The organism is Solimonas sp. SE-A11, from assembly GCF_030345715.1.
Classification (GTDB): domain Bacteria; phylum Pseudomonadota; class Gammaproteobacteria; order Nevskiales; family Nevskiaceae; genus Solimonas_A.
Genome location: NZ_JAUASX010000006.1, coordinates 1 through 212274, shown reverse-complemented (window position 1 = coordinate 212274; position 212274 = coordinate 1). Strand labels below are relative to the sequence as shown.

General features: G+C 67.6%; 193 protein-coding genes, 5 tRNA genes, 1 pseudogene and 1 riboswitch. Of the genes and pseudogenes, 94 read left to right on the top strand and 105 right to left on the bottom strand.

Features of this window, described 5'->3' with window-relative positions; all coding sequences use genetic code 11:
- Positions 1-127 precede the first annotated feature (127 nt).
- Together pbpG and QT386_RS09475 are read right to left on the bottom strand one after the other, a co-directional pair.
- A complete protein-coding gene (gene pbpG, locus QT386_RS09480) occupies positions 128-1258 on the bottom strand; it encodes a D-alanyl-D-alanine endopeptidase (RefSeq protein ID WP_367401417.1) in 1131 nt (376 codons plus the stop codon).
- A 151-nt stretch (positions 1259-1409) separates the two neighbouring features.
- Positions 1410-2711 carry a DEAD/DEAH box helicase gene (locus tag QT386_RS09475; protein WP_289273506.1) on the bottom strand — a complete coding sequence of 434 codons (1302 nt, stop codon included), beginning with the start codon at positions 2709-2711 and terminating at the stop codon, positions 1410-1412.
- A 253-nt stretch (positions 2712-2964) separates the two neighbouring features.
- Here QT386_RS09475 and trxA point away from each other — a divergent pair, with 253 nt between their 5' ends.
- Both trxA and rho read left to right on the top strand, forming a co-directional pair.
- On the top strand, positions 2965-3300 hold the full coding sequence (trxA, locus tag QT386_RS09470; protein WP_104230426.1) for a thioredoxin TrxA: 336 nt from the start codon (positions 2965-2967) through the stop codon (positions 3298-3300).
- 280 nt (positions 3301-3580) lie between these two features.
- A complete protein-coding gene (rho, locus tag QT386_RS09465; RefSeq protein WP_289273510.1) occupies positions 3581-4840 on the top strand; it encodes a transcription termination factor Rho in 1260 nt (419 codons plus the stop codon).
- Positions 4841-5075: 235 nt separating this feature from the next.
- On the opposite strand, the gene QT386_RS09460 is transcribed toward rho, so the two are convergent.
- From QT386_RS09460 to QT386_RS09430, 7 genes are all read right to left on the bottom strand, one after another.
- Entirely contained in the window at positions 5076-5585 is a 510-nt protein-coding gene (locus tag QT386_RS09460) for a RimK/LysX family protein (protein WP_289273505.1), read from the bottom strand.
- Complete coding sequence (gene purD / locus QT386_RS09455) at positions 5585-6868, bottom strand: phosphoribosylamine--glycine ligase (protein WP_367401416.1); 1284 nt, start codon at positions 6866-6868, stop codon at positions 5585-5587. Before purD ends, QT386_RS09460 begins: the two co-directional genes overlap by 1 nt.
- A 91-nt stretch (positions 6869-6959) precedes the next feature.
- Positions 6960-7568, bottom strand: a complete 609-nt coding sequence (locus QT386_RS09450; RefSeq protein WP_289273503.1) for a glycine zipper 2TM domain-containing protein — start codon at positions 7566-7568, stop codon at positions 6960-6962.
- A gap of 45 nt (positions 7569-7613) precedes the next feature.
- Complete coding sequence (locus tag QT386_RS09445; RefSeq protein WP_289273502.1) at positions 7614-8291, bottom strand: hypothetical protein; 678 nt, start codon at positions 8289-8291, stop codon at positions 7614-7616.
- A 192-nt stretch (positions 8292-8483) separates the two neighbouring features.
- A complete protein-coding gene (locus QT386_RS09440) occupies positions 8484-9872 on the bottom strand; it encodes a serine/threonine-protein kinase (RefSeq protein ID WP_289273501.1) in 1389 nt (462 codons plus the stop codon).
- A gap of 146 nt (positions 9873-10018) precedes the next feature.
- Positions 10019-11347 (bottom strand): serine/threonine-protein kinase, encoded by a 1329-nt coding sequence (locus QT386_RS09435; RefSeq protein ID WP_289273500.1) that lies wholly within the window; start codon positions 11345-11347, stop codon positions 10019-10021.
- A gap of 75 nt (positions 11348-11422) precedes the next feature.
- A complete protein-coding gene (locus QT386_RS09430; protein WP_289273499.1) occupies positions 11423-12322 on the bottom strand; it encodes an alpha/beta fold hydrolase in 900 nt (299 codons plus the stop codon).
- Between the two features lie 110 nt (positions 12323-12432).
- Between QT386_RS09430 and QT386_RS09425 the strand changes: the two genes are divergently transcribed.
- Positions 12433-12774, top strand: coding sequence for a hypothetical protein (locus tag QT386_RS09425; RefSeq protein ID WP_289273498.1), 342 nt, complete (start codon positions 12433-12435; stop codon positions 12772-12774).
- A 486-nt stretch (positions 12775-13260) separates the two neighbouring features.
- Here the strand turns inward: QT386_RS09425 and QT386_RS09420 are convergent, their stop codons facing one another.
- Complete coding sequence (locus QT386_RS09420) at positions 13261-14229, bottom strand: ester cyclase (protein ID WP_289273497.1); 969 nt, start codon at positions 14227-14229, stop codon at positions 13261-13263.
- Positions 14226-14714, bottom strand: a complete 489-nt coding sequence (locus QT386_RS09415; RefSeq protein ID WP_289273496.1) for a hypothetical protein — start codon at positions 14712-14714, stop codon at positions 14226-14228. The genes QT386_RS09420 and QT386_RS09415 overlap by 4 nt, the downstream gene beginning before the upstream one ends.
- A gap of 82 nt (positions 14715-14796) precedes the next feature.
- Here QT386_RS09415 and QT386_RS09410 point away from each other — a divergent pair, with 82 nt between their 5' ends.
- On the top strand, positions 14797-15441 hold the full coding sequence (locus QT386_RS09410; protein WP_289273495.1) for a TetR/AcrR family transcriptional regulator: 645 nt from the start codon (positions 14797-14799) through the stop codon (positions 15439-15441).
- 36 nt (positions 15442-15477) lie between these two features.
- On the opposite strand, the gene QT386_RS09405 is transcribed toward QT386_RS09410, so the two are convergent.
- The gene (locus tag QT386_RS09405; RefSeq protein WP_289273494.1) at positions 15478-16311 is read right to left on the bottom strand and encodes an OmpW family protein; all 834 of its coding nucleotides are present in this window, start codon (positions 16309-16311) and stop codon (positions 15478-15480) included.
- A 237-nt stretch (positions 16312-16548) separates the two neighbouring features.
- On the opposite strand from QT386_RS09405, the gene ybaL reads away from it, so the two are divergent.
- Positions 16549-18267, top strand: coding sequence for a YbaL family putative K(+) efflux transporter (gene ybaL / locus QT386_RS09400; RefSeq protein ID WP_289273493.1), 1719 nt, complete (start codon positions 16549-16551; stop codon positions 18265-18267).
- 52 nt (positions 18268-18319) lie between these two features.
- Here ybaL and QT386_RS09395 read toward each other — a convergent pair whose 3' ends face one another.
- The 14 genes from QT386_RS09395 to QT386_RS09330 form a co-directional block, all read right to left on the bottom strand.
- Positions 18320-19159 (bottom strand): MnmC family methyltransferase, encoded by an 840-nt coding sequence (locus QT386_RS09395; protein WP_289273492.1) that lies wholly within the window; start codon positions 19157-19159, stop codon positions 18320-18322.
- 369 nt (positions 19160-19528) lie between these two features.
- Complete coding sequence (locus QT386_RS09390; protein WP_289273491.1) at positions 19529-20344, bottom strand: alpha/beta fold hydrolase; 816 nt, start codon at positions 20342-20344, stop codon at positions 19529-19531.
- A 63-nt stretch (positions 20345-20407) separates the two neighbouring features.
- On the bottom strand, positions 20408-20740 hold the full coding sequence (locus QT386_RS09385; RefSeq protein ID WP_289273490.1) for a hypothetical protein: 333 nt from the start codon (positions 20738-20740) through the stop codon (positions 20408-20410).
- A 94-nt stretch (positions 20741-20834) separates the two neighbouring features.
- Entirely contained in the window at positions 20835-23897 is a 3063-nt protein-coding gene (locus QT386_RS09380; protein ID WP_289273489.1) for an efflux RND transporter permease subunit, read from the bottom strand.
- Between the two features lie 10 nt (positions 23898-23907).
- Positions 23908-24960 (bottom strand): efflux RND transporter periplasmic adaptor subunit, encoded by a 1053-nt coding sequence (locus QT386_RS09375; protein WP_289273488.1) that lies wholly within the window; start codon positions 24958-24960, stop codon positions 23908-23910.
- Between the two features lie 3 nt (positions 24961-24963).
- Entirely contained in the window at positions 24964-26400 is a 1437-nt protein-coding gene (locus tag QT386_RS09370) for a TolC family protein (protein WP_289273487.1), read from the bottom strand.
- Positions 26401-26432: 32 nt separating this feature from the next.
- Entirely contained in the window at positions 26433-27071 is a 639-nt protein-coding gene (locus tag QT386_RS09365) for a TetR/AcrR family transcriptional regulator (RefSeq protein ID WP_289273486.1), read from the bottom strand.
- Positions 27072-27289: 218 nt separating this feature from the next.
- A complete protein-coding gene (locus QT386_RS09360; RefSeq protein ID WP_289273485.1) occupies positions 27290-27724 on the bottom strand; it encodes a nuclear transport factor 2 family protein in 435 nt (144 codons plus the stop codon).
- A gap of 154 nt (positions 27725-27878) precedes the next feature.
- The gene (locus tag QT386_RS09355) at positions 27879-31664 is read right to left on the bottom strand and encodes a hypothetical protein (protein ID WP_289273484.1); all 3786 of its coding nucleotides are present in this window, start codon (positions 31662-31664) and stop codon (positions 27879-27881) included.
- Between the two features lies 1 nt (position 31665).
- The gene (locus QT386_RS09350) at positions 31666-33960 is read right to left on the bottom strand and encodes a FimV family protein (protein ID WP_289273483.1); all 2295 of its coding nucleotides are present in this window, start codon (positions 33958-33960) and stop codon (positions 31666-31668) included.
- Entirely contained in the window at positions 33957-35960 is a 2004-nt protein-coding gene (locus tag QT386_RS09345; RefSeq protein ID WP_289273482.1) for a heme-binding protein, read from the bottom strand. The genes QT386_RS09350 and QT386_RS09345 overlap by 4 nt, the downstream gene beginning before the upstream one ends.
- Positions 35957-37741, bottom strand: a complete 1785-nt coding sequence (locus QT386_RS09340) for a cytochrome c3 family protein (RefSeq protein WP_289273481.1) — start codon at positions 37739-37741, stop codon at positions 35957-35959. Before QT386_RS09340 ends, QT386_RS09345 begins: the two co-directional genes overlap by 4 nt.
- A gap of 7 nt (positions 37742-37748) precedes the next feature.
- Entirely contained in the window at positions 37749-38669 is a 921-nt protein-coding gene (locus tag QT386_RS09335) for a hypothetical protein (RefSeq protein WP_289273480.1), read from the bottom strand.
- Positions 38669-41059, bottom strand: a complete 2391-nt coding sequence (locus tag QT386_RS09330) for a cyclic nucleotide-binding domain-containing protein (RefSeq protein ID WP_289273479.1) — start codon at positions 41057-41059, stop codon at positions 38669-38671. Before QT386_RS09330 ends, QT386_RS09335 begins: the two co-directional genes overlap by 1 nt.
- 226 nt (positions 41060-41285) lie before the next feature.
- On the opposite strand from QT386_RS09330, the gene QT386_RS09325 reads away from it, so the two are divergent.
- On the top strand, positions 41286-42584 hold the full coding sequence (locus tag QT386_RS09325; protein ID WP_289273478.1) for a multiheme c-type cytochrome: 1299 nt from the start codon (positions 41286-41288) through the stop codon (positions 42582-42584).
- Between the two features lie 551 nt (positions 42585-43135).
- On the opposite strand, the gene QT386_RS09320 is transcribed toward QT386_RS09325, so the two are convergent.
- Positions 43136-44107: a phospholipase A gene (locus QT386_RS09320; protein WP_289273477.1), complete on the bottom strand. Its 972-nt coding sequence runs from the start codon at positions 44105-44107 to the stop codon at positions 43136-43138.
- A gap of 70 nt (positions 44108-44177) precedes the next feature.
- Entirely contained in the window at positions 44178-44786 is a 609-nt protein-coding gene (locus tag QT386_RS09315) for a type IV toxin-antitoxin system AbiEi family antitoxin domain-containing protein (RefSeq protein ID WP_289273476.1), read from the bottom strand.
- Positions 44787-45188: 402 nt separating this feature from the next.
- Here QT386_RS09315 and QT386_RS09310 point away from each other — a divergent pair, with 402 nt between their 5' ends.
- Positions 45189-46562 carry an adenylate/guanylate cyclase domain-containing protein gene (locus QT386_RS09310; protein WP_289273475.1) on the top strand — a complete coding sequence of 458 codons (1374 nt, stop codon included), beginning with the start codon at positions 45189-45191 and terminating at the stop codon, positions 46560-46562.
- Between the two features lie 111 nt (positions 46563-46673).
- Here QT386_RS09310 and QT386_RS09305 read toward each other — a convergent pair whose 3' ends face one another.
- Together QT386_RS09305 and QT386_RS09300 are read right to left on the bottom strand one after the other, a co-directional pair.
- Entirely contained in the window at positions 46674-47270 is a 597-nt protein-coding gene (locus tag QT386_RS09305; RefSeq protein WP_289273474.1) for a thioredoxin family protein, read from the bottom strand.
- Between the two features lie 28 nt (positions 47271-47298).
- Positions 47299-49380: a protein-disulfide reductase DsbD gene (locus QT386_RS09300; RefSeq protein ID WP_289273473.1), complete on the bottom strand. Its 2082-nt coding sequence runs from the start codon at positions 49378-49380 to the stop codon at positions 47299-47301.
- Positions 49381-49472: 92 nt separating this feature from the next.
- Here QT386_RS09300 and QT386_RS09295 point away from each other — a divergent pair, with 92 nt between their 5' ends.
- From QT386_RS09295 to QT386_RS09280, 4 genes are read left to right on the top strand one after another with little or no spacing between them, the layout of a single operon-like run.
- A complete protein-coding gene (locus QT386_RS09295; protein ID WP_289273472.1) occupies positions 49473-50039 on the top strand; it encodes a DUF2845 domain-containing protein in 567 nt (188 codons plus the stop codon).
- A complete protein-coding gene (locus tag QT386_RS09290; RefSeq protein WP_289273471.1) occupies positions 50008-50448 on the top strand; it encodes a DUF1499 domain-containing protein in 441 nt (146 codons plus the stop codon). Before QT386_RS09295 ends, QT386_RS09290 begins: the two co-directional genes overlap by 32 nt.
- Before the next feature lie 23 nt (positions 50449-50471).
- Positions 50472-51656, top strand: coding sequence for a trans-acting enoyl reductase family protein (locus tag QT386_RS09285; protein WP_289273470.1), 1185 nt, complete (start codon positions 50472-50474; stop codon positions 51654-51656).
- On the top strand, positions 51656-52027 hold the full coding sequence (locus tag QT386_RS09280; RefSeq protein WP_367401415.1) for a DUF423 domain-containing protein: 372 nt from the start codon (positions 51656-51658) through the stop codon (positions 52025-52027). The genes QT386_RS09285 and QT386_RS09280 overlap by 1 nt, the downstream gene beginning before the upstream one ends.
- A gap of 227 nt (positions 52028-52254) precedes the next feature.
- On the opposite strand, the gene QT386_RS09275 is transcribed toward QT386_RS09280, so the two are convergent.
- Positions 52255-53370, bottom strand: a complete 1116-nt coding sequence (locus QT386_RS09275) for a GDSL-type esterase/lipase family protein (RefSeq protein ID WP_289273468.1) — start codon at positions 53368-53370, stop codon at positions 52255-52257.
- Positions 53371-53601: 231 nt separating this feature from the next.
- A complete protein-coding gene (locus tag QT386_RS09270; protein WP_289273467.1) occupies positions 53602-54768 on the bottom strand; it encodes a response regulator in 1167 nt (388 codons plus the stop codon).
- Positions 54769-55180: 412 nt separating this feature from the next.
- On the opposite strand from QT386_RS09270, the gene QT386_RS09265 reads away from it, so the two are divergent.
- On the top strand, positions 55181-56461 hold the full coding sequence (locus QT386_RS09265; protein WP_289273466.1) for an RsmB/NOP family class I SAM-dependent RNA methyltransferase: 1281 nt from the start codon (positions 55181-55183) through the stop codon (positions 56459-56461).
- Between the two features lie 16 nt (positions 56462-56477).
- Here QT386_RS09265 and QT386_RS09260 read toward each other — a convergent pair whose 3' ends face one another.
- Positions 56478-57191, bottom strand: coding sequence for an alpha/beta fold hydrolase (locus QT386_RS09260; protein ID WP_289273465.1), 714 nt, complete (start codon positions 57189-57191; stop codon positions 56478-56480).
- A gap of 148 nt (positions 57192-57339) precedes the next feature.
- Here QT386_RS09260 and dusB point away from each other — a divergent pair, with 148 nt between their 5' ends.
- The 3 genes from dusB to QT386_RS09245 are packed head-to-tail and all read left to right on the top strand — an operon-like array spanning position 57340 to position 59733.
- Complete coding sequence (gene dusB, locus QT386_RS09255; RefSeq protein WP_367401414.1) at positions 57340-58320, top strand: tRNA dihydrouridine synthase DusB; 981 nt, start codon at positions 57340-57342, stop codon at positions 58318-58320.
- Positions 58320-59315, top strand: coding sequence for a hydrolase (locus QT386_RS09250; protein WP_289273463.1), 996 nt, complete (start codon positions 58320-58322; stop codon positions 59313-59315). The genes dusB and QT386_RS09250 overlap by 1 nt, the downstream gene beginning before the upstream one ends.
- Before the next feature lie 31 nt (positions 59316-59346).
- A complete protein-coding gene (locus tag QT386_RS09245) occupies positions 59347-59733 on the top strand; it encodes an MAPEG family protein (protein WP_289273462.1) in 387 nt (128 codons plus the stop codon).
- A 52-nt stretch (positions 59734-59785) separates the two neighbouring features.
- On the opposite strand, the gene ilvD is transcribed toward QT386_RS09245, so the two are convergent.
- Complete coding sequence (gene ilvD, locus QT386_RS09240) at positions 59786-61627, bottom strand: dihydroxy-acid dehydratase (protein WP_289273461.1); 1842 nt, start codon at positions 61625-61627, stop codon at positions 59786-59788.
- 103 nt (positions 61628-61730) lie between these two features.
- Here ilvD and QT386_RS09235 point away from each other — a divergent pair, with 103 nt between their 5' ends.
- Positions 61731-62624: a LysR family transcriptional regulator gene (locus QT386_RS09235; RefSeq protein ID WP_289273460.1), complete on the top strand. Its 894-nt coding sequence runs from the start codon at positions 61731-61733 to the stop codon at positions 62622-62624.
- Positions 62625-62631: 7 nt separating this feature from the next.
- Here the strand turns inward: QT386_RS09235 and gloA are convergent, their stop codons facing one another.
- The 13 genes from gloA to QT386_RS09170 all read right to left on the bottom strand — a co-directional run bounded on the left by gloA (position 62632) and on the right by QT386_RS09170 (position 74608).
- Complete coding sequence (gene gloA, locus QT386_RS09230) at positions 62632-63012, bottom strand: lactoylglutathione lyase (protein WP_289273459.1); 381 nt, start codon at positions 63010-63012, stop codon at positions 62632-62634.
- 237 nt (positions 63013-63249) lie between these two features.
- The gene (locus tag QT386_RS09225; protein ID WP_289273458.1) at positions 63250-63996 is read right to left on the bottom strand and encodes an SDR family oxidoreductase; all 747 of its coding nucleotides are present in this window, start codon (positions 63994-63996) and stop codon (positions 63250-63252) included.
- A 25-nt stretch (positions 63997-64021) separates the two neighbouring features.
- The gene (locus tag QT386_RS09220; RefSeq protein ID WP_289273457.1) at positions 64022-64837 is read right to left on the bottom strand and encodes an SDR family oxidoreductase; all 816 of its coding nucleotides are present in this window, start codon (positions 64835-64837) and stop codon (positions 64022-64024) included.
- A gap of 85 nt (positions 64838-64922) precedes the next feature.
- Positions 64923-65369 (bottom strand): CoA-binding protein, encoded by a 447-nt coding sequence (locus QT386_RS09215; protein ID WP_289273456.1) that lies wholly within the window; start codon positions 65367-65369, stop codon positions 64923-64925.
- On the bottom strand, positions 65369-66031 hold the full coding sequence (locus tag QT386_RS09210; RefSeq protein ID WP_289273455.1) for a bifunctional 2-polyprenyl-6-hydroxyphenol methylase/3-demethylubiquinol 3-O-methyltransferase UbiG: 663 nt from the start codon (positions 66029-66031) through the stop codon (positions 65369-65371). The genes QT386_RS09215 and QT386_RS09210 overlap by 1 nt, the downstream gene beginning before the upstream one ends.
- Before the next feature lie 67 nt (positions 66032-66098).
- Positions 66099-66932 carry an RNA polymerase sigma factor RpoH gene (gene rpoH / locus QT386_RS09205; RefSeq protein WP_367401413.1) on the bottom strand — a complete coding sequence of 278 codons (834 nt, stop codon included), beginning with the start codon at positions 66930-66932 and terminating at the stop codon, positions 66099-66101.
- Positions 66933-67093: 161 nt separating this feature from the next.
- The gene (gene ftsX, locus QT386_RS09200) at positions 67094-68056 is read right to left on the bottom strand and encodes a permease-like cell division protein FtsX (RefSeq protein ID WP_289273453.1); all 963 of its coding nucleotides are present in this window, start codon (positions 68054-68056) and stop codon (positions 67094-67096) included.
- Positions 68046-68765 (bottom strand): cell division ATP-binding protein FtsE, encoded by a 720-nt coding sequence (ftsE, locus tag QT386_RS09195; protein WP_367401412.1) that lies wholly within the window; start codon positions 68763-68765, stop codon positions 68046-68048. The genes ftsX and ftsE overlap by 11 nt, the downstream gene beginning before the upstream one ends.
- Before the next feature lie 156 nt (positions 68766-68921).
- Positions 68922-69845 (bottom strand): signal recognition particle-docking protein FtsY, encoded by a 924-nt coding sequence (gene ftsY / locus QT386_RS09190; RefSeq protein ID WP_289273451.1) that lies wholly within the window; start codon positions 69843-69845, stop codon positions 68922-68924.
- Positions 69842-71845, bottom strand: a complete 2004-nt coding sequence (locus tag QT386_RS09185) for a VTT domain-containing protein (RefSeq protein WP_289273450.1) — start codon at positions 71843-71845, stop codon at positions 69842-69844. Before QT386_RS09185 ends, ftsY begins: the two co-directional genes overlap by 4 nt.
- 13 nt (positions 71846-71858) lie before the next feature.
- Positions 71859-73142 (bottom strand): glutamate-1-semialdehyde 2,1-aminomutase, encoded by a 1284-nt coding sequence (gene hemL, locus QT386_RS09180; RefSeq protein ID WP_289273449.1) that lies wholly within the window; start codon positions 73140-73142, stop codon positions 71859-71861.
- Positions 73143-73205: 63 nt separating this feature from the next.
- On the bottom strand, positions 73206-73850 hold the full coding sequence (gene thiE / locus QT386_RS09175) for a thiamine phosphate synthase (protein ID WP_289273448.1): 645 nt from the start codon (positions 73848-73850) through the stop codon (positions 73206-73208).
- Entirely contained in the window at positions 73847-74608 is a 762-nt protein-coding gene (locus QT386_RS09170; RefSeq protein WP_289273447.1) for a hydroxymethylpyrimidine/phosphomethylpyrimidine kinase, read from the bottom strand. Before QT386_RS09170 ends, thiE begins: the two co-directional genes overlap by 4 nt.
- 372 nt (positions 74609-74980) lie before the next feature.
- Here QT386_RS09170 and QT386_RS09165 point away from each other — a divergent pair, with 372 nt between their 5' ends.
- Positions 74981-75862: a hypothetical protein gene (locus QT386_RS09165; protein ID WP_289273446.1), complete on the top strand. Its 882-nt coding sequence runs from the start codon at positions 74981-74983 to the stop codon at positions 75860-75862.
- 5 nt (positions 75863-75867) lie between these two features.
- Here the strand turns inward: QT386_RS09165 and QT386_RS09160 are convergent, their stop codons facing one another.
- The 4 genes from QT386_RS09160 to metK all read right to left on the bottom strand — a co-directional run bounded on the left by QT386_RS09160 (position 75868) and on the right by metK (position 80141).
- The gene (locus QT386_RS09160; protein WP_289273445.1) at positions 75868-76461 is read right to left on the bottom strand and encodes a hypothetical protein; all 594 of its coding nucleotides are present in this window, start codon (positions 76459-76461) and stop codon (positions 75868-75870) included.
- Positions 76462-76471: 10 nt separating this feature from the next.
- Positions 76472-77335: a methylenetetrahydrofolate reductase [NAD(P)H] gene (gene metF, locus QT386_RS09155; RefSeq protein WP_289273444.1), complete on the bottom strand. Its 864-nt coding sequence runs from the start codon at positions 77333-77335 to the stop codon at positions 76472-76474.
- Positions 77336-77416: 81 nt separating this feature from the next.
- Positions 77417-78862 carry an adenosylhomocysteinase gene (ahcY, locus tag QT386_RS09150; protein WP_289273443.1) on the bottom strand — a complete coding sequence of 482 codons (1446 nt, stop codon included), beginning with the start codon at positions 78860-78862 and terminating at the stop codon, positions 77417-77419.
- 61 nt (positions 78863-78923) lie between these two features.
- Complete coding sequence (gene metK, locus QT386_RS09145) at positions 78924-80141, bottom strand: methionine adenosyltransferase (protein WP_289273442.1); 1218 nt, start codon at positions 80139-80141, stop codon at positions 78924-78926.
- A 178-nt stretch (positions 80142-80319) separates the two neighbouring features.
- Between metK and QT386_RS09140 the strand changes: the two genes are divergently transcribed.
- From QT386_RS09140 to QT386_RS09090, 11 genes are all read left to right on the top strand, one after another.
- A complete protein-coding gene (locus QT386_RS09140; protein WP_289273441.1) occupies positions 80320-80886 on the top strand; it encodes a thioredoxin family protein in 567 nt (188 codons plus the stop codon).
- Positions 80886-81218, top strand: coding sequence for a hypothetical protein (locus tag QT386_RS09135; RefSeq protein WP_289273440.1), 333 nt, complete (start codon positions 80886-80888; stop codon positions 81216-81218). Before QT386_RS09140 ends, QT386_RS09135 begins: the two co-directional genes overlap by 1 nt.
- Positions 81219-81315: 97 nt before the next feature.
- A complete protein-coding gene (locus QT386_RS09130; RefSeq protein ID WP_289273439.1) occupies positions 81316-83763 on the top strand; it encodes a DUF6351 family protein in 2448 nt (815 codons plus the stop codon).
- A 147-nt stretch (positions 83764-83910) separates the two neighbouring features.
- Complete coding sequence (gene tkt, locus QT386_RS09125; protein WP_289273438.1) at positions 83911-85917, top strand: transketolase; 2007 nt, start codon at positions 83911-83913, stop codon at positions 85915-85917.
- Positions 85918-86002: 85 nt separating this feature from the next.
- Positions 86003-87007, top strand: a complete 1005-nt coding sequence (gene gap, locus QT386_RS09120) for a type I glyceraldehyde-3-phosphate dehydrogenase (protein WP_289273437.1) — start codon at positions 86003-86005, stop codon at positions 87005-87007.
- Between the two features lie 122 nt (positions 87008-87129).
- On the top strand, positions 87130-88308 hold the full coding sequence (locus QT386_RS09115) for a phosphoglycerate kinase (protein WP_289273436.1): 1179 nt from the start codon (positions 87130-87132) through the stop codon (positions 88306-88308).
- An 18-nt stretch (positions 88309-88326) separates the two neighbouring features.
- Entirely contained in the window at positions 88327-90534 is a 2208-nt protein-coding gene (locus QT386_RS09110; protein WP_289273435.1) for a DEAD/DEAH box helicase, read from the top strand.
- Positions 90535-90626: 92 nt separating this feature from the next.
- Positions 90627-91217: a LemA family protein gene (locus QT386_RS09105; protein ID WP_289273434.1), complete on the top strand. Its 591-nt coding sequence runs from the start codon at positions 90627-90629 to the stop codon at positions 91215-91217.
- An 11-nt stretch (positions 91218-91228) separates the two neighbouring features.
- A complete protein-coding gene (locus QT386_RS09100; RefSeq protein WP_289273433.1) occupies positions 91229-92074 on the top strand; it encodes a YgcG family protein in 846 nt (281 codons plus the stop codon).
- A 2-nt stretch (positions 92075-92076) separates the two neighbouring features.
- Complete coding sequence (locus QT386_RS09095) at positions 92077-92580, top strand: TPM domain-containing protein (protein WP_289273432.1); 504 nt, start codon at positions 92077-92079, stop codon at positions 92578-92580.
- 80 nt (positions 92581-92660) lie between these two features.
- On the top strand, positions 92661-93455 hold the full coding sequence (locus QT386_RS09090) for a MoxR family ATPase (protein WP_301334242.1): 795 nt from the start codon (positions 92661-92663) through the stop codon (positions 93453-93455).
- A 61-nt stretch (positions 93456-93516) separates the two neighbouring features.
- On the opposite strand, the gene QT386_RS09085 is transcribed toward QT386_RS09090, so the two are convergent.
- The 3 genes from QT386_RS09085 to QT386_RS09075 all read right to left on the bottom strand — a co-directional run bounded on the left by QT386_RS09085 (position 93517) and on the right by QT386_RS09075 (position 97606).
- The gene (locus QT386_RS09085; protein WP_289273430.1) at positions 93517-94566 is read right to left on the bottom strand and encodes an FHA domain-containing protein; all 1050 of its coding nucleotides are present in this window, start codon (positions 94564-94566) and stop codon (positions 93517-93519) included.
- Between the two features lie 246 nt (positions 94567-94812).
- A complete protein-coding gene (locus QT386_RS09080) occupies positions 94813-95652 on the bottom strand; it encodes an FHA domain-containing protein (protein WP_289273429.1) in 840 nt (279 codons plus the stop codon).
- Positions 95653-95722: 70 nt separating this feature from the next.
- Positions 95723-97606, bottom strand: a complete 1884-nt coding sequence (locus QT386_RS09075) for an MFS transporter (RefSeq protein ID WP_289273428.1) — start codon at positions 97604-97606, stop codon at positions 95723-95725.
- Between the two features lie 127 nt (positions 97607-97733).
- Between QT386_RS09075 and QT386_RS09070 the strand changes: the two genes are divergently transcribed.
- Positions 97734-98348 (top strand): TetR/AcrR family transcriptional regulator, encoded by a 615-nt coding sequence (locus QT386_RS09070; protein WP_289273427.1) that lies wholly within the window; start codon positions 97734-97736, stop codon positions 98346-98348.
- On the opposite strand, the gene QT386_RS09065 is transcribed toward QT386_RS09070, so the two are convergent.
- The 7 genes from QT386_RS09065 to QT386_RS09035 all read right to left on the bottom strand — a co-directional run bounded on the left by QT386_RS09065 (position 98279) and on the right by QT386_RS09035 (position 104328).
- On the bottom strand, positions 98279-98929 hold the full coding sequence (locus tag QT386_RS09065) for a YiiX/YebB-like N1pC/P60 family cysteine hydrolase (protein ID WP_289273426.1): 651 nt from the start codon (positions 98927-98929) through the stop codon (positions 98279-98281). The two genes, QT386_RS09070 and QT386_RS09065, sit on opposite strands and share 70 nt — an antisense overlap.
- Positions 98926-99219, bottom strand: coding sequence for a YiaA/YiaB family inner membrane protein (locus tag QT386_RS09060; RefSeq protein ID WP_289273425.1), 294 nt, complete (start codon positions 99217-99219; stop codon positions 98926-98928). Before QT386_RS09060 ends, QT386_RS09065 begins: the two co-directional genes overlap by 4 nt.
- Positions 99220-99228: 9 nt before the next feature.
- Positions 99229-99366, bottom strand: coding sequence for a hypothetical protein (locus QT386_RS09055; RefSeq protein ID WP_289273424.1), 138 nt, complete (start codon positions 99364-99366; stop codon positions 99229-99231).
- Between the two features lie 11 nt (positions 99367-99377).
- On the bottom strand, positions 99378-100070 hold the full coding sequence (locus QT386_RS09050) for a PspA/IM30 family protein (RefSeq protein WP_289273423.1): 693 nt from the start codon (positions 100068-100070) through the stop codon (positions 99378-99380).
- 195 nt (positions 100071-100265) lie between these two features.
- Positions 100266-102230 (bottom strand): acetate--CoA ligase, encoded by a 1965-nt coding sequence (gene acs / locus QT386_RS09045; RefSeq protein ID WP_289273422.1) that lies wholly within the window; start codon positions 102228-102230, stop codon positions 100266-100268.
- Between the two features lie 128 nt (positions 102231-102358).
- Positions 102359-104011 carry a cation acetate symporter gene (locus QT386_RS09040; protein ID WP_301334241.1) on the bottom strand — a complete coding sequence of 551 codons (1653 nt, stop codon included), beginning with the start codon at positions 104009-104011 and terminating at the stop codon, positions 102359-102361.
- A gap of 2 nt (positions 104012-104013) precedes the next feature.
- Positions 104014-104328 (bottom strand): DUF485 domain-containing protein, encoded by a 315-nt coding sequence (locus tag QT386_RS09035; protein WP_289273420.1) that lies wholly within the window; start codon positions 104326-104328, stop codon positions 104014-104016.
- A gap of 302 nt (positions 104329-104630) precedes the next feature.
- Here QT386_RS09035 and QT386_RS09030 point away from each other — a divergent pair, with 302 nt between their 5' ends.
- Positions 104631-104855: a DUF1508 domain-containing protein gene (locus QT386_RS09030; protein ID WP_289273419.1), complete on the top strand. Its 225-nt coding sequence runs from the start codon at positions 104631-104633 to the stop codon at positions 104853-104855.
- 52 nt (positions 104856-104907) lie between these two features.
- Here the strand turns inward: QT386_RS09030 and QT386_RS09025 are convergent, their stop codons facing one another.
- The 5 genes from QT386_RS09025 to QT386_RS09005 form a co-directional block, all read right to left on the bottom strand.
- Positions 104908-105405, bottom strand: a complete 498-nt coding sequence (locus QT386_RS09025) for a hypothetical protein (RefSeq protein WP_289273418.1) — start codon at positions 105403-105405, stop codon at positions 104908-104910.
- A 90-nt stretch (positions 105406-105495) separates the two neighbouring features.
- Positions 105496-106290, bottom strand: coding sequence for a hypothetical protein (locus QT386_RS09020; RefSeq protein ID WP_289273417.1), 795 nt, complete (start codon positions 106288-106290; stop codon positions 105496-105498).
- Positions 106291-106407: 117 nt separating this feature from the next.
- A complete protein-coding gene (locus tag QT386_RS09015) occupies positions 106408-107751 on the bottom strand; it encodes a sigma-54 dependent transcriptional regulator (RefSeq protein WP_289273416.1) in 1344 nt (447 codons plus the stop codon).
- Positions 107748-110660 carry a sensor histidine kinase gene (locus tag QT386_RS09010; protein ID WP_289273415.1) on the bottom strand — a complete coding sequence of 971 codons (2913 nt, stop codon included), beginning with the start codon at positions 110658-110660 and terminating at the stop codon, positions 107748-107750. Before QT386_RS09010 ends, QT386_RS09015 begins: the two co-directional genes overlap by 4 nt.
- Positions 110657-110845, bottom strand: coding sequence for a hypothetical protein (locus tag QT386_RS09005; protein ID WP_104230345.1), 189 nt, complete (start codon positions 110843-110845; stop codon positions 110657-110659). Before QT386_RS09005 ends, QT386_RS09010 begins: the two co-directional genes overlap by 4 nt.
- 232 nt (positions 110846-111077) lie before the next feature.
- Here QT386_RS09005 and QT386_RS09000 point away from each other — a divergent pair, with 232 nt between their 5' ends.
- From QT386_RS09000 to QT386_RS08940, 13 genes are all read left to right on the top strand, one after another.
- A complete protein-coding gene (locus QT386_RS09000; protein WP_289273414.1) occupies positions 111078-112220 on the top strand; it encodes a DcaP family trimeric outer membrane transporter in 1143 nt (380 codons plus the stop codon).
- Between the two features lie 193 nt (positions 112221-112413).
- A complete protein-coding gene (locus tag QT386_RS08995) occupies positions 112414-112911 on the top strand; it encodes a hypothetical protein (RefSeq protein WP_289273413.1) in 498 nt (165 codons plus the stop codon).
- Between the two features lie 4 nt (positions 112912-112915).
- Positions 112916-113593, top strand: coding sequence for a PspA/IM30 family protein (locus QT386_RS08990; RefSeq protein WP_289273412.1), 678 nt, complete (start codon positions 112916-112918; stop codon positions 113591-113593).
- Positions 113593-114282, top strand: coding sequence for a YqiJ family protein (locus QT386_RS08985; RefSeq protein ID WP_289273411.1), 690 nt, complete (start codon positions 113593-113595; stop codon positions 114280-114282). Before QT386_RS08990 ends, QT386_RS08985 begins: the two co-directional genes overlap by 1 nt.
- 28 nt (positions 114283-114310) lie before the next feature.
- Positions 114311-115990, top strand: coding sequence for a flotillin family protein (locus tag QT386_RS08980; protein WP_289273410.1), 1680 nt, complete (start codon positions 114311-114313; stop codon positions 115988-115990).
- A 72-nt stretch (positions 115991-116062) separates the two neighbouring features.
- A complete protein-coding gene (locus QT386_RS08975) occupies positions 116063-116599 on the top strand; it encodes a zf-TFIIB domain-containing protein (protein WP_289273409.1) in 537 nt (178 codons plus the stop codon).
- 39 nt (positions 116600-116638) lie between these two features.
- Positions 116639-117460: a 23S rRNA (adenine(2030)-N(6))-methyltransferase RlmJ gene (locus tag QT386_RS08970; RefSeq protein ID WP_289273408.1), complete on the top strand. Its 822-nt coding sequence runs from the start codon at positions 116639-116641 to the stop codon at positions 117458-117460.
- The gene (locus QT386_RS08965; protein WP_289273407.1) at positions 117457-117984 is read left to right on the top strand and encodes an NUDIX hydrolase; all 528 of its coding nucleotides are present in this window, start codon (positions 117457-117459) and stop codon (positions 117982-117984) included. The genes QT386_RS08970 and QT386_RS08965 overlap by 4 nt, the downstream gene beginning before the upstream one ends.
- A gap of 12 nt (positions 117985-117996) precedes the next feature.
- The gene (locus QT386_RS08960) at positions 117997-118845 is read left to right on the top strand and encodes a phytanoyl-CoA dioxygenase family protein (RefSeq protein WP_289273406.1); all 849 of its coding nucleotides are present in this window, start codon (positions 117997-117999) and stop codon (positions 118843-118845) included.
- Positions 118846-118927: 82 nt separating this feature from the next.
- Positions 118928-120004, top strand: coding sequence for a ferredoxin--NADP reductase (locus tag QT386_RS08955; RefSeq protein ID WP_289273405.1), 1077 nt, complete (start codon positions 118928-118930; stop codon positions 120002-120004).
- An 18-nt stretch (positions 120005-120022) separates the two neighbouring features.
- The gene (locus tag QT386_RS08950) at positions 120023-121219 is read left to right on the top strand and encodes a ferritin-like domain-containing protein (RefSeq protein WP_289273404.1); all 1197 of its coding nucleotides are present in this window, start codon (positions 120023-120025) and stop codon (positions 121217-121219) included.
- Positions 121220-121285: 66 nt separating this feature from the next.
- Positions 121286-121693 carry a glycine zipper family protein gene (locus tag QT386_RS08945; protein WP_289273403.1) on the top strand — a complete coding sequence of 136 codons (408 nt, stop codon included), beginning with the start codon at positions 121286-121288 and terminating at the stop codon, positions 121691-121693.
- A 116-nt stretch (positions 121694-121809) separates the two neighbouring features.
- A complete protein-coding gene (locus QT386_RS08940) occupies positions 121810-122730 on the top strand; it encodes a hypothetical protein (RefSeq protein WP_289273402.1) in 921 nt (306 codons plus the stop codon).
- Positions 122731-122815: 85 nt separating this feature from the next.
- On the opposite strand, the gene QT386_RS08935 is transcribed toward QT386_RS08940, so the two are convergent.
- Positions 122816-123706 carry a bile acid:sodium symporter family protein gene (locus tag QT386_RS08935; RefSeq protein WP_289273401.1) on the bottom strand — a complete coding sequence of 297 codons (891 nt, stop codon included), beginning with the start codon at positions 123704-123706 and terminating at the stop codon, positions 122816-122818.
- A 215-nt stretch (positions 123707-123921) separates the two neighbouring features.
- A riboswitch (TPP riboswitch) is annotated at positions 123922-124011 on the top strand.
- A 44-nt stretch (positions 124012-124055) separates the two neighbouring features.
- On the opposite strand from QT386_RS08935, the gene thiC reads away from it, so the two are divergent.
- Complete coding sequence (gene thiC, locus QT386_RS08930) at positions 124056-125945, top strand: phosphomethylpyrimidine synthase ThiC (RefSeq protein ID WP_289273400.1); 1890 nt, start codon at positions 124056-124058, stop codon at positions 125943-125945.
- A gap of 17 nt (positions 125946-125962) precedes the next feature.
- The gene (locus tag QT386_RS08925; protein WP_289273399.1) at positions 125963-127072 is read left to right on the top strand and encodes a DUF748 domain-containing protein; all 1110 of its coding nucleotides are present in this window, start codon (positions 125963-125965) and stop codon (positions 127070-127072) included.
- A 51-nt stretch (positions 127073-127123) separates the two neighbouring features.
- Here the strand turns inward: QT386_RS08925 and QT386_RS08920 are convergent, their stop codons facing one another.
- From QT386_RS08920 to QT386_RS08905, 4 genes are read right to left on the bottom strand one after another with little or no spacing between them, the layout of a single operon-like run.
- Positions 127124-127483, bottom strand: coding sequence for a hypothetical protein (locus QT386_RS08920; protein ID WP_289273398.1), 360 nt, complete (start codon positions 127481-127483; stop codon positions 127124-127126).
- 31 nt (positions 127484-127514) lie between these two features.
- Entirely contained in the window at positions 127515-127910 is a 396-nt protein-coding gene (locus QT386_RS08915; RefSeq protein WP_289273397.1) for a hypothetical protein, read from the bottom strand.
- On the bottom strand, positions 127903-128454 hold the full coding sequence (locus QT386_RS08910; protein ID WP_289273396.1) for an ATP/GTP-binding protein: 552 nt from the start codon (positions 128452-128454) through the stop codon (positions 127903-127905). Before QT386_RS08910 ends, QT386_RS08915 begins: the two co-directional genes overlap by 8 nt.
- A 1-nt stretch (position 128455) precedes the next feature.
- The gene (locus QT386_RS08905; RefSeq protein ID WP_289273395.1) at positions 128456-129433 is read right to left on the bottom strand and encodes a hypothetical protein; all 978 of its coding nucleotides are present in this window, start codon (positions 129431-129433) and stop codon (positions 128456-128458) included.
- 186 nt (positions 129434-129619) lie between these two features.
- On the opposite strand from QT386_RS08905, the gene QT386_RS08900 reads away from it, so the two are divergent.
- Complete coding sequence (locus tag QT386_RS08900) at positions 129620-129787, top strand: hypothetical protein (protein WP_289273394.1); 168 nt, start codon at positions 129620-129622, stop codon at positions 129785-129787.
- A gap of 8 nt (positions 129788-129795) precedes the next feature.
- Positions 129796-131082, top strand: coding sequence for an Ig-like domain-containing protein (locus QT386_RS08895; RefSeq protein WP_289273393.1), 1287 nt, complete (start codon positions 129796-129798; stop codon positions 131080-131082).
- A 77-nt stretch (positions 131083-131159) separates the two neighbouring features.
- Here QT386_RS08895 and QT386_RS08890 read toward each other — a convergent pair whose 3' ends face one another.
- A complete protein-coding gene (locus QT386_RS08890; RefSeq protein WP_289273392.1) occupies positions 131160-135488 on the bottom strand; it encodes a DEAD/DEAH box helicase in 4329 nt (1442 codons plus the stop codon).
- Positions 135489-135636: 148 nt separating this feature from the next.
- Between QT386_RS08890 and QT386_RS08885 the strand changes: the two genes are divergently transcribed.
- From QT386_RS08885 to QT386_RS08870, 4 genes are all read left to right on the top strand, one after another.
- Positions 135637-136713: a hypothetical protein gene (locus tag QT386_RS08885; protein ID WP_289273391.1), complete on the top strand. Its 1077-nt coding sequence runs from the start codon at positions 135637-135639 to the stop codon at positions 136711-136713.
- Positions 136710-137852 (top strand): serine/threonine-protein kinase, encoded by a 1143-nt coding sequence (locus tag QT386_RS08880; RefSeq protein ID WP_289273390.1) that lies wholly within the window; start codon positions 136710-136712, stop codon positions 137850-137852. The genes QT386_RS08885 and QT386_RS08880 overlap by 4 nt, the downstream gene beginning before the upstream one ends.
- Before the next feature lie 13 nt (positions 137853-137865).
- Positions 137866-138771, top strand: a complete 906-nt coding sequence (locus tag QT386_RS08875) for a 5'-nucleotidase (RefSeq protein WP_289273389.1) — start codon at positions 137866-137868, stop codon at positions 138769-138771.
- A 107-nt stretch (positions 138772-138878) separates the two neighbouring features.
- Positions 138879-139787: an alpha/beta fold hydrolase gene (locus QT386_RS08870; protein ID WP_289273388.1), complete on the top strand. Its 909-nt coding sequence runs from the start codon at positions 138879-138881 to the stop codon at positions 139785-139787.
- A 35-nt stretch (positions 139788-139822) separates the two neighbouring features.
- On the opposite strand, the gene QT386_RS08865 is transcribed toward QT386_RS08870, so the two are convergent.
- Positions 139823-140305, bottom strand: a complete 483-nt coding sequence (locus QT386_RS08865) for a YajQ family cyclic di-GMP-binding protein (protein WP_289273387.1) — start codon at positions 140303-140305, stop codon at positions 139823-139825.
- Between the two features lie 43 nt (positions 140306-140348).
- Complete coding sequence (locus QT386_RS08860; RefSeq protein WP_289273386.1) at positions 140349-141416, bottom strand: TauD/TfdA family dioxygenase; 1068 nt, start codon at positions 141414-141416, stop codon at positions 140349-140351.
- Positions 141417-141617: 201 nt separating this feature from the next.
- On the opposite strand from QT386_RS08860, the gene QT386_RS08855 reads away from it, so the two are divergent.
- Both QT386_RS08855 and QT386_RS08850 read left to right on the top strand, forming a co-directional pair.
- Positions 141618-143480 (top strand): CocE/NonD family hydrolase, encoded by a 1863-nt coding sequence (locus QT386_RS08855; RefSeq protein ID WP_289273385.1) that lies wholly within the window; start codon positions 141618-141620, stop codon positions 143478-143480.
- Positions 143481-143564: 84 nt separating this feature from the next.
- Positions 143565-143990: a DUF1330 domain-containing protein gene (locus QT386_RS08850; protein ID WP_289273384.1), complete on the top strand. Its 426-nt coding sequence runs from the start codon at positions 143565-143567 to the stop codon at positions 143988-143990.
- Between the two features lie 160 nt (positions 143991-144150).
- Here QT386_RS08850 and QT386_RS08845 read toward each other — a convergent pair whose 3' ends face one another.
- From QT386_RS08845 to QT386_RS08820, 6 genes and pseudogenes are all read right to left on the bottom strand, one after another.
- Positions 144151-145344 (bottom strand): RtcB family protein, encoded by a 1194-nt coding sequence (locus QT386_RS08845; protein ID WP_289273383.1) that lies wholly within the window; start codon positions 145342-145344, stop codon positions 144151-144153.
- Between the two features lie 108 nt (positions 145345-145452).
- Positions 145453-145956: pseudogene (locus tag QT386_RS08840) on the bottom strand (slipin family protein); the annotation flags it as partial.
- A 50-nt stretch (positions 145957-146006) separates the two neighbouring features.
- Positions 146007-146077: transfer RNA gene (locus QT386_RS08835), tRNA-OTHER, on the bottom strand.
- Positions 146078-146371: 294 nt separating this feature from the next.
- Entirely contained in the window at positions 146372-146497 is a 126-nt protein-coding gene (locus QT386_RS08830; RefSeq protein WP_289273381.1) for a hypothetical protein, read from the bottom strand.
- Positions 146498-146620: 123 nt separating this feature from the next.
- Positions 146621-147409: a ribosome small subunit-dependent GTPase A gene (gene rsgA, locus QT386_RS08825; RefSeq protein ID WP_289273509.1), complete on the bottom strand. Its 789-nt coding sequence runs from the start codon at positions 147407-147409 to the stop codon at positions 146621-146623.
- Positions 147410-147434: 25 nt separating this feature from the next.
- Positions 147435-147653, bottom strand: a complete 219-nt coding sequence (locus QT386_RS08820; RefSeq protein ID WP_289273380.1) for a hypothetical protein — start codon at positions 147651-147653, stop codon at positions 147435-147437.
- Positions 147654-147866: 213 nt separating this feature from the next.
- On the opposite strand from QT386_RS08820, the gene QT386_RS08815 reads away from it, so the two are divergent.
- The 3 genes from QT386_RS08815 to QT386_RS08805 all read left to right on the top strand — a co-directional run bounded on the left by QT386_RS08815 (position 147867) and on the right by QT386_RS08805 (position 150033).
- Positions 147867-148955 (top strand): ATP-dependent 6-phosphofructokinase, encoded by a 1089-nt coding sequence (locus tag QT386_RS08815; RefSeq protein ID WP_289273379.1) that lies wholly within the window; start codon positions 147867-147869, stop codon positions 148953-148955.
- An 89-nt stretch (positions 148956-149044) separates the two neighbouring features.
- Positions 149045-149443, top strand: coding sequence for an MAPEG family protein (locus tag QT386_RS08810; RefSeq protein ID WP_289273378.1), 399 nt, complete (start codon positions 149045-149047; stop codon positions 149441-149443).
- Positions 149440-150033 carry a DUF938 domain-containing protein gene (locus QT386_RS08805; RefSeq protein WP_289273377.1) on the top strand — a complete coding sequence of 198 codons (594 nt, stop codon included), beginning with the start codon at positions 149440-149442 and terminating at the stop codon, positions 150031-150033. The genes QT386_RS08810 and QT386_RS08805 overlap by 4 nt, the downstream gene beginning before the upstream one ends.
- Here the strand turns inward: QT386_RS08805 and QT386_RS08800 are convergent.
- From QT386_RS08800 to QT386_RS08790, 3 genes are read right to left on the bottom strand one after another with little or no spacing between them, the layout of a single operon-like run.
- On the bottom strand, positions 150026-150535 hold the full coding sequence (locus QT386_RS08800) for a hypothetical protein (RefSeq protein WP_289273376.1): 510 nt from the start codon (positions 150533-150535) through the stop codon (positions 150026-150028). The two genes, QT386_RS08805 and QT386_RS08800, sit on opposite strands and share 8 nt — an antisense overlap.
- Positions 150536-150537: 2 nt before the next feature.
- Positions 150538-150972 carry a type II toxin-antitoxin system death-on-curing family toxin gene (locus QT386_RS08795; protein WP_289273375.1) on the bottom strand — a complete coding sequence of 145 codons (435 nt, stop codon included), beginning with the start codon at positions 150970-150972 and terminating at the stop codon, positions 150538-150540.
- Between the two features lie 9 nt (positions 150973-150981).
- Positions 150982-151206 carry an AbrB/MazE/SpoVT family DNA-binding domain-containing protein gene (locus QT386_RS08790; protein WP_289273374.1) on the bottom strand — a complete coding sequence of 75 codons (225 nt, stop codon included), beginning with the start codon at positions 151204-151206 and terminating at the stop codon, positions 150982-150984.
- A gap of 127 nt (positions 151207-151333) precedes the next feature.
- Here QT386_RS08790 and QT386_RS08785 point away from each other — a divergent pair, with 127 nt between their 5' ends.
- The 5 genes from QT386_RS08785 to QT386_RS08765 all read left to right on the top strand — a co-directional run bounded on the left by QT386_RS08785 (position 151334) and on the right by QT386_RS08765 (position 155411).
- Positions 151334-152449: a mechanosensitive ion channel family protein gene (locus tag QT386_RS08785; RefSeq protein ID WP_289273373.1), complete on the top strand. Its 1116-nt coding sequence runs from the start codon at positions 151334-151336 to the stop codon at positions 152447-152449.
- A gap of 42 nt (positions 152450-152491) precedes the next feature.
- The gene (locus tag QT386_RS08780) at positions 152492-152950 is read left to right on the top strand and encodes a YchJ family protein (protein ID WP_289273372.1); all 459 of its coding nucleotides are present in this window, start codon (positions 152492-152494) and stop codon (positions 152948-152950) included.
- A 101-nt stretch (positions 152951-153051) separates the two neighbouring features.
- Positions 153052-153759: a phosphoadenylyl-sulfate reductase gene (locus QT386_RS08775; RefSeq protein WP_289273371.1), complete on the top strand. Its 708-nt coding sequence runs from the start codon at positions 153052-153054 to the stop codon at positions 153757-153759.
- Between the two features lie 9 nt (positions 153760-153768).
- Complete coding sequence (locus QT386_RS08770) at positions 153769-154419, top strand: MBL fold metallo-hydrolase (RefSeq protein WP_289273370.1); 651 nt, start codon at positions 153769-153771, stop codon at positions 154417-154419.
- An 89-nt stretch (positions 154420-154508) separates the two neighbouring features.
- On the top strand, positions 154509-155411 hold the full coding sequence (locus QT386_RS08765) for a UDP-2,3-diacylglucosamine diphosphatase (RefSeq protein WP_289273369.1): 903 nt from the start codon (positions 154509-154511) through the stop codon (positions 155409-155411).
- 76 nt (positions 155412-155487) lie between these two features.
- Here the strand turns inward: QT386_RS08765 and QT386_RS08760 are convergent, their stop codons facing one another.
- On the bottom strand, positions 155488-157389 hold the full coding sequence (locus QT386_RS08760) for an ATP-binding cassette domain-containing protein (protein WP_289273368.1): 1902 nt from the start codon (positions 157387-157389) through the stop codon (positions 155488-155490).
- Between the two features lie 128 nt (positions 157390-157517).
- On the bottom strand, positions 157518-159089 hold the full coding sequence (locus QT386_RS08755; protein ID WP_289273367.1) for a glucan biosynthesis protein: 1572 nt from the start codon (positions 159087-159089) through the stop codon (positions 157518-157520).
- Positions 159090-159211: 122 nt separating this feature from the next.
- Between QT386_RS08755 and QT386_RS08750 the strand changes: the two genes are divergently transcribed.
- Positions 159212-159973 (top strand): glutathione S-transferase family protein, encoded by a 762-nt coding sequence (locus QT386_RS08750; protein WP_289273366.1) that lies wholly within the window; start codon positions 159212-159214, stop codon positions 159971-159973.
- Here the strand turns inward: QT386_RS08750 and QT386_RS08745 are convergent.
- Complete coding sequence (locus QT386_RS08745; RefSeq protein ID WP_289273365.1) at positions 159970-160983, bottom strand: AraC family transcriptional regulator; 1014 nt, start codon at positions 160981-160983, stop codon at positions 159970-159972. The two genes, QT386_RS08750 and QT386_RS08745, sit on opposite strands and share 4 nt — an antisense overlap.
- Positions 160984-161114: 131 nt before the next feature.
- On the opposite strand from QT386_RS08745, the gene QT386_RS08740 reads away from it, so the two are divergent.
- The 3 genes from QT386_RS08740 (at position 161115) to QT386_RS08730 (ending at position 165109) form a co-directional block, all read left to right on the top strand.
- A complete protein-coding gene (locus tag QT386_RS08740) occupies positions 161115-163226 on the top strand; it encodes a hypothetical protein (protein WP_289273364.1) in 2112 nt (703 codons plus the stop codon).
- 19 nt (positions 163227-163245) lie between these two features.
- Entirely contained in the window at positions 163246-164601 is a 1356-nt protein-coding gene (locus tag QT386_RS08735; RefSeq protein WP_289273363.1) for a wax ester/triacylglycerol synthase family O-acyltransferase, read from the top strand.
- Between the two features lie 220 nt (positions 164602-164821).
- Entirely contained in the window at positions 164822-165109 is a 288-nt protein-coding gene (locus tag QT386_RS08730) for a hypothetical protein (protein ID WP_289273362.1), read from the top strand.
- A 51-nt stretch (positions 165110-165160) separates the two neighbouring features.
- On the opposite strand, the gene QT386_RS08725 is transcribed toward QT386_RS08730, so the two are convergent.
- From QT386_RS08725 to QT386_RS08715, 3 genes are read right to left on the bottom strand one after another with little or no spacing between them, the layout of a single operon-like run.
- Positions 165161-165382: a hypothetical protein gene (locus tag QT386_RS08725; protein ID WP_289273361.1), complete on the bottom strand. Its 222-nt coding sequence runs from the start codon at positions 165380-165382 to the stop codon at positions 165161-165163.
- A gap of 3 nt (positions 165383-165385) precedes the next feature.
- Complete coding sequence (locus tag QT386_RS08720; RefSeq protein WP_289273360.1) at positions 165386-165841, bottom strand: CreA family protein; 456 nt, start codon at positions 165839-165841, stop codon at positions 165386-165388.
- A 3-nt stretch (positions 165842-165844) separates the two neighbouring features.
- Positions 165845-166492: a hypothetical protein gene (locus tag QT386_RS08715; protein WP_289273359.1), complete on the bottom strand. Its 648-nt coding sequence runs from the start codon at positions 166490-166492 to the stop codon at positions 165845-165847.
- A 179-nt stretch (positions 166493-166671) separates the two neighbouring features.
- On the opposite strand from QT386_RS08715, the gene QT386_RS08710 reads away from it, so the two are divergent.
- Positions 166672-167580, top strand: coding sequence for a sterol desaturase family protein (locus QT386_RS08710; protein WP_289273358.1), 909 nt, complete (start codon positions 166672-166674; stop codon positions 167578-167580).
- Entirely contained in the window at positions 167577-168581 is a 1005-nt protein-coding gene (locus tag QT386_RS08705; RefSeq protein WP_289273357.1) for a DUF2804 domain-containing protein, read from the top strand. The genes QT386_RS08710 and QT386_RS08705 overlap by 4 nt, the downstream gene beginning before the upstream one ends.
- Positions 168582-168654: 73 nt before the next feature.
- Here the strand turns inward: QT386_RS08705 and QT386_RS08700 are convergent, their stop codons facing one another.
- Both QT386_RS08700 and QT386_RS08695 read right to left on the bottom strand, forming a co-directional pair.
- Positions 168655-169854, bottom strand: coding sequence for a hypothetical protein (locus QT386_RS08700; protein WP_289273356.1), 1200 nt, complete (start codon positions 169852-169854; stop codon positions 168655-168657).
- Positions 169855-169863: 9 nt separating this feature from the next.
- Positions 169864-170823, bottom strand: coding sequence for a PHB depolymerase family esterase (locus QT386_RS08695; RefSeq protein WP_289273355.1), 960 nt, complete (start codon positions 170821-170823; stop codon positions 169864-169866).
- 96 nt (positions 170824-170919) lie between these two features.
- Here QT386_RS08695 and arsC point away from each other — a divergent pair, with 96 nt between their 5' ends.
- Entirely contained in the window at positions 170920-171279 is a 360-nt protein-coding gene (gene arsC, locus QT386_RS08690) for an arsenate reductase (glutaredoxin) (protein ID WP_289273354.1), read from the top strand.
- Between the two features lie 20 nt (positions 171280-171299).
- Positions 171300-171743 (top strand): DUF3429 domain-containing protein, encoded by a 444-nt coding sequence (locus QT386_RS08685; protein ID WP_289273353.1) that lies wholly within the window; start codon positions 171300-171302, stop codon positions 171741-171743.
- On the opposite strand, the gene QT386_RS08680 is transcribed toward QT386_RS08685, so the two are convergent.
- A complete protein-coding gene (locus QT386_RS08680; protein WP_289273352.1) occupies positions 171740-173014 on the bottom strand; it encodes a triacylglycerol lipase in 1275 nt (424 codons plus the stop codon). The two genes, QT386_RS08685 and QT386_RS08680, sit on opposite strands and share 4 nt — an antisense overlap.
- A gap of 172 nt (positions 173015-173186) precedes the next feature.
- Positions 173187-174299 (bottom strand): fatty acid desaturase, encoded by a 1113-nt coding sequence (locus QT386_RS08675; protein WP_289273351.1) that lies wholly within the window; start codon positions 174297-174299, stop codon positions 173187-173189.
- Positions 174300-174403: 104 nt separating this feature from the next.
- Between QT386_RS08675 and QT386_RS08670 the strand changes: the two genes are divergently transcribed.
- Positions 174404-175405, top strand: coding sequence for an AraC family transcriptional regulator (locus QT386_RS08670; protein ID WP_289273350.1), 1002 nt, complete (start codon positions 174404-174406; stop codon positions 175403-175405).
- Here the strand turns inward: QT386_RS08670 and QT386_RS08665 are convergent.
- The 4 genes from QT386_RS08665 to QT386_RS08650 all read right to left on the bottom strand — a co-directional run bounded on the left by QT386_RS08665 (position 175402) and on the right by QT386_RS08650 (position 178137).
- Complete coding sequence (locus QT386_RS08665) at positions 175402-176103, bottom strand: expansin EXLX1 family cellulose-binding protein (RefSeq protein WP_289273349.1); 702 nt, start codon at positions 176101-176103, stop codon at positions 175402-175404. The two genes, QT386_RS08670 and QT386_RS08665, sit on opposite strands and share 4 nt — an antisense overlap.
- Before the next feature lie 102 nt (positions 176104-176205).
- Positions 176206-177054, bottom strand: coding sequence for a pirin family protein (locus QT386_RS08660; RefSeq protein WP_289273348.1), 849 nt, complete (start codon positions 177052-177054; stop codon positions 176206-176208).
- A gap of 25 nt (positions 177055-177079) precedes the next feature.
- Complete coding sequence (locus QT386_RS08655) at positions 177080-177484, bottom strand: DoxX family protein (RefSeq protein ID WP_289273347.1); 405 nt, start codon at positions 177482-177484, stop codon at positions 177080-177082.
- Between the two features lie 50 nt (positions 177485-177534).
- Positions 177535-178137, bottom strand: coding sequence for an FMN-dependent NADH-azoreductase (locus QT386_RS08650; RefSeq protein WP_289273346.1), 603 nt, complete (start codon positions 178135-178137; stop codon positions 177535-177537).
- A 100-nt stretch (positions 178138-178237) separates the two neighbouring features.
- Here QT386_RS08650 and QT386_RS08645 point away from each other — a divergent pair, with 100 nt between their 5' ends.
- Together QT386_RS08645 and QT386_RS08640 are read left to right on the top strand one after the other, a co-directional pair.
- A complete protein-coding gene (locus QT386_RS08645) occupies positions 178238-179170 on the top strand; it encodes a LysR family transcriptional regulator (protein ID WP_289273345.1) in 933 nt (310 codons plus the stop codon).
- A 176-nt stretch (positions 179171-179346) separates the two neighbouring features.
- Complete coding sequence (locus QT386_RS08640; RefSeq protein ID WP_289273344.1) at positions 179347-180375, top strand: hypothetical protein; 1029 nt, start codon at positions 179347-179349, stop codon at positions 180373-180375.
- A gap of 41 nt (positions 180376-180416) precedes the next feature.
- Here the strand turns inward: QT386_RS08640 and QT386_RS08635 are convergent, their stop codons facing one another.
- The 3 genes from QT386_RS08635 to QT386_RS08625 form a co-directional block, all read right to left on the bottom strand.
- Positions 180417-181628, bottom strand: a complete 1212-nt coding sequence (locus tag QT386_RS08635) for a diguanylate cyclase (RefSeq protein WP_289273343.1) — start codon at positions 181626-181628, stop codon at positions 180417-180419.
- Between the two features lie 119 nt (positions 181629-181747).
- The gene (locus QT386_RS08630; protein ID WP_289273342.1) at positions 181748-182494 is read right to left on the bottom strand and encodes an SDR family oxidoreductase; all 747 of its coding nucleotides are present in this window, start codon (positions 182492-182494) and stop codon (positions 181748-181750) included.
- Between the two features lie 78 nt (positions 182495-182572).
- Positions 182573-183784 carry an iron-containing alcohol dehydrogenase gene (locus tag QT386_RS08625; protein WP_289273341.1) on the bottom strand — a complete coding sequence of 404 codons (1212 nt, stop codon included), beginning with the start codon at positions 183782-183784 and terminating at the stop codon, positions 182573-182575.
- A 240-nt stretch (positions 183785-184024) separates the two neighbouring features.
- Between QT386_RS08625 and QT386_RS08620 the strand changes: the two genes are divergently transcribed.
- Complete coding sequence (locus tag QT386_RS08620) at positions 184025-184621, top strand: outer membrane beta-barrel protein (protein WP_289273340.1); 597 nt, start codon at positions 184025-184027, stop codon at positions 184619-184621.
- 43 nt (positions 184622-184664) lie between these two features.
- Here QT386_RS08620 and QT386_RS08615 read toward each other — a convergent pair whose 3' ends face one another.
- Entirely contained in the window at positions 184665-186110 is a 1446-nt protein-coding gene (locus QT386_RS08615; RefSeq protein WP_289273339.1) for an aldehyde dehydrogenase family protein, read from the bottom strand.
- Between the two features lie 76 nt (positions 186111-186186).
- Positions 186187-187227: a M14 family zinc carboxypeptidase gene (locus tag QT386_RS08610; protein WP_289273338.1), complete on the bottom strand. Its 1041-nt coding sequence runs from the start codon at positions 187225-187227 to the stop codon at positions 186187-186189.
- Positions 187228-187370: 143 nt separating this feature from the next.
- Between QT386_RS08610 and QT386_RS08605 the strand changes: the two genes are divergently transcribed.
- A complete protein-coding gene (locus QT386_RS08605; RefSeq protein WP_289273337.1) occupies positions 187371-188060 on the top strand; it encodes a hypothetical protein in 690 nt (229 codons plus the stop codon).
- 92 nt (positions 188061-188152) lie between these two features.
- Here QT386_RS08605 and QT386_RS08600 read toward each other — a convergent pair whose 3' ends face one another.
- Positions 188153-189091: an alpha/beta fold hydrolase gene (locus QT386_RS08600; protein WP_289273336.1), complete on the bottom strand. Its 939-nt coding sequence runs from the start codon at positions 189089-189091 to the stop codon at positions 188153-188155.
- A 26-nt stretch (positions 189092-189117) separates the two neighbouring features.
- Positions 189118-189999, bottom strand: coding sequence for an acyl-CoA thioesterase II (gene tesB, locus QT386_RS08595; RefSeq protein WP_289273335.1), 882 nt, complete (start codon positions 189997-189999; stop codon positions 189118-189120).
- 78 nt (positions 190000-190077) lie between these two features.
- Here tesB and QT386_RS08590 point away from each other — a divergent pair, with 78 nt between their 5' ends.
- On the top strand, positions 190078-190329 hold the full coding sequence (locus QT386_RS08590; RefSeq protein ID WP_289273334.1) for a YkgJ family cysteine cluster protein: 252 nt from the start codon (positions 190078-190080) through the stop codon (positions 190327-190329).
- A 63-nt stretch (positions 190330-190392) separates the two neighbouring features.
- Here the strand turns inward: QT386_RS08590 and QT386_RS08585 are convergent, their stop codons facing one another.
- Positions 190393-191343 carry a class I SAM-dependent methyltransferase gene (locus QT386_RS08585; RefSeq protein ID WP_289273333.1) on the bottom strand — a complete coding sequence of 317 codons (951 nt, stop codon included), beginning with the start codon at positions 191341-191343 and terminating at the stop codon, positions 190393-190395.
- 57 nt (positions 191344-191400) lie between these two features.
- Between QT386_RS08585 and QT386_RS08580 the strand changes: the two genes are divergently transcribed.
- The 19 genes from QT386_RS08580 to QT386_RS08490 all read left to right on the top strand — a co-directional run.
- Positions 191401-192057 (top strand): MOSC domain-containing protein, encoded by a 657-nt coding sequence (locus tag QT386_RS08580; RefSeq protein WP_289273332.1) that lies wholly within the window; start codon positions 191401-191403, stop codon positions 192055-192057.
- Between the two features lie 120 nt (positions 192058-192177).
- A complete protein-coding gene (hrpB, locus tag QT386_RS08575; protein WP_289273331.1) occupies positions 192178-194649 on the top strand; it encodes an ATP-dependent helicase HrpB in 2472 nt (823 codons plus the stop codon).
- Positions 194650-194796: 147 nt separating this feature from the next.
- Positions 194797-194882 (top strand) — tRNA-Tyr (locus tag QT386_RS08570).
- A 24-nt stretch (positions 194883-194906) separates the two neighbouring features.
- Positions 194907-194980, top strand: a tRNA-Gly gene (locus tag QT386_RS08565).
- Positions 194981-195008: 28 nt separating this feature from the next.
- Positions 195009-195084 (top strand) — tRNA-Thr (locus tag QT386_RS08560).
- 147 nt (positions 195085-195231) lie between these two features.
- A complete protein-coding gene (tuf, locus tag QT386_RS08555; RefSeq protein ID WP_289273330.1) occupies positions 195232-196425 on the top strand; it encodes an elongation factor Tu in 1194 nt (397 codons plus the stop codon).
- Between the two features lie 78 nt (positions 196426-196503).
- Positions 196504-196579, top strand: a tRNA-Trp gene (locus QT386_RS08550).
- A 46-nt stretch (positions 196580-196625) separates the two neighbouring features.
- Positions 196626-197012: a preprotein translocase subunit SecE gene (secE, locus tag QT386_RS08545; RefSeq protein WP_289273329.1), complete on the top strand. Its 387-nt coding sequence runs from the start codon at positions 196626-196628 to the stop codon at positions 197010-197012.
- A 1-nt stretch (position 197013) separates the two neighbouring features.
- The gene (gene nusG / locus QT386_RS08540) at positions 197014-197547 is read left to right on the top strand and encodes a transcription termination/antitermination protein NusG (RefSeq protein WP_104232421.1); all 534 of its coding nucleotides are present in this window, start codon (positions 197014-197016) and stop codon (positions 197545-197547) included.
- A 130-nt stretch (positions 197548-197677) separates the two neighbouring features.
- The gene (gene rplK, locus QT386_RS08535) at positions 197678-198109 is read left to right on the top strand and encodes a 50S ribosomal protein L11 (protein ID WP_104232422.1); all 432 of its coding nucleotides are present in this window, start codon (positions 197678-197680) and stop codon (positions 198107-198109) included.
- 3 nt (positions 198110-198112) lie between these two features.
- A complete protein-coding gene (gene rplA, locus QT386_RS08530) occupies positions 198113-198808 on the top strand; it encodes a 50S ribosomal protein L1 (protein WP_289273328.1) in 696 nt (231 codons plus the stop codon).
- A 263-nt stretch (positions 198809-199071) separates the two neighbouring features.
- Positions 199072-199599 carry a 50S ribosomal protein L10 gene (gene rplJ, locus QT386_RS08525; RefSeq protein WP_289273327.1) on the top strand — a complete coding sequence of 176 codons (528 nt, stop codon included), beginning with the start codon at positions 199072-199074 and terminating at the stop codon, positions 199597-199599.
- A gap of 55 nt (positions 199600-199654) precedes the next feature.
- On the top strand, positions 199655-200035 hold the full coding sequence (gene rplL / locus QT386_RS08520) for a 50S ribosomal protein L7/L12 (protein WP_289273326.1): 381 nt from the start codon (positions 199655-199657) through the stop codon (positions 200033-200035).
- A 209-nt stretch (positions 200036-200244) separates the two neighbouring features.
- Positions 200245-204396 (top strand): DNA-directed RNA polymerase subunit beta, encoded by a 4152-nt coding sequence (rpoB, locus tag QT386_RS08515; RefSeq protein ID WP_289273325.1) that lies wholly within the window; start codon positions 200245-200247, stop codon positions 204394-204396.
- 28 nt (positions 204397-204424) lie between these two features.
- Complete coding sequence (gene rpoC, locus QT386_RS08510; protein ID WP_289273324.1) at positions 204425-208708, top strand: DNA-directed RNA polymerase subunit beta'; 4284 nt, start codon at positions 204425-204427, stop codon at positions 208706-208708.
- A 318-nt stretch (positions 208709-209026) separates the two neighbouring features.
- Positions 209027-209431 carry a 30S ribosomal protein S12 gene (gene rpsL / locus QT386_RS08505; RefSeq protein ID WP_104232428.1) on the top strand — a complete coding sequence of 135 codons (405 nt, stop codon included), beginning with the start codon at positions 209027-209029 and terminating at the stop codon, positions 209429-209431.
- Positions 209432-209496: 65 nt separating this feature from the next.
- Positions 209497-209970: a 30S ribosomal protein S7 gene (gene rpsG, locus QT386_RS08500; protein ID WP_289273323.1), complete on the top strand. Its 474-nt coding sequence runs from the start codon at positions 209497-209499 to the stop codon at positions 209968-209970.
- 36 nt (positions 209971-210006) lie between these two features.
- A complete protein-coding gene (fusA, locus tag QT386_RS08495) occupies positions 210007-212100 on the top strand; it encodes an elongation factor G (protein ID WP_289273322.1) in 2094 nt (697 codons plus the stop codon).
- A gap of 52 nt (positions 212101-212152) precedes the next feature.
- The coding region (locus tag QT386_RS08490) for a GTP-binding protein (RefSeq protein ID WP_289273508.1) at positions 212153-212274 on the top strand (122 nt) is incomplete at its 3' end.

Genomic DNA, 212274 nt, shown 5'->3' with positions numbered 1-212274 from the left:
ACGGCCACACTTGGCCCTCAAATACAAAACGCCCGATGAAGTCCATCGGGCGTCTGTATCCAGCATACTTTAGCAACCAGCTTTATCCCGCATAGGTGTCAACCTACTTCAGGACGGGTCACCGTGTCTACAGGTTGCTCGGGGCCGGCGGCACCGAGGTGGGCACCAGGCCGCCGGTCGAGGGGCTGGCGATCTGCTCGCGCGGGCGGGATTCCAGCCAGGTGCGCACGCGCTGTGCGTCGGCGAAGCGGGTCAGCTTGCCGTTGGAGTCGAGGAACACCATGATCACCGGGCGGTCCTGGATGCGGGCTTGCATCACCAGGCAGCGCCCGGCTTCGCTGATGTAGCCGGTCTTCTGCAGGCCGATCTGCCAGTCGTCACCGCGGTAGCGCACCAGGCGGTTGCTGCTGACGAACTGCATGTTCTGCCGGCCCATGGCCACGGTGTGCTCGGGCTGCGTCGAGAAGCGGCGGATCAGCGGATCGCGGTAGGCGGCGCCGACCATGCGCACCAGATCATTGGCGCTGGAGACGTTGGAACTCGAGAGGCCGGAGGAATCGACGAAACGCGAGTCGCGCATGCCCAGCTCGCGCGCCTTGCGGTTCATGGCTGAGACGAAGGCGGTGATGCCGCCCGGGTAGTTGCGGCCCAGCGCCGAGGCGGCGCGGTTCTCGGAGGACATCAGCGCCAGCAGCAGCAGGTCTTCGCGGCTCAGCTCGGCGCCCACGCGCAGGCGCGAGTGGCTGTTCTTCTCGGTGTCGATATCCTGGCTGGTGATGGTCAGGATCTCGTCCAGCGGCAGGCGCGCTTCCATCACCACCAGCGCAGTCATCAGCTTGGTGATCGAGGCGATCGGCAGCACCGCATTGGGGTTCTTGGAGAACAGCACCTCGTGGGTGCGCTGGTCCACCACCATGGCCACGCTGGAGCCCAGGTTCAGCTCGTCGCGGGTGTGGTGCAGGCCCATGGCCTGGCCCATCGTCGGGATGGCCGGCGCCACGGCGACGGCGCGGCGCACCGAGCGCTTGGTGGTGGTCTTGCGCGAGACGCGCTTCTTGTTCGCGGACTGGGACTTGGGCTTGACCGCGGACTTCTTCTTGACCGTGGTCTTGCGCTTGGTGGTGACCTTGCTCTTGGCGGCCGGGGCGTCCTTCTTGGCGCCGGCGCTGCTGGTCTTGGCGGCCTTGTCCTTGGCTGGGCTGGTGGCCAGGGCGGGGGTGGTGCCGGCGGCCAGGCCTGCCATGGCGAGGGCCAGCATCAATTGGCGCCAGCCGGCAAGCATTCCGCTCGTCTTGGTCTTCTTCATTCCAGCCCCGTAGCCGTCAGGCGGCATCCGTCCATTCAGAGACGGAAAATATATCAACGGCAACGACTTGTGAAGATGTTTTAAACCAAACCTGACAGGCGGCTCAGCGGCGCCGACCAGGGCCGCCGCGCCCGCCCCCGGGACGGCCGCCTCCAGGACGCCCGCCGCCCGGGCGTCCGCCCGGCCGACCGCTGTGGTGGCGGCGCGGCTGGCGCGGCGGGGCGACGAAGTCGGTCGCCAGCCAGTCGTGCGCTTCCGGCATCAGCGGAATCTTGGCGCCGATGTACTTCTCGATCGGCGGCAGGGAGTAGACCCAGGTCTCGCAGCAGAAGGAGATGGCGTCGCCGGTGGCGCCGGCGCGCGCGGTACGGCCGATGCGGTGGACGTAGTCCTCCGGGTCCTGCGGCAGGTCGAAGTTGATGACGTGCGACACGCCCGGGATGTGCAGGCCGCGGGCGGCCACGTCGGTGGCCACCAGGATCGGGAGGCGGCCTTCCTTGAAGTCGTCCAGCAGCTTGATGCGCTTGGTCTGGGCGACGTCGCCCGACAGGGTGGCAGCCTCGAAGCCGTTGAGCTTCAGGGCGGCCTCCACCTCCTCGGCGCCGCGCTTGGTGTTGATGAACACCAGGGTGCGGAAGGGGGCGTGATGGCGCAGCAGGCCCACCAGCATGGCCAGCTTCTCGTCGTTGGCGACGTGGATCAGGCCTTGGCGCACGCGCTCGGCGGTGACCTGCTCGGGCTCGATCTCGACCTTCTTGGGCGAGTTCATGTGCTCGTAGGCAAGCTCCAGTACGCGCTGGGACAAGGTGGCCGAGAACAGGTAGTTGCGGCGCTGGTCGGCCGGCGGCAGCTTGCGCAGCATGTAGCGGATGTCGGCGATGAAGCCGAGATCGAACATGCGGTCGGCCTCGTCCAGCACCAGGACCTCGATCTGGTCGAGCTTGTAGGTGCCCTGCTTGTAGTAGTCGATCAGGCGCCCGGGGGTGCCGATCAGGATGTCGATGCCGTTCTCGATGGCGCTGCGCTGGGTCTCGTAGCCGGCACCGCCGTAGCAGACCACCATGCGCAGGCCGGTCTCGGCACCCAGCTGCTCGGCGTCCTTGAGGATCTGGATGGCCAGTTCGCGGGTGGGGGCCATCATCAGCGCGCGCGGCTGGCCGGGGTCGGCTCCCTCGGGGCGGGGCTTGGTCAGCAGCTGGTTCATGGCGGCCAGCAGGAAGGCCGCCGACTTGCCGGTGCCGGTCTGGGCCTGGCCGGCCAGGTCCGCGCCTTCCAGGGCCATGGGCAGGGTCCGCGCCTGGATCGGGGTGCAGTGCGTGTAGCCCAATTTGGCCAGCCCCGCCTTGAGCAGGGGGTGCAGGGGCAGGGACTCGAAACTGACTTCGCTGAGGTGCTGGGGCTGCATGAGTGGTATCTATTGTCGGGACCAGCGCTCTTGCAAGCGGCGGTCGGATGGGATGAAATAGAGCCATCACACAGGCTGCGCGGCGTCTTTTGGATCACCTGCCGCGACCTAAACAGCCCGCTATTTCCCCGTTTCAAAAATTAATCATAACGATCTGACTGTTTTTTTGCGCGTCTTGTGCGCTTCGGCTGTACCCCCCATTTTCTGGTATGCGGGGCCATGACCCGCATTGGCCCACTAACCGAGGTATCCCATGAGCGAACACATCTCCGCCGTCACCGACGCCACGTTCGAGCAGGACGTGCTCAAGTCGGACCTGCCCGTCCTGGTCGATTTCTGGGCGGAATGGTGCGGCCCCTGCCGGATGATCGCGCCGATCCTGGAGCAAGTTGCCCAGGAGAACGCCGGCAAGCTCAAGGTCGTGAAACTGAACGTGGATGAGAATCCGGGCACCCCCCCGAAGTTCGGCATCCGCGGCATCCCGACGCTGATCCTGTTCAAGAACGGCCAGGCGGCCGCTACCCAGGTCGGTGCCGTCCACAAGGCCCAGTTGGCCGCTTTTGTCACTCCTCACGTAAATGCCGCCTAATAACCAGCGCATGAAACGCCACCGCCGTCATGGCGGTGGTGGTCGCAACAACAATCCCAATAACCAGGGCGGCGGCAACAACCTCGCCAACCAGGGATTCCCCGAAGACGACCACGACCTGCAGCCGGAGGACCCGGCGGTCGTCATCGACGCGCCGATGGCGCCCGGCGGCGAAGCGGCAGACGCCTCGCGGCCCGCGCCGCAGATGTCGGACGACGACGAGAGCGGCAACGGCAATGGCGGCGGCTACCAGCAGCAGCCGGCGCAGCCGCCCAAGGTCATCCACGTCCCCGACCTGAAGAAGATGACGGCGGCGGCGTTGCTCGAATTGGCCGAGCAGCAGGGCCTGGAGAACATCGCCCGCGTCAAGAAGCAGGATCTGCTGTTCACGATCCTGAAGGCTGCCGCGCGCCGCGGCGAGCACATCTACATCGAGGGCGTGCTGGAGATCATGCCGGACGGCTACGGCTTCCTGCGTGGCCCCGACGCGTCCTACCTGGCAGGCCCGGACGACGTCTACATCTCGCCCAGCCAGATTCGCCGCTTCGCGCTGCGCACCGGTGACACCATCGCTGGACGCATCCGCACGCCCAAGGACAACGAGCGCTACTTCGCGCTGCTCAAGGTCGACTCGATCAACTTCGAGCCCTACGAGCAGAGCCGCAAGAAGGTGTCCTTCGAGAACCTCACGCCGCTGTTCGCGGACGAGCAGTTCAAGATGGAGCGCGGCAATGGCACCACCGAAGACATCACCGCCCGCATCATTGATCTGGTCGCGCCCTTCGGCAAGGGCCAGCGTGGCCTGATCGTCTCGCCGCCCAAGGCCGGCAAGACGATCATGATGCAGAACATCGCGCAGTCGATCGCGACGAACTATCCGGATGTGTACCTGATCATCCTGCTGGTCGACGAGCGCCCGGAAGAAGTCACCGACATGCAGCGCACCGTTCGCGCCGAGGTGATCTCCTCCACCTTCGACGAACCGGCTACGCGCCACGTGCAGGTCGCCGAGATGGTGATCGAGAAGGCCAAGCGCCTGGTCGAGCACAAGCGCGACGTCGTCATCCTGCTGGACTCCATCACCCGCCTCGCCCGCGCCTACAACACCGTGGCGCCGAGCTCCGGCAAGGTGCTGACCGGCGGTGTCGACGCCAACGCCCTACAGAAGCCCAAGCGCTTCTTCGGCGCCGCGCGCAACATCGAGGAAGGCGGTTCGCTGACGATCATCGCCACCGCGCTGGTCGAAACCGGCTCCAAGATGGACGAAGTGATCTACGAGGAATTCAAGGGCACCGGCAACATGGAACTCCACCTGGAGCGCCGTATCGCCGAGAAGCGCGTGTTCCCGGCGATCAACATCAACCGCTCCGGCACCCGCAAGGAGGAGTTGATGATGGATCCGGGTGACCTCAACAAGGTCTGGATCCTGCGCAAGGTGCTGCACGATATGGACGAGCTGGCCGCCATGGAAATGCTGATCGACCGCATGAAGCACACCAAGACCAACCAGGCGTTCTTCGATTCGATGAAGCGGAACTAGTCGAAACTGCCTGTGCTGTAGAAGCAAGAAGGCCGCGAGAAATCGCGGCCTTCTTGTTTTCGTGACGAGGCCCGGTGACCTGATCGCGTTCACCCTTCGACGGGCTCAGGGCGAACGGTTGGATGAACACATAGACCCTTTGCCCCTAACCTCGACAACTGTTCCACGCGTTGTCCTACCCCGGGCATCCATACCCTCGCCAGGCCTCTCCCCGTAAACGGGGAGGAAGTAACGGCTATTGCCTCGGGCACTGTGGCTCCGCTGTGAACTTCAGCTCCGGGTTCACCGGCCCCAGATGCTGCAGCACATCACGACCCAGCAGCACCGGTGTGCTGAAGTCGCTGCGGTCCACCAGGCTGAAGTCGGCGGGGATGAAGACCTGGCCGATGCAGAGGTCCAGGCGCACCACCCAGCGCTCCTGCGCGGGCTGGCCGTTCTTCTGCTTGATGCGCACGCGGCGGGCGATCGGCTGTTCCAGGCGTTGATCCTGGGTGGTGAAGCGCAGCCAATTCTGGCCCTCGCGCTCGAAGACTTCGATGTCGGTGGCGTGCAGCGAGGACGAGTCGGCGCCGGTGTCGAGCTTGGCTTCCAGGTCGAAGTAGCGCGTCAGGGTCTCGATGCGCACGCGCTCCATCCAGCCATATTGAGCCACCGGGGCCTCGTATAGCTGCCAGGGGTCCTGCTCCTGGGCAGCGGCTCCTAGCGGCAGTAGCGCCGCGAGCATCAAACCCGCGGCGCGGAACATCAGGAGCGCTCGCGCGCGATGGCGCGATAGCCGATGTCGTTGCGGAACTGCACGCCCTGCCAGCCGATCTTGCGTACGGCGGCGTAGGCCAAGGCCTGGGCCTCGCCCACGGTGTCGCCGCGGGCGACGACGCAGAGCACGCGGCCGCCGCTGGTGACGACCTGGCCGTCCTTCAGGGTGGTGCCGGCGTGGAACACCTTGGCGGGGCCCATCGGTACGTCCAGGCCGACGATGGCGTCGCCCTTGGCGATGGGGCCGGGGTAGCCGGCGGAGGCCATCACCACGCCCAGCGCCGGCTGCGCGCTCCAGGTCGGCTGGGCGGCTTCGAGCTGGCCGTCCACGGCGGCTTCGAGCAGGTCCAGCAGGTCGGAATCCAGGCGGAACAGGATGGGCTGGGTTTCCGGGTCGCCCATGCGCACGTTGAACTCCAGCACGCGCGGGGCGCCCTGGCTGTTGATCATCAGGCCGGCGTAGAGGAAGCCGGTGAAGGGCGCGCCCTCGGCGGTCATGCCGCGCAGGGTGGGCTCGATCACTTCGCGGCAGGCGCGGGCGTGCACTTCCTGCGTGACGACCGGGGCGGGGGAGTAGGCGCCCATGCCGCCGGTGTTGGGGCCGGTGTCGGCGTCGCCGATGCGCTTGTGGTCCTGGCTGGTGGCCATGGCGATGTAGCTGGTGCCGCTGGCCACGACGATGAAGCTGGCCTCCTCGCCGTCGAGGAAGTCCTCCACCACGATGCGAGCGCCGGCCTGGCCCAGCATCTCGCCGCCGAGCATGTCGCGCGCGGCGGTCTGGGCTTCTTCCACGGTGGTGGCGACGACCACGCCCTTGCCGGCGGCCAGGCCGTCGGCCTTGACCACGATGGGCGCGCCGCGCTGGGCGATGTAGGCCACGGCCGGGTCGATCTCGGTGAAGACGCGGTACTGCGCCGTGGGGATGGCGTGGCGCTCCAGGAAATCCTTGGTGAAGGCCTTGGATGCCTCCAGCTGCGCGGCGGCGCGGCTGGGGCCGAAGATACGCAGGCCGGCGGCCTGGAAAGCGTCCACCACGCCCAGCGACAGCGGCGCCTCGGGGCCGACGACGGTGAAGCCCACGCCCTCCGCCTGGGCCAGTTTCAGCAGGCCGGGGATGTCGTCCACCGCGACGGCGGCGTTGCGGCAGCCCTGCTCGGTGGCGGTTCCGGCATTGCCGGGGGCCACGATCACTTCGCTGACGCGAGGCGATTGAGCCAGCTTCCAGGCCAGCGCGTGCTCGCGCCCGCCGGAACCGATCACCAGAACCTTCATCGCCTGCGTCATGACTGCCTCATCCTCGTGCTGCGGAAATAAAAAAGGCCAGGCCTCACGGCCTGGCCTCCCATTTTACCTCGGACCCGACTTAGCGCGGCATCAGGTTGTTGCCGTCCACGCGGACCCGCGAGCCCACCTGCAGGCCGGCCGGGTCGTTGACGGTGACGGTGCGCGAGCTGCCGTCCTCCATCGACACGCCGATCTGGTAGACCGTGGTGCTGCGGGCGCGCTTCTCGATCTCGCGGCCGGCCATGGCGCCAAGCACGGCGCCAGCGACGGTGGCCACGTCCTTGCCCTTGCCGCCACCGAATTGGTGGCCGGCCACGCCGCCGGCGGCAGCGCCGCCGAGGGTGCCGAGCGCGCCGGCTTCACCCTTCTGGGTCACCGGGGTGATGGAGCTGACCGTGCCGCAGTCGTAGCAGACCTGGGGCGGCGGCGGGCTGACCGGCTCGGCCGGCGCCGGAGTGGGCTTGGGCTTCGACTTGGGCTTCGGCTTGGGGGCCGGAGCTGGGGCGGGTTCGGGCGCTGCAACCGGCTCCGCCGGCGGCGGCGCGGGCTCGGCCGGGACTTCGGTGGTCGGCACCGTGGAGGGCGGCGGCGGGGTCTGGGCCGGATCGGCCGGCTTGTTGCAGCCGGCCAGCAGGACGGCGGACGCCAGCAGGGCAGCACCGAAGGTCGTAACGCGGTTCTTGTTCATTTTCTGATTCTCCATGACTTGCCGTCCTTTGCGGGGCGGTCCTGTCTAGAGGATACCCAGCAAAGCTGAACGGTAGATGTACTCAATCCCCAACAGCGACAGGAAACAGGCCCCGGTATAGAACACGTTCACGCCCAGGGCGGCCATCAGGCGTCCGGGTATGCCGCCGCGGCCGAAGTGACGATAGGCCCATAGCGCCGCCAGCGCCAGCAGCATCTCGGGGATCAGCGGATACAGGGCCATGCCGTCGATGGCCAGGACGTCGCGGTTGTACCAGATCTGCAGGGGGCGGGCAGCCCATTCCCAGAAGGCGAACAGGGCCAGAGACAGGACGCCGGTGGCCAGGTAGGGGCTCCGGCTGGAGTGGCCGAGCAGCAGCACCGGGAACAGCAGCATCATCCACAGGCCGAGGAAGTAGATCGGCACGTCGCCGCCGATGCGCGGCTGGCCCAGGTCCGGGAAGACCAGCACGCCGGCCACCCGCACCAGGGCCCAGTCCGGCAGCACCTGGCCGGCGGCCAGCGGCAGCAGGAACAGCCACAGGAGCAGCCATTCGTGGTGGCGGCGGACCAGGCTCACCAGCGGCAGCAGCACGTGGTAGCCCAGGGTCAGCCAGAGCAGGTTCTGGCCGCGTCCGGTGCCTTCCGAGAGGAACACCAGCGGCAGGGCCGCGGCCATGAAGAGGATGTGGAACCAGAGGGCGTCGCGGATCGAGGGGTTCATGGCGTCCTTGCGTCCGCCCGGGTGGGAATGCTGCCCAGGCGGGACTTCTGTCGATGGATGCTGGCCCTGCTCATTCCCTGGCCGGGCGTTCCGCGAGGCGGGCGATGCCCGGCGGAAACCGCCATGGCGCGCCGCTTCACCCAGGATTGTTCTTATTTATTTGCAAATATATATAAAAACAATGAAGAATCACTAACTGTTGTTCATCGCCGAGATGCGCGCGCTGGCCATGGACAGGCGGTAGATCAGCGTCTCCGTGAAGACCTTGTAGAAGCGCAGCTGACAGCGCTCGGAAATGCGGCCGATGGCGCTGGCGTTGAGCTTGAGGGCCAGCACCTGGTTGAGCGCCACGACGTTGCCGGTGCGCTTGGCGCCGGAGACGAAGCCGATTTCGCCCATGCAGTCGCCCTTTTCCAGGCGGTAGATGGCGCGCCCGCCCTTCTGCACCTCGGCGGTGCCCAGGGCGATGATGAAGAACGCGGCGTCGATGCCGTGCTCGGTGATCAGCGCCTCTCCCGGCTGGTAGGTGGCCATGGAGCTGACGTTGAGGATCTCGTTGATGTCCTCGTCGGAGAAACCGTCGAAGAAATGCAGGCGACGCAGCGAGTCGCGTGATTCGCGGCGGCCCACGGTGTGGCCGGCGAGCTTGAACTGGTCGTAGAGGCGGGCCAGGGCGCCGGCGAGGTCGCCACCGCGCTGGTAGCGCTCTTCCGGGGTTTTCAGCAGCAGGCGCGAGACCAGGTTGGAGATCTCGGCGGGCACGTCGGGTCGCAGGTCGCGCACACGCGGGGCCGGCTCGGTGGCAATCGCCTGCAGCAGTTCCTTCATGTCCTTCATCGGGAACGGCGGGCGGCCGGTGAGCAGCTGGAACATGACCGCGCCCAGCGAGTAGAGGTCGCTGGTGCCGTCGAGCTGCTCGTTGCGCGACTGCTCCGGCGACATGTACAGCGGCGAGCCGAGCAGGCCGGTGCCGCCGCCGGTGTGGCGCGTGCTGCTGACTTCGTGGCCGATCTCGGCGATGGAGAAGTCCATGAGCTTGGGTACGCCGTCGCGCGTCAGCATGATGTTGCTGGGCTTGATGTCGCGGTGGAGGATGCCCTTGTGGTGGGCATAGTCCAGCGCCTTGGCGCACTTGAAGATGATGTCGATGACCTGGTCCAGCGGCAGGCGCTGGCCGCCGGGGCGGCAGAACGGCTGCAGGGTTTCGCCGTCGATGTACTCCATCACCAGGTAGCTGAGGTCGCCTTCCACGCCGGCGTCGTACAGCGAGACGATGTGCTTGTGCGACAGCATGCCCGCGGCGCGAGCCTCGGCGAAGAAGGTACGCTCGTGCGCGATGTCGGCCTTGAACTCGGGGTCCTGCAGGGCGACCTTGATGGCGACGTCGCGCTGTACGAAGGGGTCGAAGGCCTTGTAGACGACGCCGCAGGCGCCGCGGCCGATCTCGCCACGGATCTCGTACTTGGCGATGGTCTGCGGCGGCGAGTCGGGCAGGTCGGCCGGGCGCCGGATGGCGCTGACCTCCGTGTCACCCACGCGCCGGCGCGACTTGGTCGCCGGATTGCTCTTGTCTAACTGCACATGATCCCCACGGCCGCCTGAAATCCCGCGGCTCCTGTATGCCCGCAGGATACCTGACGTGGCGCTCAGCTTGCCATGAACGCCCCCCATGCAGAGCGCATGGGTTCCATGTAAATCATTGATTGATATGGACTAGGAACATCAGCCTAACTGGTCAGGGCCGACAGCCGCGCGCTGGTGACCGACAGGCGATAGATCAGGGTTTGTGTGAAAACCTTGTAGAATCTGAGCTGGCAGTCGCGCGACACCTTCTCCATCAGGGTGGCGTTGATCTTGAGGGCCAGGACCTTGTTCAGCGCCACCACCGTGGCGGTGCGCTTGGTGGCGGACAGGAAGCCGATCTCGCCGACGCAATCGCCCTTCTCCAGGCGGTAGATCGCCTTGCCGCCCTTGCGCACCTCGCCGCTGCCCAGGGCCAGGATGTAGAAGGAATCGTCGATGTCGCCCTCGGCGATGATCGTCTCGCCGGCCTGGTAGGTGGCCATGGTGCTGGCGTTGAGGATCTCGTCGATCTCCTCGTCGGAGAAGCCGTCGAAGAAGTGCAGGCGGCGCAGCGAGTCGCGCGATTCGCGGCGGCTGATCACCAGGCCCTGCTGGCGCAGCTGGTCGAACAGGCGGGTGAGCGTGACGGCCAGCTCGCCGCCGCTCTGGTAGCGCTCGCCCGGGGTCTTCAGCAGCAGGCGCGACACCACCTCCGACAGGGCCTCCGGCACGTCTGGCCGCAGCTCGCGCACGCGCGGTGCCGGCTGGGTCTTGATGGCGGTGAACAGCCGCGGGATCTCGGGGATCGGGAAGGGCGGCACGCCGGTGAGCAGCTGGTACATCACCGCGCCCAGGGCGTATAGGTCCGTGGCCGGAGTCAGGGGCTCGCGGCGGATCTGCTCGGGGGCCATGTACAGCGGCGAGCCCTGCACGCCCTGCTGCTCGGCGTCCTTGGCCTCGCCGGAGTTGATCTCGGCGATGGAGAAGTCCATCAGCTTGGGCACGCCCTCGCGCGTCAGCATGATGTTGCTGGGCTTGATGTCGCGGTGGAGCACGCCCTTGCCGTGGGCGTAGTCCAGCGCCTTGGCGCACTTGAAGGCGATGTCGATGACCTGGTCCAGCGGCGCCCGCGCGCCCTTGGCGCGGCACAGCGGCTGCAGGGTCTCGCCGTCGATGTATTCCATCACCAGGTAGCTGAGATCCCCCTCCACGCCGGCGTCGTGCAGCGAGACGATGTGCGGGTGTGCCAGCATGCCGGCGGCGCGGGCCTCGGCGAAGAAGGCGCGCTCGTGGGCGGCGTCGTTCTTGAACTCGGAGTCGTGCAGAGCGACCTTGATGGCGACGTCGCGCTGCACGAAGGGGTCGAAGCCCTTGTAGACCACGCCGCAAGCGCCGCGGCCGATCTCGCCGCGCACGTCGTACTTGCCAATCTGCTCCGGCATCCCTTCCGGAAGGCGGCGCTCCTGGCCCTCGGTAACCTGGGTGTCGCTCATTTGCCCGGCGAACCCCGCAAACTGCTGTGATCTGTCCGCAAAACTGCATCCCCCGTCCGCGAGTCGCGGCTGGGGTCAGGATAGCGAGCGGGGCCGCTTTTCTCCAGACATGCGGTCGTGGAATTCGTGGAAGGCGCGCAGGACGCGGTCCGGCGCCTCCACCTGCGGGTAATGGCCCACGCCGGGGATGCTGACGGTGTCGGGTTCGGGAACCAGTTCACGGTAGCGGTCCAGCAGATGTGCGCCAGACACCGGATCCAGCGGGCCATTGATCAGGCGCAGCGGCACGGGCGATCGCTGCAGCGCCGCGACCCAGCGCTCGCGGTTCATGCGCCGCTCGCGGATATAGCGGATCAGGCGGTGGGCAATGCGGTGGCCGTCGCGGTGCGAGATCAGCTGCCAGAAATCGTGCAGCTCGATCAGGCCCGGCCGGGTGTCCGGCCCGAACACCCGGCTGAAGGTTTCGCCGAAGCGCTTTTCGTTCATCAGCTGCGTCAGCAGTGGGCCCAGGGGTCCGTTGAGCCAGCGCTGCTGCCAGACGGCGCGGTGCGTCTCCGGGAACAGGCCGCCGTTGAGGAACACCACCGACAGCAGTTGTGCGCGGCGCCGCGGCTGGCTGATCTCGCGTGCCAGCAACTCCTGCGCCACGCTGACGCCGTAGTCGTGGGCCAGCACGTGCACGCGCTCGATGCCGCGCTCGGCCAGCAGCGCGTCGCAGAGATCGGCCTGTTCGATCAGCGAATAGTCATGGCCGCGCGGCTTAGCCGACCAGCCGAAGCCCAGCAGGTCCGGCGCCACCACGTGGCCGAAGCGCTGGCGCAGCGAGGCCCACACCGGCTCCCAGTCCCAGGAGGCAGTGGGGAAGCCGTGGATGCACAGCAGCGCCTCACGGCCGTGGCCGTCGGCACGATAGAAGATGTCGTGATCGCGGAAGGCGAACTGCGAGCCGGCTTCTTTCCAGGTGCGGAGGGACATGCGGGTAGTGTGACGGCAGGCGGTGGGGGCGACAAGGATGTGAGTGGTGCGTCAGGTCGCTTCCATGCCGGATAGCGGGCACCATTTCGGGCAAAAGCTTGGGTGGACGCATGAAACGATCGAAGGTGGTCATCCTGCTGTTGGCGCTTCTGCTCCTGGGGTCGAACCTGTGGTGGGCCGCGCGGTTGCTCGATGCCGGCATTTCGTACGCCCAGCAGGGTGACTCGCTGAAGAACACGACGGAGGCTTTGCAACAGGCGCTGGCCGTCATCCGCGTTGTGGTCGCATCCGATGCATCGCGAAAGGCAGTACTGGCGGCCGCTGAATCCGCGGCACACGAACCTGGCTCGTTTGTGAAGGAGGGATATGTCTGGGTGGGCAGCCTGGGGCTGCGCTTCTCCGAGGATGGGCGCCTCGAAGACGCAGCGCCGGCATGGTCGCCCTTTCCATGAATCCGATACTGGATGATCCGCTGGATTTCGAACGGGGACTGGCCGAAGGCTGGTATCGACTTTCCCGCGCAGAGGCCCACTGTAGATTTCGGGTCCCGCCACCAAGCGGGGCATCGCGAAGCCATACACGGTATCGAGCGATGACTCGCTGCTATATGTCGGAATTGCACAGCAGCCGATGTCTGCCCGCTCGCTCTATGGATTCAAGGCGACCGGTACAAATGGAAGCTTCCGGGAACAACACTGCGGCTATCCATCTGGACGGCAAAACGTCACGCCGTGTATGTCCCGCTTTTGGGGGTGGAGACAATCGAAGCCGAGGTGGCGTTTGTTTGTCGCCAAGCTGCAGTGCAATGGCCGACACATCAGCACGAAATACACTTCTCCCCTCAGAGCAGGGGCTTCGCGATCCGGCGATCCAAATTTATGCTCATGCGGCCGGGAGGGAGTTCCAGAGGCCAGGGCGGTAAGTGGAAGGCTCCCTCTTCACCAGTACGCCGGTGCCGGTTCCAGCGCGGCACCGCAGGCCGAGCAGCTGTGGACCTTCTTGTGCGCGTTGTTCTTCTTGCCGCAGGCGCTGCAGGCGATCATCACCGGTTTGGCGCGCACCAGCTGGTAGACGCGTGAGTGCGTACCGTAGGCCAGGCCTTCCTTCATGAACTGGTGGACCACGCGCTGGTGATCGGGATTGGGCAGCAGGTTGGCTTCCAGCGCTTCCAGCGACTCCCAGGCGGAGAGCGTGAAACCGGAGGAGTTGCCGTAGGCATCCGGCGGACGCGCGCCGATGATGCCGGTGACGAAGCCAGGCTTGCCGGAGAAGCTCTCCAGCACGGCGTTGGTGACCTGCGCGGCCTGGTCGAACGGGGCCTTGCCGCCGCGCACTTGCAGCCAGGTGATGCCGATGGCCTCGGGCGGCGTCGTGTTGCCCTTGTGCAGGCGATAGTAGGCGCCGAACTGGTAGTGCTCCTGCTCACGCGGCATCAGCAGCGCGAGGAAGTCGAGCTGGCCGGCGAGTTCGTACAGGTCGAAGTGGTTCTCCACCTGCACCTGCCCGCCAGGGCCGAAGGCGATGAACAGCGTCGCTTCCAGCGACAGCGCGCGGCCGGTGGGTGTCACGGTGTCGATGCCCATGTCGCCGGGTAGCGGGCCGGTGTGGCGGCCGCACAGGCGGTAGCGCGCCGAGACGGCGCCGCGGCCGGTCATGATGGGGCCGGTCAGTGTCAGCTGCAGGTCGGGAAAGGCGGTGAACAGGGCCTGCACATGGCGCTGCAGGGCGTCGCCCTGCAGGTGGGTCTGCGTCAGCGGATCGCGGTAGCGGCCGCCGCGCATGGAGGCGCAGATGCCCTGCACGTCATGTGCGTTCCACTGGGCCAGGAAGCGTTGGGCGAAGCCCAGGTGCCGCGGCGCCTGCAGCAGTCCGCGCAGCAGGCCCGCGACCACCGCCAGGACATTCATGCCGCCGCGCCTCGCTGCTGGGCGCGAGCGCCCTGCCAGAGCAGCCAGGCCTGGGCGAAGGCGGTGGGCACGGCGAGCAGGAACAGCAGGTAGTTCAGCGAATTGGTCCATGCGCCGCCGAACTCCAGGCCGCGCACGCCGAACAGGGCGCCCACCAGGAAGCCGAGCGTGTTGGCCCAGCCGGTGATGCAGACGCTGACGATGTAGACCCGGCGGGCCTTGGCGCTCAGGCGGATGCTGCTGCCGGCAGCGGCGAAGGCGATCATCGCCAGGGCATTCATCAGGGCGCCCAGGTGGGCGCGGCGCCAGGCGGCCTCGGTACCCGGCATCTGGAAGTCCAGCGCCGGCAGTAGCGGCCAAGCGGCGACATGGCCGATGGCTTCGAACGTGAAGATCAGACCCACCACCAGGCTGAGGGCGAACAGCGCGGCGGCGGGGGCCAGGATGCGGGCGCGCTCGGGCGCACTCAGGTTGTCGGGTGCCATGGGTCTCCTCCCTGTGGGCAGGCGGGCAGGGGCCGCCATGGATAAAGTTGACAGTATTAATTTAATACTGTCAACTTTATCCATGGCAAGACAGTCCTTCGACGAACGGGAAGTGGAGCAGCGCCGCGCGGAAATCCTCGAGGCAGCCATGACGCTGTTCGAGGCCGGCGGCCAGGAGGCGGTGAGCTTCCGCAAGGTGGCGGCGGTGCTGGGCTGCAGCTATGCGGCGCCCTACCGGTATTTTCCGGGCAAGGAGGCGCTGCTGACGGCGATGCGGGCGCAGGCCTTCCGCTGGATGGAGCGGGAGATGCTGGCCGCGATCGATCCGGCCCAGCCGCCGCGCCAGCGGTTGCGGACCCTGGCGGAGGCTTTCATCCGCGCCGGCATCGAGCGGCCTCAGCGCTATGCGCTGATGTTCTTCCGCCTCACCGAGCCCGAGAGCGGCCCGCGCTCAATGGAACTCGCGGCGGCAAAACGCGACGCGCTGGATGTCTGCACACGCACGGTGGCGGCCGCGCAGGCCGCCGGAGACCTGAAGCTGTCGGTAGATCCGCTAACGGCCAGTCATCTGTTCTGGGTCGGCGCGCACGGCCTGGTGTCGCTGGAAGTGGCGGGCCAGTTCGTGATGGGACGCTCCGTAGAAGAACTGGTGCCGCAGATGGTGCGAACGCTGATGCAGGGGTTGGAAGAGCAGAGCGCCATCGTGGCGCGGCGCGCGGCGCCCTGAAGATTCGCGCGCCATCCCGGCCTTGCCTGGCGCTACTCAGAGCTTGAATCGATACCCCACCAGCACCGACACCGCCAGCGGATTCAGGTCCAGGTCGGTGCTGCTGCGGGACAGGCGCGTGCCATCGGCGGCGTAGATGTCGATGGTCGACTCGGTGGACAACATCAGGTAGGACACCGAGGCCGAGACATTCCAGTGTTCGCTGAGCGACATCGCCAGGCCGACGTTGAAAGCCGGCGCGAAGGACGGCGAAGCGTCGGCCTTGGTGTAGGTGGCGCCGGGCTTGCCGGCAGCCAGCGCCAGGACGCGCCCGAACTGGTTGTTCAGCGCGGTATCGAAGCTGGAGCTCAGCTCCACGTCCGTGAACCAGGTGTAGGTGAGGCCCACACCGACATAGGGCCGCACCGGATCGCGGGGGCTGCCGAAGCTGTACTGCAGCATGGCGACCGGACTCCACTGCGTGGCGTTGGCCAGGGGATTGTTCGCCGGGGCTCCGAGATCGACGCTGATCAGTGATCCGGCGATGCCGGTGGGGCGTACCACGCCTTCTCCGGCGATATCGAAGCGGGCGGGCACGCCACCCTCCAGCTTCAGCGACCAGTGGTCGGTGAAGTAGTACGAGTAGATGAACAGCAGGGTTTCCGAGCTGCCGACGGTGGCGGCAGTGCCCGCGGAGACGAAGTCCGACTCGATTCCGAGTGCGCCGCCGAGCAGGCTCGGCCGGAGCTTCGTGCGCAATGGCTCGCTGCTGTCCAGCGTATTGACGTGGACGACGCCGAGCTGGAGCTGATGATCACCGGCCTCGCGGGCGGTGGCTGCGCAGGCGAATGCCGCGCAAACGAGTGCCGGCAGGCAGGGGATGGTTTTCATGGGCACCGTTATCGGGGATGGAAGCTGACTCCGCGCTGAAGCCCGAGCCTGCGGCCCTCCCCTTGCAGGCGCTCCGACGCCGACGGAGGTGGCCGATTTGCCTCGATACTGCAGATTGGATTTTCCGGACCGCTCCAGGGCAAAGAAGGATTTTTGTCACGGTTTTCGGCAGCTATGTCAACATGGCGGGCACTTTTCACTGTAAGATGTCTTCCATGTTCGCCCCGAATCCCGACCATGCTGCATGAGACACAGCTGATATCGACGCTGGCGGTGGCGCTGGCCGTGGCATTCTTCGGCGGGGCCGTGGCCTCCCGGCTGCGGCTGCCCCCCATCATCGGCTACCTGGTGGCCGGCATCCTGGTGGGGCCGTTCACCCCCGGCTTCGTGGCCGACGAGAGTCTGGCAGCGCAGTTTTCCGAAATCGGCGTGATTCTGCTGATGTTCGGCGTGGGCATGCATTTTTCCATCGGCGACCTGATGGACGTGCGCCGCATCGCGGTGCCCGGCGCCGTGGCCCAGATCCTCGTCGCCACCGGTATCGGTGCCGGTATCGCCCACTACTGGGGCTGGTCCCTGGCCGAGGGCATCTGCTTCGGCCTGGCGCTGTCGGTGGCCAGTACGGTGGTGCTGTTGCGCACGCTGGAGCAGATGGGGGAGCTCGACACGCTCAACGGCCGCATCGCCATCGGCTGGCTGGTGGTGGAGGATCTGGCCATGGTTATCGCGCTGGTGCTGCTGCCGGTGGCGGTGGAGTTCATGGGCACCTCCGGCGGCACGGCACCCGCGGACCTGATGGCGCCCCTGGCGCACCTGGGCATCGTCCTGGGCAAGATCGGCCTGTTCTTCGTGCTGATGTACGTGGTGGGGATGCGGGTGTTTCCCTGGCTGTTCGCGCAGATCGCCCATACCGGCTCGCGGGAGCTGCTGACCCTGTTCGTGATCGGTGTGTCGCTGGGCATCGCCTACGGCTCGGCGGAGCTGTTCGGCGTGTCCTTTGCGCTGGGTGCCTTCTTCGCGGGCGTGGTGATCAACGAATCCAAGCTGAGCAGCCGGGTAGCGGCGGAGTCGGTGCCGCTGCAGAACATCTTCACCGTGCTGTTCTTCGTCTCGGTGGGCATGCTATTCGACCCCTCGATCCTGCTGGAGAAGCCGCTGCAGGTGCTGGCGGTGCTGGGCGTGATCGTGGTCGGCAAGTCGGCCGCCGCCATCTTCATCGTGCTGATGTTCGGCTATCCGCTGAAGACGGCGCTGATGATCGCGATCAGCCTGGCGCAGATCGGTGAGTTCTCCTTCATCATCGCCGCGCTGGGAGTGAGCCTGGGCGTGCTGTCGTCGGAGGCACAGAGCCTGATCCTCTCCGGTGCTTTGCTGTCCATCGCCCTGAATCCCCTACTGTTCAAGCTGATCCGGCCGGTGGAGCAGACCGTGGCCGACCATCGGCGCCTGGCCTGGCTGGGACAACTGGGCGAGGCCCGGCTGCGTCTCGCCCGGGACGAGCAGGCCATCCCCGAGCTCTACGACCACGTGGTGGTGGTGGGCTACGGCCGGGTGGGGCGCGCGCTGACCAAGATCCTGCGCCGGGCCGAGGTTCCCTTCGTGGTGATCGACAACAACCGCGAGCATGTGGCGCGATTGCGCAAGAAGGGCATCCATACGGTCAGCGGCGACGCAGCGATCGAGGACATCCTCAACCAGGCGCGGCTGGCGAGCTCACGCCTGCTGGTACTGGCCGTTTCCGACGCCTTCCATTCGCGGCGGGTGCTGGAGACGGCTCGCAAGGTGGGGCCGAACGTGGAAACGGTCGTCCGCACGCATAGCGAGGAGGAACGGGCCTTCCTGGAGCGCGGCGGAGTGGGACTGGTGCTGATGAGCGAGCAGGTGCTGGCCGATTCCATGGCCAAGCACGTGCTGGAAGCCTATCGCCTGTCCGAGTTGCTCAGCGAGGCGCGCTGATCGCTGGATCGAAGCCGCCCCCGGGCGGCCTCGCGATACGGGGCATGCGGCCTCAGCGCCGCCTCACGGCCACAACGCCGTCGCCGTTCAGCTCGGTCACGAACCCGGCCAGTTGTAGGCGCTTGGCCACCTCGTTGGGTACGTCGCGCCCGCTGGTGAGCTTGTTCGGCGTGCCGGTGTAGTGGAACAGCCGCCCCTGGGGCCGCAGCACCCGCGCCAGCTGGTTGTAGAAAGTCTGCGAGTAAAGCTCCCCGGCGATGCCGAAGCGCGGCGGATCGTGCAATGCCGCGTCTACGGAAGCATCGGCCAGGGTCGTGATCTGCTCGGAGATGTCGCCGTTGCTCAGGTTCAGCGCGCTGTCTGCCTTGCGCGCCTCCGCCTGGTCCGGCGACCAGGGGTTGAGGCTGCGCAGCCAGATCACGTCCGGATTCTTCTCCCAGGACAGGACGCGCTGGGCCTGCCCCCTCAGGCACCAGGCCGCGAAGTAGCCCAGCCCGCCGCAGGTATCCAGCACCACCTTGCCGCGCGGCTGGATCAGCCCGACCTTGCGCTCCGCGTCGGCATAGGGCGAGATCTTGGCCGTCGGCAGCATCTTGATCCCGTCGATCTCGAAGGTCGGCGCTCCCCATTCCGTGGGCACCAGCTTGATCAGCGAATTCGTGAAACGTGACACGGGCCGGAAGCCTTCGCCGTCCCAGTGGTAGATCGTGCGGTCCTTGCAGGTCTCCATGTAGGGGAAGGACTGGCCCTCGCAGGTCCAGGCGTCGCGGCCAAGCTCGACGGTGGCCGTGGAGAGGCCCAGGTCCAGCGAGCAGGAGACGGTGGCCGCGCCCTGGGTTCGTGCGGCGAGCAGCAGGGTGTTGATGGAGAGGGTCAGCAGGGGCACGGACATTTCGGGCCGGGGTTTTCAGTTTCAGGGCGGGGCAGGGTAAGCATACCCGGGAGCGCCCTGACTCTTCGTGGGCTATTGGCACCGACTTGTGCTCTGAACAGGCCTGCCGGTGCGCGGCGCCAAACGCGCGTCTCGGGTCGATGCGGCTGATCCGTTCGGATTGCGCCGGAGCATCGAATCGCGCTGGAAAAAAGCTGAAGCGCGATCGCTTGCCTTGGGTTTGTAGAAGAATGGGCCGCTACCCATTGAGCGGCAGGGTGGAAAGTCCGCCCGCGCTTCGACAAGCTCAGCGCGAACGGACCTTTTAGCAGGCTCCCTTCGGGGGGCATATGCAGGGATGGTTGGCTGCCCTGGCGGGCTGTCCCGTCGCTATGGCCGGCCGTCGAGCGTTGCCTGGTTCGCGTCGAGCCACCCGGCAATCGCCGCCAGCACGGCGTCTCCCATCTCCCGGTGCGGCACGTGGCCGCATCCCGCGAATACCTGCCGGGTCGCCGGCCCTGCAACCAGCTCCGCGATGCGCTGGGGGTGGACGACCGAGCCGTACTCGTCGTTGTCGCCGTGCAGGGCCAGCAGCGGGCACTGCACGCCGCGCAGGTCTTCGTCCAGGCGCCAGTCGGCGAAGGTGGGGGAGAGCCAGGTGTCGATCCAGGCGCCCAGCACCCAGGGGGCCTTGTCGCCGTGGTAGCGCTTCAGGCGGTCGACCTGTCCGGGCTCGGCGAAGGCGCGCTGGGCCTGGCGGATGCCTTCGAGGGTGCGCTCCTCGACGAAGGCCTGCGCGGATTCGGTGATCAGGCCCTTGCAGTGGTCGGGGTAACGGGCGGCGGTGGCTACGGCCATGCAGCCGCCGACGCTGTGGCCGAAGGCGATGAAGGTTTCCAGGCCCAGGTGGTCGCGCATGGCACGGAACGTGGCCTGGGCTTCGTCGTGGATGAAGGACACCGGCAGGCTACCGGGGAACGGATCGGAGCGGCCGAAGCCGAGGCGGTCGTAGGCGATAACCGTGCGGCCCGTGGCCCGAGCCAGGCGCTCGGGAAAGTCGCGCCAGAGCTCGACGCTGCCGAGCGAGTCATGGAACAGCACGATCGGGCTGCGCGCCGCCTGTGACGCCGAGGGCGTCCAGCGCCGGGCGGAGATGGAGCCTTGGCCGGTATCGACCTGGAAGTCCTGCGTCGGAAAGGCGCTCATGTTTGCGAGGGTCTGCATGCGGGTGAAGGCGGCCCGGCTCTGGGCCGCGCCGGACGCGTGGCCTCAGTCCAGCCCGGCGAGGATGTGGCTCATCCGCTTGCCGGTGGCCGACTTCTTCAGGGCGAACACGATGGCGTTCTTGAGGGGCTCCTCGGAGAACTTGGGGTCCGCCAGGTCGGTGGGGCAGTCCAGGGGGCCGACGAAGGTGGTCCAGTCGTCGCCGATCCACCACTCGCAGTGGGAGGGCGGGGTGAACTCGTCCACCGGGGTCGAGACGAAGCGCTGTGTCTTCTCGTCGAAGGAGACGTCTTCGTTGACGCCCGTCACGATGTAGCGGATGACGGCATCGGCGTAGACGTTGCAGAAGGATTCGTGGATGTTTTTTTCTTTCTTCATGCGCGCATTGTACCGCTGAAGCCGGGTGCGGCCCCATGCCGTCCCCTGTAGCCCGGCGGAGAGGCATGCCGCCGGGCTACAGGACCACCGGATTTCAGAGGCTGCCCACCTCGACCTTGCGGTGGCGCAGTTCGGGCGGCAGCAGCTTGTACATCACCGGGGTCACCAATCGGCCGATCATGGTCGAGGTGATCAGGCCGCCGATCAGCACCCAGGCCATCGGCGAGTACAGGGCGGACTGCTGGAAGGCCAGCGGGCTGAGGCCGCCGATGGCGGTGACCGAGGTCAGCAGGATCGGCAGGAAGCGGATCTCGCCGGCCTTGGCGATGGCCTCGTCCAGGGGCACACCTTCCTCGCGCAGTTGGTTGGTGAAGTCCACCAGCAGGATCGAGTTCTTGATCTCGATGCCGGTGAGTGCGATGAAGCCGACCATGGCGGTGAAGCTGAGGTTGTAGCCGGTGACGAACAGCATCAGCAGACCGCCCATGACGCCCAGCGGCACTACGGTGGCGACGATCAGCGTGGACTTGAAACTGCCGAACTCCAGCACCAGGATCGCCATGATGCCGAACACGGTCACCAGGATGGCGGTGCCGAAGCCGGCGAAGCTCTCGCCGCGGGCCTTGACCTCGCCCGCCACGACGTAGTGATAGCCCTCCGGCCAGTCGTATGCATCCAGCTTTTTCAGGATTTCGTGAGTTAGCTTCTCGGTGTTGTAGCCCTTCTGCGGATGCGCGGTGAGCAGCACGCAGCGCTCCCGTTGGTAACGATAGATGGCATTGGGTGCATCGATCAGCTTGGGGCTGGTGAGCTGCGCCATGGGCACCTGAGAGCCAGTTGCGGTGCCCACATGCAGGCCCTGCATGGCCTCGATGGTGGGGCGCCCCTGTAGCGGGCCGCGAACGACGATAGGGTAGGTGTCGCCGTCCCCCTCGCGGAAATCACCAGCTTGAAGGCCGGCGAAGGCGGCACGCACGGCTTGGTTCAGCTCCAATGGCGCCACACCCAGCAGGCCGGCCTTGACGGTGTCGATCCCCAGGTCCATGTCGACACGGGTGCGGCGCAGCGGGTTTCCGACGTCGCGCGTGCCCTGGGTTTCGGCGAAAATCCGCTCCACGTCCGCCGCAACCTTACGCAGTTGCGGGATGTCGTCACCGACCACGCGGATGGCGATCGGCGCGTCCATCGGCGGGCCGTTCTCGAACTCACGCAGCACGATCTCCGCGCCGGGAATCTTGTCGAATTCGTGGCGCAGGCGGTCGAACAAGGCGTTGGTTTCCTTGTTCTGGTAGCGCTTGAGTTGCACGAACAGTTCGGCGTAGCTGGAGTCGAATTCCCGGGGGAACAGGTTGTAGTAGATCTTGGGATTGCCGTGGCCGAGGTTGGCCATTACGTGGGCAATCTCAGGCTGCCTGAGTAGCAGCGCCTCCACCTCGCGCATAACGGCGTCGGTCCTGGCCAGGCTGGACCCATTGGGCAGTTCCACCTCCACCAGGAACTGCGGCGTATTGGCCTTGGGGAAGACGCTGAAGCCGATGGCCGGCACCAGCATGAAGCTTCCCACCACCATGGCAGCGGAGATCGCCACCGTAGTCTTGGGCCGCGCCAGCGCGCGGCGCAGCCAGGGAGAGTAGACGCGGTGGATCAGTCCCATCAGGGCGCGCAACACGGCGTTGCCTTCGGCTTCTTCATGCAGCGGCAGCACGCGGCTCGCCAGGAAGGGGATGATGGTCAGTGCCACGAACAGCGAGGCCAGCACCGTGAAGATCACCGACAGCGGCAGCGAGCGGATGAAATTGCCGGCGTTGCCGGGGAGTACCATCAGCGGCAGGAAGGCGAACAGCAATGTTGCGGTGCAGCCCAGCACGGCCAGCGAGATCTGGCGCGTGGCGAGCATCGCGGCTTCCTGGCGCTGGTGCCCCATACGCATGTAGCGCGCGATGTTCTCCACCACCACGATGGAGTCGTCCACCAGCAGGCCCAGGGCGACGACGAAGCCGGCGATGGACAGTTGGTTGAGGGAGAATCCGGCAAAGTGCAGCGCCGCAAGGCCCGTTGCCAATGAAAGCGGGATCGACACCATGACGATGCCGGCAGCGCGCAGGCCCAGCGGCAGCAATGTGATCAGCACCAGCACGATGGCGATGGCGAAATCCGCGCCCAGGCGCTTGAGGCGGTGGTCGACGTTGCGCGACTGATCGAAGCCCAGCTCCAGCTTGACCTCGGCCGGCAGCGTGCGCTGGAACTCCTCCAGCACCTGACCGATGGCCTCGCGCGTCACGAAGATGTTGCGACCATCCTTCTGGTTGGCCGTGACGAAGACGGCGCGCCGTCCGTCGAAGCGGGCGGTGTATTCGTCGGGGCCGTAGTCCCAGCGCACGTCGGCCACGTCGCGCACGCGCAGCAGGCGGCTGCCGTCGCCGGCCAGCACGGTGTTGCGAACCTCGTCCAGTGTTTCGTAGTTGCCGCTGGTCTGCACGTTGAAGCGGCGGCTGCCGTACTCCACCGAGCCGCCGGGGATGTTGGTGTTGCGTCCGCTGACGGCGTTCAGCAGCTGGCCGAGCCGTACATTGAGGCTGGCCATGCGCTTGAAGTCGGCCTCGACGCGCAGCTCGCGCTGCGGGAAGGCCCAGACCTCGGAGTCGCGCACACCGGGCAGGCGCTCGATACGGTCCTGCAGGTCGTCGGCCAGATCGCCCAGGGTCTTCCACGACACGGTGTCAGAGACCAGTGCCATCTGCACGATGTTGGTGTAGCCGGGATTGATGCGCTTGACCTCCAGGCGAGTGATGCCGCCGGGCAACTCGGTCCGCACGCTGTCGAGTTCGCGATTGATGTCATCGAATTTCTTGTCGACGTCCACGCCCGCGTCGAACTCGATGAACACCACGCCGACGCTATCGCGTGACGTCGACATCATGTCCTTGACGTCATCCAGCCGGTTCAGTGCATCTTCGATCGGCTCAGATATCTCGCGCTCGATTTCGTATGGGTCGGCGCCTGGGTAGATGGTGATGATCTGGAAGGCCGTGATCGGAAAATGTGGATCTTCGGTGCGGGGCATGTCACGCCAGGCATTGAGGCCCAGGGCGCAGAGCAGCAGGAAGATCAGGACCGTGAACTGCGGGTTGCGGACCGAGAAATCGGAGATTTTCATCGGTGGCTCCTCAGGGCTTGGCGGCAGCTTCCGCGGTCACCAGGACCTTGTCGCCGTCGCGCAGGTACACGGCGCCCTCGGTGACCACGGCCCGGCCGGCCGGCAGCGGCTGCGCCAGCGCGGCGCGGTCGCCGGCGATGAAGGCCACCGGTACGCGGTGCGCCTTCACCTGGTTGCCGCCCTTGGGCAACAGGTAGACCAGCATGTTGCGCTGGTCGCCCTCCACCAGGGCGGCGAGCGGGATGTACTGCAGGGTTTCACCGTCGGCGCTGCTGCGGATCTCGGCGCGGCCGATCAGGCCGCTGACGAAGGGCGTCTGGCCGGGGTCGAAGGCGATGTCCACGCGGTAGGTACCCATGCGCGGGTCGGCGGCGCGGCTGACTTCCTGCACCTTGCCGGCGAATTCCTTGCCGGGGAAGGCGTCGAAGCGCAGCACCGCGCTGTCGCCGCTCTTCAGGCGCACCACTTCGCGGTCGGCCAGGCCCAGGCGCAGCACCATGCCGCTGCCGGTGTCGCCCAGGGTCAGCACCGGCTGGCCGGCGGCCACCATCTCGCGCGATTCGGCGAGGCGGCGCAGCACGGTGCCGCCGGTGGGCGCGACGATGCGGGCGTTGTTGCGGGCGAAGTCGGCGCTGGACAGGCCGGCGCGGGCCACGCGCTCGGCGGTGGTCAGGTCGTCGAGCTGCTCGCGGGTCAGCACGTCGTCACGGAACAGTTTCTCGCCGCGCTCGAGGTCACGCTTGGCCTTGAGCCAGCCTTCGCGTGCCTGGGTAGAGCCGGCGTCGACCTGGGTCAGTTCCAGCGTGGCGAGGGGCTGGCCGGCCTTGACGGTGTCGCCCTCACGCACGCCGAGTTCGCGGATGATGCCGGGCACCATGAAGGACAGGCGCGTCTCGTCGCGGTAGGCGACCACGCCGTTGCTCTCTACCGGCGGCGTCGCCGGGCCGCTCTCCGGCAGGGCGATGTGGACGTTGCGCGGCGGTGCCTCCGGCACGGCGGCGGGCTCGCCGGAGCCGCAGGCGGCGAGGAACAGGGCGGGCAGCAGGATCAGGACGGGGCGCATGGCTCACTCCGCAAGGTGTTGGGCCGGCAGCGGGTAGGCGGCCGTGGCGTATTCGAGTTCCGCGGCCCGCGACAGCGCGGCCTGGCGGGCAATGACGAGGTTGAGGCGGGCGTCGGTCTGTGCGCGCTCGGCGTCGAAGAACTCCACCTGCGAAAGCTGGCCGGCGTCGCGCTTGCGCGAGGAGATGCGGAAGCTCTCGTCGGCGGCGTCCTGGCGTGCGCTGGCGCTGTCGACGGCGCGCAGCGCCACGGCGAGGTCCTCGCGCGCGGCCTGCTCGGCCATGGCCAGCTTCTGGCGCAGGTCTTCGCGTTGCGCCTTGAGGCTGGCGGTCTCGGCGGCGGCCTGCGCCTGCTGCGCGCGGCGCAGGCCGAAGTCGAACACCGACCAGTTCAGCACCAGCGAGGCCAGCGAGAAGTCATGGTCGCGGTCGAAGTTGTAGCGCTCGCCCTCGATGCCGTAGTCGGCGCCCAGGGCCAGCGTCGGCCAGCGGCCGGCGCGCGCGGCGCGGCGCTTGGCCTCGGCGGCGTCGACGGCGTGCTCGATCTGGCGCAGCTCGGGGCGGCTGCGCGTGGCGGCGGCTGCATCGGCGATGCGGCCCTCGGCCGGCGGCAGTTCGACCGGCGTATCCAGCGGCTGGCCGCGCAGGAAGTTGAGGTAGCGCTGCGCCTGCTGGGCCTGCGCCCGCGCCAGGTCCAGGCGCTGCACCACGGCCAGGCGCTCGGCGTCGGCACGCAGGCGGCGGTCGCGGGTGGCCTTGCCGGCGTCGAGCAGGGACTGCGCGACGCGCACGTTCTCCGACAGGGTGCGCTCGCTGGATTCCAGGATCATGATGCCGGCGCGTGCCTGCGCCAGGGCATAGGCCGCCTGCTTGACGTCGCGCACCAGGGTGCGGGCCAGTGCTTCGCGCGCGGCGGTCTCGGACTGGTACAGCGACTGGCGCGCGTCGATGGCGTTGTCCAGTGCCGGTGCGAACAGCGGCGCGGTCAGCGACAGACGCGTGTCCTGCTCCTTCTCACGCAGCAGGTCGATGCTCTGGTTCTGGATCTGCGGGAAGTTCTGCGTGCCGGTGAGCTGGTTGAGCGTGGTGTAGACCGGGTTGAGCAGGTCGCCAGCGGGGAAGTCGATGGTGCGGCCGCCGTCGGCTACGGTGTAGCGCGCCTTCAGGTCGAGCTGCGGCAGGCGCTGGGCGCGTGCTTCTCGCAGCGCCTCGAAGCGCGCGTTCACGGACTGGTTCTGTGCGCCCAGGCTGGCGTTGTTGGCCAGCGCCTCGGCGATGAAGCCCACCAGCGGGTCGTCCTGCACCGCGGCGGCGGTGACGGTAGCGGTGCTACTCAGGCCCAGCGACATCGACAGCTGCGGCGCCGGCGCGGCCTGTGCGGTGCCCAGCACCAGCAGTGCCCCGCCCGCGGCGGTGGACAGGCGCGGAATCGCGTTACGCATGTCGTTCTCCCCCTTCCAAAAAAGTGATGGGCTCAGGTGCGCAGCGAGCGCAACCCGAACTCCATGCTGTATTGCAGGAACTGATCAAGGCCGAACCCTTCATCGGTGATCAGCGAGGCTTTGGTTTGCGCCAGCTGGATCACGCCATGGGTCAGGCCCCAGAGCGTGATCGCGGCGAGCATCGGGTCCCCGATGTCCTTGCGGATCGAGCCGTCGGCCATGCCGGCGAGCAGGCTCTTGACCGTGACCTCATGGACGCTGCGTCCCACGCAGAGCACATCGTGCTCGGTGGAGCCCGGCGCAGTGGCGGCCAGCGGATGCCCTTCGAAGCGGGCTAGTGCGGCGAAGCGGAACGGCGATTCCGCGGCAAACTCGATGTAGGAGCGGCCGATGGCCATGACCTGGTCGATGCCGCGCGCCTGCGTGGCCGCGGCGGCCTCGAAGCGCTCGCGCAGCAGGCTCAGCACGCGCTCGCAGATGGCGAAATAGAGATCGGTCTTGTCCTTGAAGTAGGTGTAGACCAGGGCGCGCGACACGCGGGCGTCGCGGGCGATCTCCTCCATCTTGGCCAACTCGAAACCCTTGGCCGCAATCACCCGCTCCGCCGCGTCGATGATTTCCTCGCGGCGGCGTTCCTTCTCTTCCTGGCGGCGTTGCTGGCTCAGCGTCATGGGCGGCAGGTTAACTACAAACCGCGCGGTATTCAACACGTGTCCAGTGTTTGGACTTATGTAGTAAATCCTACCCAGTCCGGACACAATTACTTTACAAGTAATTGAAAAATAATGATTTATTGTACAGATCCGAGCCTGGGAGAGAGAGCCTGATGCCGGGGCCGCTGGCGGCCTTCCAGAAGGCGGGATGCTCCCGCCCAAGGGGATTTTCGGGGTCAGGCGGGGGTCGGGAGGTTGTGGGTCCAGGCGTATTCCTGGATCCGCTCCCGGATGCGCCAGCCGTCCGGGCCGCGGACGAGGTGGTCGCGATACCAGAGGCCGGCAAAGAGCACATGGTCCTGCCCCTGCGGGCCGGCGCTGACCATCATCACCTGGGCGGCAGTGCGAACGCGGGCTTCGTCGCCGGCGAGGTCGACCCGGGACGTGGAGATGGTGTGCTGGCAGCCGCGCATGGAGGCGAGCACGCCGGCGAGATAGGCCTGCATGTCCGCCACGCCGCAGCAGGGGCCGCCGAAGGCGCGAAAGTCGAGAACGGCGCCGGCGGTGAACAGCGCGTGGAACGTGGGCCAGTCGCGTTCGTCCAGCGCGTGGCAGTAGCGCACCAGCAGGTCCTGGATGTGCTGGCGGTCGGCGAGGGCTTGCGGGGTCATGGTGGGCTCCGGCGTGGAAACTTTGCCGAGAGTGACGGGACTTGCCGTGGGTGACCTCACCTGAGTGCGGGAGGAGCGCAGGGCGGGAGCATCCCACCCTGCGTGTTCTCTTCAGGATTCCGCAAGGCGGGATGCTCCCGCCCCACGGTTGGGCTCAGGGGCGCCGCTTCTCGTTCTTCTGGCTGGCCGGGTTCTTCTTTTCTGTGGCGGGCGCGGCCTTCTTCGGCGGCACGGCCTTGAGCTGGTTGCTGACGAACCAGGGCTCGCCGTTCTTGTCGAGGTAGAGGCGCTGCATCTCCTCGACGTTGAAAGGGCGTGACCCGATGCGGCCGAAGACGGCGATCTGGTGGCCGGTTTCGTCCACGGCGCGGTCGCGTTCCAGGCCCTTGCTCAACGCTAGAGCCGGCTTCACGGTCTGGCGATGGGCGATCCAGACCGGGCGCGGCTCCGGCGAGAAGCCGTAGAACTTGGGCTGGGTGTCGGGTGCGGTGAGCTGGATCACGTGCAGGCCGCTGGCGGCATCGGCGACGTAGGCGAACAGCGAGGCGTTGGTGCTGCCCACGGTGATGTCGCGTGCGTCCTGGATGCGGCCGTCGGCGTCGTAGCGCTGCAGCAGCGCGGGGGCCTCGGGCTTCTCGATATCGACGATGGCGATGCCGTCCTTGCCGGCGGCGACATAAGCGTAGGTGCGCGCCAGGTGGACGCGGTGGGCGTCGGCCAGCGGCACCAGGGCGCCGGCGACCACGCGTGGCTGCGCGGGCTTGGTGATGTCGATGGTCTGCAGGCCGGCACCGGTGACGGCGAAGAGGTAGCGGAACTGTACGGCGACGCTGCGGACGTCCTGCAGCGGGATGGTGGCCTCGATCTGTGGCTTCATCGGGTCGTTGAGGTTCACCACCACGATGCCGGCATCCGCCGAGACGTAGGCGCGGTGGCCGGCGAGCACCACGTGGCGCGCACCCTTGAGGGCGCCGCCGCCGTTCCAGGTGAGGGCGCGCTTGAGGTAGTTGTTGCGCGGTTCGCCATCCTGCAGGGTATCGACGTTGACCAGGATCAGGCCCTCTTCCGCGTCGCTGATGACGGCGTAGTGGTAGATCGGGTGGAAGGGCTGTTCCTGGTTGACGATGCGCATCAGGTCGCCCTGGTTGCGCAGCGGGTTGATCGGCTGGTTGGTGGGCAGGGCCACGCAGCTGGCGTTCTTGGAGCCGATGTGCAGGTCCTGGCCCAGGAACGAGAACGGTGCGGTGATGATGCGCTGCGAGAAGCCCTTGTTGGCGATGCTGGCGACGTCGTAGGCGCGCATGCCGCCGCGGCCTTCCGCGGCATAGAGGTATTCGCCGCGCAGCTGCAGGCACTGCACCGGGCCGCGGGCGGAGTGGTCGTGCGATTCAGGCAGCTTGCGGCCGCGCGCTTCGTGGGCCTTGTACCAGCCGGGGTAGGCGTAGCGGTGCAGGTAGGAGCCGATCACGGCCTGCGGCTCGTCCCACTCGGTGACCTGCACGGCCTCCACGGCGCCGTCCAGGCCGAGCCAGGCGTTGAAGCCGACGAAGCTGACGAAGTTGGTGCCCAGGCCGACCAGGGAGGTCATCCAGGCATTGTTGTCGCCGTTCTTGGAGAGGTGGCAATCCTCGCAGGTCTTGGTCTCGGTCTTGCGCTCGGTGTGCGGGTAGTGCGGCGCGAAGGCCTGCGAGGAGAAGCCGCTGGCCGATACCGGCGCCTGCTGAATATAGATGCGTTCGCGGTTGGAATTGGTTGAGGACAGCACCAGCGCCGAGGTGGAGCGGACGGGCGCGATGCGGTTGCCCTTGGCCTCGCCGTGCTTGCCGATCATGTAGAAGTCGTCGCGCGCCACCTGGGGGTTGTAGGTGGCGTAGTTGCGGCTGTCGCCGCCCTCGAAGTGGTTGCGTGGCGTCTTCCAGTTGGCCTGGATCGGCAGGTGGCAGCCGAAGCAGGAGGTGGTCCAGGAGGTGTGGCAGGTGATGCACATCACCTCGTCGTCCTTGTGGGCGCGGTTCTCGGGCGCCACGTCGGTGCCGAAGAGCTGGTTGATGGTGTCCTTGGACATCAGCTTGGCGCGCGCGGCCTTCTCGTTGTAATGCGAGTTGCCGGGCGTGACCGAGTCCTTGACCAGCGAGACCTCCCATTCCTTCTTTGGGTCCAGCGCGGAGCGCTGGTAGAGCTTGTTGCCGCGCCACTCGAAGCGTTTGCGGCCGTCCTGCACGCGCAGGCGGGCCATGTCGCTGCCGCCCGGCGGGGCGGCGGGGCCGGAGGTCTTCAACGTGGGATAGCGGTCGGCGGTGCCGTGGCAGTCCTGGCAGTCGATCTCCACGGCCTGCGCCACCTCGCCGTAGATGTGGCCGTTGCCGTGCGAGTCCTGCGAGAAGTGACAGTCCACGCAGTGCATGCCCACGTCGACGTGGATGGAGGACATCTGCACGGTCTTGCTGAACTTCTTGGGGTCGTCGTCGGCGACGATGTTGCCGTCCTTGTCCAGCAGGTTGCCCTTGCGGTCGCGCTTGTGGATGGCGCGGAAGTTCCAGCCGTGGCCGTGGTAGTCGGCGAACTGCGTGTCCTTGATGTCCGGGTTCAGCTCGGAGACCTTGTCGAGGAACTCGCGCTTGCCCCAGTTGCCGCGGATGGCCGCTTCCTCGGGGTTGCGCATGTTGATCTTGTGGATCTCGGCGCTGTCCGGGTACTTCTGCTCCTTGGGCCACATGTGGCTGGCGCCGGTCTCGTAGTCCCACATGGTGTAGCCGAGCATCGAGTTGAGGAAGATGTTCGGCTGGTGCATGTGGCAGATCATGCATTGGCTGGTGGGGATGGCCCGGGTGAAGACGTGCTTGAGCGGGTGGCCTTCCTCGTCCTTGGGGATGGTGGGGTCCTTGGTTTGCGTCTTGCCGGTGTGGCCTGCAGAGGCATAGCCGGCGGAGTGCCGCGGATCGCGGTCGTTGGCGTAGACCACGTGGCAGCCGGAGCAGCCGGAGGAGCGGTAGTCGCCTGGCTGGTCGTTGGTGCCCAGAAACCAGGAGAAGGGATCGTTGAGGCGCGTCTTGTGCATGTTCAGCACGGGCACGGCGATGCGCAGGCCGGTGCCGGGGCCGCGGTTGGACTGCTTGATGTCCGGACGGCCCGGTTCTTCCAGGCGCTGGATGTTGCCGCCGGTGTTGGGGTTGGCGGTCTCCGGGAACAGGCTGAAGATGTTGCGGCCGCCGCGCTCGAACACGCGGAACACGTCGGCTGGAGGGACTACCTCCCAGGCCGGCAGCGGGTAGAGCGCTTCCAGCGCGCCCTTCTTCTGCATGTTCTCGTCCGGCTTCACCGGCGCGTCGAGGCGCGCCTGGATGCCCTCGCGGGTGTAGGACTCGCCGGTGACGTAGCGCTTGAACGGCAGGATGCCGTTGTTGTACGCGGCGCCACCCCAGAGCATGGCGCCGGTGGACATCAGGCTGCGCTCGGCGGCCTCGATGATCGGCAGGTGGCAGGCGCCGCAGGCTTCGCGCGCCACGCGGTAGTCACCGGGATTGACGAAGCGGGTGAACTCCGGCGCTTCCTTGTTCAGCAGGGCGAAGCTGTGCTCGGGGTTGCGGCTGGAGGGCCAGTTCCAGGCCTTGGGGTACAGCGGCAGCACGTGCGCCTGCGCCAGAGTGTCGATGTAGGCGGCGTCCTTGCGCTCCAGGCCGGGTTTGACGAAGACCTGGGCGTTGCCGCCGTGGCAATCGGTGCAGCCCAGCACCACGGCCGGATTGGCGTGCATGGTGTGCTGGTCGCTGGCGGTGTGGCAGGACTGGCAGCCGGCCGACTTGGCCTCGGCCTGGTCCTGGCGCTGGAAGCGCGGTGCGAAGTCGGCGATGACGTAGCTGCGCTCCACCGGCTTCTCACCACCGGCGGCCGGGGCCGGTCCGGCCAGTGCGATCAGCAGCAGGGCGGCGAGCAGGCGCATGTCAGTAGGAGAAGATCAGGTTGGCGAGCACGGAGTAGCCGTCCTCGTCGGGGTAGAGCGCACGGAAGCCTTCGCCGGGCAGCAGCACGGCACCGGACAGGCGCAGGATGATGTTCTGGGTGAAGAAGGGGCGCCAGGTGGCCGACACCGACAGGTCCCAGCCGATCTCGCGGCCGATGCCGCCCTGGCTGCGCATCAGCTCCAGGATCGCAGTGTCGTCGAAGCGCAGGTAGTTGGCGTTGCCGAAGATGCGCAGCTGCGGCGTGATGTCGAAGTCGGCACCGGCACCCACCAGGATGATGCCGGGGTTCTCGAAGTTGGACTGGCCGAATTCCTTGCTGGGGCGCAGGTTGGCGAGCACGCCGTTGAACTGCGACAGCGCCACGCCGCCGCCGCCGATCAGCGGCACCGGGCGGCGAATCCAGAAGCTGCTGTCGGCGCCGGCGAAGATCGGGTTCTCGAAGATCGCGTCATAGCCGGTGGCGGTGTCGTCGTAGGGGTCGCGGTCGCCGCTGCCATAGAGGGCGCTGAGGCGCAGGCGCATCCAGTCCATGTCGTAGGACGCCTCGGCCGCGGCGAAGAAGCCGCGGATGTCGCGCGTCTTGTCGAAGAACACGCCACGGTCCTGCCGACCCAGCGCCGCATAGGCCGAGGTGGTCAGGTTGAGACGGCCGAAGTGGCCGTCGCCGTTGTAGCCGAGGTAGACCACGTCGTACTCGCGCGTGGTCTCGGTGCCGATCACAGCGGGGCGTTGCAGGAAGCCGTTCTTGTCGTAGAAGCGGCCGCTGTCGCGGTTGCGGTTGTAGGCGATGATGCCCTGCGAGGTGAAGCCGAACACCGGCGTGTCCTGCCGGTAGAGGCTGAACAGGAAGATATCGTCGTCGCGCAGCGCCGCGCTGATGTCGTTGAGGCCGCTGTTGGTGTCCTTCTCCAAGCGGCGGATCCAGGCCAGGTTGTACTGGTAGCGGTTGTTGGCGCGCGTGCCGAACAGGCGGATGGCCAGCTGGTTGTCCTGGAACAGGAAGCCGCGGAAGTCGCTGGAGAAGGGCTGGATGCCGAAGCGGATGCTGTCGAAGTCGTAGTGGTCGGAGACGGCGCGCAGGTCGAAGTCGGCGAACAGCTCCTGGATGCCGACGAAGGAGTCGCGGCGGTCCAGGCCCTTGGCGGGATTGATGTTGATGGCGCCGGCTTCCTGCACGGCGGTGTAGTTGTAGTTGATCACCGGCGTGAAGCGCAGCTCGACGTCGGGCGGCCGGTAGACCGTGTCGCCCTTGATGTAGGCGGCCGACAGGATCAGGTTGCTGGCCAGCGTGTACTGCTGCGGCCGGCCGAAGAGGTCGAGCAGGCCGCCGTTGCCGGTGCCGTTGCCGCCGATGGGCGTGGGCTGCTCGCGGTATTCGTAGACGCTGTCGAGCGTGGCGTTGAACGAGAGGAAGTGCTGGTTGCCCCAGAGCGGCTTGTCGCCCTTCCAGGTGTTCTGGTTGTACGGGTCCCACCAGCGCTGCGGCACCAGGCCCAGCGAGTTGAGGATGCGCCAGCGGTCCGGCACCGGCATCTTCTCGTACTGCTTCCAGGGCTCGGGCATGGCCACCGGTGCCAGCCGCGTCATGCGGTTGGGGTCCGGCAGCGCCTCGGGCTCGGGTGGAATGCTGCGCGGGTCCACGTCCGGGCGGCGGCGCTCGGGCGGCACGATCGGCGCCGGGGCCGTGCCGAGCGAGGGCAGCGTGAGAGTGGTCTTGGGGCTGGGATCGGGCGCCCAGGCCGGCACCACCTTGGCGGTGGCCGTCCCGGGAGCCGGAACGGGCGGGGGTGCGCTTGCGGGGGCGGGCGCCTGCTGCAGCGTGAGGCCGGAGGCCATGGCGGGAGCCACTGCCACGGGCTCGGGCGTGGGCGCTGGAGCGGGTGTCGAGGCGGCGGGCGTCGTCGCCGGCACCGGGGCTTCCTGCGGCGCGTTGAGCAGCGCGCGTGCATTGCCGGGCTCGCGGGCCAGTTTCCGCGCCAGCTCGGGGTCGATGCGGCGCACGTCCTCGTCGGCGGGTACCGTCAGCATGGCGCCGGGGCGCAGGCGTTCCATGTCGCCTTCGATGAAGGACTTGGGGTTGGCGCGGTACAGCGCGGCGGTCATCTGCCAGGTGCCGATGCGGGTCTTGTCCGGGCGCAGTTCCCAGGCGATGCGCGCCAACTGCTCGCCGCTGCGCACCGGGCCATAGAGATACGGCTCCGCGGCGGCCTGTGCCGCGAGGCTGCTGCCCAGCAGCGCGGCGATGGCCAGCTTGCGGAAGGGCAGGATGCTCATAGGCCGGTGCAGACGTTCTGCTCGTTGCTGTCGAGGAAGGGCTTGAACGGACAGACGAGGTAGCGCAGGTTCACGTCGCCGACGCGCAACTGGTCGGCGCGGATTGCCTTGGGCGCGTTGCCGATGGAGCCGCCGGGCAGCTTGCCGACCGCATCGTTGGCGAGGAAGGGCAGGAAGTCGTCCTGCTCCAGGCCGTCGCCGGACAGGCCGATGGCGCCGATCAGGGTGCCGCCGCGATAGATCGGGAAACCGCCGGCGAACAGCGTGATGCCGTTGGCGATCTTCGGGATAGGGTTCTGCACCGGCTCGAAACCGGCGGTGATGCCCTGGTAGCCGGTGCAGCCGATGCCGACATCGGTGGGCGCCAGGCCGACCACGAAGGCGATGTGGCGGATCACCGCGTTGTAGACCAGGTCCAGCTCCAGGCCGGTGGAGAAGATGCTCCACTCGCCGGCCGGCTTGCTCAGCGGGCCGGGCGGGTTGCCGTCGATTCCGTCCGGGAAAAACGGCCGCGAGATGTTGCCGACCGCGCGCGTGGACCAGGCGAAGGCGCCGTCGTCCAGGCCGGTGGGCTGGTTGAAGAACGTGCGGAAGGCGGTGACGTACTGGCCGATGGATTCGGTGCGCAGGCTGGCCACGGCAGGGCCCGGCGCCAGGTACTCGGCGTCGGGCAGGGCCTGCAGCGCGGTACCGGAGCCGGCGGCGGAGAACAGGATCGAGGTGCGCGCCTTCTGCACGGTGACGTCGGTGGCATCCACCAGGGCATCGCGGGTGCGTGCCACGCCGACGACGGCGCCGTTGGTGTCGACGACGACCACATGGATGCCGGCGCTGGCGCCGAAGGGCCGGCGCACCTGGCTGCGGGTGCGGTTGGCCAGCGCTACGGAGGTGGACAGCAGATCCTTGACCTCCTGCTGCGTCAGCAGGCCGTCGGTACCGTTGATGGGCGGGAAGCGGCGCGCATTGAACTCGTCCACCAGAACGAAGCCGTCCACGGCGGCGAGTTCCGGCTCGGTGATGAGGCTGGCCGGGCGGATGCCCGAGTCCGCCTGGCCGAAGGCGGTGCCGGCGCGAATGACCGGATCGGCATAGCCGCGGATGGTGAGCAGGCTACCCACGCCCGGCGGAATGGCGGCGAAGGGCGGCGCGGTGGCGGGATCGCGGAGGAGGTCGCCGAAGTCGACGTTGGCGTAGCGCAGCGTCTTGGCGTCGAGCGTGATGATGTCGGCGCGGCGGTCGCGCGGTGCGCCGAAGCCCCAGGTGGCGGCCACGGCGATCAGCTCGTCGAGATTGCGGTCGGTGCCGACGTCGTCCTTCACCAGGCCGTAGATGCCGTCGGCGATCACGGCGACGGCACCGACCACGGTGCCGTTCTTGTACAGCGGCAGGCCGCCGGGGTCGGCGGCGAAGCCGATCGGCGAGCGGTGCGGGCCCGGGTCCACGCCCACGCCGTTGTAGCGGCGCGAAATGTCGGAGCAGGGCAACTGGCTGATCTGCACGCCGAACAGCGGGCCGCCGGGGGTGAAGCGCTCTTCCAGGTTGAAGTGCTCCTGGATGATCTGGTTGGCGGTGCGCGTCGAGAAGGCATTGCCCTCCGACGAGAAGTAGGCGCCGGTGAGGGCCTTGGCGATGGCGCCCAGTTCCGAGGGCACGATCTCCACGCCGTCGATGCCGCCGCTGGCGCCGGTGCCGGAGGTGATGCGGATGGTCGTGGGTGCCCCGGCCATCTGGTAGGCCGCCAGCACGTTGCCGACGCGGTCGATCACCACGATGGTGGCGGGTGAGCTGCGCGCCTGCGCCTCCTGCACGCCCTGCGCGATGATCTGCTCCACGTCGGCGACGGTCAGGCGCGTAGGCGTGTCCTGGCAACGGCCGGAGCAGGGCACGGGCCCCACGCCGATGCCGACGCTGCCCGCCGAAGGCCCGCTGGCGCCGCCGCCACAGGCGGCGAGGGCCAGCGCGGCGAGGCCGGCAAGCGCGCGCAAGGCCCGATGGATCATTTCGGAAGTTCCTTCGCGGTGGGCGCAGGCACCTTGGCCGGCTTGGCCGCGCCGGCCCCATGCACGGCGTCCTGCGGCTTGATGCCCCTGGCCGGGCTGCCGAAGTGATGCGAGTCGGCGATGTGGAAGGCGTGGCACAGCGTGCAGCCGGACGGCACCTGGCGGTCACTGCCGGTGTCGCCGTGGCATTCGCGGCAGCTCTTGAGGTCGGGCAGCAGCACATCGGCGCTGGTCTTGGACTGGTCCGCACCATGGCAGTCGCTGCAGGGCTGCGCCTTGTGCGCGGCGTGGTCGAAGCGCGAGCCGTTGAGTGCGTGCTCCTGCAGGTTCACCGGTGCGATGGACCAGGCCTTCAGCGGATCGTCGCTGCGCTGCACCTCATGGCAGTAGTGGCAGGTGCGGCGTTCGAACACGTCGACCATGGTGCGGCGTGCCCGTGCGTCGGCCCAGTCCAGCGCCGCGCGGGCGCTGTCGCGCGGCAGCGTTTCGCCGGGGCGGCGGCGCTGCTGCACCACGGCCGGGGCCGAGCCGTCCATGACGCCGCCCTGCAGGGCCTTGGCGTAGTAGTAGTCGCGCACCACGCCCTGGATCTGCTCAGGCCGGCCATGCGGCAGCTTGCGGTCGGGGTCGTCCGGGTCGAAGTCCAGGCGGTGGCAGCTGGAGCAGTGCTTCTCCATGTTCACCGGCTCGAAGCTGACGCCGCGCGAATCCGCCTGGTGGCAGTCGGCGCACTGCATCACCACCTTGCCCTCGGGCGAGTCGATGCCCTTGGGGTTCAGGTGGACGTCGTGCGGGTAGATCAGGTTGGTGGCCTCGCGCAGCGTCGCCGGCGGCTGGCGCTGCTTGGTGAAGCTGAACTTGCCGGTCTTGGCGTCGAAGGCGGCGATGCGCGGCGCGAACTCCGGGTGTGCCTTGCTGAAGCTGGAGGCCGGCTGCAGCTTGGCGGCGGCAAACTCCTTGTCCGGATTGGCGTGGCAGTCCGTGCATAGCGTAGGCGACTGCGCGCTGATGCCGTGCGTACCGTTGTGCTCGCGGTGGCAGTCGGTGCACTGCTGGCCGGCGAGGGCGGGGTGATTGAGCATCGCCGTGTTGTCGCTGTGCTGCGCGGTGTCCTTGTGGCAGGCCAGGCAGGCGCTGTCGCGCACCTGGCGGAAGGGCGCTTCGTGGCAGGCGGCGCAGTCCTCCACGAAGTAGCGATGCACGCTGCTGACCGGGCCCGATAGCCAGATGGAATCGTCGAAGGGGATGCCGGACTTTGCCAGTGAGCGGTCACGCGGCGTTTCACCGGCCGGGCTGCTGCCGTAGCGCAGTGCCAGTGGCAGCAGCAGGCCGATGGTCAGCATCAGCAGCATCAGCCCCCAGGCCAGGCCGCGCAGCGACAGCCGCGTCTGGCTCAGGCGGGTCTTCAGCGAGGACCGGCGGGCTTGCAGGTCGGCGGCCTGGCTGAGCTTTTCCTCGTAGCCCAGCACCAGCTCGGGCACGCCGCCCACGGCGATGACCTCGAGCCGGAAGCGGCCGACCTCGATGATGTCGCCGGCCTCCAGCTTGGCGCTTTCCACCGGTGCGCCGTTGACCCAGACGCCGTTGGCGGACTTGGCGATCAGCAGCGGGCCGCGCCGGTCGTGCACGATCTCGGCGTGGGCCAGGGCCGCGCGCAGGTCGGGCGTGTAGACGTCCTGGTTGGTGCCGCGGCCGATGGTCAGGCGTTCGCCGATCAGGCCGCGCTCCGTGGCGATGCGTTGGTCGCCCTGCTGCTGGAAGCTCCGTATCAGGACACGCATGGGCGCGCTACCAGTAGAGGAATACGGAGATGACGTGCGCGGCCAGGGCCGCCAGCAGCGCCACCGTCAAGGGCACGTGGAAATACAGCCAGATTTGCATCTGCGCGTGCAGCTGAATGTCGCGGTTGACGCGCACGATCAGCGCGTTGCGACGGCCGATCAGCTCCATCAGCTGGCGCGACTTCTCGGCAACCTCGCCACGCTTCTTGGCCTGTGCGAGCTCACCGGCCATGAACATCACGGTGGAACTCTGCGGGTCGAAGGTCTTGGCGTTTGCAGCGCGTTCTTCGTCGGCCACGATCTTGCGCAACTCGTCGATCGCGCGCCGGCCCGGAGGCAGGGGGCCGAACAGCTGCGCCCACAGCCCGCCGCCCAGGCGCATGCGCTCGGTGGAGCGGGAGATGATGCGATGTACATCCGGCCCCAGCGGGTCGGCCATCTTCAGGGCCTGCTGGTTCAGGTCCAGGATCTCGTCGATCAGCGTCTCGCGGTCGGAGGTGCCCATGTTCTCGGTGATCAGCGTGGGCATGCGGGCATATACGGCGATGCCGAAGATGCCGCTGAGGATCACCATCAGCATCAGCACGTAGGCGATGGTGTGGATGTTCCAGCCGAACTGGAAGCCGGTGTGCAGCGTGGCGATGGTGATCAGCGCCAGGCCCAGGTAGACATGAGCCGAGAGCCAGCCCTTTACCGTGCCGGCGGTGGAGCTGTAGCGGCGCTTGCGCACGCCCAGCCAGGCCAGCCACACGATCAGGGTGGCGCCGATGGTGCCCAGGGTGTAGCCCAGCCAGCTGCCGCCGTTGGGGCCGTCTGCGGGATCATGCCCCCAGTAGACCAGGATGCAGATGATGCACAGCAGGCTGGCCAACTTGAGGTAGCGATAACCCCGGTGGCGCAGGAAGCTTCCGTGCGGCGTCTGGGCCATCAGCGGCCTCCCCGGTAGAGCTTCACGAACTGCTCGGGGCTGGCACGCATGGCGGCGCCGGTGGGGCAGGCGCGCACGCAGGCCGGACCGCCGTCAAGGTCCTTGCACATGTCGCACTTGGTCGCCTTCTTGGCGCTCTTGTCCTTCTTGACCGGATGGTAGCGGCCGGGCTCTTCGCCGCCGAACAGCATCCAGCGCCACAGGCTCGGCTTGGTCTTGCTCTGGATGCCCATCTGGATCACGCCGTAGGGGCAGTTGCGCTCGCAGTTGCCGCAGCCGATGCAGGCGTCGGTGATGTGGACCTCGCCGTTGGGGGCGCGCTTGATCGCGTCCGGCGGGCAGTCCTTCATGCAGTGCGGGTGCTCGCAGTGGCGGCAGGACGTTGGCACGTGCAGGTTGGCGAAGGTGGGGCCGGCCTCGCGCTTGAGGCGGCTGACGTTGCCGTGGGTGTCGGAGCAGGCCTTCTCGCACTGGTCGCAGCGCACGCACAGCGACTCGTCGATCAGCAGCACGTCGGTGGCCTCGCCCAGGCCCTGCGACATCATGAATTCGAGCACGTCGCCCATCGGGCGGGCCTGCGCCACGGCGTTCTGGGCCACGCGCGAGCGGTAGACCTCCTGCACGCGGTCGCGCACCTGGGTGCGCCGCATCATCAGTTCCTTGAACGCGACGCCGTCGAGCCGGATGGTTTCGGTGGCCACCGCGGCGCGCGCCGTGGCCGAGCGCGGCAGGTCGCTGACCAGGGCCATCTCGCCCACATACTGGCCGGCCGGCACGTAGGCCAGCACCACGTCCTTGCCGCCGATCTCGCGCGACACGGTGACCGAGCCCTTGCGGATCAGGTGCAGCGCGTCGCCAGCGTCGCCTTCGTTGAACAGCACCTCGCCGGGGCGGTACTGCCGTACCTCGGCGCTGCTGACCAGGTCGGCGATCTCCTCCGGCGGCAGCGTCGGCGCGATCTTGCCCTGGATGATGCGGCGCAGGAACACCTCGTCGATGACGCGCTTGACCGCGGCCACCGAGTTGATCAGCTTGTTCATCGAGCGGCGCGGCGTCTCGATCAGCACGCACTTCTCGCCGGCCCGCACCGTCGCCGAGCGGCGGCGGCCCGAGATCAGGCTCATCTCACCGAAGAAGTCGCCCTTGCCCAGCGTGAACTTCTTGGACGGGTCGGCCGGGTCCACCTCGATCTCCACTGTGCCGGAGACCACGGAGTAGAAGGTGTCGGTGTAGTCGTTGAGCTGGAAGATGATCTCGCCGTCCGCGGGCGCGCGGATATCGGAGTCGATCATGAACTCGCGCATCTGCAGCGGCGTCAGCGGCTTGAGGATCGGCACGCGGCGCTGCATGGTGGCCAGCGCTTCCTCGATGTCGGTGATGTCCGGCAGCACCGCGAACTTGTCGCGCAGCAGCGGCGTATCGGCCGGCTCCACCGTGCGACCTTCGATGAACTCGATGACCTCGTAGCCCTGGTTCATCGCCTGCTTGATCAGCGGGAAACCCGCCAGCGCGCCGATGATGTACAGGCCCGGCACGTTGGATTCGTACTGGGCCGAGACCGCCGGCACGCTGTTGGGGTCCTTGCTGGGAAACTGGATGCCGGTACTCTCGACGAAGGCACGCGGCGGCGTGGCGCCCAGGCGCGCGATCACGCGGTCCACCGCCAGCTCGGTCTCGCCCTCGTTGGTGGCCACGCGCAGGCGTTTGCCGGCGGGCGAGTCCTCCGCCGCTACCGGCTTGGTGTTGTAGAGGCAGGTGAGCTTGCCGTCCTCGATCGCCTTGAGGATGCCCGACAGGTTGCCGGGCTTGGCGCGGTCGAACTCGTCGCGGCGGTTGAGGATGTAGACCTTGTTGTTATCGGCCAGGGCGATGGCGTTCTCGATGGCCGCGTCGCCGGCACCGACGATGACGATGGTCTCTCCCTTGTATTCGTCCGGATCGTCGAGCTGGTACTGCACCCAGTCCAGATCCTCGCCGGGGCAGCCGAGCTTGCGCAGGTTGCCCTGCAGGCCGATGCCCAGCACCACCGCCTCCGCCTGCAGCGTGCTGCCGCCGTCGAGCGTGATCGTGAAAGCACCCTTTTGGCCGCTGATGGCGCTGACCCGCGCACGATGCGCGATGTTGACGCCCAACGCCGCCGTGCCGCTGTTCCAAGCCTCGAGGATCGCCTCGCGCTTGCCGGCGGTGAAGGTCAGTGGCGAACGCAGCGGCAGCACGTCTGGCTCGGCCATGACGTGCTTGCCCTTCTGGTATCGATAGATGGTGTTCGAAAGCCAGCTCTCGGCTTCCAGCAGCACATGCGAAATGCCCAGCTCCGCGGCGCGCGCGGCAGCAGAAAGGCCGGCAGGGCCGGACCCGACAATCGCGATCTTGACGCTCCCTTGGACCATACCTGGCTCTTTTTGGCTCGGCTGGCGGCCTGAAACCTACTTTAGGCGCATTCCAACGAGTGGCGCCAGTGATGCAGTGCGCAGTTCGGCGACATCGTTTGTACGAATGTGACGCTCCGCACGTCGGATACGGCGGATTCGTGGAAAGTGCGGGAGCAGGCAGTAGTGGGGTGGATCGCCTGCGTTTATATTGGCCCATAGCCAGCTGCCGATCGGAGCTCGATCCATGCGACGCCACTATTCTGTTGCGCTCAGTCTTGCACTGCTGTTGTCGGTGCTCGTGCCCGTGGGCGCCGCGCCGGCGCCCGATCGCAACCTCGGTGTTGCCGACTGCGCGGGCAGTACCTGTCACGGCTCCATCCGTCCCTTCGCCGATCGGCAGATCCGCCAGGACGAATATTTTGTCTGGCAGCGCAAGGATGCCCACGCCTCCGCCTGGAAGACGCTCTTCACCGAGCGCTCGCGCCGCATCGCCGGCCAGCTCGGCCTGGGCGCGCCGCACGAGGCGCAGGCCTGCCTGGTGTGCCACGCCCATGCCCCGCCCGCCGAAGCCCGCGGTCCGCGCTTCCAGTTGGAAGACGGCATTGGCTGCGAGGCCTGCCATGGCCCGGCGGAGCGCTGGATCGCGGCGCACGTCAATGAACTGAAGAGCTCTGAGGAGCGGATCGCCCACGGCATGACGGCGACCTGGGACCCGAAGGTCCGCGCCGAGATGTGCAGCGGTTGCCACCTGGGCGACAACTCGCACCCGATGACGCACCAGATCATGGCGGCCGGCCATCCGCCGCTGCTGTTCGAACTGGACACCTTCACGGCGCTGATGCCGCCGCACTGGGACGTGGATGCCGACTATCGCCAGCGCAAGCCGGTGACCGACACCGCCAGCAACTGGCTGGAAGGTCAGATAGCGGCGACCGATGCCTGGCTGGCGCGCATGGAGAGCGGGGCGCTGGGCCACGGGCTGTTCCCCGAACTGGCGCTATTCGACTGCGATGCCTGCCACCACTCGATGAACGGCAACCGCTGGCGCGCCGACCGCACGCCGGGTCTTGCGCCCGGCCAGGTGCCGCTGGCGGACCAGCCGCTGGTGCTGGTGCAGGCCTGGGCCGGCGTGATGGCGCCTGGCGTGGCCGAGGCGATGGGCGCGCAGCGCGCGCTGCTCTACCAGCAGTACCAGACCGATGCCTCGCGCCTGCGCGAGCAGGCCGGCGAGTTGCGCGGCTGGCTGCGGCGCGAGGCCTGGGGCCGCCTGCGACAGGGTTCAGCGGACGCGGGGCAACTACGCCAGGTGCTCAAGCGCGTGGCGCAGAATGCGGAGAACGCACAGGGCGGCGACTTCTACTACGCGCAGCAGACGGCGATGGCGGCGCAGGTGCTGGCGGCGGCCATCGGTGAGCGTGGCGGCGGCAACGGCGCGCTGAAGGGGCCGACGGATGCGCTGTATGAGTCGGTGAAGAATCGTGATCGCTTCCAGCCGGAGGAGTATCGCAAGGCGTTGGGGCGCTTGAGTGCGGCGTTGAGGTAGCTGCGCGCACATATATATGTGTGCGTTGCTGGCTGAGGCTTTCACTCTTCGACGGACTGAGGCTGTTGAATTGACCAACCCACCGTTCATGCCGAGTGCCGCGCAGCGGCGTATCGAGGCACGCACCTGAGGTGGCGGTCCTAGACCGCTCAGGTGTCGTTGCTCTTTGAAGGTTTATTTCGCCTAAGGGCGACTTACTTCTCTTTGCTTGTCCAAAGAGAAGTAAGCAAGAGAAAGGACCCCCAGGTCCGAGCGGCCCCGCTGATGCGGGGCAACCTGCGCGGCGGTCGGTCGCCGACGGGTCGGGCCCACAGGCCATCCCTGGCCTGAGGCCCCTCGGCCGGACATCCTGTCCGGCTCGACCCTGCGCCCGACCACCGCGCAGGCACTCGCACATGGGACCCCAACGTCAACAGCATGCGCTCACGCTCACCAAGACTTGGGCAGCGTCGCGTCGCCTTTCTTCGCTTATGCCTTTCCTGCCCGCCAGAAAAGCAAAACCCCTCTTCCTTGCGGAAGAGGGGTTGTAAGCATGGCGGTTGTTTCATTCGCTACCGCGAGAAGCTGACCCCCAACCCCACTCGCGTGACCTCGCGGTTGTAGTCGATCAGGCTCTCGCCGTAGCCCTGCCAGACGTAGAAATTCCAGAAGGCGTAGTTGGACAGCGGCGCGCTGTAGCTGAGGTTGATGGCGCCCTTGCCGGTGCCCGGGTTGAAGCGGCCGAGCATGCCCAGGCGGTGGCGGCGGGCGCCGAACAGGTTGCGCTGCACCTGCAGCTCGCCGTAGCCGTAATAGTCCTCGATATCCGGGTTGTCGTCGCGCTTGGGGTCGTCGATCGGGCGATCATCGTCCTCGGGCAGGCGGTACCAGAGCTTGAGGTAGGCCAGGGTATTGGGGTTCTCCCAGAAACCGGCGGCGTAGATGCGGTTCCAGCTGCGCGAGTCGGGAATCTCCTTGCCGTTGGACTCGTGCTCGGCACCCAGGTCCAGGCCCCAGGTCTTGATGCGGTCGTTGGGCTTCCAGCGGTAGAACACTTCCGGGTTGTAGTTGGTTTCGCGGAAGGGGCGCGAGCGGTCGGCGTCGAACACCTGCCAGAACGACTTCTGCGAGTAGGCGAAGTAGAAGTTGGAGCCGAGGATGCGCTGCTTGAAGCTGATCTGGAAGTAGGTCTCGGCTTCCTTCTCGCCGTCCTCCAGTCCCTCGACCCAGCTAACCGGCAGCAGAAACATCGGCCGGTGGAAGGACAGGCCCGGCTTCTCCGCCACCAGCGCGAACACCACCGGGTCGCGCCGCAGGTTCTCGAAGAGCAGCGCGTTGTCGTCCACCGCTTCCTTGGGCGCTACGGTGATCACCGGCAACTCCTCGCCGGTGAGGTCGGGTTCGGGCGAGCCCAGGTTCGGCTCCGACTTGCCTCCGTCGGTGGACGGCAGCTTAGTTTCCGCCGGGATCTCGATCGGCTCCTTGTCCTCGGCCGGGGCAACGGCGGGCATCAGCAGGGCAAGGGCGAGCAACGCGATGCGCATCGGTTCAGGTCTCCATCAACGAAAAAGCCCGCAAAAGCGGGCCTGTACGGGAACCGGCTCCTCACTGGAATCAGTGGGCCAGGGCATCCACGTAAGGCTTCATCACACGCTCGACACGGCACAGCTTTGCAAAATGCCAGAGCTTCTTCATGTTCAACGTCCGCTCGTTCATTGCCGAGCGCAATGCATCGACCGCGATATGCGGACCGATCTTGTTGCGGAACTTGAAGAGGTCGGCGAGCGTCTTTTCCAGACTGTAGACGCGAACCTTGACGTTTTCCACCACGTGCGTCTCCACGCCCTCGGTGAACGCGGGGCCGCCGAGGCGTGCCACCTTGATCTCCGGGTAGTCGACGCGCGGCCGCGCGGCGCGGCGCTCGATGGCGACATAAACCTCGTCGTTGTTCTGCTCGCCGATGCCGTGGAAGGCAAGCGCGGAGCGCAGGCAGATCACGCCGTTGGGAACTGCGCGCCCGACGATGGCGAGCGAGACGCTGGCGTCGACGTTGGTGTCGGCGAGCACGTAGCTGCCGCGTCCAACTTTCTTGATCAATCCTTTATCGCAGAGACGACGCAGGTATTCCGCCTGGATGCCATGCGGAACCAAATCCTTCGGACGCAGCACACCGAGCTTTTGTGCAAGCTGGATGATGCGTTCGGATTTGCTGTGCTCGTCCATCGGTGCGGAGGATTCGTGAGTATCGGGCTGAATTTCTCAAATGTGTAAACATTTAAGAACATGTGCGAAAGGATTGCAAGCGAAAAATTCTTTACGCTGAACATCAACAACCCTTGTCAAGTACCCGTCAATAATAAAAAAATCTCTCCTAACCCAAGTGGTCAAAAAATAACCGGTAAAAAGTATTTCCCGTGACTATCAAGGAGTTCCGCAGCGCCTGCCAGGCTTTGGGGGGTCTGGGATGGAGGTTTTGCACCAAATAAGTGCAAAACGCTCTCCTGGCCAGCGCCGATAGCCGGGCTCCGGGGAGTGCGCTGCGGCACACGGGGAGGCAGCGGGCGCCCCCATAATGGCGCCCCGGGCCCCCAACCATCCCCCGATCGTCGCCTTGCTCCGGACTTGATGAGCGATTTCACCCCTCACATCCTGGTTTCGATCGTTGCCCTCGGCATGGGCCTGGCCTTCGTCTCCGCCGACCGGCGCTCTGCCACTTCGCGTGCGCTCGGCGCGGGCCTTGGCCTGATCGGCATCAGCATCTATCTCAACGTGCGCTACATCGGCGATCCCGCCAGCGCGCCCTCGTGGTCGGGCTGGCTGGCGCTGCCGGAGTCGCTGGCGATCATGTCGATCCTGGAGTGGATCCTGCGCGTACGCCGCACGATCCCGGCGGCACCGGAGGTCAACGTCGCCTTCGGCGATCGCGTGCTGCGCCTGGGCCAGGCGGCGGCGCTGATCTACGGCCTGCTATCGGTCTGGCTGCCCCAGGTGCGTATCACCAGCTTCCTGCGCGTCTTCAACCATCCGGAGTCGCTGCTCACCGGCGGCTTCTGGCTGTTCTTCACGCCGGTGGCGGTGTCGGTGCTGGCGGGCCTGGTGGGCATCATCCTGGTGCTGAATCGCCGGCCGGACCGCGCCGAGCGCGTACGCGTGCTGGCGCTGGCGGTGGCGGTGCCCTTCCTGCTCGCCGGCTTCCTGCTGCCCTTGCACCAGGCGGCGATCTCCACCGTGCTGGGCGAGGTCATCTTCCTGGTGGGCGCGGTGCAGTACCACGTGCACCAGGGCCGGCGCGGCCAGTTCCTGTCGCGCTTCCTGTCGCCGCAGGTGGCGCAGCTGGTGGCCGAGCGTGGCCTGGATCGCGCGATGCGCGAGAATTACATGGAGATCACGGTGGTTTGCTGCGACCTGCGCGGCTTCACCACCTTCGCCGCCGAACAGCCCTCCGGGCGGGTGCTGCAGGTGCTGCGCGAGTATTACGAGGCGGTGGGCAAGGCGGTGGCGGACTTCGGCGCCACGATCAAGGACTATGCCGGCGACGGCATCCTGATCCTGGTCGGCGCGCCGCTGCCGATCACCTTCCACGCCCGCTGCGGCATCGAGCTGGCGCGCCGCATCCGCAGCGTGACCGTGCCGCTGACGGCGGAATGGGGTACCGGGACGGCGCCGTTGGGCATCGGCGTGGGCGTGGCCAGCGGCGTGGTCACGCTGGGCATCATCGGCACCCACTCGCGCCTGGAATACACGGCAGTGGGTTCCACCGTGAACCTGGCCTCGCGCCTCTGCGACCAGGCGCTGCACGCCGAGATCCTGGTGGCCGAGCGCACCGTGGAGCTGGCGGGCGAGGTGGGCCTGAAGGAGCGCGCACCGATGACGGTGAAGGGCTATGCCGAGCCGGTGCGTAATTTCAGCCTGATGCTGGACGCGGCGCGCAACGCGGAGCTTGCCGTGCTTCAGGAAGCGAATTCAACGCCAGAGGCGTTGCCGGCCGGGCGGGTGTGAAGAAACCGTAGCAGGCGCCCTGAGCTTGCATCGAGAAACGGAGACGTACTGGGGTACGGCGAGTACCGGAGATGCAAGATCGGGATGCCTGCCAGGTTTATTCGCATCCTCTCAGTATTTGATTCCGCAGCCGTAGGGCTTGGTCACGGCCTCGGTCACCGGCTTGCCGGCCAGGGCCTCGGCCAGCGCCAGCCTCACGTAGGGCTTGGCATCGGGGATGTCCTCGGCGTCGGCGCTGGCGATGCTGTCGATGCCGCCCATGTAGACCAGCGTGCCCTTGGGATCGATCACGAACATGTGCGGCGTGGTCTTGGCGTCGTAGGCGTGGCCGATCTTGCCGCTGGGGTCCAGCAGTACCGCGGTCGGAGCCGCGCCGCGCTCCTGGGTCAGGGCGTTGGCCTGCTTGCCGTCGACATGACCCTGCTTGCCCGGTGCCGAGGAGATCACCGTCAGCCAGGCGACGCCCTTGGCGGTCTCTTCCTTCTGCAGGGCCTGCATGTTGCCGGCGTAGTGCTTCTGCACGAAGGGGCACTCGGCATTGCTCCATTCCAGCACCACGAACTTGCCGCGGTAGTCGGAGAGCTGCACGGTCTTGCCGTTGCTGTCGGTGGCGGAGAACGCCGGGGCGGGTTCGCCGACCTTCGGCGCGGCCTGGGCGGCGGTGACGCCGAGGGCGGCGGCGAGGACCAGCATCTTCATCATGCGCATCGGGGGCTCCATGGTTCAGTGAGGTTGTTCAGGGGTCGAGAGAATCGATCACGATCTGCGGCGTCAGCACCTGCGGCAGCAGCTTGGGCTCGCCGCCGTTGACGTAGACCAGGTACAGCGGCACGCCGGGCCGTTGATGCTGTTCCAGCACGCGAGTGATGGCGGGATCGTTGCGGGTCCAGTCGGCCACCAGGAAGGCGACGCCGCGTTCGCGGAAGGCTTTCTGTACGGCCTCAGTCTTGAGCGCGACGCGCTCGTTGACCTTGCAGGTCAGGCACCAGTCGGCGGTGAAATCCACGAAGATGGTCTGGCCCTGGGCGCGCAGTTCGGCCACCTTCTCCTCTGACCACACTTCCGCGCTGCCGACGCTGGCCTGGGTTGCCGGGCCCGGCTCCATCGCCGGCAGCCACAGCAGCCAGGCGGCCAGGGCCAGCGCGCCGAGCTTGAGCACGGTGGCGATCGCGCCGCGGCGCGACCACAGCCAGATCGCGAAGGCCACCAGCACCATGCCGAGCATCACCAGGCCCACGGCATTGGCGCCCGCCTGGCGCGCCAGCACCCACAGCAGCCAGGCCACCGTCAGGTACAGCGGGAAGGCCATGGCCTGCTTGAAGGTTTCCATCCAGGCGCCCGGGCGCGGCAGCCAGGCGGCCAGCCGCGGGAAGAAGCCCAACAGCAGGAAGGGCAACGCCAGGCCCAGGCCCAGCGCGGCGAACACCAGCAGCGTCACGGCGCCGCCCTGCGTCATCGCGTAGCCCACCGCCGAGCCCATGAACGGTACGGTGCAGGGGCTGGCCACCACCACGGCGAGCACGCCGGTGAAGAAGGCGCCGGCGCTGCCGGACTTCTGCGTGAGGCCCTGGCCCACGCCCATCCAGCGCGTGCCGAAGTTCACCGCGCCGGACAGCGACAGGCCCAGGGCCAGCAGCAGGTAGGTCAGCAGGCCGATGAAGGCGGGGGACTGCAGCTGGAAGCCCCAGCCGATGGCCTTGCCGCCCGCGCGCAGGGCCAGCAGCAGCCCGGCGACCGCCAGGAACGACACGATCACGCCAGCGGTATAGGCCAGCGCTTGCCGCCGGGCCTCGCCGTTGCTCTGCCCGCGCGACTGCATCAGCGACAGCGCCTTGAGCGACAGCACCGGGAACACGCAGGGCATCAGGTTGAGGATCAGGCCGCCGAGCAGCGCCGAGGCCAGCACCAGCAGCATCGACGGCGGGGTGGTGGGTGCGGTGGATTCCTTGCCCGGGTCTACGGCCGGCTTGGCCGCTTCCGGCACCGCCGCCACCGCGCCGGGCACGGCCTGCAGCTGGTAGGCGCGGACCTCGCCGCCCTCGTGCAGCACCAGCACGCCGCGCAGTTCCGCTGGTGCCTCGACGAAATAGCTCGACAGCCCCTGGCTCAGCCGCAGGCTGCCGCTGCCGTCGGCGTCGATGCGCTGCGGCGCGGCGTGGTTCACCAGGTCATTGGGCTCGGGGAAGAATTCGACGCGGTCGGCGTGCGCCGGCATGCCGTCGATGCCCAGCGTGACGCTGCCGTTGGCCACGGCGAAGCGCGCCTGCCAGCCCGGCGTGGGCTGCGGCAGCTCGGCGCGGGCCTTGGCGAAGGCGGCGGCCCAGGCCGGGTCCGGCTGCGGGCTGGCCTGCACCGGCAACGTGAGACTCAGCGCCGCCTTGCCGGGGATGCAGACGTCCTTGCACACCAGCCACTTGGCCTCGGCCTGCAGCGTGACCTGCTGGCCGGGCGTCCAGGCGTCGCCCAGCTTCATCGGCACCAGGTGCAGGGTTTCTTCGCCGTAGCCGTAGTTGGTGAGGTCACCCAGCGAGTGGGCGTGCGGATACGGCCATTCGATGGGGCCGGCCTCGACGCCGGCCGGCAGGGTCCACTGCAGGCTGGTGGGGATGCCGGAGTCGCCGGGATTCAGCCAGTAGACATGCCAGCCCTTGTCCGGCTGCAGGCGCAGGGCCACGCGGTTCGCGACACCGCCGGGCTGCAGGCCCTGGTTTTCGGCGACCAGGTCCGCCACCACGTGGTCGGCCTGCACCGGCGCGGCGAATGCGGCGGCGGGGCCCAGGGCGAGCAGGCAGGCGGCGGCGAGGCGGCGGATGTTCATGCGGGGTCCGGAGGGATGCGGTCTAATGACAGATGAGAACCACGGAGGTTCAGGCCGTGAAGTCTTGAGCCACCAAGTCTATCGCCTGCCTGTTGCTGGCGTCCCTGTTCGTCTGGGCCAGCCCGGCCGGGGCGGCCGGCAGCCTGCGCTGCGGCTCGCGCCTGGTGTCGGAGGGCGACCGCGCCGCCGATCTGCTGGCCGCCTGCGGCGAGCCGGCCTTCCGCGATGCCTGGGGCCAGGCCCAGCCCGGCGGCAACATCCTGGCTGACACCGAGGAATGGACCTACAACTTCGGGCCGCACCAGCTGCTGCGGGTGCTGCGGCTGCGCAACGGTCGCATCGTCGGGATCGACTCCGACGGCTATGGCTTTTACGAGCCCGCCAACCGGCGCTGCGATTCCGGTGCGCTGGTGCCGGGCCTGAGCAAGTTCCGCCTGCTGACCCGCTGCGGCGAGCCGCTGACGCGCAAGAGCTTCGGGCTGCTGCGGCCGCTGGGGCCGCGCGGACGCCCGCTGCCACCCGCGTATCGCCATGCCTACGAGGCCGTCTACCGCGAGGAATGGGTTTACAATTTCGGCTCACGTTACCTGATGCGTATCCTCACGCTGGAGGATGGGAGAATCGTCGATGTCGAGAACGGTGGTCGCGGCTTCGATTAGCCTTTGTGTGCTGTTGTCGGCCTGCGGCGGCAAGCCGCAACTGGCCAGTGTCGATGGCGAACTGGCACCCTGCCAGGCCGCGCGCTGCGTGTCCTCGCTGTCACGCGATCCGGACTACCGCATCGAGCCCATCGCCTACGAAGGCTCGCGCGAGTCCGCGCGCCTGGCGTTGCTGCGCATCATCACGGCCATGCCCGGCACCAGGATCGCGCTGCAGACCGAGGACTACATCCATGTCGAGTTCACCAGCCCGGTGATGCGCTACCGCGACGACCTGGAACTGCAGTTCCCGCGCCGCGACCCGGTGGTGCACGTGCGCAGCTCCAGCCGCGCCGGCTACTACGACTTCGACAACAACCGCGAGCGCGTGGAGCAGATCCGCGCCGAGTTCAATGCGGTGCAGCCCTGAGCAAGCAGGCCGGAGGAGGGCACATGGCGGCGAAGAAGCGTCTGTATGACATCGTGCTGTTCGGCGCCACCGGCTTTACCGGCGGGCTGACCGCGGAATACCTCGCCGCGCACGGCGGGGCCAAGCTACGCTGGGCGCTGGCCGGTCGCAATCCGCAGAAGCTGGAAGCGGTGCGCCAGCGGCTGGCGGAGATCAACCCCGGTTGCGCGCAGCTGCCGCTGTTGTCCGCCGAGGTGGATGACAGCGACAGCCTGCAGCGTGTCGCCGAATCCGCCAAGGTGGTGATCACCACGGTCGGCCCCTACATCCGCTACGGCGAGCCGCTGCTGGCGGCCTGCGCCGCCGCCGGCACCGACTACGTCGATCTCACCGGCGAGCCCGAGTTCGTGGACCGCATGTGGCTGGCCTACCACGAGCAAGCGCGCAAGACGGGCGCACGCATCGTCAACAGCTGCGGCTTCGACAGCATTCCCCACGATCTCGGCGTGTACTTCACCGTGCAGCAGCTGCCGGAGGAATCGCCGATCCGCATCGAGGCCTTCGTACGCGCCGGCGGGCAGTTCTCCGGCGGCACGCTGCACTCCGCCGTTGCCGCCTTCTCGCGCGTGCGCCAGACCCTGGATGCCAAGGCGCAGCGCCGCCGCCGCGAGCAGTTCCCGCTCGACCGGCGCATCGGTTCGCTGCGGCCCCGTGTGCGCTTCCACGAGACGCTGGGCACCTGGGTGCTGCCGATGCCGACGATCGACCCGCAGGTGGTGCGCCGCTCCGCCGTGGGGCTGGAGCGCTACGGGCCGGACTTCCGTTACGGGCATTACCTGCAGGTGCGCGAGTTCAGCGGCGTGGCCAAGCTGGTCGGTGGCGTGGCCGCGATCGTGGCCGGTGCGCAGATCCCGTTCACGCGCAAGAAGCTGCTGGCCCTGCGCCACCCCGGCGAAGGACCCAGCGAGGAGCAGCGCGCCCGCGGCTGGTTCCGAGTGACCTTCCTCGGCCGCAGCGGCCAGCACCGCGTGCGCTGCGAAGTGGCCGGCGGCGACCCGGGCTATGGCGAGACCAGCAAGATGCTGGCGGAGTCGGCGCTGTGCCTGGCCTTCGACAAGCTGCCCAGGAGCGCCGGCGTGGTTACCCCCGCCATCGCGATGGGCGATTCCCTGATCCGCCGGCTGCAGAAGGCCGGCATGCAGTTCCGCGTGGTGGAGTCCACGGAATGATCTCGAAACTCTGGCTGGCGCTTGGCGCCTCGTATGGCTTCCTCGCCGTGGCACTCGGCGCCTTCGGTGCCCATGCCCTTAAGGCCAAGCTCACGCCCGACCTGCTGGCGGTGTGGAAGACCGGCGTGGAATACCACTTCTACCACGCGCTGGCGCTGCTGGCCGTGGGCCTGCTGGCGCGGCAACTGCAACCGTCCGGCGCGCTGACGACCGCGGGCGTCTGCTTCGCGCTCGGCGTGCTGCTGTTCTCGGGCAGCCTGTACGCCTTAGCCCTGAGCGGGGTGCGGGTGCTGGGTGCAGTGACGCCCTTCGGCGGGCTGCTGTTCCTGGTGGGCTGGGCTTGCCTGGTGCGGGTGGCGATCAAGAGCTGAGCGCTGTCCTCCGGTGGCACGCCTCTCGTCAGCAGGACGCATCAGCCTGCGCAAGGCGGGATGCGCTTCACTTCGCCTAGAGGCGCCTACTTTTGGTCCCGCCCTTGTATCTGCTGAACAGGCCTTATTGGCCTGCTGATCGGTTCTTGCGCAGGCGAGTTGCAGTGCCCTGACGAGGATCGGCGAGGCTGCGCATTGCCAATGCTCTCCTGCATGGTCCGGTTCAACTACAGGGCTTCCAGGGCGACGCAGCCTGCCAAGGCCTCGTAACCCGACACATTGGGATGCAAGTGATCTCCGCTGTCATAGGCCCGGGCCAGATAGGAAGGGTTGAGCGGATCACGCAGGCAGGCGTCCGCATCGAGCACGGCATCCGCGCCACTGGCTCCACCGCGTATCCATTGATTGACTTGCTGGCGCGCTCCATCCACCGCCGCACTGCCGCTGAGGACGCCGGGTGTCAGCGGGTCGAGCGCACTGAGGGGGCCGGTGCAGAAGCCGCGTCCCGGGGTGATGGTGCCCAGTACCACGCGCACCCCGCCGGCCTTGAGCTGGCTGACCGCAGCAGACAGGCCTGCGATCAGCGGCTCGGCGCTGGGCGCGAGTTGCAGCCCAAGGTCATTGATGCCTTGGAGCAGGATCACCGTGCGCACGTTCGGCAGGTCGAGAACGTCCTGCTGCAAGCGCGAAAGCAAGGCGGGCCCATGTTCGGGGCTGAAGCCATCGGCATTCACGCGATTGCCGGCAATGCCCGCATTCACCACGCTCAACTGGGTGCGGCCGGCGGCGAACAGCCGGCGTTGCAGATAGTCCGGGTAGCGCTGATCCTGGCCGATGACGAAGGGTGAGCCGAGGATGCCCCCACACAGGGCCGCTGGAACGTAGCCATCGGTCAGGGAATCGCCGAGCGCGACGACGGTATGGCGCGCGGCGCCACCTTGCACTTCCAGGGCCGAGACCAGGAACCAGTTGCTCGCCTGCTCCAGTGGCAGCGGGAGGAATGCCGCATCGCCTGCAAGCGACAGGTAGGGAATCTCGAGCGCCTGGTAGTGGCGGGGCAGGTTTCGCAGGTTCGAGGCGGCCGTGAAGCTGATGCCGAGCTTGTCGAACGGCTGGACGGCAAGATCGACGAAATCGCTGGTCACGGTTTCGCCGGGTGCGAGGCGTATCGCTGGCTTGCCGTCGAACGTGAGGGTGCGCAAGGACTCCGGATGCAAGGCCGGCCCACGGTCGCGCAATCCCACCGTCACCCGCGACAACTCTACCGGCTGAGCCCCCAGGCGATTGGAGAGCTTCAGCCGCAGGCGAGTGCCCCCGGCATGCGGGGTGATGAACTGCCGCAAGGTCGCGCCCGCCGGTATCACGCTGTTGAAGGTGTCGCTCGGCGCCGCCAGGCGGCGACCACGCCGTCCTGGATGGACTCGTGGGTGCCGCTGCCGCAGGCCGCAAGGGTCGCGGCAAGGATCAAGGCCAGGCCGCGCAGGATCATGCGACCCGGGAACCCGCCAGCGTCGTGGACGGGTGTGCGACCGCCACGGCTTTTCGGTAGAGAGACGTTGGTGCCAAGGCGGAGGCTACTTCCGGCCCAGGGCCTTGGCGATCGAATCCGCCAGCTGGTCCGCGATACGCGCGGCGGCAGACATCACGGTGCGCTCGCTGGCGTTGTGGGCTTCTTCGGAGGCGGCGGCGCGGGCCTGCTGAATGACTTCGCCGATGCGGGTGGACTGGGCCTGCTGCGAGTGAGCCAGGCCTTCGACGCGGGCGAGCAGCTGGTTGTGCTGGGCCAGCTGTTGCTGCATCTGTTCCTGCACATGGCGCTGGTGCTGCAGCAACTGCTCCTGCATCTGGCGATGCTGTTGCTGCAACTGCTCCTGCAGCAGGGTCTCGACGCGCACCTGCAGCTCTTCGAAGCGCGCGTCGATGCGGGTTTCCAGCCATTCCACGCGCTGTTGCAGGTCGCGCATGCCGTCTCGGGCGGCGCTTTCCAGCAGCTGGCGGTCTTCATCGGGATCGCGCAAGCGCGATTCCACGACGGCGAGGTTGGCCTTGATCTCGGACACCTGGTGGAAGACGTCCTGCGTCAGCTTCTTGAGGCGCGATTCGAGCTGGTCACGCAGTGCGGCGGGCAGGGCCTGGACGTCGGTGGCCGTCGCCGCGGCAAGCGGGGCGGGTGCGATGGCCGGCGGCGGCACAGGGGCAGCAACCACCGGCGGCTCGACGACCGGAGGAGGGACGGCGGTGACGGGCAGCGTATCGCGCAAGGCACTGAACACAGCCTGGCCGATGGTGACGTCGGGCTCGCGCAGGCTGGTGACCTTGCCGCTGGCGGCGGCGGGAGCGGCGGCGGGCCGGGAGTTCTTCAGCTCGGCGGCGAAATTCTGCAGGTTTTCCAGCACGCGAATCAGCTGCTCGGGCGTCGGCGGCTTCTGTAGTACGTCGGACGCGCCCTTGGCGCGCGCCTCGGCGTTGAATTCCGCGCCTTCGTTGGACGAGCAGATCACCACGGGGATGTAGACCGTGGTGGGGTCTTGCTTGATGTGCTGCAGGGCGGTGAAGCCGTCGGTGCCCGGCATGACGTGATCGAGGAAGATCACCTCCGGCTGGTGGTCCTTGAGAAAGCTGTAGGCTTCCTCCGCGCTTTCCGCGGTGTCCACCTTGTAGGCATGATGTTCGAGATGACGCCGCAGCGCGAAGCGCGCCGAGCGTGAGTCATCCACGATCAATGCCGTCTTGTTCCCCATAACCCCTCCAGCAACGGTCTATGGAGGAAATGTATCACCGCTGCCGATGGTCAGGCGCACAAGCGGGCGCACCAAAGAAAAGCGCGACAGTCTGTGAAGACTGTCGCGCAGGTCTTTCAATGCAGTGGGTTTGACGCTTACTTCTTCTTAGCAGCTTTCTTCGGTGCAGCCTTCTTAGCAGCCTTCTTAGCAGCCATGACAGCCTCCAATTGCCAGAAAAAGTGGCCAGAAACGCAGACCCTCCGTCTGTGATCCACCACCCGCATTGATAGTGTCAGCAGCGTTTTACGAACACAATAGGTTGTGCCGCAGTGTGATGAAATATCCGACGAACGGTAGTTCGCCGGCCATTCGATATCTTGGTTCCACAGAAGACCGGTAGTCATTGCCGGCAAGGACTTAAGGCTTTTCCATGAGTTCGTTGGGCGATTCTGTAAAAACTTCCGCTCCGAGCCTGCGCCGGGCGCAGTTACTGCTAGCGCGACAGGCCCTGGAGGCGACCCTGGCGGCGCAGCGGCCGGCGGATGCGATCCTGCAGGAGCTGTTCCGCGCCAACCGCCAGTGCGGCTCGCGCGACCGCGCACGCATCGGCGACCTGGTCTACGGCGTGCTGCGCGACCTGCGTCGCCTGCAGGCCATCGCCGGCGAGGCCAAGGTCGACGCCGGAGCGCTCTGCGTGCTCCGCCTGCTGGACCTGGTACAGGCTGAAGCGGTGACGCTGGCGGACTGGGGCGTGCCGCAGGCCTCCTTGCTGGCGCAGCGCCTGGCGGAGTTCGACCCAGCGTCGCTGACGCCGGCGCAACGCGACAACCTGCCGGATGCCTGTCATGCGCGGCTCCTTGCGCAGTACGGCGCGGAGGAGACCGCGGCGCTGGCGCAGGCCCTGCGTGGCCAGGCGCAAGTAGACCTGCGGGTCAACCGGCTCAAGGCCACGCGCGAGTCCGCACAGCAGCGGCTGGCAGAGGAGGGGGTGGCGGCGGAGCTGACGCCACGCTCGCCGCTGGGGCTGCGCCTGTCGGGCCGCGCGCCGTTGCAGAACCTTGGCAGCTTCCGCGAGGGCTGGGTGGAGCCGCAGGACGAGGGCAGCCAACTGATCGCGCTGCTCGCGGCGGTGCGACCGGGTGAGCGGGTGGTGGATTACTGTGCCGGCGCGGGCGGCAAGACGCTGGCGCTGGCGGCGCAGATGCAGGACCAGGGCGAACTGCTGGCCTGTGACATCAGCGCGTCGCGCCTGAAGAAACTGCGACCGCGCCTGGAGCGCGCGGGCGTGAACGGCGTCAGCGGCCTGGCACTGCCCGACGTCGAGGCCATGGAACGGCTCGCCGGCCGTTGTGATGCGGTGCTGGTGGATGCGCCTTGCTCGGCCACCGGCATCTGGCGGCGCAACCCGGAGTTGCGCCTGCGCGAGCCGGACTTCGCGGCGCTCCAGGCCCTGCAGCTGCAGATTCTCGATGACGCAGCGCGCCTGCCGCGCCTGGGCGGGCGCCTGGTCTACGCCACCTGCAGCCTGATGGCAGTGGAGAACGACGATGTGGTGGCGGCCTTCCTGGCGGCGCACCCGGAGTACCGCCGCACCGACGCAGGCGCGATCCTGCGGGCCGCAGGGGCGGACTGGGAGGGCGCGGAGCTGCGGCTGCTGCCGCAGAGGCACGGTACCGACGGATTCTTTGCCGCCGCGTTCGAACGGGGCTAGGAGGCCCTGACCAACGCTAGGCTGCGTCGGCGGACATCCGCTCGGCAATCACGCGCAGCACCTGGGGGTTCAGGGGCAGGCCGAAGTGCGTGCCGCGCACCTCCACGTTCTCGATCTGCGCGCCCTCGGTTTCCACCGAGCACTGCCAGGCGACGATGCCGTCGCTCTTGGTGTGGATCGCGATGCAGGGCACCGGCGGGGCCGGGATGCGGCGGCGGAAGCCGTCCAGGTCGGGCGTGCCGCGCATCTTGGGATTCATCAGTCCGAACAGCTTTACCAGGTTGTTGGCGTTGGGGTGGCCGTTGAAGGGGCTGCCCAGCGTAAAGACGCGGCGCACGCATTGCGGCTGGTGGCGGGCCATCTCGCGGGCAAACACGCCGCCCAGGCTCCAGCCGATCAGCGTCACCTTCTGGCCGCGCTCCTCGCACAGCGAGCGCAGGCTCTGCGCGAGGCGGTCGCGGACCTGCGGGCGCATGCCCATGTTGCGGCCGCAGCCCCAGCCCACGGCCTCGTAGCCCAGCTGGTTCAGCGCGCGGCGCAGTGCCGCAGTGTTGACGTCGCTGGCGCCGAAGCCGGGGATCACCATCACCGGCTCGCCACGGCCACGCGGCAGCCCGCGCACGCTCAGGCCGCGCAGGAGGTGCTGGGCCGCCTCGGCGCCGACGCGCAGCTCGGACAGCAGCAGGAACAGGGAGGGCGAGGCGACTTCGGAAGTATCAGGGCGGGCCATCGGCGGCAACGGGGGCAGGTTTGCGCCGATGCTACACGCTCGCGCCGTCGCCGCGACACGTCCTCGCGTGGCGGCCGGCGGGCGGACGGGCCATGCCGTGACCCAGGGGGCGGCGGGTACAATGGCGGCTGTGGATAACCCGAAGTTCCTGCAGATCGGCGGCTACCGTATCGACCCGCCTGTCGTGCTCGCCCCCATGGCTGGCGTCACCGACCGGCCCTTCCGCCAGCTGTGCAAGCGGCTCGGCGCAGGCCTGGCCGTGTCCGAGATGACCACCTCCGACGCCAGCCTCTGGCACACCGAGAAGTCGCGCCTGCGCCGCGACCATGCCGGCGAGCCGGGGCCCATCTCCGTGCAGATCGCCGGCTACGACCCGGAGCAGATGGCGGAAGCGGCGCGCGTCAACGTCGACCAGGGCGCGCAGATCATCGACATCAACATGGGCTGCCCGGCCAAGAAGGTCTGCAAGGTGGACTCCGGCTCCGCGCTGATGCGCGACGAAGCCCTGGTGGGCCGCATCTGCGCCGCCGTGGTCGCCGCGGTGGACGTGCCGGTGACGCTGAAGATTCGCACCGGCTGGGCACGCGCGCACCGCAACGGCCCGGTCATCGCGCGTATCGCCGAGGACAGCGGTATCCAGTCGCTGGTGGTGCATGGTCGCACGCGCGAGGATCAGTACGAGGGCTTTGCCGAGTACGACACCATCGCCGCGATCAAGCAGGCGCTGCGCATCCCGGTGACCGCCAACGGCGACATCGACTCGCCCGAGAAGGCGAAGCAGGTGCTGGACTACACCGGCTGCGACGCCGTGATGGTGGGGCGCGCCGCGCAAGGGCGCCCCTGGATCTTCCGCGAGATCGCCCATTACCTGGCCACCGGCGAGAAGCTGCCGGCCGCGACGCGCTTCGAGCAGCGCCGCTGGCTGCTGGAGCACCTCGACGCGCTCTATGCCTTCTACGGCGAGGGCCGCGGCGTGCGCGTGGCACGCAAGCACATCCAGTGGTACTGCCAGGCCGAGCCCGGCGTGGCCGCCTTCTGGCAGGCGGTGAACCGCCTGACCGACGTCGCCGAGCAGCGCCGCTGCGTCGACGAATTCCTCAGCCAGCCGGCATTGCCCGAGGTCGCCTGATGTCCGACGACGCCCGCGTGTCCCATGGCCGCGTCATCCGCAGCGAGTTCCGCCCGCATCCGCTGCTGCGCAATCCGCACCTGCAGACCTTGAGCCCCTTCCTGCTGCGCAGCCCGCCGGAGATGCCGCTGCGGGTGGAGCGCCTGCAGACGCCGGACGGCGACTTCATTGATGTCGGCTGGAGTGGCGAGCAGAACGCCGGCGCCTCCATCGCCGTGCTGATCCACGGCCTGACCGGCGGTTTCCAGTCCAAGTACCTGCGCGGCCTGGCGCAGCGCCTGTCGGCGCAGGGCTGGCGCATCGCCATCCTGCTGCTGCGCGGTGCCGGTGAGCCCAACCTGACGCCGCGCCTGTATAACCACGGCGACACCGCCGACCTGCGCTGGCTGTGGCAGCAGTTGCACGCGCGGGAGCCGGGCGTGCGCCTGGCGGCGGTGGGCTGGTCCTTGGGCGGCAACGTGCTGCTCAAGGCCATGAGCGAGGAAGGCCATGACGCGCTGCCGGATTGCGTGGTCGCGGCCAGCGTGCCCTTCCGCCTGCACGAATGCGTCGAGCGGCTGCGCCGCGGCTTCTCGCGCATCTACCAGCAGCGCATGCTGGGCGACCTCAAGAAGGCCGTGCAGCTCAAGCACCAGAAGGTGCCGGTGCCCCCGGGCGTGGACCTGGCGGCGACGATGCGGGCCCGTGACTTCCATGAGTTCGACAACGCCTACACCGCGCCGCTCAACGGCTACCGCGATGCGCGGGACTACTACCAGCGTGCCGCCTGCGGCCAGTACCTGGACCGCATCCACCGTCAGACCCTGGTGATCAACTCGCTGGACGATCCCTTCATGACGCCGGACATCGTGCCGCGCGAGACCCAGCTGGCGCCGCAGGTGACGCTGGAACTGGCGCACACCGGCGGGCACGTCGGCTTCGTCGCCGCCGGTGCCGGAGGGCGGATGGAATTCTGGCTGGAAGCGCGCATCGCCGGCTGGCTGGGCGCGCCCTGACGGCTCAGCCCTCTGGCAACGGGAGCATCGCATGCAGCACGAATGGTTCGTCCTCTACGCCGCCCTCAATGGGCTGATCGTCACGCTGCTGGCGCTGAACGTCTCGCGCAACCGCATGAAGTATCGCGTGTCCAACGGCGATGGCGGCAAACCCGAGATGAAGGCGGCGATCCGTGCCCACGGCAACGCCGTGGAACACATCACCGTCTTCGGTCTGCTGGTGCTGGCCCTGGAGTTTGCCGCGGCGCCGGCCCTGGTGACCGGCACGCTGGTGCTGGGGTTCACCGCCTCGCGCCTGATGCATGCGGCGAGCATGCTGGGCTCGGCCTTCCGGCTGCGGCAGGCCGCTGCTGGCCTGACCTATCTGACCGAAGCCGCCGCCGTGCTGTGGCTGCTGCTGGCCTGTCTGCGCGGATAGCGCAGCACGACACGAACCGCGGCCGTGCTGACGGCCGCGGTTCGTGCGGTACTCAGCCTTCGAGCTTGCTGCGGTCGCGCACCGCGCCCTTGTCGGCGCTGGTGGCGAACGCGGCGTAGGCCTTCAGTGCGATCGACACCTTGCGTGCGCGCGGCGCGGCCGGCTTCCAGCCCTTGGCATCCTGCGCGGCGCGGCGCTGCTGCAGCACGGCGGCGTCGATCTCCAGATCGATGCGGCGGTTGGGGATGTCGATGTTGATCAGGTCGCCGTTCTCTATCAGGCCGATGGTGCCGCCTTCCGCCGCTTCCGGTGAGACGTGGCCGATCGACAGGCCCGAGGTGCCACCGGAGAAGCGGCCATCGGTCAGCAGCGCGCAGGACTTCCCGAGGCCCTTGGACTTCAGGTAGCTGGTCGGGTAGAGCATTTCCTGCATGCCGGGGCCGCCGCGCGGGCCTTCGTAGCGGATGACCACGGCGTCGCCGGCCTTCACCTGGCCGCCGAGGATCGCTTCGACCGCGGCATCTTGGCTTTCGAACACCACGGCCGGGCCGCGGAACTTGAGGATGCTCTCGTCCACGCCGGCGGTCTTCACGATGCAGCCGCGCTCGGCGAGGTTGCCGTACAGCACCGCCAGGCCGCCGTCGGCGCTGTAGGCCGTCGGCGCGGCGCGGATGCAGCCCTTGGCGCGGTCCAGGTCCAGCGCGTCGTAGCGGCAGGACTGCGAGAAGGCCTGCTGCGTCGGGATGCCGGCCGGGCCGGCGCGGAAGAATTCATGCACCTCGACGTCGCGGGTGCGCACGATGTCCCAGGCCTCCAGGGCCTCGGCCAGCGTGGCGCTGTGCACGGTCGGCACGTCGGTGTGCAGCAGGCCGGCGCGGTCCATCTCGCCCAGGATCGCCATCACGCCGCCGGCGCGATGCACGTCCTCCATGTGGTAGTGGCTGGACGGCGCCACCTTGCACAGCGTCGGCACGCGGCGCGACAGGCGGTCAATGTCCTGCATGCTGAAGTCGATCTCGCCTTCCTGCGCGGCGGCTAGCAGGTGCAGCACGGTGTTGGTGGAGCCGCCCATGGCGATGTCCAGCGACATGGCGTTCTCGAACGCCGCCTTGCTGGCGATGTTGCGCGGCAGCACGCTCTCGTCGCCATCACGGTAGTAGCGGTTGGCGAGACCGACGATGCGCTGGCCGGCGCGGCGGAACAGCTGCTCGCGGTCGGCGTGCGTGGCCACCAGCGAGCCGTTGCCCGGCTGCGACAGGCCCAGCGCCTCGGTCAGGCAGTTCATCGAGTTGGCGGTGAACATGCCGGAGCAGGAGCCGCAGGTGGGGCAGGCCGAGCGCTCGATCTTGTCCACGTCTGCGTCGGAGACGTTGCTGTCGGCCGCGGCCACCATGGCGTCGACCAGGTCCAGCGGGATGACCTTGTCGGCCAGCTTGGTCTTGCCGGCTTCCATCGGGCCACCGGAGACGAAGATCACCGGGATGTTGAGGCGCAGGGCGGCCATCAGCATGCCGGGGGTGATCTTGTCGCAGTTGGAGATGCACACCAGGGCGTCGGCGGTGTGCGCATTGCACATGTACTCCACGGCGTCGGCGATCAGCTCGCGTGAGGGCAGGCTGTAGAGCATGCCGTCATGGCCCATGGCGATGCCGTCGTCCACGGCGATGGTGTTGAACTCCTTGCCCACGCCGCCGGCCTTCTCGATCTCCGAGATCACCATCTGGCCCAGGTCCTTGAGGTGGACGTGGCCGGGCACGAACTGCGTGAACGAGTTGGCCACAGCGATGATCGGCTTGCCGAAGTCGCCGTCCTTCATGCCGGTGGCGCGCCACAGTGCGCGGGCACCCGCCATGTTGCGGCCGGCGGTGCTGGTACGGGAGCGGAGGACGGGCATACGGTTTTCCTGGGTTGTAGGGCCTTGGGGCTGCGGATTCTGCCGATAGTCATCTATACTAGCAAATACGAAAATACATGGTTTGGTATAGGGTTTTCGAATAGTGGATATCCGGCAGTTGCGCTACTTCGTCGCCGTGGCCGAGGAGAAGAACTTCTCGCGTGCCGCCGAGCGGCTGCACGTCTCGCAGCCGCCGCTGTCCACCCAGGTCAAGGCGCTGGAAGGCGAGCTGGGCGTCGAGCTGTTCCGGCGCAGCAACCGCGGCGTGGCGCTGACGGTGGCCGGGCAGCTGTTCTACGACGAGGTGCGGATCGTGCTGCGGCGGCTCGAGCAGGCACGGCTGAAGGCGCAGAGCGCCGGCCGCGGCGACATCGGCCTGCTGGCGGTGGGCTTCGTGTCGATCGTGGACTACGGCGTGCTGCCGCCGACGCTGAAGCGCTTCCGCGCGCAGTTCCCGGGGGTGGAGGTGGAGCTGCACGAGTTCACCACCGACGCGCAGATCAAGGAGATCCGCGCGGGGCGCCTGGATCTGGGCATCGGCATCGGCCCGGTGGAAGAGCCGGACCTGGTGTTCGAGGCGATCTGGCGCGAGAAGCTGGTGCTGGCGGCGCCGGCGGGCCATCCGCTGCTGCGGCGCGAGGGGCCGGTGTCGTTGGCGGCGCTGGCCAACGAGAGCTTCGTCATCACGCCGCGCGACGTCGCCGCCGGCCTGCACGACCTGATCGTGGAGACCTGCCGCGAGCAGGGGTTCACGCCGCGCATCACACAGCGGGCGCGCCAGATGCAGACCATCATCAGCCTGGTGGCCAGCGGCATGGGTTTCGCGCTGGTGCCGGAGTCGGTGCGCAACCTGCAGCGCAGCGGCGTGCAGTACCGTAGCCTGCGTGGCGCCAGCGCGCGCATCGAGCTGGGCATCCTGCGGTCGCGCGACGACGCCAACCCGCCGGCGGAGCACTTCACGGCCGTGCTGAAGGATGCCGTGGCGGCGGGTGCCTGAGGCCGGCCTAGGCCTTGCGCTGGATGAACTCGACCTTGTAGCCGTCCGGGTCCTCGACGAAGGCGATCACGGTGCTGCCGTGCTTCATGGGGCCAGCCTCGCGCGTCACGCGGCCGCCACGGGCCTTGACCCGCTCGCAGGCGGCGTAGGCGTCTTCCACTTCCAGCGCGACGTGGCCGTAGGCGGTGCCCAGCTCGTACTTTTCGACGCCCCAGTTGTGCGTCAGCTCCAGCTCGGCCCCGCCGTCGCCGAAGCCGAGGAAGGCCAGCGTGAACTTGCCGTCCGGGTAGTCCTGGCGGCTCAGCAGCTTCATGTCGAGCACGGCGGTGTAGAAGGCGATGGAGCGATCGAGATCGCCGACGCGGAGCATGGTATGCAGGATTTTCATGGGTGTCTCACCGCGATGCGTGATGCCGTTCGTGCTGAGCCTGTCGAAGGATCGAAGCATGAATGGCTGGTTCTGGTGGCGCCATCCATGGCGAGATTTCAGTTCGCCCATTTTACCCCTGCCCGGCCATCCATGGCCGGGCGTTCACCGGCGTGGAGTGCCATTCAAGGCACTCCACGACAACCCCGGCTCACCCCTTCGACAGGCTCAGGGCGAACGGAAATCTCGTGGGCGCGGCTACGCCATCTTGGACACGGCCGACAGCGGCAGCCGCTTCATCAGGAAACCCAGCGCCGCCCAGGGCCAGCGCGGCACCGAGGCCTCCGCCGGCTCGCGCTCGATGGCGGCCACCAGGGCGCGGCAGCCGGTCTCGGTGTCGACCATGAACGGCGTCTTCTTCACCTTCTCGTTGATCTCCGAGCGGATGTAGCCCGGGAAGATGGTGCTGACCTTGATCGGCGTGCGCAGCAGGTCGGCGCGGATGCCCTCGGCCAGCGCCGCCACGGCGGCCTTACTGGCGGCGTAGGTGGTGAGGTTGCGCGGCATGCCGCGGATGGCGCTCATCGAGGAGATCATCACCAGGTGGCCGGCCTTCTGCGCGCGGAAGATTTCCACCGCGGCTTCGCACTGCGCCAGCGCCGCGACGAAGTTGGTCTCGGCGGTCTTGCGGTTGGCGTGGAAGTAGCCGGTGCCCACCGGCTGGCCCTTGCCGATGCCGGCATTGACGATCACGCGGTCCAGGATGCCGAACTCGTCGCGGAAGGCCTTGAATACCTCGAAGACCTGCTCGTACTGGTTTACGTCGAGCGCGCGGATCGACACGCGGATGCCGGGGTGAGCGGCTTCCAGTTCCGCCTTCAGTTCTTCCAGGCGGTCGGTGCGGCGCGCGCAGAGCGCGAGGTTGCGGCTGGCCTTGGCGAACTCCCGCGCCATGCCGCGGCCGAGACCGGAAGAGGCGCCGGTGATGAGGATGGTTTTGCGCATCGGTGTATTCCCTGTTGCTTGCGGTTCAGCGGGCCCGCCGCGGCGCCATCATGCGGCCGGCTTCGCGGCGCACCGCGGCGGAGAAGGCGCGCCAGGGCAGCAGGCGCTTGGCCATCCAGGCGACGTAGCCGCGGCGATGGGTGACGATGCGGAAGCGGCCCTGGGCCACGCCGTCGAACACCTGGTCGGCGATCTCGTCGGCGCCGACGCGGGCGCGGGTCACCAGCTTGCGCGTGAGCGCCGCCACCTGGTCGTCGCTGGCGCGCAGCGAGTCGGCCAGGTTGGTGCGGAAGAAGTCCGGGCAGACCACGGACACGCCGATGCGGTCGGTGGCCAGTTCCACCGCCAGCACCTCGGACAGCGCCACGACGGCGGCCTTGGTGGCGCAGTAGGCGGCCATCTTCGGAGGATGGATCAGGCCTGCCATGGAGGCCACGTTGATGAAGTAGCCGCGGCCCTGCGCGCGGAACAGCGGCGTGAACACCTTGCAGCCGCGCGCCACGCCGAGCAGGTTGATGTCGGTGATCCATTCCCAGTCGCGCATCGGCAGCTCGCCGATGCCGCCGGCCACGGCGACGCCGGCGTTGTTCACCACCACGTCGATGCCGCCCCAGTGGTACTGCAGCCAGTCGGCCGCCGCCTGCAGGTCGGCTTCGCGGCGCACGTCGCAGTTCAGGTAGTGCCCGCCACCGCCGTACTGGGCCAGGGAAGCCACGGTCTCGGCACCCCTGGCGGGGTCGATGTCGGCGACGCAGACGCGCCAGCCCTCGCGGGCATAGCGTTCGGCCAGGGCCCGGCCGAGGCCGGAGGCGCCGCCGGTGATGAAGATGCGCTGTTGCATGCTGGGTCTCCGCAGGGAGGCTGGGGAATGGCGCCGATGGTAGTCGCCCGCGCGGGCGCTGTGGACGGCGCCAGGGACAAGGCGGCTACCTTCTTGCGTGCCAGTGCCGGTACTCCACCATCAGGCAGTGGTCCTGCACCACGTCGATGCCCTCGCGCGCCAGCCGCTCGGCCACGGCGTCGTGGCGGATGCCGGTCTGCAACCAGACGGCGGCGGGTCGCTTGGCGAGGATGTCGTCGAGATGGCCGGGGATGTCGACCGGACGACGGAACACGTCGACCAGGTCGATGTCGCCGGGGATGTCGGCCAGACGGCGGTAGACGGGCTCGCCGAGGATGCTCTGCAACTGCGGTTCGTGCAGGTCCACCGGCACGATCTGCAGGCCCATGTCCTTCAGCGCCGCCGGCACGTAGTGCGCCGGGCGGTCGGCCAGGCGCTCGCTGCGCATGCCCAACACGGCGACGCGGCGCAGGCGCGCCAGCAGGGCCTCGATCTGCGCGGGGGTGGTGAGCAGGTGGTCTTGCCAGTTCATCAAGCGGTCTCCGTGGGGCCGGCGTCGAGCAGCAGCGAGGCCGGCGCGCCGGTGTGGGGATGGATCGGTTCGTGGGTCACGATATTGCCCCAGTCGGCTTCGTGCAGCGCGGTCAGCCAGGCGGCGCGCGAGCGGAAATACCAGGGCATGGCGGCGGGAAAGCCGGAGCCGAAGGCCTCGAAGCGCTCCTCGCGCCAGCCTTCGCCCTCGGCCTCGCCGGGATGCAGGGTCTGGATCAGCAGCCGGCCCGAAGGGGCCCGCAGCGCGTGCAGGGCGCGCAGCAGCGCCGGCAGGCGGTCGTCGAGCAAGGCGAAGTTGCAGACCAGCAGGTCGTGGCGGCCGAGGCGCGCCGGGTCGAGCTGCTCGTAGCCCATCACCTCGTAGCGCGCACCGCCGGCCGCGCGCGCGGCCTCGATCAGGGGCGCCGCGGCGTCGATGCCGAGGGCGTCGATGCCCTCGGCCGCCGCGGCGCGGCACAGCCAGCCTTCGCCGCAGCCGAGATCCAGCAGGCGGGCGGGGCGGTGGCGCCGGATGGCGGCGAGGATCGCGGCGTCGGTGGCCAGGCGGCGGCTTTCGATGCGGCCCTCGCGCACGGCGGCGGTCCAGCCGGCGGCGTTGTGGATCCAGCTTTGCTGCAGGCGGGTGGCCTTGTCGTCCGCCATGGGGCTCCTCGGCGCCAAAGAAAAGGCCCGCGCATGGCGCGGGCCCGGGTTCACGCGCAGCCTGGCGTCAGGCGGCTTCCAGCTCGATGGCCTTGCGCAGCTTCTTCATCGCCGCGCTCTCGATCTGGCGCACGCGCTCGGCCGAGATGCCGTACTTGTCGGCCAGTTCCTGCAGCCCGGCCTTCTCGCCTTCGTGCAGCCAGCGGCGGTAGACGATGTCGCGGGCGCGGTCGTCGAGGCCGGTCAGGGCGTCGCGCAGGCGGTCTTCCTGCTGCTCCTGCCACTCGGCTTCTTCCATCTCGGCGAACTCGTCGCGGTTGTCGGCGAGCCAGTCCTCGGGCACATAGCCTTCCTCGCCGTCGGCCGGGGTGATGCTGAAGGAAACGTCGGCGCCGCCCAGGCGGGCCTCCATCTGCTCCACTTCCTCCGGCTTGACCTTGAGGTCCGCGGCGATGGCCTCGACTTCGTTGCGGTTCATCCAGCCCAGGCGCTGCTTGGCCGAGCGCAGGTTGAAGAACAGCTTGCGCTGCGCCTTGGTGGTGGCGATCTTCACGATGCGCCAGTTCTTCAGGATGTACTCGTGGATTTCGGCCTTGATCCAGTGCACCGCGAAGGAGATCAGGCGCACGCCGACGTCCGGGTCGAAGCGCTTGACCGCCTTCATCAGGCCGACGTTGCCTTCCTGCACCAGGTCGCCCAGCGGCAGGCCATAGCCCATGTAGCCACGGGCGATGTGCACGACGAAACGCAGGTTGTGCAGCACCAGTTGCTGGGCGGCGCCCAAGTCCTGGTCGTCGCGCAGCTTTTCGGCCAGGCGGCGCTCATCCTCGGCGCTCAGCACCGGCAGATGGTTGACCGACGAAATATAGGCGTCGAGGCTGCCCGTCAGCGGCGAAAGCATCGTGGGCTGGCGGAGCGCGACGGCCTTGACGGCAGCAGTCTGTGTCATGTGAATCACTCCCTTCGTTGAGGCCATGTTAGCACTCGGAAGATTGGAGTGCTAAGCCCCCTGGAAGTTCCAGGATCAGGCCCCATATGGGAACAAGCCATTGATTTGCAAGGCTACTGCGGCTGAATATGGGCCAGGTGACGCCAGACGGTGATCCAGGCGCCGATCCAGCCCAGCACGATGCCGGTCAGCAGCAGCAGCAGGCTGGAGCCAAAGGACAGGCCGCTGAGCGTGAACGTGCTGTCGTACAGCGAGGCCAGGGTCTCGCTGGGGCCGGACAGGGCCAGGGTGCCGGCCAGGACCAGGACCAGCGCGAAGACGCTGCCGGCCAGGCCGTACCAGAAGCCGGTATAGAGGAAGGGCCGGCGGATGAAGCTGTCGGGCGCGCCGATCAGCTTCATGACGCTGATCTCCTCGCGCCGTGCCTCGATGTCCAGGCGGATGGTATTGCCCACGGTGACCACCACGGCGATGCCCAGCAGCAGGCCAACGATGAACACCGCGCGGTCGATGATGCCGAGGATGGCGTAAAGCCGCTCCAGCCACTTCTGGTCGAGCTTGGCCAGGTCCACCTCGGGCAGCCGCGTCAGCTCGCCCAACAGCACTTCCACCTGCAGCTTGTTGCGCCCGCGTTCCGGGGTTACCGCGATCACCGCCGGCAGCGGGTTGTCCTGCAGCACGTCCAGGGCTTCGCCGAAGCCGGACTGGCTGCGGAACTCGGCCAGCGACTGCTCGCGCGAGACGTAGCGCGTGGCCTGCACGCCGGGCCGGTCGCGAATCTCCCGCGCCAGGGCGGCGCCGCGCTCGCTGCTGACCGAGTCCTTCAGGAACAGCGACAGCTGCAGGGAGTCCTGCCAGCTATAGGAGATCTTGCTGAGGTTCTGGGTCAGCACGTGCATGCCCGCCGGCAGCGCCAGCGCCACGCCGATCACCAGGGCGGTCAGCAGCGTGCCGACCGGATTGCGCCCGAGCTTGCCCAGCGAGAAGAAGAAGACGCGGGTGTGCTCCTGCGTCAGCCGCTTCATCAGCGGCAATGGCTGTACCTGCAGGTTGGACTCTGCCTGGTCAGCGGCCACGGAGGTCCTCCCCAGGGAAGGGCGGCAGGTCGTTCATGGCCGGGGTGCGCGGGCGCCGCGCCGTGATCTTGCCGCCGTCGAGGTGGATGATCCGGTGTGGCATGTGCACGATCAGGTGCAGGGCATGCGTGGCGATCAGCACGCTGACCCCCACCTGGTTGAAGCGCTCGAACAGCTTCATCACTTCCTTCGACATCTCCGGGTCGAGGTTGCCGGTCGGCTCGTCGGCCAGGATCAGCGCCGGCTTGGAGACGATGGCGCGGGCGATGCCCACGCGCTGCTGCTCGCCGCCCGACAGGGTCAGCGGCGAGGACTTCTCCCGGTTGAGCAGGCCCACCGCGTCCAGCGCGGCGCGCACGCGGCGCTGCACGTCGCTGTAGGCGAAACCGCGGATCACCAGCGGCAGCGCCACGTTGTCGAACACGGTGCGGTCGTACAGCAGGTTGAAGTTCTGAAACACCATGCCGATGCGCTGGCGGAACGGCGCGATGTCGCCGCCCTTGAGCGAGGCCAGGTTGACGTCGTCCACCATGACCTGGCCGCGGGTGGGCTTGCACAGCAGGCCGACCAGGCGCAGCAGCGTGGTCTTGCCGGCGCCGCTGGAGCCGGTGACGAAGGCCATCTCGCCGCGGCCCAGGGAGAAGGTCACGTCGGACAGCACGTCCTTGCCGCCCGGATAGCGGTAGCCCACCTGGTTGAAATGGATGATGTCGGTCACTGGACAGCCGGGAATCGGAAATCGTTTGACCGACGGGAATCGGGAATCGGGAATCGGGAATCGTCAAAGAAGGTCGCGGGAAGCGCAGGTTCTTTTTCTTTTTTCTTTGCTTTCACGATTCTCGATTCCCGGCTTTGCAACGGACCTTCATTCCCCAATCAAAGCTTCCGCGTACGCCTCGGCGTCGAACGGCTCCAGGTCCTCGGCCCCCTCGCCGAGACCGACGAAGCGGACCGGCAGGGCCATGCGTCGGGCGATCGCCAGCAGGATACCGCCCTTCGCGGTGCCGTCCAACTTGGTGATGGCCAGGCCGGTAAGGCCGATCGCTTCGTGGAACTGGATGGCCTGGGTCAGGGCATTGCCGCCGGTGGTGGCATCCACCACCAGCAGTACTTCGTGAGGGGCATAGGGATCGTGCTTCTGCAGCACGCGCTTGATCTTGCGCAGCTCCTCCATCAGGTGGCTCTGTGTGTGCAGGCGTCCGGCGGTGTCGGCGATGATCACGTCCACGCCCCTGGACTTGGCCGACTGCACGGCGTCGAAGATCACGCTGGCGGAATCGGCGCCCTCTCCCTGGGACAGGATCGGCACGTCCACCCGCCTGGCCCAGGTTTCCAGCTGCTGCACGGCGGCGGCGCGGAAGGTATCGCCCGCCGCCAGCATCACCGACTTGCCCTCGCGCTTGAAGCGCAGGGCCAGCTTGCCGATGGTGGTGGTCTTGCCGACGCCGTTCACTCCGGCCACGAACAGGATGTAGGGCTTGATGAAGGGGGGAATCTGCAGAGGCTTGGCGATCGGGGCCAGCAGTTCCACCAGCGCGGCCTTGAGCGAGGCGCGCAGCTGCTTCTCGTTCTTGATGCGGCCCAGGTTGATGTCGGTCTGCAGGCGCTCTATCAGCCATTGCGTGGCCTCGACGCCGGCATCGGCCAGCAGCAGGCGCGTTTCCAGTTCCTCCAGTGCATCGGGGCTTAGGACGTCGGCCTTGAAAAACGTGCCGATGTCGCGTGTCAGCCAGGAATCGCCCTTGTTGAGGCGCGCGCGGAAGCGGCCGATGGCGGAGTCGTTGCTCACGGAGTGGTTCCCTGGGGCTCGGTCTTGGATTCGTCGGTCTTCAGGCGCCACACCGCGCCGGCACCGAGCACGCGCGTGCCCGGCAGGCTGCCGAGCAGCTGCGGCAGCGGCACGGCGGTGCGCAGGTAGACGGGGTAGCGCAGCAGGCGATAGACACTGCGCGCCTGCTGTTCGGCGATGTAGCCGATCCAGATCGGCTCGCCGTCGGCAGTCTTGTAACCGGTGGGCCAGAGTCGCAGCAGGTACTGACGCGTATCGTCGCCCGGCATCGGCAGGCGCAGCACCAGGGCCTGGTGGCGGCCGGCATTGACCTGCGGCAGCACCGGCAGCTCCTCCACCACCGTGTCCGGGGCCAGCCAGCGCAGGCCGTTCTGCAGGCTCAGCGGTGCAGTCTGCTGCCAGCCCTGCTCCAGCAGCTGTGCCTCGATCCGGTCGAGGTCGCCGGCCCACTGCAGGTTGAAGGGCTGGCGCTCGCGGCCGAACAGGTTCTGGCGCTGCGAGCGCAGCTTCTGGTAGCCCGAGCGCGCCCAGTCGTCGATCTGCATGATGCTGAGCGTGCGCTGCGGCAGCGGCTCCTGCGCCAGGCCGCGGTCATCGGACCACTGCAGGCTGGCGGCCAGCACGAACACCGCCAGCACCGGCAGCACGAAGCGGCGGCCGCTGACCTTCTCCGGCTGGTGGCGGCGGTAGCCCAGGCCCAGCAGCGCCGTCCAGGCGACGCCGATGCCCAGCGAGAACACCGCGATGCTCCACCACTGCACGCCCAGGTACAGCTGTGCCAGCAGGATCAGCAGCACCAGCGCAGCGCTGACGCCATAGATCATCACGCGCGTGCCGGTGCGTCGGCCGGTGGCGAGCAGCACCGGCAGGAAGGAATAGATCACCGTGGACAGCACCAGGTCCACGGCGTGGTAGCCATTGGGCTCGAAGCTGCCGAACTGGCGGAACGGTGGCGGAATCTTGGGCACCAGGTACAGGCCCACCGAGATCAGCGAAGCGAAGCCCAGCGCGCCCAGCCAGTGCGCGGTGGCGCGGCCCTTGCGCGCGATCAGCAGGGCCAGGAACACGATTGTCGCCAGCGGCAGGTAGACCGGCCATTCGCCCAGCTGCAGCAGGGCCTGCGCCAGGGCAATGCCCCAGGGGCTGTGCAACTCGCGCAAGGCCTGGAACACGGCGACGTCCATCGACCTCGGATCGGGGCTGATGCCGGGCGCGGCCCAGAAATACAGGAAGGCACCGCCGACGGCGAGCAGGGCCAGCGCCATCAGCGCCAGCACCGGGGTCTCCGGCTGGTCCGGGTCGGCCAGGGCGGCGCCGAAGCGGCCCAGGCGGCGGTGGCGGCGGCTCCAGTCCAGCAGGGCCCCGATCCAGTCCTCGGCGCGCTTCTGCAACTGGCCGATCACCAGGCCGGTCAGGGCGATCACCAGCCAGACGAACAGGGCCAGCAGCAGGATCAGCAGGGCCAGGCGCCCGGCGACCTCGGCGGCCAGTCCCAGCGAGGCGCCGAACACCATGCCCGGCAGGATATAGGCCAATGCCCAGGCCAGTGCGGCGATGCCGTCAGTGACCAGGAACAGCCAGGCCGGCATGCCGGCGGCGCCGGCCAGTGCCGGCGTGACCGAGCGCACCGGCCCGAGGAAGCGCGCCAGCATCACGCCCTTGCCGCCGTGGCGGTCGAAGAAGCGGCGCGCGTTGTTGAGAATCTCGGGGTAGCGCGCCATCAGCTGGCTTTCGAACAGGCGATTGCCGTAGCGGCGGCCCAGCCAGAAAGACAGCGCATCGCCCGCCAGGGCCCCGGCGGCGGCGATCACCACGGTGAGCCACAGGTCCAGCGAGCCCAGGGCAATCAGTGCGCCCACGGCGAACAGCATGACGCCCGCCGGCACGAAGGCGCCGAGGATGAAGATCGCGTCGACCATCGCCACCACGAACAGCAGGACCTGCGCCCACATCGGGTGGGCGTTGATCCAGTCGTACAGCAGCTGGACGTATTCGCTCATGACCTAGCGAGGCCTATCGCGCAAGCGCAAAGGCCTCGCGGGCGGCCGCCAGTGTGGTCTCGATCTCGGCCTCGCCGTGCATCGACGAAACGAATCCGGCCTCGTAGGCCGAGGGCGCCAGGTACACGCCGCGCTCGAGCATGGCGTGGAAGAAGCGCTTGAAGCGCTCCGCGTCGCTGGCCATGACGTCCTTGAAGGTGCGGATCTGGGTGGCGGAGGTGAAGTACAGGCCGAACATGCTGCCGACCTGCGTCGTGAGGAAGGGGATGCCCGCCGCGTCGGCGGCCTGCTTCAGGCCGGCCAGCAGTTTCGCGGTGGTAGCTTCCAGGCGTGCGTAGAGCGCCGTGTCGTCGAGCAGGCGCAGCGTCGCCAGGCCCGCGGCCATCGCCAGCGGATTGCCGGACAGCGTGCCGGCCTGGTAGACCGGGCCGATGGGCGCCAGCTTCTGCATCACGTCGCGCCGGCCGCCGAAGGCCCCCACCGGCAGGCCGCCGCCGATGATCTTGCCGAGCGTAAGCAAGTCGGGGCGCACGCCATAGAGCCCGGCGGCGCCGGTGGGACCCACTCGGAAGCCGGTCATCACCTCGTCGAAGATCAGCAACGCGCCGTCGCGGTCGCAGATCTCGCGCAGGCCCTGCAGGAAGTCCGCGTCCGGCGGCACGCAGTTCATGTTGCCGGCCACCGGCTCCACGATCACGCCGGCGATCTGTCCGGCGTGTGCGCGAAACAGCGCCTCGACCGAGGCCAGGTCATTGAATTGCGCGGTGAGCGTGTACTTGGCCAGGTCCGCCGGCACGCCCGGCGAGGTCGGCACGCCGAAGGTCAGCAGGCCGGAGCCGGCCTTCACCAGCAGGGCGTCGCCGTGGCCGTGGTAGCAGCCCTCGAACTTCAGGATGTAGTCGCGGCCGGTGGCGCCGCGCGCCAGGCGCAGCGCCGACATGGTGGCCTCGGTGCCGCTGTTGCACATGCGCACCATTTCCAGCGCGGGCAGGCGGCGCGACAGCAGCTCCGCCATCTCGATCTCGGCCTCGGTGGGCGCGCCGTAGGAGATGCCGGTCTCCAGCTGGCGGCGGATCTCGGCCAGCACCTGCGGGTGCTGGTGGCCGAGGATCATCGGGCCCCAGGAGCCGACGTAGTCGACGTAGCGCTGGCCGTCGGCGTCGGTGATCCAGGCGCCGTCGGCGGCGGCGATGAAGCGCGGCGTGCCGCCGACCGCGCGGAAGGCGCGGACCGGCGAGTTCACGCCGCCGGGGATGGTCTGCTGTGCGCGGGCGAAGAGTTCTTCTGAGCGGCTCATGGCGGCGGTCTTGGAGGCCTGCTGCAAAACGGTGCAGGCCGTCGGAAATGAAGGAGCGAGAGTCTAGCCGAACAGGCGTGAATACTCCCGCGCACGGGCTTCGACATCGGTCGCTCCAAAAATTCCCTCGACCGCCGCCGCCATGTCGGCGCCGGCAGCGATCAGGGGGGCGGTATTGGAGGGCAGCAGCCCGCCGATGACGCAGATCGGCAGGCCGATCGCGGCGCGGGCCGCCTGCAGCAGCGCCAGGTCGGCCTGCGGCGCGTCAGGTTTGGTGCCGGACTCGAAGAAGCGTCCGAAGGCCACGTAGTTTGCCCCGGCCGCAGCCGCGGCACGGGCGCGCTCCAGGGAATTGGCGCAGCTCACGCCGATGATCGCGCGCGGCCCCAGGCGGCGGCGGGCCTCGGCCAGTGGCGCGTCGGCGGCGCCGACGTGCACGCCGTCGGCGTCCACCGCCTCGGCCAGGGCCGGGTCGTCGTTGACGATGAACAGCGCGCCGAACTCGTGGCACAGGCCGCGCAGCGCATGGGCGTTGCGCTCGCGCGTGGCGGCGTCGTGCCACTTGTCGCGGTACTGCAGCAGGCGCGCACCGCCGGCCAGGGCCTCGGCGGCGGACGCCACCAGCCGGCCCGGCGAGCGGCAGATGGCCTCGGAGGTGATCGCATAGAGGCCGCGCAGCGGCGCGGACAGGGGGGGCAGGTGCTTCATGCGGCGCGCCGTCCGGGAATCAGGCGTCCGCCGCCCACGGCGTAGGCGCGGGACAGCGCGCCGTGGGTATAGGCCTGCGCGCCTTCCAGCGCCTCGGCCACCGGCTTGCCCGCCGCCAGCAGGGCGGCGATGGCGGCGGCCAACGTGCAGCCGGCGCCGTGGAAGCGCTGTGGCAGGCGGGGCCACTCGAAGTCGCGGGGTGGCCGGCCGGCCTGGTACCAGGTGTTGACGACGTTGCCGCCGGGCTCGTCGCCGCGCGTCACCAGCAGGTGGGCGAGGCCGGTAGCCAGCAGGGCGGCGCCGTCCTCGCCACCGCCCAGCAGGCGAGCCTCGGCGGCATTCGGGGTCAGCACCGTGACCTGCGGCAGCAGCCGTTCCTTGACCGCCAGCAGCAGCTCGCTGCGGACCAGATGGGCGCCGCCACCGGCGCGCAGCACCGGATCCAGCACCACGGGAACCTGCAGGCGGCGGATGCAGTCGAGGATGGGGTCGAGCTGCGCGGCGTCGCCAAGAAGGCCGATCTTGATGGCCCCGATGTGGCAGTCCGCCAGCAGGACTTCGATCTGGGCCGCCATCAGGATCGGCGGCACCGCCGCAACGCGCTGGACGTTGGAGGTGTCCTGCACGGTATTGGCGGTAATGACGCCCAGGGCATGGCCTCCCAGTGCCCCGATCGCCTCGATGTCGGCGGTGAGGCCGGCGCCGCCGGTGGGATCGTGGCCGGACAGGCACAGCACGCAGGGTGGGGACATTTTCATGCGGGAAGTTTAGCGGCAGCCGGGTGGCGATCCGGTGTCCCGCCTTCCTTTATGCACAGCAGTCAAGGGACTCTGCCACAAGGCCCGTGGTAGCGACTTTTTTCTGCAAGAATGCTGTAAGAATCACGCAAGTCATTGATTGGAAAATAGGATGCGGAGTGGATACAAAATGTTCCGACGGTAAAAATGCCAGGCAGGGTGGCTACTTAGGGTAGTGACCAGAATATTGCCCACAAACTTATCCACAGATTTTGTGGATGCTTCGATAATTTCCAGCCTCAGCAGTCACTTGCGCCCATGAATTCATGTAACAGGTGGTCCGCCGTATGCAAATCGTTTGATAGATTCGCACGGATCGCGGCACTCTCGCTGATGCCGGCGATGATGGCGCCGGTGGCCATGGCCGAGCCCGCTCCCGCCGCCTTCGAGGCTTTGACCACGGTGAAGGATCGGGAGTTGCCGGAGCTTTCCGGACTGGCGGCCTCCCGGCGCTGGCCCGGCATCTACTGGGCCCACAATGACAGCGGCGATGGCCCACGGCTGTTCGCCTTCAACCGCCGTGGCCAAGTCATCGCGCGGGTCGAGGTGGAGGGCGCCGACGCGATGGACTGGGAGGACATTGCCCTCTACGAGCGCGACGGACGCAGCTGGCTGGCCGTGGGCGATATCGGCGACAACCTGGCCTTCCGCAACACAGCGACGATCTACCTGATGCCGGAGCCGGAGCTGGATGCCAGCCGCGTGGAGCCGGCGCGGCGGATCGATTTCCGCTATCCGGACGGCCCGCGGGATGCCGAGGGCCTCGCGGTGGATGCCGAGGGCGGGCATATCCTGGTGATGGAGAAGGGCGCCCCCCGGGTCGGCTTCTACCGGCTGCCCCTGGATCCCGGCCCCGGCGTGCAGACCGCCGAGCGCCTGGCCACGGTGCAGTTGCCGGTACCGGGCAAGCTGCCGCCTGCAGCTCCGCTGGCGGCACCACGGGGCCGGGTCTCGGTGACGGCGATGGACCTGTCCCGCGACGGACTGCGCCTGGCCATGATCAGCTACAGCCGGTTGTTCTGCTTCGACCGGCTGCCCGGCGAGAGCTGGGCCGAGACACTGGCGCGACCGCCGCGCGTCTGGCCGTTGCCGAAGCAGCGTGGGCTGGAGGCCATGGCGATCGAGGCTGACGGCCTCAGCGTGGTGGTGGCGCCGGAGGGCATCCCCACGCCGGTGCTGCGCGCGCGCCGGATCCTGGCTCCCCTCGCTCCCTGAGTGGCCTACCCGGGCAGCTGGCCACCCAGCCAGTGCCCGTAGACCACCAGCAGCGGCAATTGCAGCCAGAGCAGCAGCAGGTCGTAGATCTCCTGGCGGCGTACTTCGTCGTCCACCACCTGTGTCAGCAGGTGGGCGCAGGCCATGGCCAGGCCGGAAAGGGCGGCCAGCAGCAGCAGCGTCGGCAGGTCCGGCAGCAACCGAGCGCCCCGGAAGCCTGCTGCCGCCGCCAGCCAGGTGAAGACCAGCGCCACGCCGGCACCGCCTTGCAGCGGCAGGATCAGCCCCGGCGCGCGACGCAGCAGCGGGATGGCCGGCAGCAGCAGGCCCGTGAAGAACAGCCAGGTGATGAGCCGGTCGCTGCGGCCGGGCGCTGCATCGAGCAATTCCGCCGGGGAGGGCATGCCACGCAGCCCGTAGAGTGCATCGCCGGACAGCAGGATGAAGGCCATCAGGCAGAACACGCGCGCCAGCGGCAGCAGGAACCACTCCTGCCAGATCCGCAGCGGCTGGTCGCGGGTGCGCCGGTGCAGCACCTGCTCCAGCCACGCCGTCACCACGCTCAGCGCGGCGAAGACCAGGGCGGCGAGCAGGATCATCCTTCGGCGGCTAGGCGGCCGCCGGCACCGGCAGCGCGAGGTTCTTCCATAGCCGCAGCGTCGGCTCCGACTGGTTCAGCGTGTAGAAGTGCAGGCCGGGCGCGCCGTTGTCCAGCAGTGTGCGCGACAGCTGCGTCACCACGTCCAGGCCGAAGTCCAGTAGCGCCGGCTTGTCGTCCTGCAGCTGTTCCAGGCGCAGGCGGATCCAGCGCGGGATCTCGGCGCCGCAGGCGGCGGAGAAGCGCGCCAGCTGCGCGAAGTTGGTGATCGGCATGATGCCGGCGATCACCGGGATCTTGAGGCCCGCCTGCTCACAGCGATTGACGAAGTCGAAGTAGGCGTCGGCATTGAAGAAGTACTGCGTGATCGCGGCGTGCGCGCCAGCCTCCGCCTTGCGGCGGAAGTTGTCGAAGTCCTGGGCCGGCGTGACCCCCTGCGGGTGCATCTCCGGGTAGGCCGCGATCTCCAGGCGGAAATGGTCGCCGTGCTGCTCGCGGATGAACGTCACCAGCTCGCTGGCATAGCGGAACTCGCCCGGCGCCTCGTCGGGCGCAAGCCCCGGAGGCAGGTCGCCACGCAGCGCGACGATGCGCTTCACGCCGGCCTCGCGGTAGCGCTGCAGCAGTGCGGCGATGCTGGCGCGGGTGGAGCCGACGCAGGTCAGGTGCGGCGCGGCCTCGATGCCGCTGTGCTCCACCACCTGCATGATCGCCTCGTAGGTGCCGTGCTGGTCGGAACCGCCGGCGCCGTGGGTGACGGAGAAGAACGCCGGCCGTACCGACGCCAGCTTCTGCACCAGCGCCGGCAGCTTCTGCCAGCCCTCCGGCGTGCGCGGCGGGAACAGCTCGAACGAGAAGGTGATTTCCTGGGCCATGAGCGGACTTCTTTCCTGTAGGAGCGGCCGTCGGCCGCGATGCGAAGGTCGCGGCCGGCAGCCGCTCCTACATGGGGTTCATCAGTACCGGTAGTGCTCGGGCTTGTACGGGCCTTCGACCGGCACGCCGAGGTAGTCAGCCTGGGCCTGGGTCAGCGTGGTCAGCTTCACGCCGATCTGCGCCAGGTGCAGGCGTGCCACTTCCTCGTCGAGCTTCTTGGGCAGGCGGTAGACCGTCTTCTGGTAGCTGTCCTTGTTCGCCCACAGGTCCATGGCCGCCAGCGTCTGGTTGGAGAAGCTGTTGGACATCACGAAGGACGGGTGGCCGTGGGCGCAGCCCAGGTTGATCAGGCGGCCTTCGGCCAGCACGTAGATCGACTTGCCGCTGTCGGCAAAGGTGTAGCGGTCGGTCTGCGGCTTGATGGTGTCGCGCACGGCGCCGGAGGCGTTGAGGCGGTCCATCTGGATCTCGTTGTCGAAGTGGCCGATGTTGCACACCAGGGCGTTGTTCTTCATCGCCTTCATGTGCTCGAGGGTGATGATGTCCTTGTTGCCGGTGGTGGTGACATAGATATCGGCGAATTCGAGCACGTCGTCGATGGTCTTGACCTCGAAGCCTTCCATCGCGGCCTGCAGGGCATTGATCGGGTCGATCTCGGACACGATCACGCGCGCGCCCAGGCCACGCAGCGAGTGCGCCGAGCCCTTGCCCACGTCGCCGTAGCCGGCCACGAAAGCGACCTTGCCGGCGATCATCAGGTCGGTGGCGCGCTTGATGCCGTCGGCCAGCGATTCTCGGCAGCCGTAGAGGTTGTCGAACTTGCTCTTGGTGACCGAGTCGTTGACGTTGATGGCGGGTACCAGCAGCTTGCCGGCTTCCATCATCTGGTACAGGCGATGCACGCCCGTGGTGGTCTCTTCCGAGACGCCGCGCCAGTCCTTGACCACGCGGGTCCAGAAGCCCGGGCGTTCCTTGGCGACGCGCTTGAGCAGGTTCTTGATGACCTGGACTTCATGGTTGTCCGAGGGGCTGTCGACCCACTTGTCGCCGAGTTCCAGCTCGTATCCCTTGTGGATCAGCAGCGTGACGTCGCCGCCGTCGTCCACCACCAGCTCGGGGCCGGTCAGGGTGCCGTCGGCCAGCGTGTGGGTGACGCAGTCCAGCGTCAGGTCCCAGTATTCCTCCAGCGTCTCGCCCTTCCAGGCGAACACCGGGGTGCCGGCGGCGGCCACGGCTGCGGCGGCATCGTCCTGCGTCGAGAAGATGTTGCAGGACGCCCAGCGCACGGAAGCACCCAGCGCCTTGAGCGTCTCCAGCAGCACGGCCGTTTCCTTGGTCATGTGCAGGGAGCCGGTCAGGCGCACGCCCTTGAGCGGCAGCAGCGGCGCGTACTTGGCGCGGATGCTCATCAGGCCTGGCATTTCCTCCTCGGCCATGCGGATGCGCTTGCGGCCGAATTCGGCCAGGCCGATGTCGCGGATCTTGTAGTCGGGGGAGGGGGAGACGGGCTTGAGCTGGGCGTTCATGTTTGACTCCGGGGGGGTCTAAAGATTGGGGAGGCGACGGACGCCGCCTCCCCGTTGATGCTTACTTCAGCTTCTTGGCGTCGGATGCGAGCAGCTCGGCCTTGTCCGTCTTCTCCCAGGAGAAGGCGGAGTGGGTCTTGCCGTCGGCACCCTTGAATTCGAAGGGCTTGCGGCCGAAGTGGCCGTAGGAGGCGGTGGCCTGGTACATCGGGTGGATCAGGTCGAGCATCTTGATGATGCCGCCCGGGCGCAGGTCGAAGTGGCGGCGCACCAGCTTCTCCAGGGCCTGGTCGGAGACCTTGCCGGTGCCGAAGGTGGTGAGCATGATCGAGGTCGGCTCGGCCACGCCGATGGCGTAGCTGACCTGCACTTCGCAGCGGTCGGCCAGGCCCGAGGCCACGATGTTCTTGGCGACATAGCGCGCGGCGTAGGCGGCCGAACGGTCGACCTTGGAGGGGTCCTTGCCGGAGAAGGCGCCGCCGCCGTGGCGTGCCCAGCCGCCGTAGGAGTCGACGATGATCTTGCGGCCGGTCAGGCCGCAGTCGCCCACCGGGCCGCCGATGACGAAGTTGCCGGTCGGGTTGATGTGGAACTTGGTCGCCTTGCTCAGCCACTTGGCCGGCAGCACCGGCTTGATGATCTCTTCCAGCACGGCCTCGCGCAGATCCTTGAGCTTGATGCTCGGGTCATGCTGGGTGGACAGCACCACGGCGTCGATGCCGGCGACCTGGTCATCCTTGTAGCGCAGCGTGATCTGGCTCTTGGCGTCCGGGCGCAGCCAGGACAGGCCGCCCTTCTTGGCCTTGCGGATCTTGGCCTGCTGCTCCACCAGGCGGTGGGCGTAGAAGATCGGTGCCGGCATCAGGGCGCTGGTCTCGTTGCAGGCGTAGCCGAACATCAGGCCCTGGTCGCCCGCGCCGATGTCCTCGGCCGCCTTGGCCTTCTTGGCGGTGCCGTCCACGCCCATGGCGATGTCGGGCGACTGCTTGCCGATGATGTTGAGTACGCCGCAGGTGTGGCCGTCGAAGCCAACCTCGGTGTTGCTGTAGCCGATGCCGTTGACCACGCCGCGCGCAATGGCGTCGACGTCGATGTTGGCGCTGGTGGTGACCTCGCCGGCCAGCACGACCACGCCCGTCTTCACCAGGGTCTCGCAGGCGACGCGCGCGCGGGGGTCCTGGGCCAGGATCGCGTCGAGGATGGCGTCGGAGATCTGGTCCGCCATCTTGTCCGGATGGCCTTCGGAAACGGACTCGGAGGTAAACAGGTATTCGGACATCGATGCAGCCCTCGAAATGGGGTAAACGGGAGTCTCAATCCGTTTATGCGGATGAGCGGATATTGTAAAGCCTGTGGGCCGAGGTCGCCATAGGGATGAAGTCGGGGGCCCGGGGCGGCTAATCTTGCACAAAAGCCCGGCCCGCCGCGCCCGAATCCGACCAACTAAAGAGCCAAGAATGGCCCCCACACCCTCCAGCATGCTCGCCCTGGGCACTTCCGCACCGGATTTCAGCCTGCCCGACACCCTCAGCGGCAGGCGCCTGGGACTGGCCGACATCCGGGCGGAATACGCCACGCTGGTGATGTTCATCTGCAATCATTGCCCTTACGTGAAGCACGTCAACGCCGAACTGGTCCGGCTGGGGGGCGACTACCAGGGTCGCGGAGTGGGGCTGGTGGCGATCTCCTCCAACGATGCCCAGGCCTACCCCGAGGATGCACCGGGGCCGATGGCCGAGGCCGGGCGGGCCCTGGGCTATCCGTTCCCCTATCTTTACGATGAAAGCCAGGGCGTGGCGCGCGCCTACCAGGCGGCCTGCACGCCGGACTTCTTCCTGTTCGACGCCGGACTGCGGCTGGCCTACCGCGGCCGGCTGGACGATTCCACGCCGGGCAACGGCCGGCCGGTGACGGGTGCCGAACTTCGCGCGGCGCTGGATGACCTGCTGGCGGGGCGCGAGGTGGGCGAGCGCCAGCAGCCGAGCCTCGGCTGCAGCATCAAGTTCCGCAAGGGGCAGGGCTGATGGAGTTGCTGGCGCAGTTGTTCCCCGCCACGCCGCGCGGCCTGCTCAATGCCCTGCTGCTGTTCCTGCCGCCGCTGCTGATCCTGTTCCACCCGCGGCTGCGCTGGTGGTCGCGGCTGCTGTGGCTGGCCGCTACGCAGTTGTGCTGGCTGTTCGTGGCGGTCTATGCCTGGGTGCGCCTGCAGCGCTACGTCGGCGATCCGCAGATGGCGGAGTTCCCGCTGGCCGATGCGATCGGCTGGTGGAGCTTCGCGTTCCCGTGGATGGTGTATCTGGTGTTCCGGGCGCGGCGCGCGCCTGTATCCGGAAAGGACATTCCTCCCCAAGGCTGAGCGCCCTAGTAATTTCCGCTCATTTCCCAACCGCAGCGCAGACGTTATGTTGGTGCCATAACAAAAGCTTCACATTGATCTAGCGGGAGGACAAAGCATGAAGGCCCTGACGAGGCGCACGGCACTGTGCGCAGCTTTGCTGTGGGCGTTGGCCGGCTGTACCGGCCGTTCCGAATCGGTGGACGGCGAGGGCGGCGGGGTCGGCGGCACCAACCTGGTCGAGGCCGACTACCACACCCGCGCCACGCCGCCGCTGGAGGCGGGCCAGTTCGAGATGATCACGCTGTCGACGCTGCCCGAGGCGGTGACCGACGGCGACGTGCTGCTGGGCCTGCGGGGCCTGGCCTCGGGCGACAGTTTCAAGGTCACGCGCAATGGCGTCGACGTCAGCGCGGCGTTCGCGCGGGTCGAGGGCGGTGAGGTGCGCGGCCTGGTCACTGGCCTGGTCAACGGCGCCAACCGCCTGGCGGCCACGGTCACCGGCGACGCCGGTACGCGTCGCGCCGAGCTGACCGTGCTCAATCACCCGATCACCGGTCCGGTGTCGTCCGGGCCGCACCAGAAGCCCTTCATCTGCCGCACCGAGGACAACGGACTCGGCGCGCCGATCGACGCCAACTGCTCGATCGTCACGCAGTACAAGTGGTTCTACCGTTCGGTGACCAACCAGGGCTTCAAGGAGCTCCCCGATCCCTACGCCGCCTACCCCGGCGACGTAATCATGACCGAGACCAAGGACGGCCGCGCCGTGCCCTTCGTGGTGCGCATGGAGACCTCCACCATCAACCGCGGCATCGCGCGCCTGGCAGTGCTGGACGACCCGCATGCCCGCGGTGCCGAGGCGCCGTTCGCCGCCACCCAGTGGGACGGCCACGTCTACTACGTCTTCGGCGAGTCCTGCGGGGTTGGCTACCAGCAGGGCAGGAGTGACCCCAACCTGGTGCTGGGCGCGCTAGCGCTGACCGAAATCTCGGCCGACAACCTGCTGATCAACCTGGTGGGCATCGCCGACCGCCTGGGCAAGGGCGACCTGGTGATCCACAACACGCTCAGCGCCTTCGGCAACCACTGCAACCCGCTGATCAGCGCCGAGACAGCGATGCTGATGAAGGAGCACATCACCGAGAAGTACGGCCCGGTGCGCTTCATGATCGGCACCAACGGCTCGGGTGCTGCGCTGCAGCAGTACAACCTGGCCAACAGCTCGCCGGGCGTGCTCAGCGGCGCGATGCCGACGGCGACCTTCGCCGACATCCTGACCACGGCGATGACGGTGGCGGACTGCGGCCTGCTGCAGCACTACTACGAGAACAGCTCGCTGGACTGGAGCGTGGGCAAGCAGGCGGCGGTCAACGGCCACAACCTGCTGGTGGGCAATCCGCTCAATGCCATCTGCCAGTCCTGGGTGGATGCCTTCCTGGACCTGCTGAATCCCGAGGTCGGCTGCGGCCCGGTGCCGGAGGCCGACCGCTACCGTGGCCCGGACAATCCCAACGGTCCGAACCTGAGGGGCGTGCGCTGCACGGTGCAGGACGCCAACGTCAACATCTTCGGCCGTGACCCGGCCACCGGCTACGCCAACCGTCCGCTCGACAATACCGGCGTGCAGTACGGCCTGGGTGCCCTGCTGGCCGGCACCATCAGTGCCGAGGAGTTCCTCGACGTCAACCGCAACATCGGCGGCTTCAACATCGACGGCAAGCCGGTGGCGGAGCGCATGCGCATGAACGAGCAGATGGCCAAGACAGCCTACCTGGTCGGCGGCGTCATCGGCCGCGGTGCCCTGGCCGAGACCCCGGTGCTGGATCATGCCCCGTACCTGGACCTGATCCCGGTGGCCAACATCCACGAGGCGGTTCGCCCCTTCATCGTGCGCTCGCGCCTGCAGAAGCAGACCGGCCAGGTGACGACCCAGGGCCTGTGGCGCGGCGTGGTGACCCAGGCCGACGGCTATCCGGTGATGGAGCAGTGGCTGGAGTCACTGCAGCGGCCGGAGTACGGCGGCGACCACATGGCGGCGGTGATCGAGGCCAAGCCGTCGGCGGCGGCCGACCGTTGCGTCTTCGGCACCATCGGCGGACGCCTGGAGCTGCCGGACGCGATCCTGCTGCCGCTGGGTCTGGCGCAGCTGCCACTGCTGCCGCAGCTCGGGCCGCTTCACGATCTGCTCCCGGAGTTCGACGTGAACATCCCGCTGCGCGTCGACCTGCCGGAGTTTTACAACAACGATGGTTCCGGCCTGGGCGTGTGCTCGCTGGCACTGCCGGTGACCAGGACACCGCGCATGGTGGCCGGCATGCCGATGACCGACGACATCATCCGCTGCCAGCTGCGCCCAGTGGACCCCGCCGACTACGCCGGCAAGCTCAGCGAGGCCCAGATCGCTGAAGTCCGCGCCATTTTCCCGGGCGGCGTCTGCGACTTCAGCAAGCCGGCGGCCGAGGACGTGGCCCACAGCCTGCTGTACCCGTCCCTGGGCGGCGAGCGCCAGCAGGCCCCGCATTCCATGAAATGGTGGGCGGCACGCTCCTCAAAAGCGCAGTAAACCCTTGATGGGAAAGCCCGGCGGCCTCGGCCGCCGGGCTTTTTTGTGCCCTGCGTCGCGGGTGAATCGCCTGTTTCCTTGCCCCGGCGCACGCAAACCCTGAAAATATGCGCCCTTTTCTGTCCCCCTTCAGGCCGCCGCTTCCCTATGCCCGCGACGAACCGCTTCGAACTCGCCAACGCCATCCGCGCCCTGTCGATGGATGCCGTGCAAAAAGCCAACTCCGGCCACCCGGGCATGCCGATGGGCATGGCGGACATCGCCGAGGTGCTCTGGAACGATTACCTGAGCCACAACCCGGCCGATACGACCTGGGCCAACCGCGACCGCTTCGTGGTGTCCAACGGCCACGGCTCGATGCTGCTTTACGCGCTGCTGCACCTCACCGGCTACCCGCTGCCGATCGAGGAGCTGAAGAACTTCCGCCAGCTGCACTCCAAGACCGCCGGCCACCCGGAGTACGGCATCACCCCGGGCGTAGAAACCACCACCGGCCCGCTGGGCCAGGGCCTGGGCAACGCCGTGGGCATGGCGCTGGCCGAGCGCGTGCTCGCCGCCCGCTACAACCGTGACGGCCACAACGTGGTCGACCACTACACCTACGCCTTCACCGGCGACGGCTGCCTGATGGAAGGCATCAGCCACGAGGTCTGCTCGCTGGCCGGAACGCTGGGCCTGGGCAAGCTGGTGGTGTTCTACGACGACAACAACATCTCCATCGACGGCGAGGTCGAGGGCTGGTTCCGCGATGACACGCCGGCCCGCTTCGAGGCCTACGGCTGGCAGGTGATCCGCAAGGTCGACGGCCACAATCCGGCCGAGATCAAGAAAGCGATCGACACCGCCCGCGCCACGCAGGACAAGCCGACGCTGATCTGCTGCAAGACCATCATCGGCTTCGGCTCGCCGAACCTGCAGGGCAAGGAAAAGAGCCATGGCTCGCCGCTGGGCGAGGCCGAGATCAAGCTGGTGCGCGAGAAGCTGGGCTGGACCCACGCGCCCTTCGAGATTCCGGACGACGTCCGCGCCGGCTGGAGCGCGCTGGAGAAGGGCCGCCTCCGCCAGCAGGCCTGGGAGCAGGCCTTCCGTGCCTATGCGGAGAAGTTCCCGGAGGACGCCGCCGAGTTCGAGCGCCGCATGAAGGGCGACCTGCCGGCTGGCTGGGCCGAGCACGCTGCCGCCGCGCTGGCCGAGGCTGCCAAGTTCGACAAGCCGGTGGCCACGCGCAAGGCCTCCAAGAACGTGCTGGACGCGCTGGCCTCGGGCCTGCCGGAACTGTTCGGCGGCTCCGCCGACCTGACCGAGTCCAACTGCACCGACTTCAAGGGCCACAAGGCCTTGCGTCACGGCCGCCTCGACGGCAACTACGTGAACTACGGCGTGCGTGAGTTCGGCATGTCGGCGATCATGAACGGCGTCGCCCTGCACGGCGGCCTGATTCCCTTCGGCGGCACGTTCCTGACCTTCAGTGATTACGCCAGGAACGCGGTGCGCATGGCCGCGCTGATGAAGATCCGCAGCATCTTCGTCTACACCCATGACTCGATCGGCCTGGGCGAGGACGGCCCCACCCACCAGTCGGTGGAGCACGTCGCCTCCCTGCGCCTGATCCCCAACCTGAACGTGTGGCGCCCGGCCGACCAGTTCGAGACCGCCATCGCCTGGCAGGACGCCATCGAGCGCAAGGATGGCCCCTCGGCGCTGGCGCTGACGCGCCAGAACCTGGTGCCGCAGGCCCACCCGGAGCAGCACTTCACCGACGCGCGCCGCGGCGGCTACGTGCTGTGGGAGCCGGCCGCGGCGGCGCAGGGCATCCTGATCGCCACGGGCTCGGAAGTGCAGCTGGCCGTGGACTCCGCCAGGAAGCTGGCCGAGCAGGGCATCAACGTGCGCGTGGTGTCGGTGCCCTGCGCCGAGATCTTCCGCCGCCAGGATGCCGCCTACCGCGAGACGGTGCTGCCCAAGGCGCTGCGCAAGCGCCTGGCGATCGAGACCGGCGTGTCGATCTACTGGGAAGGCCTGGTTGGCGACGAGGGCGAGGTCCTCGGCGTGGACACCTACGGCGAGTCCGCGCCGCTGGCCGCCGTGATGAAACACTTCGGCTTCACCGTCGACAACGTCGTGGCCAAGGTCACGGCTCTGCTGGGCAAATGATGAAGGGGGCGCCGCGAGGCGCCCCTTTGTTTTTCAACCGAAACCTGCGGGATGGCCGCAGTCCTGTACTAAAGGAAAAGTAACGATGACCGTCAAAGTAGGTATCAATGGCTTCGGCCGCATCGGCCGCAACGTGCTGCGCGCCGCCGTGCAGAACTTCGGTGGCGACATCGAGATCGTCGGCATCAACGACCTGCTGGAGCCGGACTACCTCGCGTACATGCTGCAGTACGACTCCGTGCATGGCCGCTTCAAGGGCGACATCAAGATCGAGGGCGGCGCCCTGGTCATCAACGGCAAGAAGATCCGCCTGACGCAGGAGCGCGATCCGGCCAACCTCAAGTGGGACGAGATCGGCGCCGAAGTCGTGATCGAATCCACCGGCCTGTTCCTGGACAAGGCCAGCGCCGAGAAGCATCTCGCCGCCGGCGCCAAGAAGGTGATCATCTCGGCTCCGTCCAAGGACGACACCCCGATGTTCGTCTACGGCGTGAACCACAAGACCTACGCCGGCCAGGCGATCGTCTCCAACGCATCGTGCACCACCAACTGCCTCGCGCCGCTGGCCAAGGTGCTGAACGACAAGTGGGGCATCAAGCGCGGCCTGATGACCACCGTGCACGCCGCCACCGCCACGCAGAAGACCGTGGACGGTCCGAGCAGCAAGGACTGGCGCGGCGGCCGCGGCATCCTCGAGAACATCATCCCGTCCTCCACCGGCGCCGCCAAGGCCGTGGGTGTGGTGATCCCCGAGCTGAACAAGAAGCTGACCGGCATGGCCTTCCGCGTGCCGACCTCCGACGTCTCCGTGGTCGACCTCACCGTTGACCTCGAGCGCGAGGCCACCTATGAAGAGATCAAGGCCGAGATGAAGGCCCAGAGCGAAGGCGCCCTCAAGGGCATCCTCGGCTACACCGAGGACAAGGTCGTGGCCACCGATTTCATCGGCGACGCCCGCACCTCGATCTTCGACGCCGAGGCCGGCATCGCCCTCGACAAGACCTTCGTCAAGCTGGTGAGCTGGTACGACAACGAGTGGGGCTACTCCAACAAGTGCCTCGAGATGGTCCGCGTCGTCGCCGGCAAGTAAGTAAAAAACGGGAATCGGGAATGGGGAATCGGGAATCGCAAAAGCGATTTCCCGGTTCCCCGTTCTTTTTCTTGCTTTAACGATTCCCGATTCCCCATTCCCGATTCTCGGAGCCTCTTCAAATGACCGTCCTTCGCATGTCCGACCTGGACCTGACCGGCAAGCGCGTGCTGATCCGCCAGGACCTGAACGTCCCCATCTCCAACGGCCGCATCACCTCCGACGCGCGCCTGCGCGCCTCGCTGCCGACGCTGAAGCTGGCACTGGAGAAAGGCGCCTCGGTGCTGGTGGTCTCTCACCTGGGCCGCCCGAAGGCCGGCAAGTTCGATCCCGAGGCCTCGCTGACCCTGGTGGCCGCCTGGCTGTCCGAGAAGCTCGAGCGCACCGTGCCGCTGGTCAGCAACTGGATCGACGGCATCGCCATGGAACCGGGCCAGATCGCGCTGGGCGAGAACACCCGCTTCCTCAAGGGCGAGAAGGACAACGACGAGGCGCTGTCGAAGAAGATGGCGTCGCTCTGCGACGTGTACGTGATGGATGCCTTCGGTACCGCGCACCGCGCCGAGGCCTCGACCCATGGCGTCGCCAAGTTCGCGCCCATCGCCTGCGCCGGCCCGCTGCTGGCGGCCGAGCTGGATGCACTGGGCAAGGCCCTGGCCACGCCGAAGAAGCCGCTGGCGGTGATCGTCGGCGGCAGCAAGGTCTCCACCAAGCTGGACCTGCTGGAGAACCTCGCCGACGTGGCCGACCAGTTGATCATCGGCGGCGGCATCGCCAACACCTTCCTGGCGGCCATGGGCAAGCCGGTGGGCAAGTCGCTGCATGAGGCGGACATGCTGGACAAGGCGCGCGCCATCCTGGCCAAGATCCAGGCCCGTGGCGGCGACATCCCGCTGCCCGAGGACGTGGTGGTGGCCTCCGAATTCTCCGCCGAAGCGCATGCCGAGGTGCGCAGCGCCGACGAGGTCGAGTCCGACGAGATGATCCTCGACATCGGCCCCAAGACCCGCAAGAAGCTGTCGGCCCTGCTGAAGTCCTGCGGCACCATCGTCTGGAACGGCCCGGTGGGCGTGTTCGAGTACGACAGCTTCGCCGGCGGCACCAAGGCCATCGCCGAGGCCATCGCGGCGGCCGAGGGCTTCTCGCTGGCCGGCGGTGGCGACACCCTGGCGGCGATCGACAAGTTCAAGGTGGCCGAGCGCATCGACTACATCTCCACCGGCGGCGGTGCCTTCCTCGAATTCCTCGAAGGCAAGAAGCTGCCGGCCGTCGAGATCCTCGAGCAGCGCGCCAAGGGCTGATCTCCGGCATCCGCGACCATGACGGTGACTCCGCCCTGGCCGCTGCCGGTCGTGCGGCTGCTGCGCACGGAGCACGGCTACGGCGGCCGTGACGAGCGCGTGCGCGACTGCGCGCAGCTGCTGTTCGACTATGGCGTGCAGCGCTGCCGCTACGGCGAGCCGGCGGTGGGTGAGCACGGGCAGGGTTTCCTGCTGCGCGACCCCGCCGCCGAGGACGTCGCCTTCCGGAGCCTGGTGGCGCTGGGTCTGGTGTCCTTCGATCCCAAGCGTCCCTCGTTGCTGACGCCCCACAGCGAGCGCGACTGGCTGAAGCTGATGGCCGAGCCGCTGCCGGCGCTGCAGCGCGAGGGCTGGCAGATCGACGTCGACCGCGACTTCAGCTTCCGCCTGTGCGAGCCGGAGCCCGACTGGCTGCTGCAGATGCAGGAGGGCGAGGGCCGCGACTGGTTCGGCGTGGCGCTGGACGTGGACGTGGAGGGCGAGCGCCTGCCGCTGCTGCCGCTGCTGGTGGCCTTCCTGCAGGACCCGCGCGCCGGCTGGACCCCACAGAAGTTCGCCGCGCTGGAAGACGATGCGCCACTGCTGCTGCGCGACGAGGTGCGCGATCGTTGGATCCGCGTGCCGGCCGGTCGGCTCAAGCCGGTGCTCAACGTGCTGCGCGAGCTGTTCACGGCGACCTGGCTCGACGACGGCGGGCGCCTGTGGCTGCCGCGTCCGCAGGCCCTGACGCTGGACGAACTGCTGCACCTGCCGCAACTGCGCTTCGACGGCAAGGCCCCCGGCCCGCTGGCCGGCGTGGTCGAGGTGGCGCCGCCCCAGGGGCTCAACGCCGAACTGCGCGGCTACCAGCAGCAAGGCCTCAACTGGCTGCAGTTCCTTCGCACCCAGAGTTTCGGCGGCGTGCTGGCCGACGACATGGGCCTGGGCAAGACGCTGCAGACCCTGGCCCACCTGCTGCTGGAGAAGGAAAGCGGCCGCATGGACCGCCCCTGCCTGGTGGTGGCGCCGACCAGCCTGATGTTCAACTGGCGCCGCGAGGCCAGGCGCTACGCGCCCGCGCTGCGCGTGCTGGTGCTGCAGGGCCAGGACCGGCGCCTGCGCCACCACGAGATCCGCGATCACGACCTGGTGCTGACCACCTATCCGCTGCTGGCGCGTGACCACGAGGCCCTGTCGCGCCACGAGTACCACCTGCTGGTGCTGGACGAGGCGCAGCACATCAAGAACAGCCGCTCGCAGGCAGCGCAGAAGGTCAGCCAGCTCAAGGCACGGCACCGGCTGTGTCTCAGCGGTACACCGATGGAGAACCACCTCGGCGAGTTCTGGTCGCTGATGAATTTCCTGATGCCGGGCTACCTCGGCAGCGAGGTGGAGTTCCGCCAGCGCTACCGCAAGCCGATCGAGCAGAGCGGCGACCAGGATGCGCGCGAGCAGCTGCTGCGCCGCATCAAGCCCTTCCTGCTGCGCCGGACCAAGGCCGAGGTGGCCAAGGAGCTGCCGCCACGCACCGACCTGATCCGCAGCGTGGCGCTGGAGGGCGCGCAGCGCGAGCTCTACGAGACGTTGCGCCTGTCCATGGACCAGCGGCTGCGCGAGGAGATCGCCGCGCGCGGCCTGGCGCGCAGCCACATCGTGGTGCTGGACGCGCTGCTGAAGCTGCGCCAGGTCTGCTGCGATCCTCGGCTGCTGAAGCTGGAAGAGGCCGCGCAGGTTACCGAGTCGGCCAAGCTGCAGCTGCTGATGGACCTGCTGCCGGAGATGCTGGAGGAGGGTCGCCGTATCCTGCTGTTCTCGCAGTTCACCAGCATGCTGGAGCTGATCGAGGAGCGCCTGCAGCAGGAAGGCATGCGCTACCTCAAGCTGACCGGCGAGAGCCGCGACCGCGAATCGCTGGTGGAACGCTTCCAGCACGGCGACGCGCCGCTGTTCCTGATCAGCCTCAAGGCGGGCGGCACCGGCCTGAACCTGACCGCCGCCGACACCGTGATCCATTACGATCCCTGGTGGAACCCGGCGGTGGAGCAGCAGGCCACCGACCGCGCCCACCGCATCGGCCAGGACAAGCCGGTGTTCGTCTACAAGCTGCTCACCGAGGGCACGGTGGAGCAGAAGATCGCCGAGATGCAGGAGCAGAAGCGCGCGCTGGCCGACGCCCTGCTGGCGGAGTCCGGCAGCATTGCCGGCTGGAGCGAGGACGAACTGCGGGCGCTGTTTACCGCGGCCTGAGGGCCGCGTGCCGTTGCCGCCGGGTCACGGCGCTTGATTCGCCGGCCCATCCCCTCCATGTTAGGCATACCGATCTTCATGGAGCGCCTTCGATGACTCGTCTGATCCAAGCTGGCCTGCTGGGCCTGGCGATGCTGCTGAGCGGCTGCGGCTACAACACCCTGCAGGGCCAGGATGAATCCATCAAGGCCTCCTGGGCCGAGGTGCTGAACCAGTACCAGCGCCGCGCCGACCTGGTGCCCAACCTCGTGGCGACGGTCAAGGGCTATGCCCAGCAGGAGCAGGACGTGCTGGTGCAGGTGACCGAGGCCCGCGCCCGCGTCGGCTCGGTCAACATCAATGCTGCCAGCTTCGAGGACGAGGTGGCGCTCAAGCAGTTCGCCAGCGCGCAGGGCGAGCTGACGTCCGCGCTGTCGCGCCTGCTGGTGGTGTCCGAGAACTATCCGCAGCTGAAGTCGGACACTTTGTTCCGCGACCTGCAGGCGCAGCTCGAGGGCACCGAGAACCGCATCACCGTGGCGCGCAATCGCTACATCGAATCGGTGCAGGCCTACAACACCACGGTGCGCTCCTTCCCCAGCAACCTCACCGCCATGGCGACCGGTGCCAAGGTCAAGCCGAGCTTCACGGTGGAGAACGAGAAGGCCATCGCCGAACCGCCCAAGGTCGATTTCGGCAAGTAGCGGACGGGGCCGTGATCACCCGCCTGCTGGCCGTTCTGGCGCTGCTGGCCGCGTTCACCGTGGCCGCCGAGGTCGCCGTGCCGGAGTTGCGCACACGCGTCACCGATCTCACCGGTACGCTCGGCTCCGGCGAGCGCCAGGGCCTGGAGCGCAAGCTGGCCGACTTCGAGCGCGAGCGTGGCAGCCAGGTGGCGGTGCTGCTGGTGCCAACCACGCAGCCGGAGACCATCGAGCAGTATTCGATCCGCGTGGCCGAGGCCTGGAAGATCGGACGCAAGGAGCAGGACGATGGCGTGCTGCTGCTGGTGGCCAAGGACGACCGCAAGCTGCGCATCGAGGTCGGCTATGGCCTGGAGGGCGCGATTCCGGATGCCATCGCCAAGCGCGTGATCGAAGAGGTGATGCTGCCGCGCTTTCGCGGCGGCGACTTCGCCGGCGGCATCGACGCGGGGGTCGACAGCATCCTGGGGTTGGTCCGCGGCGAGAACCTGCCGGCGCGGCGCAGCGCGCAAGGCCCATCCGGAGATCTGCTCGGGATCGTGGCCTTCGTTCTGCTGGCGGTGACGATGTTCCTGCGCTCGATCCTCGGACGCTTCTTCGGAGGCCTGGCGGCGGGCGCCATCAGCTACTTCGCGGTGATGCTGCTGATCGGCGTACTGGCCTATGCGCTGGGGGCCGCCGTGCTGGCCTTCCTGATGGCGCTGTTCATGGATGCGGGCAGAGGCGGCGGCTGGGGCAACGGCTCCGGCGGATGGGGCGGCTGGAGCTCCCATGGCTCGGGCCGTAGCTGGGGCGGCGGTGGCTTCGGCGGCGGTGGCGGTGGATTCGGGGGCGGCGGCGCCTCCGGGAGCTGGTGACGATGGACTTCAAGCGCCTGTTCCGACACCTCACCACCGGGCCCTGGACCCTGCGCCGCCGCTTTCCGCCGGCCGTGCTGGCGGCGATCGAGGCCACCGTGCGTGCGGCCGAGTCGAGACACCCGGGCGAAATCCGCTTTGCCGTGGAAACGGCCCTGGCGCCGCAGGCGCTGTGGCGAGGCCTGCAGCCACGGCACTGCGCTGAACTGGCCTTCGCCCGGCTCGGCGTCTGGGACACCGAGCACAACAATGGCGTGCTGATCTACCTGCTGCTGGCCGACCATGACGTGGAGATCGTCGCCGACCGTGGCGTGGGCCGCGGGAGGGTGCCAGCGGCCGAATGGGAGGCCTGCTGCCGGATCATGGAAGAGCATTTCCGGGCGGGCCGCTTCCAGGCAGGAGCGGTGGCGGGCGTGGAGGCCGTGGCCGCGGTGTTGGCGCGCTACCCGCCCGTCCACCCGGTGGACGCCGGCAACGAACTGCCGGACCGCCCCGCCATCCTTTAAACTGCGGCTCTTACGCACTTTTCGAGGACCGCCCCGTGCGCTTTCAGGGTACCGATACCTACGTTGCCACCAACGACCTGATGATGGCCGTCAACGCCGCCGTGACGCTGCAGCGCCCGCTGCTGGTCAAGGGCGAGCCTGGCACCGGCAAGACGCAGCTGGCGCGCGAGATCTCCGCGGCGCTCGGCCGGCCCTTCATCGACTGGGCGATCAAGTCCACCACCAAGGCACAGCACGGCCTCTACGAGTACGACGCGGTGTCGCGCCTGCGCGACTCGCAGCTCGGCCAGGAGTCGGTCAAGGACATCCGCAACTACATCATCAGGGGCAAGCTCTGGGAGGCCTTCGACAGCGAGGTGGCGCCGGTGCTGCTGATCGACGAGATCGACAAGGCCGACATCGAGTTCCCCAACGACCTGCTGCGCGAACTCGACCAGATGGAGTTCTACGTCCACGAGACGCGCGAGAACATCAAGGCGAAGAACCGCCCGATCATCATCATCACCTCCAACAACGAGAAGGAACTGCCGGACGCCTTCCTGCGCCGCTGCTTCTTCCACTACATCCGCTTCCCGGACAAGGAGACGATGCAGCAGATCGTCGACGTCCACTTCCCGGGGCTGAAGAAGCACCTGATCAAGGAAGCCATGGAGGTGTTTTTCGGCCTGCGCGACATCCCCGGCCTGAAGAAGAAGCCCTCGACCTCGGAGCTGCTGGACTGGCTCAAGCTGCTGCTGGCCGAGGACATCGATCCGGCCGTGCTGCACGACGCCTCCACCAAGAAGTCGCTGCCGCCGCTCTACGGCGCACTGCTGAAGAACGAAGCAGATGTGCATCTGTTCGAACGCGTCGCCTTCATGGCGCGCCGCAACTGAGGCCCTTCTGGCACAACGAAAAACGGCGCCCGAGGGCGCCGTTTTTCGTTGCAGCCCATGTTCAGACGAACAGGAAGGCCACCGTGCGCGCCAATTCGGCGATGGCCGAGTCGGCACTGGTGTGGCAGCGGTCCGGCATGCCGGTGATGCGCAGCCAGATGCCGGAGACCACGCCGGTCTTGTGGTCCGGGTGCTCCTGGCTCAGCGTGATGAACTGTTGCGGCAGCTTCGGGTCGGGCTGTACACGGATCGTGATCTCGCCGCTGCGGCGCGAGATGTTGAAGTAGCGGATGCGCGAGTCGTCCTTGAGCTTGACCTGCAGCTTCTCGCAGTAGCCCACGATTTTTTCCCACTCCGCGCGCAGCTTGGCTTCGGACTCCTGCTTGCCCTGCTGCTCGCGTTCGCGGTGTGCGCGGATCGAGCGGGCCATGCCCTCCAGTGGGTCATCCACGCTCGGCGGCGGCGCCAGTTCAGAGGCAGCCTTGGGCGCGTCGAGGTCCGGCAGGATGAAGTTGAAGCCGGCGATCGGCGACGACGGCAGACTGGCCGCGGGTGGCGGCGCCGGCTTGGGGGGCGGTGCTGCGACCACCGGAGGCGGCGCAGGCGGCGGGGGGGGAGGCGGCGGCGGTGCCAGGATGGCGCTGAGGGCTGGAATGAGCACTGGTTCGGTGCCCGGCTCGGCGGCCGCCGAGGGCCGCGGCGGAGCCGGTATGGCCGAGACGCCGGTCAGCGGCATGGTCGCATCGGCTGGCGGCAACTGGGGCACCGGGGCCCGCATGATGGTGGTCGCCATCGTGTCAGCGCTGGCGGCGGCCGATGCGGCGGCCGCCTGGTCGTGGAATTCCAGGCGCTGCGCGCCGATGTAGATGACATCGCCGTTCTTCAGCGGCGCGCGGCTGATGCGCTGCCCGTTGAGGATCGTGCCGTTGCTACTCTTGAGGTCTTCGACGAAATAACGGCCGTTGACATAGCCGATCATGGCATGCCGGCCCGACGCGAAGGTGTCGGGCAGAACGATGTGGTTATCCGGCCGGCGACCGATCGACAGCGAGGTCTGGCCCAGGGGCCATTCCTCGGTCGCGGCCCCTGACTTGCGGATGATCTTGGCCATCTCAGTCCTGAGTCCTGAAGCGAGAGCGAATCCTCTTTGTGACATTGTCGGCAGGCGCGGGGACACATGCAATGGATGGAGCCGCCCATCCCCCGATATGGGCCGGCTTCCCGGCTCTTCGGCAAGCCAGATTCGTCATCAGCCCCGTCTGCAAGATTCGCGCCTCCCGCTTCCCCGGGGCAAACGGGGCGGGAGGCGGGCGCCGCTGACAAAATTGGTCAGCTTCTGACGCCTGTGGAATGGGTTTCACGCGATCAGGTAGGCCAGTTCCCGGACCAGTTCGGACACTGCATCCTTGGCGGTGGGATAGCAGCGATCGGCCTGGCCGGTGCGGCGCAGCCAGATGCCGGTCAGCGCATGGCCCTTGTCCTCGGGGTGATCCATCGACAACTGGGTGAAGGTCACCGGCAGGTCGGCCGCGCGCTGGGAGCGGATGATGATGTCGTTGTTGCGCCGCGAGATGGCGAAATAATGCACGCGCGGATCGCCGTCCACTTTTAGCCGGAGCTGCTCGGCATAGGCCACGGCCTGGTTCCACTCGCCGCGCAGGCGTGCCTGGGCGTCCTCGCGCTCCTGCTGCTCGCGCTCGCGGTGCGAGCGGATCGAGCCGACCAGCTGGTCCAGCAGTCCGCCGGGGGCCGGGTCGGCGGGCTGGAGCCGCTCCGCGGGAGCGTCCGGTAGCGAGGTCAGCAGCGGCAGGTCGAAGGGGCCCGACGGTGTCGACGGCTGGGGGGCCGCGATCACCGGGGCCGGAGCGACGGCTGGCCGGCGCAGTGGTGCCGGTGGCGGGGTCCGGGCCACCGGAGGGTCGATGAACTCCAGACGCTGCAGGCCGATCAGGATGATGTCGCCATGGCGCAGCGGCGCCTGCCGCACGGCCGCGCCGTTGACGCGCGTACCATGGGTGGTCTTGAGGTCCTCGATGTAGTGGCGGCCGTCGGCAAAGCCCACCACGGCATGCTGCAGCGCCGTATAGGCGTTGTCGATGACGACGTTGCTGTCGGGACGGCGGCCGATCGTCAGCTGGAACGAACCCAGCTCGATCTCTTCCGCCCCGTCCCGCGTCCTTCTGACAATCTTCGCCATGATCCCCGGCTACCGACATCCCCGTCGGGATATTGTCCGGTGCCCGGGGCGTACGGGTAAAGGTATCCGGTCACGGATGGCTGCCGCGAAGCTCCCGCACCGTCTGTTCCAGCGATTCAGCCCGAACCTGCGCTGCCGGCACCGCCGGGGCGGCGCTCATGCCGATGCGGGCCCGCAGGCGCCGCGGCAGGCGCATGCGCCGCAGGCGGCTGTCGCGGCGCGACCACATGCTCTCCCAGAGGCCGCTCAGGGCCATGGGGATCACCGGCACCGGGCTGCGCTCGATGATGCGCTCGATGCCGGAGCGGAAGCCTTGGATCTCGCCGTCCGGCGTCAGGCCGCCCTCCGGGAAGATCCCGATGATGTCGCCCGCCGCCAGGGCCGCCTCGATCTCCGCGAAGGCCTTGTGCATCAGGGCCTCGTCTTCCTTGGCTGGCGCGATGGGGATGGCGCGGGCGGTGCGGAAGATGAAATTCAGCACCGGGATGCGGAAGATCTTGTGGTACATCACAAAGCGCACCGGGCGGCGGATGTTGCCACCCAGGATCAGGGCGTCGACGAAGCTGACGTGGTTGCAGACGATCACCGCCGCTCCCTCGTCGGGGATGTGCTCCATGCCGCGCTGGTCGATGCGATACAGCGTGCGGGTCAGCAGCCAGACCATGAAGCGCATCAGGAACTCGGGCACCAGGGAGTAGATGAACACGGCTACTGCCGCGTTCATCAGCGCCACCACCAGCAGCAGTTCCGGGATCGACAGGCCGGCCTTGAACAGGCCCACGGCCAGGGCGCCGGCCACGACCATGAACAAGGCGTTGAGGATGTTGTTGCCGGCGATGATGCGCGAGCGGTGCGAGGGCTCCGAGCGGGTCTGGATCAGGGCGTAGAGCGGCACGATGTAGAAGCCGCCGAAGACGCCGATCAGCACCAGGTCGGCCACCACGCGCCAGGCTCCGGGCTGCTCCAGGAAGGCCCCGGCGCTGAGGCCGCTGACGGTGGCGGCCTCCGGATGCGCCAGGTACAGGTCGATGCCGAACAGGGTCAGGCCGATGGAGCCCAGCGGCACCAGGCCGATCTCCACCTTGTGGCCCGACAGGCGCTCGCAGAGCAGGGAACCGGCGCCTATACCTACGGAGAACAGCGTCAGCAGCAGCGTGGCCACGGAGGGATCGCCGCCCAGCACCTGGCTGGCATAGGTCGGCATCTGCGACAGGAAGGCGGCGCCGTAGAGCCAGAACCAGGAGATACCCATGACCGACAGGAACACCGTGCGATTGGTGCGCATGAAGCGCAGGTTGCGCAGGGTCTCGGTCAGCGGGTTCCAGTTGATGCGCAGCTCCGGCGCAGCCGGTGCGGCCGGCGGGATCGCGCGGCAGGCGGCGTAGCCGGCCAGTGCCAATGCAATGACCACCGCGCTGATCCAGTGGCTGCCGCCGGGCTGGGCCACCAGCCAGCCGCCCAGCACCGTACCCAGCAGGATCGCCAGGAAGGTGCCGGCCTCGACCCAGGCGTTGCCGCCCACCAGTTCCTCCTCGCGCAGGTGCTGCGGCAGGATCGCGTACTTCACCGGGCCGAACAGCGCGGCCTGGAAGCCCAGCAGGAACAGCACGCCCAGCAGTAGCGGGACGTTGCCGATCCACAGGCCGACCGCGCCTAAGGCCATGATGCCGATCTCCAGCAGCTTGATGCCGCGGATCAATCGGGATTTCTCGTACTTCTCCGCCAGCTGCCCGGCCGTGGCCGAGAACAGGAAGAACGGCAGGATGAACAGCACCGCAGCCAGGTTCACGTAGAAGTTGATCTGCTCCTGAGCCAGACCTGCGATGCCGAAGGTCACCAGGATCACCAGGGCATTCTTGAAGACGTTGTCGTTGAACGCGCCCAGCGCCTGTGTCAGGAAAAACGGGCCGAAGCGGCGCTGCCGCAGCAGGCTGAACTGGCTGTCCTGGCTCATGGGATTCCCTTTATGTCGTTCTTGTGGCGGGCAGTGTAGCGGCCCGGGTGGTGGTCGCGCAGCAACCCGGACCCGCCTGTGTGCCCGTAAATGGACGCCGATCAGTTCCGCCCGCACAATGCCACCCATGGGACGACGCAACCTCCACACCCGCGAGCAGCAGCGCGACATGGCCATCGCCGCGGCCGAGCTGATCCTGGTCCGCGAAGGCATCGATGAGCTGAGCATGCGTAAGGTGGCGCAGGCCATCGGCTATACCGTGGGCAACCTCTACCTGCTGTTCCAGAACCAGGACGACCTGCTGGCCGCGCTCAACGAGCGCACCGCCGACGCGATCTACCTGCAGCTGCGCGACCGCATCGAGGCGCTGGACGACCCTCGCGAACGGCTTGGTGCGATGGCGAGGGGCTACATCGAATTCGCCACCGGCAACCCCAACCGCTGGCGCCTGCTGTTCGAGCACCAGCTGCCGGAGGAGATGAAGCCGCGCCCCACGGCGGATGCGCGCATCCGCCGCCTGTTCGAGTTGGTGGAGACGACGCTGGGCGCGCTGGAGCCGAAGCTCAAGGCCGACGCCTTGCGCATGCGTGCCACGACCTTCTGGGGCGGCATCCATGGCATCTGCTCCCTGGCGGTCAGCGGCAAGCTGAGCTGGGGCGGGCGCAGCAGCGACTACACGCTGTACTGCGAGGAGATGATCTCGACCTTCTTCGGCCCGCCCAAGTCGCGGCGCCGATCGTAGACGTCCACCAGCAGCGGCGATTCCAGCTGGCTCGCGGGTGTCACGGTCACGCGGTTCCAAGGGATGCTCCCGTAGTACCACCAGCGCCAGAAGCCCAGCCGCGGCGCGGGGTTACGCAGCAGCAGCTCCCGGAAGCGTTCCCGCCGCCCGATCTCGATGCCCAGGGCTTCTCGGTAGACGTCGTAGGCAAACTTCGAGCAGAACGCGCGCCGCGGCCGGTCGTACTTGAACCCGGTGTCGTACCAGAGGCCAAAGCGGCTTTCCGCCTCGCGGCGCAGGGCTGCAAGCTGCTCGGGCAGCAGTGGCGCGCGCGGCCGGCGCACCACCACCCCGCAATCCTCGCTGCGCGCCAGGAAGGCGGCGAGCGGGCTGTAGCCCGACAGGGGGATGCGGCTCTCCGCTACGCGCCAGCCGGTGGCCGGATCGCGGAAGGCAATCCCGACATGCGAGGTCCAGCTCGCCGAGGCCTCGGCGATGCGTCGTCCGAAAGGATTGCGCAGGCGCGTGAACAGCAGGTCGCCGTCCGCCAGTTGCGGCGCCAGCATGCCGGCGGTTTCGATGGCTTGATGTCTGGCGTTCATCCGTTCTGGATTCCGTATTCCTTCAGCAGCTTTTCGGTGCGGGCCTGCGCCACCTTGTTGATCAGCTTGTTGGCCTCGAACTGGTCACGCAGGGTCTTGGCCAGCGTGAAGGTGGCGCCGGTCAGGAACAGCGTGCCCAGGATCATGTAGCCGCGCATCCAGATTTCCACCGGCATCACGGTGAGGCCGAAGACCATGCCGCCGAAGGCGCAGGCGAAGGACGCCTTGACGAAGAAGATCCAGCCCGGCGAATCCAGGCGGGTGGAGTCGAAGTTGTCGCTCGTGTCCATGTGCATTCCTTAGATGAGTCTCAGCAGTTCGTGCACCAGGTGCAGGCTGCCGGGCAGGGCGAAGACGAAGGCCATCGTGGCCGTCGCCAGCAGCAGGCGACCGGCACGCAGCAGGGAGAAGCCATCGACGGTATTAGGGGTGTTCATATGAACATTGATCAATTAAAAGGCGAAGCAGGAGAGCCGGCCAGGCGGGCCTTCAACTCCGCCAGGCGCGATTCGACCTCCACGCCCAGGTCCACGCGGGCGACCTCGCGTTCGAAGCGACCGTCCTCGTTGAGCAGTTCGGCCGCGGCTTCCGCCTCGGACTCGTAGCGCGAGGCCTTCTGCGACAGCCGGTCCATCTGCTGGGCACGGTCCATGGCGCGGGTGTAGCTGTCGCTGGCGCGCGCGGCGCTGCCCAGGGCCGTGGCGGCGGTCTGGTTGGCCGTGATTACGGCCGCGCGGCCGCGTGCGGTTTCCAGCTCGGCCTTGAGGCGCTGCACTTGCTCGCGCAGGCGCGCGGTGGCGCGCTGCGCCGCCGCCAGCGGGGTGTCCAGGGCCAGCGTGCGGCTGCGTGCCTGAACCGCGCGCTCCAGCGCGCTGCGTGCCTTGTCTTCGTCGCCGGCCTGCAGCAGGCGCTCGGCCTTCAGGTCCCAGTCGGTGGATTCGGCACCGGCGGCTTCGTGCTGGCGCTGCAACTGCTTCTCGGCCCCCAGCGAGACCACCAGAGCCTGGTTGGCCTGCTGCAGGTCATCGCCCAGATCGCGCAGGACCTGGGCCGCCATCACCTGCGGGTTCTCGATCTCATCGATCTGGTGGTGGGCCTGGGCGGTGATCAGGTTGCGGATGCGGTTGAGCAGGCTCGGCATGAACGTTTCCTCCGTGGTCGTCCAGAAATGAACGATGTTCATTGAAATTAGAAGCAAGTCCCCGGGCTGTCAATGAGAGGTGCATGCAAACACCTGCTGCGGCAGGAAAAATGGGCGATGCGGCGGGGAGGGCGAAAGCCGTCGGGCAAAGAAAAAGCCCGCCGAAGCGGGCTTTCCCATGCAACACGAACCGCGTCAGGCTTTGCCGGCAAGCTGCGCCACGATCGCCGGGTTCTCCAGCGTCGAGGTGTCCTGCGTGATCTCCTCGCCCTTGGCGATGGAGCGCAGCAGGCGGCGCATGATCTTGCCGCTGCGGGTCTTGGGCAGGTTGTCGGCAAAGCGGATGTCGTCGGGCTTGGCCAGCGCGCCGATCTCCTTGGCAACGTGGTCGCGCAGTTCCTTGGCCAGCTTGTCGGCCTCTTCGCCGGTCGGGCGCGGACCCTTAGCGATGACGAAGGCGAAGACGCTCTCGCCCTTGACCTCGTGCGGGCGGCCGACCACGGCGGCCTCGGCGATGCGCGGGTGAGAGACCAGGGCACTTTCGACTTCCATGGTGCCCAGGCGATGGCCGGAGACGTTCAGCACGTCGTCGATACGCCCCAGGATCCAGTAGCAGCCGTCGGCGTCGCGGTGCGTGGAGTCGCCGGCGACGTAGTACTTGTTCTGGAACTGGCCCCAGTAGGCCTTCACGTAACGATCGTTGTCGCCCCAGACCGTGCGCAGCATCGACGGCCAGGGCTTGGAGATCACGAGGTAGCCGCCGGCGTCCTGTTCCTTGATCGGCGTGCCGGCCTCGTCCACCACTTCCACGCAGATGCCGGGCAGGGGTTTGGTGCAGGAGCCCGGCTTGGTGGTGATGGCGCCCGGCACCGGCGCGATCATGATGGAACCGGTCTCGGTCTGCCACCAGGTGTCCACGATGGGCAGGCGCTCCTTGCCGATCACGCGGTGGTACCACATCCAGGCCTCGGGATTGATCGGCTCGCCGACGCTGCCGAGCAGGCGCAGCTTGGAAAGGTCGTACTTGTTGGGCCATTCCTCGCCCAGCTTCATCAGCGCGCGGATCGCGGTGGGCGCGGTGTAGAAGATCGTAACGCCGTGGTCCTGGCAGATCTTCCAGAAGCGGCCGGCATCCGGGATGGTCGGGGCGCCTTCGTACATCAGGATGGTGGCGCCGTTGGCCAGCGGGCCGTAGGTGACGTAGGAGTGTCCGGTGATCCAGCCGACGTCGGCGGTGCACCAGAAGACGTCGTCGTCGCGGATGTCGAAGACCCACTGCGTGGTCATCGTCGCGCCCAGCAGGTAGCCGCCGGTGGAGTGCTGTACGCCCTTGGGCTTGCCGGTGGAACCGGAGGTGTAGAGCAGGAACAGCGGGTGCTCGGACTCGACCCATTCCGGCTCGCAGCGGTCGGAGGCGGCGCCCAGCAGTTCGTGCCACCAGAGATCGCGGCCGGCCTGCATGTCCACGCCGTGGTTGGTGCGCTGGTGCACGATCACCTTCTCGATGGTCTTGCAGCCGGTGGCCAGGGCCTCGTCCGCGACCTTCTTGAGCGGCACGATGTTGCCGGCGCGGTGGCCGCCGTCGGCGGTGATCAGCAGGCGCGCGCCGGTGTCCTCGATACGGTCCTTCAGCGAGCTGGCGGAGAAACCGCCGAACACCACCGAGTGGATTGCGCCGATGCGGGCGCAGGCCTGCATGGCGATGACCGCTTCCGGTGCCATCGGCATGTAGATCACCACGCGGTCGCCCTTGGTTACGCCCTGGGCCTTGAGCACGTTGGCGAGCTTGCAGACCTCGGCGTGGAGCTGCTTGTAGGTGTAGTTGCGGGTGTCGCCCTTCTCGCCCTCGAAGCGGATCGCGATCTTGTCGCCGCGGGCCAGCAGGTGGCGATCCAGGCAGTTGGCGGAAGCATTGAGCTTGCCGTCGGTGAACCAGCGGTAGTTCGGCGCGGCGCTTTCGTCCAGCACCTGCGTGAACGGCGTCTGCCAGCCGAGGTTCTTGCGGGCCAGGTTGGCCCAGAAGCCGTTGTGGTCGGCTTCCGCTTCGGCGTGCAGCGCGGCGAGCTTCTCGGCATTGAGCCGGGCGCGGGCGGCGAAGTCCGCCGGCGGCGGGAACACGCGGGTTTCGGTAAGGACGGATGCGATGTTGTCGGAACTCATGCCTGTCTCCGCAGAGCTGGTTTCTTGATGATTCGTGTGCCGGCGAGGACGCCGGGGGGCCTTCTTATGGCACGAAGGCCCCCCGGTGTCTATCGCCTGTGTTGCTGATCAAATGACCGTGATGAAGCTCAGTGGGACGCGGCGCCGCTGGCCCCGATGCCGGTCTGCGAACGCACCAGCTGGGCCTCGAACAGCGCGGCCTCGCGGCTGGCCTGGGCGGAGCTGTCCGTGATCGAGAACAGCCAGCAGCCGAGGAAGGCCACGGTCATCGAGAACAGGCCTGGCGCGTCGTAGGGGAAGATCGGGGTTTCGTAGCCGAACACCTTCACCCACACGGCGGGGCCAAGCACCGTCAGCGTCACCGCGGTGGCCAGGCCCAGGCCGCCGCCGACCACGGCGCCACGGGTGGTCAGGCCCTTCCAGAACATCGACAGGATCAGGATCGGGAAGTTGGTGCTGGCCGCGACCGCGAAGGCCAGGCCCACCATGAAGGCGACGTTCTGCTTCTCGAACACGATGCCGAGCAGGATTGCCACCACGCCCAGTGCCAGGGTGGCCATGCGCGAGACCTTCAGCTCCTTGGTGTCATCGACCTTGCCGCGGGCGAAGACGTTGGCATAGAGATCGTGTGACACCGCGGCGGCGCCGGACAGCGTCAGGCCGGCGACCACGGCGAGGATCGTAGCGAAGGCCACCGCCGAGATGAAGCCGAGCATCACTTCGCCGCCGACGGCGTGGGCCAGATGCACGGCCGCCATGTTGTTGCCGCCGAGCAGGCCGCCCTTTTCGTCCAGGTAGACGCTGTTGGAGCCCACCAGGATGATGGCTCCGAAGCCGATGATGAAGGTCAGGATGTAGAAGTAACCGATGAAGCCGGTGGCGTAGAACACGCTCTTGCGTGCTTCCTTGGCGTCCTTCACGGTGAAGAAGCGCATCAGGATGTGCGGCAGGCCGGCGGTGCCGAACATCAGCGCCAGGCCCAGCGATATCGCCGAGATCGGGTCTTTCACCAGTGCGCCGGGGCCCATGATGGCTTCGGCCTTCGAATGCACCGAGATGGCTTCCGTGAACATGCGGTCGAAGGAGAAGCCGACATGGCGCATGACCATGAAGGCGATGAAACTCGCGCCGCCCAGCAGCAGCACGGCCTTGATGATCTGCACCCAGGTGGTAGCGAGCATGCCTCCGAACATCACGTAGACCACCATCAGCACGCCGACGATCACCACCGCGGTGGAGTAATCCAGGCCGAACAGCAGTTTGATCAACTGGCCGGCGCCGACCATCTGCGCGATCAGGTAGAAGGCCACCACGACCAGCGTACTGGACGCGGCCAGCGTGCGGATCGGTGTCTGCTTGAGGCGGTAGGCGGCGACGTCGACGAAGGTGAATTTGCCGAGGTTGCGCAGCCGTTCCGCGATCAGGAACATGATGATCGGCCAGCCGACGAGGAAGCCGATCGAGTAGATCAGGCCGTCGAATCCGGAGCCGAACACCAGGGCCGAGATGCCCAGGAACGAGGCCGCCGACATGTAGTCGCCGGCGATTGCCAGGCCGTTCTGGAAGCCGGTGATGCCGCCACCGGCGGCGTAGAAGTCGGCGCGCGACTTGGTGCGGCCGGCGGCCCACTTGGTGATGAACAGCGTCAGCCCGACGAAGGCCAGGAACATCGCGATGGCGATGGGGTTGATCTCGGCCTTGGTCGTGGTGCCTTCGAGTGCGCCGGCGGCATGCACCGGCAGGGCGATGGCCGCGGCGGAGGCGGCAAGGAGTTTGCGCAGGCTCACGGCTGGCCTCCTACTTTCTCGTGCAGGCGGGCGGTCAGGCGGTCGTACTCGCCGTTGGCCTTCCAGACGTAGATTCCGGTCAGCAGGATCGCGGTCAGGATCACGCCGATGCCCATTGGGAAGCCCAGCGTGGTGGCGCCCTCGCCAACCTTCTGGCGCAGCACGTCGGGTGCGAAGGCGATCAGCAGGATGAAGCCGTAGTAGACCGCCAGCATGATCGCGGTCAGAGTCCAGGCCAGGCGCGAGCGCTTGCGGGTCAGTTCCAGGTAATGCGGATCGCGGGCGATCCGCTCCAGCAATTCAGTGGGCATCGTTTTCTCCTCCGTGCACGGGCAGCTGGATGCTGCTTGTGGTTTTTCTGGAGCAGTTAGGATGCCAGGTGTGATATCGATAAAAAACAGTCGCTTAGCTCGATATTGCTGTTTCAGGTTTGTTACGTAGCGTAACGCGCCTGTCACGAAGCGTGTCGTGGCGGGCGGTGGCTACGGCGTGTGATGCATCGCACCCTGACCTGTATGGACGGGGTGGCGCCTAACAAGTCCAGTCAGAATAATGTCCGGCTACGAGGGCGCCATCGCAGCGCCCGGACGACTATGCAGGCTCACAGGGACTTATGGCGGCAGATTTCGAGATTCACCGGGACACGGAAGGGCGTTGGTACTGGACCTTCCAGGCGGGCGAGAACCAGACCATCGCCCGCGGTGCCGAGACCTACGCGCATCGCGTCGAGTGCATCCACGCGATCAGCCTGGTGCGCAGCCTGGCGCCGCGCTGCCGCATCTTCGACATGACCGAGGCCGGCACGGCCAAGGTGGTGGCGCCGGACGCCGCGGCCTAGGCGAAACAGAAAGGGCCTGCATGAGCAGGCCCTTTTCCGTTCGGTCCGCCGCTCAGCGGCAGATGTTGCGCGTGATCGGCACGGCCTCGGTCACCAGCTGGTTGCCCAGGTCGATCAGGCGGCCCTTGGTGGTGTTGAGGTCGGCGCTCACCTGCCAGTCGAGCTTGTACTGGCGCCCCGCCGTGAAGCGTACGGCGACCGCATGCCGGTGGCCGGTGGCGGTGGCCGCCTCGGGCTCGCCGAGCACGTCGCCCAGGTCCATGCGCAGGTAGACCACGCTGGCGGTGGTCACGTTGAAGTCCAGCGTCGGGCCTAGTGGCGCGCCACTGGGCGTGGTGGCCTTGCGTGACGCCTTGGGCTCGGCCGAGCCCACGTACTGCCACTGCGGATTGCCGGGGAAGCAGAAGAAGAAATTGGCGGCCGTGCCCGGCGAGATGCTGAGGTTGGTGGCCTGCTTCACGCCGCTGCCGTCGTTGTTGCCGCCGGTGCTGCTGCAGGCAGTGCCGAGCAGGCAGGCGGCGACGAGGCTGAGCTTGAGGATCGCTTTCATGGTTCTCCAGGGTCGATGTGGACCGGTTGCCGCCCGCGGCGGGGCCGGTTCGCGCTGTGTCCTGCCATTCTGCCCCATTTGGCGCCGCCGCTACCGTGGAATGCGACCCAGCGGTCGTCCGCGCGCGTCGATCGGGATCTGGGTGTCCTCTTCGCAGAGCTGATCGCGGCCGGCGTCGCAGCGCATGCGCTTGCCGCTGGCGAAGATTTGCACGACCTCGCCGGTCCACTGCGACTGTTCGCCCTGCAACTGCTTGCGGCCCTGCAGGCGCGTGCCATCCGCATAGGTGTAGGTGGTCTCGCCCTCGCAGGCACCGGTGGGTGCCTGCTCGCATTCCTCGCGGTCGCCGCCCGGATAGTGGTGGACCAGCCGGCCCTGCCAGACCGCGCCCTTGGGACCCGGTACGAGACGGCCCTGGATGCGTCCGCCGCTGGGGAACCACAGCGTCGCGCTGCCGTTGCACTGGCCGCGGGCGTCGCGCTCGCACTGCAGGCGGTCGCCGGATGCGGCCTTGGAGCTGCTGCCCTTGGCGGCGGTAGTGGTGGCGCGCACCACTGGCTTGCCGACCTCGCGGCGCGGCTCTTGAGTGGTCGCCGGGGGCGGGACCTGGCAATGGCCGTCGGCGTCGGCCATGCATTCGCTGCGCAGCCCGTTGGGGTGATAGCGCACCAGCAGGCCATGCCAGCCGGACTTGCCGCCCAGGTTGCTGCGCAGGCCGGACAGGCGAGTGCCATCGGGCTGGGTGTAGCTGGACAGGCCCAGGCATTCTCCGGCGGCGTCACGCGTGCGACAGTCCCAGCGCCCGCCATCGGGCGTGGCGGCCGAGGTGGCGAGTGGCAACAAGGCCAGCAGCAGGACGATGCGGCGATGCAGCAGGATGGGCAAGGGCGATTCCGGTGGAGGTCGATGCCGCGATTCTGCCGCCGTCGCGGGGCCGGATGCAGAGCACGTGCCGGGCTTGCGGTAGCCCGCGGCCGCCGGGAGGTACCAGGGTCAACAGCCCTAGCGTTGGCGCGGCAGGCCCATGCGGCTGCGCCGCTCCCACAGGGTCTTGCGGCTGATGCCCAGGGCCTTGGCCAGGTCGGACTCGTTCATGCGGTCCTGGTTCTGCAGCACAAACTGGCGGAAGTAGTCCTCCAGGCTGGTCTGGCCGGCAGCGCCTGCCGCCGCTGGTGGTGGCATCGCGCCGACCGGGATCGCCAGGTGCTCGGGCTCGATGGTGGGACCGTCGCAGAGGATCACGGCGCGCTCCACGGCGTTGCCCAGCTCGCGCACGTTGCCTGGCCAGTGGTGCGCGCGGATCGCCGCCAGCGCGCGCTGCGACAGGCGGATGCCGCCGCGGTTGAGCTTCTGCGCGGCACGCTCCAGCAGGTGCCGCGCCAGCCGCTCCACATCGTCGCCGCGCTCGCGCAGTGGCGGCAGGGTCAGGTCCATGACCTTGAGGCGGTAGTACAGGTCCTCGCGGAACGTGCGCTCCTGCACCATCTGTTCGAGATCGCGGTGAGTGGCGGCGAGCACACGCACGTCGACCCGCTTGGACGCGGTGGAGCCGACCATGCGCACCTCGCCTTCCTGCAGCACGCGCAGCAGCCGCGCCTGTACCGCCGGGGCCAACTCGCCGACCTCGTCCATGAACAGCGTGCCGCCATGCGCGGCCTCCACCAGGCCCTGCTTGCGCTGCGTGGCGCCGGTGAAGGCGCCCTTCTCGTGACCGAACAGTTCGGCTTCGATCAAGCTGTCGGGGATGGCGGCGCAGTTCACCGCGATGAAGGGCCCGGCGGCGCGCCCGCTGCGCTCGTGGATGGCGCGCGCGGCCAGTTCCTTGCCGGTGCCGGACTCGCCGCGGATCAACACGGTGATGTCGGCGCCGGCGACGCGCTGGATGCGGTCGGACACGGCGCGCATCGCGGCGCAATCGCCGACCATGCCGGACACCGGGAAGTCGCGCGCCAGGTCCTTCTTCAATGCAGCGTTCTGGCGCGACTGCAGGCCGCCCTGCAGCAGGCGCGCGATGGTCAGCAGCATCTCGTCATGGTCGAAGGGCTTGGCGATGTAGTCGGCCGCACCCTTCTGCATGCATTCCACCGCGGAGCGGATGCTGGCGAAGCTGGTCATGATCAGCACCGGCACCGGCCGCGCCCGCTCGATCACCTCGGTGCCGAGCACGCCGGGCAGGCGCACGTCGGCGATGATCAGGTCGAAGTCCTGCAGGCCCAGGGCTTCGGCCTCCGCGACGCTGCCGGCCTCGGAGGTGTCGTAGCCGTGCTTGGCCAGCAGGCGCGCCAGCTGGCGGCGGATGACTTCCTCGTCTTCGATGATCAGCAGGCGATGCCGTAGTGCGCTCATGTCAGTACCGTGGCCATGGAATCGGGTGCGGCGGGCAGCCGTACCGTGAAGGTGGTGCCCTGGCCCTCGCGGCTGTCCACGGCGATGCTGCCGCCGTGGTCGCTGACGATGCGGTAGGCCAGGGGCAGGCCCAGGCCGGTGCCGCGGCCGGGGTCCTTGGTGGTGAAGAAGGGCTCGAACACGCGTTCGCGCAGGGCCTCGGGAATGCCGCTGCCCCAGTCCTGCACCTCCAGCGTGACGGAGCCGGCACCGCGTGCCGCGCGGATCTCGATGCGCGCGCCGGGCGGCGAGGCGTCGGCGGCGTTGCCCAGCAGGTTCAGCAGCACCTGGGTCAGGCGTGCCGGGTCGCCCTCGATCCACAGCTCCGGCGCCAAGCGGCTGTCGAAGACGATGTCGCGCGCATGGGGCGAGAGCCGCACCAGGCGGATGGCTTCCACCACCAACGCCGCCAGGTCCAGGCGCACGAGCGTGCGCGCATCCTGTATCGCCGGCCGCGCGAAGCTCAGCAGCGACTGCACGATGTCGCTGATGCGGCGCGACTGCTTGAGGATCTCCTCGATGCCGTACTGGCGCTCGGCGGCGTCGTCCTCGTCGCGCAGGTTCTGCGCCACGCAGGTGATGCCGGTGAGCGGATTGCCGATCTCGTGGGCGACACCCGAGGCCAGCGTGCCGATCGAGGCGAGGCGCGCGCTGTGCGCCAGCTCGGCTTCCAGCTGCTGCTGCTCGGTAAGGTCCTCCACCAGCAGCACCAGGCCGGCCGCGGCATCGTCGATGCCGGCGCCGATGTCCTCCTTGTGCAGGTTGAGCCAGCGGCGCTTGCCGCCCAGGGCGAGCTGCAGCTTGTAGCGGTGCTGCTGCGCGCTCTCCAGGAAGTCGCCGAACAGCCGGTTCCAGGGTGCGGGAATCTGGTCCACGCGGCTGCCGAGCACGGCGTCGGCCGGCAGGCCGGAAAGATCGGCCATGCGCTCGTTCCAGATCGTCACTTCCAGGTTCAGGCCCAGCGAGCAGACACCTACCGGCAGGTCCTGCAGGATCTGCCGGTGGAAGCGGCGCAGCTGGTTGAGTTCCGCCGCCAGGCCGCGCAGGCGGTCCTGCGAATGCTCCAGTTCCTCTTCCACCAGCGGGCCGGCGCTGCCGGCGGCGGGCGTGGCGCCGAGCAGCTCGCGCGCCAGCTGGGGGCCCACCAGGCCGGAGAGATTGCGCTGCAACCGCTCCTGCAGGAAGTGCAGCTGGCGCGGGCGGCGTTCGTCGGCGCCAAGCTTGAGATCGCCCAGCGCCCGCTCGATCTCCGCCGCCGCGGTATCCGGCCCGAGCGCGCCGGCAATGCGCTCGCGCAGCGCGGGGACGCCGGCGGCGCGTGGCTGCGGGCTGAGCAGCAGCACCGCGTCGAGACGGCAGGCGCGGTCGGCGGCTTGTTCCTTGGGCGTGGGTCGGGTCAGCAGCGATACCCCGATGAACAGCAGCAGGTTGGCCGCCATCGACCAGAAGGTGACGAAGGTCCAGATGTTGCCGTCGTGCAGCGGCCAGTGCGCCAGCGGCGAAGGCTGGCCGGTGATCAGCGGCAGCACCAGCACCAGGAACCATATCGCCATGCCGGCGCTGCTGCCGGCGATGAAGCCGGCGCGCGTGGCGCGCGGCCAGGCCAGCATCGCCAGCACGCCTGGCAGGAACTGCGTGACCGCGACGAAGGAGATCAGGCCCAGCTGCACCAGGCCGCGGCTGTCGCCCACCGCGAGGTAGGCGCCGTAGCCGGTGAAGATAACCACCGCGATCAACAGGCGCCGGCCCCACAGCAGTCGGCCGTAGAAGTCGGTGCCGGAGCGCGGGCGCCGGCCGCGCAGCCACAGCGGCAGCACCAGGTGGTTGAGGCACATCGCCGCCAGCGCGAGGCTCTCGACGATGATCATGGCGCTGGCGGCGGAGATGCCGCCGATGAAGGTCAGGTAGGTGAGCCAGCCGCTGGGTTCCTGCAGGCCCAGGCGCAGGCCGTAGTAGTCCGCGCCACCGTCCATGCCCAGCTTCTGGCCGGACCACAGCACCATCGGGATCGCCAGGTTCAGCAGCAGCAGGAACAGCGGAAAGGCCCAGCTGGCGGTGCGCAGCGCCGAGGGCTCGATGTTCTCGGTGAAGATCATGTGGAACTGGCGCGGCAGCAGGAAGGCCGCCGAGAAGGCCAGCAGCAGCAGCGTGCTCCAGGCACCCTCGCGCAGCGGCGCGTGCAACTGCTCCACCGCCTGCGGGTTGGCGCGCAGCCATTCGTCCAGCCCCGCCGGGCCGCCGAACACGCCGAATACCGCGAAGGCCGCCGCCGCCAGCAGCGCTACCAGCTTGATCAGCGACTCGAAGGCGATGGCCACCACCAGGCCCTCGTGCTTCTCGCGTGGAGTCACCTGGCGCGCGCCGAACAGCACCGCGAACAGCGTGACGGTGACGCAGAACACCAGCGCCAGCACGCCGGGTGGCACCTCCTGCGTCAGCACCTGTGCCGAGGTCACCACGGCCTGGATCTGCAGCGAGATGTAGGGAAGGATGCCGACCAGCATGAACAGCGTGACCAGCGTGCCGGTCCAGCGGCTGGGATAGCGGAAGGCGAACAGGTCGGCCAGCGAGGTCAGCTGGTAGTCGCGCACCAGGCGCAGCAGCGGCTGCAGCAGTACCGGCGCCAGAAGGAAGGCCAGCGTCACGCCGACGTAGATGGTGAGGAACAGGTAGCCCTGGTTCTGCGCGAAGCCGACGCTGCCGTAGAAGCTCCAGGTGGTGGCGTAGACGCCCAGCGACAGCGTGTAGGTCAGCGGGTGGCGCGCGACGCGGGCGGGAATCCAGCCGTTCTCCGCGGCATAGGCCACCAGGAACAGGGCGCCGAGATAGACCAGCGCCGCCAGGAACAGTTGCCAGAGCTCGGGCGTCATGGATCCTGCCGCTGCGCCAGCGCCGCCAGGGCGATGATCGCGCCCCAGACCGCATACAGCGTCCACCAGGGCATGCCGGGCGCCACCCACAGCTGCAGCGCCGGCGACAGCAGCGCACCGGCCGCGAGCAGGAACAGCACCAGGGCCTGATCGCCGCGGCCCTGACCGTCTTCGTTCTTGCGCATGCCTTTCCTCCTGCGATCCAGTATGCCCGTTTGTTACCTACGGTAACGCCACCGTCACCTTCGGTGACATCCCCGGTTGCCGCCGCCGTTGCGCCTCGAAGGGTCAAGTGCTTGTTGCGGCGGGATTTTCCGTCTCCTCCGGGGCATGGCATGGCCGTTGCCCACTCCATCACAACGCAGGCCCCGTGCCTGACGAAACACAAGAGCCATCCCGGTGCAAAGGAGCGAGGAGATGAACAAGACGGCAATCGCGGCGCTGGCCGCCGCAGCGATGTCCCCCATGGCCCAGGCGGTCGACTTCAAGCTCGGGGATACCAACCTGACGCTGGGGGGCTACATCAAGGTCGACGCGATGTACTCGCGCTTCAGCGAGGGCAGCGTGGCGCAGGGCTCGGCGCGCGACTTCTACGTGCCCGGCGCGATCCCGGTGGCCGGTGCGGCCGGCGGCAGCAGCTCCTACTTCGACATGCATGCCAAGGAAACGCGGCTGTTCCTGAAGACCGACACGGTGGTCGATGGCTACAAGCTCGGCAGCTACATCGAGGCGGATTTCATCGTGAACCCGGGTGCCGGCAACGAGCGCGTCACCAACGCCTACAACGTCGGCCTGCGCCGCGCCTACATCACCATCGACAACTTCCTGGTCGGCCAGGACTGGTCCACCTTCCAGAACCTGGTGGCGCTGCCCGAGACGCTGGACTTCGTCGCTTTTCCCACCGACGGCACGCCCTTCGTGCGGCAGCCCCTGGTGCGCTACACCGTCGGCGGCTTCGACGTGTCGATCGAGAACCCGGAGACCACCGTGACCAGCGCCGCCGGTGCCCAGGTCGCCACCGACCAGAACACCATGCCGGATGCCTCGGCACGCTACCGCTTCGAGGCCGGCGGCGCGCAGTTCTCCGTGGCCAGCGTGGTGCGCCAGCTCAAGCAGGACGGCGCCGGCAGCGACATCGGCTACGGCCTGAGCTTCGCCGGCAAGATCCCGCTGGGCCGCGACGACATCCGCTTCACCGTCAGCGGTGGCGACGGCATCGGCCGCTACATCGCGATCAACACGGTCAACGACGCCGCGGTGGACGCCTCCGGCGACCTCGAGGCCTTCTCGGCCTACGCCGCCTTCCTGGCCTACCGCCACATGTGGAGCGACAAGTGGCGCAGCACCGCCACCGTGTCGATGCTGCGCGCCGACCACGACGTGGCCCTGACCGGCGACACCGTCACCGAGAGCGTCAACAGCGCCAGCCTCAACCTGCTGTATTCACCGGTGCCGAAGCTGACCCTGGGCGTGGAATACCGCCATGCCGAGCGCGAGGTGGAGAGCGGCGCCGACGGCAATCTCGACCGCCTGCAGGTGGCCGCCAAGTACGCCTTCTAGTTTTCCTCCAGTCCCCTGATCCCGGCGCTCTCCCTCCCTTCTGGACGCCGGACTTTCCGCCGCGACATCCCCCCGGGTGTCGCGGCTTTTTCTTGCGCGCGGCCGACGATCGGTTCATGGTTTCAGGTAGGTGGAGTTGCATTCGTATTCTGTATGTAATACGTTAAGAATACATTTGGAATGCGAGTGTGCTGTGGCCAAACAGACCATCACGCTGCGGCTGGACGAGGAAGACCTGTCATATCTGGCAGGACTGGACGTGGCCGGGGCGACCAACCTGAGCGAGAAGATCCGCGCGCTGCTGGCCGATGCCCGGCGCCAGCGCGAGGGCCTGGCGGATCCCGCCGCCGCCTACGATTTTGCCAAGCGCCTGCTGGCGCAGAGCGAGCGGCGCCTGCGTGACGCCGAAGTGAGGCAGGACCTGCGCTCGGAACTGTTGCACCGCGCGCTGGAGTGGACGCCGGACCTGCTGGCCCTGCTGCTGGCGGCCGATGCCGCCGGGCCGGACCCGTCGGCGCAACTGCGGCGCCTGGAGCGCCAGGTGGGCGAGCGCCTGCTGACATTGACGGATTCGCTGCTGCAACAGGCCGTCTCGGGATTTCCCGGCTGCTATGACGGTCGGATTTTGTCGGAACGCGCACAGTCTGCGTTGCGCATCCTCGGTACAGTTCAAGCCAAGAAGGAGGCTTAGGTCCATGAAGGAAACTCTTGCCAGCCGCGTGTCGCGCATCATCGCCGGCAGCTTTCACTCCCTGATCGACGCGGTGGAGGACGCCGCGCCGGAAGCGGTGATGGAGCAGGCGATCCGCGAGATCGATGGCGCGGTCGCCGACGTGCGCGCCGACCTGGGCACGGTCGAGGCACAGCGCCACCTGGCAACCAAGCGCCTGGCGGAGGAGAACCGCCGCCACGAGGAGCTGGCCGAGCAGGCCGCCCTGGCGCTGGACAAGGGCCGCGAGGACCTGGCCACCGCCGCGGTGGAGCGCCAGATCGACATCGAGGCGCAGCTGCCGATCCTGCAGGGCCGCATCGCCGAGCTGGGCGACGAGAAGGCCAAGCTGGAGGGTTTTGTCACCGCGCTGCAGGCCAAGAAGCGCGAGATGCGGGAGGAGTTGTCCAGCTTCCGCCGCTCGCAGGCCGCCAAGGCCTCGCCGACCGGCACCCCCACCGGCCGCAAGGGCGAGTCAGTGGATTACCGTGCGGAGCGCGCCACCGGCGCCTTCGACCGCATCTATGAGCGCCAGACCGGCTTGAAAGGCACATCCGGCACGTCCAACCAGACCGCCGCCCGGCTGGCTGAGCTGGAAGACCTGGCGCGGCAGAACCGCGTGCAGGAGCGCCTGGCGCAGCTGAAGGCCAAGGCGGACCGCTGATGGAGTGGTTCACGGCGGTCGGCAATGGTCCGTTCGCGGTCGCCATCCTGATCATGTTCGGGCTGACGGCGGTCGAGATGGTGGCGCTGTTCACCGGTTTTTCGGTCAACGACATGGTCGACGAGTTCGTCGTCAGCCACTCCGGGCTGGGGGCGGCGGATGGCGCGCACAGCGGCATGGAGGCGACGCATGCCGAGGCCCAGGGTGTGTTCGGCCGATTCCTGTCCTGGCTCTATGTCGGCCACGTGCCGGTACTGATGGTGCTGATCGTGCTGCTGACCGTGTTTGGCGTGATCGGCATGGTCGGGCAGGGGGTGTTGCGCAGCACGCTGGGCTTCGCCGCGCCGGCGGTGCTGGCGACGCCGGCAGCACTGTTCCTGAGCCTGCCGCTGGTGCGCGCCGTCAACGGCGGCCTGGCCCGGATCATGCCGCGCGACAAGACCAGTGCGGTCTCGCCGGAAAGCTTCATCGGCCGCACGGCGGTGATCGCGGGTGGCACGGCGCGGCGCGGCTTGCCGGCGCAGGCGCGGCTGGTGGACCAGTTCGGCACGACGCATTACCTGATGGTGGAGCCGGACGACGCCGACGAGGTGCTCCCGGATGGAGAAGTGGTGCTGGTGGTGAAGCAGATCGGTGGCGCGCGGTTCGCGGTGATCCGCAACCCGAACGCGGCGCTGGTGGATCGTTGAGTCAGTCATCAAATTGCAGGGGATAGAGATGAGCTTCGATGGCAGCAGCCTGATGTCGGTCCTGATTCCTGCGGGAATCATCCTGGTGGCGATCTTCGCCCTGGGCCTGATCTTCGCCCGCCTGTACTACCGTGCCAGCAAGGAGATCGCCTTCGTGCGTACCGGCCTGGGCGGCGAGAAGGTGGTGCGCGACGGGGGCGCGCTGGTGTTGCCGGTGCTGCACGAGACCATTCCGGTCAACATGAACACGCTGCGCCTGGAAGTGCGCCGCGAGAAGGAAGCCGCGCTGATCACGCGTGACCGCATGCGTGTGGACGTGCAGGCGGAGTTCTACGTGCGCGTGAAGCCCGATGCCTCGGCGATCTCCACTGCCGCGCAGACGCTGGGCCGCCGCACCATGGAGCCCACCGCACTCAAGGAGCTGGTGGAAGGCAAGTTCGTGGACGCGCTGCGCGCGGTGGCGGCCGGCATGAGCATGGAGGAGCTGCACGAGAACCGTGCCGACTTCGCGCAGAAGGTGCAGGTGGCGGTCAGCGAGGACCTGCACAAGAACGGCCTGGAGCTGGAGTCTGTGTCGCTCACCGGCCTGGACCAGACTGCGGCGGAGTTCTTCAATCCGCAGAACGCCTTCGACGCGCAAGGCCTGACCAAGTTGACGCAGGAGATCGAGCGCCGCAAGAAGGAGCGCAACGACATCGAGCGCGACACCAAGATCCAGATCGAGCAGAAGAATCTGGAGACCGAGAAGCTGTCGCTGACCATCGCGCGAGACCAGGAGTACGCGCGCCTGATGCAGGATCAGGAGGTCAAGGTGCGTACCGCAGAGGCCACCTCCGAGATCGCGCGCCAGGAAGCCGAGCGCCGCCGCGAGGCCGAGCAGGCCAAGATCGAATCCGACCGCGCCATCGCCGAGGCCGAGATCGAGAAGCGCCGCAGCGTCGAGCAGCGCGACATCGAGCGCGAGCGTGCCGTGCGCATCGCGCAGCAGGAGCGCCAGATCGCGATCTCGAAGAAGTCGGAGGAGGAATCCGCCGCCAAGGCGCAGGCCGACGCCGCCTTCGCCAAGGCCGTGTCCGCGGAAGAAGAGGTCAAGACCGTGCGCGAGACCGCCACCGCCGAGCGTGCCAAGTCGGTGCGACTGGTGCAGGCCCGCGAGCAGGCCGAGCAGGAGGCCATCGGCGTGGTGGTATCCGCCGAGGCCGAGAAGAAGGCGGCCGAGGATCGTGCCGAGGCTGTGCGCGTCGCCGCCACCGGTGAAGCCGAATCGGTGCGCATCCGTGCTACCGCCGACGCCGAGCGCTACCGCGTGGAGGCCGAGGGCAAGCGTGCGATCAACGAGGCTCGCAACGCACTGTCCGAGGAGCAGATCCGCCTGGAGATCCGCAACGAGCTGATCCGCGCGCTGCCGATGATCCTGCGCGAGGCGGTCAAGCCGATGGAGAACATCGACGGCATCAAGATCCTCGACGTGCGCGGCCTGGGCGGGATCGGCGGCGGTGGTGCGGGCGATGGCAGCAGCTCGGGCGCCGGCGCGGAGGGCGGCAACCTGGCGCGCTCTGTGGTCGACCATGCCCTGCGCTATCGCGCGCAGCGACCGCTGGTGGACGCCCTGCTGAAGGAAGTGGGCCTGGGTGACATGAACGACCTCAGCGGTCTGCTCGGTGACGTCACGACGGACCCGCAGCCGCGTCCCGGCAAGCCGTCCTGAGGCTGCAGGCAGCATCGGGCCGCGGCTTCCACGGAGGCCGCGGCTTTTTTGTTCCCACTGGAGGAAATGCACATGAAATGCAGCGCCTGCCGCAAGGGCTACCTGAGGCCCGCGAAGATCGACGAGGGCCTGCCCGGCTACGCCTGCACCGGCTGCAAGGGCATGCTGCTGTCGCTGTCGCCCTATGTCGACTGGATGGCCCCGCGTCGCAAGCAGCCGCGGGCGGAGCCGCAGGAGCCTTTCGACCAGAGCTTCACGGATACCCGGCATGCGCTGGGTTGCCCGAAATGCAGCCGCATCATGGTCAAGTACAAGGTCCTAGCCGATGCCGCGCATGGCCTGGACTACTGCTTCGGCTGCGAGGAGGTCTGGCTGGACCCCGGCGAGTGGGACTGGCTCAAGGCCCGCGGCATGCACCTGGAGATCACCTCGGTGACCACCGAAGCCTGGCAGCGGAAGCTGCGCCAGCAGCAGCAGCGCGAGGCGCAGTCGCAGCGTTTCCGGCAGATGCTGGGGGAGGAGGTGCATGCCGAGGCCACCCGCATCCGCGAGTGGCTGGCGCAGCAACCGGCGCGCGCGGAAATCCTACACTACCTGGGACAGGACTAGGCGAGGCAGAGGCGGCCCTGAGAACGCTAAACTGGCGGCATGCATTACCAACACCGATACCACGCCGGCAATTTCGCCGACGTCTTCAAGCACGTCCTGCTCTGCGGACTGCTGCGCGCGCTGAGCCGCAAGGACAAGCCCTGGCGCCTGCTCGACACCCATGCCGGTAGCGGCCTCTACGACCTGGCCGACGCGGCGGCGGAGCGTACCGGCGAGTACCGCGATGGCATTGGCCGGCTCGCCGATTCCGCAGCGCCGCCGGCGCCGGTGCGCGACTACCTGGAACAGGTGCGCGGCTTCGGCGGGGGCTATCCTGGCTCGCCGCTGCTGGGCCTGGCCTGCGCGCGCGAGCAGGACCGCGTGACCGCCTGCGAGAAGGTGCCGGCGGTGTTCGAGCAGTTGCGCCTGAACGCTGCCGCGGACCCTCGCGTGCAGCTCCACCAGCGTGATGGCTATGAAAGCCATGCCCTGCTGCCGCCGCCCGAGAAGCGCGGCCTGGTGTTGATCGACCCGCCGTTCGAACGGCCGGACGAGTTCGACGCGGTCAGCGCCTACCTGAAGAAGGCTAGCGCACGCTGGGCCGGCGGCGTCTACGCCGTGTGGTATCCGGTAAAGAATCGCCACGAGGCGGATCGCTTCCGCCGGCGCCTGATGCGGGAGCATCCGCGCTCGGGCGTGGACTTGCAGCTGCACAACGGCGCGGAGGCGGAGGGCCAGATGCGCGCCTGCGGGCTGTGCGTGCTGAATCCGCCCTACGGCTGGGCCGCCGAGATGGAGCCGGCGCTGCGCTGGCTGGCGCGCGCTCTGGCACAGGGGCCGCGTGCGGAACACCTCGTGGAGGCCTGGGAGGCTGCCGCATGAGCGACGCGAACATCCAGACGCTGCACGAGGGCAAGTTCCTGCGCCTGCTGAAGGACCGGCACTGGGAGTATGTCACCCGCACCAACTCTACCGGTGCCGCCTTCATCCTGGCCGTGACGCCCGAAGATGAGCTGCTGCTGGTGGAGCAGTACCGCTACCCGCTGCAGGCACGCACCATCGAGTTGCCGGCCGGCATGATCGGCGACGACGAGGGTTTCAAGGGTGAGGCTGTGGAAGCCTCGGCGCTACGCGAACTTGAAGAGGAGACCGGCTACCGCGGCAGCGCCGCGCGGACCCTGATCAGCGGTCCGGTGGCGGCGGGGCTGGCTTCGGAGCAACTACACCTGGTGCAGGTCACCGGCCTGACCCGCGTGCACGACGGCGGCGGCGTGGCGGGCGAGGACATCACCGTGCACCGCGTGCCGCTGGCCCAGGTGCACGACTGGCTGCAGCGCAAGCGCGCCGAGGGGCTGCAGGTGGAGCCGCGCATCTACGCGGCGCTGTATTTCCATCACCGGGGATAGGGAGGGAAAGCGATGGGCTTCGGCGTCGATGCACACGAGAAGGCGCTGCGGCGCGACGGCTACAGCGTCATTCCGGACTTCCTGGACGCCGGCACCGTGCGCGCGGTGCGCGAGGGCCTGGCGCCCTTCCTCGGCAGCCACCAGGGCCGCAACAACTTCGAGGGCTTTCGCACCGAGCGCGTCTATACCCTGGTGGCGCGCGGGGCGGTGTTCGAGCGCATCACCGAGGACGCGCGCATCCTGGCGCTGCTGGAGCGCTTCCTGATGCCGGGCTTCCTGCTCACGGCCAGCCAGGCGATCTGCATCCACCCCGGCGAGACGCCGCAGCCGATTCACAGCGACGACAGTTTCTACCCCGTCCCGCGGCCGCGTCCGGCGATCAGCATCAGCACGATCGTGGCGGTGGATGCCTTCACTGCGGAGAACGGGGGTACTGAGATCATCCCCGGCAGCCACGAGTGGAGCGATGCCACCATCGCCGGCAGCTACGACGGCCTCGATGCCGATGCGGCGGCCAGCCCCGTGCTGGAGCGGCAGTTGCGGCCCACGGTGATGCCGGCCGGGGCCTGCGTGGTGTTCCTAGGGACGCTGCTGCACCGCGGGGGCGCCAACCGCAGCACGGCGCCGCGGCTGGCCTTCTCCAACCAGTACTGCGAGCCCTGGGCGCGCACGCAGGAGAACTACTTCCTGGGCGTGCCGCCGGAGCGTGCGGCGGCGATGTCGCCGCGCCTGCAGGGCCTGCTGGGCTACAACATCCATCCGCCGTTCATGGGGCATGTCACGGCTTCGCATCCGCTGAAGGCCTTGCAGTCCGGCTATGTGAATGCGGTGGCGGCCGGGCGTGCCGAGGACCCGCGGTAATCGAATTAACCGAGCGTTTGACAACCCGCGGCATCGCTCGCAAGCTGGACCCCGAGGAGCACCAACAGACTCGGGGTGAACGATGTTCGCACTCGGCAGGCCGCGCCGGATCCTGGTCCCGCGCGAGACAGGACCTTCGAAACGCTGGGGCAACCCCGAGCCGGGACATGCGCCGCGGCCGGTGCGCGTGTCGGAGCTGCGGCGCGAGACTGCCGATGCCGTCACCCTGGTACTGGAGCCGGAGGACGGCGTGATGCCGGCCTTCCGCGCCGGGCAGTACTTTACCCATTGCTTCGAGATCGACGGACAGGTGGTGCGGCGCGCCTATTCGCTGAGCGTGCCCGAGGGCGGTGGCCTGGCCTGCACCATCAAGCTGATTCCCGGTGGCTGGGTGTCCTCGCACGTGCATGAGGCGTTGCAAGTCGGCAGCCGCTACCGGCTGATCGGTCCCACCGGCGACTTCCTGCTGGACGAAGGCACGGGGCCGCTGCGCTTCCTGGCTGGAGGCAGTGGCATCACGCCGGTGATCAGCCTGATCGAGACCGCGCTGGAGCGGAACCCGCAGCGTGACATCCGCCTGGTCTATGCCAGCCGCCGCGAGGCCGATATCGTCTTTGACCAGCGTCTGCGCGAGCTGGCGCGGCGGCATCTGTCGCTGGATGTGGTGCACGTGCTGTCGCAGCCGCAGGACGGTTGGCCAGGCCAGCGCGGTCGGCTCGACAGCCAGCGCATCCGCGGCCTGCTCGGTGCCGATCCGGCGACGACTTTCTACCTCTGTGGGCCTGCGGGCCTGATGCAGCTGGCGGCCGAGGCCCTGCATGCGGCCGGCGTGCCGGCGGCGCGCATCCGCCAGGAGCGCTTCCTGGCGGCGCCCAAGGCGCAGGCGCGGCCCAGCGAGCCGCAGGAGATCCTGTTCAAGCAGTCGGGCCGCGTGGTCACGCAGCGGCCCGGCGAGAGCATCCTGGAAGCCGGCCTGCGCGAGGGCTTGCCGCTGCCGTTCAGCTGCATGGTCGGCGGCTGTGCGCATTGCAAGCTCCAGGTGCTGGAGGGCGAGGTGGCCCTCAGCGAACCCAACTGCCTGTCGCCGGAGGAACGCGCGGCGGGTTTCACCCTGGCCTGTTCGGCCTACGCCACCGGACCGCTGTCCGTCGCTGCCTGATCTCAAGAGGGATTCGCCATGATGCTCGACCGCATGCTCAACGGCCTGCCGCTGAAGGCACAGAACCAGATCTACAGCACCTTCGACAATCTCGGTGTGCTGGCTTCGGTGGGCAACCTCAAGGTGGCGGCGTCGATGGCGCCCTCGGCGGTGCGCGGGCTGGTGCTAGGCAGGGCGCGTAGCGGCGACGCGGTGCCGATGGTGTCGGGTCATGCCGCGCATTTCGACCTTACCTACAAGGGCGACTTCCCGGAGATGTACGAGCTGTATCGGCGCGCGGTGGCCAACCAGTGGAACGGCGACCGTGACCTGGACTGGAGCACCAGCGTGGACCCGGAGGACCCGGACAAGCCGGTGATGCCGCTGGACTATCCGCCCTTCGAGGGCCTGGCGGCCAAGGGCATCCGGCTCAACCAGAAGGAGAAGCTGCGCTTCGCCGCCGACATGGCGTCGTGGACGCTGTCGCAGTTCATGCACGGCGAGCAGGGCGCGCTCTATGCCGCGGCCCAGGTGACCGAGTCGGTGCAGTGGCTCGACGGCAAGCTCTATGGCGCCACGCAGGTGATGGACGAGGGCCGCCACCTGGAAGTGTTCCTGCGCTACCTCGACACCAAGCTGCAGAAGGTCTACGCGGTCAACGACAACCTGTTCGTGATCCTCGATGACCTGCTCACCGATTCGCGCTGGGACGTGAAGTTCCTCGGCATGCAGATCATGGTGGAGGGCCTGGCGCTCGGTGCGTTCGGCACCATGTACAACTTCACCCGCGAGCCCTTGCTGAAGCAGCTGCTGCGCTACGTGATCCAGGACGAGGCGCGCCACGTGCACTACGGCGTGCTGGCGCTGAAGGCGCATATCTCGCAGGAGCTGAGCGAGGCCGAGCGCCGCGAGCGCGAGGACTGGGCCTACGAGGTGGCGCTGCTGATGCGAAACCGTTTCCTGTCGCACGAGCTGTACTACGAATGGTTCGAGCACAAGCTGTCGCTGAAGGACTGGGACGAGGTGGTGATGAACGCGCCGTCGATGGCTGCCTTCCGCCATCTGATGTTCCTGCGCCTGATCCCGAACCTGGAGTACATCGGCCTGATGAGCGACCGCATCAAGGCGCACTACGACAAGTCCGGGCTTACCAGCTTCCTCGGCGGCAAGAACGCGACGCAGCTCAGCGGCGAGGATCTGATCCGCGACATCGCCGCGTACAAGGCGCCGCAGTAGACGGTGCCGCGCGGACCGCGGAGAACTTGCTGCTAGGATCGGGATCAAAGCTGCGCGGAGACCCCTATGCCACGCCACCTCCTGACACTGCTTGCTGTCCTGTTGCTCGCCGGCTGCGCCAGTGCCCGCCCGGTGATCTATCCCAATGCCACGTCCGAATTGCGCGGCAAGGCGGCGCAGGACGCGGCCGTGCAGGCCTGCATCCAGCAGGCCGACTCCGCCGATCTCAGCCGTGGCGGCAATGACGTGGCGCGCTCCACCGCCGGCGGCGCCGTGGTGGGCAGCGTTGGCGGCGCGGCGGCCGGAGCGGTCTACGGCAACATCGGCCGCGGGGTCGGTGCCGGTGCGGCGGCGGGAGCCGCCACGGGCCTGGTGACCGGACTGTTCCGCGGTAACCAGCCCAGCCCGGTCTACATGAGTTACGTCAATCGCTGCCTGGCCGATCAGGGCTACGAGGTGGTGGGCTGGCAGTAAGGGGACGCCCCACCGGCCGTCGCCCCATCCTGTACCGCCGGTCCTGCGGCGGCGCCGGCTTGTACACAGGCATATGTAATCTTTTACCTACTGTTTCACAGGCAAAAGGCTGACATATGCCCCTCCTAGGCTCCAAGGGAACGCCCCCTCACCGCCGACTGGCCTGCCTGGGCATCGACTGGCAGGCGGAGCGCTCCTTGCGCGCCACCCTGGCCCTTCTTGGCGGCAGGACCCGCGAACCCTGGGACTTCGGCGAGGAACTGGCCGCGGCCGACGTGGTCATCTACGAGCCCGGCAACCAGCTGGCCCAGGCGCTGCAGCGCCGGGAGTCGCCCTCCGCCCCGCGCCGGCTGTTCCTGCCCTGCGACGGCGAGACCCCGGAGGCCGAGCGCCGCCTGCGCCACCCTTTTGGCGCCAGCCGCCTGATCCGCTGCCTGGACCATGCCTCCGCAGTCTTGCCGGCACCGCGTGCGGAAGCCCAGCGCGACGGACTCTGCCAGCGGCTGGACGAGGCGCTGCGCAGCCCCAACGTGCGCGGCGTGGCGCTGCTGACCGGCGAGCGCCGCGGCCTGCTGCTGCCGGCGGAAGCGGCGCTGCGCTGGCCCCTGCCGCTGGGCGGCGACGAGATCGCGCGCCTGCTGGCGCCGGACGTGGAGGTGCAGGTGCTGCGCGCCGATGACTACGGCGCCCTGCGCAAGCTGCAGGCCATTACGCCGCAGCAGCAGCCCTGGGAAAGCGCGCTGTGGGCGGTGGGCGTGGCAACCTCTGGCGGCAGGCTCTTGCGCCGCCTGGACCATAAGCGGGCCTACGGCCTGCGGCGGCGGCCGGACTTCGGCACGATGGGCAGCCGCAAGTCGGACCTGCGCTGCAGCGCGCTGCTACTGCAGGCGCCGCTGACGCCGGGGCAGCTGGCCAGCGCCGCCGGCATCCCGCCGGTGGTGGCCAACAATTTCCTCAACGCCGCCGCGCTCTGCGGCCTGCTCGACGGCGTGCCGGCGGAGCTGGCGGGCCTGCCCAAGGCCGGCGAACTGTTCTGACGATCAAAGAGTGGGGCTTGGCGGCGCCAATCGGCGCCGCCTTCTTTGATTGAATAATGTGGTTATTTTAAATATTTAATCACAATCAGGGAGCGGCCGCGGGTTCCGGCGGGCGGCCCTTGCGATTCACGAACCAGCCGAAGGCGGCGGCGGTGAAGAACATCATCACGCCGTAGACCGCGGCCGGCACCGCCATCTCCTGGTTGTTCAGCATCAGCGGCGACAGCGCGATGGCGATGGCCAGCGTGCCGTTGTGGATGCCGATCTCCATGCCGATGGCGATGGCCTGGCGTTCCTCCATCTTCAGCAGCCGGGGCACGCCGTAGCCCACGGCCAGGCTCAGCAGGTTGAAGGCCAGGCAGGCCGGGCCCACGGCGGCCACGAAGCCGCCGATATCATCGCGCGACTTGAACAGTGCCAGGCCGATCACGGCCAGCAGGAACAGCACCGACAGCAGCTTCACCGGCTTGCTTAGCAGGACGGCGAGCTTTGGCAGCTGCGCATTGAGCGCCATGCCCAGCACCACCGGCACCAGCACGATGGCGAACACCTGCACGACCTTGCCGAACTGCAGCGGCAGGGTCTGGCCCTCGCCCATGAAATGCTGCAGCGACAGGTTGACGATGATCGGCAGCGTGAGGATCGCCAGCACGGAATTGACCGCGGTCAGCGTGATGTTGAGCGCGACGTCGCCATGGGCGAGGTGGCTGTAGAGGTTGGCGGAGGTGCCGCCGGGCGAGGCCGCCAGCAGCATCAGGCCCACTGCCAGCGCCGGTGCCAGGCCGAACAGGTGGGCGATGGCGACACAGGCCAGCGGCAGCAGCACGACCTGGCAGACCAGGGCCACCACCACTGCCTTGGGGTACTTCAGCACGCGGGTGAAATCGGCGACGCGCAGCGACAGGCCGAGGCCAAACATGATCACGCCGAGCGCAATCGGCATGAACACCGTGGTAACCGGATCCGCGGGCTGCATTCTTCCTCCTGGTTTTTTGCACTGTCGCCGCCGGGATGGGCGCGTGCAGGCCGCAGCATAGCCGGCAGGCCTGGGGCACGACCAAGCCGCTCCTGGGAAATCCGGCCCATTGCGCCGGGCCGCGCGATCCTGCGCGGGACCAGTAGAAACCACAGACTCTGCCTGAAGGGACAAGGACTTGCCTTGCCCCTGCCGGGCGCATGTCCTATCGTGTCGCTCAAAGCCGGGGGTGCCTGTGACGACAGGCTGAGAACAGACCCTTGGAACCTGGCCGTACGGCGGAGGGAAGGCTTGCAGACGGGCGCATTCCGTCCTGCAGCGCGCTCCGCCTCGAGAACACGAGGAACCCATGAGCGCCATCGCAGAAGACATCCACAGCCGTGCCGAGCAGCTGTCCGCCGACGTTACCCGGCCGTTTCCCTCCAGCCGCAAGATCTACGTCGAGGGTCCGCAGGGCGTACGCGTGCCGATGCGCGAAGTCAGCCTGACCGCGACCAAGACCCGTGACGGCCTGGAGCCGAACCCGCCGGTCACGGTCTACGACACCAGCGGCCCCTACACCGATCCGGCGGCGCGCATCGACCTGCAGGCTGGCCTGCCGGCGCTGCGCGAGCCCTGGATCGCGGCCCGCGGCGACACCGAGCAGCTGCGCGGCCCCAGCTCGATCTACGGCCGCATCCGTGCCGCCGACGACAAGACCGCGGACCTGCGCTTCGACCACATCCGCGCGCCACGCAAGGCTAAGGCCGGCGCCAACGTCAGCCAGATGCACTATGCCCGCCAGGGCATCGTCACGCCGGAGATGGAGTACATCGCGATCCGCGAGAATGCCCGCCTGGAAGAGCTGCGCGCCAGCTACGAGAAGGCCGGCTACCTGCGCCGCATGCACCGTGGCGAAGGCTTCGGCGCGCGTCTGCCCAAGGAGATCACGGCGGAGTTCGTGCGCGAGGAAGTGGCGCGCGGCCGCGCCATCATCCCGGCCAACATCAATCACCCGGAGCTGGAGCCGATGATCATCGGCCGCAACTTCCGCGTGAAGATCAACGCCAACATCGGCAACTCCGCGGTGACCAGCAGCATCGCCGAGGAAGTCGAGAAGATGGTCTGGTCCACGCGTTGGGGCGGCGACACGGTGATGGACCTGTCCACCGGCAAGAACATCCACGAGACGCGCGAGTGGATCCTGCGCAACTCGCCGGTGCCCATCGGCACGGTGCCGATCTACCAGGCGCTGGAGAAGGTCAACGGCAAGGCCGAGGAACTGACCTGGGAGATCTACCGCGACACGCTGATCGAGCAGGCCGAGCAGGGCGTGGACTACTTCACGATCCACGCCGGCGTGCTGCTGCGCTACATCCCCTGGACCGCCAACCGCGTCACCGGCATCGTCTCGCGCGGCGGCTCGATCCTGGCCAAGTGGTGCCTGGCGCATCACAAGGAGAATTTCCTCTACACGCACTTCGAGGAAATCTGCGAGATCATGAAGGCCTACGACGTGTCCTTCTCGCTGGGCGACGGCCTGCGCCCGGGCTCCATCGCCGACGCCAATGACGATGCGCAGTTCGGCGAGCTGCACACGCTGGGCGAGCTGACCAATATCGCTTGGAAGCATGACGTGCAGGTGATGATCGAAGGCCCCGGCCATGTGCCGCTCCAGATGATCAAGGAGAACATGGACGAGCAGCTCAAGCACTGCTTCGAGGCACCGTTCTACACCCTGGGCCCGCTGACCACCGACATCGCGCCGGGCTACGACCACATCACCTCCGGCATCGGCGCCGCCAATATCGGCTGGTACGGCTGCGCGATGCTGTGCTACGTGACGCCCAAGGAGCACCTCGGCCTGCCGGACAAGGACGACGTGCGCGAAGGCATCATCACCTACAAGATCGCCGCGCATGCGGCGGACCTGGCCAAGGGCCACCCGGGTGCGCAGGTGCGCGACAACGCGCTGTCCAAGGCGCGCTTCGAGTTCCGCTGGGAGGACCAGTTCAACCTGGGCCTGGATCCGGAGAAGGCCAAGGAATTCCACGACGAGACGCTGCCGCAGGAGGGCGCCAAGCTGGCGCACTTCTGCTCCATGTGCGGCCCGCACTTCTGCTCGATGAAGATCACGCAGGACGTGCGTGATTACGCCGCCAAGCTCGGCGCTGACGAGACTGCCGCGCTGGAGCAGGGCATGGCCGAGAAGTCCGCCGAATTCCGCGAGGGCGGCGCCGAGGTCTACCGCACGCTGTGAGCGAGGCGGCCGACACTGTGACCCGTACGCGGCGCCGCAGGCACCGCGTACTGGCCGTGCTCGGCATCATCACGCTGGCGCTGATGCTGGCCTGGCAGGGTGTTGCCTGGGGCCTGAAGCGCCAGGTGCTGGCGGCGTTGGGGCCCGAGGCGACGGTGGGCAGCATCCGCCTCGGCCTGGGCAGTGTCGTGGTCGAGGACCTGCGCCTGGCGGCGCCAGAGGGTTGGCCTTTCGAGGATACGCTGCGGGCCAAGCGCCTGCTGGTGGAAGCCGAGTTGAGTTCACTGTTCTCCGACGAATATCGCGTGGGCCAGGTCACGGTGGAGGAGGGCTATCTCTCCATGCAGCGCACGCGCGAGGGCAAGCTCAAGCTGCTGCCGACGCTGCTGGGCCGTAGCGAAAAGAAGGACGGGGACAGCGGTGGCCGCTTCAGGCTGCATATCGACCAGGTGCAGTTGAAGGATTCGGTGCTTGATTTCCACGACGCTAGCCCCAAGGGCGGTCCGGCACGGGTGCGCCTGGAGGCGCTGAACGCGACGCTGGACCACCTGCAGGTGCCGCAGCGCACCGGCCGCAGCCAGCTCGATGCCGAGAGCCGGGTGAAGGGTGGCGGCACGGTCGAGCTGAGCGGCTGGCTGGAGATCGCCACACGCGAATCCGACCTGAAGCTGACGCTACGTGACGTGGACCTGGTGCCGCTGGAGCCCTACCTGCTGCGAGCCACGGAGGCCGGTGTGGAGCGCGGGCAGGTGGACCTGGACCTGCATTCGCAGGTGCAGCAGCGCCAGCTCAAGGCGCCGGGCAAGCTGATCCTCAAGAACCTGAAGCTGCGCTCCGGCGATGGCCTGGGTGGCACCTTCATGGGCATGTCGCGCGGTGCGGTGGTGTCGTCGCTGAAATCCGGCGGCGATCGCATTGATCTCGACTTCGTGCTGGAAGGCGATCTCAACAGCCCGCGCTTCTCGCTCAATGAAACTCTGTCGATGCGCCTGGCCGTGGGCGCCGCCGCCTCGCTGGGCATCGGCGTGGTCGACATGGTCAAGGACCTGGGCTCCGCCACCGGCCGCGGACTGGAAGCGGTGGGCGATGCCGTGGGTGGGCTGTTCGGTGGTGGAGAGGACGACTGAACGAAAGAAGGGCCTGCGCGAGCCAGGCCCTTTTTCCAAACGCTGCAACGCTCAGATGCTGAGCGCGGCTTCCACGTCCTGCACCTTGCGGCGGGCCATCGCCAGGTTCGACTTGGTCTTGTCCAGCACCACGTAGAAGAACAGCCCGGGCTTGGACGCCACCGGGCGGATGATGTGGTACTGCTTGCCCAGCGTGATCAGGATGTCCTCGATCGTGTCGTTGAGCTTCAGCGAGTTCATGGTCTTGAGCTTGGCGCGCACCACCTCGGTGTTGCCGGCGGCCGCCAGTTCCAGGTCCACGCCGCTGCCGGACTGGCCCAGCATCATGCCGCTGTTGGCGTCGACCAGGGCGCTGCACAGGCCGCCGTCGAGGGTCAGGAAGCTGTCGAGGGACGCTTGAAGGTTGCTCATCTTGTTGTGCTCCGTTTTTTGGGTGGGGGTTTCAGGGTTGTATCAGTTGCCGCACGCAGTCGCGTGCTGCCCATAACAGGGTTCCGGTGACCAGGTCGGCGCCGCCGATGGCGGCGAGCACCATGGGCTGGCCGCGCAGCGGCACTTCCAGCAGCAGCAGCTTGCCGTCCTGGCCTTCCACCAGGACGCTGCCGCCACCACCATGCATGCCGACCTCGCGCAGCGCCGCCTGGCTCAGTGCCACCATCGAGCTGGACAGGGCCGACAGGCGCGACACCGGCACTTCGGCGCGGGTGCGGCTCAGCACTTCGAAGCCGTCGCTGCGCGACAGCACGGCGCCGGTCAGTGCCGGCACCGTGGCCAGCAGTTTGTCGAGTGCGGGGCCGAAGTGCGCCGGTGTCGGGCCTGCAGCGGCTTCATCAAACATGGGGAGCCTCCGCCAGCATCCGGGCGGCCTCGATCTGGTAGAGCAGGGCGTCGAGCAGCAGCAGCACGTCGTCGCGACGGCGCACATCGACCGTGAACACCGGCAGCGACAGTCCCTGCCCGGCCAGCCAGGCGGTGTAGGACTCGACGCTGGTGTGGCCTGAGCCCAGGCGGCCGATGCCGATCACCATGGCGCCGCGTTCTGCCATGCCGCGGAAGGACTCCAGGTAGAGCGCCAGGTCGGCCAGCGGATCGGGTCGCGAGTTGTCGGCCAGCAGCACCACGCCCAGCGCGCCTTCGCTGGCGACGCGCCACATGAAGTCGAAGCGGTCCTGTCCCGGCATGCCGTAGAGGCGCAGGCGATCACCACCTTCCAGCGCGATCTCGCCGTAGTCGAAGCCCACCGTGGTGGTCTCCTTCTGGTGCTGCGCGCGGTCGCTGTTGAGCGCCTCGGTGCGCACCGGCGCGGCATCGCTGATGGCGGAGATCGCGGTGGTCTTGCCGGCGCCCATCGGTCCGGCGAACAGCAGCTTGTACTCGCGCACGTCAGTGACCCAGGGCCAGTGCCGTGCGGATGCGACGCAGCATGCTGCCCAGGCCCGATTCCTGTGGCAGCGCGGCCGCCTGCGGAGCGCTTGCCGCCGCCGGCAGGGTCTTGCCGGTCTCCAGCACGCCGACCAGCGCGCAGGCATTGAGGAAGTTGCCCATCACGCCCAGCGGGATGCCGGCCATCATCGCCAGGTGAGACGGTGCCATCTCGCGCTGCGTCAGCAGCGAGGCGCAGCGGATGTCGAGGCTGCGGCGGCCGATGGCGCCGAAGTCCGGCCAGCGGCGCAGGCGGCAGGGGCGGGCGATGTCCAGGCGCGACAGCAGCGAGCCCTTGGAGCGTGCGATGCCGATGGCCCAGAGCAGGCCTTCGGCCGGCGCGGGGTGGCGCGCGGCGGATTCCAGTCGGCGCAGTGCGGCGCCCTCGGTGGGGCCCAGCGCTTCCACTTCAACTTCACCGGACAGCAGTTCGGCGATCTCTTCCACGCCCAGCGGCTGAGACCAGTGCAGCTCGCGCTCCGGCAGGCTCAGCCAGCCCTGCTGGCCGCCGGCGCGGATCGCCACGGCCAGCGTGCCGGGGGTGCGCAGCGCGTCGTCCAGGCGCTGGCACAGGCTCGGCGCCTCGACGTGCTCGGTGGCGGCCTGGCGGCCCTGCAGCTGCAGCGAGGCGCTGTCGAGGCAGGACACCAGGCGGCTGGCGCCGAAGGGGTAGCGCAGCGTCAGGACGCTGTCGTCCTCGCTGGAGGAGGGGAAGAACACGCGGCCTGTGCCTTCGGTGGCGCAGCGCCGCACCATGGCCTGCGCCAGGGCGTTGTGGGTCTCGTAGACCACCACGTCGGCGGTCAGCTCGTCGGTGTACTGCCAGGGCTCGCGGGTCTTGCCGCGGAGCAGCGCCAGGGTTTCCTTGAGGGAGACCTCCGCGCGCCAGTCGAAACCGATGCAGGTGATCCTGCGGGTCCTGAGGGGTTGGGCTGACATGTAAGCCGTCTCTTCTTGATGTTGTAGGACAAAACTTACAATGGTCCTGTGCGCTACTGACTGGCGGGGCAGATGGAAGGTCGTTCGAGAACGACGACAGGCGCCGGGAGAGAGCCATCTTTCCCAATGACGGCCTGGCGGGGCCGCCGTCATCCTCGCGACACCCGCCGATTCCACACTGCGCCGATGATCCGTCTCGCCACCCTGTTCCTGGTGGCGGCCCTGCTGGCCGCCTGCCACTCCTCCGATGCTCCCGGTGCTGCCTCCTCTGGCGGTGACGCGGACGCCGCGGCACGCGCCGAACTGGAGCGCGTGCGGCTGCTGGAAGACGGCTGCTGCAAATCCACCGAATGAAGATTCCGATGCGCCTGATCGCTGCCCTGCTCCTGTCTCTCTCCGCCGGCCTGGCTCAGGCCGCCGGCATGGCCACCCATGCCGCCATGGCCGATTTCGGCCGTGATGCGCTGGAGGACGGCGCGCTCAAGACCATCCTCACCGCGCATCGCCCGGCGCTGATCGCCGGCGCGATCTTCCCGGACGGCGGCTACGGCTCCGGCGCGCTGGTGGCGGCGGACCGCGACATGGCCGAACGCGCGCACTGGGGCGACTTCACGATCCAGTTCGTGCAGTACCTGCGCGAGACCGGCTGCAGCGGCGAGGTACGCACCGCGATCCTGCGGCGTCCGCCGCTGGGGCTGATCGACCTGAACCTGCTGACCGACCGCTGCGGCCACCTGATCGCCTTCGCCTTCGGCAATGCCGCGCACGGCCTCACCGACCAGACCTGGGACGCGCAGTTCGAGCCCGAGGTGCGCAACCGCGGCGAGACGCCGAACTCGGTGGAGTGGATCGGCCAACTCGTGCCGCAGCTGCCGCCGACGGTGCTCGATCCGCTGAAGCAGATCTACGGCGCCACGCCGATGAACGCCATCGAGTACGCGATGGACATGGTCAACATCGCCGAGCGCCGCCTGGTATTGAACGCGCCGGCGCTGGTGTTCCCGCCGACGGCGGACCTGGTGGAGGTGTACAAGCGCAACCGGCCGGACCAGGGCGTCAACGCCCTGGCGATCGAGCGCGGCAGCCTGTTCACGCGCGTGCTGGTGCAGGCCGAGAGCCTGGCCGCGCCGCTGGAGGTGACGCGCATGCGCCTGCAGATGCCCTGGGCCGCGGCCAACTACTACACCGCGCCGGGTGGCGTGGTGCAGAGCGGCTACGCGGTGGCCGGCATGTACCGCCAGCTCTGGGACCTGCTGACCGGCGATCCGGCCAAGCCCCTGCCGCCGGCGGTGATCGGCAGTTACCCAGGCCATGGCGCCCTGAATGTGGTGATGGAGCCGGCGCGCGAGTCCTGGACCGAGAACCGCTGGCTGCACGTGTTCTTCAGCAGCAGCATGGACGCGCCAAGCCTGGAGCTGCCGGGCACCTTCTGCCTGTTCGACGAAAAAGGCCGCCGCGTGAAGGGCGAAGTGGAAGCGGGCAGCTGGCAGCGGGAGTACGCCAATGCCGTGAAGCTGCGCCTGCAGGAGCCGCTGCGCGCCAACGAGCGCTATACCGCGGTGGTGACGACCAAGGCCAAGGATTACCGGGGCGTCGCGCTGGAGCGCCCCTACAGCTTCAGCTTCGTGACAGCGGCTGCGCAGCCGTAAGTCGCGCCGCGGAAATTCGCCGCATGAGCAATCCCCCTCCCGCTGGCTGGAGAGGGAATTGGATCGGGTGGCGGAACTCAGCCTGTACTTTCGATAGCCGCAGGGTCATTGCCGCGGTTGGCGCGCCGCACCAAGCGGCTCTTCCACTCGCCCTGCAGCCCGATGTCGCCCTGCACCAGGTAGCGCGTCTCGCCGCCGACGCGGCTGGCCACCGGTACGCCGCCGCGGAACAGCACGCGGTTGCCGGGCGTGGCGGGCACGCGCTCGCCCGGCAGCAGGATGCCGGTGAGGTTCAGCGGATCGCAGGCGGAGATCGTGACCAGTGCGGCGTCGGCGTCCTCGCGGTGGCGGCGCAGGCTGCCGGCCGCCTCCGGCAGAGCGAACTGCTCGCCGGAGAAACCGCTGACGAAACGGCCGCCACGGACCTCGCCGCGCGCCTCCAGCCGGCGCAGCACGTAGAACAGCTCGCGCCAGGGCGGCAGCGAGGGCTCGCGCTCCACCAGCTTGCGGAACACCACGCCGTAGCGGCGCAGCAGCGTGCGCGCGACATGCTCGGTGCGCGCGGCCGGCTCCGGCGCTTCCGCGGCGCGCCTGGGCCGCACCAGCGACCAGCGGCCGGCGCCCTCGAGGTTAGCGAAGGCGGCCTGCAGCCCGCCGCGGCGCAGGCGCCGCGCCTTCATCTCAGCCGGCGCGATCAGCGCGCGCAGGCCGGCGAAGCCGTCGGAAGTGACCAGGCCATGGCTCATCAGTTCGCCCAGCGCCTGTTCCACCTGGCTGCGCAACTGGCCAGAGTCGGCCACCAGTTCCACGAAGAAGGAGGCACCGTGTGAGCGCAGTGCGTCCAGCACCGCATGCGCGGCGCCGGAGAGATCGGGATCGTGGTCGGCTGCGGCCTGCCAGTGCGCCGCCTGCTCGCGCGGCAGCAGCACGATCGGCGTGGCGCGTACCGGCGCGGCCTTGCGCGCGCTGCCGTCGCCATGGGGCAGGCGTTGCCAGATGCTGCGGCCGGTGGCGCAGAGCTGGTCCAGCCAGGCAGGCTCGTAGTGATGCAGGCGCGCGGGCAGCAGTTCGGACTCCCAGGCCGCCGCTGCTGCCGGGAAGCCTTCGAGCTGACTCAGCACTAGGCCCAGCGCGGTGGCACCCTCGCGGCGCTCGCCGCCGGCCAGGCCCTGCCAGTCGAACAGGAAGCGCATGAAGGCCGCTGGCGACACGGGCTGGATCTCGGCGCGGCGCTTGTCCCGCGTGTGGCGGTGGATGCGTGCCAGGCGGCGGCGCTCGCACCATTGCTCCTCGCCGGCGCCGCTGAAATCGCCGCGCATGACGTAGCCTTCGGCCTCCAGCGCGGCGAGCGGAATGGCCATGGTGCCGGCCGACAGGCCCAGTGGCGCGCCCAGTTCCGCGGCGGTGACGGGGCCGACCGCCTCGAGACGGCTGCGGGTCAGTTCGTGCAGCGCCTGGTCGGGATCGGGTGGTGCGGACAGTGCCGGTGCATCGCCCTCCACGCGCGCCTGCGGCAGGACGGCTCGCAGCTCGGGCAGTCGCTCGGCGGCGGCCCAGAGGATGTCGTCGCGATGCAGCAGCCGCGCCACGCGGCGCTGCTTCATCAACTCCCCGGCCCAATTCGTCGCGTCCATGTCGCGCAGCTCGGCCGCGGTGAGGAAGCCATGCACCACCAGCGCATCGGCCAGTTCGTCCGCGTTGATCGCCGAGGGGCGCATTTCGCCGCGAACCTGCTCGATCGCCGCCGGGTCCAGGCGGCCGAGGTCGGCGGCGGTCTCCGGCTCGAAGACGCCGCGCGTCTTCACCGCCAGCGTGCGCCGCTCTTCGGCGGCGCCGTCGTCGAGGAAGGCGTAGGGCTTGGCGGTGAGTATGGATTCAGACAGCGGCGAGGGCGCGGTGAGATCGCGGCAGACCACGTTCACCGTGCCGGTCTCGATGCGCCGCAGCAGGGCCACCATGCCGTCCACGTCCATGACTTCGTGCAGGCAGTCCGACATGGCCTGATGCACCAGCGGGTGGTCCGGCATCTCGCGGTCGCCCGGCAGGTTGTCCTGGCAGGCGACGGCGTCGGGAAAGGCATGGGTCAGCAGGTCCTCGGCATCGCTGCGCTGGAACTGCGGCGGCACGCGCTTGCCGTTGCGGTTGCGCGCCACCGCCAGCGCGGTGCTGGCCGCCCAGCGCCAGCGCGTGCCGAACATCGGTGCCTGCAGCACCGCCTGCACCAGCTTCTCTTGAGCCGTGTTGGCGTGCAGGAAGCCCTTCACGTCCTCCAGCGGGAAGCTGTGCGTGGGGCCCAGCGACAGCACCAGCGAATCGTCCAGCGCCGCGGCCTGCAGCTCGAAGTTGAACTGGCGGCAGAAGCTCTTGCGCAGGGCCAGGCCCCATGCGCGCATGATGCGCGAGCCCAGCGGGGCGTGGATCACCAGGTGGGTATCGCCGACCTCGTCGAAGAAGCGCTCGAAGACGATGTGCTCGCGCGTCGGCAGCAGGCCCAGGGCGATACGCGCGGCGGCGTAGTAGTTGGCCAGTTGCAGTGCCGCGGGCGGGCCCAGCGCGTAGTCGCGCACCAGCCAGTCGCGGCAGTCCTCGACGCTGCCCTCGCCCAGTATGCGGTCGGCATTGGCGCGCAGGCGCGAGACCGCCAGCGACAGCTCCTCGCTGCGGCCCAGGCCCTCTCCGAACCAGAAGGGCATGCTGGGCGGCTGGCCCTTGGCGTCCTCCACGATGACGCGACCGGTCTCCACCTTGAGGATGCGGTAGGAGGTGTTGCCGAGCTGCACGATGTCGCCCGGCAGGCTTTCGAAGGCGAAGTCCTCGTTCAGCGTGCCGACGCGCAGGCCCTCGGGCTGCAGCTCCACGTCGTAGTCGAACTGGTCCGGGATCACGCCGGCATTGGTCACGGCGGTGAGCTTGGCGCCGCGGCGGCCGCGCAGCATGCGATTGACGGCGTCGTAGTGCAGCAATGCGCCGCGGCGGCCACGGCGCGTGCTGTAGCCATCGGCCAGCATCTGCACCAGTTCCTCGAAGGCTTCCAGCGTCAGCGCACGGTAGGGCAGGGCACGGCGCAGGCGTGCATGCAGTTCCTCCAGGCCCCATTCGCGGCTGGCCACCTCGGCGACGACCTGCTGCGCCAGCACGTCCAACGGCTGCTGGAAGATGCCGATGCGGTCCAGCTCGCCCTGCTGCACGGCATCCAGCAGTGCCACGGATTCGGCGAGGTCGTCCAGCGATACCGGGAACAGGCGGCCCTTGGGCGTGGCGCGCACCGCGTGACCGGAGCGGCCAACCCGCTGCAGGAAGGCGTTGATCGAGCGTGGTGAGCCGATCTGGCAGACCAGGTCGACGTCGCCGATGTCGATGCCCAGTTCCAGCGAGGCGGTGGCGACCAGGGCCTTGAGTTGGCCGTTCTTGAGGCGCTGCTCGGCCTTCAGGCGGTGTTCCTTGGCCAGGCTGCCGTGGTGCGCGGTGACGTGCTCCTCGCCGATGCGCTCGGCCAGGTGCCGCGCCAGGCGCTCGGCCATGCGGCGCTGGTTGACGAAGATCAGCGTGGTGCGGTGTTCACGGGTCAGCTCGGCGAGGCGGTCGTAGATCTCGCCCCAGACCTCGGTGGCCATCACCGCGGTCAGCGGCGACAGCGGTACCTCCAGCGCCAGGTCGCGCTGGCGCACGTGCCCGGTGTCGATGATCTCGCAAGGCGTGTCGCGGCCGCCGACCAGCAGCTCCGCCATGGTGGCGATGGGCTTTTGCGTGGCCGACAGGCCGATGCGTACCGGCGGCTTGGCGCAGAGCGCCTCCAGGCGCTCCAGCGACAGGGCCAGGTGGGCGCCGCGCTTGGAGCCAGCCATGGCGTGCAGTTCGTCCACGATCACGCTGCGGACGTTGCGCAGCATGTCGCGGCCGGAATCGGAGGACAGCAGGATGAACAGCGACTCCGGGGTGGTGACCAGGATGTGCGGCGGCGCGCGGCGCTGGCGCTCGCGCTCGAAGGACGGCGTGTCGCCGGTGCGTACCGCGTCGCGGATCGACAGCTCGCCCAGGCCCATGGCGCGCACACGCTGGCGGATGCCCTCCAGCGGCGCCTGCAGGTTCTTCTGGATGTCGTTGGACAGAGCCTTGAGCGGCGACACGTAGAGGACATGGACCTCGTCCGCCAGGCCGCGCTCGATGCCCTCCACGACCAGATCGTTGATCGCGGCCAGGAAGGCGGCCAGCGTCTTTCCGGAGCCGGTGGGGGCGGCGATCAGGGCGTTGCGGTGGCGCGCGGTGACTTCCCAGGCCTGGCGCTGTACCGGAGTGGGAGCGCCGAAGGCTTCGGTGAACCAGTCCGCCACGGCCGGGTGGAACAGGCCGGCCAGGGGGCCCTCCACGGCCGCGGAGGCGCGGATCAGGGGGAGATGCTGTTGCATGGAGCCAGTGTAGCGCCTGCCCCCGGCTTGCTGGCGTGTTTTCCGACAAGGGGGCTGGAATTGAAGCCGGTCTCATTCGGCTTGCAAAATGCGGCTGTCCCCGGCCGCCGCTGCCGCTAGAATCGGACCTTGGGATTCCTAACGGTCCATGAACGACTCCAGTCTGCCACCCATCCTGGCCAGTGTGCTGTACCTGCACCTGGCCGAGTTCGCTGCGCAATCCGCTGCCGAGCAGGCGCGGCTGCGCGGCCAGCTCGTGGCCTGTGCGCGCAAGGCGGTGCAGGGGCTGGCGTTGTCCGACCGCGTAGTGCTGGAAAGCCCTGACGGCCTGCTGGTGGTGGTATTCGACGACCCGCGCGGAGCGCTGGACGCCGCCGAACGCTGCCTGCGCGAAGCCCAGGAACTGTCGCTGCACGTCGGCATCGACCATGGCCCGGTATTGCCGGTGGCCGAGGGCGAGGCCGTGGTCGGCATGATCGGCGACGGGATCGGCGGCGCGGCGATGGCCGCCGGCTTCGCGCCGGTGGGCGAGCTGCGGGCCACACGGGCCTTTCATGACGCGCTGGCCGGCCGGGCGCCGGGGCGCGCCACGCTGCTGGAGGCTGCGGGCCTGATTCCCGGCCGCAACCGACAGGAACTGTTCGCCCCCGGCCCGCGCAGTCCGGCGCAGCGCCGACGCGGCCTGATGGCGATCGCCGGCGGTTTCGCGCTGGGCCTGCTGGTGCTGGCGCTGGGCGGGCGGCAATTGATGGTGCGGCCGGCGGTGCTGGTGTTGGAGATCGAGCCGCATGGCCAGGTCCAGGTCAACGGCGAACGCTTGGGCGACACACCGCCGCTGCGAGAGCTGAAGCTCAAGCCGGGCAGCCACCGCGTGGTGATCTGGCATGACGAGCAGGAGCCCTTGCGCCTGCGCTTCGACCTGGAAGCCGGCGAGCGACGCGTGATCCGGCACGATTTCCTGCCGCCAGCGACGTTGCTGTTCGATATCCAGCCGGGCGGCGAGGTATTCATCGACGGCGAGTCGCGCGGACTGATCCCGGGGCTGGAGAAGCTCGAGCTGGAGCCGCTGGCCGACTACCAGCTGGAGGTGCGGCTTGACCCACACCCGCCGCTGTCGGTGAAGCTGTCACCCAGGCCTGGCCAGCAGCTGCGCGTGAAATACCGGTTTGTGGAGGAAAAGCCCGAGCCACCGGCTCCTGCCAAAAAGAAGAAGGCCAAGCGATGACCGGCGCGCCACTGGGGCAACTGGGCCGTTACCAGGTCGAGCGTGAGCTGGGCCGCGGTGCCATGGGCGTGGTCTACGAGGCTCGCGATCCGCTGCTGGACCGCACGGTGGCGATCAAGACCATCCTGCTGCCCGGTGATGCCGAGCAGCGCCAGACCTACGAGGCGCGCTTCGCCGAGGAGGCGCGCGCAGCCGCCCGCCTGGCGCATGCCTCCATCGTCACGGTCTACGACTTCGGCCGCGAAGGCGACCTGGCCTACATGGCGATGGAGCTGCTGCCGGGCATCGACCTGCGCGAGCGCCTGTCGCAATCGCGGCTGTCGCTGCGCGAGGTGCTGACCCTGGCGGCGGAAATCGCCGACGGCCTCGGCTTTGCGCACGACCATGGCGTAGAGCATCGCGACATCAAGCCCGCCAACATCATGCTGTCGCGCAGCGGCCATGCCAAGATCATGGACTTCGGCATCGCCAGTCTGCGACAGCCGCAGTTGCAGGCCCAGGGCGGGCAGGCCGGCCGCGTGGTGGTGTTCGGCACGCCGCGCTACATGTCGCCGGAGCAGGTGGTGGGTCGCCCCACGGATCACCGCTCCGACATCTTCTCGCTGGGCTCGGTGATCTACGAGATGCTGGTGGGCCACCCCGCCTTCGACGCGCCTGACACGCGCCAGCTCTGGCACAAGATCGCGGTGTACTCGCCGCCGCCGCCGAGCACGCTGATGCAGGACATACCTGAGGTGGTGGACCAGATCGTGGAACGTGCCATGGCCAAGGCCAGCGCCGTGCGCTACCAGAGCGCGCGCGAGCTGGCGGCCGACCTGCGGGCCTGCCTGGCGACCCTGCGCAAGGGCTTCGAGCCACTGCGCCCGGTGGCGGAAGCGGCGCCGGTGGCGGCCGCCAGCGTGGCCGCCGTGCCCGGCGCGGTCACCGGCGTGGATGCTTACTGGCCGCTGTCGTCCGATTTCGATTCCGTGACCGCGCTGTACCGCTGCGTGGCCGTTGATCCCGCCCAGCGTCCCGGCCAGCCGGGACCGCGGCCGCCGAATGCTCTGTCGCGCCTGTGGCGCGACGCCGACCTGCGCATGGCCATTGCCGTCGGTGCGGCGGGCCTGCTGGCGGCGCTGGCCCTGCTTTTCGCCTAGGAATTCCCGAGCCTTGCCCGTAACACTCGACAACAAGCTGGTGGTGGCGTTGTCTTCTCGCGCGCTGTTCGACTTCGAGGAGGAAAACCGCCTGTTCGACGAACAGGGCGATGCCGCCTATACCAGGCTGCAGTTGCAGCGCCTGGACGAACCGGCACGCGCCGGCGTGGCGTTTCCGCTGGTGCGCAAGCTGCTGGCCTTCAACGGCGACGGGCAGCACCGCGTGGAGGTGGTGATCCTGTCACGCAACGACCCGGTTTCCGGCCTGCGCGTGTTCCGCTCCGCCAAGGCCGCCGGCCTGGATCTGGAACGCGGCGTCTTCACCCGCGGCCAGCCGCCCTGGCATTACCTCAAGCCGCTGGGTGCCAAGCTGTTCCTGTCGGCGCATGACGAGGACGTGGCGGCCGCGCTCAACGCCGGCTTTCCTGCCGCGCGTGTGTTCAGCCACTCCGTGGTCGACGCCGACCGCCACCCGGACGAACTGCGCATCGCGTTCGACGGCGACGCCGTGCTGTTCTCCGACGAAGCCGAGCGCGTGTTCCAGTCCAACGGGCTCGACGCCTTCCAGGACCATGAGCGCACCCATGTCGCCCGGCCTCTGCCGGCCGGGCCGTTCAAGCCCCTGCTGGAAGCCCTGCAGCGCCTGCAGGCGGCATCGTCCAGCGCCGCGCCGATCCGCCTGCGCACCGCGCTGGTGACGGCGCGCAGCGCGCCGGCCCACGAGCGTGCGATCCGCACGCTGATGGACTGGGGGATCGAGATCGACGAGGCTATGTTCCTCGGCGGCCTGTCGAAGGGCCCCTTCCTGCGCGAATTCGAGCCGGATTTCTTCTTCGATGACCAGATCAGCCATTGCGAATCGGCTGCGCTGGCCGGCCCCACCGGGCACGTGTCGGCAGGCGTCACCAACCCGCGCTGAGCTCGCCCACAGCCTGCGAGGTACCGTTCGTCGGCTGTCATATTGAACCGGCTGCGTTTTGTTAATGTCCGATCCCCGAAAATTCATGGGAAGGACACATAACCGCAATGAAACTGTGTTGGTCCGCCGGCAGCGCCTGCGTCAATGGCCTGCAACTCAGTTGGGAACAGGCGGGGCCGCAGGATGGCGAACCGATGCTCCTGGTCATGGGACTCGGCGGCCAGCTCATTCATTGGCCGGATGCGCTCTGCGAGCGCCTGGTGCAGCGTGGCTTTCACCTGATCCGCTTCGACAACCGCGATGCCGGCCTGTCCAGTGACGCCGACCGCGGCATCACCGCCAACCTGCCACGTGATTGGCTGATGAGCAGGTTTGGCCGGCCTGCGCAGGCCAACTACAGCCTTCATGACATGGCCGACGACGCCGTCGGCCTGCTCGACGCGCTGGGCATCGCGCGGGCGCACCTGGTGGGCGTATCGATGGGCGGCATGATCAGCCAGATCGTCGCGGCCCGTTACCCGGAGCGCGTGCTGAGCCTGTCCTCGATCATGTCCAGCACCAACGACCCGCGGCTGCCGTCGGCGCGTTTCGACGTGTTGTGGCGCATGGCCGGCATTGGCCCGCGTCCGCGCACGCGCGAGGATGTGATCCGCCGTTCCACCGCCATGCTGAGGCGCGTGGGCAGCCCGGGCTACCCGACGCCGATGGATTATCGCGTGCGCCTGGTGGGCCGTGCCTACGACCGCGCCTTCCGCCCCGCCGGCCATGCGCGGCAGGTGCATGCCATCGTCGCCACCGGCAGCATCGAACCGCTGCTGCCGAGGATCGTGGCCCCGACGCAGGTGGTGCACGGTTTGTCGGACCCGTTGCTGCGGCCGGCCTGTGGCCAGCGCAGCGCACGGCTGATCCGCGGCGCGAAGCTGGAGATGATCCCCGGCATGGGACATGACTTCGCGCTGCCGCTGATGCCGCGCTGGGCGGAGTTGATCAGCGCCAACGCCGCTCGCGCGGCGTAGGCCGGCCTGCCGGCGCCGTCAGGGCGCCGGCGTTCTCAATCCCGGAAATTCTCGAACTGCAACGGCAGTTCGGTATCGGCCGCGCGCAGCATGGCGATGGTGGCCTGCAGGTCGTCGCGCTTCTTGCCGATCACGCGCAGCTTGTCACCGGTGATCTGGGTGTCCACCTTGAGCTTGGACTCCTTGATCTTCGAGACGATCTTCTTGGCCTGCACCTGCTCGATACCCTGTTTGATGGTGATCTTCTGGCGCGCTTCGGCGAGGTTGGTCTCCACCTTGCCGGCGTCGATGCTGCGCAGGTCGATGTGCCGGGCCGCGAGGCGCTTGTGCAGGATGTCCAGCAACTGCTTGAGCTGGAAGTCGTTGGACGCGAACAGGGTGATGACCAACTCCTCCTGCTCGATGCGGGCATTGGTGCCGCGCAGGTCGAAGCGGTTGTCCAGGTCGCGACGCGCCTGGTCCAGGGCGTTGGTCAGTTCGTGCTTGTCGACTTCGGAGACGATGTCGAAGGAGGGCATGGGCCGGCTCTCGGGGTTCTTGGGGGCGCCAGTATAGGACGCCTCAGGCGGCCCGCTTGGCTCTCAGCAGTTCCCGCGCAGCAGTCGCCGTATTGCGGGCCCAGCTGATGCCGCGCAGCAGTTGCAGCTTCAGCGGCAGCGGCTCCGGCAAGGTCAGCCACAGGCGCAGCAGGTGGCGGCGCTGGTCCGGATCGGGCCAGTCCTCGAAGCCGGTGCGGGCGTGCAGGATCGTGTGGTTGGAGATCAATTGGATGTCGCCCGGCTGCAGGTCCATGTCCAGGCAGAAATCCGGGTCGGAGGCGATCTCGTCGTAGGCGTCCAGCAACTCGTGGTCGGCCGCGCTCAGCTTCGGCACGTGGGGCAGGTGCTCCACGCTGCGGTAATAGTCGCTCTGCCAGAAGCTGCGCAGCTCGCCACCGGCATAGCGGCAGGGGGCGATGGGGTAGGCGGGGATGCCGCCTTCACCCTTGGTGTCGAACCATATCGGCTCGAACAGCCGCGCTACCAGGTGTGGCTTGCGGCGCAGCAACTCGTTGTACACCGCCACGGAGCTGGCGATGCGCGACAGGCCGCCGCTTTTCGCGGTTTTCAGGCACAGCAGGCCGACCACGTCGGCGGTGTCGGTGTGGGGCGCCAGGGCCTTGTTGGTGCGGTAGTAGCGGATGTCGCCGCCGGTACGCTGGTCGCGCACGTGGCCCAGCAGGTCGCCCTGCGGATTCTGCGCGCCGGGCAGGCCGAGGTGATGCCCGAAACCCCAGTAGAACAGCGCGCTCTGCGCCTCGGTCCACTGGTCCACCGGCAGGCCGCGCAGCAGCACGAAGCCGCGGCCGTGGCGGATGTCGTGGCGCCACATGTCGATGCGCGCCGCCAAGCCAGGCAGGGGGAAGTCCTGCCGGGTCATTTCCGCCATGGGCTTGCCGCCGGCCTCGGCATGCCGCACGGCCCCGCGGCACTCCTCCACGTCGGCCGGGGTCAGGCGGTACTGCCAGTCGTCACGCTCGCGCAGGTCGGCGCCACGCCATTCGGCCGGCGAGTCCACCGGGCCGGCCGGCATGCCCTCGTGGGGGCGGGCGAAGTAATGCAGGGTCTGGGCTCTCAGCGACTTGTACATCCGAACGCGTCCTTGCCTGGAATGGTGGGCCGATTATGGCCCGCCCCGTGCCGTCCCGGCCTGGGAAATCCATACTGACGCTGCATTTGCGCGCTGTCCGGCCATGGACAAGGCCCGGACTGCCGCGTATATCCATCAACGGATATCCACAAACAGAACGGCCGCCCCCCGGGCCCAGCCGTCCCTCCGAGGAGAGGACAGATGAATGCGATGCGAGGAGCCCTGATCGGGGCGGTGAGCCTGTTGCTGACGGCCTGCGGGTCCAGCGACGAGGTGAGCGGGACCAGCGGTGGCGGCCTGACCACGAACCCGGTGACCGAGAGCCGTGCCGGCGAGGTTTACCGCCAGGAGGTCCCGGTGGCCAAGACCGGCGACACCATGGTGATCCAGGTGATGGAGCCGACGCAGCTGGAGGCCGGCAAGACCTACCCCCTGGTGCTGCAGGGCCATGGCTACGGCGGCAGCCGCAACATCGAGCCTTCGGGGTTCCAGCAGCGCTTGCGTGACGCCGGCTACTACGTCATCTCCATCGACGAGCGCGGCAACGGCGAATCCAGTGGCAAGGTGCGCGTGATGTCGCCGGATTTCGAGGGCCAGAACCTGATCGCGATCCTCGACTGGGCCGAGGACCTCGAAGGTCTGCGCCGATTCGGTGACGGCCGCATGGTGGTGGGCAGCTACGGCGGCTCTTACGGCGGCATGTACCAGTTCCTGCTGGCTGGTGCCGACCCCAAGCAGCGCCTGCGCGTGATCGCCCCGGACATCACCCCGCACGACCTGGTCTACTCGCTGAATCCCAACAACGTGGTCAAGTCCGGCTGGGGCCTGCTGCTGACCTCGGCGCCTGAACTACCCCTGCTGGGTACGCTGCTGGGCGGCGGCGCGCCGGACCCGCTGGTGCTGCTGAACAGCCTGCTCGACATCCTGCAGCGCGGCGGCACGCGCCAGGACAACGCGATCTTCGAGATCCTGACCGGTGCCGTGGTCAGCAACAGCTTCTCCGAGAGCGGCAACAACTTCTTCAAGTACCACAGCGTGTCCTACTTCTGCGACGGCCAGCCGGCCGGCCCGCAGAGCTTCCTGCTGGCCCAGCCGGACCCGCTGGAGGTGGCGCCGCGCCCCTTCGCCAGGATCGACGCGCTGATTACCCAGGGGTTCCGCGACACCCTGTTCAACTTCAACAACGGCTTGGAGAACTACGAGTGCCTGAAGGCGCGTGGCGGCGATGTGCGCCTGCTGACGCATGAAAGCGGACACATCCTGCCGCTGAGCCTGTCCACCGTGCCGCTGCCCCCGGGCAGCAACCTGGAGACGGTGCTCGATCCTCTCTACGCGGCACTCACCCTGCCTGGTTTCCAGGATGCCGGCAGCGCCCGCAGCTGCGGCTCACTGGTGCTGGATGATGTGCAATTCGCCTGGCTGGAGGAGAAGCTGCAGGGCAAGCGTGGCGTGGTGAATGCCGCCATGCCCATCGGCAACGACATCTGCCTGAGCCTGGCCGCGGATGACGCGATTACCGTGCGCACGGTACGCCGCGGCGGCACCCGCTTCGATATCGACGATTCCATCCCGCAGTTCAACTCGGCCCTGGGCGTGGTCGGCGCGGTGCTCGGCAATGGCGCCCGCGAGGCCCTGCTGGCGACGCAACCGCTCTATACGGTGCCGGCGGGTGGCGCCGTGCTGGCCGGTGTGCCGACGATGTCGCTGAACCTCGCGGCCCTCGGCGGCCTGGGTCTGGGCGAATGCGCGCTGCCGGTGGGCATCGGCGCCTGTGATCCGATCCTGTTCCTGGGCATCGGCCATCGCAAGGCCGGCACCACGCGCTGGGACCTGGTGGACGACCAGCTCACGCCGGTGCGCGGTTTCGGCGAGCATGTGGGCGAGATGGCCGGCATCGCCGAGCGCCTGGCGGAAGGCGATGAACTGGCCCTGCTGGTCTATGGCTTCCACCTGCAGTTCCCGGTGACCTGGTCGCGCGACCTGCTGGTGCCGGCGCTAACGGTGGGCGGCACGGTGCAGTTGCCTCTGCTGTCTCCTTCCGAGATCACGCGCCAGGGCGTCTGAGATTCATTGCTTTTGACGTATCGGAAAGGGTGGCCCGCGGGCCACCCTTTCCGTATCCCCTCCCTTTGCAGGAGTCTTGCTTCCATGATCCGTACGATCGAACCCAGCGGTGCCGACATCAAGCGCATCGCCACCGGCATCCCGATGGACACCCCGGTGACCATGCTGAACCTGCTGCGCTTCCGTGAGCAGGCGGCCTATCCAGAAGGGTCCGGCCACGCGCCCTGCAGCGGCCGCGAGGCCTATGGCCGCTACTCGGCGCTGGCGCAGAAGCGCGTGCGCGATGTTGGCGGTGAGCCGGTATTCCTAGCCGAGGCCATCGGCCGTTTCATCGGTCCGGAGGACGAGCGCTGGGACGAGGTGCTGCTGGTGCGGTATCCGTCGATGCAGGCCTTTTTGCAGATGATCTCCAACCCGGAATACCGGGCGGAGACGGTGCATCGCTCGGCGGCGCTGGAGGATTCGCGGTTGGTGGTGATGAAGACGCCGGAGGGCGGGATGGGCGTGTAGCTTGTGGCCGTCCCCTCTCCCGCAAGCGGGAGGGGGGACAGCAGAAGCGGGGTTGCCATCCATGGCGGGACTTCATGTCCGAATCCAGCCCCAGCCCGGCCATCCATGGCCGGCCGTGAATCGTCGCAGGCCATGCCATTTAGGCATTGCCTGCGACGATTCACCCCTTCACACATATCACCTGCTTCAGTGTGTGCACCACCTCCACCAGGTCCGTCTGGTTGGCCATCACCTCGTCGATGTCCTTGTATGCCGACGGGATCTCGTCGACCACGCCGGCGTCCTTGCGGCAGACCACGCCCTCGGTCTGCCGCACGAGGTCCGAGGCTGTGTACTTCTTCTGCGCCTGGGTACGGCTCATGCGGCGGCCGGCGCCGTGGGAGCAGGACTCGAAGCTCTCCGGGTTGCCCTTGCCGCGCACGATGAAGCTCTTGGCGCCCATGCTGCCGGGGATGATGCCCAGCTGACCCTCGCCGGCGCGGATCGCGCCCTTGCGGGTCACCCAGACGTCGGCCTCGTAGTGATGCTCGCGCGAGACGTAGTTGTGGTGGCAGTTCACCGCCTCGGCCACGGTCTCGAACGGTCGCAGGTGACGCCGCATGGCCGCCAGCACCAGGCCCAGCATGACCTCGCGGTTCATGCGGGCGTAGTCCTGTGCCCAGCCCACGGCCTCGACGTAGTCCTCGAAGTCCGGCGAACCCTCGTCGAGCCAGGCCAGGTCCAGGTCCGGCAATTGGCGGTCCATGCGCAGCGCCTTCTCGCGGGCCCGCTCGATGAAGTAGGTGCCGATCCGGTTGCCGATGCCGCGGCTACCCGAGTGCAGCATCACCCACACGCGGCCTGCCTCGTCCAGGCACAGCTCGATGAAGTGGTTGCCGCCGCCCAGGCTGCCCAACTGGCAGATCCAGCCGTCGGCAGCCTTCTTTGGCGCCAGCTTCGGGTGCTTCTCCAGGATCGCCTTGAGCCCGCACTCGAAGGGCGCGGCGGCCTCGGTCGGCGCGCGGTCTTCGCGGTGCTGGTCACGGCCCACCGGCACGTCACGGCTGATCTGGCGGAAGACGTTGTGGAGACGCTTCTCATCGAGGTCCTCGGCGGTCAGCGTGGTGCGTACCGCGGCCATGCCGCAGCCGATGTCCACGCCCACGGCCGCCGGCACGATGGCCTGGCGGGTGGCGATCACCGAGCCTACCGTCGCGCCGATACCCAGGTGCACGTCGGGCATCGCGGCCACGTGGTGGTGCACGAAGGGCAGGCCGGCGATGTTGGCCAGCTGCTTGCGCGACGCCTCGTCGACCTCGTCGGTCCAGATCTTCACCGGCACGCTGCCAGTGGTGATTTCCTGCTTGATGCTCATGTTGTTCCTGCGACTCCGATCAGAGAGTCGCATCCTCCTCATCTCAATAAAAGAGGGCCGCCCGCCCATGCGGGCGGCCCCAACGGTACTACGGGCGCAGCGTCACCAGCTGTTTGCCTCCTCGCGGCGGCGGATCACGTTGGCCTGGGCCGCCTTTTCGGCTTGCACCACGCTGTTCAGGATCTCCTTCATCTCGCCCGGCAGGATCAGGTCCTTGACGCCGACACCCAACAGCTCGACACCCAGCGCCAGTACACGGCCGGCGACGTAGGCGAAGATCTTGCCGTCCATCGCCGCCTTGTCCGCCAGCAACTCGTCCAGCGTCTTCAGTCCGACCGAGCGTCGCAGGCCGAACTGCAGCTCGCGGTACAGGTAGTCCATGTACTTGGCTACCTTGGTGCGGGCCGCCACCGGGTCGCTGACGCGGATCGTCGCCGACAGGTTCACGCGCAGGCTGACCTTGTCGCGGGTCAGCAGTTCCTGGCCGCTGACTTCCAGCGACTGCAGCCGCAGCTCGATCAGCTCCACGCTCACGTTCTTCTGGAAGTTCCAGAAGGCGTAGGCACCCGGCTGCAGCACACGCAGCAGCTTGCCGTCCACGAACAGCAGGCCGGCCGATGCCGCACACACGGGGCGTCCCCGGTGTGTGTCCTCTCGGACAAGTCGAAGTGCGGGATTCGAACCCGCGACAGGATGATTGGAATCATCGGCTCTACCATTGAGCTAACTTCAAAGGGGAAGTTGGAAACTTCCTGGTGAGAGGCCGACGCGAACACTCCGCGGCATACGCCTCGGCAGGGCCGGGCGCACCGGGCAGGACTCGCGAACCTGCTTCGCTGCGAACAAGCGCCGCACATCGTTCTCCTGTTGGCGCCTCTGCGAAAAGCGCCCATCCTGCTGGCGGTCCTCCACCGCCGAATCCTCGTGTCCGCTGCGAACGCAAAAGAAAAACCCCCGGAAGCGTGGCTCCCGGGGGTTCGCGTTCCACGGGAGATCGGGGTGACCGATCTCCTGGGTCAAGGATGGATCAGTCGATGAAGTGCAGGCCGTCGTCATTGCCCCCCAGCTGTTCAAGCCGGTACGCAGGCGTGACGCCGCCACGGCTGGCGTGCCGTTGCGTGTTCCTGTCTGCGGTGCTGAACCAGTGGGCCATGGAATCTCGGGTCTTCACAAAAAAAATCGCATCGCCACGATGCGAGGGGCGCGGACTTTACGCCTCGCTCCTTGCCGTTGCAAGAAATTTCTTTAAAGAAATTTTCCCCGCTTCGATGGATCTTCACGATCGGTCCCGGTCGCGGTAGTAGCGCTTCAACTCCCGATGCAGGGATTTGTCCGCCTGCTTGGCGGCACGCTTCTGCAGCGCCGTCTGCTGCGCATGCGCCAGCTCGCGTTGCAGCTTGTGGTAGTTCTCCAGGCGCTCGTCCTTCACCTGGCCGCGTACCGCGCAGCCAGGCTCGTCGCCATGACCACAGTCGCGATAGCGGCAATGCTCCGCCCACTGCACGATGTCCTCGAAGGCGCCGTCACCCAGCTTCTCGTCGCCCGACAGGCGCAGCTCGCGCAGGCCCGGCGTGTCGATGATGCAGGCCCCGTCGGGCAGGCACAGCAGGCGCCGCGCGGTCGTCGTATGGCGGCCGCGGTCCCCTTCGGCGCTGACCGCGCCGGTGGCTTGAGCGGATTCGCCGAGCAGCGTGTTGCAGAGCGTGGACTTGCCCACGCCCGAGGAACCCAGCAGCACCAGCGTCTGGCCCTCGCCGCACCAGGGCCGCAGGGCGTCACGCAACTGCGGGTCTCGCGCATCGCCGTGCAGCACCGCCGTGGCATCGCCGCAAAGACGGCGCACCTGGGCGATGCGTGCCTCGCCCTCGTGGCAGAGATCGGCCTTGGTCAGCACCACGACCGGGCTGGTCTCCGAGGCGCGTGCCAGCAGCAGGAAGCGCTCCAGGCGGTTGGGCTTGTAGTTGCCGTCCAGGCCCATGACCAGCAGCGTGGTATCGACGTTGGCGACCAGTGGCTGCGATTCGCCGCCGGCACGGCCGCGGCGCAGCAGGTTGATGCGCGGCAGCAGCGAGACGATGCGGCGGTCGCCGTCATCTTCTCGCCAGAGTGCCCAGTCGCCGGCCAGCGGATCTTCGCCCGGGGGCGAAATGAGCGTCGAAGGTCCGGGTGCCGTCGTGCAGTTCGCAGCGGTCGCGATGGCGCGCGATCACGCGCGCGGCCAGGTGGCGGCCGTCGTCGGGCAGCAGCGGGATGTAGCGGAGGGGAAAGCCGATGCGGCGCAGCGCGCCGTGTAGCGGAAGGGATGACATGGAATCCTGACCTGTTCGAGGCTGCGCCGGGCAGCCGCAAGGGAGCCGGCATGCGTGATGCCGGTGGGGGAGTGCATTCCGCCGCGAGGGCGGAGCAGGTCAGGCAAGGTCGGTCATATTCCGGGAGGGAGTATAAGGCGGCGGGGGTCCGGGTGTGCCGAACCATCCGGTCGCTGCGGTACTCTCAACTCCAGGCCCCTGAAGAAGATCCGCATGAAGGACATCAAGACCCTAGGCGTGTTGACCAGCGGCGGCGACTGCGCCGGCCTCAATGCCGTCATCCGTGCCGTGACCTACCACGCCAACCAGGTCTGTGGCTGGCGCGTGCTGGGCATCCTCGACGGCTCCCTGGGCCTGATGGAGAAGCCGCCGCGCTACCGTGAACTGCGCGCGGATTCCTTCGATGAAGGCCTGCTGCGCGAGGGTGGCACCTTCCTGGGCACCACCAACAAGGGCGACCCTTTCCGCTTCCCGCAGCCGGACGGCAGCTTCCGCGACCGCTCCGAGGATTTTGCCGCCGGTGCGCGCGAGCTGGGCCTGGACGCGCTGGTGGTGATCGGCGGCGATGGCTCCATGCGCATCCTGAGCCGGCTCTGCGACAAGGCCGGCATCGGCATGGTGGGCGTGCCCAAGACCATCGACAACGACGTGCATGGCACCGAGTACGCCGTGGGCTTCGCCTCCGCGATCAATGTCGTCACCGACGCGCTGGATCGCCTGCAGCCGACCGCCGCGAGCCACCACCGCGTGATGATCCTGGAAACCATGGGGCGCGACGCCGGCCATATCGCGCTCAACGGTGGCATCGCTGGCGGTGCCGACGTGATCCTGGTGCCGGAGCTGCCTTATACGCTCGACGGCCTGGAGGCGCACCTGCGCCGCGTGCTGTCGCGGGGGCGCTCGCATGCGCTGCTGGTGGTGGCGGAGGGCGTGAAGACCGAGGGCGGCAAGCATGTCTCGGTGAATATGCCGGGCGAGCAGTTGCGCTACGGCGGCGTGGGCTACTACCTGGAGCGCGAGATCGGCCGCCGCCTGGGGACGGAAACGCGGGTCACCGTGCTGGGTCACCTGCAGCGTGGCGGCACGCCTTCGCCTCGCGACCGCCTGCTGGCCTCGGCCTTTGGCGTGCACGCGGTGAGGCTGGTGGCGCAGCGGCGCTTCGGCCGCATGGTGGCCTGGCAGGACCGTGGCGTAGTGGACGTGCCGCTGTCCGACGTCACCGTGGGCTCGCGCCTGCTGCAGCCCGACGATCCCCTGATCGCCACCGCGCGTGGCGTGGGTATCTACGTGGGCGATGTTTGATTATTATTAATAATAAATATTAATTTATATAAATAAAAACATTCCGGCTTGCGCTAGCCTAGGCGCCGTTCGAACAAACGGGGGAGATCATGCTGACCATCACACCGCTCTACGCCGGCGCCCTGGCGATCCTGTTCCTGGCCCTGAGCTTCCGCGTGGTGCAGCAGCGCGGCCACGGCGTGAGCCTGGGCGACGGTGGGGACCAGCAACTGCTGCGGCGCATTCGCGGCCATGGCAACTTCGCCGAGTACGTGCCGCTGATCCTGCTGATGCTGGCCATGCTGGAAACCGGCGGCGTCACGCCGCCCTGGCTGCTGCACCTGCTGGGCGCCACGCTGCTGGTGGCGCGCCTACTGCACGGCATCGCGCTGTCCTATACGCAGAAGTGGAAGTTCGGCCGCTTCTGGGGTACCGCACTGACCTTCCTGTTGTTACTGGTCACGGGCCTGCTCTGCCTGTGGCGCGGCATCGTTGTTCTGCTCGTGTGAGCAAGCCCTATTCCGCTTCCAGCGAGCGCAACCGCGAGCCGATCCTCGCAGTGCTGCGCGAGCACTTCGCCGACCGGCAACGCGTGCTGGAGATCGGCAGTGGCACCGGCCAGCACGCCGTGCACTTCGCCGCTACCTTGCCGCAGTTGGTCTGGCAGAGCGCCGATCGCGAGGAGAACCTGGACGGCATCCGCCTGTGGCTGGAGGACGCGGCGCTGTCCAACACGCCACCGCCGCTGGTGCTGGACGTCAACCAGGCCGACTGGCCGGCTCCCGCCTACGATGCCGTGTTCAGCGCCAACACCCTTCACATCATGGGCTGGGACGAGGTGCGCGAGATGTTCCGCCGCTTGCCGGAGGTGATGGCGCCGGGCGCCAAGCTGGCGATCTACGGCCCCTTCAACTATGGCGGGCAATTCACCAGCCAGAGCAATGCCGACTTCGACATGGCCCTGAAGCACGGCGATCCGAAGCGGGGTATCCGTGACGCCGAAGCAGTTGATGAGCTGGCGTCCGCCGTGGGGCTGAAGCTGCTGCAGGATCACGCGATGCCGGCGAACAACCGGTGCAGGATCTGGCAGCTCAGTTGAGCTTGCGCTCGGCGGTGAGCTTTTCCATCTGCGCCGCCGCCGGTGGCGCGATGCCCCAGTTGGCTTGCTTCACGCCCTCAGCCAGCAGTCCGGCGAGCGCGTGCATGATCTTGTCGGGCAGGCGGACTTCAAGGCCCGGGCCCTCCTGCGGCGAGAACAGCAGCTGGTAGTGTTCCGGGCCATCGCGCCGCATCTGCACCTTGTTGACCAGCAGCGGCGCCATGGCCGGGGCCAGTGCATCCGCGTCGAAGCGCTGGCGAAAATCGGTGCCCTGCAGCGCGGTCTGGTGCTGGAATTCCAGAACGGCCTTCTGTACCTCAGGATCGCGCTGCTGGCGCACCGTCTCGTTGTGCCCCAGCACCTCGAACAGCGCCGGCCACCACAGGCTCGTGAAGCGTCGCGTCAGCCATAACCGGTACTCCTGACGGTCGCGCGTGCTGATGCGCGACAGCAGCCGGTCTTCGGCCGGGTCGTACTGGATGTTGATCTGGTGGAGCTGCATGTTCAGACCTTGCTGCGGTACTGGGCACGCCGTTCCTGTACCTGCTCCCGAGGCGTCGACTGGATGCGTGGCCGCAGCCAGCCGGCGAACTCCTCGGCGGAGAGCAGCTCTTCGGCCAATGCCAGGAATCGCGGAAAGAGTTCGGCGTCCTCGGCGATCAATTGAGCATCGTTGAGCTCGATGAACGTTTCGCAGACGACCGCCGCCGTGCGTTTGTTGCCATCCACGAATGGATGATTGCGGGCCAGGTCATAAGCCAGCGAGGAGGCCAGGTCCGCCAGATCCGGCGGCGGGTCTCCGTAGTGATGCAACTGCTGCGGACGCGCAAGCGCCGACTCCAGCAGTTTTTCATCACGCACACCGGCGCTGCCGCCATGTTCGGCCAGTTGCCGGTCATGAATCGCCAAGGCGAGCGCGCGTCCGATCCAGGCGATCATGGCGCTCTCTCAGTTCTCAGAAAGCTTGCGCAGCAGGGTGCGGCGGCGGCGCATGGCGCTCTCCGCCACGTCCATCTGCTCTGCAAACTCCGGATCGTAGGCCTGCAGCTTCACGCCGTCCGGCAGCTCGGTGACGTAGAGCGTGTCGCCTTTGTCCAGGCGCAAGCGGGCCAGCAGTTCCTTGGGCAGGACGACGCCAGCGGAATTGCCCACGGTGGTGATTTTCAGTTTCATGGTTGCCCCCGCTCTCGATTATAACGTCCGTACATACGCCTTCAAGTCTCGGGAACGGATCGGCCGGCGCGGCACTCCAAAGACCTGACGGTGCCAGGAAGGTGCCGGGAATCAAGGAGTTCAAGGGATGGACGCGATGTGGCTCGATGCCGCCGTGTACGGCGGCACCTTAAAGGATTGGCTGGTGGCGCTGGGTCTGTCAGTCGCGATCGCCCTGGCGGTCTACCTCATCAAGCCCATCCTGCTGCGACGGCTCCAGGCGCAGGCCCAGCGCTCGCGCACCCAGATCGACGACGCCATGGTGTCCGCGCTGGGCGCGACGCGCCTGTGGCTGGTGGCGATCTTCGCGCTGTCCCTCGGCAGCCACTACCTGACCCTGCCGGACCGGCATGCCGACCTCCTGAAGATGGCCACGGCCGCGGCCTTCTTCCTGCAGCTGGGCTTCTGGGCCGGCGCCGCGCTCAATTTCTGGATGGGCCGCTCGCGTGCCAAGGCCCTGTCCTCCAACGCCAGCGCCGCCACCAGCCTCTCGGCGATCGGCTTCCTGGCGCAGCTGGTGCTGTGGAGCGTGATCCTGCTGCTGGTGCTGGACAACTTCGGCATCAACATCACGGCCCTGGTGGCCGGCCTGGGCATCGGCGGCGTGGCGGTGGCGCTGGCGGTGCAGAACATCCTGGGCGACCTATTCGCCTCGCTGTCCATCGTCGTCGACAAGCCCTTCGTGATCGGCGACTTCATCATCGTGGACAACTACATGGGTACGGTGGAGAACGTGGGCCTCAAGACCACGCGCATCCGCAGCCTGGACGGCGAGCAGATCATCTTCTCCAACAGCGACCTGCTCAAGACCCGCCTGCGCAACTACAAGCGCATGGTGGAGCGCCGCGTGGTCTTCAGCTTCGGCGTGGGCTACGACACCTCGCCGGAGCAGATCGAGCAGATCCCCCCGACCCTCCGCCGCATCGTCGAGGCTCAGCCCAAGGTGCGCTTCGACCGGGCGCACTTCCAGAAATTCGGCGAGCACTCGCTGGTGTTCGAGACGGTCTACTGGGTCACGGACCCGGACTTCAATCTCTACATGGACATCCAGCAGGCCGTGAACCTGGCGATCATGCGCGCGCTCAAGGCCGAGAACATCGTCTTCGGCCTGCCGCAGCAGAACCTGCGCATCGAGGGTCCGCTGCGCTTCGAGCAGGGCGAGCCATCGGCTCGCAGCAACGGCAGCAAGGCCGGGGCTCACTGACGCCCAGGTGCGCAGGGGGAGACGGTGCAGCACAATCCGCAGATGACCCGACCCGTCTCCACCCAGCCCGCCGGGCCGACCTGCCCCTGCGGCAGCGGCGCCGCGTATGTCGCCTGCTGCGAGCCCTATCACCTGGGCAAGGCCCTGCCGCCCACGGCCGAAGCGCTGATGCGCTCGCGCTACAGCGCCTATTTCTCGGGCCTGGAGGGCTACCTGCTGGACAGCTGGCACCCCTCTACCCGGCCTGAAGCCCTGGACCTGGGGGCCGAGCAGCCGCGCACCACCTGGCTGGGCCTCAAGGTGCTGCGCCATGTGCCGCAGGACGCCGACCACTCCCTGGTGGAGTTCGTGGCCCGCTACCGCCTTGGTGGCGGCAGCGCCCAGAGGCTGCAGGAGCTCAGCCGCTTCGAGCGCGTGGAAGGGCGGTGGCTGTACCTGGACGGCAGCTTCCCCGAGCCGGAACCGGCAGCCGCGCAGGGCGGCAGGGCCAGGAAAGCCTGATTCCCTTAGAGCTTTTTGACCAAAAAGCGGCCCTGGATAGACAAAGGCCTTAGAATTGTCACCCCGTTTCGGGTTTCCCAGCCGAAAGCCAAGGAAAGTTCGTGTCGATTGCAGAAGCCGTACCCACCCCCGCCAACAGCGCTGGTCTCAGCGCCGAGCGGATCGCCGCGTTGAACGCGAAGTACGCGCCGCTCGACTTCGAGCACCGCCTGCTCGAGCTGTATCGCGACTTCGCCGAGGACAAGGTGCTGGTCACCTCGTCCTTCGCCGCCACCTCCGCGCACTTCCTGCACATCATCTCGCGCCTGCGCCCAAGCCAGAAGGTGGCGTTCATCGACACCGGCTTCCACTTCCCGGAAACCCTGGCCTACAAGGACTTCCTGATCGCCGAATTCGGCCTGGACGTGTTCGACCTCAAGGCCGAGGACTGGAAGCACCAGTTCACCGTGAGCGAGAAGACCTGGTCGCGCGATCCGGACTTCTGCTGCTCGGTCAACAAGGTAGAGCCGCTGGAGTCGGTCAAGCCGGGTTACCACATCTGGGTGTCCAGCCTGATGCGCTGGCAGAGCGACCACCGCTCCACGCTGCCGGTGTTCGAGGAGCGCCGCGGCATCATCAAGTTCAACCCCATGATCGACGTCACCCGCGAGGAGCGTGACGAGTACATCCGCGAGCATGCGCTGCAACTGCACCCGCTGGTGGACAAGGGCTATTCCTCGATCGGCTGCTCGCACTGCACCGTCCCGGGCGAGGGTCGCGCCGGCCGCTGGCAGGGCAAGCCCAAGACCGAGTGCGGCCTGCATCTCTGAGCCTGCCCCATGAGCCTGCGCGTCGAGATCATACCGGTCACTGCCTTCGAGCAGAACTGCTCGCTGGTCTGGGACACGGACACCATGAGGGGCGCCCTAGTGGATGCCGGCGGCGAGATCGACCGCCTGCTGTCCCGCGTGGAGCATCACGGCATCACGCTGGAAAAGTTGCTGGTCACCCACGGCCACCTGGACCACGCCAGCGGCGTGCAGGATCTGGCCGACCGCCTGGGCCTGCCTATCGAAGGCCCGCACCGCGACGACGACTTCTGGATCCAGCGCCTGCCGCAGGACGCCGCGGCCTATGGCTTCCCGCCGGCCCGCGCCTTTACCCCGACCCGCTGGCTGGAACAGGGCGATACCGTCAGCCTAGGCAGCCTGAGCCTGGACGTGCTGCACTGCCCGGGTCATACCCCCGGGCACGTGGTGTTCCACCATGCCCCCTCGCAGCTGGCCTTCGTCGGTGACGTGCTGTTCCAGGGCTCCATCGGCCGTACCGACTTCCCGCGCGGCAACCACGCCGACCTGATCCGGGCGATCCGCGAGCGCCTGTTCCCCCTGGGCGACGAAACCCGCTTCGTGCCGGGCCACGGCCCCATGTCGAGCTTCGGCGCCGAGCGCCGCTCCAACCCCTATGTGTCGGACCGCACAGTTGGCTGAACTCCGACGCGGGTGACTGGTCTGCTTCTTGCGAAGTGAATATTGCCTCGGAGTCATTGGTGACCTTCGCAGGACTCGCAGGAGCCGACATGAGCAGGAAAAAGCCTTCGGTGTGCAGGCACCGCACGCTGTGGATTTCCGACGTCCATCTGGGCTCGGAGGGCTGCAAGGCGCACGCCCTGGTCGAATTCCTCCGGCAAAATGAATGCGAGAACCTCTACCTGGTCGGCGACATCTTCGACGGCTGGAAGCTGCGCAGCCGCTTCTACTGGCCGCCCGACCACAGCCGTGTGCTGCACGCTGTGCTGGCCAAGGCCCGGCGCGGCACCAAGGTCCACTACATCGCCGGCAACCACGACGACTTCCTGCGCCAGTTCGTGCGCAAGCAGCTGCGCCTGGGCCGCATCCGACTGGCCAACGAGGCCGTGCACACCACCGCCGACGGCCGCCGCCTGCTGGTGATCCACGGCGACGTCTTCGACGAGGTGGTCAGCGGCATGCCGCTGCTGGCCCATGCCTCCGACCTGGCCTACACCCTGCTGATGCGCGCCGATGTCGCCTGGCAGCGCTGGAACGAGGTGGAGCAGCCCATGCCCAAGTGGTCGGCCCTCGTGAAGAACCAGGCCAAGTCGCTGACGCAGTGGCTGTCCGGCGTCGACGAGAAGATGCTGACCCGCGCCCGTCGCGAAGGCTTGAACGGCGTGGTCACCGGGCATACCCACCATGCCGAGGTGCGCTACATCCGCAACGGGGTGATCAGCTACAACTGCGGCGACTGGGTGGAGAGCTGCACGGCCCTGGCGGAGGACTTCCAGGGCGAGATACGCATCCTCAAGTGGGAGCCACAGCAGAAGGCGGCGCCGCGGCGCAAGGCAGCCGTCAACACGCGCAAGCGTGCCGCCGTGCGCACGGCGCGGCGACGCGTGGCGGAGCCTTTGAAGCGGGTGGTAGCGCGGGTGCGGAAAAGAAAGATAGTGGATAGTAGTTTGTAGATAGTAGAAGCAACAAAGCCCGCGAAGCGGGCTTGCCTCAACGACTATCTACTATCTAAAAACTACTATCTGTCTTTCAGTATTGCTGGAGCTTCTCCAGCTCCTCGGAAGCCGCCAGCCACTGCTCCTCGCAGCCGTCCAGCTCGGCGCGCTTCTCGGTCTGCTCCTGCGTCAGCTTCTGCAGCTTGGCGCGCTGCCCGGCTTCATAGATCGCCGGATCGGCCAGCTCGCCCTCCAGCGCCTTGAGGCGCTGCTGCAGCTTGGCCATCTTCGCGTCGAGCGTGCGGATCGCCTCGCGGAAGGGTTTCTCCACCGCGCGCTGCTCCTCCGGCTTGCGCTTGGGCGCCATCGGGATCGCCGCTTCCGCCGTGGCCTTGGCGACCTTGGCCGGCTTGCCGGTGCCCTGGCCGCTGCGGCGCTGCGCCAGCCAGCGGGCGTAGTCGTCCAGGTCGCCGTCGAACACCGCCACCTCGCCGTCGGAGACGCGCCACAGCTCGTCGCAGGTCGCCGCAATCAGGTGGCGGTCATGCGAGACCAGCACCACGCTGCCGGCGAAGTCCTGCAGCGCCATCTCCAGGGCCTGGCGCATGTCCAAGTCCAGGTGGTTGGTGGGCTCGTCGAGCAGCAGCAGGTTGGGCTTGCCGTAGACCACCAGGGCCAGGGCCAGGCGTGCCTTCTCGCCGCCGGAGAACGGCTCGATCGCCTCGAAGGCGCGGTCGCCGCGGAAGTTGAAGCTGCCCAGGAAGTCGCGCAGGTCCTGTTCCTTGGCCTTCGGCGCCATGCGCTGCAGGTGCAGGATCGGCGAGGCCTTCATGTCCAGGTGCTCCACCTGGTGCTGGGCGAAGTAGCCCACGCGCAGGTAGGGCGAGCGCGTCATCGCGCCGGCGCGGGCGTCCAATTCGCCGGCCAGCAGGCGCACGAAGGTGGATTTGCCTGCGCCGTTGGGGCCCAGCAGGCCGATGCGGTCGCCCGGCTCCAGGCCCACGCGGATGCCGCTGAGTACCGTGCGATCGCCGTAGCCCACCGCCACCTTGTCGCAGTGGATCAGCGGCGAGGGCAGGCGCTCGGGCTTGGGGAAGTTGAACTGGAACTCCGGGTCGGCCACCACCGCCGCCGTCATCTGGATGCGCTCGATCATCTTCACGCGCGCCTGGGCCTGGCGCGCCTTGGTGCCGGCCTTGAAGCGATCCACGAAGGACTGCAGATGCGCCACCTGGCGCTTCTGCTGCTCATGCGTGCTTTGCTGCTGCGCGAGACGCTCGGCGCGGATGCGCTCGAACTGCGAGTAATTGCCGCTGTACAGCGTCGCCGTCTGCCCCTGCAGATGCAGGGTGTGGGTGGTGGCGGCGTCGAGGAACTCGCGGTCATGCGAGACCGACAGCAGGGTGCCGGGGTAGGTGGAGAGCCAGTCCTGCAGCCACAGCACCGCGTCGAGGTCGAGGTGGTTGGTGGGTTCGTCGAGCATCATCAGGTCGGAGCGGCACATCAGCGCGCGCCCCAGGTTCAGGCGCATGCGCCAGCCGCCCGAGAAGTCCGCCACGGCGTGAGACTGCTCCGCCGTGGAGAAGCCCAGGCCGTCGAGCAGTTTGGCGGCGCGCGCCGGCGCGGCATAGCCGCCGATGGCCGCCATGCGGTCATGCAGCGAGGCCAGCTTGTCGAGATCCTCGGCTTCTTCGGCCTTGGTCAGCGCCGCCTCCGTGGCGCGCAGCTCGCTGTCGCCGTCCAGCACGAAGTCCAGCGCCGACTGCTGCAGCGCCGGGGTTTCCTGCGCCACGGTGGCGATGGTGATGTTGCGCGGGATCGACACATCGCCCAGGTCCGGCTGCAGCTGGCCCAGCACCATCGAGAACAGGCTCGACTTGCCGGTGCCGTTGCGCCCGACGACCCCGACGCGCTGGCCGGGGTAGATGGTGAAAGACAGGTTTTCGAGCAGCGTGCGCGAACCGCGGCGCAGCGTGGCGTTGGCGAAGGTCAGCATGGGGGGCGGATTGTAGGGGATCGGGGCTTCCGCCGCCCGCAAACGCCTGTAGGAGCCGGCTTGCCGGCGACCTCGGCATGCGAAGTCGCCGGCAAGCTGGCTCCTACAGGGTTCCGGAGATCAACCGATCAGTACAGCTTGCGCTCCGCCACCGGCAGCGGCGTGTACTGGTAGATCCAGGTCTCGGTCAGGGTCTGGCCGCCCAGTTTCAGGTACATGCGCAGGTTGATCGGCTCGGTGCTGTCGTCCGGCACCAGGTCGAACATCGCGCGGTAGCCCTTGATGGCCGTCAGCGGGCGCGCCGAGGTGATCTCCACCTTGCCGCGGGAGGCGCTGATCACCGCCTCCACCTTGGCGCCGTTCTCCAGCATGCCCAGGGCGCCGCCGGAGAAGTCCACCGCGAAGCGCCAGGAGAAGTACTTGCGCTTCTGGCCCACCACGCCGCCCAGGCCGGTGCGGGTGGCCTGCACCGAGGCCAGCGACGGGGTCACCGGCGGGATGGCGCCCCAGTGCAGGCGGTAGCCCAGCAGGTATTCCTTGCCCGGCTGCACCTTCTCCTCCGGGTTCCAGAACGCCACGATGTTGTCGAAGGTCTCGTCCACGGTGGGGATTTCCACCAGCTGCACCGCACCCTTGCCCCACTGGCCCTTGGGCTCCACCCAGAGGCTGGGACGGCGTTCGTAGAACACGCCGTCGTCCTGGTAGTGGTCGAAATTACGGTCACGCTGCAGCAGGCCGAAGCCGCGCGGGTTGTTGTCGAAGTAGGAGTTCACGCGCACGCCGGTGGGGTTCACCAGCGGGCGCCACAGCCACTCGCCGGCGCCAGTCCAGAGCTGCAGGCCGTCGGTGTCGTGGATTTCCGGGCGCCAGTCCCAGGCCATGCGGCGGTCGTTCTCGCCGTACTGGTACATGCTGGTCAGCGGCGCGATGCCCAGGCGCTCGATCGGCTTGCGCGGGTACAGTGCCACGTCCACGTCCATCACCAGGTTGCGGCCCGGGGTGATGTCGAACACGTAGGCGCCGGTGGTGCTGGGCGAATCCAGCAGGGCGTAGACCGTGACCTTGTTGGACTCCTTGCGCGGACGCTCCAGCCAGAAGGCCGTGAACATCGGGAATTCTTCGGGGCGCGGCAGGCCGGTGTCGATCGCCAGGCCGCGAGCCGAAAGGCCGTACTGCTTCTCCTCGCCCACGGCGCGGAAGTAGCTGGCGCCGAGGAAGGCGCTGATGTCCAGCTCGAAGTTGGTCTGGAACAGCAGGCGGAAGCCGGCATAGCCCAGGTCCGAGGGCAGGCGACCGAGCTTCTGCTTGCCGGTGTACTTGAACAGGCTGCTGTCGTACTTGATCTCGCGGGCCTTGCCGTCCACCACCTCGTGCATGTGCACCGGCGTCTGGAAGAACAGGCCCAGGTGGAACAGGCGCGCCTGGAAGGGCAGGTTTTCCTTGCGCCACAGCGACTTGTCGGCCTTGAACTGGATCGCCTGATAGTCGTCCCAGTTGATGTCCTTGAGCGACTTGGGTACTTCGCCCTTGTGGGAGACATAGGGCTGGGCAGCCAGCGAGCGGGCCTGGCCCTTGAGCCAGGCCAGGTCGAAGGGCTGGCCGTCATCGGCCAGTACGGCGCCCGGCTGCAGCAGCAGGGCCGGGGGGATGCCCCAGGCGGCGAGGGCGGCAGCGGATTTGAGCAGGTCGCGGCGTTTCATTGTTGTAGGTGTCGGTCGTCCGTGAGGTGCATAGCATGCTTGAGGCGGGTTCCGGCTCCAAGTCGGGTCCTTCCGCAAGGGCAGCCGGGCAGGCACCATGCACGACCCCAACGGAACGCCCGATGAACGACGCCCCGCCGATCCTCTACACCTTCGCGGTGTCCCATTTCAGCGAAAAGATCCGCTGGACCCTAGACCAGGCCGGCCTGCCCTACCGGGAGCAGCGCCTGGTGCCCTTCCTGCACATCCCCCGCGTGCTGGCCCTGACCCGCCGGGCCAGCTCGGTCCCCGTGCTGGTGGCCGGTGGCGAGGTGATCCAGGACAGCACCCGCATCCTGGAATGGCTGGAGCGGCGCCAGGCCCCCTTCCCGCTGATTCCGGCCGAACCGGCCCTGCGCGCCGAGGTCATGGAACTGGAGGCGCGCTTCGATCGCGTGGGCGTCCACGTCATCCGCCAGCTCTTCGCCGAGACCCTGGACGACAAGGCCGCCACCCTGCCGATGTGGACACATGATGCCACCGCGCTGCAGCGCCGCGCCCTGTCGCTGGCCTATCCCCTGGTGCGCCGGGGCTTCTCGCGCCTGCTGCAGCTGTCCCCCGCCACCCTGCGCAAGGCGGTGGTGAAGATCGATGAAGCCGCAGACCTGATCGCCGAGCGCACCCGGGCCGGCCGGCCGTATCTCGCCGGTGACCGGCTGAGCGTGGCCGACATCACCGCCTGCGCGCTGCTGTCGCCGCTGGCCTGCCCGCAGGAGCACCCGGCGTTCGGCGCGGCCGCTTACCGCCGCAGCGTGCGCATGCGTGCCGTGCGCTGGGACGATCATCCGGGGTTCGACTGGGTGAGGAAGACCTACCGCGAGCATCGCAACTGGCGGACGGCCTAGCGCGCGCTGCGCCTCTGCGCCCGCACTTCCGCCGGCGCCTTGCCATGCCAGCGCTTGAACGCGCGGGTGAAGGCGCTTTGCTCGGAGTAGCCCAGCAGGAAGGCCAGGTCCGTCAGGTCCAGCGCCGGGTCTTCCAGGTAGCGTCCGGCCAGTTCGCGCCGCACCTCGTCCAGTAGCTGGCTGAAGCTGGAGGATTGGTCCTGCAGGCGCCGCTGCAGGCTGCGCGGCGACACGTTCATGGCAGCGGCGATGCGGTCCAGACTGGCCTCGCCCTCCGACAGCTTCTGCGCCAGCAGGCGCCGCGCCTGTCCCACCAGGTCGTCGTCCTGGCGCTGCAAGGTCAGTAGCTGCTTCTCGGCCAGCCGGTCCATGAGCTGGCGCATCGCCGGGTCCGGCTGGATCAGAGGCAGCTCGTTCCAGGCCAGCGGCACCACCAGGCGGTAGCAGTCCGCGTCGAACACCAGCGGGCAGCCGAACACGCGCTGCTGTTCGTCCAGCCGTGCCGGCGCGGGGTAGGGGAACTCGATGCGCAACGGCGCCAGCGGCTGGCCGGTGATCCAGCGGATGAAGGTCACCAGCGCGGCCAGGTTGAACTCCGCCATGTGGCGGTAGTAGTGACTCTGGTCGTCCGGGCGCCAGCTCAGCAGCACCTCCTGGCCACGCAGCTCGATCGGCCGCGCACCCACGTCCACCACCATGGCCTGGTAGCGCTGCAGGCAGAGCATGGCCTCGCCCAGCGTCGAGCAGGCCATGCCGACGTAGCCCACTACGCCGTAGTGCCCGGGGCGGATCTGCTCGCCCACGTGGATACCGATGTCCTCGTCGCCCAGCCGCGCCGCCGCCCGGTTGAAGCAGCCGGCCGCCAGCGGCTCCGCCACCCGGGCATCGCGGTCGGCCAGGTCGATCTGCGCGCCGTCCAGCACCTCGGCCGCCGCTACGCCGCGCAGGCGCAGGTAGTCGAACAGCGCCTGCAGGTAGCTGACGGCGGCGGTGGAGTGGCTGGAGGTCATGGGGGCGCATGTTAGCCGAGCACCGGGCGCTTGCCGCTGCCCCCGTTCTGTCCAACACTAGGGTTACCGGGCCCGGCAGAGGCCCAGGAACCACAACAGGCCGCGGACCCACGCGGCGACGAGGAGAGAGCATGCGCCCATATACCCCCGCGCTACTGGCAGCCGCCCTCCTGGCGGGTTGCCACAGCAGCAGTTCCGTCACCGTCACGGATGGCGCAGGCAGCAGCCGGTCCTGCGAGCGCAGCTCCTGGGTCGCAGGTACCACCGAGCTGTGCGGCGGCAAGCTGATCTACCGCGATTACGTCTACGACGACTACGGTGCCGACGCCGGCATCGTCTCGCTGTCACCCGCCGTGCTCAACGCGCTGACCCGCGCCGGCGCCAGCGGCAATCCGCTGGCCACCACGCCGGGCCTGCTGTCTCCCACGGCCGGCGACGTGCGCTACCCGGCGGGCCTGGACAACACCGCGGACCTGGTCTCGCTGACGCTCTCGATCGAGGGCAACGAGCTGGTGGCGGACTTCGAGCTCAACACGCTCTACCACGCCGACGACGCCATCGCCGCGCTGGCCATCGACACCGACAACAATCCCGACACCGGTGGCGGAAGCTGGGAAGGGCTGGGCATCCAGAGCCGTGGCTGGGAGGTGCTGGCGAAATTCGCCGAGGGCAACCCGGACAGCAACCGCATCGTCGGCCGCCTGCCGTTACCGGCGGGTGGTAGCTGGCGCGTGCAGGCCGTGGTGGCGCAGAAGAACGGCAAGGTCATGAACGTAGCCTTCCGTGGGCCGCGCGAAGAGGCCAAGGCGGATGGCCTGCTCAACCAGGTGCTGCCGGCCAGCGGCAATTGGTGGGAAGACCGCCAGTCCGAGGCGCTGCGCGAGGGCGACATCTCGGATTTCGGCGAGGTGGTGAGCGTGGCCGACCTGCGCGGCGGCGTCACCCGCGCCGCGCCGGCCGTCACCGGCTTCCAGCAGCGCGTCTACACCTCGCAGTACACCCTGCCGCCCGGCGAGGGCGTGGACATCATCGGCGTGCCCGGCGTTCATGGCGCCACGCAATTGCCCTGCGAGCAGCGCTTCAACTACCTGGGCAAGTACCAGCCTTACGGCGTCTACGTCCCGACCAAGCCCGGCCCGCATGCGGCGCAGTTGCTGATGCACGGCTGCGAGGCCAACCACGGCAGCCAGATCAACCAGGCCAACTTCCAGCAGCGCTTCGGCGAGGAGCCCAACCGCATCATCATCGCCCCGCTGGGGCGCGGACCGCATGGCTTCTTCAGCGGCATCTCCGAGCGGGACGTACTCGACGCGCTGGCCGACATCCGCGCGAACTACCCGGTAGACGACGAGCAGCTGCTGGTCAGCGGCTACTCCATGGGCGGCTTCGGCACGCTGCGTTTCGCCGCGCTGTACCCGGACCTGTTCGCGGGCGCGGTCAACTGGGTGGGCTTCACCGGCGACCTGTTCAACCTGCCGATCCCGGGCAACCCGCTGCCGCCGCTGGTCACGGCGCTGGCCACGACCCTGGGCGCCTCGATCCCGCCGCTGTCCTCCGGTGGCGCGGTGGGCGGCGACGTCAACATCATCGACTACGTCGGCAACCTGCGGCACATCCCTATCGCCAGCCTCTACTCCGGCGCCGACGAACTGGTGCATGTGACCTCGTCCCTGGCCATGGGCGTGCGCATGGCGCAGGAGGAGATTCCCTACCGGTTCTTCCTGCACCCGGTTGCCGAGCATCTGAGCTACCTGATCTTCGACGACTGGCGCAAGGAAGCCGCCTATGTCGCCGGACTGAAGCGCGTGAAGAACCCGGCGCGGGTCACCTACAAGACCGACGCCAGGCTCGACGCGCCCGAGTACGCGATCAAGCACGACCGCGCCTACTGGGTTTCGCAGATCGTCGCCGAGGCCGAAGGGCCGAGCGCGGTGGACCTCACCAGCCTGGGCTGCGGCATCGCGCAGCCGACGTACGAAACGGGGGTGAACGCCGGCATCGATCCCGTGCCCTGGACCGGCACCCGGCGAGAACGGCTCGACAACCCCACGGTGCCTGCGGCCGAAGGCAAGCTGACGGGCACGCTGGCCAACGTGCGCTCGCTGCGCATCGACGCCGCCGGCAGCTGCCTGCGCGGCAAGGCCGTGCAGTACCAGATCACCACGGACGCGCCGGTCACGCTGACGCTGAGCGACGGCCGTAGCCGGACGCTGGCCGTCGGCAGCAACAACGGCACATTCTGAACAAGGGAGAGAGACGCGCATGAAGCCCCTGAGCCCGCAAGACCAGATGTTCCTGCTGCTGGAGCGGCGCAACCAGCCGATGCACGTCGGCGGCCTGCAGCTGGCCCGCCCGCCCAAGGACGCCGGCCCCGGCTACACCCAGAAGCTGGCCGAATCCATCCGCAGCCACGTCACCGCCCACCCGCCGTTCAACCTGCGCCTGGAGCGCAAGCTCGGTGCACCATTCTGGGTGGAGGACGAGGAGTTCGACATCGAGGCGCATTTCCGCCACCTGTCACTGCCGTCGCCGGGCCGTATCCGCGAGCTGCTGGCCCTGGTCTCGCAGCTGCACAGCGCGCACCTGGACCGCGCCAAGCCGCTGTGGGAGTTCTACCTGATCGACGGCCTGGAAGATGGCCGCATCGCCATCTACTCCAAGATCCACCACGCCCTGGTCGACGGCATCGCGGCCATGCGCATGATGATCCGTGGCACCAGCGACTCGCCGGACGCCGTCACGATCCCGATCTGGGCCATGCCGCCGCGCAAGCGCGAGGTGGACGAGGAACGCAGCGGCGGCGGCTTCTGGTCCGGCGTCGGCGAAGCGGGCCAGATGCTCGCCGCGCAGGCCAAGACCCTGCCCACGGTGACGCGCGAGCTGTATCGCTCCATCCGCGCCGCGCGCAGCAACCCGGACTATGTCTCGGTGTTCCAGGCACCCAAGTCCATCCTCAACCAGCGCATCACCGGCTCGCGCCGTTTTGCCGCGCAGAGCTGGTCGCTGGAGCGCATCCGCGCCGCCGGCAAGCGCCACGACGCTACGCTCAACGACATGGTGCTGGCCATGTGTGGCTCCGCGTTGCGCCGCTATCTGATCGAGCTGGGCGAGCTGCCGGACAAGCCGCTGACCTCGATGGTGCCCATGTCCCTGCGCCGCGACGACAGCGACTCCGGCAACCAGGTGGCCATGATCCTGGCCAACCTCTACACCACCATCGACGATCCGGTGGAGCGCCTGCAGGCCATCCAGCGCTCCGTGCAGACCTCCAAGGACCGCTTCGGCAAGATGTCGCAAGCCGAGATCGTCAACTACATGGCGGCGACCATGGCGCCGTTCTCGCTGAACTACGCCACCGGCGCCGCGCCGCGCTGGCAGGCCTTCAACGTCACCATCTCCAACGTGCCGGGCCCCAAGGAGAAGCGCTACTGGAACGGCGCCGAGCTGGAGGGCATGTACCCGGTGTCCATCGTGATCGACGGCCAGGCGCTCAACATCACGCTCAACAGCTACGCCGACAAGCTGGAGTTCGGCCTCATCGCCTGCCGTCGCCGGCTGCCGCACATGCAGCGGCTGCTGGATTATCTCGAGCAAGGGCTGGCTGAACTGGAGGTCTGACGGCGTCCCCGTAGGGGCGGCCGTTGGCCGCGATCAAGGCCGGCGCATACGCGCAGCCACCGTCGCGGCCAACGATCGCTCCTGCGCGCATTCGTGGCATGTTTCCTGCTGACTTTAGCCGGCGGCCACCCGGCCGTGCGCAACGCCGCGCGGGAGTCGATCCTGCGTGAGCGTTCGGCCTCCCTGCGGTTTTCGCCAACCAACACAGGGAGTTCGCGATATGAACCGCTTGGCCTTCAGCACCGCAGCAGCGGCATTCCTTTTTTCCGGCAGCCTCATCGCTGGCGTTGGCACGTTGCCCGGGGCGTCGCTCGATGCACCAGGATCGGCCTCGGTGGGCGCCCCGGCAGTCGGTGCACCGCTGAAGGACATATGGACCGACAGCAATGGCGACGGCCTGGTGCAGAAATCCGAGGTCAAGCCAGGTTCGCAACTGGACAAGCGTTTCTCCAGACGCGATACGAATGGGGATGGCGTGCTGAGCAAGGACGAGTACTACCTGCCCTAACGGCGCTGGGCAGACGATCCCCTCGGAGCGTTGTCGATCTGCGTCCCTGTTTCAGCCGATGAAGACCCAGATCAGGGTTGCCGCTTCCGCCAGCAGCAGCGTCCAGAACAGGAGGGCTTCCTTGCTCCGGCTGATGGACGCGCCATGCAGGCCCAGCACGATGTGACCCGAAAGGAATTGCCAAATGATGGCAAGCGCCCATAAGGCTCCGATGAAGACGACCGGGTCGGGCGGAAGTCCGCTCAGCCACTCATCGAATTCGGGAGGCCGCATGCTCTACTTCGTTCCCCAAGGCCGCACCGCCACCGTCGACACACTGTTATTCGGTGCACCGTCGATCAGCTTGCGGCTGATGGCCAGGTACACCAGCGTGTTGTGCTTGGCATCCCAGAGTCGCGTCACGCGGGTTTCCTTGAACAGGATGGAGGTGTCCTCGGTGAACACGGTTTCCTGTTCCGGCAGCTTGGGCGGGATCGTGATCGGGCCGGTCTGCTCGCAGGACAGCGAGAACTGCGCCGGGTCCTGGGCCAGCCCGAGCGAGCCGGAGACGCCGCCGGTCTTGGCCTGGCTGACGTGACAGGTCACGCCCGGCACCTTCGGATCGGCGAAGGCCTCGACGCAGACCTTGTGGTTGGCGCCGATCAGCTTCCAGGAGGTGGTCACGCAGCCGACGGTGTCGGCTCGAGCCGGCAGCACGACCAGCATCGTCAGGATCAGCGCGATCAGTCTCATGGTCTACTCCACCTTGCTTTGCTGGGTGCTGTTCCACCAGGCCTTCCAGTCCTCCGGGACCAGGCAGGTCTGGAAGACGAATTGCCGCAGGTCGTAGTGATCATCCTCGTTCTGGATGCGATACGCCATCGGCGTCAATTGATCGACCAGCGCGTGGGGATACACGGCTGGCGAGGCGCTTTGCAGGTATTTCTTGAGGCCCTGGTTGGCTTCTTCCGGCGTCTTGCCGCGGATGCGGTCGGCGTTCAGGAAGAAGACCAGGTCGGTGCGCGCTAGGCAAACCGCGGCATTGGGATTGCGCACCTGGATCAAGCCTTCGCGTTCCACGCAGCGGTAGAACTGCGCCGCACCGAACTTGGCATGTTCCTTCAAGCCCTCTTCGCGGGCCTGGCGGAAGATCTCGTTGATGAGCGCGGTCAGCGAGGCATCACCCGTGGCGTTGGCCAGCATGTCGGCCTGGCTCTGGTCGAACAGCAATGCCTGGCGAGCGGCGTCGTGTGCCACGAGGCCCTCTGCTTCGCAGAGCAGGAATACCGGATCGCGGACCAGGAAGATGGGAGATGAAGCCGTGGGAGGGGTCTCGGGGGCAGGGGAGTTGCTGGCGCAGCCGGCCAGGCAGAGGACGAGGAGGGCACTGAAGAAGCTTTTCATTGCGGGACTCTCCCGGCGCAGGCTGAGCCTGCCCGTTGATTTTTATTTAAGTTAATGATTTTGAATATATAATTTATGGCGCCCGCTGTCATGCCCCGCGGCACCCAAGGTCAAGCGGCCTTGCCTCGGCTGCCGCCACAATGCTCCCATCAGAACAGCGGTTGCGAGGAGAGCGAGCCATGATGGAGTGGATGCAGAGTGTCGAGGCCGTGATCGGCGCCGACCAGGACTGGAAGCAGTTGCTGCTGGGCGTGATGACGCCGGTGTTCCTGATCGTCTTCGCCATCGAATGGCAGATCATGCGCGGCCGTGGCCGGCGCGACCAGTTCCAGTTCAAGGACATCGCCGCCAACCTGGGCCTGGGTGGCAGCTACTCGCTGTTCGAGCTGGTGGCCCATGCGCTGATCACCGGCGTGGCCTCCATGTGGTTCTGGGAGCACCGCTTCTTCACGATCCCGGTCAACGCCTGGACCCTGCCGCTGATGCTGCTGGGCGTGGAGTTCTGCTACTACTGGTTCCACCGCACCAGCCACCGCGTGCGCTGGTTCTGGAGCGCCCATGTGGTGCACCACAGCGGCCAGCACATGAACCTGACCACGGCCATGCGCCAGAGCTTGCTGTACTCCATCACCGGCTGGTGGCTGTTCTTCATGCCGCTGGTGCTGCTGGGTGTGCATCCGGCGGTGGTGTTCCTGCTCTACGGCGTGGATCTGGCCTACCAGTACTTCGTGCACACCGAGAGCGTCGGCAAGCTGCATCGCTGGATGGAGTACATCTTCGTCACGCCGTCGAGCCACCGCGTACACCACGGCCGCAACCCGCAGTACATCGACAAGAACTTCGGCGGCATCCTGTGCATCTTCGACCGCTGGTTCGGTACCTACGAGCCGGAAGTGGAGAGGGTGGAGTACGGCATCCCCAAGCAGATTCACTCCTACAACATCATCACGCTCAACTTCCACGAGTTCCGCGACATGTGGAGGGACGTCTTCCGCCCGGGCCCGCTGGCCCAGCGCATCAAGCACCTCTGGGCGCCGCCGGAGTGGGTGCGCGAGAATGACGCGCAAACCAACAAGGTGACCGCGTGAGCTTCGATACCCGCCCCGCCGGCCTGCCGGCCGCCCCCAAGGCCCTGGATGCCGGCAACGGCCGCGTCGCCGATTACGGTCGCTTCGAGGGCCGCATCGCCGACCTCTCCACGGCCGCCTGGGACGGCAGCCGTGGCCTGTTCTCGCCGCGCCGCCTGCAACGCAAGGGCTGGATGTACTTCGGCGCGTTCACGCCGCGCTACATGGTGGGCTACGCTGTGGCGGATGCCGGCCTGATGGCCACCGCCTTCGTCTACGTCTATGACCGCGAAACGAAGAAGCTGACCGAGCACAAGGCCACCGTGCCCTTCGGCTTCGCCCGGGACTTTGCCCCCTCGCCGGATGCGGCCTGGGAGCTGAAGAGCGGCAAGTGCCGCTGGCAGGCGCTGCCCGCGGGCGGCGGCTGGGACGTGCGATTCCAGGCCCCGCGGCTCAAGCTGGAGATGCGCTTCCGCGACGCTGGCCCCGGCATGACCGCCATCGCCTCCTCGCCGGGCCGGCCCTTCCACCACACCTGGAAGCTCTGCGCGATGCCGGTGCGCCTGGCGCTGGAACTCGACGGCCGTCGAGTCGAGGACACCGCCAGTGGCACGCTGGATTTCACGCTGGGCTACCCGCCGCGCAACACCGACTGGAACTGGGCGAGCCTGGATGGCGTCACCGAGGACGGCCAGCGCATTGGCGTGAACCTGGTGGCGCACTTCATGAACGGCCACGAGAACGCGATGTGGCTGGGCGACCGCCTGCTGCCCTTGTCGCAGGCCGTGTTCCAGTACGACCCCGCGCAACTGCTGCAGCCCTGGTGCGTGCACACCCTCGATGGCCTGCTCGACGTGCAGTTCACGCCGGAAGGCGAGCGCCGCGAGGATATTTCAGTGGGCCTGCTGGCCAGCCGCTTCACCCAGCCTTTCGGGCGCTTCAGTGGCACGCTGAAGACGGCGCAGGGCGTGAAGAAGATCGAGGGCCTGGGCGTGGTGGAGCAGCATCACGCAAAGTGGTGATCCGCCGCATCCTCCCCCTCCCCTTGCGGAAGAGGGATCAAGGGAGAGGGGGCGCCCGCCATCGGCAGGCAGGCTAGGGCGTATACCGCCTCGCCGAGATCCCCCGCCCATCCCCATCCCGCTGCCAGTCCTGCCACACCAGCGTCAGCCCGCCGTGGCTGTCCAGCACCGGCACGCCGAACAGCTGCGTGAAGGGAGCGCCTGAGTTGTCGGGCCGGAACTCGGCGCCTACGCGGTTGCCCTGCAGGTCATAGCGCTGTGCCCACACACCGTCGCCGTGGGCGGCCAGCACGAAGCCGCTGGCATTCATGCTCAGGGCCGGGTGGCGCTTCAGTTGCCCGCCGGTGACGGCGCGAAAGCTCGCACCGCGCGCCTTGCCGGCGGCGTCGTACACACGCAGGTAGGCGCCGGGGCTGGTGGCGTCCAGGGCCAGCGGCTCCCAGGCGATCACGAAGGCGCCGGTGTCGTTGCCGGCGATGCGTGCGCGGTCCACGTCGGAGACGTGGTCGTTGTTCTCCGTCACGCGGAAAGCGAAGCCGCGCGGCAGGCCGGAAGCCAAGATGCGCCGCGCGAACACCTGGCTCTTGGACACGCCAGACGGCCCCTGCACCCAGGCCACCGTGAAGTTGCCGGCCGCGTCCATCGTCGCCGTGGGATTGCGCACCGTGGGAAACGCCGAGGACTCCACCGTCACCGCGGCGCCCTTGGGCGTGCCCTCCGGGCTGTAGCGCTGCACCTGCACCGTGCGCGTGTCCAGCGAGGAAAAGCCGCCGGGGATGCGGCGGTCCGCCCAGGTCACGATGAAGTTGCCCTGCGGGTCCATCGCCAGGCCCACGCCGGGCTGGATCGCGAACTCGCCGCTGACCGCCACCTGGATCTCGCCGCCCTGCGGCGTGCCGTTGGCGGCATAGCGCTGTGCGAAGATGCCCAGGCCCACGCCGTTCACGCCATTGCTGTTCCAGGCCACCACGAAGCGGCCGTCGGCGCTCATCGCCACGGCCGGGTTGGTCTGGCGGTTGTCGGTGCGCGTGTTGACGCGGAATTCCGCGCCCAGCGGATTGCCGGCGCTGTCCAGGCGCCGGGCGTAGATGCCCGAGAGGCTGCCGTCCTGGCCAAAGCTATCCCAGGCGATCACGGTGTTGCCCGCGGCATCGCCCGCCGCGGCCGGCAGTTGCTGGTCGCCAGCGGTGAACTGGTTGACGGTGGCGGCCGAGGCTGCGCCGGAGAGCAGGGTGCCGAGCAGTGCGGCGAGGAGCATTCTGTGCTTGCGCATGGCGGGCCCTCAGCGGCTGTACTGCATGAAGAAATCCCAGATCACGTCCGTGGCCTGGAAATCCTGCGAGGCCTTGCCCAGCGAGGGCGTGAAGTCGATCGTGCCGGGCCAGGTATGGCCGCCGCTCTGCACCGTGTAGTGATCCACGCCGACGCCCTCGGCGCAGCCGCGCCAGGCCCGGCGTTGCGTGGTGGTGCCGTCGGGGGCGGTGTCGGGCAGGGTGCTGGTCTGCGGCGTGGGGTTGCAGCCGTTGGCCTGCACCCACAGCGCCAGCGCCGCGTCCGCCGACAGGCTGGTCGGCCCGCCGGCATAGGGCGCCACCTGGTCCGCGGTGCCGTTGATGTAGAGCATCGGCACCGCGCGGGCGGGCATGCACTTGGGGGCCTGCGTGTCGCGCATGGTGGCACCCACCACCGCGCCGCCGGCGATCTTCTCCGGCCGCTCGCAGGCGAAGCGCACCGTCATCAGCGCGCCATTGGAATAGCCGCCCATGTAGACGCGGCGCGCGTCCAGGTCGTGGCGCGCCGTCAGCGTGTCGATCATCTTGGCCAGGAAGCCGACGTCGTCCACCGCGCTGAAGCCCACCAGGCCGGCATGCAGGTCGATGGCGCCGAGTCCGCCGAGCGAGTCCGCCAGGTTCGGCGTGTGGTTCCAGTTGCCCTCGATGGCCTGCGGCAGCAGCACCCAGGCGCCTCGGTCGCGCACCAGCTTGGAAATCTCGATGAGGTTGGCCATCTCCGAGGAGCTGCCGTCGAGGAAATGCAGCAGCACGAATACCGGCGGTGGCGTGGAGCCGGTGGCCACCTCCGGCCGCAGCACCAGCACCGTGCGGTTGCTGTTCTGGTGGCTGACGGTTTCCTGGAAAGCGCGGACATTCTCCACGGCCACCACCGAGGTGGCGGCGGCCGGGGCGCTGAGCCCCAGGCAGAAGATCGCGGGGGCGAGCAAGCGCAACATCCCTGTTCTCATGCAGCCTTCTCCTTGGCCGGGTACGGCGACGTACCATCGGGCTGGGACCCGTTTGCCCGGATTGTGCTCCGCACCCAGGTCTCCCACAATCGGAGAATGACTACAGCCAAGACCGTCATTTTCCACAACCCGCGCTGCAGCAAGAGCCGCGAGACCCTGCAGTTGCTGCGCGATACCGGCATCGAGCCCGAGGTGGTCGAGTACCTCAAGGACCCGCCCGACGCCGCCACCCTGGACGCCCTCTGCCGCAAGCTCGGCCTCGAGCCGCAGGAACTGGTCCGCTTCAAGGAGGAGCAGGCCAAGTCCCTGGAACTGAAGCCGAAAGACCAGCGCCCGCGCGCCGAATGGCTGCGCCTGCTGGCACAGAACCCGGTGCTGATCGAGCGGCCCATCGTCGTGCGCGGGGCCAAGGCCCGGCTCGGCCGGCCGCCGGAAGCGGTCAGGGAAATCCTGTAGACCCTCACGGGAGTGAGCCGATGAACCTGCCGAAGATCGTTCTCGCCCTGGGCTATACCGGCCTGATCCCGTTCTTCATCGGGCCGGTGTGGCTGAGCTTCTCGCCGGACACCGCGCCCGCCTGGCTGGACCAGGCCTGGCTGAACTGGGCGGCGCTGATCGGTGCCTTCATGGCCGGCACCTTCTGGGGCTTCGCGCTGCCGGCGGTGCAGGGGCCCTCGGGCCTGCTCGGCGTCTTCATCTCGGTGGTGCTGGTGGCGCTCACCGGCATCGCCATCACGCTGGAGTTCGCCCTGGCCCTGCCGGGGCTGGCGCTGGTGTTCATGCTGCTGCTGCTCGCCGACTTCTGGCGCGAGCGCACGCTGGACACCATCGGCGGCTACTTCCGCCTGCGCTCCACGCTGACCGCGGGCGTGCTGATCGCCATCACCTGGCGCTACCTGATGCTGGGCTCGAACGCTTAAATCAGTTCGCCGCGGAGCAGCTTGCGGCCGCTGAGTGCGTCGCGGAGCAGGCCGTAGATCACCGGGTGGTTGAGCAGCCGCATGTGGTTGGTGCGGAACAGCACCGCCGTATCCGCGTCCGCCAGGTGCGCCGCGGTGGAGCTCGGCAGCAGCACCAGGCCGTCGCCGATCACGCGACCCACCGGGTCCTGCTCGTCGCCGCCCAGCGTGCAACCGAAGAAGTGATAGCGCGCATGCTCGGCCTTGGGGATGCGCAATGCGCCGCCGCCATCATGATGCGTCTGGCGGCCGCGCCAGTCGCTGTCGTCCACGTAGCCGTGGAACAGGTCCTTCACGCCCACCGAGCGCGAATGCAGCAGCTCCGCCAGCGGGCTTGACAGCGGCACGCGGCGCATCAGCCGCACGCCGGCGTCCACCCAGCGCTCCAGCGGCGCGCCCAGGTGTGGCGAGCCCAGGCAGACGACGTTGCTCAGGCGCTGCACCCAGCCGTCTTCCTCGCGCAGCCCGGCCGCCACGGCCGCGCGCGCCACCAGGCCGCCCATGCTGTGGCCGACCAGCACGATCTCCTGCACGCGGCGCGGCCAGCGCTCCACCAGCCGTTGCAGGTGCCGCGCCAGGCGTGCGCCGTTGCGCGAGATGTGCAGGCCGCTGTTGTAGCGCAGGTACAGCGGTGTGTAGCCCAGGTCCTGTTCCAGGCGCGGGCCATAGGGATGCGTGTCGGGCTGCTCGGCCTCGGCGTAGAAATCCCAGACCGACTCGTTGCAGGCCAGGCCGTGGACGAAGATCACCAGCCGCCCTTGCGTATCGGGATAGGCCTCGGCCAAGGCCTGCCGCTCTAGCGCCAGGCGCTGGCCTTGCAGATAGAAGCCCATGCGCGGTGCGAGCGGATTGCGCTTCGCCGCCATGTCGTCGCCGACGAAGCCGGCCACCGCGCTCAGCGCCAGGTCGCGCTGGGCATGCGGCGCCACAGCAGCCGGCGGGGCGATCTTCTCGGCCTCGCGCAGCAACTGGTCGGCGGCGCCGAAGACCAGGCGCATGGAGCCGCGCACGGCGCCATAGACGCCGTCGGTGATGCCGTCGTGGATCAGGCGGGTCGGCTCGCTGCCGGCCTTGATGCCGGGCAGCGGCGCCATGGTCTTGAAGGGAATGTCCGAGATCGCGCGGTGGAAGCCGTGCACGTGGCCGGTGATGCGGTCCAGGCCGGTGCCGGCCAGGGACAGGGCGCCGCGCACCTGGGCGAGCAGGCCGTCACGAGAAGGAGCAGCGGTCATCGGAAACCCCCGGCGGCGGCGCCGCACAGATTGGACATTTACAGTTTACATATGTTCACTGAATTGTCCAGTAGGGAAAAGATCACCGTGGCCCCGTAGGAGCGGCGCGAGCCGCGACTCTTTGCCCGGGACAGAAGAAGATCGCGGCTCGCGCTGCTCCCACGAAGCGGGGTCAGGCCGTAGCGCCGGCCTCCTCTGCCGTCGTACGGGCCTGGTCGGCCTTCGCCCAGCGGTTTGCGCGGGTGAAGGTGCCGAAGTCGTTGAACCGCACCCCCATCTCGCGCATCACTGCGTGCGCGGTCCGGGCCGTGGCCTGGCGCACGTAGAACGGCTCCTTCACCGCGAAATGGTGGATTGCATGGGTGCTGCCGAAGTTGAAGCAGAACAGTTGCATCGGCCACAGCCACCAGGGGTTCAGCACCTGGGTCTGCTGTATCACGTTGCCCGGCTCTACGTCGCCAAAGTAGTGCATGTTGGAGCTGACGAAGTGCAGGCAGAACACGCGCAGCACGTTGGGCGCCAGCCAGATCACCACCACGGTGGTCCACAGCGACAGCAGCGCCTGCGTGCCGGCCGACAGCGCCAGCGGGTGTCCGGCCAGCGTGGCTGCCAGCAGCACCGCCTGCACCGCCAGGAAGCCATGCCACAGCACGTAGTGCAGCAGGCCCAGCGGCATGTAGCTCAGCAGGTTCTCGCGTACCAGCGCGCGGAATTCCTCCTTGCTCTTCGGGTGCTGTGCGCGGATGAAATTGCGAGAGACGCGGTGCATCGTCGCCGGGCGCAGGTAGATCGCCAGCATGTGGTCGCCCACCATCAGCAGGCGCTTGAGACCCCAGCGCTCGCCGTTGGTGATGCCGATCTCCTCCAGGTCGGTATCGGTGCCGGAGAACTTGTGGTGATGCAGGTGCAGGCGCTTGCGCGTCCAGGGGCTGATCGTGCTCGGCCGCGTGATCCAGCACAGCGCCATCATCAGGTTCCAGGCGTGCGGGCTGTGGCGGAAATACATCGTGTGGATCAGGTCGTGCTCCAACTCGTGGATGAACGAGGCGAACAGCGCGCTGGCCGGAATGCAGACCCACCACGGAATCAGGCCAATGACGTACAGCCAGCCGCTGGCGATCATGCCGGCCACCGACACGGCCATCACCCCCGCCCCGATTGCGTCCTGGAGACGCAGCCAGGGATGGCGCTGGCGCAGGGCCTGGCCGGCCTGCAGCACCACCTGGCGGATATGGGCGGATTTCTGCGAGTCGGTCATCGCGGCACTTGCCGTCGGAGTGGACATCGAAACATGCTCCCGGAAATGGAGAGGAAGATGCAGGGGATTCTGGAGCAGCGTTGCCGGTGGGGCCTGACCCAGGGCGCCAATCGCTTGGCCCATAGCGCCTAATGCAGCGAACGACTGTACTCAGCAGCTGGGGGCGGGCGATCCGTCGTGCCCTGGACCGGGCCGGGGTGGACAGCGCCGCGCTGTTCGCCGAGGCGGGCCTGGACATTGCCGCCCTGGACGATCCCAATGCCCGCTACCCCCTGGAGCAGACTACCCGGCTCTGGGGCCTGTCGGTGCAGGCCACCGGCGACGAGGCCTTCGGCCTGTCCGTGGCCAGCCAGGTCAACGCCACCACTTTCCATGCCCTGGGCTATGCCCTGCAAGCCAGCAATACGCTGCGCGAGGCCTTCGAGCGCATGGTGCGCTACTTCCGCCTGGTCACCGACGCGGCCGACCTGGAGTTCTTCCCGGAAGGCGAGGATTACTGTTTCCGCATCCGCCCGGCCGGCGCGGTGATGCCGGCGCCCGAATCCATCGACGCCTTCATCAGCATCTTCCTGCGCTTCTGCCGCAGCCACCTGGGCTCCGGCTTTGCGCCGCGGCGGGTCACGCTGCGGCGCCTGGCCCCGGCCAGCGCCGCCGGCTACGAGCGCGTGCTGCGCTGCCCATTGGAGTTCGGCGCCGCCGAGAACGCCATCTGGTTCCCGCGCTGGCCCTTCGACCAGCGCCTGGAGGGCGCCAATCCGGAGCTGGCGCGGCATAACGACGAGATCGCGCTGCGCTACCTGGCGCACCACGACAAGGAGAACCTGCTGGCGCGCGTGCGTGCCGTGCTGACCGAGTTGCTGCCCATCGGCGTACCCGCGGCGGAGCAGGTGGCCGACAGCTTGCACCTGTCGCTGCGCAGCCTGCAGCGCAAGCTGGCGGAAGAGGGCAGCAGCTACGAGGCCCTGCTCAACGAGACGCGACGCGAGCTGGCGCAGTCCTACCTGCAGGACCGCCGCTACAGCATCGGTGAAATCACCTTCCTTCTCGGCTTCTCCGACACCAGCAGCTTCACGCGTGCCTTCCGGCGCTGGAACGGCTGCTCGCCCAGCCAGTTCCGCGAACGCGCAGGCTAGTCCTCCCGTCCCGGCTCTCGCCCCTGCAGCAGTCGCCCGGAGCGCAGCGGGATGTCGGTCAGCACCTGTTGCTCGCCGTCCACCGTGGTCAGCCGGAAGGTGAACGGGCCGGGGCCGGGTTCCTTGTCGACATGGTAGTTGTAGCGCTGCTGCTTCAGCGCGCGCCAGCCGTCGCCGTCCTGCACCTCGATGCGTTCCACCGGCAGGCGGCTGTTGCGCGCCTGGACTGCCAGCCAGTGTTTGGAGCTACTTTCCTTGATGCGGACGGACGGCGGTCCCTCGGTCTCGCAGGGCACCGGCACCCAGCTGATCGGCACGCGTCCCTCGGAGCGCTCGGCGATCTTGCCGAAGGCGGTCATCGACAGGTCCAGGTCGCCTTCGCCGCAGCCCGGGCAGAGGTCGACGATACGTACGCGCACCGTACCCTTGGGTCCGCTCACTTCCGCGCAGAGGCCGCAGGCCGTGCTGTTGGCGAACTGCCGTGTGTTGATCGCCGCCACCATGAAGTCCCGCGAGCGCTCGTAGCTGCAGGCGCCACTGCCGTCGGCGTTGTAGTGGGTGGCCTCGCCGCGGACAGTCTCGCCAATCTCCGGCAGCTTGTCCGCGGGGTGCTTCCTCAGCGGCACGTCACCTTCCTCGCCCTGGGCCATGAGCGGCAGCAGCAGCGCCGCGAGCAGCAGCGGGAGGACGGCTTTCATCGGCGACAACCTGTGTTCCGGCGGGCTTCGCAGACTAGCATTGCCTGCATCACCATGAAGAAAGGGGCCCGTAGGGCCCCTTTCGCGTCACCGCATCGCCGCTCACGCCGCCAGCTTGCCGCGCCGATAGTCGTCTAGCGCCTGCTCGATCTCCTCGCGGGTGTTCATCACGAAGGGACCGTACTGGACTACCGGCTCGCGCAGCGGCTTGCCGGCCAGCAGGATGAAGCGCGCGCCGTCCGCGCCGGCCTCGGCCTCGAACAGGTCCCCGGCCGACAGCACGCCGGCTGCATGCCGCGGCACCTCGCGTTCGCCGATGCGCAGGCTGCCCTCGTAGGCGTAGACGAAGGCGTTGTGCGCCGCCGGCAGGGCCTGCGAGTAGCGGGTGCCCGCCGGCAGCACCACGTCCAGGTACACCGGTTCGGTGCTGACGCCGCGGATCGCGCCCTCGGTCTGCGTGTCACCCGCCGTCACCGTCCCGGCGATCACCTTCACCTGTCCGCCGCCCGGCAGCGTCGCCACCGGGATTTCCCCGGCGGGGATGTCGCGGTAGCTGGCCGGCTTCATCTTCTCGCGCGCCGGCAGGTTGATCCACAGCTGGAAGCCGCGCATGCGGCCCTCGTTCTGCTGTGGCATCTCCGAGTGAATGATGCCGCGCGCGGCGCTCATCCACTGCACGTCGCCGGGGCCGAGGTCGCCACGGTTGCCCATGTGATCCTCGTGGCGCATGCGGCCATCGAGCATGTAGGTGACGGTTTCGAAGCCGCGGTGCGGGTGCGAGGGGAAGCCGGCGATGTAGTCGCTGGCCTCCTCGGACGAGAACTCGTCCAGCATCAGGAAGGGGTCGAGGCGCAGGCCCGGCAGCGACCCGATGGAGCGGCGCAGCTTCACACCGGCCCCATCGGAAGTCGGCTGCGCATCGATGACCTGCTGCAGCTTGCGGGTGTTCATGACAGTCTCCGTTGAATGGGTGGGCTTACGTTGTCCCGAACAGCTTGGCGTCGAGGCTCAGACGTCCGGCTCCATTGGCGACCAGGAACAGGAAGCCGCCGGCGATTGCCAGGTTCTTCGCGAACATGATTTGCTGGATCTGGTCGGCGCTGCCGCCGTGGAAGATCACACCCGAGGCGACGCTGAATACCGCCAGGCCCAGTGCCGCCAGGCGCGTCAGCAGGCCCAGTACGATGGCGATGCCGCCGCCGAGCTCTGCGAAGATCACCAGGGGCAGCAGCGCGCCCGGCACGCCCATCGATTCCATGTAGCCCTGCGTGGCGGCGTAGCCGCCGATCTTGCTGTAGCCGGCACTGACGAAGATCGCGGCGATCAGCAGGCGGCCCAGCAGGACCAGCGGATCCTTGAAGCGGTCGAAGAAAGCGTTCATGACAGTTCTCCTTGATGCTTGTTGTTGGCAGGGGGATCCCCGTCCGGAGCTTACGCCGCCAGGCGGTCGATCTGCTCGCGGGCCTTCCCCAGGGCGCCCTCGCGGCTCTCGTCCGAGATCGCCAGGCCCTCGGCGTAGACGAATTCCACGTCCTCGATACCGATGAAGCGCAGGAAGTCGCGGATGTAGCCGGTCTGCGTGTCCAGGGCCGTGCCGGCATAGATGCCGCCGCGGGTGGCGAACACATAGGCCTTCTTGCCCTTCACCAGGCCTTCCGGACCGTTAGCGGTGTAGCGGAAGGTCTGGCCGGCGCGGGCCACGTGGTCGATCCAGCTCTTCAGCTGCGAGGGCACGCCGAAGTTGTACAGCGGCAGGCCCAGCACGATTACGTCGGCGCGCTTCAGCTCGGCGATCAGGGCGTCGGAGTAGGCCACCACGGCCTGCTGCTCGGCGGTGCGCTCTTCCGGCTTGGCGATGAAGGCGCCGAAACGGGCGCCGTCCAGGTGGGGAACCGGCTCGGCGGCCAGGTCTCGGACCGTGACGCGGGCGCCGTCCTGGGCGGCGACGAAGCGGGCAGCCAGACGGCTCGACTGGCTGTTCTCACCGTTCAGGCTGGTGTTGATCTGCAGGATGTTGCGGGTCTGGTTGCTCATGTCTTCACTCCGTTGTTGCTTTGGGGTGAGGCCATTAAACAATTGCGTGATTCGATGAAAAAGCAGATATTTTCGGCTTTATATATCGAATGGATTGATAATGCATCCGAAAATCAGCCTGGAACAATGGCGTGCGCTCGCCACCGTGGTGGAGGCGGGCGGTTATGCCCAGGCCTCGGAGCAGCTTCACAAGACCCAGTCCTCGGTCAGCTACGCCGTGCAGAAGATCGAGCGCTTGCTGGGCCTCAAGGCCTTCAGCATCGAGGGGCGCAAGGCCGTGCTGACCCCGGCGGGGCAGGTGCTGTATCGCCGCGCACGCGCCCTGCTGGACGAGGCCATGGCGCTGGAGACCGGCGCGGCCAGCCTGGCCGCCGGCTGGGAGCCGGAGGTACGGCTGGCGGCGGAGATCGTCTTCCCAACCTGGGCGCTGCTGCGCTGCTTCGAGCAGTTCGCCCAGGAGCAGCCGCAGACGCGCATCCAGCTCCACGAGAGCGTACTTGGCGGCACCGACGAGCTGCTGATCGAACGGCGGGTGGATTTCGCCATCGCCGGGCACGTGCCGCAAGGCTTTGTCGGCGACGCGCTGATCCGCATGAACTTCATCGCCGCCGCGCATCCGGACCATCCGCTGCACCGCCTGGGTCGCGAGATCGACTACCGCGATCTGCGCAAGCATCGCCAGCTGGTGATCCGCGACAGCGCGCAGCAGCGCATCCGCGAGGCCGGTAGCTGGCAGGAGGCAGAGCAGCGCTATACCTTCAGCAACAAGGCCACCTCCATCGCCGCCGCCTGCCGGGGACTGGGCTTCTCCTGGTATCCGGAGGAGACCATCCGCAACGAGTTGGCGCGCGGGGAGCTCAAGCCCCTGCCGCTGCGCGAGGGCCGCGAGCGCTTCCTGCAGCTCTACCTGGTGTTCGCGGATCGTGACTATCCCGGCCGCGCCGCCTGGCGCCTGGCCGAGATCATCCGCGACACCACGGCGACCCTGTGCACGCAGGAGGCTGCGGCACAGCCGGCATCGCCGTTAAGCTAGGGCCTGTCGGGCCCCGCTTCGGGCCGCGCCGACAGAACTGCGAATCGGAACGGACCGCGGCGGCCCGGTAAGCTTGGCCGCTGCCGCCGGACGCAGGCCTGGGCCGCCATGGCGCATTCCGTGCTGCATATGCAGTACGGCCATCAGTTTCTGAAGAGGATCACGTGAAGAGTTGGGTGACGGCCTGCCTGTTGGCGATGCTCGTGGCCTGGGCGGGCTTGTACAGCGCTCCGGCCGCGGCCGCGTTCTACAAGTGCCGCGACGCCAAGGGCGACATTTACTTCACCGACAAGGGTTGCGCGCCGAGCAATCCCGGCGCCGCGCGCCCGTCGGCGGGCGAGGCGCCTCCTGCCGAAGCGTCTGCTGCTACCACGACTCCCACGGTGCCTGTCGCCGCTGCCGTGGCGCCTGCTGCGGCACCGCAGGCCCCGCCCGTGGCCGCGCCGGAGCCGGCGGCGGTGCCGGTGAGCCCGCAATTCCAGCCGGTGAGGCCCGCAAGCCGCATCGAGCCCCTGGCGCCCGAGCCCGGCAGCGGTGCCCGTGGCGAAGCCGGAGCGCTCACCGGCAGCGAGCGGGCCGCCGGCGCTCCCGCCGAGCCCCTGCGTCCGCGCAAGGTGGCGTCGGTGCGCTGGTGGGCGGTGGGCCTGGGCCTGTTCCTGCTGATGGTGACGCACGCCTGGATGATCGTGATCGCCTTCCGTGCCGGCTCCACGGCCTGGGGTGTCGCGCTCATCGTGGCCTCTCCGGTGAGCAACTTCCTCTACCTGATAACCCATTTCCGCAAGGCTGGCTGGCCCTCGCTGGTGGGAATCGCCGCCATTGCGTCGCTGGCCTACGTCTACGTGCCGCCGGCCGACCTGATCGAGACCGCGGACAGTTACCTGACCACGCGCGGCAGCACCGATCTGTCCGATCGCAAGCCGCGCATCATCTTCACGCGCAAGGAGACGGTCTGCCTCAAGACCATCATCCGCTGGGACGGCACGCTCGAGAACTGGTGGGTGGGGCGCAACCAGGATGTGACCTGGACCTGGTACACCGGTGACCAGCCCAAGGCCAATCACAGCGTGAAGATCGATTTCGACCGCACACCCTTCGTGCTGTTGGGATACCTGCCCGCCGGCGACCTGGGTCGCGGCAAGCATCGCGTGGAGCTGCGCATCAACGATGAGCTGTTCGACCGCCGCGAGTTCGAGGTGAAGTAGCGGAGAGCACGCGGGCCGCGCGCTGCTCGCGCGGACCGTCCTCAGGACTGGCGCCGACCGAATTCACCGCGCACCACGTGCTGGTGCGGGTGGAAGTGCTCCGCCGCCTGGAGCCGCGCGCAGTCACGGCCTGCGGCCTTGGCCTCGTAGAGACGCTGGTCCGCATCCTGCAGCAGGGGCTCGGCCTGCTGGCCCGGAGTAGGGACCAGCCAGATGCCGCCGACGCTGGCGCTGAGCGGGATTTCCTGGCGCAGTTGCGGATTCTCCAGCGTGGTCTCGCGGATCATGTAGAGCAGGTTGCTGATCTGGTGCTCGAACTCCAGCGGCGTGATGTCGTACCACACCAGCACGAACTCCTCGCCGCCATAGCGTGCACGCAGATCCAGCGGACGGCGCGCGATCTGCTGCAGCACGCCGCCGATGCGCCGCAGCACCTGGTCGCCAAACAGGTGTCCCTGGGTATCGTTGATGCGCTTGAAATGATCCACGTCGAGCAATGCCACCGCCACCATGCACTGCTCGCGGGCCCCCTGCGACAGCACGCGCGGCAGCAGGCGGTTGAACTCGGCTCGCGTGGCCAGCCCGGTGAGGGGATCGCTGCGCGCCGAGGCGTAGGCGTAGCGCGCCGTGGCCCAGGCAATGCGGCCCAGCAGTTCGTGCGTGTAGGAGCCGGCTGCCGCGATCAGGCCCATGTAGCACAGGCTCAGCACCGTGGAGCCGGTCTGGGCGAAGCTGCTGGCGTAGTGCAACTCCAGGAAGATGCCGAGGCCGCAGAAAGCCAGGGCCGCGGGAATGACGCGGCGGCTGTCGAAGCCGCCGAACACCGACACCGCCACGATCGCCACCCCCAGCATTTCCGGCGGGAAGTTCATTTCACCGCGCAGGGCGAAGTAGCGCAGCAGCAGCACGCCGCCCCAGAAACCCAGGATGCCGATGCTCTGCGCCGTCTCCACCAGCAGCCGCGATCCGCGCCGCAGGGCCGTCGCCACCAGGGCGACCAGCACCGCCGGCAGCACCACGCCCATGACGATCGGCAACAGCATCGGGCGGATGGTGGCCGCGGGCAACCACAGCAGTTCCAGGAACAGCGGGGCGAGGCCGAAGCCCATCGCGCCGATGGCGAACAGGATCAGGCGCGGGAGCCGGTAGCGGGCACGGTGGGATCGCCGGAACTCCGTTTCCAGTTCTCGCGTGAAGCGCAGGCGGTACGCATCGACCCTCCGCGCCCGCTCGAGTTGTTCCAGTTCTGACATTACTACTCCCCGAGTTCCGATTCTACGGAGGCGGGGGCGCAAGGGATTCACCCTAAAGGCTATTTACCATCCAAATTAGTTAATTTTAATTAAAAATAAAAATTAATTTAAATAAAAAATCACGAATAGATCATCTTGCGAGTCATACCGCCGTCCGCCAGGTAATGTGCGCCGGTGATGAATCCGGCCTCCGGCGAGAGCAGGAAGCGCACCAGCGCGGCGATGTCCTCCGGCCGACCGACGCGGCCGGAGGGGTGCTGCGCATGATCCTGGGGGGAGAGCTTCGGCGGCCTGCGCCGGTCCGGCCGCTGCCAGGCATCGGTCGCGACCCAACCCGGGCTGACGCAGTTCACCCGCACGCCGGGGCCCAGGCTGATCGCCAGGGCATGGGCTAGCGCCACCACGCCGCCCTTGCTGGCGCCGTAGGCCTCCCAGTCCGGTTCCGACATCAGCGCGCGAGAGGAGCCGATCAGCACCATCGCGCCGCGGCTCCTTTTCAGCTTCGGCGCGGCATGCTTGGCCAGCAGGAAGGGCGCGTCCAGGTTCACGGCCTGCACGCGGCGCCATTGCTGCAATGTCAGGCGGGTCACCGGCTTGTGGATCGAGATGCCGGTATTGGCCACCGCGGCATGCAGGCCCCGGCCGAGCTTCTGTGCCTGGCTCACGGCGCGGCGCACGTCGGCCTCGCTGGCGGCGTCGCCGTGCAGGAAATGCGCCTGCGGGCCCAGCTCCTTCTCCGTGGCGCGACCGGCCACTCGGTCGTTGTCGAGCAGCAGCACTTGCATGCCGGCCTGTACCAGGCTGGTGCAGATCGCCTTGCCGATGCCCTGGGCGCCGCCGGTGACCAGCGCGGAGTAGTTCTCCATCGGGATCTCCAAAAAGAAAAGGCTGCGCCGGGGAAGCCCGGCGCAGCCTTTCATGGACCGCGGTGCGTCGGTGGCGGTTCAGCCCGGCAGCATCTTGCCGATCACGCCCTCGCAGGTCGGCTTGTCCATGTAGCGCGGCACGGCATAGGTCCAGTGCGCTTCCTTCAGCGCCGCCGTGGCGATCGCCGGGATGTCGGAGGCCTTGAGCTTCTCCACCGTGGTGGGGATGCCGAACTCGGCGTTCATCGCGCGGATCTTGGCGATGAAGGCATCGGCCAGCTGCGCGTCGGTTTCGCCGCCCTGCTTGAGGCCGCTGACCTCGGCCAGCTTGGCCAGGCGTGCGGTGCATTCCGGCTTGGAGTAGTCCAGCACGTACGGCATGACGATGGCGTTGGCCAGGCCGTGCGGCACGTGGTAGTACGCGCCGAAGTTGTGGGCGATGGCATGCACGTAGCCCACGCCCGCGCTGGTGAAGGCGACGCCGGCCTTGAACGAGGCCAGGGCCATGTTGGCGCGGCCTTCCAGGTCCTGGCCGTTCTTCACCACCTTCTGCAGGTTCTGCATGATCAGGCGGGTGGCCTCCAGGGCCTCGGCATCGGTGGCGGGGAAGTGGTTGTTCGACACGTAGGCTTCCACCGCGTGCGTCAGCGCGTCCATGCCGGTGGCGGCGGTGATGTGCGGCGGCAGGCCGACCATCAGCTGCGCGTCCAGCGCGGCGGCGGTGGGAATCAGGCGCGGGTCCATGATCGCGAACTTGCGGGTGTTCTCCGGATCGGACACCACGGCGGCGATGGTCACCTCCGAGCCGGTGCCGGCGGTGGTGGGCACCGCGTACAGCGTCAGCGGCCGGAAGATCAGGCGGAACAGGCCGCCCATCCAACGGATCGGGTGCGGGTTGGTGGCACGCGCGCCGATCACCTTGGCGGCGTCGATCGACGAGCCGCCGCCCACCGCCAGGATCGCGCTGCAGTGCTCGCGCTTGAGCAGGGCCAGGCCGGTCTCGATCTGCGCGATGGTCGGGTTGGGCTCCACGCCGTCGTAGATCACCGTGATCACGCCCTTCTGCTTCAGGCGCTCCAGCATCGGGTTGAGCAGGCCCAGCTTCATCAGCACGGCGTCGGTCACCACCAGCAGCTTGGTCACGCCGGTACCGGCGATGTGGTCGCAGAGCTGCAGGGAGGAGCCGGCGCCGCTGAACAGCTGCGGCTTGCCGAAATTGAGGATCCGGGTTCCGATCAGCAGGAACGCCATGAGAATCTTGAAAAACAGGACCTGGAGTTGGAACAGCATTGCGGGCTCTCGTCTGGTTCTAGGATGGCTGGCGGGCCGTGAGCGGCCTCTGGGCGGCCTGCGGGCAGGCCTTGAGGAGCGAACTATGCCGCATCTGGCGCCGGGTTTTGCATGCCATCGTCGGCTGGCAAAGTAACCTGAACGTATCGTCAGGTTTTTGAAGGGAATTCCCGTTGATATAGTCGCCACGCCTGCCGGGGGGCGGGCCCTTGCATCACTTTCTTTTTACCTGGGGGAATCATGCGTAGCATCCTGAAGATCGCAGGCCTGGCGCTGGCCGGCGCACTCATGGCCGGGCCTGTGTCGGCTCAGCAGCCACCGCCACCGCCGCAGGCTTGGCAGCCGCAGCCGGCCAAGTTCGGCTTCGTGGTGGGCGGCGCGCTGGAGTTCGGCGGCGATGACGTGGCCACGGTCCTGTTCACCAATGGCGACACCCAGGACGTGAAGGCCGGACAGGGCCTGGGCGTCGATGCCGGCGTTTATTACCGCTTCGCCGAGTCACCGTTCTCGGTTCGCGGCACGATCGGCTTCAAGTTCGTCACCACCCAGGCGGAGAACGCCGACATCAACATGCGCCGAATCCCGCTGCAGCTGGTGGGCAGCTACCACCTCGACAACGGCGCGCGTCTGGGCATCGGCGTGGTACGGCACAACGGCATCAAGTTCGACGCCGACGGTATCGGCGACAACCTCGATTTCGACGATGCCACGGGCTATACCATCGAAGCTGGCTGGAAGTGGGTGCTGCTGAGCTACACCGGCATGGACTACACCGATGAGTTTGGCCAGGAGTACAGCGCCGACAACTTCGGCGTGAAGATGGTTATGGAGTTCTGATCGCATCGCAGGACACGGCCATGGCGGCCGTGTCCTGCGCAACTCAGCGCGCGATCTCCTTGGATCGCAGCACCATCATCTTGCGCACCTGCATGTCGTGGATCGTGTGCGGGATGCCGCCCACGCCATGGCCCGACACGCGCAGGCCTGCGAAGGGCATCCAGTCCACGCGGAAGGCCGTGTGATCGTTGATCATCACCGCCGAGGCTTCCAGTCGGTGATAGCAGCGCAGCGCGGTGTCCAGCGAGCGCGTGAACACGGCGGCCTGGAAGGCCACCGGCAGGCTGTTGGCGCGCTCGATGGCCTGGTCGATGGAGTCGACGCTGTAGACGCAGACCACCGGACCGAATACCTCCTGCGTCGACACCCGGGCGGTCTTGGGCGGGTCCAGCAGCACGGTCGGGGCATACATCGTCTCCGACATCGGCTGGCCGCCACAGAGCACCTGGGCGCCGCCCGCCACGGCTTCTTCCACCCAGTCGTGGATGCGGCGCGTCTCCGCGGGGTCGATCAGCGGGCCGATCTCGGTCTCCGGCAGCGTTGGATCGCCCACGATCATCTTCTGCGCCAGCCGGGCCAGTTCGTCGGCAAAATGACCGGCGATGCCACGGTCCACGAATACCCGCTGCACCGACACGCAGACCTGCCCGGCATGGTAGAAGCCGCCCTTGGCGATCAGCGGCAGGGCCGCGGCGATGTCGGCGTCGCCGGCCAGTACCACCGGGGCCACGCCGCCATGCTCCAGCGCACAGCGTGCACCGGGTGCCAGCTTCGAGCGCAGATCCCAGCCCACCTTGGCGCTGCCGATGAAGCTGAGGAAGGCCACTCGCGGGTCGCTTGCCATCTTGGTGGTCAGCTCGTTGTTCTCCGGGATCAGCGGCAGGCACCACTCCTCCGGCAGGCCGGCCTCGCGCAGGATCTCGATGAAGCGCAGGCAGGTCAGCGGCGTGGCCTTGGCGGGTTTCACGATCACCGGGCAGCCAGCGGCGATCGCCGGGCCCACCTGGTGGGCGATCAGGTTCAGCGGATGGTTGAAGGCCGAGATCGCCACCACCACGCCGGTCGGCTCGGTCTGGGTGAAGGCCATGCGATTGGCGCTGGAGGCGGTGGTACCCATCGGGATCACCTCGCCGGCCTGCGTGCGCAGCGTCTCCACGCAGATCTTCAGCGAGTCGGCGGCGCGGGCCACCTCCACTCGCGAGTCGATCAGCGGTTTGCCGCCCTCTCGGGCCGCTTCCACCGCCAGGCGTTCGCCGCGGGCCAGCAGGATCGAGGAGGCCTCCTCCAGGATCGCGATGCGCTTGGCCAGCGGCAGCCAGCCGTCACGGTTGCGATACAGGCTGTAGGCGGTCTTCAGGGCGTGTTCCACCACCTTGGCGTCAGCCGTGGCGACCTCGCCAATCGCCGTGCGGTCGAAGGGTGCGCGCACGAGCAGGGGTTCCGACTTGGTCGAAACACCGGGAACCAACAGTCCATAGCGATGGGGCATGAGCGATTTCTCCAGCAAGGGCCGGAGCTTAGCTCAGCGGGAAGGTTGGCGGCACCGCCCCGGGGCAGGGCCGGCCCTACTGGTCCTCGTAACTCAGGATCGAGGGCCAGTAGTCGATCGCGGCCTGATTCAGCAGCCGGCGCTGTTCCCCCTCCGGCCGCCAGCGCTGGTGCGACACCGCCGCCCGCAGCAGGAATTCGAACAGCGTCAGGTGGCGGCGCAGGGTGCGCTGCAGGCGGTGCGGCATGATCGGGTTGAAGATGCCCAGCGGCCGGAAGATCTGCTTGGGATTCTTCTTCAGCCACAGCCAGGAGCCCATTTCCAGGGTCAGCGGCAGGAACAGGCGCTGCGGCTGCTCGCGCGAGCGATCGTAGAGGTAATCCCATAGATCGCCGTGCGTGGTGTAGTGGCGCGCCTGCGGCTCGATCACGTAGATGTTGTGATGCGGGTGGGTGGCGCGGAACAGGCTGCGCAGGGCGTACAGCTCGCCCAGGCAGTCGATCGGCCGCGCGGTGCGGGCGTAGGGGAACCAGATCTGGTCGCGCACGCCGAAGCCGGAATGGCAGTCCAGCGCCAGGCTGAAGGATTGCGTCAGCATGCGCTCCTCGACCACGCGGCACATCGCCGCCGCCTCGGGCTGCATCGGCTCCCCGGGCTTGCCGCGGAACCAGGGCAGTCGCGGCGACAGGCGGTGTCCGCCCAGCAGCGGATGAGGGTCTTCGGCATCCACCGGAGCATTGCGCATCAGGTCCACGCCGGCCGGGTTGGCGCGGGTCTCGGCCAGCATGCCACCCGGGTTGATCAGCGGCATGAACAGCAGGCGCACGCGCCGCAGGCTGTGGTCCAGTTCCTCGTCCCAGCGCAGGCGCTCCACCAGGGTATGCAGGTAGGCCAGCAACACCTGGGTGCCGATGCGTTCCACGCCATGGATGCCGCCGAAGAAGCCCACCACCGGCACGTCCGGATCGCGCGAGCCCAGTTCCAGGCAGTGGATCGGCCAGCGGTGGCCGCCGTAGTCCGCCTGGCAGACCACCTCGCTGCGCAGCGCCGGGCCGGCACGGCCGATCAGGGTTTCCAGTTCATCCAGTTCGCGCAGGGCGAGGGAGGGCTTGCTCATGCCGCGCAGATTGCTACAGATGAGTGACGCTGGCGTGACACCGCCGGTCGGTGCGGACGCTACCGAGGGCGTGCCGGCGGCTGGCGATGGCCCGCTACTTGCAGCAGCGAAGAAAAGGCTTGGTAGGCGTCAGGGAGGTTGATATGACGATGCAGATGCCCGATTTCGCCCGGCTGGGTCCGCCGGCTTTCGAGGAAAAGGACCTGAGGTTCCTGTTCGAGCACTTCCCGGTGCCCGGCGTGGACCTGGAGGAGGCCGTGCGACTGGCGCTGGAGCGTCCGACCACGCTGGAGTCGCTGCTGGAGAGCGACTACGTCCACGCCGCCATCCGCGACCGCCAGCTGCGCTGGCTGGAGATATCGCCGAAGCTCTACTTCAACGTGCTGCTGCGGCGTTCATTGCCCGACGCTCGCAATGCCGACACACGGCGCTCGGTGCACTATCTGTCCAACCTGCTGGGGCTGTTCGTGCGCAGCGAGCGTGTCTGCCGCGTGCAGGCCGACGAGGAGCAGAGCTACCATTACCTCGTGGACCTGGTGCAGGAGGCGGCGCAGGCGGGGCCGGAGCGTGGCTTCTACGTGCAGTCGCACATCGGCAACTACGCCCTGTGGCTGGCCGGCATCTGCCGGCCGTGGATCGACCACCGCTACCGCTACAAGCGGCGGCCGGTGGATCTCGGCTACTACTGCAAGATGGGGCGTGGCTACTACGCCACGGCCTCGAGACATCGCATAGCGGAACAGCTCGGGCTCAGGCCCGTGTTCCAGGACCTGGCGCGTCGCTTCGACTACTACCGTGGAGGCCTGGAGAAGATGGCCGGGAATTGGGCGTGACGTCGCGCTTTGGCGATGCCTGAATGGCATCGCCTGCGACGGCACGCGGGCGGCCATGGATGGCAATACCGTTTTCTTGAAGCTTGCAGCCCCTACTTCGGCAGTCCCTCGCGGAACTTCACGTACCGCTCCGCCACCACTTGCGGCGCTTCCATCATCGGCAGGTGGCCGATGCCCTGCATCATTTCCAGCTGCGAGTTGGGCAGCAGCTGCTTCCAGATCAGGCCATCGCCCGGATCCACCGCGCGGTCGCCATCGCCGAATACGATCAGCGCCGGTACCGGCAGGTCCTTGATCTTGTCGTTGACGGCGTACTCGCCCCAGTGCTCGATCAGGTTGCGGAAGATGCGCGTGTGCAGCGTGTAGTTGGCCACGGCCTGCTCCGCCAGCACGTGCCGCACGCTGCCGGGGATGAAGGGGCGCTGCACCATCACGAAGTCGAGCACCTTCTCGAAGTCCTCCGGCTTCTGCGAGAACAGCAGGTATTCGCCGCGGTCGTAGGCCTGGCGTACCTCGGTGCGCTTGCCGCCGTCGGTGCCGGCCGCTCCCAGCAACCACAGGCTGGCGGCCTTGTCCGGGTACTTGCCTGCGTAGCTCGCCACGATCCAGCCGCCCATCGAGCTGCCGCCGAAGTGCGCGCGCGGCAGTGCCAGCGCCTCCATGATCTCGTCCAGGCGTTCCACCTGGGCGGGAATGCCGTAGTCGGCCTGTTCGGGCTTGGAGCTCTCGCCGAAGCCGGGCAGGTCGATGGCGATCACGCGGTAGTGCGGCGTCAGCCAGCGCGCGGCGCGGGTGAAGTTGTCCTTGTCGGCGCCGATGCCGTGCACCAGCACCAGCGGCTCGCCGCTGCCGCCTTCGAGGTAGGCAATCTCGAAGCCCGGGATCTTCAGCGTCCTGGCTTCCAGCTTGGCCTGCGAGCGCTCCAGCGCCATGCCCCAGCGCGTCGCCTGCTCGGGGAAATAGCGGTCCAGGGCGAACAGGCCGCCGGCGAGCAGGGCCAGTACCACGAGCAGGCCGATCAGGAAGCGCATGGGGATCTCCGTATCTGGTTGTTGTTCTATGGCGCGGCGGGCGTGTCGACCACGCGCATCAGGCTTTCCTGCGTGGCGCTGGCCACGAGGCGGCCCTGGCGGTCGAAGATCAGCCCACGCGAGAAGCCGCGTGCCGCCTGCGCCGAGGGCGAGTCCATCGAGTACAGCAGCCAGTCGTCCACGCGCACATCGCGGTGGAACCACAGCGCATGGTCGATGCTGGCCACGACCATGTCCTTTCGGAACCAGCCCATGCCGTGCGGCAGCAACGCCGTCGACAGGAAATTGAAGTCCGACGCGTAGGCCAGCACGCAGCGGTGCAGCAGCGGATCGTCGGGCAGGCGGCCGGCCGCGCGGAACCAGATGTGCTGCACCGGCTCGCGCTTCTCCACCACCAGCGGATTCCAGGGATGCACCGGCTTGAACTCGATCGGCACCTTGCGCAGCAGGGTGTTGCGCGTGCGCTCGCCGACATCCGGGGCCTGGCGAAGCCATTCCTCGGCGCATTCCAGCAGCGTCGGCAGTTCCTCCGGCGGAGTCACCTGCGGCATCTGCGCCTGGTGGTCCAGGCCGCCTTCTTCCTTCTGGAACGAGGCGATCAGCGCCAGGATCGGCTGGCCGTGCTGGATGGCGTGGACGCGGCGCGTGCTGAAGCTGCGGCCGTCGCGCACCCGTTCCACCTCGTAGACGATCGGCTGGGCCATGTCGCCGGGACGCAGGAAGTAGGCATGCAGCGAATGCGGTACTTGGTGCTCCACCGTGCGGTTGGCCGCCACCAGGGCCTGGCCGATGACCTGGCCGCCGAACACGCTCTTGCCGCCCAGGTCACGGGACTGGCCGCGGTAGATGTTCTGTTCGATGGTTTCCAGGTCGAGCAGGCCGACGAGGTCCGAGAGAATGCTGTTCATGGGGGGAGCCGCGCGGGGTGATAAAATTCCAGCACCGCCAAGGCTAAGCCAAAAGGGCCATTTCACCAAGTGTCGTCAATGACTTGCCGTTCGGGTTGCGGGGCCTGCTGCACCGCGCCCTCGATCTCCTCGCCGATCCCCGGCATGCCGCAGGGCAAGCCGGCGGGAGTGCGCTGCGTGCAGCTCATGGACGACCTGCGCTGCGCGATCTTCGGCGATCCGCGCCGCCCGGCGGTCTGTGGCGGGCTCAAGCCGAGCGCGGAGATGTGCGGCGGTTCGCGCGACGAGGCGATGGCGTATCTGATGCGGCTGGAAGCGCTGACGTCGTGATGTAGGAGCACGCCTGCTGGCGACCGCTAGGCTCCAGTCGCCGGCAAGCCGGCTCCCGCAGGCCTAGACCTCCACCCGCCCCCTGAAACTGTCCTGCACCTGCTCGGCCACGACCTTGCCGCCGCGCAGCTGCCGCGTCTTCCAGCCCAGCCGCACGCCCACGTCGGGGCGCGTATCGCAGCTCAGCGTCAGTTCCAGTTGGTCGTCCGGGGCCAGCTCCAGCGGCGACAGCAGCGGCAGGTAGATCTGGTCCCAGTGCGTGGCTGGTGCGAACGGCGAGGTGGAGAGGTCGATGCCGGGCAGCAGCTCGCAGACCCACCACAGCGCGAGGCCCTCCACGCGTGCCGCGGGCAGGTCGACGGCCTTCCAGCGCAGCGTCGCGTTGCGGCGGCTGTCGGTGGCCTTGGCCTGGGGCCGCAGGTCCAGGTCGTCCCAGAGCTGGCCGGTGTCGCGGGCGCCGAGGTCGGCAGGCAGCACGGTCTTCACGTACATGTTGTTGAGCGACACCGTGCGCGCGGCGGAGAGATCCAGCTCGTAGCCGACCTGCGGCCAGATATCGATCTCCTGCTGCAGGCGCGGCGCCGTCACTGGCGCGGCGAACTGGCGCAGGCGCTCCGGCAGCACGCGGCCCTGGGGCTTGAGGTAGCGGCGCGCGTCGATCAGCGTCTCCAGCAGGCCCTCCTCCAGCGCGAAGTTGCCCAGCGTCTCCGACACCACCACGTCCACCTTCGGCGGCTTGCGGATCTCCGCCGAGTGCCCGCGCACGAAGCTGAGCTGGTCAATGCCGTTCTGCCGGGCCAGCTTCTGCGCCAGTTCCAGCATGCCGCTGTACTCGATCAGCGTGCAGTGCGCGGCGCCCAGGCGCCGCGCCAGGAAGCTGAGGAATCCGGTGCCGGCGCCGATGTCGGCCACGGTGGTCTTGCCCGGCACGATCAGCTGCCTCAGCGCCGCCTGGAAGGCGGCGTTGCGCGGCGCATCGCCCAGCAGCTTGCGGTGGAGTTCGATCTCGCTCACAGGGGGGTACCGGAAAATTTCATGCCCAATTTTCGCTGAATCCGCGAAAATGCGCAGATGCAGCTGCTCGTCTCCCATGTATTTGCCGGTTCGGTGCGCCCCATGCCGGATGACGGCCGGCCCACCGGCATCTTCAAGGAGCCCGTCGCCGGCCCGGTGGAGATCGGCCCCGAGGGCCTGCGGATCGACGCCCAGGCCGATCGCCGCGTGCACGGCGGCCCCGAGAAGGCCGTGCATCACTTCCCGCTGGAGAATCACCGCCGGCTGGCGGCGCAGTTCCCCGAGCAGGCGGCCGGCTTCGTCGCCGGCGGGCTGGGCGAGAACCTGTCGACCGAGGGTGCCGATGAGGCCGGAGTCTGCATCGGCGACGTCTTCACCTTCGGTTCGGTGCGCCTGCAGCTGTCGCAGCCGCGCAGCCCCTGCTGGAAGATCGACGCTCGCCACGGTCTGGAGGGCATCGCCATCTGGATCGCGCAGCAGGGCATCGCCGGCTGGTACTACCGCGTGCTGCAGCCGGGCCACGCCCAGGCCGGCGACAGCCTGCAGCTGCTGCAGCGCAACGCCGATGCGATCTCCCTGCGCGAGTTCTGGGCCACCCAGGCCGAGCATCGCCCCGCGCCCGAGGCCCTGCTGCGCCTGGCCGCCACGCCGGGCCTGAACCCGAACTGGGTAGCCAGGCTGCAGCGCCGCGCCGAATACCTGCGGACCCTGTGAAGAAAAAAGCCTTGGCCACGGAAGAACACGGAAGAACACGGACGGGTGGGCCGCGGTCGCCTGCCGCTCGTCTTGATCCGTGCTTGTCCGTGTCATTCCGTGGCAAAAGAGCTTCTTGAGATGAAACGACTACTGCCCGATCTGCCCGTCCGTGAGGCCCTGCCGGCGTTGCGCGCCGCCCTGGCCGATGGCGGCCGCGCCGTGCTGGCCGCACCGCCGGGCTCCGGCAAGACCACCCTGGTGCCGCTGGAACTGCTGGACGAACCCTGGCTGCGCGGGCAGCGCATCGTCATGCTGGAGCCGCGCCGCGTGGCAGCGCGCGCCGCCGCGGCGCGCATGGCGCAGCTGCTGGGCGAGCCGGTAGGCCAGACCGTGGGCTACCAGATCCGCTTCGAGCGCAAGGTTTCCGCGGCCACGCGCATTGAGGTCGTGACCGAGGGCTTGCTGGCGCGGCGCCTGCAGGCAGATCCGGAACTGCCCGGCGTGGGCCTGCTGATCTTCGACGAGTTCCACGAGCGCAGCCTGGATGCCGACCTGGCGCTGGCGCTGAGCCTGGACGTGCGCGCCAACCTCAACCCCGAGCTGCGCCTGCTGGTGATGTCGGCCACGCTGGACACGCAGCGCGTGGCGCGCCTGATGGACGAGGCACCGGTGGTGCAGAGTGGCGGCCAGCTCTACCCGGTGGACATCAAGTACCTCCCGCAGCGCGCCGACGCCGACCATGGCGAGGCGGTGGCGCAGGGCGTGCTGACGGCTCTGACCGAGACCGCCGGCGACGTGCTGGCCTTCCTGCCCGGCGCGCGCGAGATCCGCGGTGCGCAGCGGCGGCTGGAGGCGCGGACCCAGGCGGCCGTCTATCCTCTATATGGCGAGCTGTCTTCTGCCGAGCAGGACGCGGCGCTGCAGCCCGATCGAGACGGCCGCCGCAAGATCATCCTGGCCACCAACATCGCCCAGACCAGCCTGACCGTGGAGGGCGTGACCACCGTGGTGGACGGCGGCCTGGTGCGCGTGGCGCGCTTCGATCTCGGTGCCGGCGCCAACCGCCTGGAGACCCAGCGCGTCTCGCGCGCCTCCGCTGACCAGCGCGCCGGCCGCGCCGGCCGTCTTGGCCCCGGCAGCTGCTACCGCCTGTGGAACCGTGACCAGCAGGCCTCGCTGGCGGCCCACGACACGCCGGAAATCCTCGCCGCCGACCTGTCGCGCTTCGCCCTGGAGCTGGCGTCCTGGGGCGTCTCCGATCCCTCGCAGCTCGGCTTCCTCGATCCGCCGGCCGCGGCCAGCTGGACCTATGCCCGCGACCTGCTGCGCGAATTGGGCGCGGTGGACGCCCAGGGCCGCATCACCGCTCACGGCCGCGGCCTGGCGCGGCTGCCGGCCGCGCCGCGCCGGGCGCAGTTGCTGATGGTGGCGAAAGCCCGCGGCCTCGGCGCCCTGGCGGCCTGGACTGCGGCGGCCCTGGAAGAGCGTGACGGCGGGGCAGGGGACCTGGCCGCCGGCGTGCAGGCCTACCTGCAGGGCCGCGCCGCCGATCCCAGTGCCCTGCGCCGCGTGCGCGACTCGGCGCGGCAGATGGCGCGGCAGATCGACGCCCCCGAGCAGGCTCAGGCCGACGACCGTGACATCGCCCGCCTGGTCAGCTGGGCCTATCCCGAGCGTATCGCGCGCCGCCGCGGCAGCCAGCACGGCGTCTACCTCTGCGAGGACGGCGGCGAGGCCCGCATCGGCGAGCGCGACCCCCTGGCCGCCTCGGAGTGGCTGGCGATCGCCCACTGGGATCCGGGCCCGCCCCGCAAGATCCGCCTGGCAGCGGCACTGAGTGAGGAAGACCTGCTGCGCGACCAGGCCGAACGCATCGTTGAACTGCAGGACTGCCGCTGGGACGCCCAGACCGGGGCGGTGATCTCCGAGACCCAAAAGCGACTGGGCGCCATCGTGCTGGAGCGGCGCATGCTGCGCGGCGCCGGGGCGGCCGAGCCGATCCGCGCCGCCATGATCGAGGGCATCCGTGGCCTGGGGCTGCAGGCGCTGCCGTGGAGCGAGGCCTCCCGCCAGTGGCAGGCGCGGGTCCTGTCGCTGCGCCAATGGCGGCCGGAAGAGGACTGGCCGGATGTTTCCGACGAGGGCCTGCTGGCCAGCCTGGAAACCTGGCTGGGACCTTTCCTGGATGGTGTCACCCGCCGCGACCACCTGGCGCGCCTGGACCTGATGGAAATCCTCAACGCCAGCTTCGACTACGCGCAGCAGCAGAAGCTGGCGCGGCTGGCGCCCACCCACATGGAAGTCCCCACCGGTTCGAACATCCGCCTGGAGTACCGCCCGCCGGAAAAGCCGCTGCTGTCGGTGCGCCTGCAGGAGATGTTCGGCTGCGCCCGGACGCCCACCATCAATGACGGCCGCACCGGCGTGGTGCTGGAACTGCTGTCGCCCGGACAGCGACCGGTGGCGATCACGCCGGACCTAGCCGGCTTCTGGGCCGGCAGCTATGCCGACGTCAGGAAAGACATGAAGGGCTGCTATCCGCGCCATCCCTGGCCCGACGACCCCCTCGAAGCGGCTCCGACCCGGCGGGCGAAGCCCCGGGGCACCTGACGGGGCGGTCCGGAAACAGGGCCGCGCCCAACGCCCGGCCACGGATGGCAACTATTTTGCTGTTGTCACACAAATTTCTATTGACGCGCCGCAGCACCGCGAAGAGAATACGCGGCTCTCCAAGGGCGAAAGCCTCCGGGGAACGGCGGAGAGATACTCAAGCGGCCAACGAGGGCAGACTGTAAATCTGCTGGCTTACGCCTACGGTGGTTCGAATCCACCTCTCTCCACCAGATTTAGCGGTGCGGGTCTGCCTGGCGGGAGTAGTTCAATGGTAGAACTTCGGCCTTCCAAGCCGATAGCGCGGGTTCGATTCCCGTCTCCCGCTCCAGCACCGCGGTTGCTGTAGATCAAGATTTGCCCACGTAGCTCAGTCGGTAGAGCACACCCTTGGTAAGGGTGAGGTCGAAGGTTCGATTCCTTTCGTGGGCACCAAATTCCAGGGATTCGCGTTGCGGGTCCCGAGAGTTTTTTCCCCGCCGGCCGAGAGGCTATGGCGGGTTTTGGCGCAGATGGAAACCCGTCAGACGGGACCACGATCAGGCTATTTTCACTTAAAACACGGTAATCCCGGAGACTTCGATGGCAAAGGAAAAATTCGAGCGCAAGAAGCCGCACGTGAACGTGGGCACGATCGGTCACGTTGACCACGGCAAGACCACGACGACGGCTGCTCTGACGAAGGTGTCTTCGGACAAGTTCGGCGGCACGTACGTGCCGTACGACCAGGTTGCCAAGGCATCCGAGAGCCAGGGCCGTCGCGACGCGACGAAGATTCTGACGATCGCCACCAGCCACGTCGAATACGAAACCGCGAACCGCCACTACGCGCACGTTGACTGCCCGGGCCACGCGGACTACGTCAAGAACATGATCACGGGCGCCGCGCAGATGGACGGCGCGATCCTGGTCGTATCGGCCACCGACGGCCCGATGCCGCAGACCCGCGAGCACGTCCTGCTGGCCAAGCAGGTCAACGTCCCGAAGATCGTGGTCTGGCTGAACAAGTGCGACCTGGTCGATGACGCCGAGCTGCTCGACCTGGTCGAGATGGAAGTGCGCGACCTGCTGAGCAAGTACGGTTTCGACGGCGACAACACCCCGGTGATCCGTGGCGCGGCCGTCAAGGCCATCCAGGGCGACGCCGAGTGGGTTGCCAAGCTCGAGGAGCTGTATGCCGCCCTGGACACCTGGATCCCGGAGCCGGAGCGTGAGACCGACAAGCCGTTCCTGCTGCCGGTGGAAGACGTGTTCTCCATCTCGGGCCGCGGCACGGTGGTGACCGGCCGTATCGAGCGTGGCGTGGTGAAGGTTGGCGAAGAAGTCGAGATCGTCGGCATCCGCGACACCCAGAAGACCATCGTCACGGGCGTCGAGATGTTCCGCAAGCTGCTGGACCAGGGCCAGGCGGGCGACAACGTGGGCCTGCTGCTGCGCGGCACGAAGAAGGAAGACGTCGAGCGCGGCCAGGTGCTGTGCAAGCCGGGCACGATCAAGCCGCACGCCAAGTTCAATGGCGAGGTTTACGTCCTGACGAAGGAAGAGGGCGGCCGTCACACCCCGTTCTTCAAGGGCTACCGTCCGCAGTTCTACTTCCGCACGACCGACGTCACCGGCTCGATCACGTTCGAGCAGGAGATGGTGATGCCGGGCGACAACGTGCAGATGCTGGTTGAGCTGATCAACCCGATCGCCATGGAAGAGGGTGTTCGCTTCGCCATTCGCGAGGGCGGTCGTACCGTCGGCGCCGGCGTCGTCACCAAGATCCTGGCCTAAATCGTCAGTGTTTTGACAGGCGGGCGCGGATTCGCATAGAATCCGCGCCCCTTTTTGGCTTTCCGCGGTAGATAACGTAGGGCGATAGCTCAACTGGTAGAGCGGCGGTCTCCAAAACCGCAGGTTGGGGGTTCGAAACCCTCTCGCCCTGCCATACCCAGCGTGAAAGCACCGTGTGACTGACGAGTTGACCAGGGTTCATGGATACCCAGACCACTGAACAACAAGCCGTTTCCTCTCACAAGGATACGCTGCTGCTGATTGCTGCCGTGGCCCTGCTGCTCGGCGGCATGTTCGCGTTCTACTACTTTGCGGAAAAGCCCCTGCTGGTCCGCTGGCTGGCAATGCTCGCTGGCCTGGCTGCCGGCCTGTTCGTGGCCTACCAGTCGGCTTCGGGCAAGGCGCTCTGGGGCTACGTGACCGGCGCCCGCACCGAACTGCGCAAGGTCGTCTGGCCGAGCCGCCAGGAGAGCATCCAGGCCACGCTGATGATCGCCGTCGTCGTGCTGATCATGGCCGTGCTGCTCTGGGGGCTGGACTCCGCCCTGCTGTGGGGCGTCGAAAAGCTGACCGGCCGAGGGTCCTGAGATGACCATGCGCTGGTACGTGGTTCACGCCTATTCGCAGTATGAGAATTCCGTCATGCGGGCCCTCAAGGAGCGCATCGCGCGCCAGGGCTTGCAGGACCAGTTCGGCGACATCCTCGTCCCGACCGAAGAGGTCGTCGAGATCAAGGATGGCGTCAAGCGCACTACGGAGCGCAAGTTCTTCCCGGGCTACGTGCTCGTTCAGATGGAAATGAACGAAGACACCTGGCACCTGGTGAAGAACACCCCCAAGGTGATGGGTTTCATCGGCGGCACGCCGGACCGTCCGGCGCCGATTTCCGACAAGGAAGCCGAGAAGATCCTCAATCGCGTCACCGAGTCCGTCGAGAAGCCGCGTCCCAAGACGCTGTTCGAGCCGGGCGAGGCGATCCGCGTCAAGGAGGGCCCGTTCGCGGACTTCCAGGGCGTGGTCGAAGAGGTCAACTACGACAAGAACCGCCTGCGCGTCGCAGTGCTGATCTTTGGACGTTCGACCCCTGTGGAATTGGAGTTCAGTCAGGTCGAGAAGGCCTGATCAAGTCAGATAGTAGATAGTAGTCTGTAGATAGTAAAAGCCCCGCTTTTTCAACTATCTACTATCTACCAACCACTATCTGTTTTTAAACGGGGAGCCGCAAGGCGTTCGTACCCATCAGGAGTAATGCATGGCTAAGAAAGTAACGGCCTACATCAAGCTGCAGATCCCTGCAGGCAAGGCCAACCCGGCGCCGCCGGTCGGTCCCGCGCTGGGCCAGAACGGCGTCAACATCATGGCGTTCTGCAAGGAGTTCAACGCAGCGACGCAGAAGCTGGAGCCGGGTATCCCGACTCCGGTCGTGATCACGGTCTACTCGGACAAGAGCTTCACGTTCATCACCAAGACGGCTCCGGCCACGGTGCTGATCAAGAAGGCCGCCGGCATCGAGTCCGGTTCGCCGACCCCGCACACCAAGAAGGTGGGCAAGATCACCAAGAAGCAGGTCGAAGAGATCGCCAAGATCAAGATGCCTGACCTGAATGCCGGCAGCATGGACGCCGCAATGCGCCTGATCGCCGGTTCCGCCCGTTCCATGGGCATCGACGTGGTGGAGAAGTAAGCCATGGCGAAGATCACCAAGAAGGAAAAGGCCCTGGCCGGCAAGGTCGAGCAGGGCAAGCACTACTCGCTCGAGCAGGCTATCGAGCTGATCAAGCAGTGCGCCACCGCCAAGTTCAAGGAATCGGTGGACGTGTCCATCAACCTGGGCGTTGATGCCAAGAAGTCCGACCAGAACGTCCGTGGCTCCACCGTGCTGCCGCACGGCAGCGGCAAGTCGGTCCGCGTCGCCGTGTTCGCGCAGGGCGCCAAGGCCGAGGAAGCCAAGGCCGCCGGCGCCGACGCCGTGGGCATGGAAGACCTGGCCGCCAAGATGAAGGAAGGCGACCTGGGCTACCAGGTCGTGATCGCCGAACCCGCCGCCATGCGCATCGTCGGCGGCCTGGGCCAGGTGCTCGGTCCTCGCGGCCTGATGCCGAACCCGAAGACCGGCACGGTCACCCCGGATGTCGCCGGCGCGGTGAAGAACGCCAAGGCTGGTATGTCCAAGTTCCGTACCGACAAGGCCGGCATCCTGCACTGCTCGATCGGCTCCGCCAGCTTCGACGCCGACAAGATCAAGGACAACCTGATCGCCGTCGTGCGTGACGTGCGCCGCGCCAAGCCGGCAACGTCCAAGGGCCTGTACATCAAGAAGGTGACCCTGTCGACGACGATGGGTCCCGGCGTGCGCGTCGACGTTTCGACCCTGCCGGAATGAACAGCCGGGAATAGGGAATCGGGAATTGGGAATCGTAGAAGCACTGCTTTAACGATTCCCGATTCTCCACCCCCGATTCCCGCAAAGAGATTTGGTAGCGTGGTGTGAAAGCCACGCCGTCAAAGACCGTATGTAGGAACCGGAGAAGTCAGCCGGGGATGTTAAAGGCCGCAAGGCCGCATACGCAGACGGTGCGTGAGCACCGAACAATGGTGGCCTGACCCGCAAGGGAAGGGTCTTATCGGAAGTAACCAGGAGTTCTGATGGCACTCAAGCTGGAAGACAAGAAGGCCCTGGTTGCGGAAGTGAACGAAGTCGCCAAGCGCGCCTACTCCGCCGTTGCGGCGGAATACCGCGGCCTGACGGCCGGCAAGTTCGACATCCTGCGCACGAAGGCCCGTGAAAACGGCGTCTATCTGCACGTGGTGAAGAACACGCTGGCTGCCCGCGCCGTGGAAGGCACCGAATTCGCGTGCCTTGCGCCCGCGCTGACGGGTCCGCTGGTGCTCGGTTTCTCGCTCGAGGATCCGGGTGCGGTGGGTCGCGTGATCAGGGATTTCGCCAAGGAAAACGACAAGCTTGTCGTCAAGGCGGTTGCAGTCGGCGGCACCCTGTACGGGGCCAAGGACATCGAACGTCTGGCGTCCATGCCGACCCGCGAGCAGGCACTGGCCATTCTGGCCGGTACGCTCCTGGCGCCGGTTACCAAGCTCGCCGCCACCCTGGCAGAGCCCGCCGCGAAGGTCGCCCGTGCCGTCAAGGCCGTGGCTGACTCCAAGCAGGCAGCCTAGTTCGCTTTCACAAGTTTCGGCTTTTCACACTTAAACATTTTTTGGAGTTTCACAAATGGCTACGAAAGAAGAAATTCTTGACGGCATTGCCAACCTGACCGTTCTGGATCTGGTTGACCTGGTCAAGATGATCGAAGACAAGTTCGGCGTGACCGCCGCTGCCCCGGTGGCCGTTGCTGCCGCTCCGGGCGCCGCTGCTCCGGCCGCCGCTGTTGAAGAGAAGACCGAGTTCACGGTCGTCCTGGCCTCGATCGATGCCGCCAAGAAGGTTGGCGTCATCAAGGTCGTGCGCGAGCTGACCGGCCTGGGCCTGAAGGAAGCCAAGGACCTGGTCGAGGGCGCGCCCCAGACCGTGAAGGAAGGCGTCGACAAGAAGACCGCCGACGACATGAAGAAGAAGCTGGAAGAAGCCGGCGGCAAGGTCGACCTCAAGTAATCGACCGCGTCATTGGCTTCGACTGTTTCTTCGAAGTGACAAGGCAAGGGCTGGGCGCGAAAGCGCCCGGCCTCTTGCCATTTTCGGTTTCACGCCCGACAGGGCGGCTGTAGCGCGAATTCAAACGCCTGACAAAGACGTCAGCCGTTTGAGTTTGAAGTTTTGTTTGTAATCGCGCCTTTTTGGCGCAAAGACTGATGAGGGTTCCGATGGCCTACTCGTTCACCGAGAAAAAGCGCATCCGCAAGGACTTCAGCAAGCTGAAGGAAACGCTGGAAATCCCGTACCTGCTGGCGACGCAGATCGACTCCTACAGGGATTTCCTGCAGGCCGAGATCCAGCCTGCCCGCCGCCGTGACGCGGGTCTGCAGGCTTCGTTCCGCTCCGTGTTCCCGATGGTGAGCTACAACAACGCCGCCGCCCTGGAGTTCGTGAAGTACCGTCTCGACGAGCCGGTGTTCGAAGAGAAGGAGTGCCGCGTGCGCGGCATGACCTATGCCGCGCCGCTGAAGGTGACGGTGCGCCTGGTGATCTTCGATCGCGAGTCCAAGGAGCGCAAGGTCAAGGACGTGCGAGAGCAGGAGGTCTACCTGGGCGAAGTTCCGCTCATGACCGGCCACGGTACTTTCATCATCAATGGCACCGAGCGCGTCGTGGTGTCGCAGCTGCACCGTTCGCCCGGCGTGTTCTTCGATCACGACAAGGGCAAGACCCACAGCTCGGGCAAGCTGCTCTACTCCGCCCGCATCATTCCGTACCGCGGTTCCTGGCTGGATTTCGAGTTCGACCCGAAGGACAACCTGTTCGCCCGTATCGACCGCCGCCGCAAGCTGCCGGTCACCATCGTGCTGCGTGCACTGGGCTACAACAACGAGCAGATGCTCGCGCTGTTCCACGAGCAGAACACCTTCCGCATGGAGAAGGAGGGCGCCAGCCTTGACCTGATCCCGGAACGCCTGAAGGGCGAGAAGGCCCAGTTCGACATCGTCGCCGACGGCAAGACGCTGGTCGAAGAGAGCAAGCTGATCACCGCTCGCCACATCAAGATGATCGCCGAGGCTGGCCTGAAGCGCCTGTCCGTGCCCGACAGCTACCTGGTTGGCAAGATCATCGCGCGTGACCTGGTGGACGGCAGCTCGGGCGAAGTGCTGGCCGCGGCCAACACCGAGATCACCGAGCAGCTGCTGCCCAAGCTGCGCGCAGCCGGCGTCAAGGAGATCCCGGCCCTCTACGTCAACGACGTGGACAAGGGTCCGTACATCTCCACCACGCTGAACATCGATCCGACCAAGACCAAGCTGGAAGCCCTGGTCGAGATCTACCGCATGATGCGCCCCGGCGAGCCGCCGACCAAGGAAGCGGCCGAGGCCCTGTTCCACGGCATGTTCTTCTCGCCCGAGAAGTACGACCTGTCGGCCGTGGGCCGCATGAAGTTCAACCGCCGCCTGCGCCGTGACACCGTCGAAGGCCCGGGCGTGGTCTATGACGGCGAGCTGTTCGCCAAGCTCAACGACGAAAACGCCAAGAAGCTGGCCGCGCAGTTCGGCAAGGACAAGTCCGACATCGTCGACGTGGTGCGCGAGATCATCGCCATCCGCAACGGCGAGCAGCAGACCGACGATATCGACCACCTCGGCAACCGCCGCATCCGTGCGGTGGGCGAGATGACCGAGAACGTCTTCCGCACCGGCCTGGTGCGCGTCGAGCGCGCCGTGCGCGAGCGCCTGGCGCTGGCCGAGGCCGAGAACCTGACGCCGCAGGACCTGATCAACGCCAAGCCCGTTTCGGCCGCGATCAAGGAGTTCTTCGGTTCGTCGCAGCTGTCGCAGTTCATGGACCAGAACAACCCGCTGTCGGAGGTCACGCACAAGCGTCGCGTGTCCGCCCTCGGCCCGGGCGGCCTGACGCGCGAGCGCGCCGGCTTCGAAGTCCGCGACGTGCACCCGACCCACTACGGTCGCGTCTGCCCGATCGAAACCCCTGAAGGCCCGAACATCGGCCTGATCAACTCGCTGGCCTGCTACGCCCGCACCAACGAGTACGGCTTCCTCGAGACCGCCTACCGCAAGGTGGTGGACGGCAAGGTCACCGACCAGGTCGAATACCTGTCGGCGATCGAAGAAGGCCGCTACGTCATCGCCCAGGCGAACTCGGAGCTCAACGCCAAGAACCAGTTCTCCGCCGAGCTGGTATCGGTGCGCTTCCAGAACGAATTCACCATGATGGCACCGGACAAGGTCCAGTACATGGACGTGTCGCCGCGCCAGATCGTGTCGGTCGCCGCCGCGCTGATCCCGTTCCTGGAGCACGACGACGCCAACCGCGCCCTGATGGGCTCGAACATGCAGCGCCAGGCTGTCCCGACGCTGCGCGCCGACAAGCCGCTGGTCGGCACCGGCATCGAGCGCCGCGTGGCTGTCGACTCCGGCAACGCCATCCAGGCGCGCCGTGGGGGCCTGGTCGAGAAGGTCGACGCCGGCCGCGTGGTGATCCGCGTGAACGACGACGAGACCATCGCCGGCGAAGCGGGCGTAGACATCTACAACTTCGTCAAGTACGTCCGCTCCAACCAGAACACCTGCATCAACCAGAAGCCGATCGTGAAGCCGGGTGACGTCGTCGCCCGCGGTGACGTGATCGCCGACGGTCCCTCGACCGACCTGGGCGAGCTGGCGCTGGGCCAGAACATGCTGATCGCGTTCATGCCCTGGAACGGCTACAACTTCGAGGACTCGATCCTGATCTCGGAGCGCGTCGTCGAGGAAGATCGCTTCACCACGATCCACATCGAAGAGCTGACCTGCGTCGCCCGCGAAACCAAGCTGGGGCCCGAGGAAATCACCGCCGACATCCCGAACGTCAACGAAGCCGCCCTGCGCAAGCTGGATGAAGCCGGCATCGTCTACATCGGCGCCGAGGTCAAGGCCGGCGACCTGCTGTGCGGCAAGGTCACCCCCAAGGGCGAGACCCAGCTGACGCCGGAAGAGAAGCTGCTGCGCGCGATCTTCGGCGAGAAGGCCAGCGACGTGAAGGACACCTCGCTGCGCGTGCCGGCCGGCATGGACGGCACCGTGATCGACGTGCGCGTCTTCACCCGCGAGGGTGTCAAGAAGGACAAGCGCGCCCTGGCGATCGAGGAGGCCGAGCTGGCTTCCGTGCGCAAGGACCTGAACGACCAGCAGCGCATCTTCGAGGACGACATCTACGATCGTCTGCGCAAGATCCTGCTGAACAAGACCGCCGACGGCGGTCCCAACAAGCTGAAGAAGGGCGAGAAGGTCACTGCGGCCTACCTGGACGGCATCGAGCGCGACAAGTGGTTCGAGATCCGCCTGCAGGAGGACGAGGTCCAGAACCAGCTGGAAGGCGCCGCCAAGCAGCTCAAGGACATGCGCTCGGAGTTCGACAAGCGCTACGAGAACAAGAAGCGCAAGATCACCGCCGGCGACGAGCTGTCCCCGGGCGTGCTGAAGATGGTCAAGGTCTACCTGGCCGTGAAGCGTCGCATCCAGCCGGGTGACAAGATGGCCGGCCGCCACGGCAACAAGGGCGTGATCTCGCAGATCGTGCCGGTCGAGGACATGCCGCACATGGATGACGGCACCCCGGTCGACATCGTGCTGAACCCGCTGGGCGTGCCTTCGCGCATGAACATCGGCCAGCTGCTCGAGGTTCACCTGGGCTGGGCGTCCAAGGGCATCGGCAAGAAAATCGACGAGATGCTCAAGCAGCAGAAGGCCGTGGCCGAGCTGCGCAAGTTCCTCGACAAGGTCTACAACACGACCGGCAAGGGCGTGCAGGCCGTCGAGATCGACAGCTTCTCGGACGAGGAGATCGTCAACCTGGCGCGCAACCTCGTCGGCGGCGTGCCGATGGCGACCCCGGTGTTCGACGGCGCCTCGGAAGAAGAGCTGAAGGACATGCTGGAGCTGGCGGGCATGCCGCGCAACGGCCAGTCCACCCTGACCGACGGACGCACCGGCGAGCAGTTCTCACGCCAGGTCACGGTCGGCTACATGTACATGCTGAAGCTGAACCACCTGGTCGACGACAAGATGCACGCCCGCTCGACCGGCCCGTACTCGCTCGTCACCCAGCAGCCGCTGGGTGGCAAGGCGCAGTTCGGCGGCCAGCGCTTCGGTGAAATGGAAGTCTGGGCGCTGGAAGCCTACGGTGCCGCGTACACGCTGCAGGAAATGCTGACGGTGAAGTCCGACGACACCAACGGCCGTACCCGCATGTACAAGGCCATCGTGGACGGCGATCACCGCATGCACGCCGGCATGCCGGAGTCGTTCAACGTGCTGGTCAAGGAAATCCGCTCGATCGGCCTGAACATCGAGCTGGAACAGAACCAGTAAGGCATCCGGACAGATATAGGAGTTACCCATGAAAGAACTGTTCAATCTGCTCCGCAACCCCGAGGAAGCCGAGGACTTCGACGCCATCAAGATCGGCCTGTCGTCGCCCGAGGTGATCCGTTCCTGGTCGTACGGCGAGGTCAAGAAGCCGGAAACGATCAACTACCGCACCTTCAAGCCGGAGCGCGACGGCCTGTTCTGCGCCAAGATCTTCGGGCCCATCAAGGACTACGAGTGCCTCTGCGGCAAGTACAAGCGCCTGAAGCACCGTGGCGTGGTCTGCGAGAAGTGCGGCGTCGAAGTCACCGTGACCAAGGTGCGCCGTGAGCGCATGGGCCACATCGACCTGGCCTCGCCGGTCGCCCATATCTGGTTCCTGAAGTCGCTGCCGAGCCGTATCGGCCTGCTGCTGGACATGCCGCTGCGCGCCATCGAGCGCGTGCTGTACTTCGAAGCGCACATCGTCGTCGATCCGGGCCTGACTCCTCTGGAGCGGGGCACGCTGCTGACCGAAGAGGACTACCTCAACAACGTCGAGCAGCACGGCGACGACTTCGACGCCCGCATGGGTGCCGAGGCCGTGCATGACCTGCTCAAGGGCATCGATCTGCAGCGCGAAGCGATCCGCCTGCGCGAGGAGTTGGCCGGCACCACGTCGGAAACCAAGCTCAAGAAGCTCGGCAAGCGCCTCAAGCTGATCGAATACTTCATCTCCTCGGGCAACCGTCCGGAGTGGATGATCCTGACCGTGCTGCCGGTGCTGCCGCCGGACCTGCGTCCGCTGGTGCCGCTGGACGGCGGCCGCTTCGCGACGTCGGACCTCAACGACCTGTACCGCCGCGTCATCAACCGCAACAACCGCCTCAAGCGCCTGCTCGAGCTGACCGCACCGGACATCATCGTCCGTAACGAAAAGCGCATGCTGCAGGAGTCGGTGGACGCCCTGATCGACAACGGCCGCCGCGGCCGTGCGATCACCGGCACCAACAAGCGCCCGCTCAAGTCGCTCGCCGACATGATCAAGGGCAAGCAGGGCCGCTTCCGCCAGAACCTCCTGGGCAAGCGCGTCGACTACTCCGGCCGTTCGGTCATCGTGGTCGGCCCGACGCTGAAGCTGCACCAGTGCGGCCTGCCGAAGAAGATGGCGCTCGAGCTGTTCAAGCCCTTCGTGTTCAGCCGCCTGCAGCGCCTGGGCATCGCCACCACCATCAAGGCGGCGAAGAAGATGGTGGAGCGCGAGGAGCCGGTGGTCTGGGACGCGCTGGAAGAGTGCATCAAGGAGCACCCGGTGTTGCTGAACCGCGCGCCGACCCTGCACCGTCTGGGCATCCAGGCCTTCGAGCCGATCCTGATCGAAGGCAAGGCCATCAACCTGCACCCGCTGGTCTGCACGGCGTTCAACGCCGACTTCGACGGCGACCAGATGGCCGTGCACGTGCCGCTGTCGCTCGAAGCGCAGATCGAAGCCCGCGTGCTGATGATGTCGACCAACAACATCCTGTCGCCGGCGTCGGGTGATCCGATCATCGTGCCGTCGCAGGACGTCATCCTCGGCCTGTACTGGCTGTCGCGTGAGCGCGTCAACGCCAAGGGTGAGGGCATGGTGCTGTCCGACGTGTCGGAAGTGCATCGCGCCTACGAGAACGGCGAGCTCGACCTGCAGGCCAAGATCAAGGTCCGCCTGAAGGACGTCACCGAGGCCGGCGAGAAGATCACCCACATCGTCGACACGACGACGGGCCGCGCCCTGCTGTCCGACATCCTGCCGGAGACCATCCCGTTCTCGGTCATCAACAAGACCCTGACGAAGAAGGAAATCGGCCGCATCATCAACTACGTGTACCGCAAGGCCGGCACCAAGGACACGGTCGTGTTCGCCGACCAGATCATGTACACGGGCTTCCGCATGTCGACCAAGGCCGGCATCTCCTTCTGCCTCGATGACATCATCGTGCCGGAAGAGAAGGCCCACATCCTCGAAGCCGCCGAGACCAAGGTCAAGGAAGTCGACACCGAGTACAACCAGGGCCTGACCACCCAGGGCGAGCGCAAGAACCGCGTCATCGACATCTGGTCGCGCGCCAACGACGACATCTCCAAGGCGATGATGGTGCGTATCGGCAGCGAAGCGGTGAAGACCCGCGACGGCAAGGACGCCAAGCAGCCGTCGTTCAACTCCGTGTTCATGATGGCCGACTCCGGCGCCCGTGGTAGCCAGGCGCAGATCCGCCAGCTGGCCGGCATGCGCGGCCTGATGGCCAAGCCGGACGGCTCGATCATCGAGACGCCGATCACCGCGAACTTCCGCGAGGGTCTGAACGTCCTGCAGTACTTCATCTCCACCCACGGTGCCCGTAAGGGTCTCGCGGATACCGCGCTCAAGACCGCCAACTCGGGCTACCTGACCCGCCGTCTGGTGGACGTGGCGCAGGACATGGTCGTCACCGGCCAGGACTGCGGCACCGAGCATGGCCTGCTGATGATGCCGATCGTGGAAGGTGGCGACATCCTCGAGCCGTTGCGCGACCGCGTGCTGGGCCGAGTGGTGCTGCGCGATGTCTACAAGCCGGGCGGCGACGATGAAGTCGTCATCCCGCAGGGCACCATGATCGACGAGCACTGGGCCGACACGCTGGAAAAGAACAGCGTCGACGAGGTCTGGGTCCGTTCGCCGATCACCTGCGAGCTGCCCTTCGGCGTCTGCGGCAAGTGCTACGGCCGCGACTTGGCCCGTGGCCACATCGTCAACATCGGCGAAGCGGTCGGCGTCATCGCCGCCCAGTCGATCGGCGAACCGGGCACGCAGCTGACCATGCGTACCTTCCACGTCGGTGGTGCCGCTTCCCGTGCGGCCTCCAAGGACGGCGTGGACGCGCGTGCCGCCGGCACCGCGCGCCTGCACAACATCAAGACCGTCACCAACAAGGACGGCCTGCTGGTGGCCGTGTCGCGTTCCGGTGAAATCGGCGTGATCGATGCCCAGGGCCGTGAGCGCGAGCGCTACAAGATCCCCTACGGCGCCACCATCGTGGTGCGCGACGGCGAGGAGCTCAAGGCCGGCCAGCGCCTGGCCAAGTGGGATCCGCACACCCATCCGATCATCACCGAGCTGTCGGGCTTCGCGAAGTTCCAGGACTTCCAGGAAGGCATGACGGTGACCCGCGAGACCGACCCGCTGACGGGCATGGCCACGCTGGTCATCACCGACGCCAAGTCGCGTGGTTCGGCGGGCAAGGACATGAAGCCGACCATCATGCTGGTCGATGTCAAGGGCAAGCAGCTGAGCTTCCCGGGCACCGACATCCCGGCGGCCTACACCCTGCCGCCGAAGGCGATCATCACGGTCGAGGACGGCGACGAGGTCACGGTGGGCGGCGTCATCGCCCGCATTCCGCAGGAAGCCTCCAAGTCGCGCGACATCACCGGTGGTCTGCCGCGCGTCGCCGACCTGTTCGAGGCCCGCAAGCCGAAGGAACCGGCGGTCCTGGCCGAGGCCAGCGGCACCATCAAGTTCGGTCCGGGCACCAAGGGCAAGCAGCGCATCAAGATCGTCCAGGCCGACGGCGAAGAAGTCGAGATCCTGGTGCCGAAGTGGGTGGAAATCCGCGTCTTCGAAGGTGAATTCGTCGAAAAGGGCGAAATCATTTCCGACGGCGAGCCGAGCCCGCATGACATCCTGCGCCTGCAGGGCGTCACCGCGCTGGCGAACTACCTCGTCAAGGAAATCCAGGACGTCTACCGCCTGCAGGGCGTGAAGATCAACGACAAGCACATCGAGACGATCATCCGCCAGATGCTGCGCAAGGTGGAGATCACGGAGACGGGCGACACCCGCTTCCTCACCGGCGAACAGGTCGAGATCTTCCACGTGCTGGCCGAGAACAAGAAGGTCACCGGCACCGGCGGCCGCCAGTCCAACTTCGAGCGCCAACTGCTGGGCATCACCAAGGCCTCGCTGTCGACCGAGTCGTTCATCTCGGCGGCTTCGTTCCAGGAAACCACCCGCGTCCTCACCGAGGCCTCGGTCCGCGGTTCCCGCGACGAGCTGCGCGGCCTGAAGGAGAACGTCATCGTCGGCCGCCTGATCCCGGCCGGTACGGGCCTGGCCTACCACGAGCAGCGCCGCAAGGCGCGTGGCGGCAGCCTGCTGGCCGACCTCCAAGCGGCGGCGCTGAACAGCACCGGCAGCTTCGAGGCCAATGCCGGCGATCGCCTGGCCGCTCGCGTCAGCGCGGCCATGGAAGACGAAGAGGCCGAGGGCAGCACGGCGGACCGTACGGGCGCCGAGGACGAAGAGTCTTCAGAGGATTGAAACCCGGCCGGTTCCGGCCGTGCTTCACGGAAAAGCCCCGCTTCTCGCGGGGCTTTTCCGTCAGCCGGGCAGGGAACCCAAGGCGACAGTCCGTGATTAAAGATTGAGCTTTACTGCTTTATATAACTGTTTGTAACCAGTACCGCAGCATTGCCGTAAAGGGCGCGCAACAAGCTCCCCACGGTGTTGACAAGTGCCTGTTTTGACTCCCCTTAAAGGGTTGACACTGCAGGGCCGCCTGTCTATGATGCGCCCCCTTTCCCCGACGGGCCTCCGACTGTGGCCCGTCTTTTCTTTGTCAAGCCGGGAAGTACCAACGTGCCAACGATCAACCAGCTAGTGCGCAAGGGCCGCTCCACCCTGGAGACCAAGTCCAAAGTGCCTGCGCTCACGGGCTCGCCGCAGAAGCGCGGCGTCTGCACCCGCGTCTACACCACGACCCCCAAGAAGCCGAACTCGGCTCTCCGTAAGGTCTGCAAGGTGCGCCTCACCAACGGGTTCGAGGTCATCTCCTACATCGGCGGCGAAGGTCACAACCTTCAGGAACACTCCGTCGTGATGATCCGCGGCGGCCGTGTGAAAGATCTTCCCGGTGTGCGCTACCACACCGTTCGCGGCACCCTGGACTGCGCTGGCATCGACAAGCGTCGCCAGAGCCGTTCGAAGTACGGCGCCAAGCGTCCCAAGGCCGGTGCTGCTCCGGCGGCCGGCAAGAAGAAGTAAAGACGGGCTCAGGCCCGAGTAAGGAGCGGATTCTCCGCTCCTGAAGACCCACACAGGAATCAGATATGTCGCGTCGTCGCAAGCCGGAAATCCGCAAGGTTCTTCCCGACCCGAAGTACAAGTCCCAGATGCTGTCCAAGTTCATCAACATGGTGATGGAAGACGGCAAGAAGGCCGTGGCCGAGAAGATCGTCTACGGTGCGATCGACCAGGTCATCGCCAAGAAGAAGGTGACCGAGCCCGTCGAGTTCATCCAGAACGCCTTCGACAACGTCGCCCCGACGGTCGAGGTCAAGTCCCGCCGCGTCGGCGGCGCGACCTACCAGGTCCCGGTTGAAGTGCGCGCCACCCGCCGCACCACGCTGGCGATGCGTTGGATCCTCGACGCCGCCGGCAACCGCGGCGAGAAGGGCATGGTCGACCGCCTGGCCGGCGAGTTGATCGATGCCGTCGAGCACCGTGGCGCCGCCGTGAAGAAGCGCGAAGACACGCACCGCATGGCCGAGGCCAACAAGGCCTTCGCACACTTCCGCTGGTAAGCCTGACCCCCATCCTTTAGGAACTCCGAGCTTCTCATGGCACGCACTACGCCCATCGAGCGTTATCGCAACATCGGTATCTCCGCGCACATCGACGCGGGCAAGACCACCACCACCGAGCGCGTGCTGTTCTACACCGGCGTCAACCACAAGATCGGCGAGGTGCATAACGGCGCCGCGACGATGGACTGGATGGAGCAGGAGCAGGAGCGCGGCATCACGATCACCTCCGCTGCGACCACGACGTTCTGGAAAGGCATGGCCAACCAGTTCGACCAGCATCGCATCAACATCATCGACACCCCTGGCCACGTCGACTTCACCATCGAAGTCGAGCGTTCCATGCGCGTGCTCGATGGCGCCTGCATGCTGTACTGCGCCGTGGGTGGCGTGCAGCCGCAGTCGGAGACCGTGTGGCGCCAGGCCACGAAGTACAAGGTTCCGCGCCTCGCGTTCGTCAACAAGATGGACCGCACCGGCGCTGACTTCTTCAAGGTCGTCAAGCAGATCAAGGAAAAGCTCCGCGCCAACCCGGTGCCCATCCAGATCCCCATCGGCGCCGAGGACAAGTTCCAGGGCGTGGTCGATCTGGTCAAGATGAAAGCCATCATCTGGAGCGACGCCGACAAGGGCGTCACCTTCACCTACGGCGAAATCCCCGCCGACCTGGTCGAGACCGCCAAGAAGTGGCGTGAGAACATGGTCGAGGCGGCTGCCGAGGCCAGCGAAGAGCTGATGAACAAGTACCTCGAGAACGGCGACCTGGAAGAGGCCGAGCTCAAGCTCGCGCTGCGCCAGCGTACGCTCGCCCTCGAGATCTTCCCGATGCTCTGCGGCTCGGCCTTCAAGAACAAGGGTGTGCAGGCCATGCTCGACGCCGTCGTCGAGTACCTGCCGGCACCGACCGACGTCCCGTCGGTGGAAGCGCACGATGTCGAGGACTACGACAAGCTGATCGAGCGCAAGGCGCAGGACAGTGAGCCGTTCTCGGCCCTGGCGTTCAAGATCATGACCGACAAGTACGTCGGCGCGCTGACCTTCATCCGCGTCTACTCGGGCGTGCTGAAGCAGGGCGATGCCGTGTACAACTCGCGCAATGGCAAGACCGAGCGTATCGGCCGCCTCGTGCAGATGCACGCCAACGAGCAGCAGGCGATCACCGAAGTGCACGCCGGCGATATCGCTGCCTGCGTCGGCTTGAAGGATGTCTACACCGGCACCACGCTGGCCGATCAGGACAAGCCGGTCGTGCTCGAGCGCATGGTGTTCCCGGAGCCGGTCATCAGCCAGGCTGTCGAGCCGAAGACCAAGGCCGACCAGGAAAAGATGGGCATCGCCCTCGGCCGTCTGGCCCAGGAAGATCCATCCTTCCGCGTCAAGACCGACGAGGAAACCGGCCAGACCATCATGTCCGGCATGGGCGAACTGCACCTGGAAATCCTCGTTGACCGCATGAAGCGCGAGTACAACGTGGAAGCCAATGTCGGCGCTCCGCAGGTTGCCTACCGCGAGACCATCCGCAAGGCCGTCGAGCAGGAAGGCAAGTACGCCAAGCAGTCCGGCGGCAAGGGCCAGTTCGGCCACGTCTGGCTCAAGATCGAGCCGAACGAGACCGGCAAGGGCTACGAGTTCGTCAACGAGATCGTGGGCGGCGTCATCCCCAAGGAATTTATCCCGGCGGTGGACAAGGGCCTGCGCGACGCGATCAAGACGGGCGTGTTGGCCGGCTACCCGGTGGTGGACATCAAGATCTCGCTGACCGACGGTTCGTACCACGAAGTCGACTCGTCCGAAATCGCGTTCCGTGTCGCCGCGTCCATGGCGTTCAAGGACGGCTGCCAGAAGGCCAGCCCGGTCCTGCTCGAGCCGATCATGAGCGTCGAAGTGGAAACCCCGGAAGACTACACCGGCGACGTCATGGGCGACCTCAACCGTCGTCGCGGCGTCATCCTGGGCATGGAAGACAACTTCGGTGCCAAGGTGGTTTCCGCCGAGGTTCCTCTGGCCGAAATGTTCGGGTACTCGACCTCGCTGCGCTCCATGAGCCAGGGCCGTGCGACCTACACGATGGAATTCAAGAAGTACCAGGACGCTCCGCGCAATGTCCTGGAAGCACTGAACAAGAAGTAAGTTTCACACCACGAACGCTAGTCCGTAACGACATTTTCTAGGGTTAAGAGCAATGGCAAAGGAAAAATTCGAGCGCAAGAAGCCGCACGTGAACGTGGGCACGATCGGTCACGTTGACCACGGCAAGACCACGACGACGGCTGCTCTGACGAAGGTGTCTTCGGACAAGTTCGG

Bases quoted from the DNA above. Each gene is read 5' to 3' on its own strand.
- rplK (WP_104232422.1), top strand. From the start codon at position 197,678: ATGGCTAAGAAAGTAACGGCCTACATCAAGCTGCAGATCCCTGCAGGC.
- ahcY (WP_289273443.1), bottom strand. From the start codon at position 78,862: ATGAACGCCCAGCTCAAGCCCGTCTCCCCCTCCCCCGACTACAAGATC.
- QT386_RS09160 (WP_289273445.1), bottom strand. From the start codon at position 76,461: ATGATCCTGCTCGCCGCCCTGGTCTTCGCCGCGCTGAGCGTGGTGACG.
- QT386_RS08720 (WP_289273360.1), bottom strand. From the start codon at position 165,841: ATGAGACTGATCGCGCTGATCCTGACGATGCTGGTCGTGCTGCCGGCT.
- QT386_RS09385 (WP_289273490.1), bottom strand. From the start codon at position 20,740: ATGAAGAAAGAAAAAAACATCCACGAATCCTTCTGCAACGTCTACGCC.
- QT386_RS09310 (WP_289273475.1), top strand. From the start codon at position 45,189: ATGAGCGATTTCACCCCTCACATCCTGGTTTCGATCGTTGCCCTCGGC.
- QT386_RS08685 (WP_289273353.1), top strand. From the start codon at position 171,300: ATGAACCTGCCGAAGATCGTTCTCGCCCTGGGCTATACCGGCCTGATC.
- QT386_RS09135 (WP_289273440.1), top strand. From the start codon at position 80,886: ATGGAGTTGCTGGCGCAGTTGTTCCCCGCCACGCCGCGCGGCCTGCTC.
- QT386_RS09475 (WP_289273506.1), bottom strand. From the start codon at position 2,711: ATGCAGCCCCAGCACCTCAGCGAAGTCAGTTTCGAGTCCCTGCCCCTG.
- QT386_RS08655 (WP_289273347.1), bottom strand. From the start codon at position 177,484: ATGAACGCTTTCTTCGACCGCTTCAAGGATCCGCTGGTCCTGCTGGGC.
- QT386_RS08920 (WP_289273398.1), bottom strand. From the start codon at position 127,483: ATGAGCAACCTTCAAGCGTCCCTCGACAGCTTCCTGACCCTCGACGGC.
- QT386_RS09410 (WP_289273495.1), top strand. From the start codon at position 14,797: ATGGCAAGACAGTCCTTCGACGAACGGGAAGTGGAGCAGCGCCGCGCG.
- gap (WP_289273437.1), top strand. From the start codon at position 86,003: ATGACCGTCAAAGTAGGTATCAATGGCTTCGGCCGCATCGGCCGCAAC.
- QT386_RS09370 (WP_289273487.1), bottom strand. From the start codon at position 26,400: ATGCGTAACGCGATTCCGCGCCTGTCCACCGCCGCGGGCGGGGCACTG.
- QT386_RS08790 (WP_289273374.1), bottom strand. From the start codon at position 151,206: ATGAAACTGAAAATCACCACCGTGGGCAATTCCGCTGGCGTCGTCCTG.
- QT386_RS09430 (WP_289273499.1), bottom strand. From the start codon at position 12,322: ATGTCCCTCCGCACCTGGAAAGAAGCCGGCTCGCAGTTCGCCTTCCGC.
- QT386_RS09105 (WP_289273434.1), top strand. From the start codon at position 90,627: ATGACTCGTCTGATCCAAGCTGGCCTGCTGGGCCTGGCGATGCTGCTG.
- QT386_RS09065 (WP_289273426.1), bottom strand. From the start codon at position 98,929: ATGAACGCCAGACATCAAGCCATCGAAACCGCCGGCATGCTGGCGCCG.
- QT386_RS09130 (WP_289273439.1), top strand. From the start codon at position 81,316: ATGAAGGCCCTGACGAGGCGCACGGCACTGTGCGCAGCTTTGCTGTGG.
- QT386_RS09210 (WP_289273455.1), bottom strand. From the start codon at position 66,031: ATGGCGGACGACAAGGCCACCCGCCTGCAGCAAAGCTGGATCCACAAC.
- QT386_RS08695 (WP_289273355.1), bottom strand. From the start codon at position 170,823: ATGAGAACAGGGATGTTGCGCTTGCTCGCCCCCGCGATCTTCTGCCTG.
- QT386_RS08870 (WP_289273388.1), top strand. From the start codon at position 138,879: ATGAAACTGTGTTGGTCCGCCGGCAGCGCCTGCGTCAATGGCCTGCAA.
- QT386_RS09345 (WP_289273482.1), bottom strand. From the start codon at position 35,960: ATGATCCATCGGGCCTTGCGCGCGCTTGCCGGCCTCGCCGCGCTGGCC.
- QT386_RS08710 (WP_289273358.1), top strand. From the start codon at position 166,672: ATGATGGAGTGGATGCAGAGTGTCGAGGCCGTGATCGGCGCCGACCAG.
- rpoC (WP_289273324.1), top strand. From the start codon at position 204,425: ATGAAAGAACTGTTCAATCTGCTCCGCAACCCCGAGGAAGCCGAGGAC.
- QT386_RS08645 (WP_289273345.1), top strand. From the start codon at position 178,238: ATGCATCCGAAAATCAGCCTGGAACAATGGCGTGCGCTCGCCACCGTG.
- QT386_RS09320 (WP_289273477.1), bottom strand. From the start codon at position 44,107: ATGCGCATCGCGTTGCTCGCCCTTGCCCTGCTGATGCCCGCCGTTGCC.
- QT386_RS09395 (WP_289273492.1), bottom strand. From the start codon at position 19,159: ATGTCCGTGCCCCTGCTGACCCTCTCCATCAACACCCTGCTGCTCGCC.
- QT386_RS08620 (WP_289273340.1), top strand. From the start codon at position 184,025: ATGCGTAGCATCCTGAAGATCGCAGGCCTGGCGCTGGCCGGCGCACTC.
- QT386_RS09390 (WP_289273491.1), bottom strand. From the start codon at position 20,344: ATGAGCGCCTTTCCGACGCAGGACTTCCAGGTCGATACCGGCCAAGGC.
- QT386_RS09170 (WP_289273447.1), bottom strand. From the start codon at position 74,608: ATGAAAATGTCCCCACCCTGCGTGCTGTGCCTGTCCGGCCACGATCCC.
- QT386_RS08950 (WP_289273404.1), top strand. From the start codon at position 120,023: ATGATGCTCGACCGCATGCTCAACGGCCTGCCGCTGAAGGCACAGAAC.
- QT386_RS08960 (WP_289273406.1), top strand. From the start codon at position 117,997: ATGGGCTTCGGCGTCGATGCACACGAGAAGGCGCTGCGGCGCGACGGC.
- QT386_RS09245 (WP_289273462.1), top strand. From the start codon at position 59,347: ATGCAGCACGAATGGTTCGTCCTCTACGCCGCCCTCAATGGGCTGATC.
- QT386_RS09340 (WP_289273481.1), bottom strand. From the start codon at position 37,741: ATGCGTGTCCTGATACGGAGCTTCCAGCAGCAGGGCGACCAACGCATC.
- QT386_RS09350 (WP_289273483.1), bottom strand. From the start codon at position 33,960: ATGAGCATCCTGCCCTTCCGCAAGCTGGCCATCGCCGCGCTGCTGGGC.
- QT386_RS08725 (WP_289273361.1), bottom strand. From the start codon at position 165,382: ATGCGGCCTCCCGAATTCGATGAGTGGCTGAGCGGACTTCCGCCCGAC.
- QT386_RS08830 (WP_289273381.1), bottom strand. From the start codon at position 146,497: ATGGCCCACTGGTTCAGCACCGCAGACAGGAACACGCAACGGCACGCC.
- QT386_RS09115 (WP_289273436.1), top strand. From the start codon at position 87,130: ATGACCGTCCTTCGCATGTCCGACCTGGACCTGACCGGCAAGCGCGTG.
- QT386_RS08740 (WP_289273364.1), top strand. From the start codon at position 161,115: ATGCGCCCATATACCCCCGCGCTACTGGCAGCCGCCCTCCTGGCGGGT.
- trxA (WP_104230426.1), top strand. From the start codon at position 2,965: ATGAGCGAACACATCTCCGCCGTCACCGACGCCACGTTCGAGCAGGAC.
- QT386_RS08745 (WP_289273365.1), bottom strand. From the start codon at position 160,983: ATGACCTCCAGCCACTCCACCGCCGCCGTCAGCTACCTGCAGGCGCTG.
- QT386_RS08970 (WP_289273408.1), top strand. From the start codon at position 116,639: ATGCATTACCAACACCGATACCACGCCGGCAATTTCGCCGACGTCTTC.
- QT386_RS08955 (WP_289273405.1), top strand. From the start codon at position 118,928: ATGTTCGCACTCGGCAGGCCGCGCCGGATCCTGGTCCCGCGCGAGACA.
- QT386_RS08785 (WP_289273373.1), top strand. From the start codon at position 151,334: ATGGACGCGATGTGGCTCGATGCCGCCGTGTACGGCGGCACCTTAAAG.
- QT386_RS09220 (WP_289273457.1), bottom strand. From the start codon at position 64,837: ATGCAACAGCGCATCTTCATCACCGGCGGCGCCTCCGGCCTCGGCCGG.
- QT386_RS09305 (WP_289273474.1), bottom strand. From the start codon at position 47,270: ATGCGCATGATGAAGATGCTGGTCCTCGCCGCCGCCCTCGGCGTCACC.
- fusA (WP_289273322.1), top strand. From the start codon at position 210,007: ATGGCACGCACTACGCCCATCGAGCGTTATCGCAACATCGGTATCTCC.
- QT386_RS09445 (WP_289273502.1), bottom strand. From the start codon at position 8,291: ATGAACCCCTCGATCCGCGACGCCCTCTGGTTCCACATCCTCTTCATG.
- QT386_RS09095 (WP_289273432.1), top strand. From the start codon at position 92,077: ATGGACTTCAAGCGCCTGTTCCGACACCTCACCACCGGGCCCTGGACC.
- QT386_RS09085 (WP_289273430.1), bottom strand. From the start codon at position 94,566: ATGGCCAAGATCATCCGCAAGTCAGGGGCCGCGACCGAGGAATGGCCC.
- QT386_RS09215 (WP_289273456.1), bottom strand. From the start codon at position 65,369: ATGAACTGGCAAGACCACCTGCTCACCACCCCCGCGCAGATCGAGGCC.
- QT386_RS08905 (WP_289273395.1), bottom strand. From the start codon at position 129,433: ATGTCAGCCCAACCCCTCAGGACCCGCAGGATCACCTGCATCGGTTTC.
- QT386_RS09090 (WP_301334242.1), top strand. From the start codon at position 92,661: ATGATGGCCGTCAACGCCGCCGTGACGCTGCAGCGCCCGCTGCTGGTC.
- QT386_RS08625 (WP_289273341.1), bottom strand. From the start codon at position 183,784: ATGCTGTTCCAACTCCAGGTCCTGTTTTTCAAGATTCTCATGGCGTTC.
- QT386_RS08605 (WP_289273337.1), top strand. From the start codon at position 187,371: ATGACGATGCAGATGCCCGATTTCGCCCGGCTGGGTCCGCCGGCTTTC.
- QT386_RS09375 (WP_289273488.1), bottom strand. From the start codon at position 24,960: ATGCGCCCCGTCCTGATCCTGCTGCCCGCCCTGTTCCTCGCCGCCTGC.
- ilvD (WP_289273461.1), bottom strand. From the start codon at position 61,627: ATGCCCGTCCTCCGCTCCCGTACCAGCACCGCCGGCCGCAACATGGCG.
- QT386_RS09290 (WP_289273471.1), top strand. From the start codon at position 50,008: ATGTCGAGAACGGTGGTCGCGGCTTCGATTAGCCTTTGTGTGCTGTTG.
- rplJ (WP_289273327.1), top strand. From the start codon at position 199,072: ATGGCACTCAAGCTGGAAGACAAGAAGGCCCTGGTTGCGGAAGTGAAC.
- QT386_RS09050 (WP_289273423.1), bottom strand. From the start codon at position 100,070: ATGCCGAGCCTGCTCAACCGCATCCGCAACCTGATCACCGCCCAGGCC.
- QT386_RS08945 (WP_289273403.1), top strand. From the start codon at position 121,286: ATGCCACGCCACCTCCTGACACTGCTTGCTGTCCTGTTGCTCGCCGGC.
- QT386_RS08590 (WP_289273334.1), top strand. From the start codon at position 190,078: ATGACTTGCCGTTCGGGTTGCGGGGCCTGCTGCACCGCGCCCTCGATC.
- QT386_RS09070 (WP_289273427.1), top strand. From the start codon at position 97,734: ATGGGACGACGCAACCTCCACACCCGCGAGCAGCAGCGCGACATGGCC.
- QT386_RS09140 (WP_289273441.1), top strand. From the start codon at position 80,320: ATGGCCCCCACACCCTCCAGCATGCTCGCCCTGGGCACTTCCGCACCG.
- QT386_RS08885 (WP_289273391.1), top strand. From the start codon at position 135,637: ATGAACGACTCCAGTCTGCCACCCATCCTGGCCAGTGTGCTGTACCTG.
- hemL (WP_289273449.1), bottom strand. From the start codon at position 73,142: ATGAGCCGCTCAGAAGAACTCTTCGCCCGCGCACAGCAGACCATCCCC.
- arsC (WP_289273354.1), top strand. From the start codon at position 170,920: ATGACTACAGCCAAGACCGTCATTTTCCACAACCCGCGCTGCAGCAAG.
- hrpB (WP_289273331.1), top strand. From the start codon at position 192,178: ATGAAACGACTACTGCCCGATCTGCCCGTCCGTGAGGCCCTGCCGGCG.
- QT386_RS08730 (WP_289273362.1), top strand. From the start codon at position 164,822: ATGAACCGCTTGGCCTTCAGCACCGCAGCAGCGGCATTCCTTTTTTCC.
- QT386_RS08985 (WP_289273411.1), top strand. From the start codon at position 113,593: ATGGAGTGGTTCACGGCGGTCGGCAATGGTCCGTTCGCGGTCGCCATC.
- QT386_RS08820 (WP_289273380.1), bottom strand. From the start codon at position 147,653: ATGTCATCCCTTCCGCTACACGGCGCGCTGCGCCGCATCGGCTTTCCC.
- QT386_RS09015 (WP_289273416.1), bottom strand. From the start codon at position 107,751: ATGAGCGCACTACGGCATCGCCTGCTGATCATCGAAGACGAGGAAGTC.
- QT386_RS09025 (WP_289273418.1), bottom strand. From the start codon at position 105,405: ATGAAAGCGATCCTCAAGCTCAGCCTCGTCGCCGCCTGCCTGCTCGGC.
- tuf (WP_289273330.1), top strand. From the start codon at position 195,232: ATGGCAAAGGAAAAATTCGAGCGCAAGAAGCCGCACGTGAACGTGGGC.
- tesB (WP_289273335.1), bottom strand. From the start codon at position 189,999: ATGAACAGCATTCTCTCGGACCTCGTCGGCCTGCTCGACCTGGAAACC.
- QT386_RS09075 (WP_289273428.1), bottom strand. From the start codon at position 97,606: ATGAGCCAGGACAGCCAGTTCAGCCTGCTGCGGCAGCGCCGCTTCGGC.
- QT386_RS09300 (WP_289273473.1), bottom strand. From the start codon at position 49,380: ATGAACATCCGCCGCCTCGCCGCCGCCTGCCTGCTCGCCCTGGGCCCC.
- QT386_RS09010 (WP_289273415.1), bottom strand. From the start codon at position 110,660: ATGACGCCCGAGCTCTGGCAACTGTTCCTGGCGGCGCTGGTCTATCTC.
- QT386_RS08890 (WP_289273392.1), bottom strand. From the start codon at position 135,488: ATGCAACAGCATCTCCCCCTGATCCGCGCCTCCGCGGCCGTGGAGGGC.
- QT386_RS08610 (WP_289273338.1), bottom strand. From the start codon at position 187,227: ATGAGCAAGCCCTCCCTCGCCCTGCGCGAACTGGATGAACTGGAAACC.
- QT386_RS08795 (WP_289273375.1), bottom strand. From the start codon at position 150,972: ATGATCGCCTGGATCGGACGCGCGCTCGCCTTGGCGATTCATGACCGG.
- QT386_RS09330 (WP_289273479.1), bottom strand. From the start codon at position 41,059: ATGGTCCAAGGGAGCGTCAAGATCGCGATTGTCGGGTCCGGCCCTGCC.
- QT386_RS09000 (WP_289273414.1), top strand. From the start codon at position 111,078: ATGAACAAGACGGCAATCGCGGCGCTGGCCGCCGCAGCGATGTCCCCC.
- QT386_RS09080 (WP_289273429.1), bottom strand. From the start codon at position 95,652: ATGGCGAAGATTGTCAGAAGGACGCGGGACGGGGCGGAAGAGATCGAG.
- QT386_RS08880 (WP_289273390.1), top strand. From the start codon at position 136,710: ATGACCGGCGCGCCACTGGGGCAACTGGGCCGTTACCAGGTCGAGCGT.
- QT386_RS09420 (WP_289273497.1), bottom strand. From the start codon at position 14,229: ATGAATGTCCTGGCGGTGGTCGCGGGCCTGCTGCGCGGACTGCTGCAG.
- QT386_RS08760 (WP_289273368.1), bottom strand. From the start codon at position 157,389: ATGCTGACCTTCGCCAACGCCACGCTGCGCCGCGGTTCGCGCACGCTG.
- purD (WP_367401416.1), bottom strand. From the start codon at position 6,868: ATGAAGGTTCTGGTGATCGGTTCCGGCGGGCGCGAGCACGCGCTGGCC.
- QT386_RS09260 (WP_289273465.1), bottom strand. From the start codon at position 57,191: ATGGCCCGCCCTGATACTTCCGAAGTCGCCTCGCCCTCCCTGTTCCTG.
- QT386_RS08810 (WP_289273378.1), top strand. From the start codon at position 149,045: ATGCTGACCATCACACCGCTCTACGCCGGCGCCCTGGCGATCCTGTTC.
- QT386_RS08680 (WP_289273352.1), bottom strand. From the start codon at position 173,014: ATGACCGCTGCTCCTTCTCGTGACGGCCTGCTCGCCCAGGTGCGCGGC.
- QT386_RS08650 (WP_289273346.1), bottom strand. From the start codon at position 178,137: ATGAGCAACCAGACCCGCAACATCCTGCAGATCAACACCAGCCTGAAC.
- QT386_RS08750 (WP_289273366.1), top strand. From the start codon at position 159,212: ATGAACGACGCCCCGCCGATCCTCTACACCTTCGCGGTGTCCCATTTC.
- QT386_RS08700 (WP_289273356.1), bottom strand. From the start codon at position 169,854: ATGCGCAAGCACAGAATGCTCCTCGCCGCACTGCTCGGCACCCTGCTC.
- rplL (WP_289273326.1), top strand. From the start codon at position 199,655: ATGGCTACGAAAGAAGAAATTCTTGACGGCATTGCCAACCTGACCGTT.
- QT386_RS09110 (WP_289273435.1), top strand. From the start codon at position 88,327: ATGACGGTGACTCCGCCCTGGCCGCTGCCGGTCGTGCGGCTGCTGCGC.
- thiC (WP_289273400.1), top strand. From the start codon at position 124,056: ATGAGCGCCATCGCAGAAGACATCCACAGCCGTGCCGAGCAGCTGTCC.
- QT386_RS08735 (WP_289273363.1), top strand. From the start codon at position 163,246: ATGAAGCCCCTGAGCCCGCAAGACCAGATGTTCCTGCTGCTGGAGCGG.
- QT386_RS09165 (WP_289273446.1), top strand. From the start codon at position 74,981: ATGCCGGCGATGATGGCGCCGGTGGCCATGGCCGAGCCCGCTCCCGCC.
- QT386_RS09285 (WP_289273470.1), top strand. From the start codon at position 50,472: ATGGCGGCGAAGAAGCGTCTGTATGACATCGTGCTGTTCGGCGCCACC.
- QT386_RS08715 (WP_289273359.1), bottom strand. From the start codon at position 166,492: ATGAAAAGCTTCTTCAGTGCCCTCCTCGTCCTCTGCCTGGCCGGCTGC.
- QT386_RS09055 (WP_289273424.1), bottom strand. From the start codon at position 99,366: ATGAACACCCCTAATACCGTCGATGGCTTCTCCCTGCTGCGTGCCGGT.
- rpoH (WP_367401413.1), bottom strand. From the start codon at position 66,932: ATGCTTTCGCCGCTGACGGGCAGCCTCGACGCCTATATTTCGTCGGTC.
- QT386_RS08980 (WP_289273410.1), top strand. From the start codon at position 114,311: ATGAGCTTCGATGGCAGCAGCCTGATGTCGGTCCTGATTCCTGCGGGA.
- QT386_RS08895 (WP_289273393.1), top strand. From the start codon at position 129,796: ATGCGCCTGATCGCTGCCCTGCTCCTGTCTCTCTCCGCCGGCCTGGCT.
- QT386_RS09415 (WP_289273496.1), bottom strand. From the start codon at position 14,714: ATGGCACCCGACAACCTGAGTGCGCCCGAGCGCGCCCGCATCCTGGCC.
- QT386_RS08635 (WP_289273343.1), bottom strand. From the start codon at position 181,628: ATGTCAGAACTGGAACAACTCGAGCGGGCGCGGAGGGTCGATGCGTAC.
- QT386_RS09405 (WP_289273494.1), bottom strand. From the start codon at position 16,311: ATGAAAACCATCCCCTGCCTGCCGGCACTCGTTTGCGCGGCATTCGCC.
- QT386_RS08580 (WP_289273332.1), top strand. From the start codon at position 191,401: ATGCAGCTGCTCGTCTCCCATGTATTTGCCGGTTCGGTGCGCCCCATG.
- QT386_RS08815 (WP_289273379.1), top strand. From the start codon at position 147,867: ATGAAGGACATCAAGACCCTAGGCGTGTTGACCAGCGGCGGCGACTGC.
- QT386_RS08615 (WP_289273339.1), bottom strand. From the start codon at position 186,110: ATGCCCCATCGCTATGGACTGTTGGTTCCCGGTGTTTCGACCAAGTCG.
- QT386_RS08765 (WP_289273369.1), top strand. From the start codon at position 154,509: ATGAGCAGGAAAAAGCCTTCGGTGTGCAGGCACCGCACGCTGTGGATT.
- QT386_RS08770 (WP_289273370.1), top strand. From the start codon at position 153,769: ATGAGCCTGCGCGTCGAGATCATACCGGTCACTGCCTTCGAGCAGAAC.
- QT386_RS09425 (WP_289273498.1), top strand. From the start codon at position 12,433: ATGAAACGATCGAAGGTGGTCATCCTGCTGTTGGCGCTTCTGCTCCTG.
- QT386_RS08665 (WP_289273349.1), bottom strand. From the start codon at position 176,103: ATGAAAGCCGTCCTCCCGCTGCTGCTCGCGGCGCTGCTGCTGCCGCTC.
- QT386_RS09355 (WP_289273484.1), bottom strand. From the start codon at position 31,664: ATGCGCCTGCTCGCCGCCCTGCTGCTGATCGCACTGGCCGGACCGGCC.
- QT386_RS09035 (WP_289273420.1), bottom strand. From the start codon at position 104,328: ATGCCCACTGAATTGCTGGAGCGGATCGCCCGCGATCCGCATTACCTG.
- rpsG (WP_289273323.1), top strand. From the start codon at position 209,497: ATGTCGCGTCGTCGCAAGCCGGAAATCCGCAAGGTTCTTCCCGACCCG.
- QT386_RS08915 (WP_289273397.1), bottom strand. From the start codon at position 127,910: ATGTTTGATGAAGCCGCTGCAGGCCCGACACCGGCGCACTTCGGCCCC.
- QT386_RS08780 (WP_289273372.1), top strand. From the start codon at position 152,492: ATGACCCGACCCGTCTCCACCCAGCCCGCCGGGCCGACCTGCCCCTGC.
- rplA (WP_289273328.1), top strand. From the start codon at position 198,113: ATGGCGAAGATCACCAAGAAGGAAAAGGCCCTGGCCGGCAAGGTCGAG.
- QT386_RS08660 (WP_289273348.1), bottom strand. From the start codon at position 177,054: ATGAACACCCGCAAGCTGCAGCAGGTCATCGATGCGCAGCCGACTTCC.
- QT386_RS08940 (WP_289273402.1), top strand. From the start codon at position 121,810: ATGCCCCTCCTAGGCTCCAAGGGAACGCCCCCTCACCGCCGACTGGCC.
- QT386_RS08855 (WP_289273385.1), top strand. From the start codon at position 141,618: ATGAATGCGATGCGAGGAGCCCTGATCGGGGCGGTGAGCCTGTTGCTG.
- QT386_RS09435 (WP_289273500.1), bottom strand. From the start codon at position 11,347: ATGAGCGACACCCAGGTTACCGAGGGCCAGGAGCGCCGCCTTCCGGAA.
- QT386_RS09315 (WP_289273476.1), bottom strand. From the start codon at position 44,786: ATGGACGAGCACAGCAAATCCGAACGCATCATCCAGCTTGCACAAAAG.
- QT386_RS09225 (WP_289273458.1), bottom strand. From the start codon at position 63,996: ATGCGCAAAACCATCCTCATCACCGGCGCCTCTTCCGGTCTCGGCCGC.
- QT386_RS09450 (WP_289273503.1), bottom strand. From the start codon at position 7,568: ATGAACAAGAACCGCGTTACGACCTTCGGTGCTGCCCTGCTGGCGTCC.
- QT386_RS08935 (WP_289273401.1), bottom strand. From the start codon at position 123,706: ATGCAGCCCGCGGATCCGGTTACCACGGTGTTCATGCCGATTGCGCTC.
- QT386_RS09335 (WP_289273480.1), bottom strand. From the start codon at position 38,669: ATGGCCCAGACGCCGCACGGAAGCTTCCTGCGCCACCGGGGTTATCGC.
- QT386_RS08670 (WP_289273350.1), top strand. From the start codon at position 174,404: ATGCAGCGAACGACTGTACTCAGCAGCTGGGGGCGGGCGATCCGTCGT.
- QT386_RS08865 (WP_289273387.1), bottom strand. From the start codon at position 140,305: ATGCCCTCCTTCGACATCGTCTCCGAAGTCGACAAGCACGAACTGACC.
- QT386_RS09250 (WP_289273463.1), top strand. From the start codon at position 58,320: ATGTCCGACGACGCCCGCGTGTCCCATGGCCGCGTCATCCGCAGCGAG.
- QT386_RS09265 (WP_289273466.1), top strand. From the start codon at position 55,181: ATGAGTTCGTTGGGCGATTCTGTAAAAACTTCCGCTCCGAGCCTGCGC.
- QT386_RS09360 (WP_289273485.1), bottom strand. From the start codon at position 27,724: ATGACCCCGCAAGCCCTCGCCGACCGCCAGCACATCCAGGACCTGCTG.
- QT386_RS09030 (WP_289273419.1), top strand. From the start codon at position 104,631: ATGGCGGCAGATTTCGAGATTCACCGGGACACGGAAGGGCGTTGGTAC.
- QT386_RS09380 (WP_289273489.1), bottom strand. From the start codon at position 23,897: ATGAAAATCTCCGATTTCTCGGTCCGCAACCCGCAGTTCACGGTCCTG.
- QT386_RS08675 (WP_289273351.1), bottom strand. From the start codon at position 174,299: ATGTCCACTCCGACGGCAAGTGCCGCGATGACCGACTCGCAGAAATCC.
- nusG (WP_104232421.1), top strand. From the start codon at position 197,014: ATGACCATGCGCTGGTACGTGGTTCACGCCTATTCGCAGTATGAGAAT.
- QT386_RS08900 (WP_289273394.1), top strand. From the start codon at position 129,620: ATGATCCGTCTCGCCACCCTGTTCCTGGTGGCGGCCCTGCTGGCCGCC.
- QT386_RS08800 (WP_289273376.1), bottom strand. From the start codon at position 150,535: ATGCAGCTCCACCAGATCAACATCCAGTACGACCCGGCCGAAGACCGG.
- QT386_RS08850 (WP_289273384.1), top strand. From the start codon at position 143,565: ATGATCCGTACGATCGAACCCAGCGGTGCCGACATCAAGCGCATCGCC.
- rpoB (WP_289273325.1), top strand. From the start codon at position 200,245: ATGGCCTACTCGTTCACCGAGAAAAAGCGCATCCGCAAGGACTTCAGC.
- QT386_RS09185 (WP_289273450.1), bottom strand. From the start codon at position 71,845: ATGAGCGAATACGTCCAGCTGCTGTACGACTGGATCAACGCCCACCCG.
- QT386_RS08630 (WP_289273342.1), bottom strand. From the start codon at position 182,494: ATGGAGAACTACTCCGCGCTGGTCACCGGCGGCGCCCAGGGCATCGGC.
- tkt (WP_289273438.1), top strand. From the start codon at position 83,911: ATGCCCGCGACGAACCGCTTCGAACTCGCCAACGCCATCCGCGCCCTG.
- QT386_RS08990 (WP_289273412.1), top strand. From the start codon at position 112,916: ATGAAGGAAACTCTTGCCAGCCGCGTGTCGCGCATCATCGCCGGCAGC.
- gloA (WP_289273459.1), bottom strand. From the start codon at position 63,012: ATGAAAATCCTGCATACCATGCTCCGCGTCGGCGATCTCGATCGCTCC.
- acs (WP_289273422.1), bottom strand. From the start codon at position 102,230: ATGAGTTCCGACAACATCGCATCCGTCCTTACCGAAACCCGCGTGTTC.
- QT386_RS09325 (WP_289273478.1), top strand. From the start codon at position 41,286: ATGCGACGCCACTATTCTGTTGCGCTCAGTCTTGCACTGCTGTTGTCG.
- ybaL (WP_289273493.1), top strand. From the start codon at position 16,549: ATGCTGCATGAGACACAGCTGATATCGACGCTGGCGGTGGCGCTGGCC.
- QT386_RS08755 (WP_289273367.1), bottom strand. From the start codon at position 159,089: ATGAAACGCCGCGACCTGCTCAAATCCGCTGCCGCCCTCGCCGCCTGG.
- secE (WP_289273329.1), top strand. From the start codon at position 196,626: ATGGATACCCAGACCACTGAACAACAAGCCGTTTCCTCTCACAAGGAT.
- metK (WP_289273442.1), bottom strand. From the start codon at position 80,141: ATGTCCGAATACCTGTTTACCTCCGAGTCCGTTTCCGAAGGCCATCCG.
- QT386_RS08845 (WP_289273383.1), bottom strand. From the start codon at position 145,344: ATGAGCATCAAGCAGGAAATCACCACTGGCAGCGTGCCGGTGAAGATC.
- QT386_RS08600 (WP_289273336.1), bottom strand. From the start codon at position 189,091: ATGCGCTTCCTGATCGGCCTGCTCGTGGTACTGGCCCTGCTCGCCGGC.
- thiE (WP_289273448.1), bottom strand. From the start codon at position 73,850: ATGAAGCACCTGCCCCCCCTGTCCGCGCCGCTGCGCGGCCTCTATGCG.
- QT386_RS08965 (WP_289273407.1), top strand. From the start codon at position 117,457: ATGAGCGACGCGAACATCCAGACGCTGCACGAGGGCAAGTTCCTGCGC.
- pbpG (WP_367401417.1), bottom strand. From the start codon at position 1,258: ATGCTGGCCCTCGCCATGGCAGGCCTGGCCGCCGGCACCACCCCCGCC.
- QT386_RS09460 (WP_289273505.1), bottom strand. From the start codon at position 5,585: ATGTTCCGCGCCGCGGGTTTGATGCTCGCGGCGCTACTGCCGCTAGGA.
- QT386_RS09365 (WP_289273486.1), bottom strand. From the start codon at position 27,071: ATGACGCTGAGCCAGCAACGCCGCCAGGAAGAGAAGGAACGCCGCCGC.
- QT386_RS09005 (WP_104230345.1), bottom strand. From the start codon at position 110,845: ATGCGCAAGAACGAAGACGGTCAGGGCCGCGGCGATCAGGCCCTGGTG.
- QT386_RS08860 (WP_289273386.1), bottom strand. From the start codon at position 141,416: ATGTACAAGTCGCTGAGAGCCCAGACCCTGCATTACTTCGCCCGCCCC.
- QT386_RS09270 (WP_289273467.1), bottom strand. From the start codon at position 54,768: ATGGGGAACAAGACGGCATTGATCGTGGATGACTCACGCTCGGCGCGC.
- QT386_RS08975 (WP_289273409.1), top strand. From the start codon at position 116,063: ATGAAATGCAGCGCCTGCCGCAAGGGCTACCTGAGGCCCGCGAAGATC.
- metF (WP_289273444.1), bottom strand. From the start codon at position 77,335: ATGGCCCAGGAAATCACCTTCTCGTTCGAGCTGTTCCCGCCGCGCACG.
- QT386_RS09060 (WP_289273425.1), bottom strand. From the start codon at position 99,219: ATGGACACGAGCGACAACTTCGACTCCACCCGCCTGGATTCGCCGGGC.